The following is a 221656-nucleotide window of genomic DNA, read 5'->3' as shown; positions in this document are numbered from 1 at the left end:
CGGCCAGGACGGCGCGGATGCCGGGCCGATCCGCCGTGCCGCGGCGCACCGCGGTGAAGATCTCGCGGCGCGGATGTCCGGGCAGATCGATCGAGCGAGTCGCGGGCTCGTCTCCCCCGAAGACGAGCGCGGGGATCATCCCGACCGCGTGACCGGATGCCACGAGACGGACGTGTGCGGTGAGATCGGCGAGCTCGAACCGGACGTCGGGCTCGAAGCCGGCGGCGCGGCATTGCTGCGTGGCCCACTGGCGCGCGGCGGTGCCCTCGGGCTCCATCACCCACGGGCGGTCGCGCAGATCGGTGAGCGCCGCGGCGCCGTCGCCTCGCGCGACGGCGAGGCGGATGGCATCCCGGCCCAGCGTGCGGCGCTCCAGAAGCGCGCGTTGTTCGCGCGTGTGGCCGGGGTACTGCTCGGCCACGGCCAGGTCGAAGCCGCGTGCGGCGACTTCGAACAAGCCTTCTTCCGGGGCGAGCTCGGCGATCTCCACGCGCAGTCGCGGCTCGGTCTCGGTGAGGACGTCGAGGGTGCGCGGCACGAGACCGTGCGCGGCGGACTGCATCACCGCGAGGCGGACGGGCGCCATGGACGGCTGCAGCAGCTCGAGCTCGGCGCGCGCCGCCTCGTCCGCGGCGAGCATGCGGGCCGCGTGCGCCGCGAGCGCCTCTCCCTGGGCGGTCAGCCGGACCCGGCGACCGTCGGGTTCGAGCAGGGGGACTCCCGCGTCGCGCTCGAGCTGGGCCAGCTGCTGCGAGATCGTCGAGGGGCTGAACGAGAGCGCCTCGGCCACGGCGGCGAGGGTGCCGCGCATCGACAATTCGTGCAACAGGCGCAGTCGGCGGAGATCGAACATTCCAGACCCTTCGTTGCAATCGACCGATACCGTTCGAAAATCATCGCTTTTGCCGATCGTACGTCGGTCGCACACTGAGGGCATCCGAGGAAGGATCCGCATGTCGCTCACCGATGTCGTCCCCACTGATGTCGCCCCGGCCGACCTGGCCGACGACGCCGTCGCCCTAGTCCGCCGCTGGCTCGTCGAGAGCCGCTCCGAGCCGGTCGACGCGGCCGCCACGCGGCTGGCCGGTGTGCTGCGCGACCCCGACGGTTTAGCGTTCACCGTCGGGTTCGTCGACGGCGTCGTCCGTCCCGACGACCTGCGGGTCGCCGCCGGCAACCTCTCCCGCCTCGCGCCGCTGGTGCCGGACTTCCTGCCGCTTCACTTGAAGGCGGCGATCCGTCTGGGTGCCCTGACCGCGCCGATTCTGCCGCGCGTGGTGGTCCCCGCCGCGCGGACCGCGCTGAGGTCGATGGTGCGCCACCTCATCGTCGACGCCAGCGATCGTCGGCTCGGCGCCGCCATCGCCGCGATCCGGGGGCGCGGCGAGGGCATCCGCCTGAACGTGAACCTGCTGGGCGAGGCGATCCTCGGGAGGAAGGAGGCGGCCCGGCGTCTCGAGGGGACGCGTCGTCTGCTCGCCCGCGACGACGTCGACTACGTCTCGATCAAGGTCTCGTCGACCGTCGCGCCGCACACGCCGTGGGCATTCGACGCCGCCGTCGCGGACGCCGTCTCGGCCTTGCGGCCGCTCTACCGCGTCGCGAAGGAGACCGGCACTTTCCTCAATCTCGACATGGAGGAGTTCAAAGACCTCGATCTGACCCTCGCGGTGTTCGAGACACTCCTCGCTCAGCCGGAGTTCCACGGCGTCGAGGCCGGCATCGTGCTGCAGGCCTACCTGCCCGACGCCCTCGCCGCGATGATCCGGCTGCAGGAGTGGGCCGCCGCGCGGGTGGCATCCGGGGGTGCGCCCATCAAAGTGCGCGTCGTGAAGGGCGCGAATCTGCCGATGGAGCGCGTCGACGCGGACGTCCACGACTGGCCGCTGGCGACCTGGCCGTCCAAGCAGGCGACGGATGCCTCGTACAAGGCGGTCCTCGACTACGCCCTGCGGCCCGAGCGCACGGCGAACGTGCGCATCGGCGTGGCGGGGCACAACCTGTTCGACATCGCTCTGGCGTGGCTGCTCGCCCAGCGTCGCGGCGTGACCGGCGGCATCGAGATCGAGATGCTGCTGGGCATGGCCACCGCGCAGCAGGCCGTCGTGCGGCGCACGGTCGGGTCGATCCTGCTCTACACCCCGGTGGTGCACCCGCAGGAGTTCGACGTCGCGATCGCGTACTTGATCCGTCGCCTCGAGGAGGGAGCATCGAGCGAGAACTTCATGTCCGCCGTCTTCGACCTCGGCACCCACGAAGCGCTGTTCGCGCGCGAGCGCGACCGGTTCCTCGCCTCGCTCGCCGACATGCCGACCGAGGTGCCGGCGTCGCACCGCGTGCAGGACCGCACCGCGGCGCCCGCCCCCGCCCCGCGCACCGGATTCCGCAATACGCCCGACTCCGACCCCGCGATCGCCGCGAACCGCGCGTGGGCCGCGGGCATCGTGTCGCGGATGGCCGCGTCGACCCTCGGTGCCGAGACGATCGCGGCGCACACCGTGACCGACGCGGCAGTGCTCGACGAGCGGATCCGGGATGCCGCGGCCGCCGCCGTCGCGTGGCGCGACCTCGGTGCCGACGGGCGCGCCGAGATTCTGCACCGGGCCGGCGACGCGCTCGAAGCCCGCCGCGCGGAGCTCATCGAGGTCATGGGAGCCGAGTGCGGCAAGGTCGTCGAGCAGAGCGACCCCGAGGTCTCCGAGGCGATCGACTTCGCGCACTACTATGCCGAGCAGGCGCGGCACCTCGACCGCGTGCACGGCGCGCACTTCACGCCCGTCGGCCTCACCGTCGTCACTCCGCCGTGGAACTTCCCCGTCGCCATTCCGGCGGGGTCGACCCTGGCGGCGCTCGCCGCGGGATCGTCGGTGGTCATCAAGCCGGCGGCCCTGGCCGAGCGCTCCGGGGCGGTCATGGTCGAGGCGCTGTGGGCGGCCGGCGTCCCGCGCGACGTCTTGACGCTCGTGCAGGTCGCCGAGAGCGACCTCGGTCGCGAGCTGCTCACCCACCCCGCCGTGGAGCGGGTCGTGCTGACCGGCGCGTACGAGACGGCGGAGCTGTTCCGCTCGTTCCGAGCCGACCTCCCGCTCCTGGCCGAGACCAGCGGCAAGAACGCCGTCATCGTCACGCCGTCGGCCGACCTCGATCTCGCCGCGAAGGACGTCGCGCTGTCGGCCTTCGGCCACGCCGGCCAGAAGTGCTCGGCGGCGTCGCTCGTCGTCCTCGTCGGCTCCGTCGCCACCTCGCGACGCTTCCGCGATCAGCTCGTCGACGCCGTCAGCTCGCTGGAGGTCGGGATGCCGTGGGACGACGCCGCGCGCGTCGGACCGCTCATCGAGCCCGCGCAGGGCAAGCTCCTGCGGGCGCTCACGACGCTCGAGCCGGGCCAACGCTGGATCGTCGAGCCACGCCGCCTCGACGAGGACGCGCGGCTGTGGCGTCCCGGCATCCGGGAGGGCGTCCAGCCGGGCAGCGAGTTCCACCGCACCGAGTACTTCGGTCCGGTGCTCGGCGTCATGACGGCAGAGACCCTCGACGAGGCGATCGACATGGTGAACGCGATCGACTACGGCCTGACCTCGGGTCTCCACGCCCTCGACGAGGCCGAGATCCAGCGCTGGCTCGCGCGCATCGAGGCCGGCAACGTCTACGTCAACCGCGGCACGACCGGGGCGATCGTGCAGCGGCAGCCGTTCGGCGGGTGGAAGAAGTCCGCCGTCGGCGCCGGCACCAAGGCCGGCGGTCCGCACTACCTCTTCGGGTTCGGGTCATGGACGGATGCCGAGCCCCGTGTGCCGCGTGGAGTGGGTGCGCTCGCCGGTCCGGTGTCGGCGGCGGTCCCGGCGGAGGGTCGCCCGCGGGCGGCATCCGCCCTCGCCTCGGATGCCGAGCCCGTCGCGCCGCGCGGAGTGGACGCGCTCGCCGGTCCCGCGTCGGCGGCGGTCCCGGCGGAGGATCGCCGGTGGTTGGCATCCGCCCTCGCCTCGGATGCCGCGGCCTGGGCGACGGAGTTCTCGCGTGCGCGCGACGTGACGGGGCTGGAGTCCGAACAGAACGTGCTGCGGTACGCCGCGGTCCCGGTGACGGTGCGGCTCGAGGACGCGCGCGACGTCGCCCTGGTGCGGGTCGTGGCCGCGGGGCTGCGCGCCGGATCCGCCGTCACGGTGAGCGTCGACCGCGAGCTCACCCCCGCGGTGCGGGCGTGGCTCGAGGGCGCGGGCGTCGCGCACGCCGTCGAAGACGCTGCGGCATGGGGGCGGCGGGCGTCGCGACTCGCGCGAACCGGTGGCCGTGTGCGCCTGTTGGGCGGCTCGGCTGAACGGTTCGCCCAGGTCACGTCCGGCTCGCCCGCGGTGGCGCTGTACGCCGGGGAGCCGACGCGCGCCGGCGAGGTCGAGTTGCTGCCGTTCCTGCGCGAGCAGGCGGTGTCGATCACGGCGCACCGCTTCGGCACGGTCCGTCGGTATGTCGTGCCCCCGCTCGTCACGAGCTGATTCGGCGAGGCTCCTGGCGCGGCCGTGCAGCCGTGCAGCCGTGTGGCCGTACCGCCGTGCCGCCGGTCGAGCCGTGCCGTGGGGCAGGCCGCGTCGTCGCCCCGCCGGTCCGCCGGTCAGGGCATGCCACGGGTCAAGCCGCGCCGTCACCCCGCCGGTCCGCCGGTCAGGGCATGCCGCGGGTCAGACCGCTCCGCCGTGCCGCCGGTCAGGCCCGACCGCCGGTCAGGCCGTGCCGGTCGCCGTCACGCGCGCGGCGGCACGGCGCACGGAGTCCGGGACCGCCGTTCCGGGAACGGTCTGCGCCGACGTCACGGGGTCGCCGGCGATGACGCGCAGCGGCAGTTCGCCGGCCCACACGGCGCGGTCCTCGCCGTCGTCGTCCACCTCGACGAGGGACCCGGCGTTGTCCTTCACGCTGGCCTCCGACAGCGGAATCCGCAGCACCAGGGTCGCGGCCAGTTCGCGTGCCGTCATGGGGCGCACGTCGGCCGAGCGCCCCGGCATGAGGTGCTCCGAGAGCACGAGCAGCGCGTCCTCCTTCTCCTCCGCAGGCACAACTGATGCCACCCCGTGGACCACGGCGCAGCGGTAGCGCATCGAGCTGTCGAACAGGGAGCGGGCGTACTTCAGCCCGAGCAACTGGGTGACGGTGAGGCAGACGGGCGTGCCCGCGGCGATCCGCCGGAAGAAGTCACTGCCGCTGGACCCGTGCACGAGAACGTCGTCGCCGTCGCGGCCGATCCCGACCGGAAGAGCGACGGGGCGACCGTCGCGCACGATCGCGAGAGTTGCTGCCAGGGCGCCGTCGAGAACGTCGTACAGCGCGGCGCGGTCGGTGACCTGGTGGTGCGGCAGGCGCCGGACGCGGGTGAGGGGAGTGAGCGGCAGGTCGGTCATGTCTCGATCCCAGCCGCCTAGGCGGACCGATTCCTAGGCCGATTCTCGCCCGATCGTATGGACCAGTGACAGACTGGCGGCCGTGATCTCGTCCGGCATCCTGGATCGTTCGTCGCCCGTGCCGCTGCACGTCCAGCTCACGCAGGGGCTTCGGCGTGCCATCGTCGAGGGGCGGCTCGCCGCGGGCGATCCGGTGCCGTCATCGCGCGCGCTGGCGGTCGACCTCGGTGTCGCACGCGGTACCGTCGTGGCCGCCTACGAGACGCTGGTGGGCGAGGGCTACCTCGTCGCGCGGGCCGGAGCGCGCACCGCGGTGGCGGTGTTGCCGCGGCATCCCGATGCCGGTGAGCCGGCCGCGCCGCGTCCGCCCGCCCGCGCGGCGTCGGACGCGATCGACCTTCGCCCCGGGCGTCCGGGAACGCGGGGGCTCGCCGATGCCGCGTGGCGTTCGGCCTGGCGTCGTGCGGGGGCGCTCGACCCGGCGGCCGATGTCGACGATGCGATGGGAGTGCCGGAGTTCCGGCGAGAAGTCGCACGACACCTCGGACGTACCCGGGGTCTGACGGTCGATCCGGGGGAGGTGATCGTGACGGCGGGGACGAGTGACGCGATGCTGTTGACGACTCTCGCCCTCGCCCCGCGGCGGACCGGAGGTCCGCGCCGGTTCGGCGTCGAGAACCCCGGGTATCCGCGCGTGCGGACGATCCTCGCCCGTGTCGGCGTCGAGACCGTTCCCGTCTCGGTGGCCCCCGGCGTCGGGCTCGACCTGGATGCCGTGGAGCGACACGATGATCTCGACGCGCTCATCGTCACCCCGCATCACCACTATCCCCTCGGCAGTCGACTGGATGCCGCTGCCCGAGCGCGTTTGTCGGCCTGGGCGCGGCGAACCGGCACGGTCCTCATCGAAGACGACTACGACAGCGAGTTCCCCCATGGGCGTGCTCCGCTGCCACCGCTCCGGCTGGTCGACCCCGAGGGAGTCGTGCTGATCGGCAGCCTGTCGAAGGTGCTGAGCCCCGCGCTGCGGTGCGGGTGGATCGTCGCCTCGGGAACGGTCGGCGACCGCCTCCGCGCCGCGCGCGCCGACCTCGACCTGCCGGTCTCGATGGTCGTGCAGCACGCTTTGGCTCTGTATCTCGCCGACGGTTCGCTCGCGCGTCACACCGCGCGGCGGCGCCGCGACTACCATCACCGCCGGAAGCTCGTGCTCGAGGCCCTCGGGTCGATCGCTGGAGTGGAGCTGACGGCGATGAACGGCGGGCTGCATGCGGTGGCGCTGCTGTCGAATGTCCCGGGGACCGCGCGGGCGGAGGTCGAGGCGGCGCTGGTCGCTTCCGTCGCTGCACGCGGAGTGTGGGTGGCGGGTCTCGCTGACTATGCCGTTCCCGGAGCGCCGTCCGATCTGCCGGCCGGCATCGTCCTGGGGTACGCCGAGCCGACAACGCTCGAACTCGCGCGGGGCGTTGCGGTCGTGGCGGAAGTTCTGCGCGAGAGCGACTGGTCAGCCGGTGTCATGACGGGGCGGTGACTGCGGGGCGATCGTGTGGGCACGGGGGTCCAGAACGGCGGTGTCCAGAACGGCGGTGTCCAGAACGGCGGTGTCCGCCTCAGGTGTGTGCGCCGGACGTGGTCTCAGAACGGGGGTGTTCGCCTCAGCTGGGTCCGCCGGACGTGGTCTCAGAACGGGGGCGGGTCCGCGTCCGGTACGAACAGCACCCGGGCCGGCAGTTTCTCGCGGTGCTCGTAGCCGAGAGGGCTTTGGAAGCGGAGCGTGCCGTCGGGGTCTTGATGGACGGTCCACTCGCTCTCGGTCTTGAGCGTGTGGTGTCGAACGCAGAGGTGGCACAGGTTGCACAGGCGCGTGCGGCCACCGTTCTGGGCTTCGTGATTGTGGTCGATCTGGCACCGCGTGATCGGTGCCCGACAGCCCGGCGCACGGCAGTGCCGATCGCGAGCCGCGAGGAACCGGCGTTGGGCCGCAGTGGGGGAGTACCGGTCGACGTCGAGTACCGTGCCGGTCACGGGGTCGCAGAGCACGCGATCCCACCCGGGTGCGTGGGCGGTCATCTGCCGCGCGGTCTCGGGGTCGATCGGAGTGCGACCGTCGATGCTCGCGCCGACGTCCGCGCGACCGAGGAGCGTCAAGACCGGCACCGTGATCTGCACATGCCCGCGGATCGCTCCCAGGCCACCCGGACACGTCTCGTCGGTGGTGGGGTCGATCGCGGGAGCCGCGGTGAGTAGCAGGTCGGCGCAGACATCGGCTCCGATCTGGGCGAGCGTTCGCGTGTCCGTGACGTCGGCGTGCACGTCGATCGGTGCGATCTGCGCGGGTCCTGCCGAGTGCGCTTCGTCCGCGCTCGCTGCGCTTGCGCTGGTTCCCGTCGCGCGTGGCCCGGCTCCGGTCGCACGCGCCGCGGCCGTGGCCGCGCTCGCCCCGGCCGCGGCGCTCGATCCCTCCGTTGCGTCGGCTCCGGCCGCGCCACCCGAGTCGCCCGAGCCCGCGGCTGTGCCACGCGCGTCGGTCGAGTCCGCCGCCGTGCCACCCGCGTCCGTCGAGCCCGCGGCTGTGCCACGCGCGTCGGTCGAGTCCGCCGCCGTGCCACCCGCGTCCGTCGAGCCCGCGGCCGTGCCACGCGCGCTGGTGGAGTCCGCACCCGTGCCGCTCTCGCCGGGGGACCCGTCTGCCGCGGCGCTCGCTCCGGCCGCGTCGTCGTTCATTGATGCCCGGATCGCCGCGGCCTGACGGCGCAGGCGGTCGCGGATGCCGTACGCCACCGTCGCGGGGAGGATGACGCTAAGCTCTGCCATGCCGTCGGCGAGGTCGCGCACACTCACGCCTCGGGAGGCGGCGGCCCGCGCATGACGTTGCGTCATGCCGACGGGGTGCACGCTCTCGGCGAGTTCGCGGCCGAACGCGCGTACCCGACCGGGGGACTCGCGCTCGGCGTGCGTGAGCACGACCTGCTCCCACGCGGCGCGCGTCGCGTCGTCGTCGAGCACGATGCCGGTCTCGAGGATGGCCGCGGCGTGCCGAGCCCCGATGCGTCCTTGAGCCAGTGCGTCGACGGTCGCACCGAATTTCTGCGTCATCGTGTGCGCGTCGGAGAGTTCTTTCTGCACCGTCAGGTCGTGCGCGCGGGTCGCGACGGCGATCTCGAGCGCAAGCGACCGGACTGGCATCTCGCGTTCCCGCGACGCTCGCGACCGCGAACGTGCAACCTGATCCAGCGCGATCTCCAGTGCTGCGGAGCGGAGGCGGATCAGTGACGCGTGCACGTGAGCGGCTCGCGCGGTCTCGTCGCGGATCGCGGAGACGAGCCCACGCAGACGATCGTCTTCGCTCGCGGCGGAGTGCGATCCGGGATCCGGGACGGAAGGGGAAGACATGTACTCAGAATAGAACAAATGTTCTAATGTTGAAGGTGCCTTCACCCTCGCTCGCTCAAGGTTCACCCCTGCCGTTCGGGTATCCCCGCCGCTCTACGTCCTCCCGGCCCGCCCACTCCGAACGACTCGGGGCCCCATCCCCGGAACGGGCACCACTCCGCCTGGAACGCCCCCGCCCCGCGAACGCTCCCGCCGCCCCGGAACGCCCCCCGAACGCTCCCGAAGCCCCCGAACGCTCCCGACGCCCCGGCCCTACCCTTCCCCGAGGATCTCCAGCGCCGCCATCGCGGCGTTCTGTCCGCCGATGCCGCTCACGGCGCCTCCGCGTCGCGCGCTCGAGCCGCAGATGAGCACGCGCGCGTGGCCCGTCTCGACGCCCCAGCGCTCCGCGGGGCCGAGCGACGCGGCATCCCTCTCCGAAGTGCCCTCGCGCCACGGCCATGCCAGTGCGCCGTGGAAGATGTCGCCGCCGACCATGCCGAGCGACCGTTCGAGATCGCTGGTGGTGCGCGCTTCGATGCACAGCCGCCCGTCGGGGGCCTCGACGATGCAGTCCCGCAGGGGTTCGGCGAGCACGGAGTCCAGCGACCGCTGGGCGGCGGCGAGCAGTCGGGCTCCCGCGGCAACGGGATCCTCGCCGTCGATCAGGCGGTGCGGCACCTGCAGTCCGAACAGAGTGAGGGTCTGTGCTCCGCTCGCCCGCAGGTCCGGGCCGAGGATGGAGGGGTCCGTGAGCGAGTGGCAGTAGATCTCGGCGGGCAGCGGATCGGGGACGAGGCCCGCGGATGCCGCGACGTAGGCGGCCTCCAATTGCGTCATGGTCTCGTTGACGTGGAAGGTGCCCGCGAAGGCGGCCTCGAGGGCGACCGAGGTGTCCTTCAAGCGTGGCAGGCGTGACAGGAGCATGTTGACCTTGACCTGCGCGCCCTCGGTCTTGGGGGCTTCGGTGGAGGTCCCCCCGGCGGTGAGCAGGCGCGCGAGAACGGCTCGTCCCACTCCGCTGAGCACGACCTCTCCGACGTAGGTCTCGGAGCGATCGGTCACGATGTGCACCTCACCGGACGGTGAGACCGACGTCACCTCGACGCCCGTGCGGATGTCGGCGCCCGCCTCGCGCGCGGCCCGTTCGAGTTCCGCGGTCACCGCTCCCATGCCGCCGACCGGGACGTCCCAGTGCCCGGTCTCGCCGCCGATGACGTGGTACAGAAAGCAGCGGTTCTGTGCGAGGGAGGCGTCGTCCGCCGACGCGAACGTGCCGATGAGTCCGTCGGTCAGCGCAATGCCCCGGGCGATGTCGCTGCGCAGCGATGCTCGCAGCAGGTCGCCCAGCGGTCGCTCGGTCAGCGCCGTCCAGAGCTCGTCGTCGCCGACCCGTTCGCGCATCTCGTCGGCGGTGGGCAGCGGCTCGGTCATCGTCGGGAACACGGCGCGCCCCAGCGGCGCCAAGCGCTCGCCGAAGGCGGCGAACCTCTCGGCCTCACCGGTGTCGCCGAGTGTCCGGGCGAACGAGGCGGCGGTCGCCTCGGCATCCTGGGTGTCGATCAGGATGCCGCGCGTGGGGTCGGACGGATCGGGAGTGTACGAGGAGTACCTCCGGCGGCGCAGATCGATGCGCAGTCCGAGGTCGTCGATGATCTTCTGCGGCAGCAGGCTCACGAGATACGAGTACCGCGACAGCCGCGCGTCGACCCCCGGCCACGGTCGTTCCGACACGGCCGCGCCGCCGACGGCATCCTGTCTCTCCAGGATCACCACCGATCGACCGGCGCGGGCGAGGTAGGCCGCGGCGACGAGGGCGTTATGCCCCCCGCCGACGATGACGACGTCGTAGCGAGTGGACTCGGTGGCGCTCATCTGCCCACGGTAACGATCGTCCCCGGATCCCGAGAGGGGGTGGACCAGTAGCGTGGATGCCATGACTCTCGCCGCAGATCTGCTCGACATCGCCACCCGCATCGCCCGTGAAGCCGGGGATCTCGCCGCGCGCCGCCGCCGCGAGGGGGTCGAGATCGCGACGAAGTCGGTCGCAGCCGACATCGTGACGGCCGCCGACCGCGAGGTCGAGGCCTTCATCCGCGCCGAACTCGAACGCGAGCGCCCGGAGGACGGTTTCTTCGGTGAGGAGTCCGATGCGCACGAGAGCTCCAGCGGTGTGACCTGGGTCGTCGACCCGATCGACGGCACGGTGAACTACGCCTACGGCATCCCTGCGTGGGCCGTGAGCATCGCGGCCGTCGAGGGCTCGGCCGATCCGGCCGAGTGGACCGCCATCGCCGGGGTCGTCTACAACCCGGTCTCGGGCGAGATGTTCCACGCGACTCGCGGCGGCGGCGCCTGGCTGGGGGAGGAGCGTCTCGCCGTCAACGATGAGGTCGGCCCCGCCGGGGGTCTCGTCGCGACCGGCTTCGGCTACGACCCCGCCACCCACGCCCCGACCCTGGAGCGTCTCGCGCGCGTCATGCCGGTCGCCCGCGACATCCGCCGTATCGGCGCGGCATCCTTGGATCTGGCGTCGGTGGCTGCCGGACGCGTGGATGCCTACTACGAGAAGGGGACCAACCCCTGGGATCACGCCGCGGGTGTGCTGCTCGTGGAGGAAGCCGGTGGAGTGGTGGGCGGTTCGCCGGGCGGTCGGCCCGGCAAGGGCATGGTCATCGCCGCGGGTCCCGGGTTCTACGACCGCCTCGCGGACGCGCTCGAGACCGAGGAGTGAAGCGCGGAGCGTTCATGGCATTCTCAGACGTCCCGGGGTAGTGTGTTTACCTGATCGTTATTTTCGCTCACCCGAATCAGCGGAAATGGCAAAAGCCCCGAAAGCCCGAAGCCGTCGCGCTCGCGACACGACACGAGAGCCCCCGCGCGTTGCCGTCAGAAGCCCCCGAGACTGATCCCGCCCGCACTCGGCGATCCAGTCGACCCTCCACCGCGCCCGCCGCAACCGAGCTGACGCGGGCTGAGAGGCGTCGCCGCACCGCCCCCGTCGTGGTGGCCGATGAGTCCCCCGTGGTCTCCGAGCCCGCCGCCCTTGACCCGGCCCCGGTCGACGCCGAAGCAGTGTCTCAGCCTGAGATCATCGAGCAGGTCGCCGCCGCTGTCGTCGAGACCGTGATCGCCGCCACGATCGAACCGACTCTCCCCGCCCCCCGCCGTCGTTCGTCTCGTGCCGCTGCGAGCTCCGCCGCCCCCGCGGCGTCGCAGACCGCGACGACCGAGGCCCCGGCATCCGAGGCCCCGGCATCCGAGGCTCTCGAGGTCACCGTCGTCGACGAGCAGCGCTCCGACGACGCGGTGGCCGTCATTCTGCAGAGCGCCGATGCGGCCGAGGCGACCACCCCGGTGGCGCTGCCGACCTCGCCGATCACCCTTCCGGTGACGCGTCGTGGCCGCCGTCGTCCGGTGGATGCCGAGACCCCGCGCCCCGTCGGGGCATCGGAGGCCGTGGCCCAGGACGCCGAGCCTGCCGCACGGGTCGAAGAAACTGTGGTCGACGAGCCGGATGCCGCTGATCCCACGTCCGACGAGTTCGTGGCCGCCGCGCGCCTGTTCGCCTTCACGGGCGAGACCGCCGTGCAGTCGCCCGCGCCCGTCGCCCAGGCGACGCGTCCGGTCACGCAGGGACTGCCGGTGAGCGCCGGTCCCCGTCGCCGCAACGGTCGCCGTATCGCCGCAGCGTCGTTCTCGGTCGGCGTCATGGGTCTCGTCGGTCTGATGACCGTGGGGATGACCATGCCGGTCAGCGCTCTCGCCTCGGCGAGCGGCACCGCGAGCGTCGCATCCGTCGAGACGTCGACCCGCAGCCTCGCGGCGAGCGGCGATGTGTCCGGCGGGGCCGTCCAGGCCTATGTCGCCCCGGCGGAGGCGCAGGCCGGCGTTGTCGACCGCGCCGACGGCTACAGCTCGGCGACGTACGCGCAGATGGCCGCCGACTCCGGCATCTCGAACTTCTCCAACTTCTTCGTCAACGACCCCACCGCCGCCATCCAGTGGCCTTTCGCGGTGGGCGTGCCGATCACGTACGGCTTCGGCATGCGTGACGGCCGTATGCACGAGGGCGTCGACTTCGTCCCGGGTGAGGGATCCCCGGTGCAGGCGATCGCCGACGGCACGGTCCGCATCGCCACCGAGAGCGGCGACGCGTTCGGCGTCACCGTCTTGATCGACCACGAGATCGACGGTCAGCTCATCTCGAGCCGCTACGCGCACATGCAGTACGGCTCGCTCCAGGTCACGCCGGGCCAGAAGGTCAAGGTCGGCACGTTCCTCGGCCGCACCGGCAACACGGGTCGCTCGTTCGGCGCTCACACGCACTTCGAGCTGCTGCAGAACGGAACGACGCCGATCGACCCGCTCCCGTGGCTGCGGCAGCACACGGGCGGGTGACTCGATTCGAGGATGACGCCTTCGCTCTGATATCCTCTTCTAGTTGCCCGGAGTGATCCGGGTACGCCCCGATAGCTCAGTGGCAGAGCACTTCCATGGTAAGGAAGGGGTCGTCAGTTCAATCCTGACTCGGGGCTCACAGCATCTCCCTCGCAGGGGATGCCGCGCGGCGGGGTAGCTCAGTTGGTGAGAGCGCACGACTCATAATCGTGAGGTCGCGGGTTCAAGCCCCGCTCCCGCTACATCTCAGACGGGCTAACCCTCTCATCGCCACGGTACCCACCTGTCGGCGTATTGTCGCCCTCGTCATCGCAGGCGCGCAGGCACACCCGCAGCGTTTCGGGATCTCGTCCTGCCACGGCGGACAACGACGACGTATGGCCCGTGCGCTCGGGAGCGCTGCAAAGCTCTCGGTCTTACCGCGCCGAGGTGTCGACGAATGGAAGATACCAATCCTCGATGCACGTCATCGTCGATGCGTTGACCTGGTGGCGGAGCGACAGGCCGTCCCGGTGTGCATCCACGAGATGGGCCGAACGCAGAACGGCCAGGTGGTGAGACGCCGTGAAACGGGAGATCTCCAGAGCCGCTGCGAGCGAGGAAACCGATCGCGATTCGCCGTTCGATGCTGCGGCGACTTCCGACATCAACTCGAGCCGGATGCCGTTACCCAGAGCCGTGAAGATCTGCGCCAGGCGTTCGGGGTCGCTCATACCCCATCCCTCGCGGCTCGCCGGCAGCCGGCGGCCGCACCGATCCCCGTCTCGAGCGTGGTCACAGCCGCTTACTGCCCGACGGCCGACGTCTGAAGGTGATTCTTCAGCGGAACAGCGGTGTCCGAAAGATCCGCCGAAGACACACGGGTTCCCTGCTTGACCAGTTGCTTTCCCTGCGCGAAATCGGCGACCGAGTTGACACAGTCCAGGGCGATCACCGTGCTGTCACGGAGATAGATCACGCTGAACGAAGGATCGTCGACGCTGCCGCGGAGGACGGCCTCATCGTGTCCACCCTGGAGGCCGACCGTCTGCAACTTCACGTCGTACTGGTGAGACCAGAACCACGGTGCTGCCGTCTTCGGCCGCTCCGTCCCGAGGATCGCGGAGGCGACGGCCTTTCCGTGCTCGATCGCGTTCGGCACCGATTCCAGGCGCACGCGCTGGTCGTGAGCATAGGCGCTCTCGTAGTTGGCGCAGTCTCCGATCGCGAACACGTCAGGAAGCGACGTGCGGAAGTCGCCGTCGACGTCGATCCCGTTGCTCACCCGCGCGCCGGCGACAGCCAGCGGCTCGACGTTGGGAATCAGTCCCACCCCGACGATGACGAGATCCGCAGGGGTCATCGTGCCGTCGACCACCTCGACCGCGCGCACGCGGCCGTTGTCGCCCACGATCTGCGAGACGCCGCTCGACAGCAGGACCGTTGCTCCATGAGCCCGATGCAGATCCGCGTAGAACTGCGAGATCTCGGCGCACGTCACTCGCGCGAGCAGTCGTTCCTGTGCCTCCACGACAGTGACGGCGATGCCGTGTTTCCGCAGCGCGGCAGCGGTCTCGAGACCGACGTATCCGCCGCCGATGATGACGGCATTCCGAGCGGTCGCCATCCTGTCCCGCAGCTTCGAGGCGTCGTCGAGCGTGCGCACGGACAGCACGCCGTCCAGATCCGCACCCGGCAGGGAGATCGTCCTCGCTCGGCCGCCGGCAGCCCAGATCAGCCGGCCGTACTCGATGGACTCCCCGTCCTCGAGCATCACGGAGTGGGACTCGGCATCCACCGATTCGACAGCGAGGCCCCGTCGGAGATCGATCGAGTTCTTCGCCAACGCGTCCGAGCTGCGCAGGAGGAACTCCTCGGGCTCGGCGGCGCCCTGTAGGAAGGCTTTCGAGAGCGGGGGTCGCTCGTAAGGAAGGTGATTCTCGGCGCTCAGCAGGCACACGGTTCCGCCGAACCCTCCCTGCCGGAGCGATACAGCAGCCTGCACGCCGGCCTGGCCGGCTCCCACGATCAAGACGTCGTATGACGGACCCACGTCGAATCTCATTCCTCCGCGCACCGGGCCGGTGTTTCCGAACAACCTTGTCGCGGCGTTCACCTACCCAACATCGGGAGTACGGCCGCGTCCAATGCGACTGTCGGGAGCGAGTTATTCCCGTGGCTCATGGGTCGGTGGTCATGACTGTGAGGAATGTTTGCGCCGAGAGACCGGAATTGGACGGTCAGAAATGCTGCGGTGACCATGGGATGACAGTTTGCGGAAGGACAATGATGACCGACTGGCAGAAGATCGACAACGAGACCTGAACCCCCAGTGGTACACGACTCGCGATTACCACGACACGTTCAAGATGATGCGCGACGAAGATCCCGTGCACTGGACCGAGAACGAGTTCTACGGTCGCAACCACTGGAGTATCACGCGGTACGAGCACGTGAAGGAGTACCTCCTCCGCGACGACCTCTTCAGCAACAGGTGGGATACGCGCATCACGCGCTCTCCGAAGCGCCGGACGCCCGAAGAGCGCCACGCTCAGGGGTGGGATATCAACATCGCCACCAACGACAACCCGATGCACGACGTGTACCGCGCACCGATCAACAAGCACTTCAGCGTTCCCGCGATCGGTCGCTTGGGAAGCGAGATCTCGAGCATCGTCGACGAGATCATCGCCGATGTCGCCGACCGTGGCGAATGCGATCTCGTCGAGGACATCGCCGCGGAACTGCCGGTGAAGGTGATCCTGCGGATGCTCGGGGTTCCCGAATCCGACTGGCCCTACCTCCGGGAAGCCTCATGGCAGTGGCTCGCGGCGGCCGACCCTCGATGGGTCATCGACGGGGACCCGGTGGCAACGTCCAACTTCGGCATGCAGAAGCTCATCGACTACTGCCAGGACCTCGCGCTGGAGCGGAGGAAGAACCCCCAGGACGACTTCGCGACCATCATCGGTCAGCTCCAGATCGATGGAGACCCGTTGAGCATTCACGAGATGCGCACGTGGTTCGTCACCATGATCGGGGGCGGTCTCGAGACGACGCGTAACGCCGCTGCCGTCGGCCTGTGGGGATTCATGACGAACCCCGATCAGCGGATCGCGCTCATGGCGGACCGCAGTCTCACGAAGTCGGCCATCGAGGAGGTCCTTCGCTGGGGTACCCCGACGAAGAGCCGTCTGCGCGTGGCGACGCGCGATTTCGACTTCCACGGTAAGCGGATCAAGACCGGCGATTGGGCCATCGGATTCCTTGCCTCGGCGAACAAAGACGAAACAGCGTTCCCCGATCCGCACACCTTCGACATCACGCGGACGCCGAACGATTCGCTCGCTTTCGGCGCCGGCATCCACCTCTGCCTCGGTCGGGCGCTCGCCCGACTCGAGCTCGCGACCCTCATCCCGCGGGTTCTCGAGACCTTCCCCGACATCCAGCCCGTGTCCGACGCGGAGCCGGCCTGGATCGCCGACGTCGGCGTCAACGGCTTCACATCGATGAAGGTGAGCTACACGCCCGCCGCCGTCTCGCCCACTCCGGCAGGTGCACGATGACATCGATCACCTACGTGCTTCCGGACGGTACCGAGCGTCAGGTCGATGCGGAAGACGGCGAGTCGCTGATGCGCGTCGCCCTGCAGAACGACATCCCCGAGATCGTCGGCGAGTGCGGTGGCGAACTCTCCTGCGGCACCTGTCATGTCTTCATCGACCCTGCGGCGCACGGGGTCGACCCGCAATCGAACGAGGAGCGCGATCTTCTCGAGATGGTCGACAGTGCCACCGAGTGCAGCCGTCTCGCCTGTCAGATCACCGTCCGTCCCGACCTCCACGGACTGCGGGCCCGTATCGCTGGAGAAGAGTGATGACGCGGGGCCTCACCTGGGGGCTCAAGCGGAGCTTCCGGGACTACGTCGCGGGCATCGACGACGGTCGCGAAACGGCCGACGGCGGTGCGCGGATCGACGGCGCAGGCTTCTTCTTCCCGCTGGCGGACGAAGGGGAGGTCGTGCGTTTCTCGGGCCGCGTCGCTCTGTCGGCGTACAGCGGCTTGCTGGAGCTTCGGATCGAAGACCCGTGGGTGGAGCGCGAGGGCGAAGGGTGGGTGCTCACGATCCTCGATCCCACGTCCCGCAGTCAGCCGCGCGCGCGTCTTCCGCTGTGCGTTCTGACGGAGACCGACTCCGCTGATGACGGCGACGACGGGAGGGGGTTCCGGACGCTCGAAACCCGACTGGCACCTTCCGGAGCGCGGCTGTTCGACGGGGTGTACGTCCCGGGCACACCCCTCGATCCGGTGAGGTTCGTCGGCGTTCAACCGCCGTCAGAGATCGCCGCGGCCACCCGAGGCTAGGGTCGCCCCATGATCGACATGCACCGGCTGCGCCAGTTCTCGGTTCTCGTGCGCGTGGGTAACTTCACCCGCGCATCGCAAGAGCTGAATATGACCCAATCCGCCCTGTCTCGCAGCATTCAGGCGCTCGAAGAACACCTCGGAACGCGACTGCTCGACAGGGAGCGGGGTAAGACGGGGGTCAGCCTGACCCTGGCCGGCACCGACCTCTACGAGCGGGCAGAGGACCTGCTCGCTCAGTTGGACGATCTCGAGTCGAGCGTCTCGGGGGTGGCGGAACGACCCGTCCGGCGCCTCCGGTTGGGGATCGGCCCGATGTTGGGAGCGGCCCTGCTGCCCACGCTCTTGCAGCGGCGCCTGGGATCGGAACCCAACCTCGCGATCAGCGTCTGCACGACGACGTCCGACCTCATGACGAGTCTGCTCCTGGACGGCGATATCGAGTTCTACCTCGGCTTGGCACCCCTGAAGTACCGGCCGACACGGATGCGCCAGAGCGTCTTCGCCACGTTCCGGCCCAATTTCTACGTCCGGCCGGGCCACCCTCTCGCCGGCCGGGAGACCTTGTCGAGCAACGATCTCTCCGCGTTCCCGCGGATCTCCGGCACCGCCTGGGACGAAAACCTCATCTCTCTGGGGAATGAACGGGACCGCTACCTCTTCTCGACGACGATGCAGGTCGACAACTACGAGATTCTCGCCGAGATCGCGCGCAACTCCTCCGCCATCCTGATCAGTTCGTTGATGCGCGCGGAAGAGGGGCTCGTGCGTCTTCCCGTCTCACTCGAACTCGCCGCGCCGTACAGCGAGCTCCACATCTTCTCGCTCGCGGGCGCGCGCCTGTCGCATGCCGCCGAGAGCTTCATCGAGGAACTCCGAGCCGAGTACCTGGCCGCGACCACGGCGCCGGATCAGATCTTCCCTTCACCACAACTGCCGCAAGGACAGCGGCGAGAAAGCGAACGCGAACATGACCCTCAATGAACTCGAGAGGACGCAGCAGATCGAGGAGTACTTCTCCACTCTCTCGAACTGGGGCCGTTGGGGAACGGACGACCGATTCGGCACCCTCAACCTCATCACCCCCGAGGTGCGCCTCGAAGCCATGAAGGCGGTCAGGACGGGTACCGCTATCTCGCTGGCACGCAACCTCGACTCCGCCCATCCCGATCCGTTGCACTCCGGCGTGACCAACGTCCAGCGGCAGTCCAAGATCGGCGAGGTGCAACACGTCCTCGGGAGGACCGCGAGGTGGGATGCGGTCGGAGAGGAGATCGTCATCAGCCCTCACGGGGGCAATGCGCACCTCGATGGACTGGGGCACTACTACTGGGACGGCTTGTTCTACAACGGCTTCTCGGCGAGCGAGTCGAACGATGTGGTCGGCTCGGCGCACCTCTCCGTGGCGGATGCTTCTCGGGGAATCATCACCCGTGGAGTTCTCCTCGATATCGCGGGACTGTTCGGCGTCCCCCACGTGGAGCGGGGCTACGCCGTGACCCCCGACGACTTGATCGCCGCAGAGAAGCGACAGGGGGTCGAGGTTCGAAGCGGTGATGCTCTCCTCATCCACACGGGCAACGCGGCCGCGATCACGTCCGAGGGTCCGCTGTACGTCGACGGCAAGCGCGGTCCGCTCGACGGGGTGCAAGCGGGGCTGAGCGAATCCTGCCTGCCCTTCCTTCATGAGCGGGATATCGCCGTGATGGGTGCCGATGGCACCCACGACGTCCAACCCTCGGCCGTGGATGACTTCGATTTCGTCCGGCCCATCCACGCGGTGAGTCTCGTCGCCATGGGGTTGTGGTTGATGGACAACCTCGACCTGACCGAGCTGGCCGGCGCCTGTGCCGAGCAGCAGCAATGGGACTTCCTTCTCACCGCCTTGCCGTGGCGGTTCGTCGGAGCCACTTCGAGTCCGCTCAACCCCGTCGCCGTCCTCTGACGCGCTTTCTCCCGCCCTCCCGCCGAGGGCTTCGTTCGCCGTGCCCGCCGGGCGCGGAACGCACCTTCGCCGCAACCGATTGACGACCCCAAGGAGCAGCACCATGACCACGAACGATCAGTTCACACCGGATCGACTGGCAGACCGCGCCGAGATCCAACACCGCGTCCACCAGTTCTGCCGAGCGGTGGACCGCCTGGAGCTGGGCATCCTCAAGGAGGTGTTCCATGCGGACGGGATCGACGATCACGGCGCGTACAAGGGCGGGGTCGACGGATTCATCGAGTGGGTGTCGAAGCGTCACGAGACCATCACCTACTCGGCGCACCACGTCAGCAACACCACGATCGAGTTCGCCGACGCCGACTCGGCGTTCGTCGAGACCTACTTCATCGTCTGGCAGAGCGTGAACCCGCAGGCGAGCCTCTTCGCCGCCGGCGTCAACGCGGGTCCGTTCGAGATGTTCTCCTCCGGTCGGTACGCCGACCACTTCACGCGGAAGGACGGCCGGTGGGCCATTCAGAGCCGGACCACCATTCCCGGCTCCGCATCCAAGACGGTCGGAAGCGACGAGCTCGGGATGGCCTCCGGCTTCGCCGTCGGAACGCGCGATGCCGATGACCCGGCACTTCAGCTCCGCGCCCGGTTGGGCTTGTGAACCCGCCCGAGCACCCGAACGCATCGATCGAAGGAGCACACGAATGAGCGCCACGGCCACCGCACTCGTCCAGACCGGACCGACCGACACCGAATTCCAGGAGATCCCGCTTCCGCGGCTCATCCCGGGATCCGCCCTTCTCCGCGTCGAAGCCAACGGCATCTGCGCCAGCGACATCGACGCGTTCGAAGGGCACGGCGGCGGTTTCGACCCTGCGGACAAGTCGCAGTATCCGCGCATCAACGGGCACGAGATCGTGGGTGTCATCGAAGACGTGGGGGAGGGGATCGCCGGTCGCAAGGATCTCCGGGTCGGGGATCGGGTCGCGGTGAACCCGTGGCTCTCCTGCGGCAACTGCGACGCGTGTCGCCGGTCGCAGCCTCAGTTCTGCCAGGGCATGCCGTGGGTGCGCAGCTGTTACGGCTTCATTCCCACCACGATCGGCGCGGGACTGTGGGGCGGCTACTCGACCCACGTGTACATCGATCCGAACGCCATCCTCTACACGTTTCCGAATGAGGTGAGCGCGCTGGACGCTGCCCTGTGGAACCCTCTCGCCAGTGGCATCCAATGGGCGGTGAAGGATGCCGGGGTGACGCTCGGATCGAAAGTCGCCGTTCTCGGCTCCGGCCAGCGGGGGCTCGCGTGCGTGGCCGCGGCCAAGGCCGCCGGCGCCGGAGCCATTCTGGCGACGGGGCTCTCCCGCGACGCGCACAAGCTCGCGCTGGCCACTCGCCTGGGAGCCGATGTCGTCGTCGACGTCGAGGCGGACGACGTCGTGGCCCGCGGCGCCGAGCTCACCGGCGGCAGCGGCTTCGACATCGTCATCGACACGTCCCCGGGAGCCGAGCAGCCGATCCTGGATGCCATCCGGATGCTGCGCACCGGGGGGACCCTCGCCAGCGCCGGGATCAAGGGACGCCCGCTGACGCAGTTCCCGATCGACGCCGTCACGACCAAGGGCATCCGCATGATCGGGGTGCTCGGGACCAGCCACGAGGCGCAGCAGATGGCCGCAGACCTCGTGATCAGTGGTTCCCTGCCCCTGCACGAACTCCGGACGCACACGTTCGGGTTCGACCAGTTGCCCCTCGCGCTCGAGGTTCTTCAGGGTCGGGTCGAGGGGGAGAACGCCATCAACATCGTGGTCGAGCCCGAATTCCGCGCCGCCTCGTGACCGTTCCATACAGAAAGGAATGACAATGACAGGTCTTCTCGCACGGGCGGAATTCGATCGGCTGATCGACGCCGGATCGGTGCCGGCCGGGGCATTCGTCATGTCTACGGACGCTGCCGTGACCGCGCTCTACGCGGACGTCGGCTTCGACTGGGTCCTCATCGACCGAGAGCACGGTGTGATGGACAACTCGGACATGCGGGCTCACCTCATGGCCGCGCAGGCCAACGGCGCGGTCGCTGTCGTGCGCGTCCTCGAGAACAATCCCACGCTCATCCAGCAGTCGCTCGACGCGGGTGCGCAAGGGATCATGGTGCCGAAGATCGAGACGGGCGCGATGGCCGAGCGTGCGGTCCTCGCCTCTCAGTACCGAAAAGGCGGCCGAGGCATGTGCCCCGTCGTGCCCGCGACGAATTTCACGGGCGAGGGGTGGGCGGCGCATTCGCGCACGACGAACGAGAACGTCCTTCTGATCCCCCTCATCGAGACGATGCGCGGGGTGGAGAACGTGGCGGAGATCTGTGCCGTCGACGGCGTGGATTACCTCTTCTTCGGACTCGCGGACCTGTCGCAGGACCTCGGTATCGACATGGAACGAGACATCGATCAGCTCGTCGTCCTCTGGGAGAAGGTCGCGACCACCGCTCATGAGCACGGTGTGCGCGTCGGGGCTCCCCTCGGCTACGGCTTCGATGCCCTCGCCGACTTCGGCAGCCTCGACAGCGATCTCAGTACGCTCCGTACGGCCGCGCAGAAGTCCCTCGCGGGGTTCCGAGCGAGTTCCTCGAGCTGAGGGCAGTGGCGGGGGAGGGGACGGTGCTCGATCTCATTCGGCTCGCCCACGTGGTCACCATCGCACGCGAGGGCAATTACAACGCCGCCGCAGCCAGCATCCCCCTCTCCCAGTCCACCCTCACCCGAAGCGTTCAGGCCGTGGAATCGCAGTACGGAATCCAGATCTTCGAGCGGGGACGATTCGGGGCGCGGTTGACGGAGGAAGGCGCTGACTTCGTCGAGATGGCGGAACACGTCCTGCGGCGGAGTGAGGCGGACTCCGATGCGTTGGCGGCATTCGGTCGCCACGGACCGCGAACCGTGCGCTTCGGAATGGGGTCGATCGCGGCGGCACTCTTTCTTCCGCGCCTTCTTCGACAGCTGGATGCCTCCGTGTCCGGTGTCCGAGTGGTCGTCGAATCCAACGATGGTCTCCGCGCTCTTCTTCGAAGCGGTCAGATCGACTTCTTCCTCGGTGGTATCCCGCGGGAGTCGAACGGGTTCGCGGCAGCCCACCACTTCCTCGTGTCACGAGTGCCCGGCGGCGACCTGTGCGCTCTGGTTCGACCGGGGCATCCTCTTGTAGACAGCCGTGACCGATCGGCGCTCCCCGCGTTCCCCGTCGCGGCCGGGGCGTTCATCCGCGACCTGGACATCGACCGCATCCTGCCGGGCATCCGCACCCGGGGGCCGGCGCTCGAGATGGACAACTACGACTTCCTCGCCCGCCTTGCGGGGGAGACGGATCATGTGGTCATCGGCAGCGCCTTCCTGCCCGTCATCAGACCCGAATTCGGACTGGTTCGGGTTCCCGGCTCTGATATCCGTGAGCTCCCCCTCGACTGGGGTCTCGTGCGGGCAGCGCAACGGCGGAGCCCCGAGGGCGCACTCCGTGTCGCGCAGAGTCTCCTCTCTTTGGTGAATGAATCTCTTGTCGCACAGGACCCGCAGCCCTGAGCCGACGCCGATGGGATGCTCGGCCGCCTTCCATGCGATCGACGCATCGAACGTCGCGCAAACCGTATTGGACGGCGAATCCGCCTCCGTGATGACCTGACCACAAGCCCGAGGACGCCCGACCAGCCGGCCCAGCCGCGCGTCGGCCCACGCGACCTTGCGTCAGTCATCCGCACGTCATCGCGTGCGGAAGCCCACCAGAGAGGATCAAAGAAGATGTCTCATACGCCACTCCCGTCGATTCCCGACGACCTGAGACTCAGTGCGCGTCTCGATCGCCTCCCCCTGACACGAAACCACGTCATGTGGCTCATCGTTCTCGGCATAGCGATGCTCATCGAGGTCTTCGACAACACCGTCTTCGCCTACGTCGCGCCGTCGATCCGGGCGAACTGGGGGATGTCGATCGCCGAGGTCGGACTCATCACCTCCGCCGTCTTCGTGGGAATGCTGATCGGTGCGCTGGTCGGAGGAAACCTCTCCGACCGGTTCGGCAGACGGCCGGTCCTCATCTGGGGCTCCGTGTTCTACTCGCTCATGTCCCTCGTCTGCGCGTTCGCTCCGAACTTCGAGGTGCTGGCCGTCGGTCGCGTCTTGACCGGAGTCGGCGTGCAGGCGGCGACGGGCGTTCTGCTCGTCTACGCGGGCGAGATGTTCCCCCGCTTCGCCCGCGGCCGCTCGCTCGCCGTGGTGACCTTCCTGGGTTTCGTCGGGGCCCCCGTGACCTCCCTTGCCGCGCTGGCGATCGCCCCCACGGGTGTGGAGGCCTGGCGCATCGTCTTCGGTATCGGTGCTGCCGGCCTCGTCATCGCCATCGTCGCCGCGCTCTGGCTTCCGGAGAGCGTCCGCTGGCTGCTCATCAACGGCAAGAACAGCGAGGCGGAGCGTGTGGTCGTCGGTCTCGAACGCTCCGCCGCTCGGAGTGGCAAACCGCTCGGCCCGCTGGAAGCGGACGTGCCTGCGCCGCCCCGGGGGTCGTTGCGTGACCTGCTCCGTCCCGACATCCTGAAGCGCCTGATCGTCACGTCCGTCGCGTTCTTCCTCTACATCTACTGCAACTACGGGTTCATCTCGTGGGTCCCGACGATCCTGGTCGATCAGGGGGCGGCGCAGGCGGACGCCCTGCGGTTCGCGACGGTGCTCTCCTTCTCCACCGTCGCGGGGCCGCTTCTGATGTTCTTCGTCGCAGACAAGATCGAGCGCAAAACCACGATGCTCCTGGCATCTCTGCTCGGGGCGGGCTCTCTCGTCGTCTTCGCCTTCGCTTCCGATCCGACGACGAGCCTCGTCGCGGGGTTCGGCGCTCAGCTCGGGTTCTCCGTGATGGGGGTGGTGCTGTACACCTACGTCCCCGAGGTCTTCCCCACGAACGTCCGGGGTGCGGGGTTCGGCGTCGTGAGCGGTTTCGCCCGCATCGCGGGCATCATTGCGGGGGTCAGTGTCGCCGCCATCTACACGGGCTTCGGCTATCAGATCCTCTACTCCGTCCTCGCCATCGGGCTCCTGGCGGCGGGGATCGTCGCGGGCGTCTTCGGTCCCAAGACGACGAACCGGTCATTGGAAGCGATCTCCGACGCCTCCGTGCTCGGCGAGGTTTCGACGGAGCGGACTCCGAACGTCCGCGTTCGCTGACCGAGACACAGGAGTCACTTCTATGAGAAAGGCAGATGAATGACATTTCCCATCGTGCAGGACAAGGTCACCATCGTCACCGGTGCGGCCATGGGCATGGGGCGCGAGACGGCAATCCTGTTCGCCGAAGCCGGAGCGAAGGTGGTGGTCGCGGACTTCAATGAGGAACTCGGACGCCGGACCGCCGACGACATCGTGGCGACGGGCGGGGAGGCCATGTTCCACAGGGTCGACATCTCGAGGGGTGTCGAGGTGGAGGCACTCGTCGCGGCCACCGTCGCGGAATATGGCCGCCTCGACATCGCGGTCAACAATGCCGCCCTCAAGCCGGACTCGTCACCGATCGATGAATTCGACGAACAGTACTGGGACAGGCTCATGGCGGTCGACCTCAAGGGCACCGCACTGTGCATGAAGCACGAGATCCGCCAGTTCGTGCGGCAAGGCGGGGGGACCATCGTCAACATCTCGTCGATCAACGGCTTCAAACCGACCCTCAACAGTTCGGGATACATCGCCGCCAAACATGGTGTCGTCGGGTTGACCAGGGCCGCGGCGCTGGAGTTCGGCCCCCAGAACATTCGGGTCAACTCCATCGCGCCGGGCGCGATCCGGACGCCGATGCTGGATGCCGTTCTGGCGACGCAGAATCGCACGATCGAGGAGATGGTGCCCTCCGTCAGCCTCGTCGGCCGTCTGGGCGAACCCCGCGAGGTGGCTCAAGCGACACTCTGGATCGCGAGCGACCTCGCGTCCTACGTCCACGGGACGACGCTCCACGTGGGAGGCGGGTTCGAGCTCCTCTGAGGCCCGCGAGAGCGCCCGACCCCGCGCACTCTCCCTCGTGTCGAGGGAATGCGCGGGGTCGGGCGCTTCACATCACTCCAGGCGCTGTGGTGTGACGATCAGTTTCTGGTTGGCGAACTCCTTCAGACCCGCCTCGCCCAGTTCGTGGCCGTACCCCGAGCGCTTGATGCCACCGAACGGCAGATCCGGAGTCGTTCCCGGGGGCGTGTTGATCCAGACCATTCCGGTCTCGATTCGCTTCGCCACCTCCCGAGCGTGGGCGACGTCCTCCGAGTAGACGGAACCTGCGAGGCCGAAAGGCGAATCATTCGCCAGCTCGAGAGCCGCCGCCTCGTCGGCCACTCGGAACACCATGGGAACCGGCCCGAATATCTCCTCGTAATAGATCGGGTTGTTCCGTTCCACCCCGGTGAGGATGGTCGGCTGGACGAAGGTCGGGATGTCCGGCACAGGCTCCCCGACCTCGATGAGGGTGGCGCCATGGTCGACGGCACGTCGAAGCTGTTCCTTCACGCGTTCAGCTGCGGCCCGCGACGAGAGCGGCCCGACGGTCGTGTCCTCCGCGAGGGGATCACCACCACGCAACCCTGAGAGCGCCAGCCGGTAGCGTTCGAGGAACTCGTCGTACCGCGAATCGACGACGATGATGCGTTTGGGTGAGATGCAGATCTGACCACTCTGCGCCATCCGGCCCATCGCCGCACACGTGACGGTGAGGTCGAGGTTCGCGTCTTCGAGCACGATCATCGCGTCGGAGCCGCCCAGCTCGAGCACCGACTTGGTGAGTGCGGCACCAGCCTGGGCGGCGACGATCGATCCCGCTGTCTCGCTCCCCGTGAGCGTGACACCACGGACGCGCTCATCGGCGATGATGCGTTCCGACTGCGCATGCGTGGCGTACACGTTCGTGAACACGCCCTCGGGCAGTCCCGCATCGAGCATCAACTGGGAAAGCGCCTGTGCGCACTGCGGCACGATGTTGGCGTGCTTCAAGATGACAGCGTTCCCCACCGCGATCTGCGGTGCAAGAACCCGGACCACCTGGTAGAAGGGTGCGTTCCACGGCTCGACAGCGAACACGATGCCGAGCGGATCGAAATGGACCTCCGCTTCGCCCGCAACCGTCGCTACGGGCTTCGGCTTCAGGAGGTGCTCGGCGTTCTCGGCGTAGTAATCGAAGATGGACTGGGAGATGTCGACTTCGCGTAAGGATTCACCGAGCAGGCGGCCCATTTCCAACGTTGAGAGGCGGCCGAGCTCGACCCGACGCTCCTTCACGAGCTCGGCGGCACGCGCCAGCACGGCGACGCGTTCCGCGATGGGTGTGGCTCGCCATCTCAGATAGGAGGCATGGGCGGTCTCGAGCGCAGCGTCGATCTCGGCATCAGTCGCGTCGGGGACGGAGAGGAGCACCTCTCCTGAGTACGGGTTCAGGCTTGTGTATGACATGCGCGCACCGCCCTCAGAACTTCGTGATGACCGAACGGATGACGGTGCCGGTCGACAGCGCGTCGTAGGCTTCGTCGATCTCATCGATCGAGATCTCGTTCGTGACGAGATCGTCGAGGTTGTAACGACCCGCCACGTACATGTCGGCGTAGAACGGGATGTCGCGCTTGAGGTTCGTCGAGCCCATCATCACGGCTTTGATCGTCTTGTGGGTCGCCAGAAAGGCCGCCGACGTCTCGATCTCGATCTTCGCGCCGGGCTTGCCCATACCGACGAGGATCGCCGTACCGCTGGTCTTCACCGCAGCGATCGCCTGCATCTGAGTGGCGGGGAGCCCGATGATCTCGAAAGCGAAGTCGACCCCGCCCCCACTCAGCCGGCGAATCTCCTCCACCGTGTCGTTGTCGCCCGGGTTGACGGTGTGCGTGGCGCCGAAGCGACGGGCCATCGCAAGCTTGGAATCCTGGATATCGACCGCGATGATCATCTTGGCGCCGGAGAGCTGGGCCGCGGCGATGGCGTTCAGGCCGACCCCGCCGGTGCCGATCACGGCGACCGTGTCGCCCGGCCTCACCTTCGCGCTGTTGATGACCGCGCCTGCTCCGGTAACTGTGCCGCAGCCGAGCAACGCTGCTCGAGAGAAGGGGATCTCTTTGTTCACCCGCGCCAGTTGATTCTCGTGCACGAGCGCCTTCTCCGCGAATCCGCTGAGGCCCATCGCCTGGTACACCGGCCCGTCAGCGCTGAAAAGGCGAGGGCCCTCGCCTTCGCTGCGCTCGACCGCAAGCGGGTTCAGGCAATCGGTCTGCAATCCTTCGATGCAGGGTTGGCACCTCCCACACCACTGAACCAGGCAGCCCACGACGTGGTCGCCGAGCTGAAAATCACTCACCTCCGGGCCGACGCCGATCACCACCCCGGCGAGTTCGTGTCCGTAGACCGCGGGAAGCGGAAAGCCGAAGTCATTCGCCATCAGGGAGTGGTCGGTCAGGCACAGGCCGGAGGCCTTGACGTCGACCAGCACCTCGCGGCCGATCGGGTCGGCGATGTCGATTTCTACCGTTTCAAAACCCTTGCCTACTTCGCGGGTCAAGGCTGCTTTCATTGTGCTCTCCATTCATCGTCGAATGGGGATGCCGGGAGGCATCCCTCAGTTGAGCTCCGTGTCCACTTCGTCCAGAGGTGTCGAATCTGCGTCCGCCGTCAACCACCACCGCGGGGCAAGCGTGTTGAACAGACGAAGGAAATCGTGGGGGTCTCGATGGCCCTCGCGCGGGAGCCAACTCACCAGCACCCCGACGAACAGGTAAGCGAAACCGGTCGCAGCCGCCTCGGCGAAGCGATCGGCATCGGAGTCGAAGGGAAGGGTCTCATCGCCGTTCCAGAAGCTGAGTCCGATCTCTCGTTGCGCCTGCATCACCGACTCCCGCACATGCCCGAGAAGCATGGTCGCGACACCGGGGGCGGAGTCGGTGAGCAATGCGGGCCCATAGATCGCCTCACGCTCGATGACGTGTTCGACCACCTTCACGAGCGTCGCCTCGAACCGACGGCGACGTTCGAAGGCCTCGTTCGGCATGTCTCTCAGCGCCTCGCTCCGCAGCGCGTCGAGCTCGGCTCTCAGCGCCTCGTCGAGCAGCCGGGAGGGCGAGTCGGTATGCCGGTAGAAGGTGGCCCGACCGATAGACGCTCTGGCTGCTAGGTCCGTCGCGGTCACCTCGGCGATCGGTTTCTCCGTCGCGGCCGCGAGCGCTGCCTCGTGGAGGCGGGCCCTCGACCTGAGGTGTCGGGCATCTCCTTCGACGACAGTCATGAGACAAGTGTCTCATTGTCTGGCGTCGGGTGCTAGAGCGAACCTCTGGAGGTCCTGCTCGATGAGACACGGTGCGGCGCGAGGCCATTCCCGTCTTCGTCTTCCGTCTGGTCGCGCATCCGTGCTCAACGGATGCACGGCCAGCGGGGTCTGATATTTCGATCTACAAAGTTCTAATCAACTTAGTATTTCTTGATCACCTCGGCGGGAGCAGTTGGCTCAGGGAGATCTCGCGGGCGTCGAAGAATCCCCTCTTGGCCACCACCATCGTGTACCCCTTTGAGCGCAACTCGAGGGCGGATTCGGGCGTCAAAGGGCGTCGACCGACCTTCTCCCAACCCGTTGCCAGTCGATATGCGTGCGTGACAGTCCGAGCGCGTGCCATCAATTTCCCTTCCGCGGTAATCGTGGCAGGAAAGGGGTTGATTCACGAAATCCGAAGGTTGCGTACGGGTGAATGCGGCAGGCTATTTTCCCTTTCTTTCGTTGCCTGACGTTCCCGGAGATTTCATCCTGATCGGTGGGCCGAGCCTCACTCGCGGGGCCGCGTCGGCGCCGTAGCCTGGGGTTCAGGGGGTGCGCCGTCTTTCGGGGGCGCACGCCTCGGCCGCTGTGAGCAGCGGCATGCGCGCGCGCCAGTGCGCGCTCGAAGGTGGCGACAGGGAACGAAAACCCCCATTTCTGGGGGTTTTTGAAAGGGGTGTCCGTTCCCCTTGGGAATAGGGTTGAAATGACTTGGTGAGCCGGATTGTTTGCGAGTTCCAGGAACCGAGAGATTCATCCGTGCAACGGTCCGTGCGATTCGCCCTCATCTCGGCATTCACGTGTCAGAGATTGCCGATTTCTTCGGTGGCTTGATCTGGCCTTTTTTGCCCGCCTTCGCTCTTTCTCTGCGACTTCTTCGCGCTCTCCGGGGTCGTCGGGGCTTGCTTCGACTGGCGGAGAAGGAACCGCGCTGAAGGCTTGGATCCGGTGACATTCCGCGCCGATCATGCTCCCCTGTGTCGGCATCTTCCGCGCCCGCACACCGTCGGCGTCAGCGGGCTAACGTCGTGTCATGAGCGACGATCCCGTACCCTCGGCGGCCCTCGGCCTCGGACTCGCCGCTGTGGGGCGCCCCGCGTACATCACTGTCGGACGCGACGGCGACCTCGGCGATCCGGCCGACCGGACGATCGACGCGATGCGCGCGCGCAGCCACGAGCTCCTCGACGCGGCGTGGCAACTCGGCATCCGGTACGTCGATGCGGCGCGGTCCTACGGTCACGCCGAGGAGTTCCTCGGCGCATGGCTGCGGCTGCACCCCGACCGCGCCGCGGAGCTCACGATCGGGTCGAAGTGGGGGTACGCGTACGTCGGCGGGTGGCGGATGGATGCCGAGGTGCACGAGCGCAAAGAGCACTCGGTCGCGATGTTCCACCGGCAGTGGCCCGAGACGCTCGCGGCGCTCGGCCGGGCTCCCGACTTCTACCTCATCCACTCGGTCACGCCGGAGAGCCCGGCGTTGCGCGACGCCGCGCTGATCGAGGAGCTCCGGCGCCTGTCCGACGCGGGGGTGCGGGTGGGACTGTCCACGAGCGGTCCGTACCAGGCATCGGTGCTCGACGCGGCCCGGACGTTGGACCGCACGCCGTTCTCGGTCGTGCAGGCGACCTGGAACCTGCTCGAAGGCACGGTGGGGCCGGCACTCGCTCGCGCTCATGACGACGGCTGGACCGTTGTGGTGAAGGAGGCATTGGCCAACGGTGAGCTCGCCGAGGCGGACCCGGGAGGGGAGCTGGCCGTCGCCGCCGCGGGGCTTCCTCTGGACGCTTTCGCCCTCGGGGCCGCTCGGGCTCAGCCCGGAGTCGACATCGTCCTCAGTGGCGCGTCCACCCGGGCGCAGCTGGAGCGCGGCGTCGCGAGCCGTTCGGTGCGCGTCGACGAAGAGACGCGTCGTCGACTCGCGGTCGACCCCGAGACGTACTGGCGACAGCGGTCCGCGCGCGCCTGGCGCTGAGCCCGCGCGGTCGGCCCGCGTGCGGTGTCAGCGGTGGTCGCGCCAGGAGTGCTGCGGGTCGTAACCGAGCAGACGCCGCGCCTTGTCGATCGAGAGCAGGGTGCCGGTGCCGTCGAGGTCGCCGCGCGTCTCGACGCCCGGGAAGACCTCGGCCACCAGTTCGGCGTTCGGACGCGTCGTCACCGTGTCGGCGGCCGCGATGATGAAGCGGTCGAACCCGGTCGGCGCGTTCTCGAGCGCGCGCTGCACGGCTTGCGCACCGTCGCGCGCGTCGATGTAGCCCCAGAGGTTCCACTTGCGGGCGCGGGCGTCGGCATCGAACGGGAACTCGGCGTAGTCCTCCGGCACCATGACGTTCGAGAACCGCAGCGCCGTGATCGACAGCTCCGGATGCCAGCGGACGAGCTCCGTGGCCAGGTGCTCCTCGAGCACTTTCACGAGGGAGTACACCGACTCGGGGCGCGGGGCGTAGTCCTCGTCGACGGGGATGTAGGGCGGGTCGATGTCGAAGGGCAGGCCCAGCACGGTCTCGCTCGAGGCGTACACGATCCGGTCGATGCCCAACCGGACGGCGGCCCAGAACACGTTGAACGTGCTCGTCATGTTGTTGTGGAACGTCGCGACGTCCGAGCGGATGCCCGGGGCCGGGATCGCCCCGAGGTGGACGAGCGCGTCGATCCCGTCGTGCTGATCGTTGACGCCCGCAAGGGCATCGATGACCTGGCCGTAGTCGGTGAGTTCCACCTGGACGAATCCGGGTCCGCGCTCGCCGCGCACGTCGAGGCCGATGACCTCGTGTCCGGCCGCGCGCAGTTCGCGGGCGACGACGGTGCCGAGCTTGCCGGAGGAGCCTGTGAGGGCGATACGCATGGACGTCCTTCGTTCGGGGGTTCTGCACGACGTTACCGGTGCACGGGCGCGACGGGGCCGGGAGGCCTTCGGCGAACGGCGGGAGGGGGATGCCACGAGTTCCTCCTTTCGTCAACCTCGCGCGCTCGAGAGCGACGAGTGCTTCGCTAGGTCACGAGCCGACTTCGCGCATCGTCACGAAGACGCGGCCCAGCGACACCTGACAGGAAACCGGCATGAGCTCTTTGTCCTCCGCGACCGACGCCTTCCTCGCGTCGCGCGCGGCCGACGGTGATCAGATCGCCTTCGGCGTGCTGGTGCGCCGCCACGCCCCGTTCCTCGTCGCGTTCGCCACCAAGCTCACCGGGTCCCGCGCCGATGCCGACGATTGCGTCCAAGAAGCACTCATCACCGCGTGGCGACGGCTTCCCGACCTCGCCGACCCCGCCAAGGTCCGCAGCTGGCTCACCACGATCGTCTCGCGCAAGGCCACCGATCGCCTGCGGGCGCGGAAGATCTCGGAGCCGATCGACGAACAGATGGTCTCGGCGGGGGATGACCCGGAGCGCTCCGTTGTGGCATCGTCGCAGATGGACGCCCTGAAGAAGGTTCTGGCCGATCTTCCCGAAGAGATGCGTGTCGTCTGGGTCTTGCGCGAGATCGGCGGACACAGTTACGACGAGATCGCGACCGAGGTCGGCGAGACTCCGGCGACGGTGCGCGGGCGCCTGGCTCGGGCGCGAAAAACCGTACTGGAACGCATGCAGGAGTGGAGGTGATCGAATGAGTGACGACGTGGACGACGTGGGCGGCTCGGGCTACTCGCTCGAAGATCTCTCCGCGTACCTGGATCGTGGCCGCACTCCGCGGATCCCGACGATCGAGCGCAACGCCGAGTGCCAGGCCCTGCTGGCCTCCATGGAGCGCATGGGTCGGATGTCCCGCGAGATCGTCGAGGAACAGGCCGCGGAACCCCTGGCGGAGTCCTGGTACGACGAGATCATGCGCGAAGTGATGCGGGAGTTCCGCGCGGGCCGTGACATCCCGTTGGCCCGTACCCCGGACGGCACGCAGCTCGTGGTCACCGAGGGCGCGCTCTACGAGGTGATCCGCTCGGTCGGCGACGACATCGAAGGGGTGCTCGTGGGGCGCGTCCGCATCGATCAGATCGAACCGACCGCGCCGCTGGATGTGCGGGTGAACGTGAGCGTCCTGTTCGGTTACCCGATGCAGGACACGGTGGATCTCCTGCGCGACGGCATCCGGGTGGCGATCGAGCGCCACGGCGAACTGCGGGTGGGGCGTGTGGATATCACCGTCGGAGACGTACATCTGGAGGGGGAGGACGAGGGATGACGGATACCGCTGCCGAACTGGCCCCGCGCATCGACATGGCCGTGACCGCGGTCGTCGGCGTCCGTGAGACGTACTCCGCACGCCCGATCGTGGCGCGCGCGTACGAGCGCGTGGCCGACGTGGAGGGGTCGCTCGCCGCGGTCGACGAGACCGCCGGAGCCCGCGCGATCACCGTCTGCATCGGTGTCTCCCGCGGCGACGACGGCGCCGCGGTGGCATCCGCCGTCGCCGAGGCCGTGCGCGGAGCCGGTGCTGCGCCCTCCGACACCGTGCGCGTGCGGGTCGCGCGCCTGGTCGCCCCGCGAACCTGAGAGAGGTCGCGGCCACCTCTCTGCGCGGCGGAATACGCTGGGGGCACCGATTCCCGCCTCTCGGAGGACGAATGCCTGCGCAACCCGTGATCGCCGTCGCCGGATCCACCGGAGCCGTGGGAGGCCGCGTCGCGCGCGACCTCGCCGCCCGCGGCATCCCTCAACGGCTGCTCGTGCGCGACGCGGCCCGCGCGCCGGAACTCGAGGGTGCCGAAGTCCACGTCGCGGGCTACTCCGACGCGGCAGCGGCGGCATCCGCCCTCGCCGGGGTCGAGACGCTCTTCATGGTCTCCGCCTCCGAGTCGGCCGATCGGGTCGAACACCACCGCACTTTCGTCGAGGCCGCGGCGCGGGCAGGGGTGCGCTCGATCGTATACACGTCGTTCCTCGCCGCGGCGCCCGATGCGGTCTTCACTCTCGGGCGCGACCATGCCGCCACCGAGGAGATGATCCGGGGATCCGGCATGTCGTGGACGTTCCTCCGCGACAACTTCTACATGGACATGATGGAGCTCTTCGCGGGCGATGACGGTGTCATCCGGGGCCCGGCGGGGACCGGCCGGTGCTCGCTGGTGTCGCGCTCGGACGTGGCCGCGACGGCCGTCGCCGTGTTGCGCGATCCCGCGGCCCACGCCGACCGGGCGTACGACCTCACGGGGCCCGAAGCCCTGACACTCGACGAGGTCGCGCAGAAGATCTCGGCCGTGCGCGGACAGCCGGTGCGCTTCCACGACGAGACGGTCGACGAGGCGTACGCCTCGCGCGCGGTGTTCGGCGCCCCGCGATGGCAGGTCGACGCCTGGGTGAGCACGTACACCGCGATCGCCAGCGGCGACCTCGCGGGGGTGTCGGGCGACGTCGAGAAGGTGACGGGACGGCCCGCCCAGACCTTCGACGAGTTCCTCGGCGCGATCGCCTGAGCGGCCGCGCCGCCGGTACCCGGCGACGCGACCGCCCGGATCAGCGCCGCAGGATCCGACGCGCGAGCCGGTTGCCCAGGAACTGCGCCAGCTGGACCAGCACGATGATGATGCCGATCGCGATCCACATCGTGAGGAAGTCCCACCGGCGGAAGCCGTAGGTCAGGGCGAACGAGCCGAGCCCTCCCGCGCCTACCGCCCCGGCGACGGCGGTCATGTCCACGATCGCCACCACGACGAACGTGTAGCCGAGGATCAACGGCCCGAGCGCTTCGGGGACGAGCAGGGTCGCGATGATCCGCCACGGTCCCGCACCCGCGGCCCGTGCCGCCTCGATCACGCCGGGGCTGATCGTGACGAGGTTCTGCTCGACGATCCGCGAGAATCCGAACGTCACCGCGATCGAGAGGGGCACGACCGCGGCCGTGGTGCCGATCGCCGTCCCCACCACCGCGGCCGTCACCGGGGACAGCGCCAGGATCAGCACGATGAACGGGATCGGCCGGAACACGTTCACCAGGAGGTTCAGCACGACGTTGACCGCGCGGTTCGGGAGCACCCCGCCCGTGCGCGTGACGTAGAGCGCGAGTCCGAGGAGGAGGCCGCCGATCCCGCCGAACACCATCGTGAGCAGCACCATCGTGAGGGTCTGGCCGATCGACTCGAGCAGGATCGGTCCGTACCGGTCCCAGCTCCACTGCGTCGCGGCGGGAACGATCAGAGCGCTGAGCGTCGTCATCGCGCCACCTCCTCGACGCGGGTGACCGCGCGCAACTGCGCGATCACGGCATCCACCGATTCGTCCGACCCCGTCAGCTCCACCGTGAGCGAGCCGAAGGACCGTTGCTGCAGGGAGCTGATCCCGCCGTACAGCAGCTCGAAGGTCACACCGGCGCTCGCGGCGCGCGACAGGATGCCGCCGATCCCGGCACCGTCGACGACGTCGGCGATCACGATGCGACCCGGGTGGGCCGCGCGCAACCGCTCCAGGTCCGCGGTACTCGGGCGATCGTGCAGAGCGGTGGAGACGAACGACCTGCCGGTGTCGGAGGTGGGCTCGGCGAACACCTCGAACGCCGTTCCCGTCTCGACGATCCGGCCGGCGCTGAGCACCGCGACGCGGTCGGCGATCGCGCGCACGACGTCCATCTCGTGGGTGATCACGACCACGGTGACACCCAGCTCACGGTTCACGCGGCGCAACAGGTCGAGCACGTCCGCCGTGGTCGCCGGGTCGAGGGCGCTCGTGGATTCGTCCGCCAGCAGGATCGGGGGAGAGGTCGCGAGAGCGCGAGCGATGCCGACGCGCTGCTTCTGACCCCCCGAGAGCTGGTCGGGGTAGGCGTGCGCCCGGTCGAGCAGCCCCACGAAGTCCAGCAGCTCGGCCGCACGCTTCTCGCGGTCGGCTTTCGACCATCCCGCGACCTTCAACGGGTAGATGACATTGCCGGCGACGGTCCGCGAGGCGAACAGGTTGAACTGCTGGAAGATCATCCCCGTACGCCGGCGGATGGGGCGCACCTGCCGCTCGGGCAGGGTCGAGATACCGACGCCGTCGACCACGACCGTGCCCGAGGTCACCCGTTCGAGCCCGTTGATCAGGCGCACCAGAGTGCTCTTGCCCGCACCGGACTGGCCGATGACGGCAAAGATCTCTCCCGCGGCGATCTCCAGATCGACACCGTCGAGCGCGGTGACGGTGCTGCCGTCGACGTCATACGACTTGGTGACGCCCGAGAGGCGGATGAGCGGCGGCATGCGGGATCAGGCCCCCGCTTCCTTCTGCTTCTCGATCTGAGCGAGCCAGTCGCGCACTTGCGCCGGCTTCTCCTCGACGATGCGGGCCGTTCCGCTGGACTCGGACACCACGATGTCGGTCACGCGCGGGTCGTGGTACGCCTCCCAGACCTTCTGGTAGACGGTGTTGTCCTCCTCGCCGGCGCGCGAGGCGATGATGTTGATGTACGGCCAGCTGTTCGCGTCGGAGGGGTCGACCGAGAAGATCGCCTTGTCGATGATCCCGGCGTCCGTGGCGAAGTTGTTGTTGACGATCGCGGCCGCGATGGACGGGTCCTGGAGCGCCGGAGCGGTGAGCGAGGCGTCGACCGGCTCGACCTGCACGCGGCTGGTGACGATGTCGGCCGGGGTCGGGGTCGTCGCGTCGTTCAGCGTCAGCAGCCCCGCGGACTGCAGCACCTTCAGTGCGCGCGCCTGGTTGGTGGCGTCCTGCGGGATGGCCACACGGCCGCCCTCGGGGATGTCGGCGACGTCGGAGTACTGCTCCGAGTAGATGGGGAGGGGCACGATGAGGGTCGGCCCGACGACGGCGAGACCGTCGCCCGTGGCGACGTTGTGGTCGGACAGGTAGTCGATGTGCTGGAACGCGTTCAGGTCGATCGATCCGTCGGCCAGTGCGGGGTTCGGCGTCTCGTAGGAGTCGAAGGCGACGACCTCCAGGTCGATGCCCTCCTCCGCCAGGATCTCCTTCAGGACCGGCCAGTGGCCCTGGGCAGCGTCCGTCGTTCCGAGGCGCACGGTCGTGCGCTCGCCGTCGGCCGCGGGGGTGTCGGACGAGCCGAACAGGCGCGGGATCAACAGGGCGCCCGCGACGACGACGGCGACCGCGACGATCGCGATCGCGGCGTACAGTCCGCCCCGGCGGCGGGGCTTGGAGGGAAGGGTGGGCCCGGTCGGGCCGCTCGTGCTGTCACTCATGGTGGTCTCCTTGGTGCATCGCCCGGTTCGGGCGTCCGAGCACCGTACGCAGACGCCCGCAGCACCCCCAAGTCGCGTGACGAAACGTGACCGGCGATGACCGGATGCCCGTCATCCGGCACGGCCGTGTCGGATCCTCGGGTATGCTGACCGCGTGCTGACCTGTCGCTGTTGTCGCTGAACGCTCCGCGTTCTTCTTCGACGACCCCGTCAGCCGCGCCCCCGGGCGCATCGACCCCCAGGACTCCACCGTGCGTTACGCCCAGAGCGTCGCCGACCTCGTCGGCAACACCCCCCTCGTCCGTCTGAATCGGGTGACCGACGGCATCGCCGCCACGGTGCTCGCGAAGATCGAGTACTTCAACCCCGGCGGCTCCGCGAAGGACCGCATCGCCGCCAACATCGTCGACGCGGCCGAACGCGACGGGCTGCTGCAGCCCGGCGGCACGATCGTCGAACCCACGAGCGGCAACACCGGCGTGGGTCTCGCGCTCGTCGCGCAGCAGCGCGGCTACCGCTGCGTCTTCGTCGTTCCCGACAAGGTCGCCGAAGACAAGCGCGCGGTGCTGCGCGCGTACGGCGCGGAGGTCGTGGTGACCCCCACGAACGTCGAACCCGAGGACCCGAAGTCGTACTACAGCGTCTCGGACCGCCTCGTGCGCGAGATCCCCGGGGCGTTCAAACCGAACCAGTACGCCAACCCGAACGGGCCGCGCAGTCACTACGAGACGACGGGCCCCGAGGTCTGGCGCGATACCGACGGCACGCTCACGCATTTCGTCACGGGCGTCGGCACCGGCGGCACCATCAGCGGCACGGGCCGCTACCTCCGCGAGGTGGCGGGCTCGTCGGTGCGGATCGTCGGCGTCGACCCCGTCGGCTCCATCTACTCCGGCGACGACATCCACGGCTACGACGTCGAGGGCGTGGGCGAGGACTTCTGGCCGCCCGCGTTCGACCCGACCGTGGTCGACGCTTACGAGCGGGTGTCGGATGCCGAGTCGTTCGCCATGACGCGACGCCTGGCCCGCGAGGAGGGGCTGCTCGTCGGCGGCTCCAGCGGCATGGCCGTCGTCGGTGCCCTGCGCGTGGCACGCGATCTCCCCGCCGACGCCGTCGTCGTAGTCCTCCTGCCCGACCACGGCCGCGGCTACCTCAGCAAGATCTTCGACGACCAGTGGATGACCGCGCACGGCTACGACGTCGAGCCCGTGGCATCCGTCCTTCCCCTCTCCGACCCCGAGGAGCACTCCGCATGAGCACCCATGACGCCGCCCGCGGCTTCGACAGCCTCGCCGTCCACGCGGGTCAGGCCTTCGACCCCGCGACCGGCGCGGTCATCCCCCCGATCCACCTGTCGACGACGTACGCGCAAGACGGTATCGGGGGACTGCGCGGCGGGTACGAGTACGGACGGAGCGGCAACCCCACCCGCACCGCGCTCGAGACGCAGATCGCCGCGCTCGAGGGCGGGGTGCGCGCGCTGTCGTTCGCGTCGGGGCTGGCCGGTGAGGACGCGCTGCTGCGCGCAGCCCTCGTCCCGGGCGACGAGGTGCTGCTTGGCAACGACGTGTACGGCGGCACCTACCGTCTGCTCGCCCGCGTGCTGGGTCCGTGGGGCGTGAAGCTCCGCGTGGTCGACATGAGCGACCTGGATGCCGTGGCCGCGGCGATCTCCGAGCGCGCGCCGCGCATGGTCTGGGTCGAGACGCCCAGCAACCCGATGCTGCGCATCACCGACATCGCCGGGCTCGCCCGCCTCGGGCACGAGGCCGGGGCGATCGTCGTCGTCGACAACACCTTTGCCTCTCCCGCGTTGCAGCGTCCGCTCACGCTCGGCGCCGACGTCGTGGTGCACTCGGCGACGAAGTACCTCGGCGGCCACTCCGACGTCGTGGGCGGCGCGCTCGCGTTCGCCGACGCCGACCTCGCCGAGAAGGTGCAGTTCCTGCAGTTCGCCGCGGGCGCGGTGTCGGGACCGTTCGACGCCTACCTGACCACGCGCGGCATCAAGACGCTCGGCATCCGGATGCAGCGGCACAGCGCCAACGCGCAGGCCGTCGCCGAGCACCTCGCCGGACACGACCGCGTGGCGAAGGTGTACTACCCGGGCCTGCCGTCGCACCCGGGTCACGCCCTCGCGGCATCCCAGATGAGCGGTTTCGGCGGCATCGTCTCGCTCGAGCTCGCCGACGGGGCCACCGCGCGCCGCTTCGCCGAGTCGACCCGTCTGTTCACCCTCGCCGAGTCCCTCGGCGGGGTCGAGTCGCTCGTCAACTACCCGGATGCCATGACCCACGCGTCCGTCCGTGGCACCGAGCTCGCCGTTCCCGACACGATCGTGCGTCTGTCGGTCGGCATCGAGTCCGCCGAGGACCTCGTGGCCGACGTCGATCAGGCGCTCGCCGGCCTCTGACGCACGGGAGCCCGACACCGCACGGCGTCGGGCTCCCGGCATCCATAAACGCGATCTGCACCGAGGAACGCTCGCTGAGCGCGTTTCCCGGTGCAGATCGCGTTTATCGGTGGGGCGGGGCGGGGTCAGCGCTCGGCGCGGGCCAGATTCTGCTCCAGCTCGTCGCGATTCTGGCGGACGACGTACGCGGGCTGGTCGCGCTCGACGCGCCAACTCTCGGCGAGAGGGCCGGCCGAGACGGTGTCGTAGCCGAACTCGTCGTAGATGCGCGTGACCAGGGCCACCGCCTCGGCGGAGTCGCTCGAGGTCGCCAGGGCGCGGCGACCCGGGGTGCCGGAGGGGGAGCCATCGGTCAGGATGTCGGCGGCCATGATGTGGTTGAACGCCTTCACCACCGTGCTCTCCGGCAGGTGCTGCTGCAGCATCTGCGACGTCGTGGTGCGCTTCTCGTCGATATCGGCGATGTGGCCGTCGCGCTCCCAGTAGTAGTTGTTCGTGTCGAGCACGGTCTTGCCGCGCAGCGGCGCGACGGGCACCTCGCGGTATGCCTTGAGGGGGACCGTGACCACGACGATGTCGCCGGCCTCGCCCGCGTCGTGGGCGGTGGCGGCGCGGGCGTGATCGCCGAGGGTGCTGGCGAGGTCGGCCAGCGTCTCGGGCCCGCGGGAGTTGGCGATGACCACGTCGTAGCCGTTGTCCACGAAGCCCCGAGCGAGGGCCTGGCCGATGTTTCCTGCGCCGATGATTCCTACTGTCGTCATGCAGGAGGCGAACCGTTCGGTCCGCAGACGCATTCCCGAACGGGCGATTCGGCGCACCGAGTTAGTTAGTTAGCATCCCGAGATATCAGTGTCAAGAGGAAGTGTGTTCCGGGGGGAGAGGGTAGCTTTCTTCCTGTCGCACCCTCGCGATCGTGGTCGCAGACCGGTGTTCGGGTCACCGTTCCGCTTGACCTGTGAGGGCGACGGCCCCCGGTGGACGCGGCTTCGGACCACCGGGGGCCGCTTTTCTTTCCGGGGATCAGGCCGCTCGTCCCGAGCGCCGCGTCGACCCCACGGGCGGACAGTGGAAGACTGGTTCGTCGGCGGGCGGACGGCCCGTCCCCATCCCACGCGCGAGGACCCCGCCCAGTGACCGACGACACCCGCCCGCCCCGCACCGCTCGCTTCTACATCGTCTGCATCGGAGTGGGGCTGCTCGCCGGGCTCATGTCGGGCCTGTTCGGCGTCGGAGGGGGGACGGTCATCGTCCCGCTGCTGGTCCTGCTCCTCGGCTTCGACCAGCGCTTCGCCGCCGGCACCTCGCTCGCGGCGATCGTGCCCACCGCCTCGGTCGGCGTCATCACGTACGCGATCGACGGACACGTCGCCTGGATCCCGGCGCTCATCCTCGCCGCCGGCGCGGTGGGCGGGGCACAGATCGGCACCTGGCTGCTGCCGAAGATCTCCCAGACGGCTTTGCGGTGGGCGTTCGTGGTGTTCCTCGTCGGCGTCATCGTCAGCCTGTACTTCGTGATCCCCTCGCGCGACGCCGAGCTGGAGCTGACCTGGGCCACCGGCCCCGGCCTGCTGGCGCTCGGTATCGTGACCGGCATCCTGGCGGGGCTGCTCGGAGTGGGCGGCGGCATCATCGTCGTCCCGGCGCTCCTGCTGCTGTTCGGCACGAGCGACCTGATCGCGCGCGGCACGTCGTTGCTCATGATGATCCCGACCGCCGTCTCGGGGACCTTCGGCAACCTCCGCCGCTCCAACGTCGACCTGCGCGCCGCCGCGTGCGTCGGGATCGCCGCCTGCATGACGACGGCCCTGGGAGCGTCGCTCGCCAAGATCGTCGACCCCTTCGTCGGCAACGTGCTGTTCTCGATCTTCCTCGTGTTCATCGCCACGCAGATGGCGGTCAAGGCGGTGCGCGGCCGCCACCAGCGCTGAGCGGTCACGGCGGCGCGCCGTAGACTGAACCGGTGCCCGTGAACCCCGAACTGGTCGGCCGTGCCTTCCCGCCGACCGCGCCGTACCTCGTCGGCCGCGAGAAGGTGCGCGAGTTCGCCCGCGCCGTCTTCGCCGACGCCCCCCAGCATTCCGACCCCGAGGCCGCCCGCGCGCTCGGATACGCCGACGTCGTCGCACCGCCGACGTTCGCGATGGTCGTTCAAGACCTCACGCTGCAGCAGCTTCTGGGTGACCCCGACTCCGGCATCGAGCTCTCGCGCCTCGTGCACGCCGAGCAGCGCTTCCGCTACTCGCGTCCGATCGTCGCCGGCGACGAGCTGACCGCGACGCTCGCGGTCACCGGCATCCGCACGCTCGGAGGGAACGCGATGATCACGAGCGAAGCCGAGATCGTGGATGCCGACGGCGCCCACGTCGTGACGACAATCAGCGTCCTGCTGGCGGGGGAGGCGGGCGCATGAGCGGGTTCACCGTCGGAGACGTCGTCGCCGAGCGTTCCGTGCACCTGACCCGCGAGGCTCTCGTGCGCTACGCGGGTGCGTCGGGCGACTTCAATCCCATCCACTACCGCGACGACGTCGCCGCAGCCGTCGGGCTGCCCGGCGTCCTCGCGCACGGCATGCTCACGATGGGCATCGCGGTCGGCACGCTCGCCGAGGCCCTCGGCGACACCGGCCGCATCCTCGAGTACGGCGTCCGCTTCACGCGTCCCGTCGTCGTCGACCCCGAGGCCGGGGCCGACCTTGACGTCAGCGGCAAAGTCGGCGCCGTCGACGACGAGTCCGCCCGCATCGACCTCACCGTGACGCACGCGGGGACGACCGTCCTCGGCAAGGCGCAGGTGCGCGTGCGGCTGTCCTGATGCCCGAGGTCGCGTCGGTTCCGCTGTCGCAGCTCACGACTCTGCGCACCGGGGGGCTCCCCGCACGCATGGTCGAGGCGACCACGTCCGATGAACTGGTGCGCACCCTCCGCGAGGTCTGGGCCACCGGCGAACCGTGGCTCGTGGTCGGCGGTGGGTCGAACCTCTTCGTCGGTGACGAGCCGTTCGAGGGGACCGTGATCCGTGTCCGCACCTCGGGGATCGACGAGCTCCCCGGCTCGCGTCCCGACACCGTCCGCTTGCGGGTGCAGGCCGGTCACGACTGGGATGCCCTCGCCGCAGAGACGGTCGCGCGCGGTCTCGCGGGCATCGAGGCCATGTCCGGGATCCCCGGCACGGTCGGCGCCGCTCCCGTGCAGAACGTCGGTGCGTACGGCCAGGAGATCGTGCAGACCCTCGTCGAAGTGGAGCTGCTCGACGAGTCCACCGGCGAGCTGTCGACGGTCTCGGCATCCGACCTCGGGCTCGGCTTCCGCACGTCGGTGCTCAAACACCACTACGGGTCGGTGGCCGAACGCCCCGCCGTGATCGTCTCGGTCACGCTGGAGCTGGAGCGGGTCGGCGACGGCGACCGACCGGTTCCGGGGGCGCAGCTGCGCGGGGCCCTGGGACTGGATGCCGATGCCGCGGTGTCGTTGCGATGGATCCGCGAGCACGTGCTCGCGACGCGTGCGCGAAAAGGCATGGTCCTCGACGACGAAGACCCCGACACGTGGAGCGCGGGGTCGTTCTTCCAGAACGCGATCGTCTCCGAGGCGTTCGCCCGCACCCTTCCGGCGGAGTGCCCCCGGTGGCCGATGTCGCCGATCGTCGATCCGATGACCGTGATCCCGCTCGCGGCGTTCGCCGGTGTCGTCCCGCCCCCGGTGATCGAGCAGCGCGAGGTGAAGGTCAGCTCGGCCTGGCTCATCGAGAACGCGGGCCTGTCACGGGGCTTCCGCTTCCCGCGCTCGCGCGCGGGGCTGTCGACCAAGCACACGCTGGCCCTGACCAACCGCGGCGAGGCCACCGCCGCCGAGATCGCCGAGCTCGCCCGGTTCGTCCAGCAGCGCGTCCAGTCCGAGTTCGGTCTGCTCCTGCAGCCCGAGCCGGTCCTGGTGAACGTCGAGCTGTAGCCCTGCTCTCGCGCCTGAGGGGTCAATTTCTGTCGCTTGCGGCGCTCGGAAGCGACAGAAACTGACCCCTCACGCGCCGGCGAGCAGGCGGCGGATGCGGGTCAGCAGCGACTCAGGGGCGTCGAAGTCCCGGGCCGTCACCACCGTGACCCGGTACCCCAAGGACTCCAATTCCGCGCGGCGAGACTGGTCGCGACTCCATTGCCGGGGATCGCGGTGGTAGTCGCCGTCGTACTCGATGACGAGACGCGCGTGGCGGTAGAGCAGGTCGACGCGCGCGATGAATCGGTGACCGTCGAAGATCTCGACGTTGCACTCCGGGGCGGGGAGTCCCGCCATCACCAGCAGGACCCTCAGCTCCGACTCCTTAGGTGACTCCGACCCGTCCACGGACAGATCGATGGCGAGTCGCCTCACTTTCGATCCTCGACCACCGATGAACCGTCGATGCATCACCTCCAGTTCTTCTCGGGTGCACAGCGGTCGTCGCCGCGCGAGGAGGTGATCGGTGAGCGCGGTCAGCTCTGCCGCGGAAAGGCGCTCGGCCAACTCCGCCCACGTGCGAAGCGGAGAAGAACATCGGATGCCGTCGACCTCGATGACATCCTCGTCCCGCACGTCGAGACGCCGACCGATCACACCCGGTCGGCGGATGCGGACGTGTGCTCGCGGCATGCCCACGACAGGTGTGTCCAGGGCGCTCGCGGCCAACGTCCAGGGCAGCGGGAGGCCCTGAAGAACGGCGGACGTCGGCCCGCAGCAGAATGCAAGGTCGGGCAGTGCCCGGAGAAGCGCGCCCACGCGCTGGCGTTCGTCATGGCTTCCCGGGACCACTCTCATCCCGCGGAACGGCGAACTCCACGCCGCGGATCGCAGCGTGCTGGGCGAGAGCCCCGCCGACTCGGCTTCAGTGATCGTGAACGCCGGGGAGGGCGCGCGGGACTGGGGCGACGAAGGCATCCTCCATCCTGTCGCTCCCGGCGTGCCGTGCGCCGCGCGTCTCCACAGCCCCCGCGCGAGGGGTCAATTTCTGTCGCTTGCGGCGCTCCGAAGCGACAGAAATTGACCCCTCACGCGGCTCGCGCTGAGGAGAAGAGGCGCTGGAGGCGGTGGACGCCCTCCAGGAGCTCGGCGTCACCGAGGGCGTAGGACAGACGCAGGTAACCGCTCGGGCCGAACGCCTCGCCCGGTACCACCGCGACCTCGGCCTTCTCGAGGATCAGGTCTGCCAGCTCGAGTGAGGTCGTCGGCGTGACGCCCTCCCACTCGCGGCCCAGCAGGCCCCGCACGTCGGGGTAGACGTAGAACGCCCCGAGGGGGTTCGGCACCTCGACGCCGTCGATCTTCGCCAGCTCCGACACGATGAGGCGGCGGCGGCGGTCGAAGGCCTGTCGGAACTGCTCCGCCTCGTCCTGCGGACCGTTCAGGGCTGCCGCGGCGGCGATCTGCGCGATGTTGTTGACGTTGCTGGACAGGTGCGACTGGAGGTTCCCCGCGAGCTTCATGGCATCCGCCGGTCCGACCATCCAGCCCACGCGCCACCCGGTCATCGCGTACGTCTTCGCGACCCCGTTGACCAGGATCGTCTGGCCGGCGAGTTCGGGCACGGCCTCGACGATCGAGACGGCGCGGACGCCCTCGTACGTGAGGTTCTGGTAGATCTCGTCGGTGATGACCCAGATGCCGTGCTCGAGGGCCCACCGGCCGATCTCGGCCGTCTCTTCGGGGGTGTACACCGAACCGGTGGGGTTCGAGGGCGAGACGAACACCAGCACGGTCGTCTTGTCGGTGCGGGCCGCCTCGAGCTGCGCGACGGTGACCTTGTAGTCCTGGTCGGCGCCGGCGAAGACCTCGACGGGGATGCCGTCGGCGAGGGCGATCGCCTCGGGGTAGGTCGTCCAGTACGGGGCGGGAAGCAGCACCTCGTCGCCGGGGTTCACCACGGTCTGGAACGCCTGGTACACCGCCTGCTTGCCACCGTTGGTGACGATCACCTGCGACGGGGCGATCTCGAGTCCCGAGTCGCGCAGCGTCTTCGCGGCGACCGCCTCGCGCAGCACGGGAAGCCCGGCCGCAGGGGTGTAGCGGTAGTTCGCGGGGTTCTGCAGCGCTTCGGCGGCGGCATCCACGATGAACGAGGGAGTGGCGAAGTCGGGCTCACCGGCCGCATACGAGATGACGGGGCGGCCGGCGGCCTTCAGGGCCTTCGCCTTGGCGTCGACCTTCAGGGTCGCGGATTCGGCGATGGCGGAGAGCTTGCGGGAGAGCGGTGCGCGGTCGGTCACGGCACAGAGCCTACTCGGCGCGCCCGGGATGCCGTGGGCGCCCAGGCCCCCGTTACAGGGTCGTGCTGAAGAGCACCCACACGCCCGGCAGGACGAGCAGCAGCCCGAGCCCCGCGCCGACGATCGACAGGACCGGGGTGCGGTGCCGGCGCACCCGCCGCACGATGCCGACCGCACCGATGACGAGGGCGACGATCCCCAGGAACGCCATGATCGGCAGCAGGACGATCCCGAGCCACCAGATCGCGTTCATCCCGGGGGCGAGGCCGATGAGGAAGATCATCAGGACGGGCAGCAGCACGAAAGCCGCGAGGATCACGGCGACGATGCCGAGAGAGTCGGTCGCCCGCTGTTCTGCCGCCGAGGGGGAGCTCATGCGGTCACGCTAGCGCGTGTCCGGACGCTCCCGCACGGTGCGTTAGCGTGGCGGCGTGACAGCCCCCGCCCCCGAGCGCACGCGCGCGCACCGCCGCGGACTCGGAATCCTGTTCCGCCTCGGGCTCGCGACCCTGATCGTCGGCGTCGCGACAGGACTGGCGGTGCTGCTGCTGGTCTGGATCGTGCACACCATCGAGCACCTCGTGTGGGGGCACGAAGAAGGGCCGTTCCTCGACGGCTTCGCATCCCCCCGCGTGTGGTGGCTTCCGATCGTCACGGTCGGCGGTGCCGGTGTCGTCGCGGCGCTCGGGTGGTACCTGCTGCGCCGTTTCGGGCGACGCATCGCCAGCGTCGAGCAGGGTGTCGCCGGGGCGCACATGCCGTGGTGGGAGACGCTGGCCGACACCGTCATCCAGGTCGGCTCGGTCGCCCTCGGCGCCTCGATCGGCAAAGAGGTCGCCCCTCGCGAGCTCGCCTCGATGGCGGGATCCAAGATCGTGCGCTGGTTCCGCCTCGACGCGAGATGGGGGCGCATCCTCATCGCCGCGGCGGCGGGCGCGGGTCTCGCGGGTGTCTACAACGTCCCGCTCGGGGGTGCGGTCTTCGCGATCGAGATCCTGCTGGCGCAGTTCAGCGTCGGCGCCGCGGTCGTCGCCCTGACCGTCAGCGCGATCGCGACGATCGTGGCGCGCCCGCTCGTCGGGGACGTCGCGCTCTATCAGGTGCCCGCCGTGGAGGTGAGCCCGTCGCTGCTGGTCGCGGCGATCCTCCTCGGTCCGCTCCTGGGGTGGGCGGCGACGAGCTTCTCGACTGTGACCGCGCGCTTGGCAGCGTTCCGCCCGACCGGGTGGAAGCTCCTGGTCGCGCTGCCGGTCGCCTTCACCGCCGTCGGCGCGCTCGGCGCAGCCTTCCCGCTCATCCTCGGCAACGGCCGCGCGCTCGCCACCGCGGGCTTCGACCTCTCGCAGCCCGCGCTGATGCTGCTGCTGCTCGCGCTGCTGAAGTACGTCGCCACGGTCGTCTCGCTCGGTTCCGGTGCCGTCGGCGGCACCCTGCAGCCCTCGGTCGCGCTCGGCGCAGCCGCGGCCGCAGGCTGGGCGTACGTGTGGCCCGGGGCCGACGGAACCGCCCTCGCGATCGTCGCGGCGGCGGCGTTCCTGGCATCCACCATGCGTGCCCCGCTGACGGCGATCGTGCTCGTGATCGAGTTCACCGCGACCGGTTTCGACCTGCTGCTGCCGATCTTCCTCGCCGTCGCCGGTTCGCTGGCGGCCTCGCGGCTCACGTCGCGCGCGAGCGTGCGCCGCTTCGCGCCGCTCGACCCCGGCCGCGAGTAGGCCCGCGCACGCGGCAGACGCGCGGAAGGGCCGCGCACGCGGCAGACGCGCGGAAGGGCCGGAGCACGCGGCCCCGGCCCTTCCGTCGCCGATCAGTCGAGGTACTTCGCGTAGGCGGGCAGCGTCAGGAACGCCGGGAACTCCTCGCGCAGCGCCACCTCGCGGAACACCTCGGCGGCGTCGTCGAAGCGGTCGCCCTCGAACCGGGCCGCCTCGGCGAGCACCTCGTCCAGCAGCGATTCGACGTACTCGCGCGTGATGAGCGTGCCGTCATCGGTGGAGCGGTCCTGGTGGATCCACTGCCAGATCTGCGAGCGCGAGATCTCGGCGGTCGCGGCATCCTCCATGAGGTCGTCGATCGCGACGGCTCCGAGGCCCCGCAGCCACGCCTCGATGTACCGGATCGCCACCGCGACGTTGCCGCGCACGCCGGCGGCCGTGATGGGGAGCCCGATCCTCAGGTCGAGCAGCTGCCCGGCCTCGACCGACACCTCGTCGCGGGTGCGGTGCAGTTGGTTGACGCCGTCGCCGAGCACCGCGTCGAACTCGGCCCGCGCCACCGGGATGAGGTCGGGGTGGGCCACCCAGGTGCCGTCGAAGCCGTCGCCGGCCTCGCGGCGTTTGTCGGCCGCGACCTTCTCGAACGCCGCCTCGGTCACTTCGGGCTTGCGGCGGTTGGGGATGAAGGCGCTCATGCCGCCGATCGCGTAGGCGCGGCGCTTGTGGCACGTGCGCACCAGTAGTTCGGTGTACGCCCGCATGAACGGCACCGTCATCGTCACTTCGCTGCGGTCGGGCAGCACGAACCGGGCGCCGCGACCGCGGTAGGTCTTGATGATCGAGAAGATGTAGTCCCACCGGCCGGCGTTCAGGCCCGCGCAGTGGTCGCGGAGGGCGAAGAGGATCTCCTCCATCTCGAACGCGGCGGGCAGCGTCTCGATGAGCACCGTCGCGCGGATCGTGCCATGGGCGAGGCCCAGGCGCTCCTCCGTGAACGAGAAGACGTCGTCCCACAGTCGTGCCTCATCGGCGGACTCGATCTTCGGCAGGTAGAAGTACGGTCCGCGGCCCGCGGCGATCAGCGCGTGGGCGTTGTGGAAGACGTACAGGCCGTAGTCCACGAGGGAACCGGATGCCGGCAGCTCGCGGCCCGCGCGGTCGATGACGGTGATGTGCTTCTCGGGCAGGTGCCAGCCGCGCGGGCGCATCACGATCGTGGGGGTGCGCTCGGCGGTGACGCGGTACTCCTTGCCCTCGGGGCTGGTGTAGCTCAGCTGCCCGCGGATCGCGTCGAACAGCGACAGCTGGCCGCCGATGACGTTGCGCCACGTGGGGGAGGTGGCATCCTCCTGGTCGGCCAGCCACACCCGCGCGCCGGAGTTGAGCGCGTTGATCGTCATCTTGGGGTCGGTGGGGCCGGTGATCTCGACGCGGCGGTCCTCGAGGCCGGGGCCGGCCCCCGCCACGCGCCACGACGGGTCCTCACGGATGTGCGCGGTCTCGGCGCGGAAGTGCGGGTCCTCGCCGTTGCCGATCTCGAAGCGTCCGCGCAGGCGCGCGGCGAGCCGGTCGTGGCGTCGACGGCCGAAACGGTCGTGCAGCTCGGTGACGAAGGCGAGGGCGGCGGGGGTGAGGATCTCGCCGTCGCGTCCCTCGAGGGGGCGTTCGACCCGCAGGTGCGGAGCGGGAGTGGATGCCGAGGGCTCCGGCATCCGTCGGTCGTCGGTGGTGGGCGGTGAGCCGATGAGGGTCATGATCGTGGCTTTCTGGAAGGGGAGAAGTGTCAGTGGAACTGCGCGGTCTCGGTGGAGCCGGCGAGGGCGAGCGTGGCGCTGTCGGGGTTGAGCGCGGTCGAGACGACGTCGAAGTAGCCGGTGCCCGCCTCGCGCTGGTGCTTGGTGGCGGTGTAGCCGACGGCCTCGGCGGCGAACTCGGCCTCCTGCAGCTCGACATACGCGCTCATGGCGCGTTCGGCGTAGCCGCGGGCGAGGTCGAACATCGAATGGTTCACGGCGTGGAAGCCGGCCAGCGTGATGAACTGGAAGGCGTAGCCGAGAGCGGCCAGGTCGGCCTGGAACGTGGCGATCTGCTCGTCGTCGAGGTGACGCTTCCAGTTGAAGCTCGGCGAGCAGTTGTAGGCGAGGAGCTTGCCCGGGTAGCGGGCGTGGATCGCCTCGGCGAAGGCGCGGGCGAGCTCGATGTCCGGCTCTCCCGTCTCGACCCAGATCAGGTCGGCGTAGGGGGCGAACGCGAGACCGCGGGCGATGACGGCATCCAGACCCGGGCGCACCCGGTAGAAGCCCTCGCTCGTGCGCTCGCCGGTGAGGAACTCCGCGTCGCGCTCGTCGACGTCGCTCGTGAGAAGGTCGGCGGCGAGCGCGTCGGTGCGGGCGATGATGACGGTGGGTACCCCCGCGACGTCGGCGGCGAGACGCGCGGCGTTGAGCGTGCGGATGTGCTGCTGCGTGGGGACGAGCACCTTGCCGCCGAGGTGGCCGCACTTCTTCTCGCTCGCGAGCTGGTCCTCCCAGTGGATGCCGGCGGCCCCCGCCTGGATGAGCGACTGCGCCAGCTCGAACGCGTTCAGCGGTCCGCCGAAGCCGGCCTCGGCATCGGCGACGATCGGGGCGAGCCAGTCCTGCGTGATCTCGCCCTCGGCGCGCTCGATCTGGTCCTGACGGAGCAGCGCGTTGTTGATGCGGCGGACCACGGCGGGCACCGAGTTGGCGGGGTACAGGCTCTGGTCGGGGTACGTCTGCCCCGCGAGGTTGCCGTCCGCGGCGACCTGCCAGCCCGAAAGGTAGATGGCCTTCAGCCCCGCGCGCACCTGCTGCACGGCCTGACCGCCGGTGTACGCGCCGAGGGCCCGGACGTACTCCTCGGTGTGGAGGAGGTTCCAGAGGTTTTCGGCCCCGCGGCGGGCGAGGGTCGATTCCTCGCGGACGCTGCCGCGGAGGCGGACGACGTCGTCAGCCGAGTACGTGCGCTCGATGCCGTCCCAGCGGGGGTCGTTCTCCCACGAGGCGCGGATCTCATCGGCGGTCTCGGTCTGGTCGCCGGGGCGCAGGGGCGGCTGGGCGGGGGTGGCCTGGATCGTCATGTCGTCCTCCTTCGGGTCGCGGGCTTCGGTGCCCGTGGAGACCACTGTGGGCGAAGAATCCGGCTCGATCCGAGGATTCTCGGTGTGAAGATTGACCGTTCTTCCGTTCTGGTGAGATCATCGCGACATGGACACCGGTGTCTCCCTGATCGACCCCGCCGACGCCCCCGACGATGAGGGGGTGGACGCTCTCACGATCGGCAAGCGCATCCGTCAGCTGCGCACGGCCCGCGGGCTGACGCTCGACGACCTCGCCGCGGCGGTGGGTCGCGCGCCCAGTCAGATGTCGATGATCGAGAACGGCCGCCGCGAAGCGAAGCTCACCCTGCTGCAGGCCATCGCGCGGGCCCTCGGCACGGGCCTGGACGCGCTCCTGGATGCCGAGCCGCTCGACGAGCGTGCCTCCCTCGAAGTCGCGGTCGAACGCGCGATGCGCGGGTCGACGTTCCAGGCGCTCGGCATCGCGCCGTTCCGCGTCGGCAAGACCGTGCCGGACGAGGCGCTCGCCGCGATGCTCGCCCTGCAGGCCGAGATCGAGCGGCTCCGCGACGAACGCTCCGCCACCCCGGAGGAGGCGCGACGCGCCAACGTCGCGCTGCGGCGACTCATGCGCACGCAGGACAACCACTTCCCGGAGCTCGAGCGCACGGCATCCGAGATCCTCACCGCCGTCGACCACCCGGGCGGTCCGCTCACGCAGCGCGCCGCGAGCGACATCGCCGCGTACCTCGGGTTCTCGCTCCACTACGTGCCCGACCTGCCGCAGACGACCCGCAGCATCGCCGACGTGAAGAACGGCCGGCTGTACCTGTCCACGCGCGTGGCCAAGGGCGACCCGCGTGCCGCGGTCCTGCAGGCGCTGTCGAGCCGCATGCTCGGGCACCGCGAGCCGACGAGCTACGGCGAGTTCTTGCGGCAGCGCGTGGAGACGAACTACCTCACCGGTGCCCTGCTCCTCCCCGAGGCGCACGTCGTGGCCGCCCTGAAGGAGGCCAAAGCGCGTCGCTCGCTCAGCATCGAGGACCTGCGCGACGCGTATTCGGTGTCGTACGAGACCGCGGCGCACCGGTTCACCAACCTCGCGACGGTGCATCTCGGCATCCCCGTGCACTTCCTCAAGGTGCACGAATCGGGCACGATCACCAAGGCATACGAGAACGACGACGTGAACTTCCCGACCGACCGGCTCGGGTCGATCGAGGGGCAGATGTGCTGCCGCCGGTGGACGAGCCGCGTCGTCTTCGACGAGGACGACCGCTTTAACCCGTACTACCAGTACACCGACACCGGCAACGGGACGTACTGGTGCACCGCCCGCGTGGAGCAGTCGAGCGAGGGTGCGCACTCGGTGAGCGTGGGGGTGCGCTTCGACGACACGAAGTGGTTCCGCGGGCGCGACACCCCCAACCGTGGCGTCTCGCGGCACGCGGTCGAAGTGTGCTGCCGCCGCCCTCCCGCGGAGCTCGAGACGGCGTGGCGCGACAACGCGTGGCCGAACGTCCGCACGCCGCGGACGCTGCTTGCGACCCTGCCGACGGGCGCGTTCCCCGGCGTCGACACGACCGAGGTGTACGAGTTCCTCGAGGCGCACGCGCCGAAGTGAGGCGAGGATCGGCCGTCGAGAGCGCACGATCCGGTCGAGCGCCCACGATCCGGTCGTCCACAACGTGGGTCCTCGGCTCGAACGTGAGCGCTCGGCGTGCGCGGCGATGCCGGGGACGATGCGGTTGCGAATAAACCGTACGCATGTAAGGTTTTGGGCACCGAGCTCCATCCCCCCCGGAGCGCTTTCGATGAGGAGAGCCCGTCATGAAGCACACCCGCTTGGCATCCACCGCGATCGTCGGACTCGTCGTCGGCGGACTCGCCGTCGCGTCACCCGCCGTCGCCGCTCCGCCTCCGCACGCGGGACCGCCTCCGCACGCGGGACCGCCCCCGCACGCGGGACCGCCCCCGCACGCCGGCGGCCCCGGGCACGCCGGCCCCGGCTCGCGCGAGCTGCAGCGTTACGCCGCCGACACCTGGACGTCGATGGCGGCGATGGCCCATGCGAACACGGGGTTGCCCGACGACAACATCGGTGGCGAACTGGACCCTGCGACGGCATCCGGCTACACCTCGCCGACCAACATCGGCGGATATCTGTGGTCGACCGTCACCGCGCGCGACCTCGGCATCATCGGCGCCGACGAGGCGCGCGACCGTCTCGCGGCGACCGTCTCGACCCTCGAGCGCATGGAGCGCAACGGCGGCAGCGGCATGTACTACAACTGGTACTCGCCGGAGACGGGCGCGAAGCTCGACATCTTCCCGACCTCGGGCGAGGTCATCCACCCGTTCTTGAGCACGGTCGACAACGGGTGGCTCGCCGCGGCGCTGCGCATCGTCCGCGAGGCCGAGCCGACGCTCGCCGACCGCGCCGATGCGCTGTATCGCTCGATGGACTTCTCGGCGTTCTTCGACACCGCCGGTGCGCCGGGGCTGCCCGCCGGCACCAACCGCGGCGGCTTCTGGGAGGCACCTCCCGGCGAGGGCTGCGCCGTCCCGGCCCCGATGTACAACGGCAGTGGCGAGCAGGCGTTCTACACGTGCCACCACTACGACACGACCGTGAGCGAGAGTCGCATCGCCACGTACCTCGGCATCGCCGAGGGCGGCATCCCGGCGACCGCGCTCTCAGGCACGCACCGCACGATGCCCGCGGGCTGCGACTGGGCCTGGCAGGAGCAGCTGCCGACGGGCGCAACGCGCACCTACGACGGGTTCGACGTCTATGAGGGCGTGTATTCCTACGACGGCATGTCGTTCGTGCCGAGCTGGGGTGGGAGCATGTTCGAGTCGCTCATGCCCGACCTGCTCGTCCCCGAGACCGAGTGGGGCCCGCACTCGTGGGCGAAGAACCACCCGATCACCGTCGAAGTTCAGAAGCGCCATGGCCTCCGCGAAGCCGGTTACGGCTACTGGGGCTTCTCGCCCGCGAGCAACCCGTTCGGCGGGTACGCGGAGTACGGCGTCGACATCGCCGGCATCCGGTCCGACGGGTACACCTCGGATGCCGAGAAGACCAACGTCGACATCGACCGCCCCGGCTGCACCGAAGGAACGAACCCCGACCCGACCTTCGGTGACGGCGTGGTGACACCGCACGCGGCGTTCCTCGCGCTGCCGTACGACCGTCCCGGCGTGCTGAAGAACCTGCGCGGGATCGAGAAGAAGCTCGGCGCGTACGGGCCGGGCGGGTTCTACGACGCTGTCGCCGTGAAGAGCGACACCGTCGCCGAGCGGTACCTGTCGCTGGATCAGTCGATGATCATGGCGGCCATCGGCAACGCACTGACCGGCGACACGCTGAAGGACTACTTCGTCGACGACGAGATGGAGCAGCGGCTGCGTCCCGCGATGGAGCAGCAGGTCTTCGGCTCGTCCTGGGGCGACCGTCGGCCCTGATCGCACGCGTCCGCGTCGATGCCCGGTACCCTCACGGGACCGGGCATCGGTGCGTGCGGAGGGAGACCCGGATGACGGGGGACGGGATGCCGCGCGCTCCTCGGGGCAGCTACGCGAAGGGCCAGGTACGGCGCCAGCGCATCGTCGATGAGGCCGTGCTGGTGTTCGGGCGCTCGGGGGTGACCAGCGGCTCGCTGCGCGAGGTGGCGAAGCGGGTGGGGCTGACCCCCGCCGGTGTGCTGCACCATTTCGCGACCAAGGAAGAGCTCTTCACCGAGGTGCTGCGGCAGCGCGATGAGCGCGTCCGCGCGGCCGCCGGCGACCCGGCCGAGCACACGCTCGTCGAACAGATGGCGAAGGTCGTCGCCCACAACGCCACGACCCGCGGCCTCACCTCGCTGTACACGGTGGTCGTCGCCGAGGCGAGCGATCCCGAGCATCCGGCGCACGCCTCCTTCGCCGCCCGCTACCGGGAGAGCGCCGCCCGCGCCGCGGAACTGCTGCGGGCCGGTCAAGCGGCGGGGGAGGTGCGCCCCGACATCGATCCCGACCGGGCGGCGCGGCTCTTGAGCGCCGTGATGGACGGCCTCCAGGAGCAGTGGCTGCTCGACGAGTCCGTCGACATGTCGGCGCACTTCGCCGAGTTCGTGCGGGGGTATCTGGAGCCGCCGGACTGAGGCTCCGGCATCCGGGTCCGTGCCGTTCGGGCGTTCGGCGGGCACCGGGTTGCCGCGTCGCAAGTTATGCGCTTAAATAGCCGACGACACCGCGCCCGATGTGGGGCGCCCGTTCGAGGAGGAACACCATGAGAAAGACCCGATGGAGTGCCGTCGCCGTCGTCGCGGCGGCCGCGATAGTGCTGACCGGGTGCGGACGCCCCTCCGACACCGGGGGCGGAGCAGCCGAAGCGTCCACGATCGGCGACGCGAAGGCCGAGGGCACCCTCACGATGTGGGCGATGGGTGCCGAGGGCGAGGCGCTGCCCGAGTTCGTGAAGACGTTCGAAGAGGCCAACCCCGGCGTCACGGTCGAGGTCACCCCCGTGCCGTGGGATGCCGCGTACAGCAAGTTCCAGACGGCGATCGCCGGCGGCAACACCCCCGACCTCGCCATGGTCGGCTCGACCTGGATGGCGGACTTCGGCGACGCGCTGCAGACCGTGCCCACTGATCTCTCCACCGACGGCATCTTCCCCGGCGCGGTCGCCTCGACGAAGATCGACGACCGTGCGACCGGCGTGCCGTGGTACGTCGACACCCGCGTGCTGTACTACCGCACCGATATCGCCGCTCAGGCCGGCTGGAACCAGGCGCCCACCACGTGGGACGAACTGAAGCAGATGGCCGCCGACATGCAGTCGAAGGGCGGCGCCGACTACGGCATCCGTCTTCCCGCCGGCAACGACTCGTTCCAGGGGAACCTGTGGATGCCGTGGTCCAACGGCGCAGAGCTGGAGGACGGCTCGAACTGGACCCTCGACACCCCCGAGATGGCCGAGGCGCTCGAGTACTACCAGAGCTTCTACACCGACGGTGTCGCCAACCCCGCGGCCGACCGCTCGGCGGGTGCTCAGGAGGCCGACTTCGTCTCGGGCGCCACACCGATGTTCATCGACGGACCGGCGTTCATCGGTCTGCTCAACGACCTCGGCGGCGAGGGCTTCGGCGACAAGATCTCGACCGCCGTGCTGCCCGCGAAGAAGTCGTCCACCTCGTTCAGCGGCGGCGCGAACCTCGCCGTGTTCGACAACTCCGACAATGCCGCCAGCGCGTGGAAGCTCGTGCAGTGGCTGACCGAGCCCGGCACCCAGGCAGCCTGGTACGAGGCGACCGGTGACCTCCCGGCCGTGCAGGATGCCTGGAAGTCCGACGCCCTGTCGTCGTCGAAGACCCTCGCCGCCTTCGGCACGCAGCTCGAGACCGCCCAGCCGGTGCCCGCCGTCACCACCTGGGTGCAGGTCGCCGCGGCGGGCGACGGGATGCTGGAGAAGATCCGCCTCGGTCAGCTGACCCCGGCGGACGGCCTGGCCGACCTGCAGAAGACCGCCGACTCGCTGGGTCTGGGCTGAGGCCATGACCCAGGCAGTCGTGGGCGCGACCGGGACGCGCGGCGTCCCCGGTCGCGCCCGGGCGGGCGGCGCAGGAAGCCGGCGCCGCCGTCAGGGATGGGTCGCGTGGGGCTTCGCCCTGCCGTTCGTCGCCGTCTTCGCGGTGTTCATGGTCGTCCCCATCGTCGGATCGTTCGCGATGTCGTTCACCGACTTCCGCGCGCGCGACATCCGCTCGCCGTTCTCGGTCAACTTCATCGGACTCGAGCAGTACGCCGCGGTGCTCGGCGACCCCGTCTTCCTGACCTCGCTCGGGGTGACCGCCACGTTCGTGGTGGTCGGCATCCCGGTGACCATGGCGATCGCGCTGGCCTTGGCGCTCGCGCTCAACGCCAGCCGCGGTCGCATCGTGTCGGTCCTGCGGGTCGGCTTCTACGCCCCCGTCGTGACGAGCATCGTCGCCGTCGCCGTCGTCTGGCGCTATATCCTCCAGCCCGAGGGGCTCCTGAACTCGGCCCTCGCGGTCATCGGCATCCAGGGTCCGGACTGGCTCAACGACACCTCGACGGCGCTCCCCTCGCTCATCGCGATGGCGGTGTGGCGCAACGTCGGAACGCTCATGGTGATCTTCCTCGCGGGGCTCCAGGCGATTCCTACCGATGTGAAGGAAGCGGCCCTCATGGACGGCGCCTCCGCGTGGCGACGCCTGACCTCGGTCACCCTGCCGCTGCTGCGGCCGACCCTGCTGCTGGGCGCCGTGCTGATCTCGGTCGGGTTCCTGCAGTTCTTCGAGGAGGCCTTCGTGATGACGCAGGGCGGCCCGCTCAACTCCACTCTCTCGGTGGCCTATTACACGTTCAAGCAGTTCGGCTTCGGTCAGTACGGCACCGCCTCGGCGGCCAGCTACCTGCTGTTCCTCGCGATCGCGCTGCTCAGCCTGCTGCAGTTCCGGCTGCTGCGCTCGAAGGATTGAGGGAGGATGCCATGACACTCACGTCCCCCACGGCTCCGGCCGTCGTCGCCGACACCGTCGAGCCGCCGCGCCGACGCCGTCGCTCCGAGAACCGCCTCACCCCCGGCCGCGCGCTCACCTACACCGTCCTGGTCCTCGGGCTCTTGGTGTGGATCGTGCCGTTCGTCTGGATGCTGCTGGGCTCGGTCAAGACCCAGCGCGAGATCCTGCAGCGCCCGCCCACGTGGTGGCCGCAGGAGTTCACGTGGGAGAACTTCGCCGCCTGGTTCGGACAGTTGAACTTCGGCCAGTTCTTCGGCAACAGCCTCCTCGTGGCCGTGGTCACCGTGGCCGGCAACCTCGTCTTCTGCTCGATGGTCGGGTATGCCCTGGCCAAGATGGACTTCCCCGGTAAGAAGGCCCTGTTCGTCGTCGTGATGGTGACACTCATGGTCCCGGGCGTCGTGACGTTCGTGCCGCTGTTCGTGATGGTCTCCTCGATCGGCCTCGTCGACACGTACGCCGCGTTGATCCTGCCGTTCGTCACGACGCCGCTGGGCGTGTTCCTGATGCGGCAGTTCATGCTCGGCATCCCGGATCCACTGCTCGAGGCCGCGCGCATCGACGGCGCGGGGGAGCTGCGCATCTTCGCCCGCATCGTGATGCCCCTGTGCGGCCCGCCGCTCGCGACCCTCGGCATCCTCACCTTCCTGGCGTCGTGGAACAACTTCCTCTGGCCCCTCGTGGCGGCCCAGACGCAGGGCAAGTACACCCTGCCCGTCGCGCTGTCGCTGTACTCGACCGGTCAGAACGCCACCGACTACGGCCTGCTCCTGGCCGGCTCGGTGCTGGTGATCGCGCCGATCATCCTGCTCTTCGTCTTCCTGCAGCGGTACTTCATCCAGGGCATCGCCTCGACCGGCCTGAAGTGACCCCGCGACCGATCCGAAAGGATGCCATGACCCCCCGCCACCTCACCTCCTCCGACGGCACCCGCTTCCGCGACCTCAACGGAAACGGCGTGATGGACCCGTACGAGGACCCGCGTCTCGGCGCCGACGTGCGCACCGAGGACCTCCTCGGGCGGCTGAGCCTCGAAGAGAAGTGTGGACTGATGTTCCAGACCGTCATCGAGGTCGGCGACGACGGCGAGCTGCTGGAGGCGCCGGGCAAGATCTCGAAGTCGCCGACCACGACCGTCGTCGTCGGCAAGAACATGACGCACTTCAACGTGCACGCGATCCGCACCGCCCGCCAGGCCGCCGAGTGGAACAACCGGCTGCAGGCGCTGGCCGAGACCACCCCCCATGGCATCCCGGTCACGATCAGCACCGATCCGCGTCACGCGTTCGTCGAGAACACCGGAGTCGCGTTCTCGGCCGGGCCGTTCTCGCAGTGGCCCGAGGGCCTCGGGCTCGCGGCCCTCGACGACGTCGAGACGGTGCGCGAATTCGCCGAGGTCGCGCGCCGTGAGTACCGGGCCGTCGGCATCCGCGCGGCGCTGCACCCCCAGATCGACCTGGCGACCGAGCCGCGGTGGGGGCGTCAGGCGCAGACCTTCGGACAGGATGCCGCTCGCGTGGCGGAGTTCACGGCGGCGTACCTGCGAGGGTTCCAGGGCGAGGAGCTCGGACCCGACAGCGTCGCGTGCACGACGAAGCACTTCCCGGGCGGTGGCCCGCAGCAGGGCGGCGAGGACGCGCACTTCCCGTACGGCCGTGAACAGGTGTACCCCGGCGGTCTGTTCGACTACCACCTCGAGCCGTTCCGTGAGGCGATCCGCCGCGGCACCGCAGGGATGATGCCGTACTACGGCATGCCCGTGGGCCTGCAGCTCGACGGCGAGCCGATCGAGGAGGTCGGCTTCGGGTACAACCGGCAGATCGTCACGGGCCTGCTGCGCGAGCAGCTCGGCTACGACGGCGTCGTCGTGACCGACTGGGAGCTCGTCAACGACAACCATGTCGGCGATCAGGTGCTGCCCGCGCGCGCTTGGGGCGTCGAGCACCTCACGGCGATCGAGCGCATGGAGAAGATCCTGGATGCCGGAGCCGACCAGTTCGGCGGCGAGGAGTGCGTCGACATGCTCATCGACCTCGTCCGCTCCGGTCGGGTGTCCGAGGAGCGGATCGATGCCTCGGCGCGCCGCCTGCTGCGGGTGAAGTTCGCCCTCGGGCTGTTCGACGACCCGTACGTCGACGTCGAGGAGGCCGAGCGGATCGTCGGCAACGCCGAGTTCCGGGCGCTCGGCGAGCACGCGCAGTCACGCTCGCTCACGGTGCTGGTGAACGAGGAGCGGGTGGGCGTTCCGACCCTGCCGCTGCGCGCCTCCGGCACGGTGTACGTCGAGGGCTTCCGCCCCGAGGACGTCGCCGAGCTCGGTGCGGTCGTCGACGACCCGGCGGTCGCCGATGTCGCGCTCGTGCGCATCGGCGCGCCTTTCGACCCCCGCGACGACCTCTTCCTCGAGGCGTGGTTCCACCAGGGGTCCCTCGAGTTCGCGCCGGGCCTCGTGTACCGGCTGCAGCAGATCGCGGCATCCTGCCCGCTCGTGCTCGTGGTGAACCTCGACCGTCCGGCGATCCTCACGCCGTTCGTGGGACACGCCGCGGCGATCGTCGCGGACTACGGCAGCTCCGCGCGGGCGGTGCTCGACGCCCTGACGGGGCGCGTCGCCCCGCGCGGACGCCTGCCGATCGAGATCCCGCGGTCGATGGATGCCGTCCGAGCCTCGCGCGAGGATGTACCGTCGGACACCGGCGACCCCGTCTTCCCCGTGCACTTCGGACTCGATCTGGCGGGCGTGGAGGACGAGCCGGAACCGATGAGGGGGTACGCGCACCGATGAGCGAAGCGGACGCGACGAGACGACCGACCGTCTACGACGTGGCACAGGAGGCCCAGGTCTCGATCGCCTCGGTGTCGTTCGCGTTCCGCCGCCCCGACAAGCTCAGCGACGCCACGCGCGAGCGCGTGCTCGAGGCCGCGCGGCGTCTGGGGTACGCCCCCAGCGCAGCGGCCCGTGGTCTCGCGCACGGCCGCACCGGATCCCTCGGTCTGCACGCCTTCGACCTGCTGCTCGAGCGCGCCGACCCCATCGCCCAGTCCACCCCCCTGACGGGCCTGGCGGCGCCCCGCCTGGATGCCGACGGCGTCATCCCGTGGAACCAGACGGACGACGATGTGCTGTCCGATCCCCGGGCGTTCCCGCTGTACGTCGACGAGGTCCAGCGCGGCTTCGAGCTGGAGTGCTGGGCCCTGGGCCGCCCCGTGATGCTCAGCAGCGGCGCGGGCACCGATGTGTCCGTCGCCGACACCGCCGGCCGCGTCGACGGGCTGGCGATCTTCCCCTCGCCGCAGACGGCCCCCGCGCTCGCCCGGTACGCCCCGACCATCCCGATCGTGCTGTTCAGCGCCGCGCCCGGCGACGATCATCATCACCGGGTGCGCGTGGACAACGCCGCCGGCATGCGGGCGCTCGCCGAGCATCTGGCGGGGGAGCACGGCATCCGGGACATCGCCTTCGTCGGGCGTCCCGAGTCGTCCGACACGGCGGAACGCCTCGCGGGTGTCCGTGCGGGGCTGGCCGACCTCGGCATCGCGCTGCGTCCGGACGTGGTGGATGCCACCGTGCGCGGCGAAGACGAGCTGATCCCGCAGCTGCGCGCGCTCATCGCCGATGGGCGGATGCCGCGCGCCCTCGTGTGCGCGACCGATCAGCACGCGTTCGCGGTGCTGGACGCGCTCGCCGCCGAGGGCCTCCGTGTGCCGGACGATGTCGTGGTCACGGGGTTCGACGGCACGCTCGCGGCCCGGCTGAGCAGCCCGCCGCTCACGACCGTGCGGCAGCCGATGGAGGCGATGGGGCGCGCGGCGGCCCGGATCCTGGCGGGTGTCGCAGGCCCCGCCGACCGCCCCTTCGACGTGGTGTTCGAACCGAGGCTCGTCGTCCGGGCGAGCTGCGGCTGCGCGGCCTGAAACGGCCGACGCTCAGGGCTGTTGCACGCGGAGCGCCGCCCACAGCTCGGCGCGGGTGGCGAACGAGCCGAGGTCGCGCTCGAGCAGACGCTCGGCCAGGGCCAACCGGGTGCGCACCGTGTGCCGGTGCACGCCGAGGGACTGCGCCGTCGCCTCGTGCGAGCAGTCGTGATCGAGCCACGCCCGCAGCGTCTCGATGAGCCGTGAGCCCTCGGCGTCGTCGTGCGCGGTCAACGGCGCCAGCTCGGCGGCCGCCAGGGTCGGCGCCTCGGGACCGAGCGCCGACAGCACGCCCGAGGCCGCGACCTCGCCGAAGCTCGTGACCGCGCTGCGCCCGCGGTCGCGCGCGACGCGCGCCTGCTCGACGGCGGCGGCGAAACGGTCGTACCCGGTGGGACCGGACACGCCTATCCGGGCCCCGAACCGTTCGGCGGCCTCGTCGATCGCCTGGCGCTCATCCGCGGGGACGACGATGACGACGCCGTCGTCGGCGCGGCCGAAGAACACGGCCCCGCGACGTTCCTCCGCCCGGAGCTCGAGCAGCTCGACGAGGCCGCCGCTGCGGGTCGAGGCCGCGTCGGTGAGGGCGACGACGATCGGGGCCGGAGGCAGCGGTCCCCAGGCGTCGCGGGCGATGCGGCGCGCGAGGGCCGGGTCGTCCGTCAGGAGGGACTGCACGAGCCCCGCACGCAGAGCCCCCCGTGCCCGGCCGAGGCACTGGTGCTGCTCGAAGGCGAGGCCGGCCATCGCGATCACGGCCGTCACGACGCCGCGGCCCTCGTGATCGAGCTCTCCGGCGGCGATCGCGATGACGCCGCGCAGGTGTCCGCCGCGCCCCAGCGTCTGGAGCGTGAAGGGCCGCCCGCCGATGCGGAGGGAGGATGCCGCGCGCGCTCCGCGCCGCAGCACCGAGGCGACCTCGGCGCTCAGCGCGCCCGACATTGCCGCGTCCAGGTCGCCGGCGGGGTGCTCGCGCGTGAGCTCGCCGGCCGCGTCGTACAGCCCCACCCACGTCCCGAGCTGCCGGGCCAGTTCGGCGAGGGTCGCCCCCAGCCCGTCGGGGCGGAGTGCCGCGAGCGCGATCGCGCGCTGTGCCGACAGCGCCCACGTGCGGCGGCCGAAGGCCTCGGCGGCGATCGCCTCGGCGTTGGCACGGGCGACGGCGATGAACGGCGTGCGGTACGGCACCTCGAACAGCACCAGCCCGGCCGCACGGCAGGCCGCGGCGAGCTCGGGAGGGATGCCGTCGCGTACGACCTCCGTACCGAAGCCGAGACCGGCGACGCCGCGGGCCGTGAGCCGTTGGACGTAGTCCTCGGCGGAGGTGGCATCCCGGCCCTGGAACTGGGTGCCCGTGGTCAGGAGCACCTGGCCGTCCGAGAGGAAGGGAGTGGGATCGGCGAGGTCGCTGCTGTGCACCCAGCGCACCGGACGGTCGAGCGCCTCGGGGGCGACGTCGTCGTTCTCGAGGCGCAAGTGCAGGTCGGTGCGGCGCAGCAGTGCGCCCAGAGTGGGGATGTCGGTGGCGTCCATGAGGGCTTTCGCGAGGTCATGCTGTACGTCTCGTACAGCCGGGTATCCAGAATGTACAGGACGGAGGGTGCCTGGCTGCGGTGGCGTTCCCTACGCTCCCGAGCATGACCGCACCGCACACCGTCACCGCGCCCCCCGTCGGCGGACCCTCCCTCCCTCAGGAGCGCCGCCTGGTCACGAGCATCCCCGGCCCCCGTTCGCACGAGCTCCTCGAGCGAAAAGCCGCGGCCGTCTCCGCCGGCGTCGGTCACACCGCCCCGATCCACGCCGTGGCCGCCGGCGGCGGAGTCATCGTCGACGCCGACGGCAACTCGCTCATCGATCTCGGGTCCGGAATCGCCGTGACCACGGTGGGCAACGCCCACCCGGCCGTCGTGGCGGCCGTGCAGGAGCAAGTGGCCGCGTTCACGCACACGTGCTTCATGGTCGCGCCCTACGACTCCTACGTGAGCGTCGCCGAGGCGCTCAACCGCCTCACCCCCGGCGACCACGCCAAGAAGAGCGCGCTGTTCAACTCCGGCGCCGAGGCGGTCGAGAACGCGATCAAGATCGCCCGCAAGCACACCGGCCGTCAGGCCGTGGTCGCCTTCGACCACGCCTACCACGGACGCACCAACCTCACGATGGCGCTGACCGCCAAGAGCATGCCGTACAAGAGCGGGTTCGGGCCCTTCGCGTCGGAGGTCTACCGCGCGCCCATGTCGTACCCGTTCCGCGACGGGCTCTCCGGCACCGAGGCCGCCGCCCGTGCGATCTCGATCATCGAGAAGCAGATCGGCGCCGACAACCTCGCCGCGGTCCTCATCGAACCCATCCAGGGCGAGGGCGGGTTCATCGTCCCCGCCGAGGGCTTCCTCCCGGCGCTCGTCGACTGGTGCCGTGCCAACGATGTCGTCTTCATCGCCGACGAGGTGCAGTCCGGGTTCGCCCGTACCGGCGCGATGTTCGCCTCCGACCTCTTCGGCATCGTCCCCGACCTCATCACCACCGCGAAGGGCATCGCCGGCGGTCTGCCGTTGGCCGCCGTCACCGGTCGTGCCGACATCATGGATGCCTCCCACACGGGCGGCCTCGGCGGCACGTACGGCGGCAACCCGATCGCGTGCGCGGCCGCTCTGGCCGCGATCGACGCGTTCGAGAACGACGGCCTCTTGGAGCGCGCTCAGGAGATCGGCGAGATCCTCACCTCGCGCCTGACCCGCCTGCAGCAGGATGACCCGCGCATCGGCGACATCCGTGGTCGCGGCGCGATGATCGCGGCCGAGTTCGTCGACCCGGCCACGGGCGCTCCCGACGCCGCCCTCACCGGGGCTGTGGCCAAAGCCGCGATCGCCGAGGGAGTCATCGTCTTGACGTGCGGAACCTACGGCAACGTCATCCGCTTCCTTCCGCCGCTCTCGATCGGGGACGACCTCCTCCACGAGGGCATCGACGTGGTGGCCGGCGTGCTCGCCCGCCACTGAACACCAGACCCGAGGGGGCGGCATACGACCCGAACGAGCCGCCCCCTCGTCGCACCATCCGGGTCACCGACGCAGAGAGAGAAGATTTCATGGACGAGATCACGCGTGACGTCGTCGTCATCGGCGCGGGGGCCGCGGGCCTGACCGCCGCGAACGACCTGCGCAAAGCCGGTTTGTCGGTCGTCGTGCTCGAGGCGCGCGACCGCGTCGGCGGGCGCCTGTGGACCGACGTCGTCGACGGGGCCATGCTCGAGATCGGTGGACAGTGGGTCTCGCCCGATCAGCAGGCCCTCATCGACACCGTGGCCGACCTCGGTTTGACGACCTTCAGCCGCTACCGCGAGGGCGACAGCGTCTACGTCGGCCCCGACGGCGTCGCGAAGCGCTTCACGGGGGAGATGTTCCCGGTGGCGCCCGAGACCGAGGCGAGAATCGACGAGATCACCGCGCGCCTGGATGCCATGGTCGCCGAGATCGACCCCGACAAGCCGTGGGAGCACCCGAAGGCCGAGGAGTGGGACAAGATCTCGTGGGACGCGTGGCTGCGCGAGCAGACCGACGACGACGAGGCCGTGCGCAATCTCGCCTTCGCCACCGGATCGGCGATGCTCACCAAGCCGACGCACACGTTCTCTCTCCTGCAGTCCCTGCTCATGGCGGCATCCGCGGGCTCGTACTCGCACCTCGTCGACGCCGACTTCATCCTCGACAAGCGCGTCGTGGGCGGTCTGCAGCAGGTGCCCGAGCTGCTCGCCGAGCGTCTGGGCGACGACGTGCTGCTCAACCAGCCCGTGCGCCGCATCATCTGGGGGCCCGAGTCCGTGGCGCCGGACCGACCCGCGGATTCGGTGACCGGACGCCGGGTCGACGACCTGCGCGCGCTCACCGCACGTGTCGAGGCCGCGAAGTCCTCCTCGTCGGGCGTCACCGTGATCGCCGACGGCGTCACCGTGCGGGCCCGCTTCGCGATCCTCGCGCTCGCGCCCGTGCTGTACCCGCGCATCTCGTTCGAGCCGCCGCTGCCGCGCTTGCAGCACCAGATGCACCAGCACATCTCGATGGGCTTCGTCATCAAGGTGCACGCCGTCTACGACCGCCCGTTCTGGCGCGAGCAGGGGCTCTCGGGTACCGCGTTCAGCCCCTACGAGCTCTCCCACGAGGCGTACGACAACACCAACCACGGCGACGAGCGCGGCACCCTGGTGGGCTTCGTCTCGGACCAGAACGCCGACGACCTCTTCCAGATCAGCGCCGAGGAGCGCAAGGAGCGCATCCTCGAGTCGCTCTCGCACTACTACGGCCCCGAAGCCAAGAACCCGGTCGTCTACTACGAGAGCGACTGGGGCACCGAGGAGTGGACCCGGGGCGCGTACGCCGCGAGCTTCGACATGGGCGGTCTGAACCGCTACGGCGCCGACCTGCGCGAGCCCATCGGCCCGATCCACCTCGCGTGCAGCGACATGGCCGGTGCCGGCTACCAGCACGTGGACGGTGCGATCCGCCAGGGTCGCCGTGCCGCCGACGAGATCCTCGAACGGGCACGCCGATGACCGCGCCGGTGGTCGTCGGATACACCGCGACCGACACGGGTGCCGACGCCCTCGCGCTCGGCATCCGTCTGGCCCGGGCCATCCAGGCCCCGCTCGAGGTCGTCCTCGTCCTGCCCGACGACGCGCGCAGCGTCATCACCCCGCCCGACGCCTCCTACGCCCGTCTCGTCCGCGAGCAGGCCGAGCAGTGGCTCGGCGACGCGGCGACCGTGATCCGGGATGCCGTGCCCCACCGCGAGCACCTTCGTCACGGCGACTCGTTCGCCGAGGGGCTCGTCGCGTTCGCGGACGAGATCGGCGCCGGGTACATCGTCGTGGGCGCGGCCAACGGCGGTCTCCGCGGCCGGCATCGTCTGGGGACGGTCGCGTCCGAGCTCTTGCATTCCTCCGACGTCCCCGTCGTCCTCGCCCCCGAGGGCTCGCGGCGCGTCGACCCGGCGGTCGGCATCAGCCGGATCACCGCCGCGATCGGTAGCCGTCCCGGCGCCGACGTGCTGCGCGAGGAGAGCGTCGCGCTCGCCGCCGCGGCATCCGTCCCGCTGCGCCTGCTGTCGCTCATCACGGTCGACCTGCCCCCGGGGCTGCAGACCGGCGCCATCCGCATCGCCGGGGCCGCCCACGCCGAGGACGTGCTGTCGCAGGCGCAGTCCGCGCTGCCCGCCGACATCGCGGCCGAGGTCCTCGTCGCCGATGGCGAGGACATCGAAGAGGCCGTGCGCGACCTGCCCTGGGATCCCGCCGAGCTCGTGATGGTCGGCAGCAGCCGCCTCGCACAGCCGCGACGGCTGTTCCTCGGTTCGACCGCGGCGAAGATGCTGCACGAACTGCCCGTACCCCTCGTCGTCGTGCCACGCAGTCGTGCCGACGTCTCGTCCTCGGAAGGAACGCGGCCATGACCGCACCCGCACCCACGACCGGCAGCGACGCCGGCGGCCTGTCGAAGAAGGGTCTGAGCGCCGGAACCATCGGCCTGCTCGGCGCCGTCGTCATCGGCATCTCGTGCATCGCCCCCGCCTACACGTTCACCGCCGCGATCGGCCCCACGGTCGGAGCCGTCGGCGTGCAGGTGCCGGCCATCATCCTGGTCGGGTTCATCCCGATGCTGCTCGTGGCCTTCGGCTATCGCGAACTGAACAACCGGATGCCCGACTCGGGCACGTCGTTCACCTGGGCGGCCCGCGCGTTCGGGCCGTGGATCGGCTGGATGGCCGGGTGGGGCCTCATCGCCGCCACCGTCATCGTGCTGTCCAACCTCGCCGGCATCGCCGTCGACTTCCTGTTCCTCCTGATCTCGCAGCTGACCGGGCAGCCCGGCATCGCGGATCTGGCATCCAACCTGCCCATCAACATCGCGGTCTGCCTGCTGTTCGTCCTCGGGGCGACGGTGGTGTCCTACCGCGACATGCAGACCACCCAGAAGCTGCAGTACGTGCTCGTGGGCTTCCAGGTCATCGTGCTCGTGGTGTTCGCGGTCGTCGCGATCGTGCACGTCGTGAGCGGGGATGCCTACGACCCCACGCCCGTCGACTGGTCGTGGTTCAACCCGTTCGCGGTGTCGTCGTTCAGCGCGTTCGCCGCGGGCGTCTCGCTGTCGATCTTCATCTTCTGGGGGTGGGACGTCACCCTCACGATGAACGAGGAGACGAAGGACCCCGAGAAGACGCCCGGGCGGGCGGCGACCATCACGGTCGTCACCATCGTCTCGCTGTACCTGCTGCTGGCGGTGTCGATGATCATGTTCGCCGGCATCGGCGACGGCGAGTTCGGGCTGGGGAACCCCGACATCCAGGACAACGCGTTCTTCGCGCTGGCCGGTCCCATCCTCGGTCCCTTCGCGGCCTTCGTCTCGCTCGCGGTGCTCACCAGCTCGGCATCCTCGCTCCAGTCGACATTCGTCGGCCCGGCCCGCACCCTGCTGGCGATGGGGCACTACGGCGCCCTGCCGCCGAAGTTCGCCGCGGTCAGCCCGCGGTTCTTCACCCCGGGGTACGCCACGATCGTCTCCGCCGTCGTCGCCGCGGGCTTCTACGCGGTCATGCGCGTCGTGAGCGTCAACGTGCTCTCGGACACGATCCTGACGCTCGGCATCATGATCTGCTTCTACTACGGGCTCACGGCCTTCGCCTGCGTCTGGTACTTCCGCAAGCAGTGGTTCGACTCCGCGCGCAACGTGTTCTTCACGTTCCTGTTCCCGCTCGTCGGCGGTGTCATCCTGGCCGTGATCTTCGTCACCACGCTCATCGACAGCATGAACCCCGAGTACGGCAGCGGGTCGGAGATCGGCGGGGTCGGCCTGGTGTTCGTCCTCGGCGTGACCATCATCGTGCTCGGGGCGGTCATCATGGTGGTGCAGTACTTCCGCCGTCCGGCGTTCTTCCGCGGCGAGACGCTCGCCACCGACGCCCCGCCCAGCGCCCGCCGCGCGCGCCACCTGGCGCAGTGACCTTCGACCACGACACGAAAACGGGAGCCCACATGAGCGACTACGCCGTCATCAACCCCGCCACGGGGGAGACCCTCGCCGAGTACGACACCCTCTCCGACGCCGGCGTCGAGGCCGCCCTCGCCGCCGCGCACGACGGCTATCGCGCTTGGTCGCGGACGGCCCCGGCCCAGCGCGCCGAGGCCCTGCGCCGCGTCGCGCAGCTGCACCGCGAGCGCCGCGACGATCTCGCCGCGATCATCGTGCGCGAGATGGGCAAGCCCCTCGAGGCCGCCCTCGGCGAAGTGGATTTCGCTGCCGACATCACCGAGTACTACGCCGACAACATCGAGCGGATCACCGGCGACACCCCGATCGACATCCTGGGGGAGGGCACCGCGGTCATCCGCCGCTCGGGCCTCGGGCCGCTGCTGGGGATCATGCCGTGGAACTTCCCGTACTACCAGGTGGCCCGCTTCGCGGCGCCCAACATGGCGGTGGGCAACAGCATCCTGCTCAAGCACGCGCCGCAGTGCCCCGAGTCGGCTGAGGCGCTGCAGCTGATCTACCGCGACGCGGGGCTCCCGGAAGGGGCCTACGTCAACATCCGGGTGACCAACGACCAAGCGGCGACGATCATCGCCGACCGGCGCGTGCAGGGTGTGTCGGTGACCGGCTCCGAGCGCGCCGGCGCGGCCGTCGCCGAAATCGCCGGTCGCAACCTCAAGAAGGTCGCGCTCGAGCTCGGCGGGTCCGACCCGTTCATCCTGCTCTCCACCGACGACCTCGACGCCGCGGTGCAGGCGGCGGCCGACGCGCGGCTGGACAACAACGGCCAGTCCTGCAACGGCGCCAAGCGCTTCCTCGTCGTCGACGAGCTGTACGACGAGTTCCTGGCGAAGTTCCGCACGGCCCTCGGCGAGGCGAAGGTCGGCGACCCGTTCGCCGAGGACACCGTGCTCGGGCCCCTCTCCTCGCTCGCCGCGGCGGAGCGCCTCGACGAGCAGGTGCAGCGCGCGGTGGCTCAGGGCGCCACGCTGGAGGTCGGCGGCACGCGCGACGGCGCGTTCTTCCCGGGCACGGTGCTCACCGATGTCACTCCCGAGATGGATGCCTACCGTGAGGAGTTCTTCGGACCCGTGGCGACGGTGTACCGCGTGTCGGGGGAGGACGAGGCGGTCGCCATCGCGAACGACACCGGCTTCGGTCTCGGTTCCTACGTGTTCACGACGGATGCCGCGCAGGCCGAGCGCATCGCTGAGCGCATCGAGGCCGGGATGGTCTACGTCAACCTCGTGCTCGCCGACTCGCCCGAGCTCCCGTTCGGCGGGGTCAAGCGCAGCGGCACCTCGCGGGAGCTGGGCCTTCTCGCGGCCGATGAGTTCGTGAACAAGAAGCTCATCCGCACGGCCTAGGTCGTGTCCATCCCCCGGCGCGGTTCGCCACGTCGGGGGACATGGCATAGACTGGATCGTGCAGGAGAAATCTGCATTCTTTCGCCGTGCCCCGTGCACAGGCGGCATCCCTCCCCGAGAGATTCCTGGCGAAAGTGTGTCGGTTTCGCATCCCGGATCCCTTGAGGGTCTTAGGGCGGTAGCTCAATTGGCAGAGCAGCGGTCTCCAAAACCGCAGGTTGCAGGTTCGATTCCTGTCCGCCCTGCGCACAGCGCACGCTGGCAACAAGAAGCGACCTAGGTGGTTCGATGACGCAGGACGAGGCGAGAGGCGAGATCGTCGCAGACCGCGGCGCGCCCCGTGAGAAGAAGCTCAACTTCTTCGCGCGGATCGCTCTTTTCATCCGTCAGGTCATCGCGGAGTTGCGCAAGGTCGTGACGCCCACGCGGCAGGAACTCGTGAAGTTCACCGCCGTGGTGCTCGGGTTCGTCATCGTGATGATGGCGCTCGTGTACGGCCTCGACGTGCTGTTCGTGTGGCTGACAAGCGCCGTGTTCGGCGTCCCGGGTGCCGCTGGCGCCTGACCGGCGCTTCGGCGGACGCGCGGCCCCACGAGCGGCCGCCCCAGAACGGAAGAGATCACCAGTGTCTGAAAGATATGTCGACGACGCCGATTGGGCGACGGCTGCCGAGCAGTCGAGCGAGGACGACGAAGCCCAGGAGGGCAACGTGCTCGCCGCGCAGGAGCACGCGTCCGACGCCGCCGAGCACAACGCCGTCCACATCGTGGATGACGAGAACGACGATGTCGCCGACCTCGGCGACGTCGAGATCACCGACCCGGAGGCGGACGCGATCGTGAACGACGCTCTCGAGATCGACGAGACCAGCGAAGCCGAGGCTGCCGCCGAGGTCCTCAACGACTCCCTCGCCGAAGAGGCGGCCGAAGACGCCGCCGAGGCCGCGGACGAGGTCACCCCGTACGACGGCCCCGACATCAACGGCGAGCCCGACGAGCCCGTGCTCGACGAGGACTTCGTGGACGAGGTCGCCGGAGCGGCGAGCGTCGTCGACGAGGTCGAGGCTTCGGAGTCCCCCGCGGACGCCGCCGAGGCGCCGGTCGACGGGGACTCCGCCGACGACGAGGACCTCGATCCCTACGAGGCCTTCCGCGCCGAGCTGCGCTCGCTCCCCGGCAAGTGGTACGTCATCCACTCGTACGCCGGCTTCGAGCGCAAGGTGAAGGCCAACATCGAGCAGCGCAAGTCGACGCTCGAGGTCGAGGACGACATCTACCAGGTCGAGGTCCCGATGGAGGACGTCGTCGAGATCAAGAACGGCCAGCGCAAGATGGTCACGCGCGTGCGCATCCCGGGCTACGTGCTCGTGCGCATGGATCTCAACGAAGACACCTGGTCGGTCGTGCGTCATACCCCCGGTGTCACCGGCTTCGTGGGTAACGCTCACAACCCGACGCCGCTGCGCTTCGACGAGGCGTTCAACATGCTCAAGAGCCTCGTCGAGGTCAAGGAGTCCGCACCCGCGAAGGGCGGCGCCGCCAAGGGTGCCCCCACCGCGCAGCGCGTCATCCCCGCCGAGGTCGACTTCGAGACCGGCGAGACCATCACGATCAAGGAGGGCTCGTTCGCGGGTCTTCCCGGCACGATCAGCGAGATCAAGCCCGAGAGCGGCAAGCTCACGGTGCTCGTGTCGCTCTTCGAGCGCGAGACCCCTGTCGAGCTGTCGTTCGACCAGGTCACCAAGATGATCTGACGCCTTCGGCGTCTTTCGCGAACGCCCCGCCCGGCCTGTGCCGCGCGGGGCGTTCCGCGTGTCGGTCCCCCTCGGGATAAACGCTCCCCTGAGTGACACACAGCATCCGCCACCGTTTCTCACTCGCCGCCCCGTTTATCGATGGATCGAGGGTTTCGACGGAGCGTCGCCAGATGGGCGGAGTCCTGCGGGCGAATCCGCGGGAGACCGGCGGACTCCAGCGCCGTGCGCAGGCCGTCCACACGGAGTGCCCCGGCGTAGTCCCACCGAGCGACGCGCCATCCGGCTCTCCGAAGCGCGTCCTCGCGGAGTTTCTCGTCGCGAACGGCACCCGCGGCGTTCGCGCCGGCGCCGTACTTCGACCAGCCGTCGCATTCACCGATGACGCGGTGATCCGGCCAGCACAGGTCGGAGCGATATCGTCGGCCGCCCACGGGGTGCTCGGCTTGGAGAACAGGGGCGGGGAACCCGCACCACTCCGCCACCGCACGGCTGATCGACTCGGCAACCGACTCTGCCCGCGGGTCGAGCCGCTCCGTCGTCCACTCGAGGCGCCGGCGTCCTCGCACGTTGCGTTGTCTCGCGGCCTCGAGGCTGAGGGCTTCCGTCGTGACGGCGAAGCGGCGCGCCGCAGCGTCGGCGACCGCGAGTCCGAACGCCGGAGGCAGAGTCCGAGCAAGATCGATGACCGTGTCGACCGCGGTGGTGGTGCGCAGGGGGCCGTCCCAGAACGCGCGCGCGTCCGCGCTCGTGTGCACCGCGACGTCGCCGAACCGCAGCGATCGTGGACGGCGGGGGTCGAAGACGTGCACATCGCAGGGCTGACCGAACAGGGGGAGCCCCAGCAGCGCAGCTGCGGACTCGTGCGAGAAGATCGCCCGCGGACGGATCAGCGCGTAGGCGTGGACGCGAAGGAGATACCGGTCCCATTCGGGGAGCGCGTCCCACAGCGCACGCTCGGTGTACACGGCGGGACGGATGCGGATGAGCGCGCGATCGGCAGACGGGTAGGCGCCCGCGGCGGCGGCATCGTCGGCGCGGATGAGGGGCGCCGGGGGAGGGACGGGAGTCATGGTGCGCAAGCCCGGGGCGGAGAAGGTCATCGCCCGAGGCTCGCATTCCTCTCGTGGTGGCGTGGGCCGGTGGCATCCCGGTTGTGAATATCGCCGCGATAAACGCCCGCCCGAGTGGGACACGGCATGAGCCGGCGTTTCTCACTCGCCGGAGCGTTTATTGCTGGTCTGCGGACGCGCAGGGCGACCGGGGCACTCGCGGGGCGGGCGGGGGAGCGCGGATGCCGCGGCGTCGCGTATGATGGGGAGGTTGCTCGTGCATCGCGCGGGCGCGACCGCTGTCCGGAACGGCCGGACGTGCGGGAGAGAGGATGCCAGCAGGCATCCCCTCGAGGAGAGGAAGAGGATATGGCACCCAAGAAGAAGGTGACCGGCCTGATCAAGCTCCAGATCAACGCCGGCGCCGCCAACCCGGCGCCGCCGATCGGCCCCGCGCTCGGTCAGCACGGCGTCAACATCATGGAGTTCTGCAAGGCCTATAACGCCGCGACCGAGTCGCAGCGCGGCAACGTGATCCCCGTCGAGATCACGGTGTACGAGGACCGCAGCTTCACGTTCATCCTGAAGACGCCCCCGGCCGCCGAGCTCATCAAGAAGGCCGCCGGCCTGCAGAAGGGCTCCGCGACGCCCCACACGGTCAAGGTGGGCAAGCTCACCAAGGACCAGGTTCGCGAGATCGCCACCACGAAGCAGCCCGACCTGAACGCGAACGACATCGAGGCCGCGGCCAAGATCATCGCCGGCACCGCCCGTTCCATGGGCATCACGGTCGAGGACTGAGGGAGATAATCATGGCTACCAAGTCCAAGGCATACCGGGCCGCCGCCGAGAAGGTCGCGCCCGACACGTTCTACACCCCCACCGAGGCCGTCGCCCTGGCCAAGGAGACCGGCTCGAAGAAGTTCGACTCGACCGTCGAGGTCGCGCTGAAGCTCTCCGTCGACCCCCGCAAGGCCGACCAGATGGTCCGCGGCACGGTCATCCTGCCCCACGGCACGGGTAAGACCGCTCGCGTCATCGTCTTCGCCAACGGCCCCGCGGCCGAGGCGGCCCTCGCCGCCGGTGCCGACGAGGTCGGCGGCACCGAGCTCATCGAGAAGGTCGCCGCCGGCTACACGTCGTTCGACGCCGCCGTCGCCACGCCCGAGCTCATGGGCCAGGTCGGTCGACTGGGTAAGGTGCTGGGCCCCCGTGGCCTCATGCCCAACCCCAAGACCGGCACCGTGACCCCCAACCCGGCCAAGGCCGTCGAGGAGATCAAGGGCGGAAAGATCGAGTTCCGCGTCGACAAGCACGCCAACGTGCACTTCGTCGTCGGCAAGGCCTCGTTCTCGGCCGAGCAGCTCGACGAGAACCTGAAGGCCGCGCTCGAGGAGATCGTCCGCCTCAAGCCGTCCAGCTCGAAGGGCCGTTACATCCAGAAGGGCGCCGTCTCGACCACCTTCGGTCCCGGCATCCCGCTGGACGTCAACTCCATCGCCTGACGTTCGTCGCCGAAAGCCCCGTCGCGCCCCGTGCCGGCGGGGCTTTCGCGTGGGCGGCCGCGCCGCTGCACGAACGTGCAACACAGCGTCATCCGGGAAGGATGCCGCCGACGGCCGTGTTCAGCTGGAGGGCGCTCATCGCGCCCCCGCCCCGGAACCATCCGCATCACACGCAAGGAACAGCTATGCCCCGTCGTCGTCTTCCCGTCCTCGCCGCCGCCCTCGGCGCCCTCGCTCTCACGCTCACGGCGTGCAGCGGCGGCTCCACGTCCGGTTCGGCCGAGCAGGGCGACGAGTTCGGTCTCGTCTCGGGCGGCACGCTGACCGTGGCCACCGAGGGCACGTACCGTCCCTTCTCATTCCACGATGAGTCGGGTGCGCTCACCGGCTACGACGTCGAGATCGCCCAGGCCGTCGCCGACAAGCTGGGCCTGAAGGTCCGCTTCCAGGAGACGCAGTGGGATGCCATCTTCGCGGGCCTGGATGCCGGACGCTTCGACGTCATCGCGAACCAGGTGTCGATCAACCCCGAGCGCCAGGAGAAGTATCTCTTCAGCGCGCCGTACACCGTGTCGCGCGGTGTCGTGGTGACCACCGAGGGCGACTCCTCGATCTCGAGCTTCGCCGACCTGTCGGGTAAGACCACCGCGCAGTCGCTGACGAGCAACTGGTACGCGCTGGCGACGCAGAGCGGCGCCCAGGTCGAGGCCGTCGAGGGCTGGGCGCAGGCCGTCGCACTCCTCACGCAGGGTCGTGTGGATGCCACGATCAACGACCAGCTGACCTACCTCGACTACGAGAAGACGAACAGCCCGACGGGCCTGAAGATCGCGGCGGAGACCGACGAGACGTCCGACAGTGCGTTCGCGACCACGAAGGACAAGCAGGCCCTGACGGATGCCATCGACGGCGCGCTCGATGAGCTCCGCGCCGACGGCACTCTCGCCGAGATCAGCCAGAAGTACTTCGGCGCCGACGTCACGAAGTAAACCCCCGTCGCGCGCCCGCGCCTCCCGCCTAGCGTGGGAGGGCGGGCGTGCCGCGTTCGCGACAGGAAGGAGGCCGAGTGAACGACATCTGGACGCTGCTGCTCGATTCGTTCTGGCCCATGGTGCTGGCAGGGCTGCGAGGCACGATCCCGCTGTCGCTGGCGTCGTTCGCCATCGGGCTCGTCATCGCGCTCGGCATGGCGTTGCTGCGGCTCTCGCGCAACGTGGTGCTGCGCGGCGTCGCGCGGTTCTACATCTCGGTCATTCGCGGGACGCCGCTGCTGGTGCAGCTGTTCGTGATCTTCTACGGGTTGCCGGCTGTGGGGGTCGTCATCGACCCGTTCCCCGCCGCGGTCATCGCCTTCTCGCTGAACGTCGGTGGCTACGCCGCGGAGGTCATCCGGGCCGCGATCCTCTCCGTCCCCCGCGGGCAGTGGGAGGCGGCGCACGTCGTGGGTCTCTCGCCCCGCAAGACGCTGACGCGCATCATCCTCCCGCAGGCCGCCCGCGTCTCGGTCCCGCCGCTGTCGAACACGTTCATCTCGCTCGTGAAGGACAGCTCTCTGGCATCCCTCATCCTCGTCACCGAGCTGTTCCGACAGGCGCAGAACATCGCCGCGTTCTCGTACGAGTTCATGGCGATCTATCTCGAAGCGGCCCTGATCTACTGGTTGTTCTGCCTCGTCCTGTCGGCGGGGCAGGGTGTGCTCGAGAGGAGGCTCGATCGCCATGTCGCACACTGACGATCCCCTCACCCCGCCGCCGGGGTCGGTCTCGGCCCCCCTGCTGCGCGTGAGCGGGCTGCAGAAGAGCTTCGGCGCCAACCGGGTGCTGGACGGCGTCGACCTCGAGGTCGGCCGCGGCGAAGTGCTCGTCCTGATCGGTCCGTCGGGGTCGGGCAAGACGACGGTGCTGCGCTGCCTGAACGGCCTGGAGACCGCCGACGCGGGTCGCGTCGAGTTCGACGGCGGCCCGTCGATCGACCTCGCCGGGGGAGCGTCCAAGACCGAGCGGGCCGCGATGCGCGACTGGTCCGCGATGGTGTTCCAGCACCACAACCTCTTCCCGCATCTCACGGTGATCCAGAACGTGATCGAGGGACCGGTGCACGCGCACGGTGTCCCCAAGGCCGAGGCGATCGCCCGAGCCGAGGCGTTGCTGGAGCGCGTGGGGCTGGCTGAAAAGCGGGATGCCTATCCCTTCGAGCTCTCGGGCGGGCAGCAGCAGCGCGTGGGCATCGTGCGTGCCCTGGCCCTGCAGCCCGACCTGCTGCTCTTCGACGAGCCGACCAGCGCGCTGGATCCGGAGCTCGTGGGCGAGGTGCTCAAAGTGCTCCGCGGGCTCGCCGACGACGGGTGGACCATGGTCATCGTCACGCACGAACTGGCCTTCGCCCGCGAAGTCGCCGACGAGGTCCTGTTCTTCGACGAGGGTGTCATCGTCGAGCGCGGGGCGCCCGAGGCCCTGTTCACGAACCCCGAGAAGGAGCGCACACGGCGGTTCCTCGACCGTATCCTGCGGCCGCTGGACTGATCGTGGCGCGGCTCACCGACCTCCTGGGGATCGACGTTCCCCTCGTGCTCGGTCCCTTCGGCGGTCTGTCGTCCGTGGAACTGACCGCGGCGGTCAGCGCGGGCGGCGGACTCGGCTCGTTCGGCCTGTACGGCTACGCGCCGGACCGGATCGTCGAGACGATCGAGCGTCTGCGCGCCGCGACGGATCGCCCGGTGGCGGTGAACCTGTGGTGGCCGCGGGGCGATGAAGTGTCTCCGCCCGAGGTCGATCTCGCGCCGATCATGGATGCCATGGAGCCACTCTTCCGCGCGGCGGGGGCCCCGCGGCCCGACCCTCCCGCGGCGTTCCTGCCCCCGATCGCCGACCAGCTCGACGCGGTCTTCGCCGCGCGGCCGGACGCACTGAGCGTCGTCTACGGGATCCCGGATGCCGCGACCGTCGCGCGCGCGAGACGACACGGCATCCGTCTCATCGGCACCGCCACGTCGGTCGCCGAGGCCGTCGCGCTGGAGCAGGCCGGGGTGGATGCGGTGGTGGCGACCGGGATGGAGGCCGCCGGCCACCGCGTCTCCTTCCTGCGCGATGCCGCGGACTCGCTCGTGGGAACGTTCGCCCTCGTGCCGCAGGTCGCGGACGCCGTATCCGTGCCGGTGATCGCCGCGGGTGGCATCGCCGACCGGCGAGGCGTGGCCGCCGCTCTCGCGCTCGGCGCCGACGGCGTGCAGGTCGGTACCGCGTTCCTCCGCACGCGGCAGTCGGCCGCAACCGCGGCCCACCGAGCGGCACTGGCAGCGGCGGCGGACACCGACACCGTGCTGACGCGGGCCATGAGCGGACGGCTCGCGCGTGGCATCCCGAACCGTGCGGTGCGCGAGATCGAGGACGCCGACGCGATCGCGCCCTTCCCCGCGCAGAACTGGCTCACCGGGATCTTCCGGGCTGCGGCCGCCGCGGCCGGCGACGGGGAGCTGCTGTCGCTATGGGCCGGGCAGGCGTCGGGCCTCGCCCGTCTCGACGACGCGACCGAGGTGCTCGCCGAGCTGCGGGCGGGGCTCCCGTCGCCTTCGGCCGGCGTATCGGCCTAGACCGTCTCGCGGATCTCGAAACCGGTGGCCGCCTCCGCGCCGTCGACGTCGACCGTCTCGACGCGCTCGACACGCGCGAGCGGCGGACCGTGCTGCGCCCACGCGAGCATCTCGTCGATGCTCTCCGGCGTTCCGCTCACGCGGGCCTGGACGCCGCCATCGCGTCTGTTGCGGACCCAGCCGGCGACACCGCGCTGCGTGGCCTCGGCGCGCATCGCCCAGCGGAACCCGACACCCTGCACGTGCCCGTGGACGGTGATCTCGACGGTTCGCATGACCCCATTGTGCCCTCAGCCGGTGAACACGGGGAGGACGAGCGAGAAGGCCAGCGCCCACATCACCAAGGCGATCGCCGCGTCCAGCACGCGCCAGGCGCGGGGAGAGTCCAGCCACTGGCCCAGGTATCTCGAGCCGAAGCCGAGCGCGGCGAACCACACCACGCTCGCGGCGGCCGCGCCCACCCCGAACACGCCGCGCGCGTCGCCGTGCGTGGCGGCGACGGAGCCGAGCAGGAACACCGTGTCGAGGTAGACGTGCGGGTTGAGCCACGTCAGGGCGAGGCACGTGAGCACCGCCGCGGCCCGGGTCGTCGTCGCCGAGTGCGTCCGCACGGTCGTGCACACCGCGCCCGCCGCCGCCGGACCGGCCGTCTCCACCCGCAGCACCTCGCCCGACGGGCGCAGGGCGCGCCGCGCGGCGAGGATGCCGTACCCGACGAGGAACGCCGCTCCCGCCCAGCGCACGACGTCCAGAAGCCACGGCACCGCGGTCACGATCGCGCCGATACCCGAGACGCCGAGGGCGATGAGCACCGCGTCGGATACCGCGCAGACCGCGACCACCGCGAGCACGTGCTCGCGTCGCACCCCCTGGCGCAGGACGAAGAGGTTCTGGGCACCGATGGCGACGATGAGCGACAGGCCCAGCCCGAAGCCGGCGGCGAGGGAGGAGAGCACGGTCCGACGGTAGGCCCCGACTGACATCACGTACAGTTCAGAATTCTGCCCGAGCATTAGCATCGCTTCATGTCGATCCCGCTGGACCTCGCCCGGACCCTCGCGACGGTCGTCGACGAAGGCACTCTGGATGCCGCGGCCCGGCGCCTCCACATCACTCCGTCGGCCGTCAGCCAGCGGCTGCGTGCCCTCGAGGACCAGCTCGGTCGCGTCGTGCTCATCCGGTCCAAGCCCGTTCGCACCACTCCGGCAGGGGATGCCGTCGTGCGGCTGGCCCGTCAACTCGCCCTGCTCGAGCACGACGCCCTGACCGCGATCGGCGCGGAGGGCGGAGCTGTGGCATCCGTCCCGCTCGCCGTCAACGCCGATTCGCTCGCAACCTGGTTCCTGCCGCCGCTGGCCCGCGTGGCGGCTCGACGCCCCGTGGTGTTCGACCTGCACCGCGACGATCAGGACTTCACGGCGGGCCTTCTGGAGACCGGCGCGGTGATGGCCGCCGTCACGTCGCGCGACGTGCCCGTGGCGGGATGCCGTGTGCGAGGGCTCGGCATCCTGCGGTACGAGGCGGTGGCCGCGGCCGGTTTCGCCGAGCGCTGGTTCGCCGACGGAGTGGACGCCGCGGCGCTGTCGGCGGCGCCGGTCGTGGACTTCGACCACCGCGACGATCTGCAGAGCCGCTGGCTCAGCGGGCGGGGCGTTCCCGCGGGCGAGCCGCCGCGGCACCGGGTCCCCGCGTCACAGGACTTCGCCACGGCGATCGAGCTGGGGCTCGGGTGGGGGCTGCTGCCCGGCTTCCCATCCACGGAGGGGGCGCGGACGGGCGCGCTCGTCCGGCTCGGCGGCGACCCCGTGGACGTGCCGCTGTTCTGGCAGCAGTGGAATCTGACCTCGCCACTGCTGGACGAGGTCGCCGAGGAGGTCGTGGCCGAGGGGCGTCGGGTCCTCCGGGTGTGATCAGTCGTCACTGACGCGCAGGACGATCTTGCCGCGCGTGTGGCCCTTCTCCAGCTCGCGGTGGGCGGAAGCGGCCTCGTCGAGGTCGAAGACGCGGTCGACGAACACCCGCACGGCACCCGAGTCGAGCAGACGTCCGACCGTGGCCAGGGCGCCCCCGTCGGGGACGACCTTGTACGCGGTCGAGCGGATGCCGCGCGCTGACGCGGCCTCGCGGAACTCGGGCCACGCGCCGGTGGGCACTTCGATGAGCAGCCCGCCCGGGCGGAGGACGTCGAGCGAGCGCGTTCCGGTGTCGTCCGCGACGTTCCCGACGAGGTCGACGACCACGTCGACGGGCGCGACGACCTCCTCGAACCGCTCCGTCGTGTGGTCGACGACTTCGGCCGCGCCGAGTTCGCGCAGCCAGTCGAGGTTGCGCGGCGACCCCGTCGCGATGACGTGCGCGCCGAAGTAGGCGGCGAACTGCACGGCGAAGTGCCCCACGCCGCCGCTTCCGGCGTGGATGAGGATCCGCTGGCCCTCGTGGGCGAGCGCGGTCTCGACGACGACACCCCACGCGGTCAGCGCGGCCAAAGGCACGCCCGCGGCTTCGACGTGCGACAGCGACGTGGGCTTGCGCGCGATCGAGAGCGAGGGAACGACCGTGTACTCGGCGTACGTGCCCGGAGTGCGCGGGGTCGGCGTCATCCCGAACACCTCGGTGCCGGGAGGGAACGGGTGCGATCCGTAGGGGGCGGCGACGACGATGCCGCTGAAGTCGTAGCCGAGGGTCGCGGGCCACGCGGTGATCGCCCCGGCAACCCCGCGGCCGGCGCGGGTCTTGGCGTCGATCGGGTTGATGCCGGCGGCGACGATGCGCACGAGCACCTCGCTCATGATCGGAGTCGGGACCGGGACGATGGCGCCGTGGAGGGCATCGGCGTCGCCGGGGGCATCGAGGACCACGGCGCGCATGGTCTCGGGAAGGGGTGGGGGCGGTGTGTGGACGGCCGCCTCGGGACGCGTCGATCGGAATCTCATCGGGCGTTCCTCCTCGGGGGTGACGTCGACGGCGGCTCCGCCTCGACCCCCTCAGTCAACAGCGCCATTGTCTCGACGGTGTTACACCTCGGTCACCGTGTCGCGTCACGGCGAACGAGGGCCGACGCGCTCAGCGGCGGCCGGGGATCTCGCCGACGGCGAGGGCGTGCAGCATCGTCGACAGGTGACCGATCTCGTCGACCGACCAGTCCGCGAGCGCCTCGTAGAGGCGGCCCTGGTGCGGTGCCCGCGCTTCGCTCAACCGCTCGTGCCCGAGATCGGTGACGGTGATGAGGCGGGAGCGTCGGTCGTTCGGGTCGGGGGTGCGGGCGACTAGCCCCATCTCCTCGAGTTCGCTGATGGCTCGGCTGAGGAATCCCTTGTCGGCGGCGAGCCGCTCGGCCAGGGCGGACAGCGTCATCGGGCCGAACCGGCTCACCACCGACAGGGCCTTGAACGTCGCGGGGAGCATCCCCGGGCTGACCCGTTCCGCCGCGTCGGCGACGAAGCGGCGGAACACGGTCATCAGCTCCGAGAACGACGATTCGAGGGCTTGCACGGCGGCCTGCCGCTCGGCGTCGTTTGCGGGAGTCACGTCACCCATCCTCTCCCATCGGGGCATCCGAACGCGCACGGCGGCGGGACGTGGCATCCACGGTCGTCACGGTTCCGGTGGTGGACAGGGTCGCCATGCCGGCCGGGACCGACACAGTGGCCAGGTCGGCTTCGCTCGCGGCGACGCGCTCGGCGGTCGTCATGCGGTTCAGCGGACGGTTGGGGAGGAACAGGATCGCGATGAGGCTCACGACCGCGACCGGGACCGCGATGAGGAACGCGTGGGCGATGGACTGCGCGTAGACGTCCTCGACGATCACCCGGACGGTGTCGGGCAGGCTCGACACCTGCGGGATCGTGCCCGACTGCAGGGCCTGGGCCACCGGGGCTCCGGCCGCGCCGAGACCGGCGAGGGCGGACTGCAGGTCGGCCGCGCGGTCGGTGAACAGGCCGGTGGCGGTGCTGGCGAGCACGGCGCCCATCACCGAGACGCCGATGGTGCCGCCGAGGCTCCGGAAGAACGTCACGCCGGAGCTGGCCGCACCCATCCGGGTCGGATCCGCCGTGTTCTGCACGATCAGCACGAGGTTCTGCATCGTCATGCCGACGCCGGCGCCGAGCAGGAACATGTAGAGCGAGACGAGGGCGAAGTTGGTGTCGTAGTGGATCGTCGACAGCAGGAACGTCCCCGCGATCAGCAGAACCCCGCCGGCGATGAGGAACGGCTTCCAGTGTCCGAAGCGCGTGATGAGCGCACCGACGATGACGGATGCCAGGAGGAGCCCCGCGATCATCGGGATCGTCATGACGCCCGCCTGGGTGGGCGTCGCACCGCGCGCCATCTGCATGTACTGGCTGAGGAACACCGACGTGCCGAACATGGCCAGTCCGGTGGCGATCGAGGCGATCGTGGCGAGGGTGAAGGTGGCATCCCGGAAAAGGGTGAGCGGGACGAGCGGCTCGGCGGAGCGCAACTCGACCACGATGAACAGAATCGTGGCGAGGACCGCGCCCCCGACCATCAGGAGGGTCTCGGTGCTGGCCCAGTCGAACGAGCGCCCGGCGTTGGTGACCCAGATCAGCAGCAGCGACACGGCGGTCGAGAGCAGGACGATGCCGAGGTAGTCGATCTTCACGGTGCGCTTGGCGCGCGGGGGCAGGTGCAGGGTGCGCTGCTGGATGAACAGGGCGGCGACCGCGAAGGGGAGAGCGACGAAGAAGTTGAAGCGCCAGCCGAAGGCATCGGTGATGACGCCGCCGAGCAGCGGGCCGCCCACGGTGGCGACGGCCATGACGGCACCGAACAGACCCATGTACCGGCCGCGTTCGCGCGGGCTGATGATGTCGGCCATGATCACCTGGCTGAGCGCGGCGAGGCCACCGGCGCCCAGGCCCTGCACGGCGCGGAAGGCGATGAGCGTGTCGGTGTTCTGCGAGAAGCCGGCGGCGGCCGTCGCGAGCACGAACAGGACGATCGCGATCTGGATCAGCAGTTTGCGGTTGAACAGGTCCGCGAGCTTGCCCCAGATGGGGGTGGAGATCGCGGTGGTCAGCAGGGTCGCGGTGATGACCCAGGTGTAGGCGTTCTGATCGCCGGACAGATCGTGGACGATGACGGGCAGCGACGTCGAGACGACGGTCGAGGCCAGCATCGACACGAACATGCCGAGCAGCAGCCCGATGAGGGCCGGGAGGACGCGCCGCGGTGCGGCGGTCTCGGGGAGGGAAGCGGTCATGCGGAGCTCTCCAGGGGAGGAAGAAGGATGCCGCGACGACATCGGCGCGTTAGTTGACGAAGATCAACTATACGCCGAATGTTTGATTTTGGTCAACTATCCCTCGAGGAGCGCCAGAGCCCTATACCTCTCCGTCGGCTCAGGGCGCGGAGCCGGTGCGCGTCCCGCGGTGGTGCGTCGATACAGCTCGTCGATGAGCGAGGTGGCCAGGCGCACGAGCGTCGCGATCTCTTTCTCGTCGCGGTCCACCCACTGGCACCGGGGCTCGTCGCCGACGGGGATGAAACCGTCGTGCTGCTCCCACGTCACGAGCGTCCGCTCGGCGCCGAGGACGTGCTGCTGCCACCACACCTGCCGCAAGTAGGTGCGGGGAATGGACCGCCACGCCTTGTTCGTCGTCTTGATCTCGGCCAGGACGATGCGCCCCTCCGCGTCGACCACGACGCCGTCGGGGGTGGCGAGGTGCCGCTTCTCGACGACCGCGTGATACAGCGCCGACGAGGGCTGGATGCCGTGCGTCGCGGCGACCCACGCGGCGATCTCGGGCTCGCGCCGACGGCCGTGGGCCGTGTAGGCGTTGCCCGAGAAGTTCGAGCCGAGGAGCTTGGCATCCGCTGCCCGGGGGATCGCGTTCGCGCTGGTGAGCGTCGCGACGTCCGTCGCCGTGATTCCCCGCGAGCGCGCGCGGATCCACGCGACCCGGTCGCGGGAATCGGCGACGATCCGCGCCTCGAGGTCGGCGCTGCGCGACGCGACGAGCTCGGGGGACATGCGTTCGACCCTAACCCCGTCGCGCGGGGGTCCCGGTCGGGCCTCCCGGCGCGTCGGCATCCCGTCGCCGGGGTGGACGCGCGGGGGCCGCCAGATCACGTGATCTGGTCGAGGTTGCCCGTTATGGGCGGTCATTGCGGGTACGTTCCGCCAGATCACGTGATCTGGTCGAACAGGGACGGCTCCTCCACAGCGGGCGTCATCCACAGAAGCGGTCGCGGCGGGAGACGCGGGTGGGGTGCGGTGGGAAACCTGGGGGGATGCCACGTCATATCGGGATAGAAAATGCTCGGGCCCTCGTCCGCTCACGGGAACAGCTGCTGGATCTCGACGGGTCGGTGGCAGCCCTGCGTGCAGCCGTTCGTGACGGCTCCCTCGTCCGGCTGCACCGTGACGCGTACGTATATGCGGACGCGCTCGACGATCTGTGGCCCGATGGCCGGCACTTGGTCCGGGTTGTCGCAGCTCATCTCGGCATGACAGGTGGGGCGGCGGTGATGTCCCATCGCTCAGCGGCCGTCCTGCATGGACTGGCGCAGCCGTATCTGGCGGACGCCCCCGTCGAGACGACCACGATCGGAGACGTGCGGATGTCCGGCCGAGCAGGCCTCCGCCGTCACTCGGACCGGTTGCCGGATGACGACGTGGTCGAGGTCAGCGGTATCCGCTGCACTTCTGCGGACCGTACCGTCTTCGATGTCGCCCGCACATGTTCGGTCGACGTGGGGGTGAGCTGTGCCGATGCTGCAGCCCGCAGAGAGGCGCTCTGCGGTCGGGATTTCGACTCCGATGCCCAAGATCGATGGCGTGAGCGTCTGCTCGGGCGTGCGGTGGCGTCACCCGGGCGGCGAGGCGTCGTGCGTGCCCGACGGGTGCTGCGATTCGCCGATGGGCGCGCGCAACTTCCCGGCGAGAGTGTCAGTCGTGTCCAGCTCGCGCGCCTTGGATTTCGCGACTTCGAGCTTCAGGTTCGCGTCGACGGACCGGGCCGCCGCGAGTACTTCGTCGACATCGGCCTCCCCGAGAGTCGCACCTTCTGGGAGTTCGACGGCGAAGGGAAGTACGCCGCGTCGACGGACGGGCGGACGCTCGAGGACGTTCTGCTCGATGAGAAGCGGCGGGAGGACTGGATCCGGGGGGTCACGCAGTGGCGTTTCACCCGTGGCGGCTGGCGCGATATCGCCACCCCCGTCGCACTTCGGGCGCGCCTCGAGGCCTTCGGTGTTCCGCTTCCGCGGTGACGAGGCTGCCGGAGGACGTCCAGATCACGTGATCTTGTCGACTGCACGCGGGGTGGTGCGCAATTTCGGGTGCGTTCCGCCACATCACGTGATCTGGGCGCCGCCGGGACGGGGCGGGCGGGGTGGGGCGGGGCGGATTTGGCGAGGAGAGTGGTGGGTTGGTAGAGTGAGGGCAAGCCAAAGACCGCCGGTCATCGGAGTGCTCGCACCCGATCGAAGCGTCTGCCGAAAGGCAGAGGACCTGCGCAGGTGACATGAAACTCCTCCCAATCGGGAATCCGAGCTCCGTGCGCCTGCGCCGGAGCTCTTCTTTTTTGCCGCCGCGCGGTGTCTTCGGCTGGCGCCCCGCTTCCGCGGAGCGCCTCGTACACACAAGGAGTGGCCATGGCGCAGAAGGATGCATCGGTCGCCGAGCTCACGAAGCACTTCGAGAACTCGACCGCCGTTCTGCTGACCGAGTACCGCGGTCTGACGGTTGCCCAGCTCAAGCAGCTGCGCAACGACATCCGTCAGGACGCGGAGTACGCCGTGGTGAAGAACACGCTGACCAAGATCGCCGCGGCAAACGCGGGGGTCACGGGACTGGACGACGAGCTCAAGGGCCCGTCTGCCATCGCGTTCGTGCACGGCGACCCCGTCGCCGTCGCGAAGGGCCTGCGTGCCTTCGCCAAGGCTAACCCTCAGCTCGTGGTGAAGGGCGGCTACTTCGATGGCGCTGCACTGACCGCGGATGAGGTCAACAAGCTCGCCGATCTCGAGAGCCGTGAAGTCCTGCTGGCGAAGCTCGCCGGTGCGATGAAGGCGACGATGACCAAGGCGGCATACGTCTTCCAGGCGCTTCCGTCGAAGGCCGTTCGCACGGTCGACGCGCTGCGCGAGAAGCAGGACACCGCGGCCTGACCCGGCCCGGCTGACAATCCCGATCAAGGAGAAACACAATGGCTAAGCTCAGCACCGAAGAGCTGCTCGACGCGTTCAAGGAGCTCACCCTCATCGAGCTCTCCGAGTTCGTGAAGGCGTTCGAGGAGACGTTCGACGTCACCGCCGCCGCCCCCGTGGCCGTGGCCGCAGGCGGCCCCGCCGGTGGCGCCCCCGCCGAAGAGGTCGAGGAGAAGGACTCGTTCGACGTCGTCCTCGAGGCCGCCGGCGACAAGAAGATCCAGGTCATCAAGGTCGTCCGCGAGCTCACCTCGCTCGGCCTCGGCGAGGCCAAGGCCGTCGTCGACGGTGCCCCCAAGGCCGTGCTCGAGGGCGCGAACAAGGAGACCGCCGAGAAGGCGAAGGCTGCCCTCGAGGAGGCCGGCGCTTCGGTGACCCTGAAGTAATTCAGTTCACCTTCGCGGTACACGAAGGCCCGGATGCCACGGCATCCGGGCCTTCGTCGTCTCCGGGGGATGGCGCCCGGTTCGGCGCGGGTGAGACAGGGACAGGCGCTCCGCGGGGCCGACTCGCGCCGCACGCGTCTTCGCGGTCGACGACCCCCAGGCGGTGATCGCCGAGACGCAGGTCAGGGGCGGTAGCGCCGAGCCCACCTGCAACCGGACCTTCGTCCAGCCCTACAACACGGGAGACGCCCCTCAGGACCTCGGCGGCTGGTCGCTGCGGGACCGCTCCTGCCACCAGCGTTGCTGCTGAGAGGGGAGCGAGCGCGCGGCAACGCAGCCTGCCCGTCGTCTCACATCGCGCGCGGGGGAGCGGTCGAGGCCCGCACGACCAAGCGGGTGGCCGCGAGCGACCGCTGCGGGGGCTGCGCTCCCTCGAGCATCGACAACAGCAGGCGGGTGGCCTCGACCCCCTGGGCCTCCGGGTACTGCTCGACGGTCGTCAGGGCGAACATCTCGGCGTAGTCGTGGCCGTCGATGCCCACGACGCTCAGCTCGGTGGGCACCGAGATGCCCATCCGGCGGGCCGCGATGATCACCCCGACCGCCACCTCGTCGCACGCCGCGACCACGCCGGTGGGGCGCGAGGCGGCGTCGGCGAGGAAGGATGCCGCTGCGGCGTAGGCGTCGGTGATCGTCAGCGTCGAGGGGACGTTGCGGATGCGCACCGCGAGCCCACTGTCGTTCATCGCGTTGCGGTACCCGATCGAGCGCTCGTCGACGTCGCGCGCCGGTGCATCGGTCGGGGGCGTGCTGCCGACGAACGCGATATCGGTGTGGCCCAACGCGATGAGATGCTGCGTCGTGATGCGCGTGATCCCGATGTTGTCCAGGCCCAGGGTCGGGATGCCCTGCAGGGGATTGCCGATGCACACGGTCGGCTTGTCGATCGCGAGGAGGCGTTCCAGATCGGTGTCGCCGGGCTCGAGGGCGACGGCGATGATCCCGTCGAACCTCTTGCGGGCGAGGTAGGTCGCGTACAGGCTCTCGCGATCTCGCGACCCGGGCTCGGCGACGTACAGGGTGACGTCGTAGCCCTGCGAGATGAGCGAGCGCTCGACGCCCTCGATGATCGCCCCGAAGTACCACCGGTTGACCTTGGGCACGATCAGCGCGACCGTGCGCGTGCGTCCCGTCGCCAGGCTCACGGCACTCGTGGACGGGACGTAGCCCAGGGATGCCGCGGCGTCCGTGACGCGTCGACGGGTGTCGTCGGAGACGTATCCGCCGCCGGTCAGCGCCCTGCTCGCCGTCGACTTCGACACGCCTGCCAGGCGTGCCACATCGGCGATTCCGCTCATGAGCCGTCTTCCTCGAAGGGTCTTTCGACGTCGGTGTCGACGTCATGAAGAGTATCCGACAATCTCAGAATCTGGAACCGGTTCCTTCACGTCTCCGCGCGGAATTCGCCCGCAAATCCGCCAGTTACTGAGTCGTGATCAAACTGTATTGCGCTGGGGGTCGTTGTCGCTTACGGTGATCTGGAATCGGTTCCCGACGGGTTCCGGTGCAGCACAGAACTCAAAGAGGAGAAATCACATGGGCATGTCACAGCGGTATCGCCTGCTGGCCCCCGTCGGTCTGCTGGCGGTCGGTGCCATCGCGCTCGCCGGCTGCGCCGAGGGCGACTCGGGCGGATCCGGCAGTGGCTCGGAGGGCACCACCACCGTTCGCATCTCCGGCGGTATCACCGGCACCGAGGCCGACGCGCTGAACCAAAGCTTCGACCAGTTCACGAAGGACACCGGCATCAAGGTCGTCTACACCGGCGACAAGAGCTTCGAGGGCAACATCGTGACCAAGGTGTCCGGTGGCGACGCCCCCGACATCGCCATCGTCCCGCAGCCCGGTCTTCTCAAGACCCTCATCGGTACGGGCGAGGTCCAGAAGGCGTCCGACGCCGTCTCCGCCAACGTCGACGAGTACTGGGGCGAGGACTGGAAGTCGTACGGCACCGAGGACGGCACCTTCTACGCCGCCCCGATGCTCGCCAACCTCAAGGGCTACGTCTGGTATTCGCCGACCAAGTTCGCCGAGTGGGGCGTCCAGGTCCCCAAGACCTTCGACGAGCTCCTGACCCTGACTCAGACGATCCAGCAGAAGACCGGCGCCGCCCCGTGGTGCGCGGGCTTCGCGTCCGACGCCGCCTCCGGCTGGCCCGGAACCGACTGGGTCGAGGACATGGTCCTGCGCCAGTCCGGCCCCGAGGTCTACGACCAGTGGGTGGCCAACGAGGTCAAGTTCACCGACCCGCAGATCAAGCAGGCCTTCGACGCGGTGGGGGAGATCCTCCTGAACCCGGCGTACGTCAACGCCGGCTTCGGTGACGTCAAAAGCATCAACTCGACGGCCTTTGCCGACGTCGCCGCCAAGGTCGCCGACGGCAGCTGCCCGATGACCCACCAGGCGTCGTTCCTCTCCGCGAACTTCCTCACGGTGAAGACCGCCGCGGGCGAGACCCCGACCATCGCGCCCGACGGTGACGTGTACGCGTTCCTGCTCCCGGGTGTGAAGGAAGGCGAACTCGCGGTCGAGGGTGGCGGCGAATTCGTCGCGTCCTTCTCCGACGACGCGAACGTCCAGAAGGTCGTCGAGTTCATGTCGACTCCCGAGTTCGCGGACGCCCGCGTCAAGCTCGGCGGCGTGATCTCGGCCAACAAGGGTGCGGACCCGTCGCTCGCCTCCAGCGAGTTCCTCACCGAGGCGATGAAGACGCTGCAGGACCCGAAGACGACGCTGCGCTTCGACGCCTCCGACCTGATGCCGGCTACCGTCGGCGCGGGCTCGTTCTGGAAGGGCATGGTGAGCTGGATCGACGGCACGCCGACCGACACGGTGCTGAGCGACATCCAGGCCGGTTACAACAACTGATCCGAACCGCCTGACCGGTGGGCCGTCCGCTTCGGCGGGCGGCCCACCGGTACCGTAACCCCCATCACGGTGCCGCTGAGCCGGCCCGTCCACCGATGAGCACGAGGGCGTGTTCGGGAGGGAAGTCATGACCCAGACCAGCCAGGCGGAGAAGCCCCCGGCGGCATCTCCCCGACGCGGACGAGCGGACGCCGAGTCGGTGCCGCGCGATCTCGCACGGAGGCACCGGACGACCGTCACGGTCGTCGTCATCGCGCTCATCGCCGCGGTGGCACTTTTCCTGTTCATGGTGACGCGGGCGCCGGCCGAGACCAAGCCCACGACCATCGGCTTCTCGCTGAACAGCTTCTTCAAGACGCTGGGCGAGATGAACCCGCTCGTGCAGATCCCGATCGTGCTCGTCGCCTTCGGCGCGGTCGTGGGACTGCTGCTGCTGCTCATCGAGTACGCGCCGCGCTCGGGCAGGGGGTACTTCTGGCTGCGACTGGTCGCGTGCTTCGCGATCCCGGTCCTGGCCTTCATGCTGCTGCGCCCGTACCAGAACGCGGTCATCTACGTCCTCGCCATCGCCGTGATCCTCGGCGGCGTGCTCTTCTACGCCGACTACCGCTCCCGCCAGGGCGCCGGCTACCTGTTCCAGCTCATCCTGTTCGCCGCACCCGCGTCGATCCTCCTGCTGATGGGTCTGGTCTACCCGGCCATCTCCACCCTCGTGCAGTCGTTCCTGGACAAGACCGGCGAGAACTTCGTCGGCCTTGAGAACTACATCTGGACCTTCACGAACCCCGAGGGCTTCTGGTCGGTCATCAACACCCTCATCTGGGTGCTCCTTGCCCCCACCTTCGCCACGGCGATCGGTCTGGCTTACGCGGTGTTCATCGACCGGGCGGCCGGGGAGAAGTACCTCAAGGTGCTCATCTTCATGCCGTTCGCCATCTCGTTCGTCGGCGCGGGCATCATCTGGAAGTTCGTCTACGACTTCCGCCAGGGCGACCAGATCGGTGTCCTCAACGCCATCGTGACGGGACTGGGCGGACAGCCGGTGTCGTGGCTCGCGGCCACCCCGCTCGTCAACACCCTGCTCCTGGTCGTCGTGTTCATCTGGAGCCAGACGGGTCTGGCCATGGTCATCCTGTCCGCCGCGATCAAGGCGGTGCCGCCGGAGCAGAACGAAGCGGCGGAGCTGGACGGCGCCAACGCGTGGCAGCGCTTCATCAACGTCACGATCCCCGGCATCCGTTCGTCGCTCATCGTGGTTCTCACCACGATCGCGATCGGCGCGCTGAAGATCTACGACATCGTCGCGGTCATGACCGGTGGACGCAACGACTCCACCGTCCTCGCCTTCGAGATGGTCAACCAGCAGCAGCGGTTCCAGAGCTACGGGCACTCCGCAGCGCTGGCCGTGGTGCTGTTCCTGTTCGTCCTGCCGCTGATCATCTTCAACGTGCGCCAGATCCGGAAGCAGAGGGAAGTGCGATGACGACCTCCACCGTCGTGCTCGAGCCCACGTCAGACAATCGTTCGGCTCGTCAGGTCGCCCGGGACACCCGTCGCCACGAGGCGATGGCGCGCAAGCGCCTCACGTCGAAGGGCGCCACGATCGCCGCGATCGCGATCGCGTTCTTCTGGACCATCCCGACGTTCGGCCTGTTCATCACGTCGTTCCGTCCCGGTTCGGACACGCAGTCCACCGGATGGTGGACGGTGTTCACCGACCCGTCGTTCACGCTCGAGAACTACCGTCTCGCGCTGACCTCGGGCGGGACCGCCCTGACGCTGGCCGCGTCGTTCTTGAACTCGCTGGCCATCACGATCCCGGTGGTGCTGTTCGCCCTCGCGATCGCGTCGTTGATCGCCTACGCCTTCGCGTGGATCGACTTCAAGGGCCGCAACTTCTTCTTCATCTTCATCTTCGCGCTCCAGATCGTGCCGCTGCAGATGGCCCTCGTCCCGCTGCTGAGCCTGTTCTCCCGTGGTCTGACGATCAACGAGGTGACGATCTTCCCCGGGTTCGACCTGCGCGGGGTGGAGCACAGCTTCGCCACGGTGTGGATCGCCCACGTCATCTTCGCGATGCCGCTGGCGATCTTCCTCCTGCACAACTTCATCGCCGAGATCCCGCACGAGGTCATCGAGGCGGCTCGCGTCGACGGTGCCGGACACGGTCAGGTGTTCTTCCGCCTGATCCTGCCGCTCGCGGCTCCCGCGCTGGCCTCGTTCGCGGTGCTGGAGTTCATCTGGGTGTGGAACGACCTGCTGGTCGCGACGATCTTCGCGCCATCGTCGTCGCTCCCACTGACGCAATCGCTGAACTCGCTGTCGGGAACGTGGGGCGACCAGTGGTTCCTCCAATCGGCGGGAACGTTCATCTCGATCCTGGTCCCGCTGATCGTGTTCTTCCTGCTGCAGCGGTTCTTCGTCCGCGGGCTCCTCGCGGGCGCGACGAAGGGCTGACACCCCGCACGACCGCGAAGGGCGTGGCATCCGGAGATCGGATGCCACGCCCTTCGGCGTTCGCGGAGGTTCTCAGCCGGCGCAGGCCAGACGCGACTGGATGTCGCGCATCGCGTCGATCTCGGCCGACTGGCCGGCGACGATCGTCTGCGCGACGTCCTTCACGCGCGCGTCGTTCCCGAGCTCGATCACGGCTTCGGCCATCGGGATCGCGCCCTGGTGATGGCGGATCATGAGCTCGAGGAACAGGCAGTCGGCGGGCTGTCCCTCGAGCGTGCGAAGCTCGTCGAGCTCGGCATCCGAGGCCATGCCCATCTGGGCGAGCAGCTCGTCCTGCGAGAGGGCCGAGGTGTCACCGTGGCTGTGGGCGCTCGAGGCGACCATCCACTGCATGAGCGGCTGTGACGACGCCTGCGGAAGGCCCCACTGCACGAGCCAGCCGAACATCTCACCGCGCTGGCCCGCCTGCGTCGTGGCGATGTCGTGCGACAGGGTGCGCAGCTCGTCGTCGGAGGTCTTGCGGTAGATCTCCATCGCCATGAGCACCGCCTGTGTGTGGTGCACCTGCATGTCGCGCGCGAAACCCGCGTCGGCGGAGACGGTCGAGGGCGTGGTCGGCGCCGCCGACGCGCCGAAAGCCGTGAACCGGCCGATCGCGAAGGCGACGGCGAGCAGGGCGACCACCGCGACGGCGACGACGACCCGTCGCGTCGCGGGCCGCGCGACGGGTGCGTCGTCGCTCACGTCAGGCCTTGCCGGGGCCGTCGACCGCTCCCGAGCAGGCGGCGTTGGGCTCGGGCGCGTTCTGGCTGCGCCAGAACTCGGTGAAGAACTCCGCGATGCGGGGGTCGCTCGGGTCGTCCACCTTCAGCTGGTGGTTCCACGCGCTCACCGCGATGGGGCTCTCCATGCCGGGGTACGGCGACAGCAGCGCGTAGCTGGAAGGCATGACCGCCTTCAGGGCGTCGATGCCGGCCGCGTCGACGCGCTGGGGATCGTAGGTGATCCAGATCGCACCGTGCTCGAGGGAGTGCACCGCGTTCTCGTTCGGCTGCGGCTCGGTGTAGACGCCGCAGTTGAGCCAGATCGGGTTGTGCGGGCCGCCGGCGGGCGGGGTCTGCTCGTACGTGACGGCGCCCTGCACGTGGTCGGAGCGGTTCTCGAAAGTCTCCACGCCCTGGATCTCGCGACCCGTGCTGTTGCCGGCTTGGTAGCTGGGCGGGGGTGCCGGGGCGAACGCGAAGGATGCCACGACGAGGCCGATCACCGCGAGCGCGGCGGTCGATCCGACGACCCACCACACGAGCTTGCCGCGCTTGCGGCGCTCGATCTGCTTCTGGTACTCGGCGAGCTTCTGCTGTCGCTTCTGCTCACGCTGCTGCTTGACGGTCAGGTCGATCTCGGCCTGCGTGGCGGGGTTGCCGCTCTTGCGCTTGTCGGGGGAGGGGCTCATGCGGTCTGTGCTGTCTCTCTCTGGGGCGGGAGGCTCGGCGCGGGCCGATGCGCCCAGCCTATGCGGCTGAATGGGGTGGTGGCCTGGGAGGAACCCGCGAGGGGGGATGGTGGGGAACCGGGGCCGCGCGCTAGTATGACGATGTCGAATCGATTCGAGGTTCGACGATCCCCCCACATCTCCTCAGCTCGGTCTCGACCGGGCCGTCCGTGTTGCGAAACGAACTGACTGACGTGCTCGATACCGCCTCCCAGCCCGTGATCCCCCCGACCGCCCGCGCCGAAGCACCGGCGACGGGAGCCATCCGCGCGCTCGGCAGCAACCCGGCGACGGCACCGATCGTGCTGCATCCGGGCGACAGCATCCCTGCCCGTCGTCGTGTGCTGTACATCGTGCTGCTCGGAGCGCTCACCGCGCTCGGGCCGTTCACGATCGACCTCTACCTGCCCGCGTTCCCCGTGCTCGAGGCGGATTTCCAGACCTCGGCCGCGGCCATCCAGCTGACGCTGACGGGCACGATGATCGGTTTCGCCCTCGGACAGCTCATCGTCGGCCCGCTGAGCGACAAGGTCGGCCGTCGCATCCCGCTGCTGTCCGTCACCGCGCTCCACGTCGCCGCGAGCATCTTCGCGGCGCTGGCTCCGACGCTCGGGACGCTGTCGATCGCGCGCGTCCTCATGGGCGCCGGGGCGGCCGCCGGCGGTGTCGTGGCGGCGGCGATCGTGCGCGACCTCTTCGGGGGGCGACGTCTGGTCGTCATGCTGTCGCGCCTCGCGCTGGTGTCCGGCGTCGCGCCGGTGCTCGCGCCGCTCGCGGGCTCTCTGCTGCTCTCGGTCATGCCGTGGCGCGGGATCTTCTGGGTACTCGCGGCCTACGGCACGGTCATGCTCGTCTCCGCCATCGTCTTCCTCCCCGAGACGCTGCCCGCCGCTCGACGCGGCGGCAAGGGGGCCACCACGGTGTGGCAGCGGTACGCGAGCGTCTTCCGTGACCGCGTGTTCATCGGCGTGCTCGTGATCGGCGCGATGACGTTCAGCGGGCTGTTCTCGTACCTCTCGGCCTCGTCGTTCCTGTTCCAGCAGAGCTACGGCTTCGACGCGCAGCAGTACGGCGTGCTGTTCGCCGCCAACTCCGTCGGGCTGGTCATCGGCGTCCAGGTCGCCTCGCGTCTGGCCGCGCGGTTCGGACCGCAGTGGGTTCTGGCGTTCTCGACGGCCTCCCTCGTGCTCTGGGCGACGGTGATCGTCGTCTTCGATCAGCTCGGCTTCGGGCTGTGGGGAACCGTCATCCCGCTCTTCCTGTTCATGACCTCGTGCGGGTTCACGTTCCCGTGCGCGCAGGTGCTCGCCCTCGACCGCCACGGCAAGGCGGCGGGCACGGCGCAGTCGATCATCGGTGCCGCGAACTTCGGCATCGCCGGTGTCATCTCTCCCGTCGTCGGGCTCCTGGCCACCGGCTCGGGGATCACGGCGACCACGATGGCATCCGTCATGGTGGGGTGCGCGATCCTGGGCGTGGCCGCGCTCTGGCTGCTCGTGCGGCCGCGCACCGTCGAGCGCCTGGCCCCGTGACGGCGGAACAGTAGCAGAGGGGCCCCGGCCGACTCGGGCGCTCCCCCTCGCCGCCGTGAGCAGGCATCATGGGTCGATGGACCTGGATGCCGCACCCCCGCCGTTCGTCACGGTGCGCTCGGAGCGCGTGCGGGCGGTCGCGGGCCTCGTCATGATCGCCCTGGCCTGCGGACTCGGTGCCTGGGTGTACTTCCGGGGCCCGAGCCCGTTCGCGATCGACGTGTGGTGGAACCAGCTGTTCGCGTCCGCCCCCGTGCAGCCGGTGCTCACTTTCGCATACGTCATGAACGAGATCGGCGGGTACGTCACCGCGATCCTCATCGTTCCGCTCGGCGGGGCGCTCGCCCTGTTCCTCTCCGGGCGCCGGTGGACGGCGCTGTACTTCCTCGCCGCGTCCGCGGGGAGCGCCGTGCTCGTCCAGGTCCTGAAACAGACCTTCGGTCGCGCGCGACCCGAGGACATCCTCGTACTGGCCGATTTCGGGTCCTTCCCCTCGGGTCATACCGCGAACGCGGCGACCATCGCGGTCGTCGCCGCGATCGTCTTCCCCACGCTGTGGGTGCGCATCGCCGGCGCCGCGTGGGTCGTTCTGATGGCCTTCAGCCGTACGTACCTGCACGCCCACTGGCTCTCGGACACCGTCGGGGGCGCCCTCGTGGGGGCGGGGGCGGCATTCGTCCTGGCTGTCGCCTTCTCGCGGCTCCGTGCGCGGGACGACGACCGTGCGACGCTCCGGCGGAGCCGACGAGTCCCGGACGCCTCCTCCTCCGCCCCGTCCTAGGCTGACGACATGAGCGACACCGCGCCGTCCGTTCCGGGTTCCGCCGACGACCCGGAGGTCGTCCGGCTGCGTGCCGAGGCAGAGGCCGCGGAGGCCGAGCTGCGTCTGGCCCGCGCACGCGCCGATCTCGCGGCCGCCGAGGCCGCGGCGGCGAATGCCCGCGCCGCGGCGGGCGACGTCGCTCCACCGACGGCGGCCCCCGAACCCCCTCCCGCGCCCACCGCCCCGCTCTCGGACGCCCAGGTCGCGGCGATCGCCGCGGGCTACGCCGGTGCGGGCGCGGCACTCGACCTGGGCGTCCTCGTCAACGGCGGGCCCGTGGCATCCGTCCCCGTCCGCATTCCTCTCGCGATGACCAACCGACACGGGCTCGTCGCCGGTGCGACGGGCACCGGGAAGACCCGCACGCTGCAGCTGCTGGCCGAGCAGTTGTCGGCCCACGGGGTGGCGGTGTTCGCGGCCGACATCAAGGGCGACCTCTCGGGTATCGCCGCGCCCGGCGTCTCGAACGAGAAGCTGCTCGCCCGCACGAGCGCGCTCGGGCAGGACTGGACGCCGCGCGCGTACCCCACGGAGTTCTACGCCCTCGGCGACGACGCGGCATCGGGGATCCCGGTGCGGGCGACGGTGTCGGGGTTCGGCCCGCTGCTGCTCAGCCGCGTCCTGGGGCTGAACGCGACGCAGGAGTCAAGCCTGGGCCTGGTGTTCCACTACGCCGACGAGAAGGGCCTCGCGCTCGTCGACCTCTCCGACTTGCGTGCCGTGCTGACGTTCCTGACCAGCGACGAGGGCAAGAGCGAGCTCAAGGAGCTCGGGGGCCTCTCCGGCGCGACCGCCGGTGTCATCCTGCGCGAACTCGTCGCTTTCTCGGCCGCCGGCGCCGACACGTTCTTCGGCGAGCCCGAACTCGATGTGACCGTGTTCCTGCGTACGACCGCCGACGGCGAGGGCGTCGTGAGCCTCCTCGAGGTGCCGAACGTGGCCTCGCGCCCGGAGTTGTACTCGACGTTCCTGATGTACCTGCTCGCGGAGCTGTACGAGGCGCTCCCCGAGGTCGGCGACCTCGACAAGCCCAAGCTGGTGTTCTTCTTCGACGAGGCGCACCTGCTCTTCCGCGACGCCTCGAAGGCGTTCCTCGCCGCGATCACGCAGACGGTGCGCCTCATCCGCTCGAAGGGCGTCGGCGTCTTCTTCGTCACACAGACGCCGAAGGACGTCCCCGCCGACGTGCTCGCACAGCTCGGCTCGCGCGTCCAGCACGCCCTCCGTGCGTTCACCCCCGACGACGCGAAGGCGCTGCGCGCGTCGGTGCGCACCTACCCCGCCTCGGGCTACGACCTCGAGCGCGTGCTGCAGGAGCTCGGCACGGGAGAGGCGATCGTCACCGTCATGAGCGAGAAGGGCGCGCCGACGCCGGTCGCCTGGACGCGGCTGTTCGCCCCGCGGGCGTCGATGTCGCCGATCCCCGCCGCCGACCTCGGCGCCGCGGTCGCGGCATCCCCGCTCTTCGCGCAGTACGGCACCCCGATCGATCGGGAGTCGGCGCGCGAGATCCTCGGCGCCCGCATGCAGGCGGCGGCCGAGGCGCGCGACGCTGCCGAGCGGGCGAAGCAGGCCGCCGCCGACGAGGCCGAGTACGCGAAGCAGAAGGCCGCTATCGACAAGGCCCACGCCGAAGCGCAGAAGAAGGCCCAGCGCGAGTACGAGCGACTGCTCAAGAGCACGTCGGCCCCGGCACGGCGCACGACGGCCCCGGCGGCGCCGCTCGACGATCTGCTCGGTCGCGGTTCGACCAAGACGATCCTGAACGGCGTCATCCGGGGCCTGTTCGGCACCGGGCGCCGGCGCTGAGCGCGCTCAGCTCCGGCGGATATCCAACGGCATCGTCGACGTGTCGATGAGGGGGTCCTCGTCCTGGCGTGCGACGACCGCCTCGGCCTCGGCGGGGGTCTCCACGGCGGGAACCGAGCCGAGCAACGGTCGGCGTGCGGTCTCGCGCATCGACAGCAGGGCGACGAGCCCGAGGGCGGCGAAGAACATGATGTAGAACGCCGGCATGAGCGTGTTGCCGGTCCACTCGATGAGCGCCTGGCTGAACAGCGGGGTCGTCCCGCCGAAGAGCGACACCGCGATGTTGTACGCCACCGCCATCGCCCCGAAGCGAGAGGCGGTCGGGAAGAGCGCCGGCAGAGCGGATGCCGAGATCGCGACGTAGAACGCCACCGGCACCGCCGCGAGGAACAGGGCGATGATGACCGCCCACAGCTCGCCGATCTGCATGATGAGGAAGGCGGGGATCAGCAGCACCAGCGCGGAGGTCGCGGCGATCGCGTACACGGGCTTCCGGCCGATCCGGTCGCTGAGCTTGCCGATGAAGGGGAGCGTCGCCGACATCACCAGCAGCACCGGCACGGTCGCCACGGCGGCGCCGAGGTTCGAGATGCCGACCTCGGTCTCGAGGTAGGTGGGCATGTAGCTGGTGAGGGCGTAGCCGGCGGTGTTGGTCGCCGCGACCAGCGCGATGCCGATCAGCAGCGCGCGCCAGTGGTGACGGACGATACCGGCGAGGCCCTGGCGCGCCATCGGGTCGTCGGAGCCGGCCTCCTGCGCGGCCTCGGCGGCATGGGTCTGCTCGAACGACGGGGTCTCGGGAATGCGGAGGCGGAAGTAGATCGCGACGATGCCCAGGGGGATGGCGAGGAGGAACGGGATACGCCACCCGTACTCGACCATCGCGTTCTCGCCCGAGACCGCGGTGGTGATCGCGGTCGTGATCGCCACGACCGAGGCCCCGGCGGCGAAGCCGACGTACGAGCCGACGTCGAGCCACGACGACCAGAAGCCGCGGCTGCGGTCCGGCGAGAATTCCGACACGTACGTCGTCGCTCCGGCGTACTCGCCACCGGTGGAGAAGCCCTGCACCATCTTCAGCAGGTACAGGGGCACGATCGCCCACAGCCCGATCGCCGCGGAGGTGGGCAGCATGCCGATGAGGGCCGTGGCGGCGGCCATCATGGCCATCGTGAGGAACAGCACCTTCTGACGCCCGATGCGGTCGCCGAGGGGGCCGAGGACGAAACCGCCGAAGGGGCGGACGAGGAACGAGATCGCGAACCCCAGGAGGGTCACGAGCAGACCCCAGGGCTCGGGCAGGTCGGAGGTGAAGACGACGGCGAGCGTGACGGCCAGGTAGCCGTAGATGCCGAAGTCGAACCACTCCATGAAGTTACCGACGACGGTGCCTCCGATGGCCGTGCGTACGCGTTTCTTGTCCACGACGATGACGTCGTCGACCTCGAGTCGAGGGCTTTCGGGGGCCACGGGGGGATGTTGGCTCATTCCTCTACCCCTACCGCGATCGTCCGGAGTTTTCCAGTCGACCGGGGTGCGCGGCGGCGGTGTGGTATTCCCGTCGCGAGGTCAGGAGAAGGCCAGGGTGCCGTCTCCCCACGCCCGCCGGAGTTCGCCGTCGAGGTCGTCCACGACGAGGTCGTGCCGGTCGATCACGAGCGTGGTCCGGGCGTGGTCTCCGTCGACGGAGAAAGGCGGCCAGTCGGGCGCGTCGGGCGCGTCGGGGGCGTCGCCGTGGGCGAACGCGGTCCAGCGGCGCTGCATCCGCGCGGAGATGAGTTCGGCGACACGGCGGCCGCCCAGGCGGAACGTGAGGTCCTTCGGTCCGCTCACCAGGTTGCCCCACAGATAGGGGAGTTCCGTCGCGTGCGTCGCGCCGAGGCCGATGAGCCGCAGGAACGGCGAGGCGTGGTCGAAACGGTACAACCAGACCGGGGCCGCCGCCGCGTGCCCCTCCGCGACCCAGAGGGTGGGCAGGCGGAAGCCGATGTCGCGGGCCACGCCCAGCCCCACCGCACGGTGACGCACGTGCTCGTACGCGGTGAGCACCTGTTCACGGCTGGGGAGTTCGACGCCCGGGTTCTCCGACGCCATGTCGGCGAACATCGTGTCGATGCGATCGCCCGTGATCGGGATGAGCGGCGACTTCATGTACGAGAACAGCGACGCCTCGTCCTTGTTGGTGCCGATGAGGAGCGGGACCGGGATGCCGCGGCCCTCGCGCAGCACCGTAACCGGCGCCTCGGGCAGGAGCGTCCCATCGATCACGGGGGCGAAGGCGAGCGTCCCCGGATCGGTGGTGGGGATCTCGGCATAGACGGTCTTGCCGGCCGCGACGATCTTCTCCGCGGGGGCCGAACGCAGCAGGTCGGCGGCCCCCGGGTCGGCGGGGTCGATGCCGAGCTCGTCGAGGAAGCGCTCCGCGACGTGCCGCGCGCGCTCCGGTCCGTAGACGCTGGACGCGGGGGAGGATTGCGCGATCGCGCGGTGGAACAGACCTTCCGCGGACGGGGTGGCCAGGAGCGTCGTGACCAGACCTCCGCCGGCGGACTCGCCGAACACCGTCACCCGGTCGGGGTCGCCGCCGAAGGCCGCGACGTTGCGCTGCACCCACCGCAGCGCCAGCAGCACGTCCTTGAGGGCGAGGTTGCCGTCGAAGCCGGCGCCGGGCAGGGCGCCGGAGAGGTCGACGAAGCCGAGTGCCCCGAGCCGGTAGTTGAGCGTCACCACGATCACGTCGCCGGAGGACACCATCGCGGTGGCGTCGTACAGCGGCTGGCTCGACGACCCGAAGGTGTAGGCCCCGCCGTGCAGCCACACCATCACCGGCCGCGGCGCCGCGGCCTCGGACTCGGGGGCCCAGACGTTGAGCGACAGGCAGTCCTCGTCCTGTACGGCGCCGTCCCCGAGCGGGATCGCCGGGTTCGCGGGCTGCGGGCAGACGGAACCGAAGACCGTGGCACCCGTCTCTCCGTCGGCGTCGGGGGCGGCCACCGGATCGCGGAAGCGACGCTCACCGATGGCGGGAAGAGCGAAGCGGATGCCGCGCCACGAGCGCACACCGCGGTCGACCATGCCCACGAAGACACCGGCGGGGGCGGCGGCACGGCAAGAGGGGGAAGAAGTATCCATGAGGGTCCTCACGCGATCAGCTGGTGGATGAGGTGGGCCGCCTCGTTGGCGGCGAGGACGGCGAAGAGCACCGTCATGATCACGGCGTTGTGCGCGATCATCTCGTTCTTCAGGCGGTCCAGAGCGCTGGTGATCCCCGGGATGCCGGTGGCTCCGAGCGCGGTCGGGACCAGGAGCGTGATCGTGCCGACCACGGCGACCCCGACGCACAGCAGCACCGCGAGGGCGATCGGCGCGTGGGCCGCCCCGATGAGGGCGCCGCCCTTGAGCTCGAGCGGGAGGTTCTTGCTGTTGGTCGCCGCCATCAGCAGCCCCAAGCCGGCGGCGCGGGCCGGGGTGATGGCATCCATCGCGGCGAGCCAGCTCGGCGGGGTCGCCGCGGTCCCGGGCTTCGGGCGGCTGCGCCAGCTGAGGATCGCCATGACGCTGAAGCCGACGGTGAGCAGCCCGCCGAGGACCATCACCACGATGCGGCCGCCCTCGCCGTGCGAGGAGCCCGCCGATGCGCCGGCGGACGTCGCCGCGCCCACGGCGAGCACCGCGAGCGTCACCGCGAAGAAGGTCGCGGTGTAGATCGGCGCGGCCACCCGGCCGCGGGCGGAGAGCAGGATGGCCACGACGGCGACGATCGGCAGCGGCGAGATCGCCATGCCGACGGCGAGGGGCAGGAGTGCGGTGAGTTCGGACATCGGGGCCGACGCTACGCCGGGGACGGCGAGCCCTCGGCGGAATGTTCGGCTGACACGACATCCGTCTCCGCGATCGCGAACCGTGCCTCCAGGACAGCGGTGTCTCCCGCATCGCGGAGCCGCGCCCCGAGCGCGCGAGCCCGCGCTCCTCCGCGCAGGGCGGCCCCGCGCGGAGGGGCGCCGGGGGAGGTGACCCGTACGTCGAGCCGCGGCCCGCCCGCGGTGGCACGGAGCTCCACCGCGACCGCCGCCGCTCGTTCGCGCGCGTGCTTCGCGGCGTTGAGGAGGCCCTCCGCGACCACGTCGATCACGTCCCGCGCGAGAGCGGGATCGGTCTGCAGCGCGCCGCGCGCGGCGTCGGTGACGTGCGCGTCGACGGGCATCGCGCGAGCCCACGTGGCCAGCAGCGCATCGAGGGACGCGGCCCCCGCACCGGTCGCCGGGGCATCGAGGGCTCGCCGGACGCCGTCGGCGACAGCGGCCAGCTCCGCGCGGAAGGCCGCGAACTCGTCGGGACCCGGATCGGGGTGCCGCAGGACGAACTGCACCGCCGCGCCCTGTCCGTCGCGATGCAACCGCTCCGCCGCTTCGTGCAGGCCCGCCCGCACGGCACGGGTACCCAGGTCGTCGGCGCGGACGCGCTCGGCGATGGCGCCGGACAGCCGCCGGCGTTCGATCGCGAGAGTGCGTGCCCCGCCGCGCCAGCGCGCGAGGGCCGCCGCCAACGCCGGGTAGGCCAGGGCCGGGACCGCCGACGCGGGGAACGGCACTCCCTGCGCCGCTCCGATCGCCGCGAGGACGACGCCCACCGCGACCACCGAGACGGCGAAGATCGCCCCGCCGGCGACGCGGGCGCGGCGCAGGCGCGGCAGCCGGGGAACGGTATCGACGAGCAGCCCCAGCACGACCGTGGCGGAGAGGCCGAGCGCGAGATCGATCGGCGCGATCGTGCGGACGGCGTAGGGGAAGACGGCGACGCCGTAGACGGCGGCCGTCAGACCGAGGGGCGGCAGCCGGAAGTCGCCGCGCGGGGGACGGGCGCGCGCGGCGGGCGCGGTCGGCTGCGACGGCAGCCCGTCGGCGAGAGAGCCGAGGGCGTGCGCGTGGGTGCGCAGCTGCGTCGCCAGTGCGCGCACGTCCTCCGTCGTCACGGGCTGGGCCGCTCCGATCGCGGCGGCGGCGGCCGACACCGCGCGGCGGGCCTCGACGCGGAAGTCCGCCACGCGATCGGCGCTGCTCCGCAGCTGAGCGAGAACGGCGCGCAGGAGGGCGTCGGTCTCGCGGGTGGCGCGCGCGGCTCCGACCAGGACGGCCGTGCCGATCAGGGCGATCGTCCACACCGCGAGGTTCGTCGCCGCCCGCAGCGGCAGGGCGTCGGGAGTCGGGGCCGGCAGCCCCAGCGCGAGAGACAGGGCGTCTTGGCCGACGGGGCGGAGGATCGCGGTGACGACGAGGGCCGTCGCGACGATCGCCGCTCGCGCGACCGGGGCCGACACCCGGCGCTCGATCACGGCGACGAGTCCCCACGCCGCGGCGAACATCGCCGCGGTCATCAGCGACACCGTCGCGCGTTCGACCGGGGTGAGTGCGGCGGGCAACGGCGCCAGCACGATCAGCGACACCGCGATGACGGTGACGAACGTCCAGCGCGTGACGAACCGGCCGCCGGCGAGGGCGGCGGCGATCGTCTTCACGGCGCGGAGCCGAATTCGGCCAGGTACAGCGCGCTCGCGCGCACCCGGGGATTCGTCGCCGGGTCGGACCCCAGCGCCAACCTCTCGAAGATGCGGCTCACGGCACGCTCGACGGCGCGCGTGGTGGTCCCGCGCTCACGGGCGATCTGCGCGTTCGACCATCCGCGCGCAACGAGCGCGAGCACGTCGATCTGCCGCCGCGTGAGCCCCGCGAGAGGAGACGGCCGGGGAGACGTCGGCGCCGGCGGGATCGCCTCGGCGAGGGCCGCCTCGATGGCCTCCACGACGACGTCGGCGCTGGTCACGTCGAGTTTGGAGACGAACACCGCTCCCTCGGGGCCGACACGGCCCGCCCCCGCCGCGGCCCGGGGGAAGCTGCTGAGGAACACCACGGCCAGGTGCGGCGCGAGCCCCGTGAGCATCGTCGCGAGCTCCACGCCGGAGGGACGCGTGCCCAGGTCGATGTCGGTGAGCAGGACGTCGGGGTCGGTCGCGGCGAACGCGGTCGTGGCTTCGGCGGCGTCGGCGGCACCGGTGGGCTCGAACCCACGATGGGCGAGCATGTCGCACAAGAGCGCGCGCATCGCCGGTTGATCCTCCACGACGAGCACGCGTCGCACCCACGCGGTCTCCACGGCCCTCACCCTAGCGTCGTCAAGCCCCCGTCGATGTCGGGGGCCGGGCGTACCGTGTCGGCATGAGCGAGCTGTCCGCCCCCACCGGCCGTGAACCCGCGCTCGTCGCGCAGCCTCGCGCCGACGGGTCACCGCCGCGGGCCCTCGTCCTCGGGGCGACCGGGTATCTCGGCGGTCGGCTCGTACCGCGCCTTCTGTCGGCCGGGTACCGGGTGCGCGTGCTCGCGCGCGATCCGCGCCGGGTCGAGGCCTTCCCGTGGGGAGACGAGGTCGAGACGGTCAAGGGCGATGCGACCGACCGGGCGGCGGTGACCCGCGCGGTCGAGGGCGTCGACGTGCTGTATTACCTCATCCACTCCATGGGCGGAGGGCGCGACTTCGAAGACACCGATCGACGGGCCGCCCGCACGGTCGCCACGGCGGCCGCGGCGGCGGGGGCCGCGCGCATCGTCTACCTCGGCGGACTCCACCCCGACGACGCGCCCCTCTCGGCCCACTTGCGCTCGCGCGTCGAGGTCGGCGACATCCTCCTCGCCAGCGGCGTGCCCACGCTCGTCCTGCAGGCCGGCGTCGTCATCGGCTCGGGATCGGCGTCGTTCGAGATGGTGCGCCATCTGACCGACGTGCTGCCCTACATGCCCGCGCCGAAGTGGGTGCGCAACCACATCCAGCCGATCGCGGTGCGTGACGTGCTGCACTACCTGCTCGGGGCGGCGCGCGTCGCGCCCGACGTCAACCGTGCCGTCGACATCGGCGGCCCCGACGTGCTGCGCTACGGGCAGATGATGAACGGCTACGCGATCGAGGCGGGTCTGCACCAGCGTGCGATCGCGTCGCTGCCGGTGCTGACGCCGCGCCTGGCCTCGCACTGGGTCAATCTCGTCACCCCGATCCCGAAGTCGATCGCGCGTCCACTGGTCGAGTCGCTGCAGAACGACTGCGTCGTGAAGGACCGCGCGGTCGACGACCTGATCCCGCGCCCCGAGGGCGGGTTGATGCCCTACCGCGAAGCCATCCAGCGCGCGCTCGGGCGCCTGAACGACGACGCGATCGAGACGAGTTGGCAGGATGCCGAGGTCTCCGGTGCCCCGAGCGACCCGCTGCCGAGCGACCCCGAGTGGGCCGGTCGCCTCGTCTACACCGACGAGCGGACGATGCGCACGAGCGCCAGCCCCGAGCAGTTGTGGTCGGTCATCGAGGGCATCGGCGGCGAGAACGGCTGGTACTCCTCGCCGCTGCTGTGGGCCATCCGCGGGTGGATGGATCGCCTGGTCGGCGGGGTGGGCCTGGCCCGCGGGCGCCGGAGTCGCTCGATCGTGACGGTCGGCGACGCCCTGGACTTCTGGCGCGTCGAGGCGATCGAGCCCGGGCACCTCCTGCGTCTGCGCGCCGAGATGAAGGTGCCCGGCGGGGCGTGGCTCGAATTGCGTGCGAGCCCCGACGGCGGCGGCGCGCGCTTCGATCAGCGGGCACTGTTCTTTCCGACCGGCCTCGCCGGGCGGCTCTACTGGCTCTCGGTCCTGCCTTTCCACGGCTTGATCTTCAGCGGGATGGCCCGGCGCATCACGGCGGCCGCCGAGTCGGTCCAGCGCGACGATCTGGCGCCGAAGGCGAAGGCGGGACGCATCGCGCCCGAGATCCCCGAGGTCGAGACGATCGCCTCGGGCTCCGACGCGCACGCCTAGGCTGAAGAGGTGCCGCACACCGCTCGCGTGATCACCGTCTCCGACCGCTCCGCCGCGGGGCTGCGCGAAGATCGCGGGGGACCGTTGGCGGTCTCGCTGTTGCGCGACGCGGGGTTCGATTGCGCCGACGCGGTCGTCGTCCCCGACGGCGCCGACAACGTGGAGGCCGCGCTGCGTGCGGCGATCGCCATGGGAGCGGGCCTGGTCGTCACGACCGGCGGGACCGGCATCGCCCCCACCGACCGCACCCCCGAGGGCACGGCTCGAGTCCTCGACCGCGAGCTTCCGGGCATCGCCGAGGAGCTCCGCCGCCGAGGACTCGCCGACACCCCGCTGTCGGTGATCTCGCGCGGGCTCGCGGGGATCGTCGACCCGGGCACGCTCGTGGTGAACCTCCCGGGCTCGACCCGGGCCGTGGCATCCGGGATCGCCGTCCTCGCCGAGCTCGCGCCGCACGTGCTCGACCAGCTCGCCGGAGGAGACCACTCATGAGCGCCGTCCGCATCGCCCGCCTGTCCGAGGTGCCGCTCGACCTCGACGCGCACCTCGACGCCGTCGAGGACTCCTCGTCGGGTGCCGTCACGACCTTCGTCGGCCGCGTGCGCGACACCGACCCGGACGCGACCGACGCCGTCGTCGCGCTCGAGTACAGCGCGCACCCCGACGCCGAACAGGCGCTGCACCGCCTCGCCGAGCAGGCCGCCGAGGGCACCGACGCGATCGTCGCCGTGAGCCACCGCGTCGGCCGGCTGAGCGTGGGGGAGGCCGCGGTGGTCATCGCCGTCGCCTCCGGCCACCGCGCGGCTGCCTTCGAGGTCTGCCGCACGGTCATCGAGACCATCAAGACCGACCTGCCGGTGTGGAAGCGACAGGTGGAGGCCGACGGCACGACGGCCTGGAAGGGCCTGGGCGGCTGAGCCCGGGTCAGCCGCCCGCGAAGGGCGGCAGCACGTCGACGTGGGTCGCGCCGGCCAGTGGAGCGTCGTCGTCTCGACGCTCGCCGTCGACGAGCACCGCGCAGCGATCCAGGATGCCGCCGAGCTCGGGGTGGTCGGCCACGATCGCCGCGCGCAGCGCGACGAGGGTCGGTTCGCCGCGGTCCTCGGCATCCGTCCCCGCCGCGTCGGCGGCGGCGGCGAAGTAGCGCACCCGCACGCTCACGCGGGCTCTCCCGGGCGGTGCCAGTCGCCGGACTTGCCCCCGGTCTTCGCCACGATCCGCACGTTTTCGATGAACGTGCCCTTGTCCATGCCCTTCATCATGTCGACGATCGCGAGCGCGGCGACCGAGACGCTCGTGAGCGCCTCCATCTCGACACCCGTGCGGTCGGCGGTGCCGACGGTCGCCTCGATCTCGACGCCGTCGTCGACGATCGCGAGATCGACCGAGGCGCGGTGCACGCCGATGACGTGCGCGAGGGGAAGGAGCGCGGGCGTGGACTTCGCGGCCTGGATGCCGGAGATCCGCGCCACGGCCAGCACGTCGCCCTTCGGCGCGGTCCCGTCGCGCAGGGCGGCGACGACCTCGGGGGCGCAGCGGACGAAGCCGCGGGCGGTGGCGGTGCGGACGGTGGGCTGCTTGGCGGTGACGTCGACCATACGGGCGTGGCCCGCGGCATCCAGGTGGGTGAAGGTCATGGAATCAGCATGACATCGACGGGATCGCCGACGGCGACGGTCGACACCTCGGCGGGCACGATCGCGAAGGCCTCCGCGCGCGCGAGCGAGGCGGCGAGGTGCGATCCGGATCCGCCGGCGGTGGCGGGACGCACGGTGCCGCCGACGAGGTCGATCACCGCGGGGAGGTACTGGCGACGACCGGGCGGCGTCGTCCAGGCCTCGGATGCCGTGAGTCGGGCGATCCGTCGGTCGGTCACCGTGCGGCCCTGCAGCGCGAGGAGCGCCGGGCGCACGAACACCTCGAACGACACCGCGACGCTCACCGGGTTGCCGGGCAGTCCGAACACGAGTCGGCCGTCGTCGAGGACTCCGAACGCCTGCGGTTTGCCGGGCTGCATCGCCACCCGGGAGAACACGATGCGCGCCGACAGCGCTTGGCGGACGGGCTCGTACGCGCCCGCGCTCACTCCGCCGCTGAAGACCACGACGTCGGCGTCGGCCGCGTGCTCCAGCACGGCATCGATCGCGCTCGCGTCGTCCCGGACGGATGCCAAGACCGTGACCTCGGCGTCGGCGTCGGCGACGAGGGAGGCGAGCAACGTCGTGTTCGAGTCGGGGGTCTGTCCGCGGCCCGGCACGGCGCCGGGGGCGACGAGTTCGCTCCCGGTCGACACGACCGCGACGCGGGGGCGTCGGCGGACCTCGAGTTCGGGGACGCCCGCGGCGGCGGCCGCCGAGAGAGCGAAGGGGCCGAGCCGCTCGCCCGCGGACAGCACGACGTCACCCGTGCGCACGTCTCCGCCGCGGCGACGGATGAACGCCCCCGTGGCGGACGGTGCGCGGTGCACCTCGACGGTGCCGAGGGAGTCGGCGAGGCCTCCGGCGGTGTCCTCGAACGGCACGATCGTGTCGGCGTCGGACGGCACCGGTGCGCCCGTCATGATGCGCACGGCCTCGCCGGGACCGAAGCTCGGGTTCTCGGCCGACCCCGCCGGCAGATCGCCGACGACCCGCAGCGACACCGGGTGCGCGGCATCCGCCCGATCGACGTCGGCGAAGCGCACGGCGAACCCGTCCATCGACGAGTTGTCGTCGCCGGGGAGGTCGTGACGGGCGCCGACGTCGGCGGCGAGCGTCCGCCCCGCGGCGTCGGCCAGGCGCACCGTCTCGACGGGCAGCACGGTCACGGCGGCCCGCACACGGGCGCGGTGCTCTTCGACGGTGATCAGATCGGTCACGGGGTCCTCCGGGCGACGAGCGGGACGATGTCGTGGCGGGCGCGCAGAGCGTCGATGATCGCCATGCGCCCGAGGAGGGGATCGCCGGCGCCCGTGACGAGCTTGATCGCCTCGGTCGCGAGGAGCCCGCCCACCTGGACGCACAGCGAACCCAGGACCCCGACCTGCGCGCACGTGGGCGGCTCGCCGACGGAGTCCGCGGGGAACACGTCGGACAGGGCGACGGGGGAGTGCCCCGCGGGGGGCCGCGACCAGAACACCGTCACTTGCGCGGACCACTCCTGCACGGCGCCCCACACCAGCGGCATCCCGAGCTCGTCGGTGGCGGAGGCCACGGCGCTGCGGGTGTCGAACATGTCGCTGCCGTCGATGACGACGTGCGCGTCGGCGAGGAGCTCCCGCGCGTTGTCGGGGGTCAGTCGGCGGTTCTCCTCGCGGACGCGGGTGAGCGGGGAGAGATCGCGCACCGCGCGGGCGGCGGAGGTGGTCTTGGGGATGCCGATGTCGTCGACGCGGTGGAGGAGCTGCCGCTGCAGATTGGTGCGCTCGACGACGTCGTCGTCGATCACGACGAGTTCGCCGATCCCGGCCGCGGCGAGGGCGAGCAGCACGGGGGAGCCGAGGCCGCCCGCGCCGACGACGGCGATGCGCGCGGCGGCGAGACGCCGCTGCCCCTCTTCGCCGATCCCGGAGAGGACGGCGTGCCGGGCGGTGCGGATGAGTTCTTCGGGGGCGAGCGAGGCCACCGGGTCGACGAGCGGCCTCATCCGCCGATCGCGCTCATCGTGCGCTCCGGCTGGATGAAATCGGCGCGCGCGAGGCCGACGCGGTCGGAGCCGTGCGCGCGGGGCTTGCGCCACATCGCCTCGCGCCAGATCTGCGCGAGGTCCTCGTCGCTCGCCCCGACGCGGAGCGCGGTGAGCAGGTCGGTCTCTTCGTGCGAGAAGAGGCAGGAACGGATCCGCCCGTCGGCGGTGACGCGGGTGCGCGTGCAGGCCGCGCAGAACGGCTCGGTCACCGACGAGATGATGCCGACGTGCCCGGCGAGGGTGCTGTCGCCCGCACGCCGCACCTCCCAGCGTTCGGCCGGGGCGGCCCCGCGTCCGCGCGGGTCGGCGGCGAGGTCGAACGTCTGCTCGAGGGCGGCGCGGATCTCTCGCGCGGGCACGACCTGCGTTTCGGTCCACGCCCGGTCGCCGTCGAGGGGCATGTCCTCGATGAAGCGCATCTCGAAGCCGTTCGTCACGGCCCAGTCCACGAGCGGAACGATCTCGGTGTCGTTGATGCCGCGCAGCAGCACCGCATTGATCTTGATGGGGCCGAGGCCCGCCGCGCGGGCCGCCTGGAGTCCCGCGAGCACCTTGTCGAGGTGGGGGCGGCGGGTGAGCTCGGCGAAGGTCTCGGGGTGCAGGGTGTCGAGCGAGACGTTGAGACGGGTGAGCCCCGCGTCCTTCAGGGCCTGCGCCCGGCGGTCCAGCCCCACGGCGTTCGTGGTCATCGAGATCGGCAGGTCGGGGTTGTCGGCACGGATGCGGGCGATGACGTCTTCGAGATCCTTGCGCACGAGAGGTTCGCCGCCCGTGAGCCGCAACTCCTCGGCGCCGAGCGAGCGCACGGCCACCCGGACGATCCGCGCGATCTCGTCGCCGGTCATGAGCTGCGTCTGCGGCATCCAGGGAAGCCCCTCGGCCGGCATGCAGTACGTGCAGCGCAGGTTGCACTTGTCGATCACCGACACGCGCAGATCGCGGGCGACGCGACCGAATCGGTCGAGCAGCCCGCCGTCGCGCGGTGCCCCGGTCTCGCGCACGCCATCCATGGATCGAGCCTAGGCGAGCCGGGGCCGTCGGGGGCCGCCGTGGGCGCTAGCGTCGGGGCATGACGACCACGTACCGGATCGCGACCGCCGCCGGTCTGCTCGGGGTCAGCGACGACACCGTGCGCCGGTGGATCGACCAGGGACTGCTGTCGACGACCGGGACGTCGCCCGTCGAGATCCCCGGCGAGGCGCTCGCCGCCCGCGCCGTCGCGCTCGCGGACGAGCCCGACGATCCCACCGGCGTCTCCTCGAGCGCTCGCAACCGCTTCGTCGGGATCGTCACGCGCGTGCGCATCGACGGGGTCATGGCGCAGGTCGACCTGCAGTGCGGGCCGCACCGGGTCGTCTCGCTCATGTCGGCCGAGGCCGCCGAGGAGCTCGCGCTCGTTCCCGGTGCCCTCGCCGTGGCATCCGTCAAGGCGACCGTCGTGACCGTGGAAACTACGCGCGAGCGACACTGAAGGCGCCCGAGTATCCGCACATGCGGAATACTGGATGCCGCGGGCCCCGGGCTCTGCGGAAAGGACCCCTCATGCGTCGTCCCGCCGCCGTGCTCGCCCTCTTCGGCGCCGTCGTCGTCCTCGCCGCCGCGTGCGCCGCGCAGACCCCGGCCCCGGCGGCCTCCGCGGGTGCGCTCTCGGGCACCGTCGAGGTCTCGGCCGCCGCGTCGCTGCAGCGCTCCTTCAATGAGATCGCCCGCGCGTTCGAGGCCGAGCACCCCGGTGTCACCGTGCAGACGGTCTACGACGGGTCGAGCACCCTCGCGACGCAGATCGGCGAGGGGGCACCCGTGGACGTCTTCGCCTCCGCCGACGAGAAGAACATGGCCAAGGTCGCGGCACAGGCCCCCGATCCGCGCGTGTTCGCGGGGAACACCCTCGTCATCGCGGTGCCGACGGGCAACCCCGGCGGGGTCGCGACCCTCGCCGACCTCGCCCGCGTCACGACCGTGCTGTGCGCGCCCGAGGTCCCGTGCGGGGCGGCGTCGGCCACGCTCTTGGGGAATGCCGGAGTGGGCGTCACTCCCGCGAGCGTCGAACAGAACGTCACCGCCGTGCTGACGAAGGTCGCGGCGGGCGAAGCGGATGCCGGACTCGTCTACGCCACCGACGTCGTCGGCCGCGCGGACGTGGAGGCGGTCGTGCCGGCCGGGGCCGACGCGGTCGTCAACCGTTACCCGATCGCGGCACTGGCGGACGCCCCGAACCCGATCGCGGCGGAGGCCTACGTCGACTTCGTGCTGTCGGCGGGCGGGCAGGCGATCCTCGCCGACGCCGGATTCCGCGCGCCGTGAGCGGCACGGGTGCCGGCTACGTCCCGCGCTGGCTGATCGTGCCGGCGGCGGCCGGGCTGCTGTTCCTCCTCGTCCCGCTCACGGCGCTCGTCGCGCGCGTGCAGTGGGCCTCCCTCGTCGCCGACGTGACGTCACCGGCCGCGCTCGCCGCCCTCGGGCTGTCGCTGGGGACCGGGGCCGTGGCGACGGCGGTGTGCGCGGTCGTCGGCATCCCTCTCGCCCTCGTGATCGCCCGCAGCTCCCCCCGCGCCGCCGCGGTCCTTCGGGCCCTCGTCACGGTGCCGCTCGTGCTGCCGCCGATGGTCGGGGGAGTGGCGCTGCTCTACCTGTTCGGGCGCACCGGGTGGTTCGGTGGCCTCGGCCTGCCGTTCACGACCGCCGCCGTGGTGCTCGCGCAGGTGTTCGTCGCGCTGCCGTTCCTCGTGCTGGCCGTGGAGGGGGCGCTCCGCAGCACCGGCGTGGAGTTCGAGCGCGCGGCCGCGTCGCTCGGCGCCTCGCGGGCGACGATCCTGCGCCGCGTCACGCTGCCGCTCGCCGCCCCCGGGATCGTCGCGGGCGTCGTGCTGTGCTTCGCCCGTGCGATCGGGGAGTTCGGGGCCACCGCCCTATTCGCCGGGAACCGCCCCGGGGTCACCCAGACGATGCCCCTCGCGATCTACACCGCCTTCAACGGGGCGGGGGTATCGCAGGGCACCGCCGTGGCGCTGGCTCTGCTGCTGCTGGTCACCGCGATCGCGGTGCTGCTCCTGGTGCGGGGCTGGCGCCCGACGGGGACTCCCGCATGACGGCCGTGCTGTCGGCGCGCGTCGTCGTGCGCCGGCGCGAGTTCGCGGTCGACCTCGCGCTCGACGTGGCGCCCGGCGAGACCGTCGCGGTGATGGGACGCAGCGGTGCCGGCAAGTCGACGCTCCTCGCGGCGCTCGCGGGACTCCAGCCCCTCGACGACGGCGAGATCTCGGTCGACGGTCGCGTGCTCGACCGCACCGCGCGGCCGCGCGTGCGTACCGCCCCGATGCATCGCGGCATCGTGCTCCTCGGTCAGGACGCGCGCCTGTTCCCCCACCTCCCCGTTCGCGAGAACGTCGCGTTCGGTCCGCGCGCCGCGGGGGTCGCGGCATCCGACGCCCGTGCCGATGCCGACGCGTGGCTCGCGCGCGTGGGGCTCCCCGGAACCGGCGGCCGGCGCCCCGCCGAGCTCTCGGGCGGCGAGCAGCAGCGCGTCGCGGTGGCGCGGGCCCTGGCCGCGGGGCCGCGGGTCGTGCTGCTCGACGAGCCGCTCGTCGCCCTCGACGCCGTGACCGCGTCGGAGATCCGCGCGATGCTGCGCGATGCGCTCGCGGGCGTCACGACGGTCGCGGTCACCCACGACGCCGTGGATGCCGCGGCCCTCGCCGACCGTCTCGTCATCGTCGAGCGTGGGCGCGTCACGCAGCAGGGCGCGGTGCGCGAGGTGTTGAGCGCTCCGGCGACCGACGTCGCGGCGCGCATCGCGGGTCTCGAACGGCTCGTCGGTCGCGCCGACGGCGGCGTGTTCGCGGCCGGGGGAGTGCGCCTCGAAGCGACGGATGCCGGGTCGCGGACGGTCGCGGCGGTCGACGGCGCCCCGCTCGCCGCGGTCTACCGCGCGTCCGACGTGCGGGTGGGGTCCGCGTCCGCAGACGCCCCCGGCATCGGTGCGTGGACGGCGACCGTCTCGTACCTCGAACCGACGCCGAGGGGCGTGCGCGTCGTCACCGACGCGGGGGTCGCGGAGCTCGACGTCACCGCGGCCGCGGGTCTCACTCCCGGCACCCGAGTGGAAGTGCGGCTCGCCCCCGCGCACGTACGGTTCGTCGCGGCATCCTGATCGCTCGTCAGCCGACCAGCACCCGCCCGTCCTCGAGCCGTACCACCCGGTCGACGAGCTCGGTGGGGACGTCGACGTGCGACACCAGCAGCACGGCGCGATCGCGGCCGACGGCGCCGAGCAGATCGCGGAGCAGGACGTCGGATGCCGCCGGGTCGACGCCCGCGGTGGGCTCGTCGAGCACGAGGACGGGGAAGTCGCGCAGCAGCGCGCGGGCCAGGGCGAGGCGCTGCGCCTGCCCGCCCGAGACGAGGGCACCCCGGTCGCCGACGCGGGCGTCGAGTCCGCCGCGCTCGGCGACCCAGGCGTCCAAGCCGACACGCGCGAGCACGGCGCGCACGTCGTCGTCGGTGGCGTCGTCGCGCGCGAAGAGCAGGTTCTGGCGCACCGACTCGTCGAACAGGAACGGTGACTGCTCGACGAGGCCGATCGTGCGGCGCAGGTCGTCTCCGGACAGGGAGCGCGCCTCGATGCCGCCGACGGTGAAGGAGCCGCCGTAGTCGAGGAAGCGTGCCAGGACGTGCGCGAGCGTCGTCTTCCCCGCGCCGCTCGGGCCGGTCACGAGCACGCGTTCACCCGGACCCACCCGCAACGTCACGTCGGTGATGCGGCCGGTGTCCTCGAGTGCGGCGTCCGAGCGCGCGGGCCAGTGCGCGTCCACGTCGCGGAGCTCGATGCCCGAGCCCAGGGCCGGGGCGATGCCGGTCGGGGCCGGCTCGTCGCGGGGGAGGCCGTCGGGGATCTCCGCCGGGACGGCCTCGGCGATGCGCTCGGCCGCGGCGCGCACCTGCCGCCACGAGGCCAGCGCCAGGGGGACAGGGCCGAACACCTCGAAGACGGCCATCGGCAGCAGGACGACGACGGCGAGCCCCGGGCCCGACAGCGTCCCGCCCGTCACGGCCGGAGCGGCCACGACGAGCGCCAGGAGCGAGGCGAGCCCGGCGAGCACCGACACCGTGCCCGAGGTCAATCCCTGCGCGGTCCCGCGGCGCACGACCGCCCGGCGGAGCGCGGCGTCGGCGAGGCGCACGCGCTCGCGCGCGGCATCCACGGCCCCGTAGGCGGTGAGCACGTCGAGGTTCGTCAGCAGATCGTGCACGGCGTCGGCCACCGCCGCCCGGAGCGGCGCGATCGACCGTTCCGCGCGGGATCCCGCCGCCCAGCCGAGCCCGACCGACACCGCGAACGCGACGATCAGGCACCCGAGGAGGGCGAGCGCGGCCGGCCACGACACGAACGCCGTGAACCCGACCGCCGCCAGCGCGGTGACGGCCGCGACCGACAGGGGGAGCACGACGCGCAAAGGGAGGTTCTGCAGCTCTTCGACGTCGTCGACGAGGCCCGAGAGCAGCCCTCCGCGCCGGGCACGGGCCAGCCCGTCGGGCGCGAGGGGGACGAGCTCGCGCACGAGGTCGGCCCGCACCCCGGCGAGTCGGTCGAGCGCGGCGTCGTGCCCCGTGAGTCGCTCCAGGTAGCGGAACACCCCGCGCGACAGCGCGAAGGCCCGCACACCCACGACCGCGGCGGAGAGGTACATCACGAGCGGCTGCTCCGCGGCCTTCGCGATGAGCCACGCGCTCGCCGCGAGAAGCGCCACGGCGCTCCCGGCGGTGCCGAATCCCGAGAGCACGGCGGGGGCGAATCGACGACGCGAGGGCATCGCCGAGCGCAGCATGCCGCGGACCCGGGCGTTCACGAGAGGACTCCGAGGTCCACGACGCGATCGGCGATCGCGCGGGCCGAGACGCGGTGCGACACCAGCAGGACGCCGGCGCCCGCGTCGGCCTCCGCGCGCACCGTGCGCCACACGTGCGCCTCGGTTTCGGCATCCAGGGCGCTCGAGGGCTCGTCGAGGACGAGCACGGGCGTGCCGGCGAGGCGCGAACGGTAGAGGGCTCGGGCGACCGCGACGCGCTGGGCCTGGCCACCGGAGAGACCCGAGCCACCGGCGCCGAGTGTCGTCGCGGGGTCGAGGTCGGACGCCCCCGCATCGGCGAGGGCCCGTGCGATGGTCGCGCTGTCGGCGTCGGAGCCCAGCGCGACGTTCTCGGCCACGGTTCCGGAGACCAGCCCGGGACGCTGGCCCGCCCACGCGACGGTGTCGCGCGCGTGGGCGACCCGGCGACCGTCCACGCGCACCTCGCCCTCGTGGTCGGCGTAGCCCAGGAGCGCCGCGACGAGACTCGACTTGCCGGCGCCGCTCGGACCGGTCAGCAGCACGACCTCGCCCGGACCGACCGACAGTGACACCCTCGGCATCGCGTGTGCGCCGCGGTCGACCCGCACCTCGCGCAGCTCGACGGTCGAGCCGCGGGGGGAGTCCGAGTCCTCGGTCGCGTCGGCGGTGCGCGCGGCATCCAGCGCGTCGAAGATCTCCTCGGTCGCGGCGACGCCCTCGGATGCCGCGTGGAACTGCACGCCCACTTGGCGCAGCGGCAAGTACGCCTCGGGGGCCAGCAGCAGCACGAAGAGCCCCACGAGCAGACTGAGGTCGCCCGCGAGCAGGCGGAACCCGATCGTGACGGCGATGATCGCGACCGAGATGGATGCCAGGAACTCCAGGGCGAAGCCCGAGAGGAACGACACGCGCAGCACCGTCATCGTCTCGCGCTTGTAGTCGCGGGTGGTCTGCTCGATCGTGTCGGCGGCGCGGTGCTCGCGACCGAACGCCTTGAGCGTGCCGAGTCCCTCGACGGTGTCGGCGAACCGGGCCGCGAGGCGCCCGAGCGTGCCGTACTGCTTCTTCTGCACCGTCCGGGTCGCGAGCCCGATGAGCACCATGAACAGCGGGATGAGCGGCAGCGTCAGCACGACGATGAGCCCGGAGAGGGGATCGGCGAGCGTGATCGCGCCGATGAGGATCGGCGTCGTGATCGCGGTCGCCACCAGCTGCGGGAGGTAGCGGCCGAAATACGCGTCGAGCGCCTCGAGGCCGTGGCCCGCCGTCACCGACAGCGAGGCGGCGTTGCGTCCCGCGAGCCAGCCCGGACCGAGGGCCGCCACGGCCCCGACGAGACGTTCGCGCAACTGCAGCGATGCGGCTGCGGCGCCGCGGGCCGAGACCCGCTCGGATGCCGCGACCAGCAGGCCGCGCACGATGACGAGCAGCACGGCGGCCGCGAGCAAGCCGGACAGATCGCCGAGGGGACGCCCGTCGATCGCGCCGACCAGGGCCGAGGTCAGCGTCCAGGCGAATCCGACGACGACCCCCGACTGGGCGAGAACGATCGCCGCGCTCACCGCGAAGAAGCCGCGGGAGGCAGAGGCGTATCGCACCAGTCGGGGGTCGACGGGGCGCACCCGGGTCGTGTCGGTCAATGCGCCACCAGCGCGGCCTTTTCGATGCGGGCGCGGGTGACGCGCTTGCGGAACACCCAGTAGGTCCAACTTTGATAAGCCAGGACGATCGGCAGGAAGATGAGCGCCGCCCAACTCATGATCGTCAGCGTGTAGTCGGTGCTGGAGGCGTTCTCGATCGTCAGACCCGAGCCGGCTTCGAGGGTCGAGGGCATGACGTTCGGGAACAGGGCGAAGAAGAGAGCCGCCACGGCGGTCACGATCGTGATCGCGCCGAGGGTGAAGGCCGTTCCCTCACGATCGCGGAGGTTGGCCACCCAGGACCCGATGAGCGCGAGCGCCGCGATGCCCGAGAGGGCGACGACGCCGAGGAGCAGCGGAGCCTGATTGTTGGCGGCCTGGATGATCGTCCAGACCAGGAACACCGCGGCGGCGACGATCGTGAGCAGTCCCGAGGTCTTCGCGAGCGCCCGGGCATCGGTGCGCACCTGTCCGTCGGTCTTCAGCGCGACGAAGTAGACGCCGTGCGTGAAGAACAGCAGCAGGGTCACGACGCCACCGAGGAGGCCGTAGGGGTTCAGCAGCGTGAACAGGGTTCCGACGTACTCGTGGTTGGCATCCAGGGGCACACCCTGCACGATGTTCGCGAACGCCACACCCCACAGCAGGGCCGGGACGGCCGATCCGATCACGATCATCCGGTCGAATCCGCGCTTCCACTTCAGCGAGTCCCGCTGGTGCCGGTACTCGAACGACACACCGCGGGCGATGAGCGCGAGGAGGATCAGCAGGAGCGGCAGGTAGAAGCCGCTGAAGAGGGTGGCGTACCACTCCGGGAACGAGGCGAACAGCGCCGCACCGGCGACGATCACCCAGGTCTCGTTGAGGTCCCACACGGGGCCGATGGTGTTGATGATCTGCCGGCGGGCGATGTCGTCCTTGCCGAGGAACGGCAACGACATTCCGACGCCGAAGTCGAATCCGTCGAGGACGAAGTAGCCGATGAAGAGGAATCCGACGATCCAGAACCAGAGGTATGCGAGGTCCATGACTGTGCTCCTAGTAGACGGTCGTCGGGGTGTTCTCGAGGGAATCGGGCTCGCGCGGGGCGTTCGGGTCGGGTAGCGGGTCCGGACCCTTCTGCGCGTACTTCTTGATGAGTCCGAACTCGACCACGGCCAGCGCGGCGTAGATCGCGGTGAAGGCGACGAGCGAGATCAGGACGCTCCAGCCCGGAACACTGGGCGAGACGCCGTCCTCGGTGAGCATGAGGCCGAAGACGATCCAGGGCTGGCGGCCCATCTCGGTGAAGACCCAGCCGACGAGGCTGCCCAGCAGCGGCAGGGGTGCCGCCCAGATCGCCACGCGCCACATCCACGGCGCCACGGGGCGGGTCGCCTTCTTCCGCGTGACCCACAGGCCCACCACGCTGATCAGGGTGGCGAGACCGCCGAGGGCGATCATCCACCGGAAGGCCCAGTAGGTCACCCACAGGACGGGGGCGAAGTTGCCGTCGACCTGATCGGCGAACTGCGGGAACATCTGCTGGCTGTACATCGTGTTCAGGTCGTTGATGCCTTCGACGCAGCCGTCCAAGGAGTGCGTGGACAGGATGCTGAGCAGGAACGGCACCCGGATGGAGAACAGCTCGCTCGTGCCGTCCGGGGTTCCCAACGTGAAGATGGAGAACGAGGCGTTCGCCCCGCAGACGGTGTTGAACGTCGCTTCGGCCGCGGCCATCTTCATGGGCTGGGTGGCCACCATCACCAGGCTCAACTGGTCGCCGGCGATCGCGACGAGCACGAACGACACGACGGTGGACCACAGCCCGAAACGCAGCGGTGCGCGCATCATCTCGACGTTCCGTCCGCGGGCCAGGTGCCAGGCGGAGATGGAGACGACGACCATCGCGGCGAACATCCAGCCCGAGAAGATCGTGTGCGGGAACGCCGCGAGGGCGACGGGGTTGGTGAGCATCGCCCAGAAGTCGACGAGCTCGGCGCGGCCGCCGTCGGCGGCCATCTGATAGCCGACCGGGTTCTGCATGAAGGCGTTGGCGGCGATGATGAAGTACGCCGAGAACGTCGCCCCGAGCGTGGCCATCCAGATGGTGCCGAGGTGGGCGAGGCGGGGGAGCTTGTCCCAGCCGAAGATCCACAGGCCGATGAACGTGGCCTCGAGGAAGAAGGCCAGAAGCCCCTCGAAGGCCAGGGGAGCGCCGAAGACGTCGCCGACGAAGCGGGAATACGCCGACCAGTTCATGCCGAACTGGAATTCCTGCACGATTCCCGTCACGACGCCCATGGCGAAGTTGATGAGGAAGATCTTGCCGAAGAAGCGGGTCAGGTGCAGCCACTTCACATCGCCGGTGCGATACCAGACGGTCTGGAAGATCGCCACGACGAGCGACATTCCGAGCGTCAGGGGCACGAACAGGAAGTGGTACAGGGTGGTCAGTCCGAACTGCCACCGAGCGAGCATGAGGGGGTCGAGCCACTCCACAGGATGCCTCCGATCAACGACCTACTGTGTGGTCGGACCACAGGCTACTCCCGCGCGGTGGAGCGTGCCGGGTCGATCACTCGGCATCGAACCATATACTCGGAACACCATTTCCTGGCGGGTCGGAGGGCCCTATGTCCGTGCGTCAAAGCCTGCTAGCGATCCTCGATCGCGGCGACTGCTACGGCTCGCAATTGCGCTCCGAGTACCTGCGGCGCACCGGTGCTTCGGTGAACGTGGGTCAGGTCTACACGACCCTCGAGCGGCTCGAGCGGGACGGTCTCGTCGAGCGGCGCGGCGCGGACGACGACGGCCGCGTGCTGTGGCGGGTGACGGCGGCGGGTCGCCTCCAGGCTCGGGCGTGGCTGGGTTCGGCATCCTCGACCGAGCGGCGGGACGACGTCGCCCTGCGCATCGCGCTGGCCCTCACCCTCCCCGGAGCAGAAGTGGGCCCGATGATCGCCGCGCAGCGGGCGGCCGTCCGCGGCGCCCTCGCCGAGCCCGAACCCGGCGACGAGAGCATGGATGCCGTCGCCCGCGCGGTCGTGGCCGCCGCTCGCCGGGTGCGACTCGAGGCGGATCTGCGTTTCCTCGACGAGGTCGAGCGGATGGCCGCGGACGCCGTGCCCTTCGACCTGTCGGACGAGCGTCCCCGCCGGGGGCGTCCCGTCCGAGCGACCCGCTGACGTGCGTATCCTCCCCTCGCTGATCCGTCAACCCTGGGGCGGCGGGCGGGATTTCGGCGCACGCTGAGAGGGCCCCGGACGAAGAAGGAGCCCTCATGGTCATGGACATTCCCGTCGGTCGCCCGGAGCCGATCTCGAACGTCGCCGCACGTACCGCCGAAGATGCCGCGCCCGCCGCGCTTCCCGTCACCGAGATCCCCTGGACCCGCATCGATCTCGATCTCTACGAGGTCGCCCGCGACGGACGGATCGTCGGGTACATCGAGGTCGTCGGGGCCGTGTTCGTGGCCCTCGGGGGCACGCGGTACGACCGCGCGGTCGAGGTCGCCCAGCACCTCACCTTCCACGCCGCCGTCGATACCGTCCTGCGTCACGCCGGTCGGGAGACGCGCTCCGCGATGTAGCACCCTTCCGGGAAGAGTCAACCCCCTCGGTGAGGTTCGCGCACTGACGCAGTGTCGAAGCACCAGGAGGTCGACATGTTTTCCCGACTCGCCGGAGGTGGTCGCCGATGACCGCCGATCCCTTCCCCACCGGACCCCACCGCCCCGTCCGTATCGCGCATCTGCCCCCCGTTCGCGCGCAGCGACGAGAATCGAAGGATGACGCGAACGCTGGCCGCCCTGCCCGGCGCGGCGCGCAGGCTGTGCCTGAGTCGCCGAAAGGGAGAGATCTGCACGCGTGAGAAGGGCCACCGCGGTCTGCACCACCGCCGTGGCGGGTCTCTGCTCTGGAACGACCTGCAGGCCGATCCGCCGGAATGCTCCGGCGCGGGCACACCGGCACCGCCCGCCGCGACGCTCGACGACGGCTTCCCCGACGGTCGAGGTCTCTGCCCCGTGTGCTGGGCTTTCGTCTCGCTCGAGAGCGGAGTGTTGACCCCGCACGACAGCTGGCGCGGAGACCCCACGCGCGCCGAGGCCGATCAGCGCCGCGAGTGGTTCAACACGTTCGGCTGGTGAGACCCGCGGGGCGCGCCGTCCCGTCGACCACTTCGACGGTCTCATCGAGCGCGCTCTCGTGGACGAGGTCGTGCGTCACGAGCAGCGTCGCCGTCCCGCGCTCCCGGGTCAGTCGGGCGAGCAGCTCCATGATCGCGGCCCCGCGCTGACGGTCGAGGGCGCTCGTCGGTTCGTCGACCAGCAGCACGCGCGGCTCGTGCACGAGGGCACGGGCGATCGCGATGCGCTGACGTTGGCCGCCCGAGAGCTGCGCGGGCCGACGATCGGCCTGATCGATCAACCCCACGGCATCCAGGAGATCGTCCACGCGGGCCCGCACCGCGGCGCGGCGTGCCCGGGTCCCGCGTCCGCCGAGCTCGGCCATGACACGCACCTGCTCGCGCGCGGTCAGCGCCGGGAGCAATTGCGGCTGCTGGAAGACGATGCCGATCTTCTCGCGGCGCAGCGTGGTGGCCTCGGCGCGGCTGAGGGTCGTGGCATCCGTCCCGTCGACGAGCACCCGACCGGAGTCGGGCCGTACGAGGGTGGCGGCGATCGCGAGGATGCTCGACTTGCCCGACCCCGACGGGCCGGTGATGCCGGTCACGATGCCCGGGCGGCCTTCGAGGGTCACGCGGTCGACCGCGGTGACGCGCGAATCGCCGTCGGGGTAGGTGAGGGTGACGTCGTCGAGAAGGATCATCGTGTGCTCCCGAGTGCGGTGAGGGGGTCGGAGTTCGTGACGGTGCGCAGCGACACGGCCGCGCCGAGAGTGCCGAGCAGGATCATCGCCAGGCCCGGGGCGAGGGTCGTGAGGGGATTCAGGACGAACGGCAGCGCTCCGCCGGCCGCGGCGCCCAGGAGCGCGGTGAGGCCGATACCGACGCCGACGCCGACCATCAGGACGACCAACGCCTGACCGAGTGCATCGCGCACGAGTGCGGGTGTGCTCGCCCCGAGCGCCTTGAGGACGGCGATGTCGCCCGCTCGCTGCATGGTCCAGACCGTGAAGAACGCGCCGACGACGAGGGCCGAGACCCCGAAGAGCATCGCGATCATGAGCGCCAGTGAGCCGATCTCGGACCGGAAGGTCGGCAACGCGGTGAGGCTGGCGAGCGTCCCGGTCGCGGTGGTGCCGGTCTGCGCCGCGACGTCGTCCCACGCGGGCGATCCGCTCACGCCGAGGACCGTGGCCGCGCCCGAGCCGCCCAGCCGCGTGTCCAGCGCGGCCCACGCCGACGTGGTCAGCGCGACGACCGGCGTGTGGCTGTACCAGGCATCGCCCCCGACGGATGCCACGCGGTACGTCGTCCCGGCGACGGTGATGTCATCGCCCACTGCGGCTCCGAGCGCACTCGCGGCACCCGCCGACAGGCCGACGTCGCCGTCGCGTGCGGGGGCGAGGGCGGTCAGGGCGGTGGAGTCGGAGTCCGCACCGAGCCCGAAGAGCGCCACTCCGCCGCTGCCGCCGGGTCCTTCGGCGCGGCCCTGCGCGATGCCGATCGGGTCGACGGCATCGACGCCGGGGGCCGCGCGCCACGCGGCGACGGTGGCATCCGAGATCGTGGAGTCCGTGAACGTCGCCGCGGCGCCGTCGACGGGCTGCAGGACCAGGCGGTCGCCGGGGAGCTCGAGCACCGCGGAGACGTTCTGCGCCGCCAGTCCGCCGGTCAGGCCCGAGAGGAACCCCACGAGCAGGGTGATGAGGGCCACGACCGCCCCGATGAGGGCGAACCGCCCGCGGGCGAACCGCAGATCGCGCCATGCGACGTACACGTCGCCTCCTTCCGCCCGGCGGATCTCACCGGATGCCTCCACCCTCGTCGGGGAGGCCGCGCGGGTCATCGCCGACGTGGGCGAACATCCTCTCCACCTTTCGGATGATCCGCCGGGCGCCCGGCATCCGTACCCTGGAGGACGACATGCCGCACCGCACCCTCGCTCCCGTCTTCACGGGGCTGCGCGTGGGACTCCACGCGCTGTTCGCCGGGCTCCTCGCGCTCGTCGTCGTGCGCGTCGTCTGGACCGGCGCGTCCCCGTGGCCGCCCGTGCTGGCGGCGCTCTTAGCCCTGGTGTACGTCGCCGGCCTCGGGATCGCCCGTCGGCGCAGCAGAACCGGAGGCATCGCGTGGGTGTGCGCCCTCACCTTCGTGTGGGCACCGCTGATGTGGCTCGTGCCCGAGGCGGCCTACCTCGTCTTCCCGTTGTTCTTCCTCTACCTGCACCTGCTGCCCGGATGGGTGGGACCGGCCGCGGTCGTGGGCGCGACCACCCTCACGATCGCCGGATTCGCGGTGCACGGCGGCCTCACCGTCGGCGGGGTCGTCGGACCCGTCGTGGGGGCGGGGGTCGCGCTGCTCATCGGGCTCGGGTACGGCGCGCTGCAGAGGCGCAGCGCCGAGAGCGAAGCGCTCGTCGCGGAACTGCTCGCGACCCGCGACCGTCTGGCGGCGACCGAACGCGAGCAGGGGGTCCTCGCCGAACGGGCGCGCCTCGCGCGAGAGATCCACGACACCGTCGCGCAGGGGCTGTCCAGCATTCAGATGCTGCTGCACGCGGCAGAGCGGGCGGATGCCACGGGGCCGGGGATCGCGCACATCCGACTGGCGCGGCAGACCGCCGCCGACGGTCTGGCCGAGACGCGACGGTTCATCCGCGAGCTCGCGCCGCCGAACCTGGAGCGCGGTCTCGGCTCGGCGTTGCGGCGGCTGGCCGAGGGCTGGGCACAGCGGGAAGGGATCGACGTCGAGACGGTGACGTCGGCCGAGGCGGCCCTTCCGATGGACTCCCAGGCGGCGCTGCTGCGCATCGCGCAGGGCGCGCTCGCGAACGTGGCCCAGCACGCCGATGCCTCCCGCGTGCGGGTCGCCCTCGAGCAGGACGGCCCGGACGTGCGGCTCTCGATCGCCGACGACGGCCGCGGATTCGATCCGAGCCGCGCCGAGCGCACGGCATCCGGGACCGATTCGTTCGGCTTGCGCGCGATGCGCGAACGCGTCGACCAGCTCGATGGCGATCTCGTCGTCGAGAGCGCGCCGGGCGGGGGGACCGTCGTCGCGGTCACTCTCCACGGAGCCGCCGCGTGATCCGGGTCGTGATCGCCGACGACCATCCGGTCGTACGCGCCGGGGTGCGGGCGCTCCTGGAAGCCGAACCCGACATCGAGGTGGTCGGCGCAGCCGCGACCCCGGACGAGGCGGTCGCACTCGCCGCCGACCTCTCGCCCGAGCTGGTGCTCATGGACCTGCAGTTCGGCGATCGGGCCGCCGGGGCCGAGGCGACGCGCCGGGTCCGGGCGCTCGCCGCGCCCCCGTACGTGCTCGTGCTGACCAACTACGACACCGACGGAGACATCCTCGGTGCCGTCGAGGCCGGGGCCAGCGGCTACCTGCTCAAGGACGCGCCGCCTCACGAGCTGCTGGCCGGGGTGCGTGCGGCCGCCGCCGGGCAGAGCGCACTGGCCCCGGCGATCGCGGGGCGCCTGCTGGCACGGCTCCGCGAGCCGCGGGTGAGCCTGTCCGCGCGCGAGATCGAGGTGCTCCGTCTGGTCGCTCGTGGCTCTTCCAACGCCGAGGTCGCGGCGCGGCTGCACATCACCGACGCCACGGTGAAGTCGCATTTGGCCCACGTGTTCTCCAAGCTCGGGGTCGCCTCGCGGACCGCGGCGGTGTCCGCGGCCCGCGCCCTCGGGGTGCTGCGCTGACCGGACGCCCGCACGGCCCCCGTACGATGGCGGCATGGTCCCGGTTCGCGTGCTCGGGGTGGCCCTGGATTCCGCCCAGCAGCATGTCGTCCTGCTCGCGCCGCTGCCGGGAGGCGGCGCTGAGGGAGGGATCGTCCTGCCGGTGTGGATCGGTCCGCAGGAGGCGATGTCGATCCTCGTCGCGATCGAGCGCGCGGCCACCCCTCGCCCGCTCGCGCACGACCTCATGGCCGTCATGATCCGTGAGCTGTCGGCATCCGTCGAACGCGTCGTCGTGACGCGGCTGGTCGAAGGCACGTTCTTCGCCGAGATCCACCTCGCGACGCCGCGGGGCCCGTTCGTCATCGACGCCCGGCCCTCGGATGCCATCGCACTGGCCGCGCGGACGGACGCGCCCATCCTCGTCGCCGAGGCCGTGCTGGCCGAGGCGGGCGTGCCGGAGGGCGCGATGGAGTTCGACACCCGCGGCGACGACGACCGGGTCGAGGAGTTCCGGAAGTTCCTCGACGACGTCGACCCCGACGACTTCCAGGGCTGACGCGGCCGCCGGGTCGCCCACGCTCCTAGACTCGCGAGTGGGCCGCCGATCGCGGCGACCATCCACGACGAACGGGGTACGGATGCAACTCGCCATGGTCGGACTCGGACGGATGGGCGCCAACATCGTCCGCAGACTCATGAAGGACGGCCACGAGTGCGTCGTCTACGACGTGAACCAGGATGCCGTGGCGGGCCTGGCCGCCGAGGGCGCGATCGGGGCGTCGAGCATCGCCGACCTGGCCGCGAAGCTCGAGAAGCCCCGCGCGGTGTGGCTGATGATCCCGGCCGGCCTCACGGGACGCGTCGTCGACGAGGTCGCCGAGGTCCTCGAGGCAGGCGACATCATCATCGACGGCGGCAACTCCAACTACCGCGACGACGTGCGCCGGGCCGCGAAGCTCAACGACACCGGCATCCACTACGTCGACATCGGCACGAGCGGCGGGGTGTTCGGCTTGGAACGCGGCTACTGCCTCATGGTCGGCGGCCACGACGAGGCCGTCGCGCACCTCGAACCGGTGCTCCGCACGATCGCACCGGGGCCCGGCGAGGTGGAGCGCACGCCCGGTCGCACCGGCGACTACACCGCCGAGGAACGCGGGTACCTGCACTGCGGACCCTCCGGTGCCGGGCACTTCGTGAAGATGGTCCACAACGGCATCGAGTACGGCATCATGGCGGCGCTCGCCGAGGGTCTCAACGTGCTGAACAACGCGGACGCGGGCCTGCGCCAGGGCGAGCACTCCGCCGAGGTGGCGCCGCTGGAAGAGCCGGAGTTCTATCAGTTCGACATCGACACCGCCAAGGTCGCCGAGCTGTGGCGGCGGGGATCGGTGATCTCGTCGTGGCTGCTCGATCTGACCGCCGCCGCGCTCGCCCAGAACCCCACGCTCGACGGGCTCGCCGGCCGCGTGTCCGACTCCGGTGAGGGACGGTGGACCGTGAAGGCCGCCGTCGACACCGGTGTGCCGGTGCCGGTGCTCGCGTCGTCGCTGTTCGAGCGGTTCGCTTCGCGCGGGGAGGACCACTTCGCCAACCAGGTGCTCTCGGCGATGCGGCTGCAATTCGGCGGTCACCAGGAGCTCCCCGCGGGCGACGTTCTCGAGGCGGGCGGGAAGAAGGCGGACAGCGCCGGCTGAGCGCGGCGTCAGCGCGTCAGCGTGATCGCGCAGACGAAGAGGGCGGCGCCGTCGTTCCAGACGTCGGTGGCGGGAGCCACGCATCCGCCGTCTTCGGCGGTCAGCAGGGTGACCTCGGCGCCGCGGTACTCCACGTAAGGGCCGACGGTGCCGCCGACCGGAGCGGATACTCCTTCGGGCAGCGTGCCGACGGAGGCGAGAGCCTCCATCAGCGGCACGCTGCCCGTCTCGGTGTAGTAGCTGCTCGCGTCGTAATCGCGACAGTTGGTGGTGCCGCCGCTGCCGGTCGGGAACCCGGTGCCCAGGCAATAGCCGCCGTCGGGCAGGTCGGGGAGCTGGCCGTGCTCGGCGCGATACCGCTCGAACAGCTCCTGCCACTGCGTGAGCTTCTGCGTCGCCGCCGTGTTCGGGTCGGCCGCGGCGTTCGGGCCGTTCAGGAACCAGACCAGGAACCCGACCGCGGCCACGATGATCACGGCGGCAGCGGTCAGAGCGGCGATCGCGGCAGGATGCAGGCGGGCACGGGGCTCGGATGTGGCGCTGGGCTCGGATGTGGTGCTGGGCTCGGACGTGGCGGTGGGCTCGGACATCGCGCAGGCTTTCTGACGGGGAAGGGGCCTCTACGGTGCCACGTGGTCGTCGGTATGTTGCCGAGGTCTCCCGGAAAGACGTGGGCGGAGCGGGCGGAGTCCATCCGCCACTTCATCCGGGTCGTCGACGACGGGTCCGCCGCCGCGGTCGGCGAGGATAGAGGGATGAGCAGCTCCGCCGTGTCCGCGTCCTCCGATCGCTACGTCGTCGCCACTGACGGCGCCTGCAAGGGCAACCCGGGCCCCGCCGGCTGGGCATGGGTGGGCGAGGACGGTCACTGGGCGGCCGGGTCGATCCCCGAGGGGACGAACAACATCGGCGAACTGCTGGGGCTGCTGCACGCCATCACCGATCACGCCGACGTGCGCGACCTCGTCGTGCAAGCGGACTCGAAGTACGCCATCGACACGTACTCGTCGTGGATGGACGGTCACCGTCGGCGCGGGTGGGTCACTTCGGCGAAGAAGCCGGTCGCGAACCGCGGCATCCTGGAGGCCCTGATCGCGGCGCGAGACGCGCGGCGTGCGGCGGGGCTGCCCGACGTGGTGCTCGAACACGTGCGGGGCCACAGTGGTCACGTACTGAACTCGTGGGCCGACGAGCGGGCCGTGCGCGCCTCGCAGCACGCGGCGAAGGGCGAGGAGCTCGTCTGGACGTCGTTGCGCGGGCTCGACCGGCTCGAGGTCGCGTCGGCGCCGCCGCGGTCGGCCGCGGATCGCAACGGCCGGTAGCCGCGGCCGTCAGCCCTCGAGGACCTCGCGCTCCTCGGACGGGGTGAGCCCGGCGCGTCGCGGGCGATCGATCCCGCGTGCCCGCTCATCGGCGAGCGTGCGCTGCATCGTCTCGGCGAGCGGTCGCCGCACGCCGCCGGAGGCCAGGAACGCGGCGTCACTGCGCCGCGCGAAGCCTCCCGCGTCGGCGGGAAGCCACAGCGGCAGCGACCGGGGGCCCGCCCAGTACTCCACTCCCCGGGACTCGAGCGTGTCGTCGTCGAGGGCGATCGTCTCGCTCGCGGTGCCCGCCGCGTCGCGGGCGGCCGCGAGGACGTCGGAGAGCGGGACCTCTTCGCCGACCGCGTTGACGGGTCCGCTCGTGCCTGCGCGCCCGGCGTGCGCGATCCACGCGGCGAGGTCGTCCACGTCGATGCCCTGGACGTGACGCCCCGCCGTCGCCGGGGCGAGGACACGCCCGCCGCGGGCGAAGCGCGCGGGCCAATATCCGAATCTGTCGGTGGGGTCGCCCGGGCCCACGATGAGGCCGGCTCTCGCGAGCAGGCCCCGTTCGCCCACTCGCGCCGAGGTGATCCGCTCGGCGTGCACTTTGGCATCCGCGTACCGCTCGAGGTCGACGGGGTCGACGAGCTCCGCCGTCTCGTCGGCGAAGGGGACGTCGGTGCGGGCGTAGACCGACACGCTCGACACCAGCGTCCAATGCGCGGCGCGATCGGCCAGGGCGTCGAGACCGGATGCCACGAATCGCGGATCCCACGAGAGTTCGACGACCTCGTCCCAGTCATCGCCGACGCCGTCGTAGGCGTCCGGGGCGTTCCGGTCCGCGCGGACGAGCCGGGCGCCGGGAGCGACGGCGCCGGCGTCGCCGCGCGCGAGGCACGTCACCTCAGCGCCGCCGGTGATCGCGGCCGCCGCGATCGCGCGGCCGAGCCACGCGGTGCCGCCGAGGATGAGGATGCGTCGCATGGTCGCCAGCCAAGCATCGTCGGGCTCATGCAGCGAGAGGGGTTCGCGGAGGGCGGACGTGCCGGGGCGACTCAGAACGGCGGCGGATCCGGTTCGGGGACGAAGGCGACGTATCTCTCGGGATGATCGGTGATCACGCGGCCCAGCGGACTCGTCCACTCGATGCTCCCGTCAGGGAGCTGTCGGGCCACCCAGGGGGTCTCGGTCTTGAGGGTGTGATGCCGTGTGCACAGGCAGGCGAGGTTGCACCGGCTCGTCGGTCCGCCGCGGGCGTGGTCCTGGTTGTGGTCGATCTCGCATCGCCGCGCCGGCTGACGGCATCCGGGGAACCTGCAGTGCACGTCGCGCGCGCGGACGAAGCGCTGGAGCGCGGGAGAGGGGCGGTAGCGGTTGACCGCGAGGACGGTGCCCGTGACCGGGTGGGTGACGAGGCGGTTCCAGGCGGGAGAGCCGGCCAGGAGCCGCCGCGCCGTATCGGCGTCGATGGGGCTGAGCCCGTCGATCGACGCGCCGCGGTCGCTCGCCCCGACGGCGGTGAGGGCGGGCACCGTGACCGAGACGTGCGCGCGGATCGCGCCGAGGCCGCCGGGAAGCGAGTCGGCGGTCGGATCGATCGCCGGCTGGCCCGTGAGCACGAGGTCGCACAGCAGGTCGGCTCGGACCTGGTCGATCGTGCGGCGGTCGTGCACGGCATCCGGATCGGTGTCGTCGTCCGCGGCGGGCCCTGCGACCGCGCGGATCTCGTTCGCTTGTCGGGTGAGGCGGTCGTACATCGCGCGGATCTTCGTCGCCCCGTCGAGCACCCCGAGCCGCGCCATGCCGTCGACGTCGTCGTCGATCCAGACCCGGCGCTGCTGCTCGGCGCGTGCGAAGCGCTCGGTGATCGAGGCGGGGTGCAGTTCTTCGGCGAGAGCGCGCGCGAAGGCCCGCGTGCCGGCGACGGTGTCGTTCGCGGCCCGCACGACCACGCGGCGCTCGTACTCCGCCCGCACGGCGGGATCGTCCATCTCGACGCCGATGTCGCGGATCACCGCGGCGTGGCGTGGGCTCAGGCGCCCCTCGGACAGCGCCTGCAGCGTCGCGGGGAAGTCGTCGACCAGCTGCAGGGCTTCGCCGAGGCGGCGCTGCACCGTGTGGTCGTTCCAGCGCAGCGCGACGCCGATCTCGGCCGCGATCGAACGCAGCGCCATCTCGCGCTCCTGCACCGCTCGAGGCCGGTGCGCCGACCGCTGCAGGGCGACACGCATCGCGGCCGCGAACTGCAGGACGCGCGCCGCCTCGAGTTCGGCGAGGGCGCGCTCGCTCTCGATCAGCGCACCGACGACGTCGGTGAGGACGGCGTCCTCGCGATCGTCGAAGAGCGGTGGTCGTTCCGGCATACACACATGCTGCCACGAACCTCCGACATCGCGCCGAGACCGTCCACAGGGGGAGGAGGGGTCAGCCCTCGCTCTGTCCGATCGCCGTGCCCTGGTGGAAAACGCAGCGGGGTTCCGGGTCACAACGCCACAGCGCCGCGCGGCGGCTGTCGCGTCCGTCGAACCGCACACGGTACTCGAGCAGGACGAGATCCGGCTTCGGGTATCGACCCGGCGCCGCCGTTCCGCCGACAGGAGGGGCGGGTACGGTCGACCACCATGACGGATATCGCCGACGCGCCCTCGCACCCGCCGTTCGCCCTGGTCGCGGCGGTCGCCCACGCTCACGAGCTCGGGTACCACGGCATCCGGATCGATGCGTACCTCTACGCCACGGGGCACTGGCGGTGCCGCATCCACGTGCCCTCAGAGGACGGCGACGACGAAGACACTGAGCTGCTGAGCTACTCCAGCGCCGGCGAATGGGACCTGTTCCGCGACGGCCGCACCGCGTGGACGGTGCAGGCCATCGCCGAGCGACTGATCGCTCGGGCGAGGCCGTTCCCCGCGGCATCCCTTCCCGATCCCGCCTATGCGGCCTGGCTCGCGGAGCTGCGGCGTCGGACCGGCGGCGGGGCGTTCGTCATGTCCGAGGACGCCTACACACGTGAGCAGTTGTGGAAGCAGCGCGGCCTCGTCTCGCTGATGTACGCGGATGCCGAGGCGGCCCGCCGCGACGCGGAGCGGCCGGGCGCGGGCGCGGTGGACGAGAACGGCTGGACGCTCGATCGCACCATGCCGGTCCCGCCGGCGCGGTGAGCGGGACCCGCCGCGTGGCCTCAGCGCACGGACGCGCGTCGGAGGAAGGAGTACTGCCCCACGAGGGCGAGGACGATCACCACGCCCGCCGCCGCCGCGACCCACCACGGCTGGAACGCCGACGCGATCGGGACGAGGAGGATCACGACGATCCCCAGCGAGACCACGAGCGCCGCCGCGAGCCCGATCGGCCCGAGTGCTCCGAACCGCACCCAGGCGGCGGCGAAGGCGCCGCCGACCGAGAGGACGAAGAGCGTGCCGAGGAACGCGGTGACCGCGAGCTGAACGGGATTTCCGGAGCCGAGGATCGTGACGTCGGTCATGTAGATGTCGAAGAACCAGTGCCCCGTCGCCAGCTCGATGGCCAGCAGGGCCAGCAGCATGGCGGTGACGTAGAGCGAGAGCGCGACGTGGGTGAGCACGGTGCCGAAGACGAAGGTGTGACGGGTGCTGCCGAGCGACAGGGCGAGCGGGAACGTCAGTGACACGGTCTGGACCCCGAGCCATCCGAAGAATCCGGGCAGCGCCCAGAAGACCGCCGCGTTGTTGCGACTGTTCTGCACCCACTCCGGGCTGCCAGGGACCGAGCCGATCCGCCAGAAGATGATCGCGATGATCACGGTGAGCGCGAACACGATGAGCATGATGCCCGGCGGGGTGCGCAGCAGCATCGCGCGCTGCGCGAAGTGCAGGCGCAGGACATCCAGCGGCGCGGCGCCGCGCGAGCGGGTGACGGTGGCGGAGGTCATGCGAGGGTTCCTTCCCGGGTGTCGTTCTGGACGCCGTAGGCGGCGACGAGGTCCTGCAGCGTGGCCGAGGTCAGTTGGACGCCGGTGCGGGCGACCTGCGCGCGCAGGTCGTCGTCGGCCCGGGTCTCGACGACGAGCGACGTGAGACCGCCGATCGAGCGGCGCTGGAGGACGCGGCGTCCCTCGGCCAGATCGTCGACCGCGGCGGTGAGTCCGCTCAGCGTGACGGCGCTGCCGCGCAGTTCGTCCGCCGTGGCCGTGCGCACGAGGCGTCCGTCATCGACGATCACGACGTGCTCGAGCAGGGGCTCCATCTCGTCGATGAGGTGAGTGGACACCAGGATCGTGCGCGGGTGGTCGAGGTAGTCCTGCATGAGCGAGTCGTAGAAGAAGCGTCGGGCCGTGGCATCCAGGCCGAGGTAGGGCTCGTCGAAGATCGTCACGGGTGCGCGCGAGGCGAGGCCGAGCACGATCCCGAGCGAGGAGGCCTGCCCGCGCGACAGCTTCTTGATCGCGGTCTTCCGGGGGAGTCGGAAGCCGTGGATCAGGCGCTCGGCCACCTCGGCATCCCATCCGGCATGGAAGAGCGGGGCGACCTCGATCGCCTGGCGCAGCGTGAAGTCCTCGGGATAGCGCTGGTTGTCGCGCACGAAGCTGATGGATGACATCGTCACGGCGTTCTCGAACGGATCGGTGCCGAAGACCTCGACGGAGCCGGTGCTGGGCCGGTCGTGGCCGGCGATGATCGACATGAGCGTCGTCTTGCCGGCGCCGTTGCGGCCGAGGAGCCCGGTGATGGCGTTCTCGGGGATGTCGACGGTCACGGAGTCGAGGGCGAGCGTGCGACGGAAGCGTCGCGATACCCCCGACAGACGGATGGCGGGCTGTGTCATGACGAGGCCCCTTCCTGGTCGATGATGCGGTGGATGTCGGGAAGATCGAGACCGAGGGAGTGCGCTTCGGCGAGCAGCGGCGCGACGAAGTCGGCGCGGAAGGCGGTGGTGCGTTCGTCGCGGAGTCGCTGACGCGCTCCTTCGCTGACGAACATGCCCAGCCCGCGCCGTTTGTGCAGGATGCCGCGATCGACGAGCAGGCCGAGGCCCTTGCCGACGGTCGCGGGGTTGATGCGGTGGAACGCGGCGAGTTCGTTGGTCGAGGGGACTTGTGTGCCCTCGGCGTAGCTGCCGGCCAGGACGCCGTCGGCGATGGACTCCGCGATCTGGAGGAAGATCGGCTTGCCGTCGTCGAGCATCGGACTCCTTGGGTTCGTTACTTGAGTAATGAACCTACGAGCCTGCAGGGTCGCTGTCAAGTGGTGCGAGCGACGACGGCTCCTGTCTCGCCGGACACCACGAGGTCGGCACGATCGCGCGTCGTCTCGATCAGGTCGGCGTTTCCCCCGTCGACGTTCCGCGCCCACGCGGTGGCCGCCTCCACCGTGCGCCCGTGGTGCGTGTGGCGCTCGATCAGGCGCGCCTCGCGCGCCGCCGGGGGAGCGGTGCAGAACCACGTTTCGTCGAGAGCATCGCGCACGAGCGCCCACGGGCCGTCGTCGACGAGGAGGTAGTTGCCCTCGACCACGACGAGGCGCGTGGCGGGCTCGATCGCGATCTCGCCCGCGACGCCCTCGTCGACGGCGCGGTGGAAGCTCGGTGCGAAGACAGTACGGTCGGCCTCGGCCCGCACCCGGTGCAGCAGGGCGAGGAACCCCCAGCCGTCGAACGTGTCGAGTGCCCCTTTGCGGTCGCGCCGCCCGAGACGGTCGAGCGTGGCGTTGGCGAGGTGGAAACCGTCCATCGGCAGAGCGGCCGCCACCCCGGCGAGGCGGGCGTTCAACTCGTCGACGAGCGCGGCCGCGAGGGTCGTCTTGCCGCTGCCCGGGCTGCCGGCGATGCCGAGCAGGAAGCGCGCGGATCCGGATGCCGCGCGCTCGACGCGGTCGGCGAGGGCTTCGACGGCGTGCGGGGGCGGGGAAGCGGGGGCAGGCATTCCCCGAATCTATCCAGGGCGTGGCCCGGGCGCGGATCGACCGCGGGAGACGCGGGAGGGGACGCGTCAGGCGCCGACGCGGGCCGCCTGGAGCTCGCTCAGGACCGTAGCGATGAGATCGGCGCGGGGGACGGGCTTGATGAGGACGACGTCGAATCCGTGACGCTCGGCGAACCCCTCCTCCGTCTCGGCCTCCACGCGGGCGGTCATCAGGATCAGGCGAGTGTTCTTCAGAGCATCGTCGGCGCGGACGAGGCGGGCGAGTTCGAGGCCGTCCATTCCGGGCATCATCCAGTCGAGAATCGCCACCGCGGGACGGCTTTCGCGCAGGATCTGCAGCGCGGTGGAGCCGTCGTAGCACTCCACGGCGTCGAGACCGGCGGCATCCAGGCGCATACGCGTGAGTCGGGCGAGGTCGACCTCGTCGTCGGCGATGAGTACTGATGGCACGTGAGACCCTCTCCCCTCGGCATCCGACCTCCCGCCCGCGCCTCGCGAGTCGGGGTGCCCGACGGCACTCGATCGGGTCTCTGCACGGATACTATCCCGGCATGTCCCACAGCAATATCGCCGACAGGGTGCGCGCGCTTCCGGGGTGGCGCCACTCGGCAGCGCTGGCGCTGACCCTGCTCATCAGCTTCGTCGTGGGGCTGGCCAGCGTCACGTGGGTGAGTGGGCCTGCGACGTTGAGCTGGTGGTGGCCCGCCGCGGGTGTCGGTGCCGCTGCGGGCCTGATGTCCTCGTCAGCCCAGCGCCCCTACGTCAGTGCGGGCTACGGGCTGATGATGGTCGCCGTCTCGGTGATCGGCGAGCGCGGGATGGGGGTCGCCGTCCTCGGCGGCTTGTCGGCGGCCTTCGAGGTGTACGTCGTGGCGACCATCGCCACGGGCCGCTCCGCCGCGCCGGGGATCCGCAACCTGAAAGCCGCCGGCCGGTTCATGCTGGGCGCGGTCGTCGGCGGCTCCGTGGGCGGGCTCGGGATCGCAGCGGGCGTGGCCGTGGGGGGCGGGTCGTTCCTCTCCACGGTCGGCGGTATCGTCGCATCCCATACCTCGGCCATTCTGGTCATCACCCCTCTCGTCCTGATCGCACGGGAGAAGCGCGTGACCCCGTGGAGGATCTCCCTGGGGCTGACGCTCCTCACCCTCGCCACCACGGCGGTGGCGTTCTTCCCCGGTTGGAGGGATCCGCTGGGGTTCTTACCGGTGCCCGTCCTGATGTACGCGGCCTTCACGCAATCGATGCGTGTGACGTACGCGCAACTGGTCCTGACGATCGCCGTGGTGAGCGGGTTGACCGCCCTCGGCGGCGGGGCGTTCGCCAATTCCGCCGGAGCGATCAGGGTCGTGAGCCTGTTGCAGCTCTATGCCATCACCCTGGCCGTCACAGCCCTGTTCGTCGCTGCGGCGCAGGCCCACCAGCGTGCGTTGATCGACCAGCGCGAAGGCACCCGGCGACTCTTGAACGAGGGATTCGCGCGCGCCCGCAGCGGCTTCGCGATCCTGTCGGAAGAAGCGGGCGGGGGGCTCGTGGTCCTGGAGATCAACCCGATGGCGACCACCGTGCTGGCCTCCGAGTTGACGGCGACGGCGAAGTCGGGCCTGGTCGTCCGGCCGGACGGAACGCTCCGATCGTTCGCGAGGACTCTCGTGCCCGGCCGGTCCGACACCACGGCGTGGCCGGTCGACGAGGGCGACGACGCTCTCTTGCGCGTCACGATCGAGGCGCTCGACCGATCGGACTACGGCACGTTCTACCTCCTCTACGTCGAGGATCTCAGCGCTCTGCGCGAGGCCGAGGCGGTCATGGCCGCGCGGCTGGAGAAGCAGCGCCAGATCGTCGACGCGCTGCGGGCGATGAACCAGCAGAAGGACGACTTCGTCGCCAGCGTGTCGCACGAGCTGAGAACGCCGCTCACCTCGATCAGCGGGTATGCGGAGGAGCTGGCCGATCTCGTGCGCACTCCCGTGGAACGCGACTACGTCGCGGTGATCCTCCGCAACTCCGAACGCCTTCTCGAGCTGGTCAGCAACGTGCTCGCCGCTGCCCGACGGCAGCGGGAAGACGCCGAGGCGCCGGCGGTGCCGGTCGTGCTCGCGGAGGTCATCGAGCAATGCCTGCTCGACGTGCGGTACAGCGTCGTGAGCAGGGAACTCACCACCGAGGTGGACTGCGCCTCCTCCGTGCATGTCATGGCGTACGCGAGTGATCTCAGCCGGGTGATCACCAACCTCCTCACCAACGCCGTGAAGTTCTCGCCGCGCGGGGGAGCGGTGACGATCACCGCGCGCGCCACCGAGGATGCGGTGATCGTCACCGTGCAGGATGAGGGGCCCGGGATCGACCCCGCGGAGCGCGAGCGGCTGTTCGAGCCCTTCTACCGCGCCCAGCGAACGATCCATGACGGGGTCGCCGGAACGGGGTTGGGGCTGGCGATCACGAGAGACCTGCTCGCGGGGATGAAGGCGACCATCAGCCTCGACAATGCTCCCGACAGTGGCACGATCGCCGAGGTCCGTTTCCCGCTGGCGCCTGCTCCCGCAGAGGTGACCGCCGGGGCCCGGTAGATCGCACCATCGCGCTCCCCGCCCCGAAGTTGAGTCACCCCGGAGACGGACGCGATGTTCGCCCGCACTCCGGGGTGGTGACCTTTACCGCCGCGTCTTGATCAGTTCGCGGCCACGGAGTCGCGGGTCGGCACCCATCCGAGCGCCGGCGCGACGTACTTCGCGAAGTTCTCGACGAGGCGGAGGTTGAACGCGACGCCCATCTGCGACGGGATCGTCAGCATGAGGGTGTCGGCGCTCATCACGGCGGCGTCGTTCTGCAGCTGCTCGACGAGGGCGTCGGGCTCGGCGGCATACGTCTTGCCGAAGGTCGAGCGCATGCCGTCGATCACACCGATCTGGTCGGAGCCCGCCGACCCGCCGAAGTACATCCGGTCCTCGTCGCTGATGATGGGGAAGATGCTGCGGCTCACCGACGTGCGCGGTGTGCCCGCGTGGCCGGCTTCGGCCCAGGCGGCGCGGAAGGCGTCGAGCTGCCGAGCCTGGAGGATGTCGAAGGGCGTGCCGTCGGCCTCGGTGAGGAGCGTCGACGACATGAGGTTGATGCCCTTGCGGCCCGCCCACTCGGCGGTCGCCGTCGTGCCGGCGCCCCACCAGATGCGCGTGCGGAGCCCGGGGGAGTGCGGCTCGATGCGCTGCAGACCGGTGCCGCCGCCGAAGGGGCTCATCGGATCGCGCTCGGCGAGACCCTCGCCGTCGATCGCGCGCAGGAACAGGTCGAAATGCTCGCGGGCGATGTCGGCGCCGCGCTCGTCCTCGGACCCCGTGTAGCCGAACGCCTCGTAGCCGCGCACGACCGTCTCGGGAGACCCGCGGCTCACGCCGAGCGCGAGTCGGTTCCCGCTGATCAGGTCGACGGATGCCGCCTCTTCGGCGAGCATGAGCGGGTTCTCGTACCGCATGTCGATGACGCCGGTGCCCACCTCGATGCGCGACGTGCGCGCCGCGATCGCGGCGAGCAGCGGCATGGGCGCCGACTGCTGTCGAGCGAAGTGGTGGACGCGGAAGGCGACGCCGTTCACGCCGAGGTCGTCCATGCCCTGGGCGAGGTCGATCGCCTGGAGCATCGAGTCGCCGGCCGACAGGTGATGCCCGCCGCCGAGGGGGCCGTAGTGCCCGAAGGAGAGGGTGCCGAAAGAGCGCATGACGTATGCAACGCGGCATCCTCAGGTCTATTCCCACGCATGCAAGCCCCGCCCTCGACTCCGCGTGCTGTGGGACGATTCACGGGATGGATGCCGAGGCGCAGGACGAACTGACGAGGCTTCGCGCGCGCGCCTACGGGCCGGATGCCGATCTCGCCGACGACCCGGTCGCCTGGGCGCGACTGCACGAACTGGAAGACCTCGAACGGCGACGCCGGGCCGAGGCGGCGGTCTCGCCACCGGTCCGGACCGGATCCTCCGAACCCGAGGACGACCCGACGAGGGCGGACACCGAGGGGGAGGACGACGAGGAAGCGACCATCCCGGAGCGCCCCTCCCGGAGGCCCGTCGTACACCGCCCGCGGACGCTCTGGCTGTGGGCCGGCTCTCTCGCCGCGGTCGCCGCCGTGGCGAGCGCGGCCTCGGTCGCCGCGGCGACCTTCGTTCCGGTCGCGCGCACCGCTGGCGTCGCTCAGGTGGAGACCCTGCTGCCTGATCCGTCCGTTCAGACCGACTCGCTGTCGCCGCTCGGCATCGACCCGTCCGAGGTGGAGGGCTACGCCGACTTCCTGGGGCTGACGACGTTCGCCGGCTCCACGCAGATCGACTCCGCCGGCAACCGTGCCGAGTGCCTGTTCCTCATCGAGACGGCCGACGCCCCGTGGACCGAGGACGACGGGACCTTCCAGGGCGGTTTCCGGTACGGCGGGTGCGGGGCGGGCGCCTTCCCCGCGACGGTGGAGTTCGTCGTCACCCCCGAACTGCCCGAGGCCTTCCGCCAGCGGTTCCCCGTCGGCAGCGCCGTCCAGTTCGTCCGCGACGGGGATCGGATCGGCGTCTTCTCCGACGCCGACTGAGCGCGACCGGCGGGTCGCGGATCGGGGGATGAGAGGGTGGAGCAGTGACCTCGCTCCTCGACCACGTGCCCGCGGGCACCGATCCGGATGCCGCCTACCTGGGATTCGTCGAGTGGGCGAGCGAGCGCGGGCTCACGCTCTACCCCGCCCAGGACGAGGCCGTCATCGAGATCGTGTCGGGGGCGAACGTCATCCTGTCCACGCCGACCGGGACGGGGAAGTCCCTCGTCGCCGTCGCCGCGCACGCGGCATCCCTCGCCCGGGGCGGCCGCAGCTACTACACGGCCCCCATCAAGGCGCTCGTGAGCGAGAAGTTCTTCGCCCTCGTCGAGATCTTCGGCGCCGAGAACGTGGGGATGGTCACGGGCGATTCCTCGGTCAACTCCGACGCTCCGATCATCTGCTGCACGGCCGAGATCCTCGCCAACCTCGCCCTGCGACAGGGCCCGGATGCCGTGGTCGACCAGGTCGTGATGGACGAGTTCCACTACTACGGCGAGCCCGACCGCGGCTGGGCCTGGCAGGTGCCGCTGCTGCTGCTGACGCGCGCGCAGTTCATCCTCATGTCGGCGACGCTCGGCGATGTCACCGGCATCGCCGACGACCTTTCCCGCCGCACCGGTCGGCCCACCGCCCGCGTCACCGGCGTCGAACGGCCCGTTCCCCTGCACTTCGAGTACGCCCGGACGCCCATCCACGAGACCGTGCAAGAGCTCCTCGACACTCGCCAGGCGCCGGTGTACGTGGTGCATTTCTCTCAGGCGGCGGCGATGGAGCGCGCGCAAGCACTGTCGTCGATCCGCATCATCGGCCGTGAGCAGCGCGACGAGATCGCCGAGGCCATCGGCGGGTTCCGCTTCACCACCGGCTTCGGCAAGACCCTGTCGCGGTACGTGCGCGCCGGCATCGGGGTCCACCACGCCGGGATGCTCCCGCGGTACCGGCGCCTGGTCGAGACGCTCGCGCAGCGCGGGCTCTTGCGCGTCATCTGCGGTACCGACACTCTCGGGGTCGGGATCAACGTCCCGATCCGGACCGTGCTGATGACGGCGCTGACGAAGTACGACGGCACACGCATGCGCCAGCTCTCGGCGCGAGAGTTCCACCAGATCGCGGGGCGCGCGGGCCGCGCCGGCTACGACACCGCCGGCACGGTCGTCGTCATGGCACCCGACCACGAGATCGAGAACGCCGCGCAGATCCTCAAAGCCGGGGACGACCTCAAGAAGCAGAAGAAGATCGTGCGGAAGAAGGCGCCGCAGGGCTTCGTCAACTGGACCGAACAGAGCTACGACCGCCTCGTCGCCGCGGAGCCCGAGCCGCTCCAGCCGCAGATGAAGCTCACCGCCGCGATGCTCATCAACGTCATCGCCCGCGGCGGCGACGTCTTCGAGAACGTGCGGTCGCTGGTGTTCGACAACCACGAACCGCAGGCCCGGAAGTACGAGCTCGCCCGCCGCGCGCTCGCGATCTTCCGCACCCTCGTGCAGGCCGGCGTGGTCGAGGTGCTCCCGCCGCGTGAGGGGTCGAAATCTGTCGCCCAGGGAGGGTCCCAGGCGACAGATCTTGACTCCTCACGCATTGCGCTCACCGTTGAGCTGCAGCCGAACTTCGCGCTCAACCAGCCGCTGTCGCCGTTCGCGCTCGCCGCGATCGAGATGCTCGATCCCGAGGTGGAGTTGGGACGGGGGCCGGATGCCGCGCCCCCGGCGTCGTCGGTCGGCACCGGGCACTACGCGCTCGACGTCGTCAGCGTCATCGAGGCGACGCTCGACGATCCGCGGCCGGTGCTCTCGCAGCAGCAGTTCCGCGCGCGCGGTGAGGCCGTCGCGGCGATGAAGCGCGAGGGCATCGAGTACGACGAGCGCATGGAGCTGCTCGAGGAGATCACGTGGCCCAAGCCCCTCGACGCGTTGCTCGCGCAGGCGTACGAGGTGTTCGCGTCGAGCCAGCCGTGGATCCGCGACTTCGAGCTGTCGCCCAAGTCGGTGGTGCGCGACATGTTCGAGCGGGCACTGTCGTTCGGGGAGTTCGTCTCGCTGTACCAGCTCGCCCGGAGCGAGGGACTGGTGCTGCGCTACCTCAGCGACGCCTACCGGGCCATCCGCCAGACGGTACCCGTCGATGCGCAGACCCCTGACCTGCTCGATCTCATCGAGTGGCTCGGCGAACTCGTGCGACAGGTGGACTCGAGCCTCGTCGACGAGTGGGAGCAGCTCATCAACCCCGCCGACGACCCGACCGCGCCCGTGGTGCCGCCGGCACCGCCGTCGATCCTCACCAACCGCCGCGCGTTCGTCGTGCTCGTGCGCAACGAGATGTTCCGGCGCGTGCAGCTCGCGGCCCTGCAGCGCGACGACGAACTCGTCGAACTCGACCCCGACGTGGATTGGCCCGCCGCGCTGGACGCCTATTTCGACGAGCACGATGCGATCGGCACCGGGGGAGCGGCGCGATCGTCGGCGTACGTAGACATCGACGAGTCGGCCGCGGCGGAGGGTGTGTGGCGCGTCGAGCAGACGATCGACGACCCCGCCGGCGATCACGACTGGCGCATCCGTGCCGACGTCGATCTCGCCGCGTCCGAGGAAGAGGGGACGGCGGTCGTGCGGGTCGCCGAGGTGCTGCGGATCTGACGGTTCCTCCTCGATGGGCGTGGGGGTGAAGTTGTCCACCGAACGCCGAGGGGCGCTGGCCTGCGTACCGAGGGCGTCCGTGAAGTCGATGCCACCCCGCCCCGAAGGACCGACCGTGACCCTCGATACCGCTCAGGCCCTCATCGCACTCGCCGCGTTCTTCCTGACCTTCGCGGCGGCGATCCTGAGCGGAATGAAGTGGATGCTCGATCGGGTCGAGCGTCGCACGGAGCGGCAGTTCGAGCAGGTCGACCGCCGGTTCGAGCAGGTCGACCGCCGATTCGCGCAGGTCGATCACCGGTTCGAGCAGATGGATCAGCGATTCGACCGGATCGAGTCCCGCATGGAGCGCGCCGAGACGCGGATGGACCGCGCGGATGCGCGGTTCGACGAGCGAATGGCGCGCATCGACGCTCGCGAACGGCAGATCGACGAGCGCCTTCTCACCATCGACGCCAATATCGTCAGAATCACGGTGAACATCGCCGATATCAAGGCCTCCATCGCCCGGCTCGAAGGGCCGCGGCCGCCGCTCGTCCTTCCCGGGCGCTGACCGGGCCGGCGTCCGGAGCCCCGAACGGACGCGGGACGTCGGACGGGCGGCTCACCGAGTCGGCTCAACCGCACCGGCGCGACGCGCCCGGGGCAGCACCCGTCGCAGCGCGAGACCGGCCGCGGCGACCACCACCGTGACGACCAGCGAGGGCAGGGTCAGCTCCGGGAGCGAGAGCGCGGAGAAGAACACGGTGACGCCGTAGTCGGCCATCCCGGGGAGATCACGGGCGAGCACGCGCGTCCCCGCGGCGGACGCGAGCGCCGTGCTCAGGGCGGGGACCACCCACACGAGCAGGAGACCGACCACCGCTGCGGCCACGCGCCCGATGGTGTCGACCCCCGTCCAGGCGATCACGGCGCCGACGAGAACCGGGCCGAGGTGGACGGTCAGAGGGAGGATGGCGGCGAACGGAGAACCGTACGCGAACGGCAGCGTCAGCCACGCGCCGATCCACATGCCCGCGGCCATCGCACCGATCGCGAGGGCGACTCCGGCGCCTGCGCGGGGCGCGGCGGCGAGCACGAACGCGGAGACCAGGGAGACGACGAGAGCGAAGATCGCGACGGCGGTGACCAGGAGCAGGTACACCGTCGACTCCACGCGCTCCTGCAGCACGCTCGCCGTCACGAGCGCGGTCTCGATGATCGCGACGACCTGGACCAGCGCGAGCCCGCCGACCGTCGCGATCGCTCGCGTGACACCGGGCCGCGACCGCAGGGCGCGGGCTGCGATCCCCGCGGCGACACCGCCCATCACCAGGAGCACGATGATCGTCGTGATCTCGTACTGGCTGAAGGGGAGGAGCACGAACGGTCCCACCCGCGACGCATCGCCGGTCTCCTCGAGATTCTGGAGGGGGAGGAACGGGCCGGTGGTGAGCCAGGGCAGCAGGCCCGCCACCGCACCCGTCGCCCCGATCAGGAGGAACCACTAGGCTCCCCGTCGTGCTCGGACGTCGTCGACCTGACCGTTCGACATGGATCCCCCCGGTTCCCGTCGGCGTCCGCCGACGTCATCGAGCGTCCCACACCCCGAGTGGTCGGGGAGGCACCGCTCGGCGCTGCGCGCGCCGGACCCCGCGACGAACGACGGATGCCGGGACCCTCAGGCCCCGGCATCCGGTGTGTCCTCCGCCGCGGTTACTTGCGGGCGACGCGGTTCTCGGCGCTGACCATCCATGACAGCTGTTCGAGACGCTCGAGGATCGAGTGCAGGATGTCTGCGCTGGTGGGGTCCTCGTCGTCGACCCCGTCGTGCACATCGCGGACGGTGCCGACGACGGCGTCGATGCGCTCGGTGATGAGGTCGATGACCTCGGCCGTGTCGATCTCGCCCTGGGGGAACTCCGGCAGGGTCGTCGTCTCGGCGATCGTGTCGCTGCGGCCGTCGGGCAGGGCGTGCAGCGCGCGCATGCGCTCGGCGACGGTGTCGCTGAACTCGCGCGCCGCCTCGATGATCTCGTCGAGCTGGAGGTGAGTGTCACGGAAGTTCTTGCCGACGACGTTCCAGTGGGCCTGCTTGCCCTGGACCGACAGCTCGATGAGGTCGATCAGCACGGCCTGCAGCGCGCCGGTGAGCTTCTCGGACGCCTGGAAGCCCTTCTCGGCGTTCTGCTCGTCGGTGGTCTCGGGGCCGCTGCCGCCTCGAGCCGGGCGACGGCGGTTCTTGGTGGGTGCGTCCTTCGTGGTGGCGGCCATTCGCATTCCTTTCGCTCACGTTCGCTGTCGACGTTAGGACGGTCGGCCGTGGGCGCGGCGGGGGTTGCGGGCGCGTCGGCGGCGGGGTAGCGCCTCGGCTCCGTAGCCGCTCCGCAGCTGATCGACAACCCCGCCCCGGGCTGGTCGCCGCGTTCCTAGCGTGGAACCGTGCCCATGACTCCGCCCCCGCCGTCCCGCCCCCTTCGCGACTACGCCGCGATCGGCGACGGTCGCACGGTCGCGCTGATCGGGCTCGACGGAGCCGTGGATTGGCTGCCGCTGCCGAACATCCACTCCCGTCCCGTGTTCGCGCGAATCGTCGACGAATCCTCCGGCGGGTGCATCGAACTCTCCCCGGTGGGGGAGTACACGGTGACGCGCCGGTACGTCGCGCACACCAACGTGCTCGAGACGACCTTCACGACCGAGACGGGTGTGGCGAAACTGACGGATGCCATGGTCACGGGCATCGCCGGACGCCTCCCGTGGGCCGAGTTCGCACGCCGCGTCGAGGGCGTGCGCGGCGAGGTCGAGTTCGCGTGGCGTGTGCAGCCGGGCACGATGCTGCGCTCCGCTTCGCCGTGGACCGAACGCATCGACGGGTTCTCGATCATGCGGATCGGGCATGTCTCGCTCGCCGTCGTCGGCGAGGAGCACGGCATCCAGGGACATCCCGACGAGCGCAGCGAGAGCATCGCGGGCGGTTTCACCACGGAGAAGGGCTCGCGCCACCTCCTGGTCATCGCGGCGACCGAAGGAGAACCGCTACGGGTCCCCGACGCGACGAATGTCGACCGCGGGATCGACCGGACGATCGACGGCTGGTCGGCGTGGTCGCAGGAGTTCTCGTACGACGGTCCGTGGGCCGACGACGTGCAACGCAGCGCCCTTGCGCTGAAGCTCCTGCTGTTCAGCCCCACCGGGGCGATCGCCGCCGCCGCGACGACCTCGCTCCCCGAGAACCCGCGCGGCGGCAAGAACTGGGACTACCGCTTCGCGTGGGTGCGCGATCTCGCGTACACCGCGCACGCGTGGGTCGGCTTCGGACTGCGCGAGGAGACGCACGCGGCGATCTCGTGGCTGCTGCGCACGATCCGCGAGAACGGCCCCGAGGTGCAGGTCATGTACACCCTCGACGGCGCAGCCGATGTGGGCCTGGAGAAGCACGAAGTGCCCGGGTGGAACGGCATCCAGCCCGTCGTGACCGGCAACCCCGCTCAGGGGCAGCTGCAGCTCGGGGTCTACGGCGACCTCATCGCGATCTGCCGCACGTACGTCGAAGCGGGCAACCGCCTCGACACTCAGACGGGCCGACTGCTCGCCGACGTCGCTGACCGCACGTGCGACCTGTGGCGACGCGCGGACTCGGGCATGTGGGAGTTGCCCGAGCTCGAGCACTACACCTCGTCGAAGATGGGGTGCTGGAAAGCTCTCGACGATGCGCAGTGGCTCGCCGCCGGGGGCCACATCCCCGACAACGGCGACCGCTGGCGTGCCGAGCGCGACCGTATCCACGCATGGGTCGAAGAGCACTGCTGGTCCGAGACCATGCAGGCCTACACACTGCGTCCGGGAACCGACGACCTCGACGCCTCGGTGCTGCTGCACGCCCCCACCGGGTTCGACCGGGGCGAGCGCATGTCGAAGACCCTGGATGCCATCACCGAACGCCTCGGTAATGCGAACCACCTCGTCTACCGGTACACCGGCATGGATCAGGAGGAGCACACCTTCGTCGCGTGCGCGTTCTGGCGCGCGACGGCCCTGGCGTGCGTCGGACGTCACGCCGAGGCGATCGAGGCGATGGATGCGCTCGTCGCCCAGGCCAACGACGTCGGGATCTACTCCGAGATGATCGCCGAGGACGGCGGGGCCTTCTGGGGCAACCTCCCGCAGGCCCTCAGCCACCTCGCACTCATCAACGCCGCTCTCGTCATCCGTGAGGTCGTCGACGACACAGAACTCGGCGACCGCTGACCTTCCCGCCGGGGCGGCCTTCGTCCCGGCATCCCCTCGAAAGGACTCGTCATGACCACGCAGTACACCTTCACCGACCCCGCCAAGCTCTACGCCGACATCGAGCCGTCGAAGCAGCACCAGCCCGAGCCCGGCCTGGACGCCGAGCTGACGCCCAAGGCCGCACTCGGCGAGGACACGTACACCGGCAGCGGGCGCCTCGACGGACGCAAGGCCCTCATCACGGGCGCCGACTCCGGCATCGGCGCCGCCACGGCGATCGCCTTCGCCCGTGAGGGCGCCTCGGTGGCGATGTCGTACCTGCCCGAGGAGAAGGAGGATGCCGATCGCATCGCCGGCATCCTGCGCGAGGCCGGCGCGACCGTCGCCCAGATCCCCGGCGACCTGCGCGACCCGGAGTACTGCCGTTCGCTCGTCGCCCAGGCGGTCGAGGAGCTCGGCGGTCTCGACATCCTGGTGAACAACGGCGGAAAGCAGTTGTTCAACGAGGATCTCACGACCCTCACCGACGAGCAGTTCGACGACACGTTCAAGACGAACGTCTACGCGATGTTCTGGATCACCAAGGCGGCGCTGCCCCACCTGCCCGCCGGGTCGGCCATCATCAACACGACCTCGATCCAGGCGTACTCGCCGTCGGCGATCCTGGTGGACTACGCCTCGACGAAGGCGACCATCAACGCCTTCACGAAGGCTCTCGGGCAGCAGCTGGCACCGAAGGGCATCCGCGTGAACGCGGTGGCTCCGGGCCCCATCTGGACGCCGCTGCAGGTGTCGGACGGGCAGCCCCAGGAGAAGGTCGCCGAGTTCGGCGAGGAGACCCCGCTCGGCCGCATGGGACAGCCCGCCGAGCTCGCGCCGGCCTACGTCTACCTGGCATCCGCGGAGTCGAGCTACGTCATCGGCGAGACGCTCAACGTCAACGGCGGCATGCCCACGCCGTAAGCGCCCGTCGCGACCGGTCGGGCAGTGCCCCGGCCGGTCGCGCAAACAGGGGATGCCACAGGAACAGGCCGATTCGTCGAGAATCGGCCTGTTCTCCGTTCACGGCCTGTTCTCGCGGCCGCGACGCGGCGTCTCACCGGTGCCGGTAGGACTGACCTGCCTGGCCGAAAACCTGCATGCGCTCCGCCACCATGTTCTGCATGGCCACGCGTCCGCGAGAGCCGTAGAGGGCCGGGTCGCACCCGATGCCGTCCTCATCGAGGTAGGTGCGGACTGCCGCGGCATGGGCCATGTGGGAGTCCATGCCCTGGTTGATCTTGCGAATCCCCAGCTGCGTGGAACGGGCCTTCTCGGATTCCGGCACGCCCCACGATTCCGGAAGCTTGCCCCCGTGGGCGTTGATGACCTCACGAAGGTCGGCGGGAAGGGACGACGAACCGTGCATGACGAGGTGAGTGTTCGGCACGCGCGCGGCGATCCGTTCGATGAGATCCATGTGCAGAACGGTGCCGTCTGGGGGGCTGGTGAACTTGTAGGCGCCGTGCGAGGTGCCGATCGCGACGGCCAGAGCGTCGACGCCGGTGGCGGAGACGAAGCGCTCGGCTTCGTCGGGATCCGCGAGCACGATCTCTTTGCTGCTGGCACCGCCGTCCTCGGATCCCCCGATCGTGCCGAGTTCGCCTTCCACCGAGACGCCGTGCGCGTGGGCGTGTTCGACGACACGTCGGGTCACGGCGACGTTCTCCTCGAAGGTGGCCGGTGTGACATGGTCGTCGCGCATCGATCCGTCGATCATGACGCTGGTGAACCCCGCCGCGATCGCACGTGCGCAGTCCTCGTAGGTGGCCCCGTGGTCGAGATGCAGAACGACGGGCACGTCGGGGTAGTGAGCGATGAGATTGACCAGCGCCTCCCAGAAGAGCTCGTCGCGACCGTGCGTCGAGGCGCCGGCGATGGTCTGCACGATGACGGGGGAGTCCGTCTCGGCGGCGGCGTCGAGCACGGCTTCGGCCTGTGCGAGATCGGTGACGTTGAACGCACCGACTCCGTAGGATCCGGCGCGTGCAGCGTCGAGCGCGTCGGTGAGTGAGATGAGAGCCACGGGCTCGTCCTCCGTTTCGTCGGCCCGTCAGCGCGGGCGATTCTGACAACGGTAGACAGGCTAGGGGACCCGTGCTACTTTGTCCATCGTTAGACAGAGCACCGCCGGCGATGACGCCGACGAGGAACGCGGAGGCCGCAATGCGAGACGAGCTGCTGCTGGGCATCGACCTGGGCACGTCGTCGATCAAGGCGAACGCGATCGACCGCCACGGCCGGTCCATCGGCATCGGCGTGGCACCCACCCCTTTCGCCACCAGCGCCCACGGCGTGGAGATGAGCACGGAAGCGCTGTTCTCCGCCATCCAGGCAGCCATCGCAGATCTCGGCGTTCTGGCGACGCGCGTCGCGGCCGTCGGTGTGGCCAGCATGGGAGAGACCGGCACCATCATCCGGCCGGACGGGCCGAGCGATCTCCCGCTCGTCGCGTGGCACGACTCCCGCGGTGCGGAGATCGTCGACGCGGTGACCGCCCACTTCGGTTCCGAGGAGATCTACCGCCGCACCGGACGTGCTCCCCGCAGCGTGACGAGCATCGCCAAACTGGGCTGGCTCCTCCGCAACGGTCATCGCACGGGTGGGACGTGGACGGGCGTGGCGGGCCTCACCCTCTGGCGCTTGACCGGTGCCCTCGCGCAAGAGCAGTCGCTCGCGGCCTCGAGCGGTGCGTTCGATCCGCTCTCGGGGGAGTACGACCGCGAGATCCTGTCGTTCCTCGGCCTGGACTCCCTCGTCTGGGCCCCCGCGCGCATCGGCGGCACGGCGTTCGGTCGCGTGTCGGCGGAGGGGGCCGGATGGAGCGGCCTGCGCGCCGGCATCCCCGTGACCATCGCCGGTCACGACCACCCCGTAGGAGTGATCGGGGCCGGCGGCGACCACACGGAGGTGATCGACTCCATGGGAACGGGAGAGCCGCTGGTCGTGGCGTGGGCTCCCGCCACCGACGCCGTGCGTACGCATCCGCGCTGGCCCGATCAGTTCGGCGACCTCACGATCACCGCGTGGCCCGGAACGTCACGCCACATGCTTCTGTGGGAGACGCTGCGGCCCGGTTTGGCCATGCGCCACCTCCGCCACGCGCTGCGAGTGGATCGGGACGACATCGAGTTCGCGGCCATCGGCGTCGAAGCCGCACCGCTTCCTCTCTCGGTGCTTCTCGACCTGCAGGAAGGCGTCGTGTCCGAGGAGATCCGGACGCTCGCCCCCGAGGTCGCCTGGGCGGGCGCTCTCGAGGGATACGCCGAGACCTCGGCGGATGCGGAGCGACGACTGCGCGCGCTCTCCGGTGTCTCCGGCCAGACGCTCCTGATCGGCGGAGGGCTCCGCAGCCGCCGGTGGGTCGAGGCGAAGATCCGTCGTACCCGGCATCCGGTCGCGATGGCGCAAGAGCGCGAGGCGGTGTCTCGCGGAGCTGGACTGCTCGCCGGCGTGGCCGCGGGATGGTGGGAGCCCGAGAAGTATCCGCCCGCCGACGCGGTTCCCCTGGCGCCGGTGGAGCAGGCCGCACTGGCCCGGGGGCACCGGTGAGTCCGAGCACCCGTCCGCCGTGTCTGCCGATGACCGGGAGAGTGTACTCATGAACACCTCCTCGCCTCGCCCTGGTTTGCGTCCGCCCGCACGACTGGTCGACATCGCCCGCGCGGCGGGCGTGTCGACGAAGACGGTGTCTCGTGTGCTGAACGACGAGATGTACGTCACCGACGCCACGCGGCAGCGTGTCATGGACGCGGTCACCGAGCTCGCCTACGTCGGCGACGCTGCGGCGACGGGCCTGCGCACGCGCAAGTCCGGATTCATCGGACTGATCCTTCCGGACGTCCGCAACGGTTTCTTCGCCCTCCTCACGCGCGCCATCGAGGAGCGTCTCTCGCCGTCCTCGCCGACCCTGCTCTTCGGCGACTCGGACGAGGAGGCCGCTCAGGAGGAGCGCTATCTACGGACGTTCCGACAGCAGCGCGTCGACGGGCTCATCATCCTCCCCAGCGGTGCCCCGAGCCTCCCGGATGCGGTCTCCGAGATCCCGACCGTCATCGTGGATCGCACGGTGCCGTCGGTGCGAAAGATCGCCGATCACGTCCTGGCCGACAACTCCCGCGCTGCGGGTCGCCTGGTGGAGCATCTCGTCCGCCATCACGGCCTGCGCTCGGTCGCCCTCGTCGCGGGGAACACCACCGTGTCCAACGTGCGAGACCGGCAGGCGGGATACCTGCGTGTCGTCCGAGCGGCGGGTCTCGAACCCCACATCACCTCGGGGCACTCGACCCCGGACGACGCCGCAGCCGGTGCGCTCGAGCTGTTCCGCGATCTGACCCCTCCGTTCGGGGTGTTCGCCACGAACAACCGTATGTTCTGGGGTGCCATGGCCGCGATCGCCCGACTCGGACTGCATGTGCCGCGCGACGTCCTGGTGACCACGATCGACTCGATCGGTGAGGCGACCGTGACGGGACTCAAGCCCACCCAGGGCGTCGTCCCCGTCCAGACCGTGGCGGCCAAGGCCATGCGTCTCCTGGCCGAACGCACCGAGGATCCGACCCTGCCGCCCCGCCGCGAGACGGTCGACATCGACATCGAATTCGGCACCACCTGCGGGTGCATCCCGCTGACCAACCCTCTGATGATGGGGCCTGTCGGCCCCGCTCCCACCGCTCCCGTGCGCGACACACGGGAATAGCGCGAGGACTGATCCCGGCAGCCGCAAGCACGTCCGAGACCAGCCCCCGCATGTCGCACCAGCAGTCCCGAAAGTCACATCCTCAAAGGAGAGAAAAATGACCCGACACCCCCGAATGCGCTCCGCTGCTGCGGCCGCCGCGACGGTGACGATCCTAGCCGGGGCTCTCGCCGGTTGCTCAGACTCCGCCGCGCCGCAGGGCAGTGCGGGAGCCGCCAGCGAGAACAACGGCAAGATCGCCCTCGTCATCAAGCCTCTCGACAACACGTACTTCGGTGCGATGGTCGAGGGTGCGCAGTCGGCCGCCGACGAGGCCGGCGTCGAACTCACGGTCGTCGCGGCGGAGAACGTCACGGACGACTCGGGCCAGGCGACCAAGCTCAACTCACTCGTCACCGCGGGCTACGGCTGCTACATCGTCAACCCGACCAGTCAGACGAACCTGATCACCGGTCTCGTGCCGGTGACGCAGGCCGGTGCGCCCATCGTCAACCTCGACCTGCCGATCGATCTGGACGCCGCGAAGGACGCGGGCGTGAACGTCACGACGTATGTCGGCACCAACAACGAGACCGCGGGCGCGGCCGGCGGCGAAGCGATGCTGTCCCTCGTCGATGGAGGATCGCAGGTGGCGCTCATCGGCGGGCTCGTGGCGGATCCGGGCAACATCGCCCGACTGGCAGGGTTCGAGAAGGCCGTCACGGGCAAGCTCGAGATCACCCAGACGGTCGCCGCCGACTTCGACAAGGCCAAGGCCAAGAGCGCGGCATCCACGATCCTCATCGCGAATCCGGACATCAAGGGGTTCTTCACGCCCTCGGGTGACATGGCGATGGGCATCCAGCAGGCCGTGGAAGAGGCCGGCAAGAAGGGACAGGTGGCGGTCGTCGGCATCGACGGGACCCAGGACCAGTTGAAGGACATCGTCGCCGGGGGACAGCCGGCCGCGATCGAGCAGTTCCCGTACCTGATGGGTGTGCAGTCGGTGCAGGCGTGCGTCGCCGCGATGGCGGGCACCTCGATCCCTTCCAACGTGGAGACCCCGGTGCTCATCGTCGATGCGAAGAACGCTCAGGCGGCCCTGGACGCATTCCCCGCGCCGCCGAAGGGCTTCGACGTCCCGAACCCGTTCAAGTAACCCCTCACCACTGATCGGGGATCCTCACCCATGGCAACGAACACACCCCTTCGAACGAAGGTCTCGACTGACAGAGCGACGAGCATGCGCCGCGCGCTGGGCTCGGAGGAGATCTGGATGAAGCTGGCCGCTCCGGTCGCCCTCGTCCTGCTCTCCGTCGTCTTCGCCGCGCTGAACCCGAGATTCCTCTCGTGGCCGAGCGTTTCCACGATGCTCGCGGACTCGACCATTCCGATCCTGCTCGCCCTCGGAGCGACGTTCGCCGTCTCCCTGGCAGGCATCGATCTGTCGCTCGCGGCGACGGTCGCCCTCGGCAGCGTGACGATGGCCACGGCATATCAGAGCGGGATGCCGCTCCTCGTGTGCTGCGCCATCGCCGTGCTCACCGGGCTCGCGGTCGGCGCCATCAACGGCACCTTCATCGGCTGGGTGAGGATCCCCGACTTCATCGTGACGCTGGGCTCGCTGAGCGTGGTGATGGGACTGAGTCTCATCGTGTCGCAGGGCAAGCCGGTCGCCATTCCCGAACGCGCCCTGACTTCGCTCAGCACGATCAGCGTCGCGGGCATCCGGGTCAATTTCCTCCTGGCGATCGCGGTCGCCATCGTGCTGCACATCGTGCTGTTCCACACACGGTTCGGCACGCACTTGCTCGCCGTCGGAGACAACCCCGACGCGGCGAAGGCGATGGGACTCAAGGTCCCCCGCATCAAGCTCGCGGGATACATGATCTGCGGGGCGATGGGCGGGCTCGGAGCCGTGCTGCTCACGTCCTACATCGGGTCGAGTCAGCCGGCCACGAACACCGACTACCTGCTGAAGGCCATCGCTGCGGTCGTGCTGGGCGGCGTGAGCCTCTTCGGCGGCCGAGCGACGATCTACGGACCCGTCATCGGAGCGATTCTGCTCACGTTCCTGCAATCCGGACTCACGTTGCTGGGCGTGAGCGCGTTCTATTCCCCGTTGGTGATCGGCATCGTCGTCATCGCTGCCGCGACGCTCATGAGAGGGCGGAAATGACCCACGACCCCGGCGAGAAGATCGTCGTCGACAACATCCACAAATCCTTCGGAAACGTCCACGCCCTCAAGGGTGCCTCGCTCAGTATCCGCGCCGGTGAGATCACCGCCATCGTGGGTGACAACGGGGCGGGTAAGTCGACTCTGGTGAAGTGCCTCACCGGCCTGTACGCGCCCGACGAGGGCGAGATCCGCATCGACGGTCGACCCGTGCGTTTCTCCTCGCCCCGGGACGCTCGCGAGCAGGGCATCGAGACGGTCTATCAGGACCTCGCGCTCAGCGATCAGTTGAGCGTGTGGCAGAACATGTACATGGATCGAGAGCTGACCCGTGGCATCCCGGGCCTGAGGTTCTTGGCCCGCAAAGAGATGAAGGAGCGCGCCGCGGAGCTGGTCGCGGATCTCGCCGTGAACGTTCCGGGCGTGGGGCGCCCCGTCAAACGGCTCTCGGGTGGGCAGCGTCAGGCTGTCGCGATCGCGCGCGGGGTCATGTGGGCCGAGAACATGATCATCCTCGACGAGCCGACCGCCGCCCTGGGCCTGAACGAGACGGCGCAGGTTGAGGCGCTGATCCGCCGAGTGGTCGATGGCGGCACGACGGTCCTGGTGGTCTCGCACAACTTCGAGCAGGTCAAACGGCTGTCCCAACAGGTCTGGGTGATGAGAGGCGGCCGCGTCGTCGGGGGTACCCGCACGGAGAAGGTGACGGGGGAGCAACTGGTGGGCATGGTGACCGGGGCCGTACGCACGATCGACTGACACATCGCCGTGCGGCTGACGGGTCGCGCAAACAGGGGATGCCTGTTCTCGGCTCATGGCCTGTTATCGCCGCGGCGGCAGAGGTCGGCGCCCGGCGTGTCGGCCCGCGCCCACCGGCCCGCGTCGTCAGCGCAGCGGCTTGCGGTAGAAGATCTCGCCGTCGGGGGTGGTTTCGCTGCGGTGGTAGCCCTCCCGCTCGTAGAGGCGCTGGTTGGCCTCGCTGAGGCCGCCGGTGAACAGCTCCGCCTCGGTGGCGCCGTCGCGGCGACCGCGCTCCTCGACCGCGGTGAGGAGCATCGAACCCAGTCCTGCGCCCTGCTGATCGGGGGCGATCGCGAGACGCCCGATCAGCAGGAGGTCGCCGGCCCGCCGCGCGCGGACGGCACCCACGAGCCGGTGGCCGTCGATCGCCACGCAGCCGAGGTTCTCGACGAGCTCGGCTGCGAGCTCTTCGAGTGTCTGGGTGAGCGGGGGCATGTCGGGGTCGCCGTAGATGAGAGCCTCGCTCGCGAACGCGGCGCGTTGGATGGTCAGCACCTCCCCGGCGTCCTCAGGGCGGATGTCGCGGATGACGGGCGCGTCGGTCATGGTGCTCCTGCTGCTCGGTCGTGGCTAACTATCGTTGTTGCGATGGACGAACCTCTCGCGGTGAGAGGTTAACTACTATGGGTGACGGTGCCGCTCATCGTCGGGCACACGCCCCCCATGAACGACTTCTACGACACCCGCGTCCGCACCACGGACGTCGCCACCACCGAGGCGTGGTTGCGCGCCCAATACGGACGCGTCGACTTGCGCGCCGACGAGGCCGCCTACGCGGAGCACCTCGTCGGGGATGCCGCGTTCTCGCTGCGGCATCTGGAGTGGTCGGCCCGGGTCGACCTGTCCTACGAATCGGACCGCTTCCTCGTCGTCAGCTCCACGCCCGGCTATGCCTGGAGCGTCGGGCAGGACGAGGGGGAGTTCAGCGTCTCGCCGGGCATGCTGCAGCCGGGCGATCGGCTGGTGGCGCGCGTGGACCATCCCGACCTCGAGGTGGTCACCTTCGACCCCGATCGGCTCGCCGCGACGGCCCGCACGCTGTATGGAGACGACGACCTCGACGTGCGTTTCCGCGGGGTCGACCCGGCGTCGGCCGCGCTCCGCGACTACTGGGATTCGACCTTGCGATGGGCTCGGACCCAGACGCCGATCATGGCCGAACCGCTCGTGCGCGCCCACGTGCACCGCACTCTCGCGGTCGCGGCGCTCGAGGTCTTCCCCCTCGTCGCCGACGCGCGGGAGCGCCGGGCGTCGGCGCTGGAGCAGGCGGCGGTGTATCGATCGGCGACCGCATGGCTCGACGATCACGCCTCCCTCCCCGTCACGATCGAGGACGCCGCCCGCGCGGCCGGATCGTCGACCGGCGGACTGCGCCGCGCGTTCACGGCGAACGGGGGCGTGGCATCCACCCCCGAGGAGTATCTGCAACTCGCACGACTCAGCGCCGCGCACGTCGACCTCGTGGCGGCCGACGCCGCGTGCACGACGCTCGCCCTGGTCGCGCGCCGGTGGGGCTTCACGAACGTCGAGTCCTTCGCGGTCGCCTACCGCGCCGCGTATCGTCGCGATCCGCAGGCCACCCTCAACCGCTGAGTCAGCGATCGCGGTCGGTGTATTCGCCCGGTCGGTCGGTGTCGTCGCGTGCCTCGTCCCCCGTCGGCAGCTGCACGTCGGTGTAGGACCCCGGTTCGTCGGCGCGGGGGCGGGCGGTCGTACCGTCGGCGCGCTCGGTGTCGACGTACTCACCGGGCTCATCGAGGTTGCGACCCGCTTCCTCGCCGTCGGGGAGCTCCACTTCGGTGTATTCGCCCTCTTCGGGTCCGGTGCCGTGCCCCGTGGTGTCGCGATCGCCCATGATGCGCCTCTCTCGTCGTGGTAGATCCGAGGCTAGACCGGCCGGGGCGCGCACGACGAGAGCTTGACAGCCGTTTGCGTCGTGGGGTCTCCCGTGTCAAGGGTGCGGGCGCGCCTGCGGTGAGGGAGGAGAGTGGATGCCATGCCAGCTCTCGCCATCCTCCTCATCGTCGTCGGTCTCGTCTTCCTGTTCCTCGGCATCTTCGTCGAGGCCGTGAAGTTCCTGCTCTGGATCGGCATCGTCATCCTCATCGTCGGCGTGATCGCCGCGCTGCTGCGCTTCGTGCGCCGCAACACCTGATCGCCCGCGCGAGACCCCGGGTTCAGGCCGAGAACAGGTCGCGGGCCCGGGGTCTGCGCATCTCTGCCACCGCATCGAGCGCCGGGCCCAGGTCGGGGTGCTGGAACTCGAAGCCGGCGTCGGTCAGGATCCGCGGCACGGCCCATCGGCTCTTGAGGACCAGCTCGGGCTCGCTCCCCAGGACGGCCATCGCCGGATCCAGCATCCACCGGAACGCGGGAAGCCCCACGGGCACTCGGGCGATCCGTCGCACGTCGGCCATGAGGGTGCGGTTGTCGCTCACGTTCGGTGCCGCGAGGTTCACCGGGCCCGCGATGTCGTCGCGGTCGCGGAGGAAACGCACCGCACCGACGACGTCGTCGATGTGGATCCAGCTGAACTTCTGGCGCCCGCGGGTGCGATGCCAGCGAGACCACGGGGCACCGGTGGGCTGCGCACCGATCCCGCGGTACCGGCGGTGCGGAAACCACCAGCTGTCGATCTGCGGGCCGCCCGCCCCCAGACGCCCGAGGGCGAACAGCATCCGGGTGGCCGGGCCGTCGCCGAGGACGATCGCCATGCGCAGCGCCACGCGGCGTGTGCCGGGGAGATCGCCGTCGAAGAACGCCCGTTCCCAGCTCGTGGCGACATCGACCGAGAACCCGTCGCCGATCACTCCGTCGACCTCGTCGTTGCCGCGCTCGGTCTCGTGGCGGTAGATGCTCGCGGTCGAGGCGTTCATCCACACGCGCGGCGGGCGCGCGGCATCCCGAACCGCCGCGTGCAGCGCCCGCGTGGTCGCCGTCCGCGACCGCAGGATCTCGTCGCGGTTCGCGTCCGTGTAGCGGCACGACACGATCTTGCCGGCGAGGTTCACGAGCAGCTCGGCGCCGTCGACGAGACGGGCGATCCCGGCGGGGTCCGTCCACGTGACGTGACCCGTGCGGCCCACCGTGACGACGTCGTAGCCGTCGTCGCTCAGTGCCGTCGCGAGCGCCCGGCCGACGAATCCGCTGGCTCCGGCGATGACCGCGCGTGGCCGGGGGCCGTCGTACTCCGAGGCGTTCACGGGGTCAGCCTAGGGCTGCGCGGCGGCGGGGGCGGCGACCTGGCAGAATGGGCGCCATGCGACGACAGGACCGGGGGACGCGCGTCGCGCGCGGTGCCGTCGGCGCTTCTCTCGCCACCTTCGTCGCCCTGCTCTCGCACGTCACCGCCGGCGGCGACGTCCCCGGGTGGCTCGGCATCCTCATCCCCTGGGCGCTGTCCTTCGTGGTCTGCACGGTGCTGGCCGGCCGGCGCCTCTCGTTGTGGCGTCTCGCGCCCGCCGTCGCGCTGAGCCAGCTGCTGTTCCACACCCTCTTCGTCCTCGGGGCGCACGACCCCGCCGCCGCCGGCCACGTCCACGGTGGTGCCCTCCCGTCCCTCGCGGGTCCGGACCTGACCATGGTCGCCCCGGATGCCGCGATGTGGGCCTGGCACCTCGTCGCCGCGACGGCGACGACGCTCGCCCTGCACCGCGGGGAGCGCACGATCGCCGTCCTGCGTACCCTCGCCGACCGGCTCGGGGCGTGGCTGCGCGTCCGGGTCGCCCTCGCCTCGGCTCTCCCGCGCCCCGTCGCGCGTCGCCGCGTCCTCGCCGAGATCGTCGCGGTCGTCCGCCCGACGTCGGTGCTGCTGGCCGGCTCCGCGAGGCGACGCGGTCCGCCACTCGGCGCTCTCTGACGCCCGCCCCTCCGCGCTCACGCTGACGGGGCCTTCCTGCCGCGCGCCGGGGCACTGTGCCCCACGGTGCATCGCGCCCGCGCGGTGGGGGATCCGCGTCTCTTCCGACGCTCCCGTTCATCGCCGCCCGCGCTCTCGCGTTCGAGGCGCACCGGGCACCGGCGACCGCCGGTCCCGCGCGGGCAGCCGGTCGCGCTCTCTCCCCTTCGGGAGATCTCGTGGCCGGACGACGGGTGCTCCGCGCACCCGAGAAGAGGTTCCTCTCCATGCATCGTCTCCGCGTCGTCGCGGCGGGGATCGCCGTGGCCGCCGTCGCCGTTCTGGCGTCGGTCGTCCCGGCATCCGCCCACGACGACTTGCTCTCCAGTTCACCCTCCGCGGGTGAGCGTCTGCCCTCCGCGCCCGATGAGATCTCGCTGAGGTTCTCGGCCGACGTCATGGACGTCGGCGCTCAGGTGATCGTCGCCGACGCCGAGGGCGCCGATTGGGTCGCGGCCGATCCGGCCGTGGTGGCCGACGCGGTCACCGTGCCCCTGCAGGGTGGCATGCCCGTCGCCGGGTACGAGGTGCGATGGCGTGTCGTCTCCAGCGATGGACACCCGATCTCGGGCGTCATCCCGTTCACCGTCGGCGACGCCGCGCCCCTCGAACGGGCTGCCGCGTCGACCGCACCCCCTTCCGACGCGGCTCCCGCGTCCGATGCCGCGCCGGGCCTCCCACGCGTCGTCGTCATCGGCGCGATCGGGGCGGGCATCGCGCTCGCCGTGTTCGCCGTCGTTCTCCTCTTCCGTCGTCGCGCCGGGCGCGACGCACAGTCCTGAAAGGCCACTCATGTCCACCACCCGCACCACCTCCGTCCTGCGCTTCGGCGCCCTCGCCCTCGCCGCGACCCTCGCCCTCGCGGGGTGCGCCTCGCCCGCTCCCGCCCCGGCCGCCCCTGCGGCCGAGGCGTTCTCGACCACCGACGTGTGGGTCAAGGCTGCAGACTCCGGCATGAGCGCCGGCTTCGGCGAACTCCGCAACGCCGGCGACAGCGACCTCACCGTCGTGTCGGCCACCAGCCCCGCCACCTCGGCGATGGAACTGCACGAGACCGTGCAGAACGAATCCGGGCAGATGGTCATGCGCCCGATCGAGGGCGGCTTCGTCATCCCCGCGCACGGGTCGATCGCGCTCGAGCCCGGCGGCAGCCACCTCATGTTCATGGACGTCACCTCGCCCCTGCGGGCCGGTGACGAGACGACCATCACACTGACGTTCTCGGACGATTCCACGGCCGAGATCACCGCCCCCGTCAAGGAGTTCGTCGGCGCGAACGAGAACTACGAGGGTGGCGAGCAGGACATGGGCGGTATGGGCGGCATGGAGTCGGGTCACTGATGACGCCTCGCGATCGATCCGCGCCGACCGGTCGCGGCCCGAGCCGGCGGGGGTTCCTCCTCGGAGGAGCCGTCGCCGGCGCGGGCGCCGCCGCCGCGATCGGCATCGACGCCGCCGTCTCGGCGAGAGCGACGGATGCCGGAGCCTCCACGCCGCTGAACGGCGATGCGATCGTGCCGTTCTACGGTGAGCACCAGGCCGGGATCGACACCGACGCCCAGGCCCACGTCTCCCTCGTCGCCCTCGACCTGCGCGCCGACACCGACCGGGAGGGCCTGCGGCGGCTGATGCGCACCCTCACCGACGACGCCGCGCGGCTCACGCGCGGGCTGGGGGCCCTGGCCGATACCGAGCCGGAGCTGGCGACCGCTCCCGCGCGTCTGACGGTGACGTTCGGCTTCGGTCCGGGCTTCGTGGCGCGCGCCGAGGCCCCGGCGCCGGCGTGGCTGCGGCCTCTGCCCGCGTTCACGATCGATCGACTCCGGCCGGAGTTCGGCGACGGCGACCTGCTGCTGCAGATCGCCGCGGACGATCCCGTGACGGTGGCGCACGCGACGCGCATGCTGCTTAAGGACGCGCGCGCGTTCGCGTCGCCGCGCTGGGTGCAGCAGGGGTTCCGGCGCGCGCACGGCACGGTGCGACCGGGGACGACGATGCGCAACCTCTTCGGCCAGGTCGACGGCACTGCCAACCCGGTACCCGGCACGACCGGGTTCGACGAGGTCGTGTGGGCGCGCGAGGGGTGGCTCACCGGAGGCACCGGCATGGTCGTGCGCCGCATCGCCATGGACCTCGACAAGTGGGACCGCCTCGACCGTCCCGGTCGCGACCAGTCGGTCGGGAGGACGCACGCCACCGGTGCGCCGCTGACGGGTACGGACGAGTTCGACGAACCCGACTTCGAGGCGAAGGACGCCATCGGCTTCCCCGTCATCCCGGAGTTCTCGCACGTGCGTCGCTCCCGCCCGGATGACCCCGCGCAGCGCATCTTCCGCCGCGGGTACAACTACGACGACGCGCCGCCGGCGGGGACGGTCTCGGACGCGGGGCTGCTGTTCGTCTCGTTCCAGGCCGACATCGACCGGCAGTTCGTGCCCATCCAGCGTCGGCTCGACGAGCTCGACCTGCTCAACGAATGGACGACCCCGATCGGGTCGGCCGTGTTCGCCCTCCCGCCCGGCTGTGCCGAGGGCGGTTTCATCGGAGAAGGAATCCTGTCATGACCACCACCCACCCGGGCGCCGGCCCCGCCGCCGACGAGGCGCCCGAGGGCGCGGCATCCCCCTCGCTCATCCATGACCCGTCGCCGCCGCGTGGCGCGCACGCGCGCGGCGCGAAGGGGTGGTTCACCGCGCTCCTGCGGCGACTGCACTTCTTCGCCGGGGTGCTCGTGGGCCCGTTCATCCTCGTCGCGGCGCTCAGCGGAGCGCTGTACGCGATCACGCCGACCCTGGACCGCATCGTGTACGCGCACGAGCTGACGGCGCCCTCCACCGCGGCCCCGCTGCCGTTGGCCGATCAGATCATCGCGGCCGAGCAGTACGTCGGCGGGGACGCGAGCCCCGTCGCGGTGCGTCCCGCCCCCGAACCGGGGGCGACGACCCGCGTCATGTTCGCCGATCCGGACCTGGGGGCGAGCGAGACCCGGGCGATCTTCGTCGACCCGGGGTCCGCGGAGATCCGGGGCGACCTCACCGCGTACGGCACGAGCGGCGCCCTGCCGGTGCGCACGTGGGTGAGTGATCTGCACCGGAACCTCCACCTCGGCGAACCCGGCCGGTGGTACAGCGAGCTCGCGGCATCCTGGCTCGGGATCGTCGCGCTCGCCGGACTCGGGCTCTGGATCGGAAGGATGCGGCGCAGTCGTCGCGGCCGTGCCGATCTCGTGCGCCCGAACCGGAAGCACACCGGCTACCGCGGGCTCTTCGGCTGGCACGCCTCGATCGGCGTGTGGGTCGTGCTCGGAGCGGTGTTCCTCTCGGCCACGGGCATCACGTGGTCGGCCTTCGCCGGGGCCAACGTCGCGGACCTCCGCGCTGCCGTGGGCGGGGGGACGCCGTCGCTGTCTACGACCCTCGACGGCGACGCTCCCGTCGGCGGAGAGCACTCCCACCACGGCGGAGCCGCGGCGGCCCCGACTGGCGCGGCCAACCCCGCGACGTTCGACGCCGTTCTCGCGATCGCGCAGCGGATCAACGTCAACACCGGCCAGGTCGAGATCAAGCCGCCCGCCGCGCCCGGCAAAGCCTGGGTCGTGCAGGAGATCCAGCGGAGCTTCCCGACCGAGGTGGATGCCGTGGCGATCGACGGATCCACGATGCACGTGACCGACCGCGTCGATTTCGCGGACTTTCCGCTGCTGGCGAAGCTCTCGCGGTGGGGCATCGACACCCACATGGGGTCGATGTTCGGCCTGGCCAACCAGCTCGTGCTGTTCGTACTCGCGCTCGGGATCGCGTCGCTCGTCGTGCTCGGGTACGCGATGTGGTGGCGGCGTCGGCCGACGCGCGGGTTCGCGGCGGCTCCGGCTCGCGGCGTGCTGCGCGGAGCGCCGTGGTGGGGGATCGGCCTCGTCCTTCTCGGCGCGGTCGCCCTCGGCTCGCTGTTGCCGTTCGTCGGCTACACGCTCGCGGCGTTCGTCGTGCTCGACGTCACCCTCGGGCTGGCGCAGCGGCGGAGGGTCCCGAACGGCTGAGAAGCCCGGTCAGTCGTCGTCGGGGTCGGGGAGGCTCTGGGCGATCTTGCTCGACTCCGCCGAGTCGCGTCCGACGCCCGGCTGGTAGTGCGCGATCGCCGAGTCGCCCGTCACGTGCGCCTCGCCCCCGGCGTTCGTCTCCCCTTCGGGGTGCGGCTCGGTCTCGTGTTCGTGATGGCGCGAGGTCGAGCCGCTCTCACCGCGCGCGTCGTCGGTACCGCGCTCCATGTCGCCGTCGGCGGCACGCGTGCCCACGCCCGGGATGTCGTTCTGGCTCGAGACGTTCTGCACGCGCGCATCGTCGTCGGTGTCGATCTCGGTGGCCGAGACCGCTCCGGAGTCGGCGCCGGCACCCCCGGCGGGGACGTCGGCGGCGCGCCCCTCGGCATCCGAGACGGTGTGCGCGTGGTCGGCTCCGGGCAGGTCTTCTGCGGGGGTGTTCACGATCGTGGTCCTTCCGGTGGGGTGTGAGGTCACGCTAGAGGGCGCGCCCGCGGGCGGGAACGGGGTTGACGCGCGGCCCTCGTGTCGGAGGGGCTGGATAGGCTCGACCCGACTCCCCGAAAGGAACCGCAATGCAGCAGCGTCCCCTCTCCCGCACCGGCCGCGAAGTCTCGGCGATCGGTCTCGGCACCTGGCAGCTCGGTCCCGACTGGGGCGGTGTCAGCGAAGACGAGGCGATGGAGGTGCTCGCCGCATCGGTCGACGCCGGGGTGACGCTCTTCGACACCGCCGACGTGTACGGCGACGGGCGTTCCGAAGAACTCATCGGCGCGTTCCTGCAGAAGACGGATGCCACGGGCATCACGGTCGCCACCAAGATGGGCCGTCGCGCCGACCAGACGCCCGAGAACTACACGATGGAGAACTTCCGCGCCTGGACCGACCGCTCGCGCCGGCTGCTCGCCCAAGACACGCTGGACCTGGTCCAGCTGCACTGCCCGCCCTCGGCGGTCGTCGACGACGACGCCACCTACGACGCGCTCGACCAACTCGTCTCGGAGGGCGTGATCGCCGCGTACGGCGTCTCGGTCGAGACGATGGACCAGGCCCTGTCGGCGCTGCGTCGACCCAACCTGACGAACCTCCAGATCATCTTCAACCCGTTCCGTCTGAAGCCGCTCGACGAGGTGCTGCCCGCCGCTGCCGAGAAGGGCGTCGCGGTGTTCGCGCGGGTTCCGCTCGCGAGCGGCCTGCTGTCGGGCAAGTACACCGCCGACACCACCTTCGACAAAGACGACCACCGCACGTACAACCGCAACGGTGAAGCGTTCGACAAGGGCGAGACCTTCTCGGGCGTGCCGTTCGCCGAGGGGGTGGCCGCGGCCGATGAGCTCAAGGCCGCACTTCCCGACGGTGTGACGCTCCCGGCGGCGACGCTCGCGTGGATCGCGTCGCGCGAAGGTGTCACCTCGGTCATCCCCGGCGCCCGCTCGGCGGCGCAGGCCACGGCCAACGCCGCGGCGGCCGGCCTGATCGACGGTGGGTTCGACCTCGACGCGTTCGACGTTCTCGTGCGCGACGTCTACGACCGTCGCTTGCGCGCAGAGATCCACCCGCAGTGGTGACTCACCCCTGACGCGACGGACGCCGGCCCCCTCGGGGACCGGCGTCCGTCTTCTGTCCGGGTGTCAGCTGACGTCGCCGCGCCACGCGCCGGATTCGGCGCCGCGCGACTCGATGTACTCCTTGAAGTTCTTCAGGTCCTTCTTGACCGAGTGGTCGTCGGCGCCGAAGACGGCGCCGGCCTTCTCGAGGAGGCCCGTGGGCTCCCAGTCGATCTGCACGGTCACGCGCGTCTCGTCGTCGGACAGGCGGTGGAACGTGACGACGCCGGCGTGGTTCTCCTCGCCGCCGACGCTGTTCCAGGCGACGCGCTCGTCGGGGTGCTGTTCGGTGATCTCGGCGTCGAACTCGCGCTCGGCCCCCGCGATCTTGACCTTCCAGTGCGTCAGGGTCTCGGTCTTCTGGGTGATGGACTCGACGAAGCCCATGAAGTGCGGGAACTCCTCGAACTGCGTCCACTGGTTGTAGGCGACGCGAACGGGAACGTTGACGTCGACGGTTTCGATGACCTGGGCCATGATGTCCTTCTTCCTGTGTGATCCGGGGCTCGTGCCCAGTCTTCGCGCCTCCCGCTCGTGGGGGCCCCGGGGTTGAGAGATCGGCTCGTGTGGCCTATACGCGAGCGCTATGCCCGTCCGCGCAGGATGAGGTTCCAGTACACCCACGGCAGCACGTGGCGGTCGGCGATCCAGGTCGACCGTCGCTCGCGCGAGAGTGACCGCCAGAAGGGGATCGACGGACGGGGGGCGCCCCACCGATCGAACTCGGCGAAGACCACGGTTCCGCGCGAGACCGTGAACGGCACGACGCTATAGCCGTCGTAGCGGGCCGAAGGCTCGCGGCCGGCGAGGACGGAGCGCAGGTTCGCCGTGAGCACCTTCGCTTGCTTCCGGATCGCCCCGCCCGATCGGCGAGTGGCGACAGCCGCCGCGTCACCCAGCGCCCAGATCTCCGGATGCCGCCGGTGCTGCAGCGTCTCGGGGTCGGTGTCGACGAAGCCGTGCGGGTCGTCGTCCGCGGCCAGTCCGCTGCCGGAGATCCACTCCGGAGCGCGCTGCGGGGGAACCGCGTGCAGCACGTCGTAGGAGAGCGTCTCCTCGTCGGAGCCGTGACCGATCGTGAGCGTGCGGGTCTCGGCATCCACTCGCCGCACCTCGCGGGAGTAGTGCACCTCGACGCCGTAGCGGTCGAGGATGCGGTGCAGCTCGCGATCGATCGACGGCATGCCGAACGGGACGGGGTCGGGGAGCACCAGGATGACCCGGATGTCGTCGAGCACGCCGATCGAGCGCCACCAGTCGCACGCGAGGTACATCGGCTTCTGCGCCGCCGCGCCGCACGAGGCCGGTTCGGGCGGCTGGGTGAAGACCACGGTGCCGTGGCGCAGGTCGCGCAGCACCGGGGACGCTCGGGCGGCGAGCGTGAAGTCGTAGTTCGAGATCCCCTCGGGGGTGGCCATGGCCTCGGGGAGGCCGGGGATGGACTCCCAGTCCATGCGAATTCCGGCGGCGATGACCAACTGGTCGTAGTCGAGGTGCCCGCCGGAGACGAGGTGCACCCGGCGAGCGCCCGGATCGACGGTGAACGCCTCGTCGCGCAGCCATCGGACGCCCGGAGGGGTGACGTCGCCCTGGGGGCGGACGGCGCGGGACGCCCGAGCGGCACCGCCGGCGATGTGCGACTGCAGCGGAGCGTAGACGTGCCGCTCGCGCGGCTCGACCACCGTGATCTCGCCGACGCGGGCGCGGTGCAGGCGACCGGCGAGCGAGAGCCCGGCGTTCCCGCCGCCGATCACGACGATGCGGGGAGCCGGTCGGGGGGAATGCGGCATGGGTGTCCTTCCGTCGTCTTCAGACAACGCCCCCGAGCGCCCGGGCGCCAGCGGGTTGACAGAGAATCAGCCGAGGGACTCGGGCAGGGGCGCGTCTTCTGGGGGTTTCGGCACGACGTAGAAGTCGGTCGGCGAGTCGGCCATCGTCATGCGGGCCTCCAGCCAGTGCCGGTTGACCGCCGGCGTGCGACCGCCGTGGATGTGGACACGATGCTCGCGCGCGGGTGCACCCACACCGCTGTCCGACCGCCGCCGGTGCCGAGGTCGTCCTTCCCCGGGAAGGAGAACGGCTCCCCGCGACGGAGCGTGTTCCCGATCACCACCTGCAGGTGTGCGAGGAGTCGGTCGTCGAGGTCGCCCCGGACGGTGCCCTCGTGGATGAACAGCGGATACTCCACGATGTACGGGGAGGCGGGCGCAGGTGTCAAGGGGCGGTCGTGCATCCCGATCGACCGTTTGTATGGGACGACCCGGTTCACCGGCCCTGCGCGGACTTTGCGTAGGCGACGAGAGGATGCCCCCCATGAGCGACGCTTCGACCAACCCCGCCCAGACCGACGCGACCGTTCCCCCTGCGGTGGACGGTGTCGCGGGCGCCCAGCCGCTACGCGACGGTGACACCTCGGTCGTGGCCGATCCGTCGCTGGATCCGGCCCAGGTCGAGTGGGATGCCACGAACGCGCTCGACGAGGGCGTCGACCCCGCCGACCTCGATCCGGCTACCGCCACGGGTGCCGATCCGGCGGAGATCCCCGCCGAGGATTCGGACATCCCGCTCGAGGACCTTCACCCCACGGGCGCCGGGACCGACTCCCAGGGGCAGGATCCGGGGGTCGTCGAACTCGGCGACGAGGGTCAGGGCGACCTCGCTCCCGAGGATCTCTGAGTCGACTCTGCGAGGGACTTGCCCTGCTCGGCTAATGGGCGTAGCTTTTGGCTATGGACATTAGCCAAGTGGATGTGGGCGGTGGGCGTCTCGCCGTCGAGGTGCGGGGGAGCGGACCTCTCGTCGTCTGCTCCCCGGCGATGGGAGACGAGCGCGACGCCTTCGGACCCCTCGCCGATCGGCTGGCTGCCGCGGGGTACCGTATTGCGCTGACCGATCTGCGAGGTCACGGCGACAGCGACATCGGGTTCGTTGACTACGGCGACACCGCCACCGCCGCTGACCTGATCGCCGTCATCGAGGCTCTCGGGGGCGGCCCCGCGGTGATCGCGGGAGCATCGTTGAGTGCAGCCGCGGCCATCATCGCCGCCGGCACCCGCCCCGACCTCGTGACAGGTCTCGTGCTGCTCGGGCCGTTCGCCCGAAACGGCAACGCGGTGATGGGTGCGCTTCTGCGTGGACTCCTCGCCCGCCCCTGGGGACCGGCCGTGTGGCGCGGATACTCCGCGTCGCTGTGGCCCGGACTCGGCGAGGACGCGCGGGTTCGAGCGACACACCTCTCCCGGCGTCTCGCTCGCCCGGGGCGATGGGCGGCGTTCGTCCGCACGACCCGGGCCGATCACTCCGTCGTCGCCCCCTTCCTGCCGCGCGTGCGGGCGCGCACCCTCGTGGTGATGGGCGCGGCCGACCCCGACTGGAAGGATCCGGCCGCCGAGGCGGAGTGGCTCGCGGGGGAGCTGTCGGCGCAGGTGCTCGTCGTACCGGGCGTCGGACACGCGCCGATGCTCGAGGCGCCCGACGCCGTCGCCCCGGCCGTGCTGGATTTCCTCGGGGAGGCGAGGGATGCCGCGCGCTGGTCTTGACACCGACGCCGTCGTACGCGGCGCCGCCGGGATCGTGGACGCCGAGGGAGTGGCATCCCTCACACTCTCGCGGGTGGCCGCGGCGCTGGGGGTGGCCGCGCCCAGTCTGTACAAGCACGTCGGCGGGCTCGCCGACCTGACCGACCGGGTGGCGTTGACGGCCACCCACGCCTTCGGTGAGGCTCTCGCGCGATCCTCCCGCGGTCTGTCGTCGCGCGACGCGCTGGCCGCCGTCGCCGAGGCGTACCGCGGCTTCGCGCGGGAGCGCCCCGGAATGTACGAACTCGCCCAGCGCGGGGGATCCGGCCCGGAGTGGGAGGCGGCGGCCGGCGCCGTCATGGACGAACTCACGCGGGCGCTGGCCGGGTACGGGGAGAGCGCGCGCGACGTGCATCGGATCCGATTCGTCCGGTCGGCGCTGCACGGTTTCGCCGACCTCGAGCGGCTCGGCGGGTTCCGTCAGCCGGAGTCCGTCGACGAGAGCTTCGCCCGTCTGGTCGAGGCGCTCGACGCGGAGCTGTCGCGGCCGCTCCCGGAGGCGCGCACGAGCGCGTGACGGCGGCGCAGGACCCCGCGGACCTTCCCGTCGTCGCTCCAGCGCAGGGGGAGCACGTACTCCGCAGCGAGACGCCTCAGTCGTCGGTGCGGAACCCCGCGGGCTTGTGCGTGCCGTCGCAGAACGGCTTGATGGTCGACAGGCCGCAGCGGCAGAGCGCGACCGTGCGCCGGTTCTTCGTCACAGGACGCCCCTCGGGGTCGCGCAGTTCGACATCGCCCCGCACGATCAGCGGACCGTCAGGATAGGCCGTGATGCTCGGCGCGGGGTCGTTCATCGCCCCACCTCGGGCCGCAGCGACGATTCTCCGCGCGACCAGGCGTCGATCATGTGTGCGCCGACGCGCCCGTCGACGCTTAGGCACGCCGCCGCGCCGAACAGGACGTCGGGGAGCAGATCGGGGCGATCCTCCGCGAGCGCACCGGCGAGGTCACGCGCGGCGATCTGCTCGTGCACGGCGTCGGCCTCGACGTGCTCGTCGAAATACGCGCACACCTCGTCGCCGAAGCCGAGGCATCGCAGTCCCTCGGCGTAGAGGCGGTTGGGGATCGACGAGGTCATCTCGAACGCGGCGAGATGACCGACGATCGCCCCGAGGAGTCGCCGATTGAGGCCGAACATCGACATCGCGTTGTGCGACGCCAGCGTCACTGCGGGCACGTCGTCGATGTACGCGCCGTACGTGTCGGACAGCCCCGCGGCCCGCACCGCGCGGGCGAACAGCGTCGCGTGCACGCGCTCGGGCTGGCCGCCGCCGTACTCGTCGGACTGGATCTCGACCAGCGCCGCCTTGGGTCGCCCCGTCAGTCGCGGGATCGCCCACGAGTGCGGGTCCGCCTCGCGCAGGGTGTACACGGTGCGGTGCACGAGGAACTCGTGCGCCTGGTCGAGGGTGGCCTTCTTGGCGAGGTGGCGCGACAGGCTCGGGCCGGTGTCGGCGGCGGTGAGATCGAAGAGCGCACGGGCCACGGCATCCGCCGTCGGTGCAGGGAGGTCGGGGAGCGTGAGCCGCTGACGCAACGCCGCTTCGAACGCTCGCTCGATCACGCGCCGGGTCGCCACCAGGGAGGGATCCCACTCCAGGTCTGCGTCGAGCGCCTCGAACGAGCCGTACGCCGAGGCGAAGAGGACGAACAGCGCCAGCTGGAGGTCGTCGTCGGTCTCGATATCCGCAGTGGCCGCCACGGCCTGGTCGGCGAGGGCCGTGTGCGGGGTCGCCACGCGGTCGCAGAGGTGGCGGATCACCGCGGAGCTGACGGGCCCGCGCGGCGAGAACGGGAGGGATGCCGTGCCGTCCGTCTTGGGGGCGTCGTCGCCGGTGGAGCGAGCGCGGGGATCGTGGGAGGAAAGAGTCACGGACACCCCGTCACTCTGGGCGCGGTCGGCGGGATCACCGAGACCCTTGACAACCGTGCCCGCGCGAGGCCTCGGAGGTCCTGTGCGCACGAACCATCGCGCGATTGTCGCGCGGACCGGGGCGCACCACAACCCCCGTGCCGGATGCCGGGTCGCGCTCTTTCGTGGCTCCTGACGCCGAACCCCCCGGTCGGCGTCGACCGACGAAGGAGAGCGATGTACTTCCACCGGCAGGAACTCCAGCACGCAGCCACCCCCGAGAAGCCCGACGCCGTCTACGCGCGCAAGCTCCAGGAGGTGCTCGGCGGCCAGTACGGCGAGATCAGCGTGGCCATGCAGTACCAGTTCCAGGCATGGAACATGCACATGCCCGGCAAGTACCGAGACCTCGTCTTCGGAATCGGCGCCGAGGAGATGGGCCACGTCGAGATGCTCGCCGTCATGATCGCCCAGTTGCTCGAGAAGTCTCCGCTCGGCATCACCGAGGAGGCCGTGCAGGACGACCCCACGGTGGCCGCGGTGATCGGCGGGACCGACATCCAGCACGGGATCGTCGCCGGTGCCCGAGCGCGCCCCGTCGACTCCAACGGCAACCCGTGGCAGGGCAGCTTCATCACGGCCAGCGGAAATCTGCTCGCCGACTTCACCGCCAACGCCAACGCCGAGATGCAGGGCCGTGTGCAAGTGGCGCGGCTCTACCACCAGACCGACGACCACGGCGTGAAGGACCTGCTCGCCTTCCTCCTCGCCCGCGACACGATGCACCAGAACCAGTGGATCGCCGCGGCCGCCGAACTGCAGGAAGAGGGCTACGAGGCGCTTCCGGTGCCGAGCAACTTCCCGCTCGAGAAGGAGGATCGCGACGTGTCGTACCAGTACATCAACTTCTCCGACGGCGCCGCCGCGGGCGAAGGCCGCTGGGCCTCGGGTCCGACCCCCGACGGCAAGGGCGAGTTCACGTACCTCGCCACGCCCGAGCCGGGCGTGCCGATGCCGCCGCCCACGCACCCCGACGTGCGGTTCTACGGCACGACCGAGCTGCCCAACACGGTCGAGAAGCTCGCGGGCCGCGCCCAGGACGCGCTGCACAAGGAATGAGCGACGACGCGGGGAGCGGTGCCGAGGTCGGCACCGCTCCGGCCGTGCGCGGCGGAGAACGTCTCGGCAGTGGACACGAGCGCAGCGGCGCGAGCTTCCCGGCGATGCGTGCGGCGAAACGTCCGCGCGCCGCGGTGGCGGGGCCCTACGGGCACCCGTTCCATCCCATCGCGGTGACGATTCCCATCGGGGCGTGGAGTTCGAGCCTCGTGTTCGATCTGATCGGCCTCGCGTCCGATGATCCCCGTGCCTTCGCCGCCGGCTCTCGGCTGCTCATCGCGATCGGGCTGGTCGGGGCTGTCGTGGCGTCCGTCCTCGGGCTGCTCGACATGTCGCGGATCGAACGACGGACGCCCGCTCGCCGAACCGCGGTGGCGCACCTCCTGCTCAACGTGACCGGGATCGTGCTGTTCACACTGGGGCTCGTCGTGCGCCTCCTGGATGCTGGCCGGATCCCCCTCGTCGCCTTCCTTCTCAGCGGGATCGCCGCGGGCGGCCTCTCCGTCTCGGGGTGGCTGGGCGGAAAGCTGTCGTACCGCTGGGGCGTGCGGGTGGCCGACGAGCACACGCAGCGCGAGGGCTTCGAAGCGGGGTGACCCGCGTCGGGTCCGGGCGGTGCCGTGGCTGTTGAGTCGGCTGTGGCGTCCGCGTCCGCGTCCGGGCCCGTGCGGTGCCGTCGCGTCCGCGGGTTCCGCGCTCTCGTCCGGGCCCGTGCGGTGCCGTCGCGTTCGAGTCGGTTCGATGCGTTGCTGTGCCGTCGCGTCCGCGGGTTCCGCGCTCTCGTCCGGGCCCGTGCGGTGCCGTCGCGTTCGAGTCGGTTCGATGCGTTGCTGTGCCGTCGCGTCCGCGGGTTCCGCGGGGGATCCGGTGCCACCCGCCGCTGATCGCGTCGGGGTCCTACCGAGGTGTGAGCACCGCCCCGGTGATGGCGGGTGCGGGGCGTCGCCGCGAACCGAGAATGCGCTGCAGATCTGCGGGGTCCTCCTCCCCAGCGGGAGAACCTGACGAGTTGTCCACGGATGCCGTTGTCGACGGGGCAGAATGTCGGACCTCGGGGCTAACATTCGAACATGTCTTCGATTGATTCATCTGGTGGCGCCGGGCCTGCAGACCGCCCGAGCTCTACGCCGTGCGGTGACGTCGATGTGCTCGCGGGGCTGGTCACCGAGGTGGTGGTGGCGGAGGCGGCGGTGGCTTTGGCGGAGGTTGTGCGGGTGCGGGCGTTGGCGGCGGCGGGGCGGTTCGCTCTGGATGCCGCGGCTTCGGCGCGGGCATCGGATATGGCGATGCGGGAGGTGGCGTCCGAGGTTGCGGCGGCGTGCGGGGTGTCCGATCGGACGGTGCAGCGCGACATCGGCGATGCGTTGACGCTGGTGGAGTCGTATCCGGCGACGGTAGCGGCGTGGGAAGCGGGGGCGCTGTCCCGGCGGCACGTGCGGGTGATCGCCGAGGTCGGGGCGGAGCTGCCCGTCGAGGCGCGTGAGGCGTTCGACGCTGTCGCTGTTTCGCTGGCGGGAGAGGCCGCGAGCCCGGGGCGATTGAAGACCCGGCTCGCGGTCGCGGCCCAGCGGATGCATCCGCGGACGGTGACCGAGCGGCACCGGGCGGGGCGCGAGACCCGGTGCATCCGGGTCGTTCCGGGCGTGGACGGGATGTCGGATCTGATCGCGACGCTGCCGACGGTGCTGGCCGAAGCGATCCACGACAGGGTGACGCAGCAAGCGCGGGTGATCGTCGACGCGGGCAGGGAGGCGAGGTCGGCACGTGGTGGGGAGGCGGGCGGGTCCTCTCGAGCGTCGGGTGCGTCCCTTTCCGCCCCCGTGTCGGATACCCGGACGGTGGATCAGGTGCGAGCTGACGTGTTCGCCGACCTGCTTCTCACTTCCGATCCGACCCTTGACCCCACGCGTCGTGGTGACGGACCCGGCACGCTGGGAAAGATCCGCGCGAGAGTGCAAGTCGTGGTGCCGGCGTTGACGATGCTCGCCCCCGGGCAGGAGAACACCGCACCGGCCGAGCTGGTGGGCCGGGGTCCGATCGACGCCGACACCGCCCGCGCGCTGGCGGAGGCGACGAGCATCCCGTGGGATCGGGTCATCACGCACCCGGTCACCGGGGCGGTGTTGTGCACCGACACGTATCAGCGGACGACCGCAATCGACCGGTACCTCCGCGCCCGCGACCGGCACTGCCGCTGGCCCGGGTGCACCGCCCCCGCGATCCGGTGCGAGATCGACCACAGCATCGACTGGGCGCTCGGCGGTATCACCGATGTCCGTAACCTCTGCTGCCTGTGCCAGAGACACCACACCCAGAAACAGTTCACGAGGTGGACGGTGAGACAACTCTCCGACGGGGTCATCGAATGGACCTCACCCAGCGGACGCGTCTACATCGACCACCCCGACCCCTACCAATCGACTTACCCGGGATCCGACCCCGACCCTTCGGCCGCGGAAGAGGCACCAGTCGGCGTGCACTTTGCGCCAGACCCGGACCCGCACCCAGACGCGGACCCCGACCCAGATTCGGACTCCGACTCGGACCCGGACTTGGATTCGGACTTGGATTCGGACTTGGATTCGGACCCGGACCCGGACGCGGACCCCGACCCAGATTCGGACTCGGACCCGGCTCCGGGTTCGGACCCGGACCCGGCTCCGAATTTGGACCCGGACCCGGATTCGGACCCGGCTCCGGATTCGGGCCCATACCCAGACCCTGGACCCGACCCCCGGGCCGCGGCCGAGACGCCACCCGGCGTGCACTTCGCCCCGGACTCCGATCCCGACTCTCGATCCCCTCGACGCACGCCTGCGACCGCACCGGTGCAGCAGCACGAGGAAGCCCGTGGCGATGCCCCGTTCTGATGCGGATTCCTTTCGGCGGGGTGGCTCACCCGTTGCCGCCGTTGTGCGGAGACCACGCACGGCCGAGCTGCGGCGTCTCCGGCCGTGGCGCGGCGCGACGCGGTACCGTCGTCACGTGCCTGAAGCCCCCGCGAAGCCGCCCCTCATCGGGGCGCTGTGGGGCGCGACCCACCCCGGCCCCACGCTCGTCGTCACCGCACTGTCGCTCGCCCTCGGCATCGCCACGGGGCTCGAGCCGTGGCGCCTGGTACTGCTGGTGGTGTCGGTGTTCGCGGGGCAGGTCTCGGTGGGACTGTCCAACGACGCGATCGACGCGGCCCGCGACATCGCCGTCGGTCGCACCGACAAGCCCGTCGCCGGGGGATCGCTCACCCCGCAGCGGGCGCTGGCGGTGGCCGTGGCATCCGTCGTCGTCGCCGTCGCGCTCTCGGCGCCACTGGGGCCCGGGCTCGTCGCCGCCCATGCGGTGGCCCTGGCCTCGGCATGGGCGTACAACGCCGGGCTGAAATCGACGCCCGTCTCGATCGTGCCGTTCCTGCTGAGCTTCGGGCTCTTCCCCTCGTTCGCGACGCTGTCGCTGCCCGATCCCGCCTTCGCGCCCGTCTGGGCGTCGCTCGCGGGTGCGGCCCTCGGCGCCGCCGTGCACCTCACCAACGTCGTCCGCGACCTCGACGACGACCGCGCCACCGGCGTGCGCGGACTGCCGCACCGGCTGGGCGCGCGTGCGTCGGTCGTGCTCGCCGCGGCGGGGATCGTCGTCGGGGCGGTGGCGGTGCTCGTCGGTTCCGGCGGCGGCCTGGTCGGCACCCTGTTCTTCGCTGCGGTCGTGCTCGTCGCGGTCGCCACGATGGCGCTCGCCCTCTCGCGTCCGCCCGGTCGTGCGGTGTTCCAGCTCACCATGCTCGCGGCGCTGCTCTTGGCCGCCCAGCTCGTCGCGACCTGAGCGCGCGCCCCAGGCTGACCCGATGCCGGCGTGTCGCTCGTCGGCTCGCAGGAGGAGCGTCGCGAGGAGAGAAGCGACGAAGCCGACGCCGAGGTAGGGCGCGGCAACGATCCCGAGAGCGAGCCAACTCCCGACGACCGCGAGGGCGGCGCCGGTTCTCGCCCGCTCGACGGCTCGGTCTGCGTCGGGGAGAAGACGGAAGGCGACGATGCCGCCGACCTGCGCCAGCACTGCGGTGCCCACACCGACGACCGCACCGAGAAGCGCAAAGGAGGGCGCCCCGCCACTGCCCCGGGTCACCAGATAGTCCGGGTTTCCCGTCACCGAGAACGCGAATCCCGTCACCGTGCCCAGCGCCGCCCCCAGCGGAACGGGGAGCCACAGAGAGCGACGGTAAGCGCGGAGCATCATGGCTCGACCGTAGATGCGCGTTCGGAGCCGGGCGAGGCCCCGCACCCGGTTGCCCAGGTCAGGCCGAGCAGTGCAGTGACGAGTACGTCTCGATGACCCGTTCATGATCGGGGAAGCCTGCGTCCGCGAGGGCTTCCCGAACGTCCGCGCGGACGACTTCGCGATGCACCGCGCCCTCGAGCACGGCGGCGGAGGGCCATTGCGTGTCGTCCAGCTCGGTGAGGGTCCGGTACCACTCGTGGGCTTCCTCGCTGTCGACAGTCGACTGCGCGAGGGCGGCTCGGGCGACACCCCATGCCTCGTCGGTCGCTCCGTCCGTCACCCCCGCGAGCCACCACTCGACACGACATGTGCCTCCGGTGACCGTGATCTCATCGACGCGATCGACCTCGGCGGGACGCACCACACCGCAGGAGCTCAGTGCGCCCGCGAGCACGAGAACAGCGATCGGGAGCACCATCCGTCGTCCACGCATCGCCTCACTCTACAAACCGTGGGCGGCCGGATGCCGAGACCACCCCAACGCACAACTCGACGCCTACCGCGCCGCCCGGTCGAACCGCATCGCATACGCGCGGGCGAACACCGCCCCGCCCGGACCGCGCAGCAGGGCGCGCAGTGCCGCCGATCGCGCGGCGTGCCCGCCCCGCCCGGCCGCACGCCCGAGCAGCGTGTTCAGGAACGCCAGCCGCGCGGCGTGCCGCGCCGACGCCACCCGGTCCCGCTCCCACCGCGCGATGCCCGTGGGCTCGTCGCCGCGCACCCACCGCTGCAGGAGCGGTGCCACGGTGAGCGCGTCGAGCAGACCGAGGTTCATCCCCTGCCCGCCGATCGGGCTCACCTCGTGCGCCGCGTCGCCGACGACGATGACCCGCCCCCGCCGGAGCGCCGGGGCGACCGCGCGGCGCACGCGGAACGTCGATGCCCCCGAAGTGTTGACCTCGACCCGCACGCGGTCCACCAGGGCATCCCGCAGGAAGCCCTCGGCATCCGACACGTCCGCCGTGCCCGCCCACGCGACCAGCCGCCGCCGGCCGCCCGGAAGAGGGAACGACTCCACGACCCCGCCGCGCTCGAGATGTACGAGCGCCGTCGACTCGCCGGGGGCTTCGACGTCGACCATCGCGTAGCGGTCGGGGTAGTGGCACGTGCGCACGGCGCCCGGGCGATACACGAGGTCTCGTCCCGACCATCCGGATGCCACGACCACCACCGCAGCGCGGATCTCTTCCTCGCCGTGCGGCCCGACGGCGAGGACCCGCCCCGACGTCCCGTCGTCGTGCACTCCGGTCACGCGCATCCCGCGCCGCACCGGCGGGGCGAGCCGGGACAACACGGCGACGGTGTCGGCCTGAGGGAGCGCCGCGACGTACGGATGCCGCACGTGCAGCCGATCGAAGCGGATCGCGGCGAGCATCCGGCCGTCCGCGCGCGCCTCCCCGCGACGGATGCGCACCGCGCGCTCCAGCAGCGCGTCGGTGGCTCCGGACGTCTCCAGGTGGGCGAGAGCGGGGGAGTGGATGCCGATCGCCCGGGTCCCGGCATCTATCGATTCCCGCCGCTCCAGCACCTCGACGTCGACGCCGCGGGCGCGCAGGTCGGCCGCGAGCGCCAGGCCCACCGGACCCGCTCCCACCACGAGCACCTCAGGCATCGACGTCGGCCGTTCCCGCGGCCGCGGCCAGGAGCCGGAACGGCGCCGGGGTCTGCACCCGCCAAGGCTCGCCGAGCGCGCGGGCCAACTCGTCGGGGCGGTAGCTGCGCCGGATCGACCGCAGACCGTCGGTGCGCAGGAACGTTCCCGGCGCGAGCGGCGTCACCCCCAGCGCGTACAGAACGTAAGCCCACCGGCCCCGCGCGATGTCGGCGTGCAGCACGACCGAGCGGGCGAGAGCCCGGGAGTCGTCCGCGAACTCCCGCAGCTGCGCCGCATCGAGGTGGTGCAGGACGTGGTTGGACAGCACGACGTCGAACGCGTCGCCCGCGGCGAGCAGCTCGGTCGAGGTCCGGGCGACGAAACGGACACCGGCCCTTTCACGCTCGCGCGCCGCCACGAGGGCGCGAGGATCCGGGTCGGCACCGACCCACTCGACGTCGAGTCCGTCGCGCGCCGCGAGGCCCGCGAGACGCACCACGACGTCGCCGCCGCCGCAGCCGAGGTCCAGGACGCGCGCCGGTCGATCCAGCGCCCGCAGTCGCGGCCGGAGTTCCGTGGCGTACACGCGGCCCCACGCCGACACGGCGCGGTTGACCAGGTCGAAACGTCGATAGGTCGCCGCGAGCCGACGCGGATCGCAATCGGCGGCGTCCATCAACTCGGTGAGCTCGGTGTCGCGCGACGCGAGCCCCCGGCGCACGGTCGCCGGCCCGCGGTTCACGCGCGCCCCTCGCCCACGCCGATCACAGCCCGGACGCTCACGCTGTCGGCCGGCGCAGCACGAGGCGCGCCGCCTCCACCGTCAGCCCCGGCCCGAAGGCCAGAGCGGCCACGCGATCGCCGTCGACGAGCGCCTCGTCGGCGAGCAGGTCCCGCAGGATGAACAGCAGCGTCGCGCTGGACATGTTCCCGTGCGCGCGCAGCACCTCGCGCGAGGGCGCGAGGGCGGTGGCATCCAGGGACAGGGCCGACTCGACCCGGTCGAGGATGCTCCGCCCGCCGGGGTGCACAGCCCACGCGTCGACCTCGCCGAGATCGCCCAGCACGTCGGCGGCGATGGCGGCGATCTCGCGGCCGATGATGCGCGGGACCTCGGCGGTGAGCGTCATCTCGAAGCCGAAATCACCGACCGTCCAGGCCATGTCCTTCTCGCCCTCGCCGGTCAGGTGCGTCGCGAACCCCTCGAGGTCGAGGCCGGCGCGATCGGGGTCGGCGGATGCCACGACCGCTGCGGCCGCTCCGTCGGCGAACACCGACGCGGCGACGATCTGGTCCGGATGCGACGAGGTCTGCCAGTGCAGCGAGCACAGTTCGGCTGCGGCGACCAGGACCACGGCCGCGGGGTCGGCCGCGACGATGCGTGCGGCGAGGCGCAGCGCCGGGATCGCCGCGGCACACCCGATGAAGCCGAGGTGATAGCGCTCGACGGTCGCGGACAAGCCCAGGTCGCGGACGAGGAGGAAGTCCGGGCCGGGGGCGAACATGCCCGTGCACGAGACGGTCACGACGTGCGTGATGGCATCCGCTCCCCGACCGGAGCCGGCGATCGCGGCCGTGGCCGCCTCGGCGAACAGCGCGGGCGCGGTCCGGCGGTATTCGTCGTTGCGCGCCCCGGTCGGGGGCATCAGCAGCCCGTCGGCGTCGCGCACGGTGAGGCCGTCCGCGGTCACGTCGGCGAGCTGCGGCAGCACCGTATGCCGGGTGTCGATGGCCGCGGCGTCGAAAGCGGCCCCCACCAGACGCTGGCTGCGTCGGTCGAATCCGGGCTGGGCGGCGAAGAGATCGCGCAGCGCCGACTGGGTGACACGGGTGCGGGGCAGCGCCGTGCCGAGAGAGAGGATGCTCGCGGTCATGACTCACTGTAGGCACGGTTCGCGCACCCCACGGCGGGGATGGTGCCGCCTCCGCCCGCCGTCTATGGTGCGGGCGGGGGTTGCGGGGGCGTGTCAACCCCGTCGGGCTGAGGGGGGAGCCGGTCGTACGCTCGCTGCTCGCCGTTGAACCGGAAGGACCCCGTGACCCCTGATCGACACGTCGACCCCACGAAGGTGACGAACCAGGATGCCGTGCGCCGGCCGAAACCGCTCGTGTGGATCGCGGCCTCCGGGGTGCTCGCCCTCATCGCGGTGGTGCTCTTCGCGCTGTCGGTCCCGATCGTGGCGGCGTGGGCGTGGATCGGGATCGCCGTTCAGGTGGGGATCTTCGCCGCGATCGCCGTCAACGGCCTCACCGGGCGGCGTGGCCCGGCGCAGGGGTACGTCTTCGCGGTCCTGATGTGCGTGCAGGCCGCGGTGGCGCTGCTCGTGATCGTCGTGATCGCGGTGGCTGCCTGGGCGCCTCTGCGCTGAGGGCGGGACGCCCCGCGCTCCGGGGAGCCCCTGCGCTGAGGGCGGGACGCCCCGCCATCCGGGGCGCCCCTCGCGTCAGAGGATCGGCTTGCCGCCGGTGACCGCTACGCGTGCGCCCGAGACGTAGCTGGCCTCGTCCGAGGCGAGCAGCACGTACACCGGCGCGAGTTCGGCCGGCTGACCTGCGCGACCCATCGGCGTCTGCTCCCCGAAGCTCGCCACCTTCTCGGCCGGCATCGTGGCGGGGATCAGCGGTGTCCACACCGGACCCGGGGCCACGCTGTTGGCACGGATGCCGCGCTCGGCGAGAAGCTGCGCGAGAGACGCGGTCATGTTGGCGATGGCGGCCTTCGTCGCGGCGTAGGGCAGGAGCGTCGGATTCGGCATGTCGGAGTTGACCGAACTCGATCCGATGATCGAGGCCCCCTCCTTCAGATGCGGCAAGGCCGCCTTGACCAGGTGGAAGTAGGCGCTGACGTTCGTCGCCCACGTGTAGTCCCACTCGTCGTCCGACACCTCTTCGAGGGTGTCGTGGCTCATCTGGAAGGCCGCATTGCTCACGAGCACATCGAGACCGCCGAGCTGATCGACGGTGTGCGCCACCAGGTCGCGGCAGTGCTGAGGATCGGACACGTCGCCGGGCAGGAGGATCGCGCGGCGGCCGGCCTCCTCGACGAAGCGCCGGGCCTCTTCGGCATCCTCATGCTCGTTCAGATACGCGATCGCGACGTCCGCCCCTTCGCGAGCGAAGGCCAGCGCGACGGCCTTGCCGATGCCACTGTCGCCGCCGGTGATGAGCGCCACCTTGCCGTCGAGGCGGCCCGAACCGCGGTAGCTGTCCTGGCCGTAATCGGGCTTCGGATCCATCGCCCGGTCGGTGCCGGGCACGTCTTGCTGCTGGGCGGGCTGCGGGGTCATCTCGTCCTCCTTCGGATTGGGGTGCATCCCACTCCACCCGCTGCGGCGCGCACGCGCACGAGGGTTGACAGTCCGAACCCGAGCCGAGCGTCAGGCCGCGAGCGCGTCCGCCAGGGCGAGCCCGAGCCGAGCGTCAGGCCGTGAGCGCGTCCGCCAGGGCGAACCCGAGCCGAGCGTCAGACCGTGAGCGCGTCCGCCAGGGCGAGCCCGAGCCGAGCGTCAGGCCGTGAGCGCGTCCGCCAGGGCGAGCCTGAGCCGAGCGTCACGCCGCGAGCGCGTCCGCCAGGGCGAGCCCTTCGATCGCCCCGCGGTAATCGGCGATCATCCGTCGGCGGTCCATCCGGGCCCGCGCCGAGATCGCGGCCCAGCGCAACTCGATGCGCCGCGAGAGCGCCTCGTGCCACGCCCCGGCGATCGCTCCGGCGTCGCGCGGGGTCACCAGACCGACGCCCGCGACCACGCGCGCCGCGTCGCCGACCTCGGTCGTGACCGGGATCGCACCGGATGCCGCCCCCTCGGCCAGGCACAGCGGCGAGGCCTCGCCGAAGGCGCTGGTGAGGGCGACGACGTCGGCGATGCGGTACAGCTCCGGCATGTCTTCGCGCAGCCCCAGCGCGTGCAGCGGCACACCCGCGTCGAGTCCCGCTTCGGCGACGAGCGCCGCGAAACCGGGGTTGCTGTGGGTCATCCCCGAACCGCACATGACGTAGTGGGCGCCGGGGTGGCGGCGCGCGTGGAGCGCCACGGCATCCAGGAACAGCGCCGGGTCCTTCATCGCATCGAACCGCGCGGCCAGCAGCACGACCGGAGCCGACTCGGGGATGCCGAGCCCGAAGCGGATGCCGCGCCGCTCGGCGCGCGTCCCGGGGCGGAACCGGCGCGTGTCGATGCCGTTGTCGATCACCCACGCCTGCCGGGTGAAGACGCCGGCGCGTTCGTAGGCCAGCGAGGTCGACGCCGCGCAGGAGATCGTCGCCGACACCGCTCCCGAGGCGCTCGCGTCCAGGAGCCATCCGAGCGCCGGGCCGGAGTGCGTGGGGTCGGACCGGTGCAGACACGCGGCGGTCGGGCGGTCCGGAAGCATCCCCGCGCGCTCCAGGGCGACGATGAGGCTCAGCGGCTGTTCCTTCAGCGACAGCACGATGTCGGCATCCGCGATCAGGTCCGCGGCGTGCGCGAGTTCGGCCGCGCTGAACGACTCCGGGGTCATCGGCTGCCCGCCGGCGACGCGGTCGAACGTGTCGATGTGCACGCCGGCGGCGCGCAGGGCCCGGAACCGCGTGTCGTCGTGGGCGTGCTGCACCGAACCGTCACGGCGGGCTGCCGAGGTGAGCGAGAGCACGCGATGCTCTTGCGATCCCGCGGCGGCCAGGCCGGCGACGACGTCGGAATGGAGGATTCGGGCGCCTCCGGCGAAGAATCCCTCGTACAGGGACAGCACGCGCACGGGTCGGTTCATCGCGACCGCTTTCCGGGGAGGGGCGCCGCCGAACGGAGCCGGATCGATCACCGCTTCTTGCGGTTTCCCCATGGTGCGGGGTCGACCCCGGGCGGCGGGTTACGCCGCGAAGACCATTTCGTGAACGCGTGCGACGGGTGAATCGGGATGCCGTGCCTCCGGCCCTCGGTCCGCTCCGCCGCGTACCCGAGCCCGTTCGGGCGGCGATCGGTGATCGTGCGGGGCACAAGGGCCCTCGCGGAGCCCGTGAGGTGAGTACGATCAGGGGTCGTGCACACCTCCTCCGACACGTCGACGCCGCCCGCGCAGGGCTCCGCTCTCGGGCGCGCTCTCCGGGCCTACGACGAAGCGCGTCGCGCCGCGCTGGCGGAGGCACGACGCGCGCTGTCCTTGAACGAACTCGACGCGAAGGCGCTCCTGTTCGTCGCGGACAACCCCGGCGCGCGACCCTCGCACGTCCGCGACCACCTGGGCATCACCTCGGCCGGGGTGACGACCCTCATCGATCGTCTCGTGCAGCGCGGAACGGTGAGGCGCGACCTCGACGCCGAGGACCGCCGAGTCAACCACATCACCGCGATCGTCGACCTGGACGCGCCGCCGTGGTCGTCGCTACGCGCGTTCGATGCCGCCATCGACGCCGCCGTCGCGACGATGGAGCCCACCGAGGCCGACACCGTCGCGACGGTGCTGGAGCGCCTCACGGTCGCGGGGACGGCCTCCCGCCTCGCGGCGGCCGGCGCGGCCTCGCGCTGATCTCGGCGACCCGTCCTCGGCGACGCCGGTGACGAGCGCTCAGGCGCGGGGGTCGACGAACGCCTCGGCGCGCGCCTGCAGGAACGTGCACAGGGCCGAGAGCATCGCGAGTTCGCCGGAGAGGGCGAGGACGCGGGCCGAGCCGAGCGGGGCAGCGTTCTCGCGGGGTTCGAAGGTCACCGACCATCCGCCGGAACCCTCCTCGGTTCCGGGGGCCACGTAGAACGTGGTCGAGACGCTGCGCAGCCGGGCGGCGATCAGCCCCGCGTCGGAGTCGTCGTCGTCTTGCGGGATGACGCGCAAGGTCTCGGCGTCGTCGTAGCCGAGCGATCGGAAGTCGTCGACCCACGACTGCAGCGTGGCGATGGTGCGGAAGGGCATGTGGCATCCCGTCGGTCGTGCCGCGAGTGCGGCGAGGGCTTTTCGATTATGAGTCCCCGCGGACCGACACGTGCATCACCGTCGACGTGAGAGCGGTTCCATCGCATACATCGTCGCACGGCGCAACGGCCTAGCCGCTTTCGGCAGCGCGAACGTAGGAACGATCCGTGGAACATACGCGCGTCGAGACCCGTGACACCGCAACGGTGGAAGAGCTGTGGCAGACGGTGGTCCCCGGGGCCCGCATCTCGCGGGCCGACGACATCCAGCCCGCCTTCGTCTTCTCCGGCGCCGTCGACCCCGGCTTCGGCTTCTGCGACTACTCGATCGGCTCGACGATGGTGGTCGACTCCGATCCGGAAGACCAGATGGTCGTCGGATGGATCGCCGGTCCCCGCATCCGCGCCACCTACCGGCGCGACCGTATCGACACCACGGTGCCGTTCATGGTGATCGATCGTCCGGTCGAGATCGCCTTCTCCGGACGCATCGCCGGCACCGCGATGTCGTTCGCACGCTCCGATGTGGACGCGGCCGCTCGCCGGCTCAACGGGGACGACACACTGCGCGTGCGCCCGACGGGGCACGCGCCGATCTCCGACCACCGGCTGCGGTACTGGACCCGGACGTGGGAGTACGGCCGCGACGTGCTGCTGCGCTCGTCCGAGCGCAGCCCGATGATCGAGCAGCAGGTGCGTTCGCTGCTGCTCGAGGCGTCGCTGATGACTTTTCCGACGACGTTCACCGAGTCCCTCGCCGCGGGGCGACCCGCCCGACCTTTGCCGGCACCGGTGCGGCGCGCCAAGGCGTACATCGAGGCGAACGCCCCCGGGCCGGTCTCGTTGGCCGACATCGCCGAGGCGGCGCGATTGTCTCCGCGCGGTCTGCAATACGCCTTCCGTACCGCGACCGGACGCACACCGATGCAGTACGTCCGCCGCGTCCGCCTGGACGCGGCTCGCGCCGAACTCCGCGCCGCTGACCCCTCGGTGGACACCGTCGCGGCGATCGCCGCACGGTGGGGGTTCTCCAACCTCGGTCGTTTCGCGGCGATGTACCGGGCCGAGTTCGCTGAGACGCCGTCGACGACGCTGCGTTCGTAGGCGCCCGCGCGTCAGTGCGCGCCGGTGACGCCGCCGCTGAGGCGCTCGTGCAGCCGCGCGGTGTGCGCGTTCATCCCCGTGATCTCGACACTCTTCCCGAGGTGGGCGTACTTGGTCTGCACCGCGTCGAGGGCAGCCACGGTGGAGGCGTCCCAGACATGGGATCCGGAGAGGTCGATCTCTACCCGCGCCGGGTCGAGGTGGTAGACGAACTTCGTGGTGAGGTCGTTGCTCGACGCGAAGAAGAGCTCGCCCTCGACGCGGTACCGGGCCAAGTCGCCCTCGACCGTGCGGTGCACGACGGTGACACTCGCCACGCGCCGGGCGAACAGCACGGCGGCGGCGACGACGCCCACGCCCACCCCGATCGCCAGGTTGTGGGTCCACACCGTCACCGCGACGGTCACGATCATCACCGCGGTCTCGCTCAGCGGCATCCGCCGGAGGGTCGCGGGGCGGATGCTGTGCCAGTCGAACGTGGCGATCGAGACCACGATCATGACGGCCACGAGCACGGCCATGGGGATGATCGCCACGACGTCGCCGAACGCGAGCACGAGGATCAGCAGGAACACCCCTGCCAGGAACGTCGAGATGCGGGTGCGCGCACCGGACGCCTTGACGTTGATCATCGTCTGGCCGATCATCGCGCATCCGCCCATTCCCCCGAACAGGCCCGAGAGGACGTTCGCCGCGCCCTGTCCGAGCGACTCGCGCGTCTTCGACGACGGAGTGTCGGTGATCTCGTCGACGAGCGCCGCGGTCATGAGCGACTCCAGCAGGCCGACGATCGCCATCGCGACGGCGAACGGGAAGATGATGCCGAGCGTCTCCCACGACACCGGCACGTTCGGGATCAGCAGCGCCGGAAGGCTCTCGGGCAGCGCTCCCTGGTCGCCGACGGTAGGCACCGAGATGCCGAAGACCACGGCGGCGCCGGTGAGCAGCACGATCGCGACGAGCGGGGCGGGCACGACGGTGGTCAGGCGGGGCAAGAGGTACATGATGGCCAGGCCCGCCGCGGCGATCGGGTACACCGCCCAGGGCACGCCGATGAGTTGCGGCACTTGGGCGGTGAAGATCAGGATCGCGAGCGCGTTGACGAAGCCGACCATGACGCTGCGAGGGATGAAGCGCATGAGCTTCGCGACACCGAGGAGACCGAGGACGACCTGGAGCAGTCCGCCGAGGATGACGGTCGCGAGCAGGTAGTCGACGCCGTGCTCGCGGGCGACGGGGGCGATGACGAGCGCGATGGCCCCGGTCGCCGCCGAGATCATGGCCGGCCGCCCGCCGAGGAACGAGATGGCCACCGCCATCACGAACGACGAGAACAGGCCCAGGCGCGGGTCGACGCCGGCGATGATCGAGAACGCGATCGCCTCGGGGATGAGGGCGATCGCCACGACGAGGCCGGCCAGGGTCTCGCGCGTCAGCAGACGCGGCGACCGCAGCGCCTGGAGGACGGTCGGTTCGGGGCGCGGGCGCGCGAAGACGTCGGTCACGAAGGACTCCAGGGGGAGGTGGGGGAGAATCGAGGGGGTCGCGATCGCGACCGCGCCAACTCTACCGTAACGAGAGAGTTACGGGATCGGGGATGCCATGGACCAGGCCCGGCCGATGCAGATCGGCGAACTCGCCGAACGGACGGGGCTGTCGATCCGCACCCTCCGTCACTACGACGAGATCGGCCTGTTGCGGCCCTCCGCCCGCTCCGACGGCGGGTTCCGGCTGTACACGCCCGACGACGAGTCGCGCCTGCTCCTCATCCGGCGCATGAAGCCGCTCGGCTACTCCCTCGAGCAGATGGGGGAGCTGCTCGCCGTCGTCGACGGCCTCGCCGATGCCCCCGGCGACGCCGCGCTGCGCGCCCGGCTGGACGGCATCCGCGCCGAGGCGGCCGAGCGTCGCGATGCCTTGCGTCGACAGGTCGACGCCGCCGACGAGTTCCTCGCGCAGCTCGCGGCGCGCTGACGCGGAGGCGCTGCGCCAGGGGCGCCGCTCCCGCCGTGTAAGATCGTCTGTTGGAAGTGTGTCCGAGCGGCCTAAGGAGCATGGCTGGAATCCATGTAGGCGGGGTAACTCGCCTCGCAGGTTCAAATCCTGTCACTTCCGCCACGGGGAGAACCCCGTCCACGCGAAAGCCTGGGCGGGGTTCTCGCGTTCGTGCCGTTCTGGCGCGTCTGGAAGCTCAGCAGGGCGGGTTCGCCAGGACGTTCGTTCTCGGGATCGGATACGGGTCGACAACCTCAGGAGAGGCCATACCGGGTGCGGACCCGATCGATGAGCTCGGTCGAGTCGATCTTTCCCGCAACGTAGGCGTCTGCGTCCGTCAGGGTCGTGCTGTTGATGCGTAGCCCTTCGATCTCGGCGCTGTGGACTGCCGCTTCGACGTGCTTCGCCCGCACTTCGGTGGTCTTCATCTCAGCTCCCGTCCGCTCCTTTCCATCCACGGGCCATGGTGGACTCTCGGCAGAGCCGCAGGCGCGTGCCGTTTGATCAGCGGCTCCTCGCGAGCCAGTCCAATAGCCATTGCGTGACTGCCCTCATAGACGATCCTCGCCCCGACGGGTGGGGCTCATCGTAGCTTCGAGAGCCCTCTCGCAACCCATCGAGAACGGGCGCCTCAGCCGACGGACTCGGGCACCTCGACCGCCGGGGCACCCGATCGCCGCGCGAGCGAGCGGGGGAGGATGACGGCCGTGAGGCGACGTGCCGGGGTCGCGCTCGCGCGGAGCCCCGTCCGCACGCGCGCGACGGCGTCGGCCAGGGCGGGACCCCGAGCCGGGTCGACCGTCTGCTCGGCGTAGATCGCGTGTTCGAGGGCGTCCCGCAGCAGCCGTACGTCGTCCGCGCCCACCCCGTGCGCGTCGACGAGACGCGCGGCGAACGCGCGCGGCGACTCGGCGTCGGGCGAGGGGATGCCGAGATCCACCGCATCCGCCCGGATCTCCGTCCACGCCGCGGCCGCGTCCCCGCCGAGGATGAGCTGCGCCCGCGAACGGCGTCGCCCGGCGCGGACGACGGCGGGCGCCGCGACGAGGAGGAGCAGCACCATGCCGGCGACGGTGAGCAGCACGCCGACGGGGCTCTGCCCGTTGACCGCGCCGGCCCCCGAGGCGCTGGAACCCGGGCCGTCCTGATCGCCGAGCTGTGGAGCCGGGGCGCGAGTGGCGCCGGGGGTCGCGGCATCCTGCTGCTCGGGGGTGTCCGCGGGGTTCGTCGACCCGCCCGTCGTGCCGGAGGCGAAGTTCGTGGGGACGCCGAGGCTGTTGGTCGGTTCGAACGGCACCCACCCGATGCCTCGGAAGTAGACCTCGGGCCACGCGTGCAGCTGGCGGGAGGTGACGGTGAACTCCGTCTGGCCCTGCTCGACGCTGCCCACCCGTGTCCCGGGCAAGTAGCCCACGACGATGCGCGAGGGCATGTCGAGCGTGCGGGCCATGACGGCGAACGCCGAGGCGAAGTGGACGCAGTAGCCGGTGCGTTCCTGCAGGAAGCGGGCCACGGCATCCATACCCGCCCCGTCGAACCCCGCCTCCACGGGCGCATCGAGCGAGTAGCGGAACTCGCTGCTGCGGAACCAGGACTGCAGCGCGACGAGGGCGTCGTAGGGCGACTGCGCACCGGCCGTGACCGAGCGTGCCGTGTCGCCGATGATGGCGGGCACATCCGGCGGAAGGGAGCGCACGGCGTCGGGCAGTTCGTCGCTCCCGACGGGCCGCGAGCGGATCTGCTCGAGCGTGGGTCGCGGCACGACCGCCTCGGCCTGGTACTTCTGATCGCGCGAGGATCCCGCACGCGACACGATCGTGCGGTTGTCGGGAAGGCCGAGCCACTCGCCCTCGAGCCCGGTCACCGTCGAGGCGGGATAGGGAATGGGCAGCCAGGGGCTGTCGAGCTCGCCGACGGTGATCGTCGTGGTCCAGTCGGCCAGGGTGACGTCGCCGTCCACCTGCACCGGATCGAACACCGGCCCGTCGCCGGGGACCGTGACGGTGTCGCCCGTGTCCGGCTCCCATACGGTCCCGTCGAACCGCGACAGCGTGACCGCCCGCAGGTACGGCGGCGTCGGTGCCGTCGTGGTGAACGACAACACGTCGACCTCTCTCGGTTGGCGCAGGTCGCTTCCCAGCTCGAGGTTGGGATTGATCGTCGTCCCGAACCCGGCACCGCTCCCCGAGGCGAAGCGCAGTCCGGGCTGGGGGAGGAGGGGCACGGCCACGACGGTCACGACCACGGCGACGGCCGCGATCCCGATCGCCGTGGACGAGGCCCCCCACACGCGCGGTCCGAGACGGCGGCCGGAGGACCCGACCGCGCGCGTACGGGCGCGGGTGTCCATGCGGAGCAGGAAGAGGATGGCGGCGGCCAGCGCGAGCACCGCGGGCACGTTCACGTCGGCGGGGATGGCGATGGTCGGGATGAGCGACACGGCCACGAGACCGATACCGCCCAGCAGCGGCATCCGTGCCGTGAGGACGACGTGGTCCAGGACGATCGCCAGACCCGCGATCGCGCCCACCAGGACGAAGGACAATCCCGTGCCCGGGACGACCGGCGCGACCCCCAGGCGGACCTCTTCGGATGCCGCGGCGAACAGCCCCGGAACCGAGGCGATCGTGGCGGGGGTGGGGATGACGCCGAGCAGAGCTGTGGAGCGACCGAACATCGCGGTGAGCAGGACCACCGCGACGACGACCTCCAGGACGGTCGCCGCGATGGCGGGAAGCGCGAAGAAACGCATCGCGAGACCGGAAGCGAGCACCGCGGCCGCCGCGGTGAGCGCCCCCGCCGTCCAGGTGCCCGGCGCGATCACGGAGAACACCGGCAGCAGTGCGGCGACGATCCCCGCGAAGACGCCGAGCGACAGCAGCGCCGTGTCCCGGAAGCGGCGTGCCGGACGCAGCATCGGCGCGTCAGCCCGCGACACCGACGGCCTCCGATCGCGTCGCTTCGTCCCACGCCCGGGCGACGTCGCCGCCGGGGTGCAGCACGGTCGCGTGCCAGCCCGTCGACCTCGCCGCCTCGAGATCCGCGGTGTCGGACACCGAGATCAGCACGGGCAGGGCCGAGCGGTGAGCCCCGGAGCGCAGGGCGAGGACGTCATCGAGCTGCAGTCGACCGGTGATCACGACGAGGGGGCCGAGCATCGCGGCCGCCGAGGCGGGGAGGACACGTCGCGTCGACGCGTCGGCACGCGCGCGGAGGGTCGCGAAGGATGCCGCGACCGCCCGGGCCTCGGCATCCTCCCCGCCTTCGACGGGCTCGGCGAGCAGCTCGCCATCGCTGTCGACCACGTCGACGGTGTACCCCTCGTGCACGAGGCGTGCCACCGCGGAGACGCACGCCGAGACCGCCGTCTCGAACGCCGGGTCGCCGCCCGGTGCGTCGGCGGCGCTCGGGGACCAGCGGGAGAGCGCGCGGTCGAGCACGACCGTCGCCGCGGGGCTGGACTCCTGCTCCTCCTGCCGGACCATGAGCGTGTCGCGGTGCGCGGTCGCGCGCCAGTGGATGCGGCGCATCGAGTCGCCCGGAGCGTAGGGGCGGGCGACGAGGTTGTCGGCGCCCTGACCCAGCTGCAGCGCCGCGCTCTGGCGCGTTCCTCCGGCCTCGCCCGGGGTCTGGGGGAGTGCGCCGAGCTCGACGATCGTCGGAGCGACGGTGACGGGGGTGGCGAGACCGACGCGGAAGCGCCGGCGGATCAGGCCGAACGGATCGGTCGTGGACACCCGCAGGGGGCCGAGGGTGTACGTCCCGCGCGCCACCCCCATCGCCTCGTACCGCACGCGGACCGGGGATCCCGCTCGCCGCAGGGTGGACGCGGCGGCGGGGAAGGCGCCCTCGGCCCGGCCGTCCAGGCCCGCGGGTACCGCGTCCGACCATCTCCCCGGGAGTGTGGGGAGCGGAGTACGCACCCGCACGGACAACTGCACCTCGGCGATGCCGCCCACCTCGGCCACCTCGGGCGACACCGTTCGCACGACGTCGCCGGTGGCGCGGACGACGAGCGTGCTGACGGCGGCGCACACGACGAGCACCAGCATGAGCACCCCGAAGTACATCAACTCGGGGATCGCGGCGCGCTGAGCCACGACGAGGGCGATCACCGCGAGGGCGAGCGCTCCCGTGCCGCGCAACGTCAGCGGCCAGCGGTCCTTCACGGTGTGCTCACGCGCGCTGGGCCAGCGGCACCCGCACGCTCGCGGCGATCCGCTCGAGGGCGTCGGCGACCACCACGGCACCCGCGCGTCCGCCCGCCGCCGAGCGGTTCGCGATGAGGCGGTGGGCGAAGACGGGCGCGAGCAGAACGGTGAGGTCGTCGGGGATGACGTAGGCCCGCCCGTCCAGCGCCGCGCGCACCTTGGCCGCGCGCACGAGCTGCAGGGTGGCCCGCGGGCTCGCGCCGAGCCGGATGTCGGGGTGGCTGCGGGTGGCCTGCGCGAGGGCGACGGCGTAGTCCTCCAGCGCGGGGGCGACGTGCACGCCGCGCGCCCAGGCGATCATCGCGGTCACCTGGCGCGCGGTGACGACCGGGACGAGGGCGTCGAGCGGGTTCACCGTGTCGCGCTGGCGCAGCATCAGCGCTTCGGCGGCGGGGTCGGGGTATCCCATCGAGATGCGCAACAGGAAGCGGTCGCGCTGCGCCTCGGGGAGCGCGTAGGTGCCCTCCATCTCGAACGGGTTCTGCGTCGCGACGACGAGGAACGGCGAGGGCAGCACGTGGGTGCGCCCGTCGACCGTGACCTGCCGCTCCTCCATGGCTTCGAGCAGCGACGACTGCGTCTTGGGTGAGGAGCGGTTGATCTCGTCGGCGATGACGATGTGCGCGAACACCGCGCCGGGGGTGAACTCGAATTGGCGCTGCACCGGATTGAACACCGACACACCCGTGATGTCGCCGGGCAGGAGGTCGGGAGTGAACTGGATGCGGCGCACGTCGGCGTCGACGGTGGCGGCGAGAGCGCGTGCCAGGACCGTCTTGCCCACGCCGGGCACGTCCTCGATGAGCAGGTGGCCTTCCGCGAGCAGCGCGATGAGGGCGCTGCGCACGGCGTCGGGCTTACCGTCGATGACCCGGGAGATGGATGCCACGATGTCGTGCGTCAGTCGAGCGAAAGACTCACTGGTCAGGGGTTCGTCGATCCCCGCCCGACCGGGCTCGGTGGCGGGCCGACGCGAGCGCGTGGTCGTCCCGGGCAAGACCGTCTCGTCCATGGCATCCCTCGTGTCGCGGTGCGGCCCACGAGCATCACGGCCGCCGTGACCTGATCGTAACCTGCGGCGGCGGGGCGGGGGCCGGATCCCGGCACCTGCTCAGGCACGGGGACGGGCCCGTCGGCCCTAGGATCGGGCATCGTCGCCCGACTCGAGGAGAACGCCATGATTTCACCCGCTGCCGTGCTGGCCGTCGACATCGGCGGTACGAAGGTGGATGCCGCCGTCGTCACGTCCGACGGCACCGTGCTGCGCGCGAGTGTCGCCCGACGCGAGACCGGCCGCGGGAACGACCGTGCGACGATCGCGGCGAACATCCGCGCCGCCGCGGAGGAAGCCCTCGCCGCCGTCCCGGAGGTACGCGTCGGGGCGATCGGGGTCGGCAGCGCCGGGCCGGTCGATCTGCCGAGCCGGTCGGTCTCGCCGCTGAACCTCCCGCAGGCGGCGGGGCTCACGGTCGACGAGGTGCTCGGTGGTCTCGTCGACGGACCGCTCACGCTCGCCCTCGACGGCACGTGCATCGCCCTGGCGGAGCACTGGCGCGGTGCGCTCGTCGGCTGCGACAACGCGATGGCGATCGTCGTGTCCACCGGCGTCGGCGGCGGCTTCGTCCTCGGCGGGCACCCGATCACCGGGGCCAGCGGGAACGCGGGCCACCTCGGCCAGACCTTCGTGCGCACCGTCGGCGACGACGTGGCCGCAGCGACCCTCGAAGCCGTCGCGGCCGGTCCCGGGTCGGTGGCCTGGGCGCGCGCGCAGGGCTGGTCGGGCGAGACGGGCCTGGACCTCGCGGCTTCGTACCGCGCGGGCGACGATGTCGCGATCGCAGCCGTGCGCCGCTCCGCTGCGGCCGTGGGGCAGGCGATCGCGGCGGCCGCGACGCTGTGCGACCTGGAGGCCGTCGCGATCGCCGGCGGGTTCTCCCACGTGGCCGACGATTACATCGATCTCGTTCGCGCGGCGGCCGCGGCGGCATCCCTCCACGCGTACGCGCGACGGTGTCGCATCGTCCCGTCGGGATTGGACGGGGACGGCCCGCTGCTCGGGGCGGCGGCCCTCGCGCTGCGCACGTGAGAGCGCGCCGTCCCGCTCACAGGACGGCGACGGCCATGAGAAGCACCGAGGATCCCATGGCGCTCAGCTGGAGTCGGTCGAGACGCGCGCTCATGCGGCGGACCAGAACCGCCGACAGCACCGCATAGCCCACCGCTCCCGCGAGCAGGACAGGACCGAGGCCGATCCCGTGCCCGTGCCCCGACTCGCTCCCGTGCGTCGTCATCGCCAGCGGAAGCGCTGCCATCGCGATGAGGCCCAGGGCCGTGTGTACGGTCATCGCCGGCGGGATCGGGGAGCGGCGGCGGCGCGGCGACCGCCAGATCGCGAGGCTCAGCGCGGCGCCCAGCAGCACCGCCGTCCACCAGATCGGGGCGACGAGCCCGAACAGCCCCGCATCGAGCATCGCGATCAGCATCAGCACCGAGGCGACGACCTCGGGCGGCCGCACCCGCGCGCGATCGGCGGCCAGACAGCACGTTCCGATCGCGGCGGGGGCGACCGCCCACAGGTGGAGGATCTCGCTCATCGACTCAGCAGTGGTGCGCGCCGTCGTGTCCGTGCGCCGCGTGCCCCTCGTCGCCGTGACCGGTGGCGTGTGCCGCCGGCGAGCAGTGCGCGCTCTCGGGGGCCGGCACGTTGAGCACCGGGTTGCGCTCGAAGAAGTTGTACGGCTTCAGCGTGAACTTGGCGTAGTCCATGGGCATCACCGGCCAGTCCTCGTTGCGCGGGAAGTGCGTCAGGCCGAACGTGTGCCACAGCACGAGGTCCTCGCCCACGAGCGGTTCGTCGCCGGAGATGAAGTCGGGGATGCCGGCACCACCGGGGTGCTGGTTGACGAAGTCGCCCGCCGCGTACCGCTCGGCGGGGTCGTACTTGGTGACGAAGAGGTTCTTCGTCGCGAAGGCGGCACGGGCCGCGATCGAGGACTCCTCGTCGGCCAGGAGCACGGGCGTCTCGGTCGGGAAGAGCACGTACGACGTCGCCTGGCCGCGCTCGGTCGTCTTCTCGGTCGAGGCGATCTGCCACACGCGGTTCACCGCGCCGTCGGCGACCCGGCCCGACACCTTCTCGGACGTGATCGGCGTGACCTTTTTGGTGAAGGCGTTGCCGGCGGGGTTGGTCGCCGAGATCGGCACGCGCACCGCGTCGATCTCGTTGACGACGTTCGCGACGCCGTCGACGGTCATGTCCAGACGCGCCGAGAACAGGTGCTGGTGGTACGGCGCGCCCAGGCCCGGGGCGACCTCCGAGGCGAACGGGTAGCCCTCGCCCGGGTAGGCGGAGGTGAACAGGATGCCGGTGAGCTTGGCCTCGCACTCGATCGTGCCGTCGAGGTAGAGGTACCAGTAGAAGCCGTAGTCGTAGTTGCCGACGGTCGTGAAGAACGAGATGACGAGGCGGCGGGCGCGGCGGACCTCGCTGGAGCCGGTGAAGATGTCGCTGTGCTTCCAGAGGGAGCCGAAGTCCTCCTCGTGCATGCAGACCGCGTTGCGGATGGTGCGCGGCATCCCGTTCTCGTCCGAGAGCACGGCGTCGACGTAGGTGATGTCGCCGACGCAGTCGCATCCGAGCTCGAGCTCGTTCGTGTAGCGGCCGAACAGGTACTCGCCGGTGTCGAAGTAGTTCTGCCAGAAGCGGTTCGGGGCGGGGTCGGCGTAGGGCACCACCATCTCGCTGATCGAGCCGCGGTACATCACCGGGCGTCCGGCGAACGACAGCTGGCGCAGGATCAGACCCTCGCGGGTGTCGAAGCCGATGCGCAGATCCCACTCGCCCCACGTGACGTGTTCGCCCTCGACGGTGAAGCTCGACCCCTCCGGCTGAGTGATCACGATGGGCTTCAGGCCCTCCAGCGGCGGCCCCTGCAGCTCGGGGTCGTCGAAGTTGCCGTGCGTCTCGGGCACGGTGAAGCCGGGGGTGTCCACGATCTCGATGACCGCGCGGGCGGCGACGTCGATGTACGCGGTGAGTCCGTCGACGGGGTGCGCCCACGGGTGGTCGGCGGGGTGGTCCTGCCGGAACGCGAACGTGCGGAGCACGCGACGCCCCACCTCGTTCTCGTAGCCGTAGTGCCCCGCCGACAGCGGCACGAGCACGACGTCGGCGGTGGTGAGGCCGCGCGCGGCGAGGGCGGCGACCCACTCGGCGCTCTCGTTCGCGATCACGCCGACCTCTTCGAACTCGGCGTCCAGGATCGGAAGCTGCCCGTCGGAGCCGTCGAGCTCGGTGGAGCGCAGCACGGCGCCGGTGGCGAGCGAGACGACGAGATCGAGCGAGTGCGCGGTGCGGAGGTTCAGCAGCTGCACGCGGGCACGGCGCTCGGGAGCGGGGGCCTCGCCGCGCTCCCAGGCGAGGACCTCGCCCTTGGGGGCTTCTTCGAGACCCACGTAGGCGAACCGGGTCGCTTCGTCGATCCCGTCGAGGTCGGCGACCACGGTGCGCACGGCGGTGATCTCCTCGGGGGTGAGCGACGCGAGCGGGTGCGCGGGGGCGGCCGGGGCGGTGAAGGCGGAGACGGTGGGATCGGTGAGGGTCATGGTGTCTTTCCAGGTGGAGCGGGCGGGGACGAGGAGGGGCTCAGCCGGCGATCGCGTCGGTGAGCTTGGCGTAGGCGGCGGGGCGGCGTCGGCGGATCCAGGTCGCCTGGGCGTAGCCGAAGAGGGGGACGACCACGACCAGGGCGAGCAGCGCCCAGGTCACCGCGCCGAACGTCGGGGCGCCCTCGGCGTCGACGTCGCCGACCATGACGGGGAAGTACGCCACGATCACGACGGCGGACACCGCCAGCCCGAGGAAGCCCAGGGCGGGGGCGATGACGGTGTTCCACGGTCGGCGGTCGGCGCGGTTGCGGGTGAAGTACACGATCACGGCGATCGAGGTGACGGCCATGAGCAGCACGATCGCGACCGTCGCGACCCCCGACAGCCACGTGAACACCTGCAGGAGCGGGTCGAGCCCGAGGATCGCGAAGGCGGCGAGAAGGATGCCGGCGGTCGCCGTCTGCACGAGCGAGGACGCGTGCGGGGACAGGTGGCGCGAGTGCACACCCGACAGCCGGTCGGGCAGGACCCCCGCGGAAGACATCGCGTGCTGGTAGCGGGTGAGGACGTTGTGGAACGAGAGCACGCACGCGAACATCGACGTCAGCAGCAGCACGTTCACCAGCACCTCGCCCACGACGCCGAGGTAGATCGCGACCGTGCGGAGCATGAGGGTCGCCGGGTTCTCGGCCGCCGCGGCCAGGATGCCGCTCGGACCCCACGCCATCACCAGGCCCCAGGTCGCGAGCGTGTAGAAGATGCCGATGCCGATGACCGCGCCGTAGGTGGCGCGCGGGATGGTGCGGTCCGGGTCGCGGGCTTCGTCGCGGAAGATCGCGGTGGCCTCGAACCCGATGAACGCGGCGATCGCGAACATCAGACCGACACCGGGTGACCCGCTGAGGACGTTGGCCGGCTCGAAGGGGGCGAGGCTCAGTCCCTCGGGACCGCCCTGGACGACGACCGCCGCGACGAGCACCAGCACGATCGCGACCTCGGCGACCAGCAGCACACCGAGTACCTTGCTCGAGAGGTCGATGTGGCGGTAGCCCAGGATGCCGACGAGACCGACCGTCGCGAGGGCGTACAGCCACCACGCCAGGTCGGGGCCGCCGATCGAGACGACCGTGATCTCGAGGAGATAGCCGATGTAGCCGTACACGGCGACCTGGATCGTCGTGTACGTGAGCATCGCGGTCCACGCGGCGGCGAGGCCGGACGGGCGGCCCAGACCGTACCCGATGTAGGTGAAGAAGGCCCCCGGCCGCGGGACGTGGCGCGTCATCGCCGCCAGACCCACCGCGAACAGGAGGAGGATGACGGCGCTGATGGCGTACAGGGTCGGGTACCCGACGCCGTTGCCGATCAGGATGCCGAGCGGGCCGGCGCCGCCGACGACGGTGAGCGGCGAGGCGGCGGCGACCACCATGAAGATGATCGCCGTGACGCCCAGGGAGCCGCGGAGGGTCCGCGAGCTCGCAGCGGCGGCGCCCTTCGATTCGAGCTGGGTCATGTCGGAGCCTTTCGGAGGTCGGGTGTGGCATCGAGGTTCCTCTCGCGCCGTTGCCGCTCGATGTAGTCGGCGTGAAAGTGCCCGCACGCCGAGTGGGACACCGTCCGGCCGGGCGTCTCAGTCGCGGACACGTGCGCGAAACATCGGTGTCGCGGGGGTGCAACGGCTGCGGCGTACGGTCGCACCGAGTCCACGGGGAGCACCATGACCGCACTTGCCCGCGCCATCGCCCGGCCCACGCCCGTCGCCGGATTCGGCGACCGTTCGCCGTTGCACGGCCTGGAGCGCCGCACCATCGGCGTCGTCGACCTCGCGGCGCAGTCGGTGGCCGCGGTCGCGCCCGCGGCGGCCGCCACGACGGTCGTGCTGCTCGTGGCGGGCATGGCCCCGGGAGCCACCGTCGCCGCGATCGTCGCCGCCGCGGTGTTGAGCTTCGGTGTCGCGCGGACGGTGTCGCAGTTCGCCCGACGCTTCGCGGCCGCGGGCGCCCTGTACACCTACACCGCGCGGGGTCTCGGCGAGCGCGCGGGGCTCGCGGCGGGTGCCGCCATCGTCGTCGGCTACGCAGCGATCGCGATGTTCGCGCTCCTCGGCGGTGCCTACTACCTCGGTTATCTCCTGCACGGGCTGTGGCCCGGTCTGGATCGCGGCACGACGATGACGGTGGCGGTCCTGGCGGAGGCGGCGTTCGTCGCGGTCGTGCTCGTCTCCGGCATCCGGCTGTCGGCCCGCGTCGCCCTGGTCGTGGAGGCCCTGTCGGTCGCCCTCATCGTGGTCCTGCTGGCGGTGCTCCTGCTCTTCATCGGCCCCGCGGACATCGTCGCCGCGGTCGCCCCCGGCCCCGTCGACCCGGTCGCGCTCGCCGCGGGTGCGGTCGTGGCGCTGACGGCGTTCGTGGGCTTCGAATCCGCGGCGACGCTCGGCGTGGAGTCGGTCGCCCCCTTGCGCAACGTGCCGCGCGCGATCACGGGAACCGTCCTGATCTCGGGGGCCGTGTACGTGCTGGCCGCGGTCACCCAGGTGTCCGGCTTCCACGCGCTCGGGCTCGACCTGGCGACCAGCGCCTCACCGGTGAACGATCTGGCCGGCGCGTTCGGTCTGGGGCCCTGGGGGGTGGCCGCCGACATCGGGATCGCGGCATCCTTCCTGGCGTGCGCGATCGGCACGATGACCGCGCTCGTGCGGGTGCTGTTCGCCATGAGCCGTGACGGCGTGCTGCCCGCGAGCCTGGGACGCACGCACCCGCGGCTGCGTACGCCGATCGCCGCCACCGCGGCGGCGCTGCCCGTGGTCGCTGCGGTGCCGGTCGTGCTGGCGCTCGTCGGCGTCGATGCGCGCGAGGCGATGCAGGCGACTCTCGCCGTCGGGGCGACGGGCTACATCGTCGCGTACGTGCTCGTGTGCGTGGCCGCGCCCGTGTTCCTGCGCCGGATCGGCGAGTTCACGATCTGGCCGGCGGTGGTGGCGGTCGTCTCGGCGGCCGCGTTGACCGCGGCGCTGGTGGCTTTCCTCGTCGCCGGCTCCGATCGCGTGGGCTTGGTCTGCGTCGCCGCGGTCGGCCTCGCCGCCGTCGCGGTCGTCGTGCTGGCCGGACGTCGTCGACGCTCGCAGCCGATCGGCGCCTACGACGAGCCCGTGGCCGCCCAGGTCCTCGGGGGAGTCGCCCCACCGGAGCATCGGGGCGATGCCTGAGCGGGCGGGTCTCTCGGCGCGGCAGCCGGGGGCGGTGCGTTCGGCGCTGGCGGTGCTCGAGGCGGTGGCCCACCTCGGAGCCGGGGCGAGCGCGCAGCGCATCTCCGCTGAGCTCGGGCTTCCGCGGGCGACGACGTACCGCTTGCTCAACCTCCTCGTCGAGGACGAGTACCTCGTGCGCACTCCCGACCTCACCGGGTTCGCCCTCGGCGCCCGGGTGGCGCAACTGGCCGGGGTGACCGCGTCCCCGGCCCGCTTGTCCTCGGCCGCGCGTGCCGTGCTCGCCGAGGCCCGTCGGGCGGTGCGCGGCGGCGTGCACGTGGTGCTGTTCGTCGACGGGCGGCTCGTCGTGATCGACGCCGACCCCGACTTCCCCCTCTCGGACGAGGCGCGGCTGGTGCGCGAGCCCGAGCGATACGCCCTGGGGCGGCTGCTGCTGGTCACGCAGGGCCGCGCGGCGGTCGAGGCCGCCGCGGACGACCTCCGCCGGTTCGGCGCGACCCGGCAGTGCGGTGAGGTCACCCCGACCAGCGGATGCCTCGCCCTCCCGATCCGCGACGACACCGGTGCGACGGTCGGCGCGATCGGGTTCTCCGGGGCGCGCCACCGCGTCGACGACCCCGCCGAGGTGATCAGCGCGCTCGAGCCCACCGTGCGCGCCCTCGCACCGCTCGTCGTGTGAGCGGGCCTCAGCTCGACACGATCGTGACGACTCCCGGTGCGATCCCGTCGGATGCGACCACCCGGGACACGCAGCAGCACATCTTGGTGCGGGCGTCGCGCTGACGCTCGCTGTAGAAGACGTCGCGGTGGTCGATGTCGCCGTCGAGCCCGGTGACCCGGACCTCGCACAGCCCGCACTCGCCCTTCCGGCAGTCGTACATCATGTCGGCGCCCGCGGCCTCGAGGGCTTCCAGCATCGACTGGTTCGGGGCGACGGTCGTCTCCAAGCCCAGGGCGGGGATGCGGACGGTGAAGGGCTGCGGGTCGAACCAGCCGCTGTTGCCGAACGTCTCGGTGCGCAGGTCGGCCGGCGGGAGGCCCCGCGCGATCCACGCCCGGCGCACGGCATCCATCAACCGGATCGGCCCGCACACGTACACCTCGGTGCCCGGTTCGACCGAGTCCACCAGGGCCGACACCGAGATCGAGGTGCCCTCGTCCCGCACGTGCACGTCGAGCCGGTCGTCGTGGCGATCGCGGAGGTCGTCGAGGTACGCCATGAGGGGGCGGCTGCGACCGAGGTAGAGCAGCCGGTAGTCGGCTCCGGCGGCGCGCAGCCGTTCGGCCATGCCCAGGAGCGCCGTGATGCCGATGCCGCCGGCGACGAGCACGTAGCGGCGCGCCCCGAGGCGGAGGGGGAAGTCGTTCAACGGTTGCGTGAGCGCGATCCGGTCGCCGGGGCGGAGCGCATTCATGCGCGCGGCGCCGCCGCGCCTGACCGGTGAGGTGTAGACGCTCACCGCCACCCGGGCGCCGTCGGGCGTGGCATCCACGATCGAATACGATCGCTGCTCGTCGTGACCGGCGATCCGCACGCGCACGTCGAGGTGCGCGCCGGGCTCCACCCGGACGGGGGAATCGACGTCGATCTCGATCCGGCGGATCTCGGGAGTGAGGTCGAGCGCCGCGGCGACGGTGCCGCCCTGCCAGACCTCGCGGTGCGAGACGGCCACTCAGCCCACCGCCGCCGGCGTGCGCTCGCGGCCCTCTGCCGCCAGCATCCGCTCGAGGAGCCGCCGCACCCACATGCCGCCCGCGTCGATGTTCAGGCTGTAGAACTCGTAATCGGGGTTGGCGTCGATCGCGGCCTGCTGGGCGGCGAGCATCGCCTCGTCTTCGCCGAACACGCCGTGCACGCCGTCGCGCAGTTGCGTCGTGATGAGCTGGCTGTCGAGGCGGTAGTTGCGCTGGAACGACCAGAAGTAGTGGCTGGTGCGGTCGGTCTCGGGCGTGATGGTGTTCATGACGTAGCCGTTGACACCCTGCGAGCGGTCGCCCTCGGGTGCGCCGGTGCCGGCTTTGGCCACACCCACGTCGATGCGGATCGTCGAGGGGGCCTCGAAGTGGATGATCTGCCAGCGGTCGACGCGGCCCGAGAAGCCGGGGAACTTGTCGCGCATGTTCTTCAGCCAGAAGGGCGGCGGCTCGATGTCGCGCATCCAGCGTTCGACGGTGACGGTGCCGTCGGTGTGGCTGGTGACGAACTCCGATTCGCTGAGTTCCTTCTGTCCGATGCTGCTGGAGTGCACGAACTCCTCGTGGGTGAGGTCCATGAGGTTGTCGAGGATCAGCTGGTAGTTGCACGGCGCGTGGATCGTGAGTCCGTCGCCGGTCCAGTCGGGGTGCGTCATCTGATGCATGTCGGGGATGCGGTCGGGATCGGCGAGCGCCGGATCGCCCACCCACACCCAGACGTACCGGTAGCGGTCGACGACGGGGAAGGAGGGGACCAGGGCGCTGGGGTTGATCGTCTCCTGCGCGGGCATCGAGGTGCAGCGGCCGCGGGAGTCGTAGGTGATGCCGTGGTACGGGCACCGGATGTCCTCGGGGCCGACCAGCACGCCCTGCGACAGCGGCGCGAGGCGGTGCCAGCACGCGTCGGCGAGGGCCACCGCAGTGCCGTCCTCGGTGCGGTACAGCGCGAGCGGGCGCCCCGCGATCGTGCGGGCGAGGATGCGCTTGCGGCCCACCTCGTGGTCCCACGCCGCCACGTACCAGGCGTTCCGGGGGTAATCCAGCAGCTTCGCCGCCATCGTCTCGGTCACGGGACCTCCTCGTCCTCAATAACTATCACCATAGATATTGAGAGGAAGATATCGTGGGCGCACGCCACGTCGCAAGAGGGGAGGGGCGATGAGCCTGCGCTACGCGCTCCTGGCGCTGCTGACCGCCCAGCCGATGACCGGGTACGACCTCGCCAAGGCCTTCCACGGCTCGGTCGGACACGTCTGGCACGCCCCCGACTCGCAGATCTACCCCGAGCTCAAGCGCATGGTCGCCGACGGTCTCCTGCGCGACGAAGCGGTGCCGTGGGGGAGCGCCACGACCAAGACGCGGTACACGATCACCGACGAGGGCGTCGACGACCTGCGCCGGTGGATGGAGCAGCCGGTCGTCTACGGCGCCGACCGCGACCCCGCGCTGCTGCGCGCGGCCTACTTCGAGTGGGCCGAGCCGGATGCCGCCCGCGCGCGGCTGCGCGAGCACATCGCCCACTACGAGGTGCGGCGCGGGCTCTGGCAGGGGCAGCTCGACGCGATCCGTGGGCGCACGCATCCGATCGTGGCCCGGCGCCTCGAGACCGACACGGTGCACGACCCTGCGGCGATCGTCGCCTTCAAGGTCTTCGCCTACGAGGGGTTCGTGGCGCGCGCCGACCACGAGATCGCCTGGGCCGAGCGCGGTCTCGCCCTCGTCGACGCGATCGAGAACGGCAGCGCGCCCCGCTAGGACCCGGAGAGCAGTCGCGCCCGCAGCTCGGCCTTGCGCACCTTGCCCGAGGCCGTCCGGGGCAGGTCGTCGACGATCGTCACCGCCTTCGGGATCTTGTACCGCGCGATCTGCCCCGACAGGGCCGCGCGCACGGTCTCGGTGTCGACCACCGCCCCGTCCGCGACCGTCACGAGGGCGATCGGCACTTCTCCCCACTTCTCGTCCGGGATGCCGATCACCGCGACGCCCGTGATCCCGGGGAGCCCGGCGAGGAGCCCCTCGACCTCGGCGGGGTAGATGTTCTCGCCACCGGAGATGATCATGTCCTTGAGCCGGTCGGCGATGTAGAGGTAGCCGTCCTCGTCGAGGTACCCCAGGTCGCCGGAGCGGAACCAGCCGTCCGCGGCGAATGCGGCCGCGGTCGCTTCGGGCTGGCCGTGGTAGCCCGCGAAGACGTTGGGCCCCTGCACGTGGATCTCGCCCACGGTGCGGGCGGGCACCGGCATCCCGTCCTCTCCGACCACCCGCACGTCGGTGAAGAAGTGCGGCAGACCCACGCTCCCCGCCTTCTGGCGCGTCATGGATGCCGACATGCTCGTCGCCCCGGGAGAGGTCTCGGTCATGCCGTATCCCTGCGTGAACGACAGGCCGCGGGCCTCGTACGCCTCGCGGATCCGCGGCGGGACCGCCGAACCGCCGCACGTCAGCGTGCGCAGGCTCGAGATGTCGGTCGTGGACCACTCGGGGTGGTCGGCCATGAGCTGGTAGGTGGTGGGGACGCCCGAGACCACCGTGACGCCGTGGCGCTCGATGAGATCGAGCGCGCGCCCCGCCTCGAAGCCCGCCTCGAGGACGACCGTCGCCCCCTTCATGAGCGCGGGGAGGGCCCCCATGCCGAGCGAGGCGACGTGGAACAGCGGCGAGATCATGAGCGAGACGTCGGCGGAGACGAGGTCGTAATCGATGATCGTGTTCACCGACACCCACGTGAGGTTCCCGTGCGTGAGCAGGGCGCCCTTCGCGCGGCCGGTGGTGCCGGAGGTGTACACGAGCGCCGCGGGGTCGTCGAGTCCCGTCGGGACCGGCGCGCGTACCTCGGCGACGAGGGACAGGAGGCGCTCGAGCCCGGGCTCGCCGTCGCGTCCCGACGCCCCGGTGCCCACGACACGCGGGGCGGCGTCGCCTCGGAAGGCGCCGCCGGACAGAGCCGCGGCGGCACGGTCGCCGAACGCCGCGTCGTGCACGAGCACGCGCGCGCCCGAGTCGGCGAGGACGTGGGCGATCTCGGGTGCGGCCAGACGCGTGTTCACCGGCACGAAGACGGCCCCGAGGTGCGCGGCGCCGAAGAGCAGGAAGAGGAACTCGGGCGCGTTCTCGCCGAGGTAGGCGACGCGGTCTCCGCGACCGACGCCGTGAGCGGAGAGGACGGCGGCGGTGCGCTCGGCGGCGTCGGCGAGTTCGGCGTAGCTGACCCGCCGATCGTCGCCGAAGATCAGGGCCGTCTTGTCGGGGTGCTTGAGGCGGCGGCGGGGGAGCCAGGCGCCGAGTCCGGGTGTGCTCATCGTTCTCTTCATCGAGGGCGGGCGCCGCGGTGCGCCCGGGAGCGGGTGGGATGCCGCCCGCGCGTCGCCGGGGTCGGGCGCGCGCGGGCGGGGTGTCAGGCGGAGAAGCGGTAGAGCCCTCGGGCGACGACGGCGGGCTTGTCTCCTCCGTCGACCTCGATCGTCTGGTCGACGGCGAGCTGGTAGCCGCCGCGCACCTCCGTCACCTCGGCGACGACGGCGTTCATGCGCACGCGCGCACCGACCTTCACCGGCGAGACGAAGCGCACCTTGTCCAGACCGTAGTTGACCTTCGTGGTCACTCCCGTGACCTCGAGCAACTCGGTCCAGAACTTCACCGTGAGCGACAGGCTGAGGTAGCCGTGCGCGATCGGCCCGCCGAAGGGGCCGTCCTTCGCGCGCTCGGGGTCGACGTGGATCCACTGATGGTCGTCGGTGGCGTCGGCGAAGAGGTCCACGCGGCTCTGCGTGACCTCCAGCCAGTCCGACCAGCCGAGGTCGGTCCCGGCGAGGCCGGCGATGTCGGCGTAGGCGACGGTCGTGGTCATGGTGTTCTCCGTTCGGGTCAGGGGGTCAGGCCGAGCAGGCGCGCGGCGTTGTCGAGGAGGATGCCGGGCATCCGCTCGGGCTTGAGCGCCGTCGACTCGACGTCGCGCATCCAGCGGTCGGGCGTCAGGAGCGGGAAGTCGCTGCCGAAGAGGATGCGCTCGCGCAGGAACGAGTTCGCCGCCCGCACGAGCTGCTCGGGGAAGTACTTCGGGCTCCACCCCGACAGATCGATCCACGTGTTGTGCTTGTGCGTCGCCACCGAGATCGCCTCGTCCTGCCACGGAACCGAGGGGTGGGCCATCACGATCTGCAGGGTGGGGAAGTCGGCGGCCACCGGGTCGAGCAGCATCGGGTTCGACAGTGCCAGGCGCAGCCCCCGGCCCCCCGGCATCCCGGCTCCGATCCCGGTCTGGCCGGTGTGGAAGAGGGCCACCACCCCCGCGGCCTCGAGCTCGGCGTAGAGCGGGTAGTGCGCCTCGTCGCTCGGGTCGAAGCCCTGCACGGTGGGGTGGAACTTGAATCCGCGCACCCCGCTCTCGTCGATCAGGCGCCGCGCGCGCTCGACGGCGTCGGGACGGCGCGGGTCGACGGATCCGAAGGGGATCAGCACGTCGGGGTGACGTGCCGCGCCCGCGGCGACCTCGGCGCTCGAGATCGGCGGGTGCCCCAGCTGCGTCTCGGCGTCGACGGTGAACACCACCGCCGCCATCCGCCGCTCGCGGTAGTACGCGGCGATGCTGTCGAGGTCGGGGCGCGGGCCGTCGGTCGAGAAGTAGCGGCTGGCCGCCTCGGCGAGGTCGTCGGGCAGCGAGGTGTGGGCGTGGCCGTCGACCTCGATGTGCACGTGCATGTCGATCGCGGTCAGCGCCGCGACGTCGATGGCGGGCTCGTAACGGGTCACGCCGGTCACCGCGCGGGGTCGCGACGCAGGTCGTCGGGGAGCGGTGGGAAGCTCTCCCCGACGACCTGCAGGGGGCCGACGGCCTCGGCGAAGCCCGCGGTGAGGTCCTCGGCGGTCCAGCCGCCGTCGCGGTAGGCGGTGGCGGCCGGCTCGGGGTGCGTCCACAGCTGCAGGCGATCGCCGCCGACACCGATCGCCTGGCCGGTCACTGCGCCGGCGGCATCCGAGGCGAGGTAGGCGATCAGGCCCGCGACGTCGTCGGACGTGCCGAAGCCGAGGTCGTGGCGGAAGAAGGCGGGCATGGGCTCCCCGGCGGCGTCGGCCTCGACGGCGGCGGCGAAGTAGGGCACCGTCGCGGTCATGGCGGTGGCGGCGACGGGGATCACCGCGTTCGCCGTGATCCCGGCGCGCTTCAGCTCGAGGGCCCAGGTGCGCACCATGCCGACGATGCCGGCCTTGGCGGCGGCGTAGTTCGTCTGGCCGAAGTTGCCGCGCTGACCGGTGGGGGAGCCGATGCAGATGATCCGCCCGGCGACGCCGTGCTCGCGCATCCACCCCGCCGCTTCGCGCACGCACGTGAAGGTGCCGCGCAGGTGCACCCCGATCACGGTGTCGAAGTCGTCGTCGCTCATCTTCCACAGCACGGTGTCACGCAGGACCCCGGCGTTGGTGACGAGGATGTCCAGACCGCCGAAGGTGTCGACGGCGGTGCGGACGAGCTGTTGGGCCGTCGCGGTGGGTCCGACGGGTGCGACGACCGCGACCGCGCGGCCCCCGTCGGACTCGATCGTGGCGACGGCCTCCGCCGCGGTCGCCGCGTCGACGTCGTTGATCACGACGGCGGCGCCGTGGCGGGCGAGTTCGCGAGCGTAGGCGAGGCCGAGGCCGCGGCCCGAGCCGGTGACGACGGCGACTTTGCCGTCGAGGAGCGGTGCGCTGGTCATGGGGATCCTTCCGTCGAGACCATTTCTAAACTCAACGATTGAGAATGTCAATCATTGAGTTCGCTACCATCGGGGAGTGACCTCGACGCCCGCCCCCGATGCGCCCGTCCGCCTCGACGACGAACTCAGCTTCCTCATGGCGCGCGCGAACGCCCTCTCCATCGCGGCCGGCAACGCCGCGCTCGCGCCCCTCGGTCTGCGGGTGCGGTCGTACTCGGTGCTCGCGCTCGCCGCGGGAGAGACGCGTCCCTCGCAGCGCGAGGTCTCCGATCATCTGCGGCTGGATCCGAGCCAGGTCGTCGCTCTCGTGGACGACCTGCAGCGCCGCGGTCTCGTCACGCGCGAGCCCGATCCGCGCGACCGCCGCGCCAACGTCGTCGTGATCACCGCGCCGGGCCGCGCGCTGCTGGACGAGGCCCGCCCCGCGATCCTGGCGGCCGAGCGCGAGCTGCACGCCGGCCTCGACGACGGAGAGCGACGGCAGCTCACGACGCTGCTGCGGCGCGTGGCGTTCCCGGACTGAGCCCCGCGCGTCGGCCCGGGGCGTGCGCCGGCCCGCCGGTCGGGTAGACTCGTGTCGGCTCTCCGCGCGGCGGCATCCAGGCCAACTCCCCCAGGACGGAAACGTAGCAAGGGTAACCAGGCTCTACCGGGTGCGCGGAGAGTCTTTTCTTTGCCCGCGGATCCGGATGCCTCGCCCTCAGCGGCGCGCGAACGGCCCGTCGATCACCGCCCACTGCAGCAGCATGATCGTCTTGGCATCCTGGATCTCTCCGTCGCGGACCATCTGCAGCGCCGCGTCGATGTCGTACTCGAGGATCTCGATCTCCTCGCCCTCCTCGACCAGGCCTCCGCGGTCGCCCTCGCGCGACGCCCCGTCGTACGCGGCGGCGAAGAAGTGCAACCGCTCCGTGACTGATCCGGGGCTCATGTACACCTCGAACACCGGGTGCACCTCGGTGACGACGACCCCCGTCTCCTCCTCGGCCTCGCGGCGAATGGCGGTGATCGGGTCGTCGTCGTCCAGCAGCCCGGCCGCGGTCTCGATGAGCATCCCGTCGGGGTGGTCGTTGACGTACACCGGGTAGCGGAACTGCCGCGTGAGCAGCACCGTGCGCCGGTCGGGGTCGTAGAGCAGGATCGTCGCGCCGTTGCCGCGGTCGTACGTCTCGCGCTTCAGCGTCGCCCATTCGCCGTCGTCGCCGAGGTACCGGAAGGTCGTCGCGCGCAGGACGTGCCATCCGGCGGCGAGGAGTTCGACGTCGTCGACCACGACGCGCGGGTTGCGGTCGAGATCGCGGCCGGTGAGGTGCAGGCCCGTGCGGCCTCGGTGGTCGGGGACGGTGGTGCCGGGGCGTGCGTCGTTCATGCGGTCGGGATCTCCTCGATCGAGGTGTACACCGGGATGCCGCGTTCGAGCGCGATCTCCACGTCGCGGTCCGCGCCGCGCGAGGCGCCGGGAAGGCGGAGGACGGCGTCGCAGTGCTGCAGCAGGCGCTCCGCGGTCGGATAGAGCACCTCGGAGGCGAGCGGGTCGTTCGGCCCCGACGCCCCCGCGCTCGCGAGGACGGGCAGCGCGACCCACTCGCCGATCATCGGGACGTGCCCGGCGCGGAAGATCGGCCACGCCGCCTCCTCCAGACGGCGCAGGTTCGCGGCCATGCGCGCGGGGTCGCCGTCGGTACCCGAGGCGTACGGTCCGGCGATCAGGATCAGGAGGGGGCGGCTCATAGTCGGAACGATAGTGCAGAAACGTGCAAGAATGTGGACATGATGCTGGCTGCTGCGCGCAAGGGCGTCCTGCTCGAGAGGTTGCGGCGCGACGGGCGCCTCGTGGTCAAGGATGTTGCGGTCGAGCTCGGCCTGTCCGAGGACAGCATTCGCCGCGACCTGCGGGAACTGGATGCCGCGGGCCTCGCCGTGCGTGTCTACGGCGGTGCTCTGTCGGCTTCGCCCGCGGTCGCCGACTACTCGGTGCGCCAGGAGGTCGCTCGCGAGAGCAAGGCGCGCGTGGCGGACGCCGCCGTGGCCCTGATCGAGCCCGGTTCCACGGTGCTGCTCGACGGCGGCACCACGACGCTCGCGATGGTCCATGCCCTGCCCCGGGCGTTCGCCGGGACGATCATCACGCATTCGCCGACCATCGCCGCCGCGCTCCTGGACCACGACGCGGAGGTCATCGTCATCGGCGGGCGCGTGTTCAAGCACTCGGCGGTGGCGTGCGGTGCCGCCGCGGTGGAAGCCGCGCAGCGGGTCAGCGCCGACGTCTTCTTCTTGGGCGTCACGGGCGTGCACGGCGAGGCGGGGCTGACGACGGGGGATGCCGAAGAAGCGGCGATGAAGCGTGCCCTCGCCGAGCGGGCGGCCGAGACGTTCGTCCTCGCGAGCGAAGAGAAGCTGGGCGCGGCCTCGCGCTTCGGCATCCTGCCGCTCACGGGCGTCTCCGGGATCATCGCCGATCTCGACCGCGGCGATCCCCGCGCCGGGGCCCTGCGTCGGGCGGGCGCTCGATTGCTGCCCGTTCCGCCCGCCCCGGGGCCGCTCGACATCGCTCGATAGCGAGGCAACCCCCGCGCGATGTCACCTCCCCCGCATAGGGTGGAGCCCGTGACGCAGAGCATCTACATCACGTCGGCCGAGGGTCACTCGGGCAAATCCACGGTGGCTCTGGGTGTCCTCGACGCCCTGAGTCGCGTCACCCCGCGCGTCGGCGTCTTCCGGCCGATCGCGCGCTCGACCGCCGAGCGCGACTACGTGCTCGAAATGCTGCTCGACCACGACGGCGTCGACCTCGCCTACGACGAGTGCGTGGGCGTCACGTACGACGACGTGCGCGACGACGCCGACGCCGCGCTCGGACGCATCGTCGAGCGGTACAAGGCGGTCGAGGCCCAGTGCGACGCGGTCGTGGTGATCGGCAGCGACTACACCGACGTCGGCAGTCCCGCCGAGCTCGCCTACAACGCCCGTATCGCGGCCAACCTCGGGGCACCGGTGCTCCTCGTCCTCGGCGGCCGCGCGCAACAGGGACAGGGTGAGACGCTGGGACTGTCGGTCGCCCGCACCCCGCAGGAGGTCGGGCAGATCGCGGCCCTCGCTCTCCCCGAGCTGCTGCACGAGCGTGCCGAGGTGTTCGCCGCGATCGTCAATCGCGCCGATCCCGACCTGCTCGACGAGGTCGTGTCCTCGGTGCGGCACGTCGTCGACACGGCCGGCGCACCGCGCAGCCGGACGGTGCCGGTGTGGGCGCTCCCCGAGGACCGCTTCCTCATCGCGCCGTCGATGCGCGGAGTGCTGCGCTCGGTCGAGGGCGAGCTCATCAAGGGCGACCCCGAGCTGCTCACCCGCGAGGTGCTCGGCGTGGTGGTGGCCGGCATGTCGATGGTCAACGTCCTGCCGCGCCTGATGGAATCCGCGGTCATCGTCATCCCCGCCGACCGCACCGAGGTGCTGCTGGCGGCGCTCCTGGCGCACTCGTCGGGGACGTTCCCCTCGCTCGCCGGCGTCGTGCTCAACGGCGGGTTCGAGCTGCCCGACGCGATCGTGCGCCTCATCGACGGCCTCGGTTCGTCGCTGCCGATCATCGCCACCGATCTGGGCACCTACGACACCGCGGTGCGGATCATGAACACGCGCGGACGTCTGGCCGCCGATTCGCAGCGCCGCTACGACACGGCACTGGCGATGTTCGAGCGCCACGTCGACACCGAGCTCCTCACCCGCGAGCTGGGCGTTTCCCGCCCGAGCGTCGTGACCCCGCTGATGTTCGAGTACGGCCTCGTCGATCGCGCGCGCGCCGACAAGCGCCGCATCGTGCTGCCCGAGGGCACCGACGACCGCGTGCTGCGGGCCGCGGCCACCGTGCTCTCGCGCGGCATCGCCGACCTGACGATCCTCGGCGAGCCGATCGAGGTGCGCGGCCGCGCGATCGAGCTCGGCATCGACATCCGTGACGCCGAGGTGCTGAGCCCCTTCGACGCGGTGCACGTCGACAAGTTCGCCACCGAGTACGCGCGTCTGCGCGCCCACAAGGGCGTCACGTACGCGCAGGCGGCCGACACCGTCACCGACGTGTCGTACTTCGGCACGCTCATGGTGCACTTGGGCCTGGCCGACGGGATGGTCTCGGGTGCCGCGCACACCACGGCCCACACGATCCGCCCCGCGTTCGAGATCATCAAGACCGCGCCCGGTGTGTCGGTCGTCTCGAGCGTGTTCCTCATGGCGTTGGCCGACCGCGTGCTGGTCTACGGCGATTGCGCCGTCATCCCCGACCCCACGAGCGAGCAGCTCGCCGACATCGCGGTGTCGTCGGCGGCGACCGCGACGCAGTTCGGCATCGAACCGCGCGTCGCGATGCTGTCGTACTCGACGGGGGAGTCGGGCACGGGCGCCGACGTCGAGAAGGTGCGCGCGGCCACGGCGCTCGTGCGCGAGCGCGCGCCCGAGCTGCTGGTCGAGGGGCCCATCCAGTACGACGCGGCGGCCGACGCCGCCGTGGCGCAGGCCAAGATGCCCGGCTCCGAGGTCGCGGGGCGTGCGACCGTCTTCGTCTTCCCCGACCTGAACACCGGCAACAACACCTACAAGGCCGTGCAGCGCTCGGCCGGTGCGGTCGCGATCGGCCCGGTCCTGCAGGGTCTGAACAAGCCGATCAACGACCTGTCGCGCGGCGCCCTGGTCGGCGACATCGTCAACACGATCGCGATCACCGCGATCCAGGCCCAGGGGAGCCCCGCGTGAGCGTCGTGCTGGTCGTCAACAGCGGTTCGTCGTCGTTCAAGTACCAGCTGCTCGACATGGAGCACGAGCGCGTCCTCGCCTCGGGGCTGGTCGAGCGCATCGGCGAGGGCACGGGCGTCGCGACCCACACCGTCACCGCGGCATCCCTCGCTCCCTCCGACGGCCCTGCGCCGACGGTGACGGATGCCACGTCCGCCATCGAGCGCGAGATCCCCGACCACACCGCGGGGTTCGCCGTCATGCTCGAGGCCTTCGCTCTGCACGGCCCCTCGCTCGAAGAGCGCGCGCCGGTGGCGGTCGGGCACCGCGTCGTGCACGGCGGGGCGCGCTTCTTCGAGCCGACGCTGGTGACCCCGCTCGTCGAGATCAACATCGACGAGCTGTCGGTGCTGGCCCCGCTCCACAACCCCGCGAACCTCGCCGGGATCGTCGCGGCGAAGAAGGCCTTCCCCGCGGTTCCGCACGTGGCCGTCTTCGACACCGCATTCCACCAGTCGCTCGCCCCGGCGGCGTACACATACGCGATCGATCGCGAACTCGCCGAGGCGCACCGCATCCGCCGGTACGGATTCCACGGCACGAGCCACAAGTTCGTCAGCGAGTCCGCCGCGCAGTTCGTGGGACGGCCCCTGGCCGAACTCCGTCAGATCGTGTTCCACCTCGGCAACGGCGCGTCCGTCACCGCCATCGAGGGCGGCCGGTCCGTCGAGACCTCGATGGGCCTCACCCCGCTCGAAGGTCTCGTGATGGGCACGCGCTCCGGTGACCTCGACCCGGCGGTGCTGTTCCAGCTCGCCCGCCGTGCCGACCTCTCGATCGCCGACCTCGACACCCTCCTCAACAAGCGGTCCGGGCTCCAGGGTCTCGCCGGGGTGTCCGACATGCGCGACCTCACCGCGCGCTGCGACGCGGGCGACCCCGACGCCCAGCTCGCTTTCGACGTCTACGTCCACCGGCTGCGCGCGTACGCCGGGGCCTATCTCGCCCAGCTCGGCGGCGTCGACGTCATCTCCTTCACCGCGGGCGTCGGTGAGAACGCCGCGCGCGTGCGCGCCGAGGCCATGGCCACCCTGGGCTTCGCCGGGGTCGAGCTCGACGCCGAGCGCAACGAGACGCGGGGGCGCGGCATCCGTCGCATTTCGTCGGACGCCTCGCGCGTCGAGGTGCTCGTGGTGCCGACGAACGAAGAGCTCGAGATCGCTCGACAGACTCTGTCGGTCGCGTCCTGAGCCCACGGCCGTGACCCGCCTGCGCGCCGCCCGGGCCCTCATCGGCGGGGCGGTGGTGGGGCCCGTCGTGCTGGAGCTCGCGGGCGCGCGGATCCGGACGGTGCGTCCCGCACGAGACGACGACGTCGTCGACGTCGATCTCGCCGACGGCATGCTCAGTGCGGGGCTGCTCGATCTGCAGGTCAACGGCGCGTTCGGAGTGGATGTCGCCGCCGCCGACGGTGCCGCATGGCGGACGCTGCTCGCGGGACTGGCGACGCACGGCATCACGGGGGTGCAACCCACGGTGATCACGGCGCGGCTGCCCGAACTGGTGGCATCCCTCGGGCGGATCGGTCGCGCGCGCGACGCTTTCGCCGACGAATCGGTCGCCCGGGTCCTCGGGGCGCACGCGGAAGGACCGTTCCTCTCGCCGGCCCGGGCGGGAGCGCACCGCGCCGAGTGGCTGCTCGCGCCGACGTCCGCCCACATCGACGCGCTGGTGTCGGATCCCGGCGCGCATCGCGCGCTGCGCACCGTCACGCTCGCCCCCGAACTCCCCGGTGCGCTCGAGGCCGTCCGGCGTCTCACCCGAGAGGGGGTCGTCGTCGCCGTCGGGCACAGCGACGCCACCGCCGCGCAGGTCCACGCGGCGGGCGACGCCGGAGCGACCATGACCACGCACGTCTTCAACGCCCAACGGCCCCTGACCGCGCGCGAGCCCGGCGTGCCCGGAGCGGTGCTCGTCGACGACCGCTTCTTCGTGGGCACGATCATCGACGGCCGGCACCTCGACCCCCGCGTCGTGTCGCTCGTGATGACGGCGGCCGGCCGTCGCGCGGTCGGCGTGAGCGACGCGATCGTGACCGCCGGTCTCGCCCCGGGCGAGTGGCACGACTTCGGCGGGCAGCCCGTCGCGAACGACGACACGGGCCTCGGTCGGCGCCCCGACGGCACGATCGCCGGGGCCGGCGTCGTGCTCGACGAGGGTGTGCGCCGCATGATCGCGGCGGGCCTGGACCCGGCCGCCGTCCTCGCCGCGTGCACCGAGAACGCCGCCCGATCGCTCGGCCGCACCGACATCGGTCACGTCGCCGAGGGCGCTCTCGCCGACCTCGTGTGGTGGGATGCCACGTGGCATCCGTCCCGCGTGTGGATCGGCGGACGGGCCCTCCCGTCCGGGTCCCGCTGAGACCGCGGGGCGGCCTCGCCGGTACGCTGGGACAGCGACGTCCCCGTCGCGCTTGCACGTCCCGCCCTGCGATCTGGAGCCCGCCGTGACCGAGAGCCGTGACCTGCCCGACCTGACGTCGTACGACGCCGTGCTGTTCGACCTCGACGGGGTGCTCACGCCCACGGCGGAAGTCCACATGCGGGCGTGGAAAGAGATGTTCGACGAGCTCTTTGCGGCCTGGGACATCCAGCCGGCGTACACAGATCGCGACTACTTCGACTACGTGGACGGCAAGAAGCGCTACGACGGTGTCGCGAGTCTGCTGCGCAGCCGCGACGTCGAAGTGCCGTGGGGCGACCCGTCCGACGACCCGTCGAGCGACACCGTCTGCGGTGTCGGCAACCGCAAGAACATCGTGTTCTCGCGCATCCTGCGGGCCGAGGGCATCGCGCCGTACCCCGGCTCGATCGCGCTGCTGGACGTGCTGGACGAGGCCGGCACCCCGATTGCCGTGGTGTCCAGCTCGAAGAACGCCGTCGAGGTGCTCGAGGCCGCCGGCATCCGTGAGCGTTTCCCCGTGGTGATGGACGGCGTCGTCGCCGAACGCGATCACCTCGCGTCCAAGCCCGCGCCCGACGTGTTCGCCGAAGCGGCGAAGATGCTCGGCGTCGACCCGGCGCGCTCCGCGGCCGTCGAGGACGCCCTCAGCGGCGTGACCTCGGCCTCGTTGGCGGGTTTCGCTCTGGTCGTGGGCGTCGATCGCGGAGTGGGGGCGGACCAGCTCTCGGCTGCCGGGGCCGACGTGGTCGTCGACGACCTCCAGGCGTTCGTAGACTGAGCCGTCGCCTCGCGCGACTGACCCGAACCCCGGCACCGGAAGGCATGCCCCCGATGATCGATCGCGATCGTTTCCCCGTCGACGAATGGCGTCTCATCGAGACCGAGTTCTCGGCCGACGACACCGGTGTCACCGAGACCCTCTTCGCGATCGGCAACGGCTATCTGGGCTTGCGCGGCAACTCGATCGAGGGGCGCTTCGCCCACGAGCAGGGCACGTTCATCAACGGGTTCCACGAGACGTTCCCCATCCGCCACGCCGAGCAGGCGTACGGCTTCGCCGAGGTGGGGCAGACGATCATCAACGCCCCGGATGCCAAGGTCCTCCGGGTCTACGTCGACGACGAGCCGCTCTCGCTCGACATCGCCGACGTGCGCGACTACGAGCGCGTTCTCGACCTGCGCCAGGGGATCCTCCGTCGCACGCTGCTGTGGGTGACGCCCTCGGGCAAGGAGGTGCGCATCGAGGACGAGCGGTTCGTCTCCTTCGAGGAGAAGCACCTCGCCGTGCTCCGCTTGACCGTGACGGTGCTGAACGCCGACGCCCCGGTCGCGGTGAACAGCCAGCTGCTGAACCGTCAGGACGGCGAGGGCATCTACGGCGGTTCGCCGATGGCATCCCGGCAGTCCGGCTTCGACCCGCGGAAGACCGAGAAGCTCACCGACCGTGTGCTGCAGCCGCGCGACTACTGGCAGGACGGCGACCGTTCGGCCCTGTCGTACGAGGTCACCGAATCGGGGATGACGCTCGCCGTCATCGCCGAGCACGCGATCGAGACCGACAACGACTACACGGTCCGGCAGCTCGTCGAGCCCGACCTCGCCAAGACCGTGTACCGCGTGCACGCCCGGGCCGGGGTTCCCATGACGATCACGAAGCTCGTGAGCTACCACACCTCGCGCGGTGTGCCCGCGGGCGAACTCGTCGACCGGTGCCGCCGCACCCTCGACCGTGCCCGCGAGATCGGCGTCGACGGCCTCGTCGAACGCCAGATCGACTGGTTCGCCGCGTTCTGGGACCGCTCCGACGTGCGCATCGGCGGTCACGCCGACCTGCAGCAGGCGACCCGCTGGTGCCTGTTCCAGCTCGCCCAGGCCGCCGCCCGCGCCGACGGACACGGAGTCTCCGCGAAGGGCGTCACCGGGTCGGGGTACAGCGGTCACTACTTCTGGGACACCGAGGTGTACGTGCTGCCGTTCCTGGCGTACACGACGCCGCAGTGGGCGCGGAACGCGCTCCGCATGCGGCACCTCATGCTCCCCGCGGCCCGCAAGCGCGCCCACCAGCTCAACGAGGCCGGTGCTCTCTTCCCATGGCGCACGATCAACGGCGAAGAGGCCTCGGCCTACTACGCCGCCGGCACCGCGCAGTACCACATCAATGCCGACGTGGCCTTCGCGCTGGCGAAGTACGTCCGCGCGACCGGTGACGAGGAGTTCCTCGCCCGCGAGGGCGTCGACATCGCCGTCGACACGGCACGATTGTGGTCGACCCTCGGCTTCTGGCGCTCGAGCGACGGCGCCGACGGCGAGCCGGACTCCTTCCACATCCACGGCGTCACCGGGCCCGACGAGTACACCACCGTCGTCAACGACAACCTCTTCACCAACGTCATGGCGCGGTTCAACCTGCGCTTCGCGGCGCGGACGGTGCGCGACCTCGCCGAGAACGCCCCCGAGGACTACGGTCGCATGGTCGATCGCATGAACCTCGATCCCTCGGAGCCCGACCGCTGGGAGAAGGCGGCCGAGGCGATGCACATCCCGTTCAGCCCGGCGCTCGGCATCCATCCTCAGGACGCCGTGTTCCTCGAGCGCGAGATCTGGGACCTCGAGAACACCCCGCCCGACCAGCGCCCCCTGCTGCTGCACTTCCACCCGCTGGTCATCTACCGGTACCAGGTGCTCAAGCAGGCCGACGTCGTGCTCGCGCTGTTCCTGCAGGGCAATCACTTCACGGATGCCGAGAAGCTCGCCGACTTCGAGTACTACGACCCGCTGACCACCGGCGACTCGACGCTGTCGGCGGTCGTGCAGTCGATCCTGGCCGCCGAGGTGGGCTACCAGGACCTCGCGCTGGAGTACTTCCGGCAGGCGGCGTTCGTCGACCTCGGCGACCTGCACCACAACGCCGCCGACGGTGTGCACGTGGCCTCCGCCGGCGGCGTGTGGACGGCGCTCGTCAGCGGTTTCGGCGGCATGCGCGACCACTTCGGCCGCTTGACGTTCGACCCGCGGCTCCCGGTCGACTGGCCCGAGCTGTCGTACGTGCTGCACTGGCACGGGACGCGCCTGAACATCACGCTCACCGCCACCGCGCTCACCCTGCGGGCCGGGGAGGACGGGGAGCCGGTGGAGTTCGCCGTCCGTGGCGTGGACTACACCGTCGCGCCCGGCGAGAGCGTCCGGATCACGCTGCACGGCCAGGGCCCGGTGATCCCCGGACGCCCGTCGATCCGCCAGCTCGAGGGCTCGGTCCGCGAGGACGGCACCCTGATGTCGGCCTCGGTGCCGATCGTCACCACCGCGATCCCCCTCATCCCCAGCGATGACGAACCGGTGGCCGTGGGTCTGGACGCCTGAGTTCCCTCAGCCGACGCGCGGCGGTGCCCTCCGGGGCGCCGCCGCGTTCGTGTGCGCGGGGGGTGACCGGCGGTGGGACGCGGCGGGCGGGGGGTACGGGCGGTGTGGCGCGGCGGGGGGTGGTGCGGCGGTGTGAGAACAGGGGATGCGGTGGGGACAGGGCGTTTTCGGCTGGATCGGCCTGTTTTGGTGGCATCCCCTGTTCTGGTGACGATGGTCAGAGTCTTCGATGGGGCGCGGCGCGGCGGCGGGGGCGAGAACAGGGGATGCGGCGGGAACAGGCTGTTGTCGGGCGGATCGGCCTGTTTTGGTCGCATCCCCTGTTGTGGTGACGGGGGTGGTGACGTCGGGAGGGGGCGATGGGCCCTGCGGCGGTCGGAACAGGGGATGCGGTGGGCGCCGGCGGCGGTGTGAGAACAGGGGATGCGGTGGGGACAGGGCGTTTTCGGCTGGATCGGCCTGTTTTGGTGGCATCCCCTGTTGTGGTGACCGGGGGTGGTGACGAGGAGCGGGGGTTCCGCGGGGCCGAGGGGGTCGGGTGGGGGAGGGCGGCGGACGCGATGTCGGTGGCACGCCGTAGGCTGGAGGAGTGACGACAGCCCTGTACCGCCGATACCGCCCTCAGGCGTTTGGCGAGATGATCGGGCAGTCGCAAGTGACCGAGCCGCTGATGACCGCCCTGCGCAGTGACCGGGTGGGGCACGCCTACCTCTTCTCGGGTCCGCGCGGCTGCGGCAAGACGACTTCTGCCCGTATCCTCGCGCGCTGCTTGAACTGCGCCGAAGGCCCCACCGACACCCCCTGCGGGAAGTGCGACAGCTGCGTCGAGCTGGGTCGCGGCGGTGGCGGTTCGCTCGACGTCGTCGAGATCGACGCGGCGAGCCACAACGGTGTCGACGACGCGCGCGACCTGCGCGAACGCGCGATCTTCGCGCCGGCGCGCGACCGCTTCAAGATCTTCATCCTCGATGAGGCGCACATGGTGACCCAGCAGGGCTTCAACGCCCTGCTCAAGCTCGTCGAAGAGCCTCCTGCGCACGTGAAGTTCATCTTCGCCACGACCGAGCCCGAGAAGGTGCTGGGCACGATCCGCTCGCGGACGCACCACTATCCCTTCCGTCTCGTGCCGCCGGCGGCGATGCTCGAGTACGTCCAAGAACTGTGCGAGACCGAGGGCGTCGCGGTCGAGGCGGGCGTGCTTCCGCTCGTCGTGCGCGCCGGCGGCGGGTCACCGCGTGACACCCTCTCGTTGCTCGATCAGCTCATTGCCGGATCCGATCGGGATGCCGAGGGCCGGGTGCTCGTGAACTACGAGCGGGCCGTCGCACTCCTCGGCTACACGCACTCCGAACTGCTCGACGAGGTCGTCGACGCTTTTGCCGCTCACGACGGCGCGGGGGCGTTCACCGCGATCGACCGTGTCGTGCAGACGGGTCAGGATCCGCGGCGTTTCGTCGACGATCTGCTCGAGCGTCTGCGCGACCTCATCGTCGTCGCTGCGACGGGAGCGGGAGCCTCGGCGGTGCTGCGCGGAGTGCCCGACGACGAACTCGAACGCATGGCCCGCCAGGCCACCGCTTTCGGTGTCGCGCGACTGTCGCGGACGGCGGACCTCGTCGTCGCGGCCCTCGACGAGATGACCGGTGCCACGTCTCCTCGTCTGCAACTCGAGCTCCTCGTCGCCCGGGTTCTCACCCACGCGGGGGTTTCGCAGGGGGGCTCACCCGCCGCAGCGGCCGCGCACGGCACCGAGCAGGCGGCTGCGTCCGCCGCGCCTCCCGCCCCGAACCGTGAGGCCCCGGCCGCCCGCGTGGCTCCGCCCGCAACGGCTCCCGCGGTTGCGGCGCCGGATGCGCCGCGCGTCGCGGCGCCGGGTGTCGTCGCGCCCGCCGGGGTCGCCTCTCCGACCGTCGCATCGCCAACCGTCGCGTCTCCCGGGGTCGCCTCTCCCGGAATCGGCTCGCCGGGTGTCGCCTCGCCGGGTGTCGTCGCGCCCGCCGCTCCCCGCGTCGCCGCGCCCGCCGTCGCTTCACCGGGTACGGCCCAGCCCACGTCGTCCACCGCTCCCGACGGTGCCGCGTCGGCCTCAGCCGGGTCGTCATCTCCGGCGCCGGCAGCCGAGGCGCCCGCCCCGGCGGCGGCGTCCCCCGCGGGTGCTCCGCCCCGAGATCGCGCGCCCGGGCGGTCGACGGCATCCGTCGACACACCGTCCGACGACGATGCCCCGCCTCCTTTCGGCGACGACGATGCGCCGCCGCCGTTCGACGACGAGCCGCCGGGTGTCTCCGACGCGCATCCGTTCGACACCGCGCCCACGGCCGACGCGTTCGAGCCCCGCGCCTCCGGGCCGGCAGAGGCGGCTCCGCAGGAGCGTGCCTCCCGTCCGGCCGAGCCCGCCCCCACGGATTCCGAGCCCGCTCCCGCGGCGGCTGCGCCGGCCGAGCCCGCCCCCACGGATCCCGAGCCCGCTCCCGCGGCAGCTGCGCCCGCTGAGCCTGCGCCCTCTGCTGCCGAGCCTCGCAGCGCTGTGCCGGCGCCTGCGGCTCCCGCGCCTGGTGCCGTCGAGCCCGCCCCCGCGCCTGGTGCCGTCGAGCCCCGCAGCGCCGAGCCCCTGGAACCGTCGCCGCTCGACCACTCCGCGCCGACGCCGCCGGCCACCCCGGCCGGCCCTCTCGAGCTCTCGCACGTGCGTGACGCGTGGCCCGAGGTGCTCGGTCAGCTCGAAGCGCTCAGCCGGCCGTCGTGGCTCATCGTCTCGAATGCCGACGTCGCCGCCTATGACGACGACATCCTGACCCTGGCCTTCCGCACGGCATCCGACCTCACGGCGTTCAAGACGCGCTCGGCCGAGGGCGGCCCCAGCGAAGACCTCCGTCGTGCGATCCAGTCGGTGCTGGGCGTCCGGGTGAAGTACCTGGCGCGCCTCGAGGGCGACGGCGGATCCGGTGGGGGCGGTGCGCCGCGTGGCTCCGCGCCGCGTCCCTCCGGCGGCGGGCAGAAGACCCCGAGCGAAGCTCCCCGCGCGTCGGCCTCCTATGCCTCCGCTTCGGTCACCGATTGGGCCGTGGCACCGATTCCCGGCGGCTCCGCCTCGGGATCCGTCGCCGCGTCACCCCCCGCATCCCACGCCGCGCCCGCCGCGCCCCCCGCACCGCACGCCGCGCCGGCCGTCGCGGGCACGGTTCTCGCGGTCGACGACGAGCCCGAGGATGCCACGGGGCGACCCGCCGTCCGTATCGCTCCACCGCCCTTCGAGGGAACCGTTCTCCCCGCCGCCGACGTCGCCGCCTCCGTCCCCGCGCCCGAAGAGGTCGACGACGACGACGTCATCCCGCCCCCCGACGACGAGCTCGATCGTCCCGTCCCTCCCGTCGTCGTGCCGCGGATGGCTCCGCTGCGCGGGGGAGTGCAGCGCTATGGTGAGGCGGTCGTGCGCCAGATGCTCGGGGCGAACTACGTCCGCGACGAGCCCTACGAGCCCCCGACGAGGTTCAACTGATGTACGACGGCATCGTCCAAGACCTCATCGACGAATTCGGTCGGCTGCCCGGCATCGGGCCCAAGTCGGCGCAGCGCATCGCCTTCCACATCCTCCAGTCGCCGACGTTCGATGTCTCCCGACTGTCGACGCTCCTCGGCGAGATCCGCGAGAAGGTCAAGTTCTGCGAGGTCTGCGGCAACGTCTCCGAGCAGGACCGCTGCTCCATCTGCCGCGACCCGCGTCGTAACGAGGCCCTCATCTGCGTCGTCGAAGACGCCAAGGACGTCGCCGCGATCGAGCGCACTCGAGAGTTCCGCGGCCTGTACCACGTCCTCGGTGGCGCGATCAGCCCCATCGCCGGCATCGGTCCCGACGACCTGCGCATCACGCAGCTCATGCAGCGCCTCGCCGACGGCACGGTGCAGGAGGTCATCCTCGCCACCAACCCGAACCTCGAGGGCGAGGCGACGGCCACGTACCTGAGCCGGCTGCTGCACACCCTCGAGATCCGCGTCACCCGCCTGGCATCCGGTCTCCCCGTCGGCGGCGACCTCGAGTACGCCGACGAAGTCACCCTCGGCCGCGCGTTCGAAGGACGCCGCACGCTCTGAGCGCCGCCGCCACCGTCCTGGTGAGACGCCCGAAGGTGCGCGGCGCGAGGCGTCGCCCGCAGGGGTGATCTGCGGGTGAACCCCGAGCGTTGAGCGCCCGTGTACCCGGCGTTCATCCGCCGATGGACCTACGGATACCGTGCCACGGCACTTTTTGCCTACGGACTGCAGTCCGGGTGCCCGACCCTTCAGTTCTGCGGCCGTCAGACAGGGGTATCCGTGAGCGAGAAGCTCTCCGATCGCACAGTGCGGCGCGCGCGGATCGTGTTCGACACCTTCCGGTCGATCCATGATCCGCGGCTCGGCGCGTGGTTGCTGTTCCGCTCCCACCTCCTGCCCGAGTGGTCGATGACCGCCGGCAGCCTCGGCGAGAGCACTCCCGAGGCCGCCCTCACCCCGCTCGGCGTGTTCGGAGTGTGGCGCCTGCTGGCCACGAACAACCGCGAGCTCGCTCGGTGCGCCCGGGTCTTCGCATCGCCGCGGGCGGCGTTCGACGCCGTGGTCGCCGAGCAGGCCCGGGTGGAGGAGATGACGGTGACCGCCGTGCGGGGACCGCAGTCGACGACGCACGGATGGGTCATCCGCCGCGGCGATCGTCCCGTGCTCACCGCGGCGCGTTGGTACGAGTCGGCGAGCGAGGCCGCAGCTGCCGGGCGGGCCGCCAGCCACGCCCTCGGCACGGCCGAGATCGCCCAGGGCGTCAGCATCGGTACCGCTTCCGGGCGACGCACCCGCGTCGTGATGAACACCCCGTGATCGTGGCATCCAGCCTCGTCCTGTCCTGCGCGGGATCGTCGTGACGACGGGTCCGGGCCTCATCGCCGGCCGGTTCCGCCTCGAGGGACTCCTCGGCTCGGGTGGGACGGCATCGGTGTTCGCGGCCACGGACACGCTCCTGAATCGCCCGGTGGCCATCAAGCTGCTGCATCCGCACTTGTCCGAGAGCGAGGCTCTGCGCGAGGCCTTCCTCGTCGAGGCCCGGCGCACCGCCGCGGTGTCCCACCCGGGGATCGTCGAGGTGGTCGATGTCGGCACCTTCCAGGACGGTGCGGTCACGATCGCGTGGATCGCCCAGGAACGACTGGAGGGGACGACGCTCGCCGAGCACGTGCTCGCTCACGGTCCGCTCGGTGCCGGGGCCGCCCGCGGCATCGGCGTGACGATCCTCAGCGCGCTGGAAGCGGCCCACGCCGTCGGCCTGGTCCATCGCGACGTCTCCCCGGCCAACGTCCTCGTGCGTTTCGAGGGGGCCGAGCCCGTGCGCACGACCCTGCTCGATTTCGGACTGGCGGATGCCGCGGGCCGCGACGCGCGCGGAGACGACGTCCTGCGCAGTTCGGCGTCTGCGACCGCCGGGGTGGTGGGAAACGCGCAGTACGCCTCGCCCGAGCAGTTGCGCGGCGAACCGGTCGGCGTCCGCGGCGACGTCTACCAAGTGGGCGGTCTCCTGTACTTCGCCCTCACCGGACGGGCGCCGTTCGAGGGCGGCGACCGGGATGCCGTGGTGCGTGCGCAGCTGTCGGCGCCGCCGCCCGTGGCCTCGGTGCGCGCGCGCGGGGTGTCACCGGCGCTGGACCGCGTCCTCGTGCGGGCGATGCTCAAGGACCCCGCCGACCGCTTCGCCGACGCGGCCGAAATGCGGCGCGCGCTGGAGGCCGCGGCTCCGGCGCCGGAGCCGGAGCACGCGACCCGCGTGCTGCGCCCGGTATCCAGCGTCGCCCCGATCCTCGCCCCTGCCCCGGCGGCCGAGACGGGCGCCGTCGACACCCCGCGCCCCCGCGGCGACGGCCCGGGCTGGGCGACGGCGGCGGTCGTGATCGCGGTCCTCGCGCTCGTCGCGGTGGCCGTTCCCCTCATGGCCACGGCGGGGCGCCCCGGACCGGGAGCGGCGCCCACCGCGACGGCATCGTCGTCGAGCACTCCGGAGGCCTCGCCCACGACTCCCGTTCCCCCCGCCGCGGTCCCCGACGACGCGGTCGTCCCCGACCTGGGTTCGCTCGAGCAGACCCTCTCGGCGATCCAGGCCGCCGGGCTCGTGGCGGGCGCGGTGACCACCCAGGACTCCTCGCTCGCGGCGGGCACGGTGATCTCGGCCGACCCGGCCGCGGGATCCGCGGTGCCGCGCGGCACGACCGTGCGCCTCGTCGTGGCATCCGGAACCAACGCCGTGCCCCCGGTCGACGGGTGGTCGGCGGTCGACGCCGAGGCGGCGGTGCGCGCGGCGGGTTTCGCGCCCGAGAACGTCGCGACGGTATCGGACCGCCCCGCGGGCACGGTCATCGGTTCGGCGCCCGCGGCCGGCGGGTCCGCGCGCGTCGGGTCCACGGTGCGGCTTCTCGTCTCGACCGGCCGCGCCCCCGCACCCACGCCGACGCCGACCCCCACGACGGCGCCGTCGACGACCCCGACGGCGACCCCCACCCCGGCCCCGGGAGCACCGTGACGACCCCGCGGCATCCCTCGTTCACCTCCCGGCCAGTCGGCGTGGACGGTCGCTCCCGGTCACGTTCACGCCCCGGATCTACCGTCGCCAGTGCCGGCCACCCGAGCCGGTACGAGGGACAGCGGGCGCGTCGCGTCGCCGGTCGTCCGAACATCGCCCCGAGGTCGGCCCCGCTCCGCAGGATGCCGCCGCGGTGCCGATGCACGACCTGCCCGACGCGACCGACGGAGAGCGCATGACGGACACCACGACGGAGGTTCTCCCTCCCCGGCCCGAGGCGAACGAGCCCCGCCCCCGCTCCCTGAAGAGCCGGCCGGTGCAAGCGGACCGGGTCTTCCGGTCCGTCTCGTACGCCGCCGGCGGCGTGACGGTGGCGATCATGCTCGCCGTGGGCATCTTCCTCACCGCGCGAGCCGGCGATGCGCTGAGCGTCACGGGCGTCAGCTTCCTCACGACGCAGGAGTGGTCGCCCGAGACGGGCGCGTTCGGCGTCGCGGCGGTGCTGTTCGGTACCGTCACGATCGCGATCATCGCGATGGCGATCTCGGTGCCGCTGGCGATGGGGACGGCGCTGCTGATCAGCGAGATCGTGTCGCCGAAGATCCGGTCGCTGCTCATCACGCTCGTCGACCTGATGGCGGCCGTGCCGAGCGTCGTGTTCGGACTCTGGGGCGTGTTCTTCCTGCAGGCCAACATCATCCCCGTCTCGCAGTGGATCTCGGTCTACTTCGGGTGGATCCCGATCTTCCGCGTCACCGATGAGGCGGGTCAGCGTCTGACGGATGCGGGCGCGTTCACCTCGTCGGCGTTCATCGCCGGCATCGTCGTGGCCCTGATGGTCGTGCCCACGCAGACCTCGGTCATGCGCGAGGCGTTCTCCCAGGCGCCCCTCGGGGAGCGCGAGGGTGCACTCGCCCTCGGATCCACGCGCTGGGGGATGATCCGCGCCGTGGTGCTGCCCTTCGGTCGCGGCGGCATCATCGGCGGGACGATGCTGGGCCTGGGGCGTGCGCTCGGCGAGACGATCGCGGTCGTCATGATCATCTCGCCGATCTTCACGATCAACCCCGAGGTCCTCAAGACGGGCACGAACTCGGTGTCGGCCCTCATCGCGCTGCGGTACGGCGAGGCGAGCCAGTTCGGCCTGTCCGCGCTCATGGCCGCGGGACTCGTGCTGTTCATCATCACCCTCATCGTCAACTTCACCGCGTCGACGATCGTCGCGCGCAGTCGTTCCGGAGCGGAGAGCAACTGATGGCGATCCTCGCCCCCGATGCCCCGGTGGTCGACGCGGACGACGCCGCACGGCCGTCCCTGCGCACCGCGATCCCCGAACGCACGGGTCACGTCGGCGAACGTCGTGACCTGCGCACGGTGCCCTTCGGCGACACCTTCAACGTCGTGGGCAGCGCTGCGGCCGGCATCGCGCTGGCCACCCTCCTCTTCGGCTGGCTGACCCCGATGACGGGGATCATCGGATGGCTCATCGTCTCGTTCCTCTGCTTCCTCGGGATCTACGCGGTCTTGTCCTCGCTGCGGGCCGATCGGCTGGCCGTGAGCGAGCGCATCATGACGGCGCTGTTCTACTCCGCCGGTGTCCTGCTCTTGAGCGCCCTGGTCTTCGTCATCCTGTTCACGGTCGTACGGGGCTTTCCCGCGATCACGAACCTGAATTTCTTCGTCGAGACGATGAAGCTCGCCGGTCCGCTCGATCCCCTCACGATGGGCGGTATCGCGCACGCGATCGTCGGAACGCTCATCCAGATCGGCATCGCCCTGGTGATCACGATCCCCCTGGGCATCACGACGGCCGTCTTCCTCAACGAGATCGGCGGACCGTTCGCGCGCTTCGTGCGGACGATCTCGGATGCCATGACGGCGCTGCCCTCGATCGTCGCCGGTCTGTTCGTCTACGCCGCCGTGGTCACCCTCATCACGAACCAGCGCTCGGGGTTCGCGGCATCCCTGGCGATCAGCGTCATGATGCTCCCGATCATCATCCGCGCCTCCGACGTCGTGCTCCGTCTGGTTCCGCACAACCTCCGCGAGGCTTCGTACGCCCTCGGCACGAGCCGGTGGCGGACGGTGTGGAGCGTGGTGCTGCCGACTTCGCGTTCGGGACTGGTCACCGCGGTGATCCTCGGGACCGCGCGCGGTATCGGCGAGACCTCGCCGGTGCTCCTGACTTCGGGCGTGACCGCCGGGTGGAACCTCAACCCGTTCTCGGGGCCGATGATCTCTCTGCCGCTGCAGGTCTTCGACTTCGTCAAGTCGCCCGAGCCCAACATGGTCGCCCGTGGCTTCGGCGCCGCCGCGACCCTCGTGCTGCTCGTGCTGACGCTCTTCATCGTCGCGCGCCTGATCGGCGGCAAGGGCCCCGGGCAGCTGTCCGACCGTCAGCGCCGCGCCGCCGCGTCGGCGTCGGCACGTGACCTGCAGCGCATTCTGGCGTCCCAGGGGCGCTCACCGGGCAGCCCCGTCACGCGCGCGGAACGTCGCGCGCAGCCGCCCAAGGGAAAGCCTCCCCGCGACCTCCAGTGGCGCCTCGCTCAGCGCGCTCTGGCACCCCGCCCCGATCGACCCACCGAGGAGAACCCGTCGTGAATGTCCGTACCCGCCTGGCCCGACTGGGGGCGCTCGTCGTCGTCGCGGCCCTCGCGAGCGTGGGCGTCGCGCCCGCGCACGCGGCCGACGTCTACGTGACGATCACCGGCTCCGGCTCCACGTGGTCGCAGAACGCCCTCGACCAGTGGCGCACGAACGTCGCCAGCAACTACGGCATGACGGTGAACTACAACGGCACCGGGTCGTC

General features: G+C 70.8%; 211 protein-coding genes, 4 tRNA genes, 1 other RNA gene and 1 pseudogene (1 of these 217 cut by a window edge). 127 read left to right on the top strand and 90 right to left on the bottom strand.

Features of this window, described 5'->3' with window-relative positions:
- Positions 1 to 853: the 5' portion of a LysR family transcriptional regulator gene (locus AC3E6M_RS12220; protein WP_490530050.1), read on the bottom strand. Its footprint begins 59 nt before the window's first position; only the first 853 of its 912 coding nucleotides appear in the window; the start codon lies at positions 851 to 853; its stop codon lies off the left edge, out of view.
- Between the two features lie 100 nt (positions 854 to 953).
- On the opposite strand from AC3E6M_RS12220, the gene AC3E6M_RS12215 reads away from it, so the two are divergent.
- Complete coding sequence (locus AC3E6M_RS12215) at positions 954 to 4493, top strand: bifunctional proline dehydrogenase/L-glutamate gamma-semialdehyde dehydrogenase (RefSeq protein WP_490530049.1); 3540 nt, start codon at positions 954 to 956, stop codon at positions 4491 to 4493.
- Positions 4494 to 4718: 225 nt separating this feature from the next.
- Here the strand turns inward: AC3E6M_RS12215 and AC3E6M_RS12210 are convergent, their stop codons facing one another.
- Positions 4719 to 5393, bottom strand: coding sequence for a pyridoxamine 5'-phosphate oxidase family protein (locus AC3E6M_RS12210; RefSeq protein WP_490530048.1), 675 nt, complete (start codon positions 5391 to 5393; stop codon positions 4719 to 4721).
- An 82-nt stretch (positions 5394 to 5475) separates the two neighbouring features.
- Between AC3E6M_RS12210 and pdxR the strand changes: the two genes are divergently transcribed.
- Entirely contained in the window at positions 5476 to 6924 is a 1449-nt protein-coding gene (gene pdxR / locus AC3E6M_RS12205; protein WP_490530047.1) for a MocR-like pyridoxine biosynthesis transcription factor PdxR, read from the top strand.
- 149 nt (positions 6925 to 7073) lie between these two features.
- Here pdxR and AC3E6M_RS12200 read toward each other — a convergent pair whose 3' ends face one another.
- Together AC3E6M_RS12200 and AC3E6M_RS12195 are read right to left on the bottom strand one after the other, a co-directional pair.
- Positions 7074 to 8786, bottom strand: coding sequence for an HNH endonuclease (locus AC3E6M_RS12200; RefSeq protein WP_490530046.1), 1713 nt, complete (start codon positions 8784 to 8786; stop codon positions 7074 to 7076).
- 252 nt (positions 8787 to 9038) lie between these two features.
- Positions 9039 to 10640 (bottom strand): phytoene desaturase family protein, encoded by a 1602-nt coding sequence (locus AC3E6M_RS12195; protein WP_490530045.1) that lies wholly within the window; start codon positions 10638 to 10640, stop codon positions 9039 to 9041.
- Between the two features lie 61 nt (positions 10641 to 10701).
- Here AC3E6M_RS12195 and AC3E6M_RS12190 point away from each other — a divergent pair, with 61 nt between their 5' ends.
- The 4 genes from AC3E6M_RS12190 (at position 10702) to AC3E6M_RS12175 (ending at position 13408) form a co-directional block, all read left to right on the top strand.
- Entirely contained in the window at positions 10702 to 11499 is a 798-nt protein-coding gene (locus tag AC3E6M_RS12190) for an inositol monophosphatase family protein (protein ID WP_138174764.1), read from the top strand.
- A gap of 290 nt (positions 11500 to 11789) precedes the next feature.
- Positions 11790 to 13166, top strand: a complete 1377-nt coding sequence (locus AC3E6M_RS12185) for a M23 family metallopeptidase (protein WP_490530044.1) — start codon at positions 11790 to 11792, stop codon at positions 13164 to 13166.
- Positions 13167 to 13231: 65 nt separating this feature from the next.
- A tRNA-Thr gene (locus tag AC3E6M_RS12180) sits at positions 13232 to 13303 on the top strand.
- 31 nt (positions 13304 to 13334) lie between these two features.
- Positions 13335 to 13408: transfer RNA gene (locus AC3E6M_RS12175), tRNA-Met, on the top strand.
- A 174-nt stretch (positions 13409 to 13582) separates the two neighbouring features.
- Here the strand turns inward: AC3E6M_RS12175 and AC3E6M_RS12170 are convergent.
- Positions 13583 to 13879 carry an ArsR/SmtB family transcription factor gene (locus tag AC3E6M_RS12170; RefSeq protein WP_138174762.1) on the bottom strand — a complete coding sequence of 99 codons (297 nt, stop codon included), beginning with the start codon at positions 13877 to 13879 and terminating at the stop codon, positions 13583 to 13585.
- A gap of 71 nt (positions 13880 to 13950) precedes the next feature.
- Entirely contained in the window at positions 13951 to 15198 is a 1248-nt protein-coding gene (locus AC3E6M_RS12165; protein WP_490530043.1) for an NAD(P)/FAD-dependent oxidoreductase, read from the bottom strand.
- 316 nt (positions 15199 to 15514) lie between these two features.
- Between AC3E6M_RS12165 and AC3E6M_RS12160 the strand changes: the two genes are divergently transcribed.
- The 11 genes from AC3E6M_RS12160 to AC3E6M_RS12110 all read left to right on the top strand — a co-directional run bounded on the left by AC3E6M_RS12160 (position 15515) and on the right by AC3E6M_RS12110 (position 25460).
- Complete coding sequence (locus AC3E6M_RS12160) at positions 15515 to 16711, top strand: cytochrome P450 (protein ID WP_490530042.1); 1197 nt, start codon at positions 15515 to 15517, stop codon at positions 16709 to 16711.
- Positions 16708 to 17022 carry a 2Fe-2S iron-sulfur cluster-binding protein gene (locus tag AC3E6M_RS12155; protein WP_230005940.1) on the top strand — a complete coding sequence of 105 codons (315 nt, stop codon included), beginning with the start codon at positions 16708 to 16710 and terminating at the stop codon, positions 17020 to 17022. Before AC3E6M_RS12160 ends, AC3E6M_RS12155 begins: the two co-directional genes overlap by 4 nt.
- Positions 17022 to 17510, top strand: coding sequence for an HtaA domain-containing protein (locus tag AC3E6M_RS12150; RefSeq protein ID WP_490530041.1), 489 nt, complete (start codon positions 17022 to 17024; stop codon positions 17508 to 17510). The genes AC3E6M_RS12155 and AC3E6M_RS12150 overlap by 1 nt, the downstream gene beginning before the upstream one ends.
- A 9-nt stretch (positions 17511 to 17519) precedes the next feature.
- Positions 17520 to 18494 carry a LysR family transcriptional regulator gene (locus AC3E6M_RS12145; RefSeq protein ID WP_138174752.1) on the top strand — a complete coding sequence of 325 codons (975 nt, stop codon included), beginning with the start codon at positions 17520 to 17522 and terminating at the stop codon, positions 18492 to 18494.
- Positions 18481 to 19455 (top strand): cyclase family protein, encoded by a 975-nt coding sequence (locus AC3E6M_RS12140; protein ID WP_138174750.1) that lies wholly within the window; start codon positions 18481 to 18483, stop codon positions 19453 to 19455. Before AC3E6M_RS12145 ends, AC3E6M_RS12140 begins: the two co-directional genes overlap by 14 nt.
- A 103-nt stretch (positions 19456 to 19558) precedes the next feature.
- Positions 19559 to 20113, top strand: coding sequence for a nuclear transport factor 2 family protein (locus tag AC3E6M_RS12135; RefSeq protein WP_292902207.1), 555 nt, complete (start codon positions 19559 to 19561; stop codon positions 20111 to 20113).
- Between the two features lie 43 nt (positions 20114 to 20156).
- Positions 20157 to 21290: a zinc-dependent alcohol dehydrogenase gene (locus tag AC3E6M_RS12130; RefSeq protein ID WP_490530040.1), complete on the top strand. Its 1134-nt coding sequence runs from the start codon at positions 20157 to 20159 to the stop codon at positions 21288 to 21290.
- Between the two features lie 19 nt (positions 21291 to 21309).
- Positions 21310 to 22083, top strand: coding sequence for an HpcH/HpaI aldolase family protein (locus tag AC3E6M_RS12125; protein WP_138174744.1), 774 nt, complete (start codon positions 21310 to 21312; stop codon positions 22081 to 22083).
- 23 nt (positions 22084 to 22106) lie between these two features.
- Entirely contained in the window at positions 22107 to 23021 is a 915-nt protein-coding gene (locus tag AC3E6M_RS12120) for a LysR family transcriptional regulator (RefSeq protein ID WP_138174742.1), read from the top strand.
- 216 nt (positions 23022 to 23237) lie between these two features.
- A complete protein-coding gene (locus AC3E6M_RS12115) occupies positions 23238 to 24653 on the top strand; it encodes an MFS transporter (protein WP_171024267.1) in 1416 nt (471 codons plus the stop codon).
- 39 nt (positions 24654 to 24692) lie between these two features.
- Positions 24693 to 25460, top strand: a complete 768-nt coding sequence (locus AC3E6M_RS12110; protein WP_138174738.1) for an SDR family NAD(P)-dependent oxidoreductase — start codon at positions 24693 to 24695, stop codon at positions 25458 to 25460.
- A 72-nt stretch (positions 25461 to 25532) separates the two neighbouring features.
- Here the strand turns inward: AC3E6M_RS12110 and AC3E6M_RS12105 are convergent, their stop codons facing one another.
- From AC3E6M_RS12105 to AC3E6M_RS12095, 3 genes are read right to left on the bottom strand one after another with little or no spacing between them, the layout of a single operon-like run.
- Positions 25533 to 26909, bottom strand: a complete 1377-nt coding sequence (locus AC3E6M_RS12105; protein WP_490530038.1) for an NAD-dependent succinate-semialdehyde dehydrogenase — start codon at positions 26907 to 26909, stop codon at positions 25533 to 25535.
- Between the two features lie 13 nt (positions 26910 to 26922).
- The gene (locus AC3E6M_RS12100; protein ID WP_490530037.1) at positions 26923 to 28014 is read right to left on the bottom strand and encodes a zinc-binding dehydrogenase; all 1092 of its coding nucleotides are present in this window, start codon (positions 28012 to 28014) and stop codon (positions 26923 to 26925) included.
- A gap of 45 nt (positions 28015 to 28059) precedes the next feature.
- Positions 28060 to 28722: a TetR/AcrR family transcriptional regulator gene (locus tag AC3E6M_RS12095; protein ID WP_138174734.1), complete on the bottom strand. Its 663-nt coding sequence runs from the start codon at positions 28720 to 28722 to the stop codon at positions 28060 to 28062.
- Between the two features lie 1057 nt (positions 28723 to 29779).
- Here AC3E6M_RS12095 and AC3E6M_RS12090 point away from each other — a divergent pair.
- Positions 29780 to 30721 (top strand): aldo/keto reductase, encoded by a 942-nt coding sequence (locus AC3E6M_RS12090; RefSeq protein WP_138174722.1) that lies wholly within the window; start codon positions 29780 to 29782, stop codon positions 30719 to 30721.
- Positions 30722 to 30748: 27 nt separating this feature from the next.
- Here AC3E6M_RS12090 and AC3E6M_RS12085 read toward each other — a convergent pair whose 3' ends face one another.
- Positions 30749 to 31591, bottom strand: coding sequence for an NAD-dependent epimerase/dehydratase family protein (locus AC3E6M_RS12085; RefSeq protein ID WP_138174720.1), 843 nt, complete (start codon positions 31589 to 31591; stop codon positions 30749 to 30751).
- Positions 31592 to 31806: 215 nt separating this feature from the next.
- On the opposite strand from AC3E6M_RS12085, the gene AC3E6M_RS12080 reads away from it, so the two are divergent.
- The 4 genes from AC3E6M_RS12080 to AC3E6M_RS12065 all read left to right on the top strand — a co-directional run bounded on the left by AC3E6M_RS12080 (position 31807) and on the right by AC3E6M_RS12065 (position 34157).
- Entirely contained in the window at positions 31807 to 32349 is a 543-nt protein-coding gene (locus AC3E6M_RS12080; protein ID WP_138174718.1) for an RNA polymerase sigma factor, read from the top strand.
- A gap of 4 nt (positions 32350 to 32353) precedes the next feature.
- Entirely contained in the window at positions 32354 to 32926 is a 573-nt protein-coding gene (locus tag AC3E6M_RS12075) for an Asp23/Gls24 family envelope stress response protein (protein WP_138174716.1), read from the top strand.
- Entirely contained in the window at positions 32923 to 33237 is a 315-nt protein-coding gene (locus AC3E6M_RS12070) for a hypothetical protein (protein ID WP_138174714.1), read from the top strand. Before AC3E6M_RS12075 ends, AC3E6M_RS12070 begins: the two co-directional genes overlap by 4 nt.
- Before the next feature lie 71 nt (positions 33238 to 33308).
- Positions 33309 to 34157 carry an SDR family oxidoreductase gene (locus AC3E6M_RS12065; protein ID WP_138174712.1) on the top strand — a complete coding sequence of 283 codons (849 nt, stop codon included), beginning with the start codon at positions 33309 to 33311 and terminating at the stop codon, positions 34155 to 34157.
- Positions 34158 to 34197: 40 nt separating this feature from the next.
- Here AC3E6M_RS12065 and AC3E6M_RS12060 read toward each other — a convergent pair whose 3' ends face one another.
- From AC3E6M_RS12060 to AC3E6M_RS12050, 3 genes are read right to left on the bottom strand one after another with little or no spacing between them, the layout of a single operon-like run.
- Positions 34198 to 34896: a methionine ABC transporter permease gene (locus AC3E6M_RS12060; protein ID WP_138174710.1), complete on the bottom strand. Its 699-nt coding sequence runs from the start codon at positions 34894 to 34896 to the stop codon at positions 34198 to 34200.
- Positions 34893 to 35915, bottom strand: a complete 1023-nt coding sequence (locus tag AC3E6M_RS12055; RefSeq protein ID WP_490530036.1) for a methionine ABC transporter ATP-binding protein — start codon at positions 35913 to 35915, stop codon at positions 34893 to 34895. The genes AC3E6M_RS12060 and AC3E6M_RS12055 overlap by 4 nt, the downstream gene beginning before the upstream one ends.
- A gap of 6 nt (positions 35916 to 35921) precedes the next feature.
- Entirely contained in the window at positions 35922 to 36872 is a 951-nt protein-coding gene (locus tag AC3E6M_RS12050) for a MetQ/NlpA family ABC transporter substrate-binding protein (RefSeq protein WP_138174706.1), read from the bottom strand.
- Between the two features lie 251 nt (positions 36873 to 37123).
- Here AC3E6M_RS12050 and AC3E6M_RS12045 point away from each other — a divergent pair, with 251 nt between their 5' ends.
- Positions 37124 to 38131, top strand: coding sequence for a pyridoxal-phosphate dependent enzyme (locus tag AC3E6M_RS12045; protein ID WP_490530035.1), 1008 nt, complete (start codon positions 37124 to 37126; stop codon positions 38129 to 38131).
- Positions 38128 to 39288, top strand: a complete 1161-nt coding sequence (locus AC3E6M_RS12040; protein ID WP_490530034.1) for a cystathionine gamma-synthase — start codon at positions 38128 to 38130, stop codon at positions 39286 to 39288. Before AC3E6M_RS12045 ends, AC3E6M_RS12040 begins: the two co-directional genes overlap by 4 nt.
- 125 nt (positions 39289 to 39413) lie before the next feature.
- Here the strand turns inward: AC3E6M_RS12040 and AC3E6M_RS12035 are convergent, their stop codons facing one another.
- On the bottom strand, positions 39414 to 40049 hold the full coding sequence (locus AC3E6M_RS12035; RefSeq protein ID WP_138174700.1) for an NADPH-dependent F420 reductase: 636 nt from the start codon (positions 40047 to 40049) through the stop codon (positions 39414 to 39416).
- Between the two features lie 369 nt (positions 40050 to 40418).
- On the opposite strand from AC3E6M_RS12035, the gene AC3E6M_RS12030 reads away from it, so the two are divergent.
- Genes AC3E6M_RS12030 through AC3E6M_RS12015 form a run of 4 tightly spaced genes read left to right on the top strand, consistent with a single transcriptional unit; the run spans position 40419 to position 43235 of the window.
- Positions 40419 to 41216: a sulfite exporter TauE/SafE family protein gene (locus AC3E6M_RS12030; protein ID WP_394529675.1), complete on the top strand. Its 798-nt coding sequence runs from the start codon at positions 40419 to 40421 to the stop codon at positions 41214 to 41216.
- Positions 41217 to 41248: 32 nt separating this feature from the next.
- Positions 41249 to 41698 carry an FAS1-like dehydratase domain-containing protein gene (locus AC3E6M_RS12025; RefSeq protein ID WP_138177771.1) on the top strand — a complete coding sequence of 150 codons (450 nt, stop codon included), beginning with the start codon at positions 41249 to 41251 and terminating at the stop codon, positions 41696 to 41698.
- The gene (locus AC3E6M_RS12020; protein WP_138177773.1) at positions 41695 to 42099 is read left to right on the top strand and encodes a MaoC/PaaZ C-terminal domain-containing protein; all 405 of its coding nucleotides are present in this window, start codon (positions 41695 to 41697) and stop codon (positions 42097 to 42099) included. The genes AC3E6M_RS12025 and AC3E6M_RS12020 overlap by 4 nt, the downstream gene beginning before the upstream one ends.
- Positions 42099 to 43235, top strand: coding sequence for a UDP-N-acetylmuramate dehydrogenase (locus tag AC3E6M_RS12015; RefSeq protein WP_138177775.1), 1137 nt, complete (start codon positions 42099 to 42101; stop codon positions 43233 to 43235). Before AC3E6M_RS12020 ends, AC3E6M_RS12015 begins: the two co-directional genes overlap by 1 nt.
- A gap of 69 nt (positions 43236 to 43304) precedes the next feature.
- On the opposite strand, the gene AC3E6M_RS12010 is transcribed toward AC3E6M_RS12015, so the two are convergent.
- The 3 genes from AC3E6M_RS12010 to AC3E6M_RS12000 form a co-directional block, all read right to left on the bottom strand.
- The gene (locus AC3E6M_RS12010; protein WP_490530033.1) at positions 43305 to 43910 is read right to left on the bottom strand and encodes an endonuclease domain-containing protein; all 606 of its coding nucleotides are present in this window, start codon (positions 43908 to 43910) and stop codon (positions 43305 to 43307) included.
- Positions 43911 to 44305: 395 nt separating this feature from the next.
- Positions 44306 to 45520: a pyridoxal phosphate-dependent aminotransferase gene (locus tag AC3E6M_RS12005; RefSeq protein ID WP_490530031.1), complete on the bottom strand. Its 1215-nt coding sequence runs from the start codon at positions 45518 to 45520 to the stop codon at positions 44306 to 44308.
- 52 nt (positions 45521 to 45572) lie between these two features.
- Complete coding sequence (locus AC3E6M_RS12000) at positions 45573 to 45896, bottom strand: hypothetical protein (RefSeq protein ID WP_138177781.1); 324 nt, start codon at positions 45894 to 45896, stop codon at positions 45573 to 45575.
- Positions 45897 to 45951: 55 nt separating this feature from the next.
- Here AC3E6M_RS12000 and AC3E6M_RS11995 point away from each other — a divergent pair, with 55 nt between their 5' ends.
- Positions 45952 to 47235, top strand: a complete 1284-nt coding sequence (locus AC3E6M_RS11995) for a chloride channel protein (protein ID WP_490530030.1) — start codon at positions 45952 to 45954, stop codon at positions 47233 to 47235.
- Positions 47236 to 47327: 92 nt separating this feature from the next.
- On the opposite strand, the gene aceB is transcribed toward AC3E6M_RS11995, so the two are convergent.
- Both aceB and aceA read right to left on the bottom strand, forming a co-directional pair.
- Complete coding sequence (gene aceB, locus AC3E6M_RS11990) at positions 47328 to 48989, bottom strand: malate synthase A (protein WP_490530029.1); 1662 nt, start codon at positions 48987 to 48989, stop codon at positions 47328 to 47330.
- 29 nt (positions 48990 to 49018) lie between these two features.
- Positions 49019 to 50335, bottom strand: a complete 1317-nt coding sequence (aceA, locus tag AC3E6M_RS11985; protein WP_394529677.1) for an isocitrate lyase — start codon at positions 50333 to 50335, stop codon at positions 49019 to 49021.
- Between the two features lie 127 nt (positions 50336 to 50462).
- Between aceA and AC3E6M_RS11980 the strand changes: the two genes are divergently transcribed.
- The 8 genes from AC3E6M_RS11980 to AC3E6M_RS11945 all read left to right on the top strand — a co-directional run bounded on the left by AC3E6M_RS11980 (position 50463) and on the right by AC3E6M_RS11945 (position 60759).
- A complete protein-coding gene (locus AC3E6M_RS11980) occupies positions 50463 to 51938 on the top strand; it encodes a helix-turn-helix transcriptional regulator (RefSeq protein WP_138176255.1) in 1476 nt (491 codons plus the stop codon).
- 206 nt (positions 51939 to 52144) lie between these two features.
- Positions 52145 to 53782 carry a glucoamylase family protein gene (locus AC3E6M_RS11975; RefSeq protein WP_490530028.1) on the top strand — a complete coding sequence of 546 codons (1638 nt, stop codon included), beginning with the start codon at positions 52145 to 52147 and terminating at the stop codon, positions 53780 to 53782.
- A 71-nt stretch (positions 53783 to 53853) separates the two neighbouring features.
- The gene (locus AC3E6M_RS11970) at positions 53854 to 54459 is read left to right on the top strand and encodes a TetR/AcrR family transcriptional regulator (RefSeq protein WP_490530027.1); all 606 of its coding nucleotides are present in this window, start codon (positions 53854 to 53856) and stop codon (positions 54457 to 54459) included.
- A gap of 128 nt (positions 54460 to 54587) precedes the next feature.
- Positions 54588 to 55850 (top strand): extracellular solute-binding protein, encoded by a 1263-nt coding sequence (locus tag AC3E6M_RS11965; protein ID WP_138176261.1) that lies wholly within the window; start codon positions 54588 to 54590, stop codon positions 55848 to 55850.
- Between the two features lie 4 nt (positions 55851 to 55854).
- Positions 55855 to 56802: a carbohydrate ABC transporter permease gene (locus AC3E6M_RS11960; RefSeq protein WP_138176263.1), complete on the top strand. Its 948-nt coding sequence runs from the start codon at positions 55855 to 55857 to the stop codon at positions 56800 to 56802.
- 11 nt (positions 56803 to 56813) lie between these two features.
- Positions 56814 to 57713, top strand: coding sequence for a carbohydrate ABC transporter permease (locus AC3E6M_RS11955; RefSeq protein WP_490530026.1), 900 nt, complete (start codon positions 56814 to 56816; stop codon positions 57711 to 57713).
- A 26-nt stretch (positions 57714 to 57739) separates the two neighbouring features.
- Positions 57740 to 59629, top strand: a complete 1890-nt coding sequence (locus AC3E6M_RS11950; RefSeq protein ID WP_490530025.1) for a glycoside hydrolase family 3 protein — start codon at positions 57740 to 57742, stop codon at positions 59627 to 59629.
- Positions 59626 to 60759, top strand: coding sequence for a LacI family DNA-binding transcriptional regulator (locus AC3E6M_RS11945; RefSeq protein WP_490530024.1), 1134 nt, complete (start codon positions 59626 to 59628; stop codon positions 60757 to 60759). The genes AC3E6M_RS11950 and AC3E6M_RS11945 overlap by 4 nt, the downstream gene beginning before the upstream one ends.
- Positions 60760 to 60771: 12 nt before the next feature.
- Here AC3E6M_RS11945 and AC3E6M_RS11940 read toward each other — a convergent pair whose 3' ends face one another.
- Positions 60772 to 62292 (bottom strand): PucR family transcriptional regulator, encoded by a 1521-nt coding sequence (locus tag AC3E6M_RS11940; protein WP_490530023.1) that lies wholly within the window; start codon positions 62290 to 62292, stop codon positions 60772 to 60774.
- A gap of 104 nt (positions 62293 to 62396) precedes the next feature.
- Between AC3E6M_RS11940 and gabT the strand changes: the two genes are divergently transcribed.
- From gabT to nusG, 8 genes are all read left to right on the top strand, one after another.
- Positions 62397 to 63755: a 4-aminobutyrate--2-oxoglutarate transaminase gene (gene gabT / locus AC3E6M_RS11935; protein WP_490530022.1), complete on the top strand. Its 1359-nt coding sequence runs from the start codon at positions 62397 to 62399 to the stop codon at positions 63753 to 63755.
- Positions 63756 to 63811: 56 nt separating this feature from the next.
- Positions 63812 to 65305: a flavin monoamine oxidase family protein gene (locus AC3E6M_RS11930; protein ID WP_289508584.1), complete on the top strand. Its 1494-nt coding sequence runs from the start codon at positions 63812 to 63814 to the stop codon at positions 65303 to 65305.
- The gene (locus tag AC3E6M_RS11925; RefSeq protein ID WP_138176277.1) at positions 65302 to 66201 is read left to right on the top strand and encodes a universal stress protein; all 900 of its coding nucleotides are present in this window, start codon (positions 65302 to 65304) and stop codon (positions 66199 to 66201) included. The genes AC3E6M_RS11930 and AC3E6M_RS11925 overlap by 4 nt, the downstream gene beginning before the upstream one ends.
- Positions 66198 to 67748, top strand: coding sequence for an APC family permease (locus AC3E6M_RS11920; protein WP_138176279.1), 1551 nt, complete (start codon positions 66198 to 66200; stop codon positions 67746 to 67748). The genes AC3E6M_RS11925 and AC3E6M_RS11920 overlap by 4 nt, the downstream gene beginning before the upstream one ends.
- A gap of 32 nt (positions 67749 to 67780) precedes the next feature.
- Positions 67781 to 69142: an NAD-dependent succinate-semialdehyde dehydrogenase gene (locus AC3E6M_RS11915; RefSeq protein WP_490530020.1), complete on the top strand. Its 1362-nt coding sequence runs from the start codon at positions 67781 to 67783 to the stop codon at positions 69140 to 69142.
- 172 nt (positions 69143 to 69314) lie between these two features.
- Positions 69315 to 69387 (top strand) — tRNA-Trp (locus tag AC3E6M_RS11910).
- A gap of 43 nt (positions 69388 to 69430) precedes the next feature.
- On the top strand, positions 69431 to 69706 hold the full coding sequence (gene secE, locus AC3E6M_RS11905) for a preprotein translocase subunit SecE (protein ID WP_138176283.1): 276 nt from the start codon (positions 69431 to 69433) through the stop codon (positions 69704 to 69706).
- A gap of 61 nt (positions 69707 to 69767) precedes the next feature.
- Positions 69768 to 70895 (top strand): transcription termination/antitermination protein NusG, encoded by a 1128-nt coding sequence (gene nusG, locus AC3E6M_RS11900; protein WP_490530019.1) that lies wholly within the window; start codon positions 69768 to 69770, stop codon positions 70893 to 70895.
- A 119-nt stretch (positions 70896 to 71014) separates the two neighbouring features.
- Here nusG and AC3E6M_RS11895 read toward each other — a convergent pair whose 3' ends face one another.
- The gene (locus tag AC3E6M_RS11895; RefSeq protein WP_490530018.1) at positions 71015 to 71998 is read right to left on the bottom strand and encodes a hypothetical protein; all 984 of its coding nucleotides are present in this window, start codon (positions 71996 to 71998) and stop codon (positions 71015 to 71017) included.
- Between the two features lie 318 nt (positions 71999 to 72316).
- Here AC3E6M_RS11895 and rplK point away from each other — a divergent pair, with 318 nt between their 5' ends.
- From rplK to AC3E6M_RS11865, 6 genes are all read left to right on the top strand, one after another.
- Entirely contained in the window at positions 72317 to 72748 is a 432-nt protein-coding gene (gene rplK / locus AC3E6M_RS11890; protein WP_138177601.1) for a 50S ribosomal protein L11, read from the top strand.
- Positions 72749 to 72759: 11 nt separating this feature from the next.
- The gene (gene rplA / locus AC3E6M_RS11885) at positions 72760 to 73452 is read left to right on the top strand and encodes a 50S ribosomal protein L1 (protein WP_138177599.1); all 693 of its coding nucleotides are present in this window, start codon (positions 72760 to 72762) and stop codon (positions 73450 to 73452) included.
- 185 nt (positions 73453 to 73637) lie between these two features.
- A complete protein-coding gene (locus AC3E6M_RS11880; protein ID WP_490530017.1) occupies positions 73638 to 74441 on the top strand; it encodes an amino acid ABC transporter substrate-binding protein in 804 nt (267 codons plus the stop codon).
- A gap of 119 nt (positions 74442 to 74560) precedes the next feature.
- Positions 74561 to 75184 (top strand): amino acid ABC transporter permease, encoded by a 624-nt coding sequence (locus tag AC3E6M_RS11875; protein ID WP_490530077.1) that lies wholly within the window; start codon positions 74561 to 74563, stop codon positions 75182 to 75184.
- A complete protein-coding gene (locus tag AC3E6M_RS11870; RefSeq protein WP_490530016.1) occupies positions 75171 to 75974 on the top strand; it encodes an amino acid ABC transporter ATP-binding protein in 804 nt (267 codons plus the stop codon). Before AC3E6M_RS11875 ends, AC3E6M_RS11870 begins: the two co-directional genes overlap by 14 nt.
- Positions 75974 to 77041, top strand: coding sequence for an NAD(P)H-dependent flavin oxidoreductase (locus AC3E6M_RS11865; protein WP_138177602.1), 1068 nt, complete (start codon positions 75974 to 75976; stop codon positions 77039 to 77041). The genes AC3E6M_RS11870 and AC3E6M_RS11865 overlap by 1 nt, the downstream gene beginning before the upstream one ends.
- Here AC3E6M_RS11865 and AC3E6M_RS11860 read toward each other — a convergent pair.
- Positions 77038 to 77316 carry an acylphosphatase gene (locus AC3E6M_RS11860; protein ID WP_490530015.1) on the bottom strand — a complete coding sequence of 93 codons (279 nt, stop codon included), beginning with the start codon at positions 77314 to 77316 and terminating at the stop codon, positions 77038 to 77040. The two genes, AC3E6M_RS11865 and AC3E6M_RS11860, sit on opposite strands and share 4 nt — an antisense overlap.
- Before the next feature lie 15 nt (positions 77317 to 77331).
- Positions 77332 to 78024 carry a LysE/ArgO family amino acid transporter gene (locus tag AC3E6M_RS11855; RefSeq protein WP_490530014.1) on the bottom strand — a complete coding sequence of 231 codons (693 nt, stop codon included), beginning with the start codon at positions 78022 to 78024 and terminating at the stop codon, positions 77332 to 77334.
- Positions 78025 to 78066: 42 nt separating this feature from the next.
- Here AC3E6M_RS11855 and AC3E6M_RS11850 point away from each other — a divergent pair, with 42 nt between their 5' ends.
- Complete coding sequence (locus AC3E6M_RS11850) at positions 78067 to 78951, top strand: LysR family transcriptional regulator ArgP (RefSeq protein ID WP_490530013.1); 885 nt, start codon at positions 78067 to 78069, stop codon at positions 78949 to 78951.
- On the opposite strand, the gene AC3E6M_RS11845 is transcribed toward AC3E6M_RS11850, so the two are convergent.
- From AC3E6M_RS11845 to AC3E6M_RS11830, 4 genes are all read right to left on the bottom strand, one after another.
- Entirely contained in the window at positions 78952 to 79974 is a 1023-nt protein-coding gene (locus tag AC3E6M_RS11845; RefSeq protein WP_490530011.1) for an NADP-dependent oxidoreductase, read from the bottom strand.
- Between the two features lie 130 nt (positions 79975 to 80104).
- A complete protein-coding gene (locus tag AC3E6M_RS11840) occupies positions 80105 to 80569 on the bottom strand; it encodes a MarR family winged helix-turn-helix transcriptional regulator (protein ID WP_394529679.1) in 465 nt (154 codons plus the stop codon).
- A gap of 1 nt (position 80570) precedes the next feature.
- Entirely contained in the window at positions 80571 to 82265 is a 1695-nt protein-coding gene (locus AC3E6M_RS11835) for an MDR family MFS transporter (protein ID WP_138177582.1), read from the bottom strand.
- Between the two features lie 96 nt (positions 82266 to 82361).
- Positions 82362 to 83036, bottom strand: coding sequence for a YqaJ viral recombinase family protein (locus AC3E6M_RS11830; protein WP_490530010.1), 675 nt, complete (start codon positions 83034 to 83036; stop codon positions 82362 to 82364).
- A 338-nt stretch (positions 83037 to 83374) separates the two neighbouring features.
- On the opposite strand from AC3E6M_RS11830, the gene AC3E6M_RS11825 reads away from it, so the two are divergent.
- From AC3E6M_RS11825 to rplL, 3 genes are all read left to right on the top strand, one after another.
- Positions 83375 to 84277, top strand: coding sequence for a hypothetical protein (locus tag AC3E6M_RS11825; RefSeq protein ID WP_490530009.1), 903 nt, complete (start codon positions 83375 to 83377; stop codon positions 84275 to 84277).
- Positions 84278 to 84661: 384 nt separating this feature from the next.
- On the top strand, positions 84662 to 85177 hold the full coding sequence (gene rplJ, locus AC3E6M_RS11820; RefSeq protein WP_138177968.1) for a 50S ribosomal protein L10: 516 nt from the start codon (positions 84662 to 84664) through the stop codon (positions 85175 to 85177).
- Positions 85178 to 85215: 38 nt separating this feature from the next.
- Positions 85216 to 85602: a 50S ribosomal protein L7/L12 gene (rplL, locus tag AC3E6M_RS11815; protein ID WP_490530008.1), complete on the top strand. Its 387-nt coding sequence runs from the start codon at positions 85216 to 85218 to the stop codon at positions 85600 to 85602.
- 350 nt (positions 85603 to 85952) lie between these two features.
- On the opposite strand, the gene AC3E6M_RS11810 is transcribed toward rplL, so the two are convergent.
- The gene (locus AC3E6M_RS11810; protein ID WP_490530007.1) at positions 85953 to 86960 is read right to left on the bottom strand and encodes a LacI family DNA-binding transcriptional regulator; all 1008 of its coding nucleotides are present in this window, start codon (positions 86958 to 86960) and stop codon (positions 85953 to 85955) included.
- A gap of 238 nt (positions 86961 to 87198) precedes the next feature.
- Here AC3E6M_RS11810 and AC3E6M_RS11805 point away from each other — a divergent pair, with 238 nt between their 5' ends.
- From AC3E6M_RS11805 to AC3E6M_RS11795, 3 genes are all read left to right on the top strand, one after another.
- Entirely contained in the window at positions 87199 to 88530 is a 1332-nt protein-coding gene (locus tag AC3E6M_RS11805; RefSeq protein WP_138177964.1) for an ABC transporter substrate-binding protein, read from the top strand.
- A gap of 127 nt (positions 88531 to 88657) precedes the next feature.
- Positions 88658 to 90013, top strand: a complete 1356-nt coding sequence (locus AC3E6M_RS11800; protein WP_490530006.1) for a carbohydrate ABC transporter permease — start codon at positions 88658 to 88660, stop codon at positions 90011 to 90013.
- Positions 90010 to 90987 carry a carbohydrate ABC transporter permease gene (locus AC3E6M_RS11795; RefSeq protein WP_138177962.1) on the top strand — a complete coding sequence of 326 codons (978 nt, stop codon included), beginning with the start codon at positions 90010 to 90012 and terminating at the stop codon, positions 90985 to 90987. Before AC3E6M_RS11800 ends, AC3E6M_RS11795 begins: the two co-directional genes overlap by 4 nt.
- A gap of 72 nt (positions 90988 to 91059) precedes the next feature.
- Here AC3E6M_RS11795 and AC3E6M_RS11790 read toward each other — a convergent pair whose 3' ends face one another.
- Together AC3E6M_RS11790 and AC3E6M_RS11785 are read right to left on the bottom strand one after the other, a co-directional pair.
- Entirely contained in the window at positions 91060 to 91731 is a 672-nt protein-coding gene (locus AC3E6M_RS11790; RefSeq protein ID WP_490530005.1) for a DUF305 domain-containing protein, read from the bottom strand.
- Between the two features lies 1 nt (position 91732).
- Positions 91733 to 92440 carry a thioredoxin-like domain-containing protein gene (locus AC3E6M_RS11785; RefSeq protein WP_490530004.1) on the bottom strand — a complete coding sequence of 236 codons (708 nt, stop codon included), beginning with the start codon at positions 92438 to 92440 and terminating at the stop codon, positions 91733 to 91735.
- A 233-nt stretch (positions 92441 to 92673) separates the two neighbouring features.
- On the opposite strand from AC3E6M_RS11785, the gene AC3E6M_RS11780 reads away from it, so the two are divergent.
- Genes AC3E6M_RS11780 through AC3E6M_RS11770 form a run of 3 tightly spaced genes read left to right on the top strand, consistent with a single transcriptional unit; the run spans position 92674 to position 96643 of the window.
- Positions 92674 to 94011, top strand: a complete 1338-nt coding sequence (locus AC3E6M_RS11780) for a multidrug effflux MFS transporter (RefSeq protein ID WP_490530003.1) — start codon at positions 92674 to 92676, stop codon at positions 94009 to 94011.
- A 55-nt stretch (positions 94012 to 94066) separates the two neighbouring features.
- Complete coding sequence (locus AC3E6M_RS11775; RefSeq protein ID WP_490530002.1) at positions 94067 to 94792, top strand: phosphatase PAP2 family protein; 726 nt, start codon at positions 94067 to 94069, stop codon at positions 94790 to 94792.
- A gap of 9 nt (positions 94793 to 94801) precedes the next feature.
- Entirely contained in the window at positions 94802 to 96643 is a 1842-nt protein-coding gene (locus AC3E6M_RS11770) for a helicase HerA-like domain-containing protein (protein ID WP_490530001.1), read from the top strand.
- A gap of 6 nt (positions 96644 to 96649) precedes the next feature.
- Here AC3E6M_RS11770 and AC3E6M_RS11765 read toward each other — a convergent pair whose 3' ends face one another.
- The 5 genes from AC3E6M_RS11765 to AC3E6M_RS11745 all read right to left on the bottom strand — a co-directional run bounded on the left by AC3E6M_RS11765 (position 96650) and on the right by AC3E6M_RS11745 (position 102793).
- Positions 96650 to 98131 (bottom strand): MFS transporter, encoded by a 1482-nt coding sequence (locus AC3E6M_RS11765; protein ID WP_490530000.1) that lies wholly within the window; start codon positions 98129 to 98131, stop codon positions 96650 to 96652.
- 81 nt (positions 98132 to 98212) lie between these two features.
- Positions 98213 to 99775: a carboxylesterase/lipase family protein gene (locus AC3E6M_RS11760; RefSeq protein WP_490529999.1), complete on the bottom strand. Its 1563-nt coding sequence runs from the start codon at positions 99773 to 99775 to the stop codon at positions 98213 to 98215.
- Between the two features lie 8 nt (positions 99776 to 99783).
- Complete coding sequence (locus tag AC3E6M_RS11755; protein WP_490529998.1) at positions 99784 to 100464, bottom strand: GAP family protein; 681 nt, start codon at positions 100462 to 100464, stop codon at positions 99784 to 99786.
- Positions 100465 to 100475: 11 nt separating this feature from the next.
- Complete coding sequence (locus tag AC3E6M_RS11750) at positions 100476 to 102158, bottom strand: hypothetical protein (RefSeq protein ID WP_490529997.1); 1683 nt, start codon at positions 102156 to 102158, stop codon at positions 100476 to 100478.
- Complete coding sequence (locus tag AC3E6M_RS11745; protein ID WP_138173811.1) at positions 102155 to 102793, bottom strand: LuxR family transcriptional regulator; 639 nt, start codon at positions 102791 to 102793, stop codon at positions 102155 to 102157. The genes AC3E6M_RS11750 and AC3E6M_RS11745 overlap by 4 nt, the downstream gene beginning before the upstream one ends.
- 62 nt (positions 102794 to 102855) lie before the next feature.
- Between AC3E6M_RS11745 and AC3E6M_RS11740 the strand changes: the two genes are divergently transcribed.
- The 3 genes from AC3E6M_RS11740 to AC3E6M_RS11730 are packed head-to-tail and all read left to right on the top strand — an operon-like array spanning position 102856 to position 105395.
- Complete coding sequence (locus AC3E6M_RS11740; RefSeq protein WP_490529996.1) at positions 102856 to 104478, top strand: SDR family oxidoreductase; 1623 nt, start codon at positions 102856 to 102858, stop codon at positions 104476 to 104478.
- A gap of 9 nt (positions 104479 to 104487) precedes the next feature.
- Positions 104488 to 104970, top strand: a complete 483-nt coding sequence (locus AC3E6M_RS11735) for a MogA/MoaB family molybdenum cofactor biosynthesis protein (RefSeq protein ID WP_490529995.1) — start codon at positions 104488 to 104490, stop codon at positions 104968 to 104970.
- Positions 104967 to 105395, top strand: coding sequence for a molybdenum cofactor biosynthesis protein MoaE (locus AC3E6M_RS11730; RefSeq protein ID WP_138173805.1), 429 nt, complete (start codon positions 104967 to 104969; stop codon positions 105393 to 105395). Before AC3E6M_RS11735 ends, AC3E6M_RS11730 begins: the two co-directional genes overlap by 4 nt.
- A gap of 7 nt (positions 105396 to 105402) precedes the next feature.
- Here the strand turns inward: AC3E6M_RS11730 and AC3E6M_RS11725 are convergent, their stop codons facing one another.
- The 5 genes from AC3E6M_RS11725 to moaA are packed head-to-tail and all read right to left on the bottom strand — an operon-like array spanning position 105403 to position 109154.
- Entirely contained in the window at positions 105403 to 105639 is a 237-nt protein-coding gene (locus AC3E6M_RS11725) for a MoaD/ThiS family protein (protein WP_490529993.1), read from the bottom strand.
- Entirely contained in the window at positions 105636 to 106115 is a 480-nt protein-coding gene (moaC, locus tag AC3E6M_RS11720; RefSeq protein WP_490529992.1) for a cyclic pyranopterin monophosphate synthase MoaC, read from the bottom strand. The genes AC3E6M_RS11725 and moaC overlap by 4 nt, the downstream gene beginning before the upstream one ends.
- Positions 106112 to 107335 (bottom strand): molybdopterin molybdotransferase MoeA, encoded by a 1224-nt coding sequence (locus tag AC3E6M_RS11715; RefSeq protein ID WP_490529991.1) that lies wholly within the window; start codon positions 107333 to 107335, stop codon positions 106112 to 106114. The genes moaC and AC3E6M_RS11715 overlap by 4 nt, the downstream gene beginning before the upstream one ends.
- Complete coding sequence (locus tag AC3E6M_RS11710) at positions 107332 to 108102, bottom strand: HesA/MoeB/ThiF family protein (RefSeq protein ID WP_490529990.1); 771 nt, start codon at positions 108100 to 108102, stop codon at positions 107332 to 107334. Before AC3E6M_RS11710 ends, AC3E6M_RS11715 begins: the two co-directional genes overlap by 4 nt.
- Positions 108099 to 109154, bottom strand: a complete 1056-nt coding sequence (gene moaA, locus AC3E6M_RS11705; protein WP_490529989.1) for a GTP 3',8-cyclase MoaA — start codon at positions 109152 to 109154, stop codon at positions 108099 to 108101. The genes AC3E6M_RS11710 and moaA overlap by 4 nt, the downstream gene beginning before the upstream one ends.
- A gap of 59 nt (positions 109155 to 109213) precedes the next feature.
- On the opposite strand from moaA, the gene AC3E6M_RS11700 reads away from it, so the two are divergent.
- The 4 genes from AC3E6M_RS11700 to AC3E6M_RS11685 all read left to right on the top strand — a co-directional run bounded on the left by AC3E6M_RS11700 (position 109214) and on the right by AC3E6M_RS11685 (position 112294).
- A complete protein-coding gene (locus AC3E6M_RS11700) occupies positions 109214 to 109615 on the top strand; it encodes a TOBE domain-containing protein (RefSeq protein WP_490529988.1) in 402 nt (133 codons plus the stop codon).
- Between the two features lie 71 nt (positions 109616 to 109686).
- The gene (gene modA / locus AC3E6M_RS11695; RefSeq protein WP_138173792.1) at positions 109687 to 110448 is read left to right on the top strand and encodes a molybdate ABC transporter substrate-binding protein; all 762 of its coding nucleotides are present in this window, start codon (positions 109687 to 109689) and stop codon (positions 110446 to 110448) included.
- Positions 110445 to 111233, top strand: a complete 789-nt coding sequence (modB, locus tag AC3E6M_RS11690) for a molybdate ABC transporter permease subunit (RefSeq protein ID WP_138173790.1) — start codon at positions 110445 to 110447, stop codon at positions 111231 to 111233. The genes modA and modB overlap by 4 nt, the downstream gene beginning before the upstream one ends.
- Positions 111230 to 112294, top strand: a complete 1065-nt coding sequence (locus AC3E6M_RS11685; RefSeq protein WP_490529987.1) for an ATP-binding cassette domain-containing protein — start codon at positions 111230 to 111232, stop codon at positions 112292 to 112294. Before modB ends, AC3E6M_RS11685 begins: the two co-directional genes overlap by 4 nt.
- A 7-nt stretch (positions 112295 to 112301) precedes the next feature.
- Here the strand turns inward: AC3E6M_RS11685 and cydC are convergent, their stop codons facing one another.
- Genes cydC through AC3E6M_RS11665 form a run of 4 tightly spaced genes read right to left on the bottom strand, consistent with a single transcriptional unit; the run spans position 112302 to position 118093 of the window.
- Positions 112302 to 113969 (bottom strand): thiol reductant ABC exporter subunit CydC, encoded by a 1668-nt coding sequence (gene cydC / locus AC3E6M_RS11680; protein ID WP_490530076.1) that lies wholly within the window; start codon positions 113967 to 113969, stop codon positions 112302 to 112304.
- 17 nt (positions 113970 to 113986) lie between these two features.
- On the bottom strand, positions 113987 to 115612 hold the full coding sequence (gene cydD / locus AC3E6M_RS11675; protein ID WP_490529986.1) for a thiol reductant ABC exporter subunit CydD: 1626 nt from the start codon (positions 115610 to 115612) through the stop codon (positions 113987 to 113989).
- Complete coding sequence (gene cydB / locus AC3E6M_RS11670; protein WP_138173784.1) at positions 115609 to 116640, bottom strand: cytochrome d ubiquinol oxidase subunit II; 1032 nt, start codon at positions 116638 to 116640, stop codon at positions 115609 to 115611. The genes cydD and cydB overlap by 4 nt, the downstream gene beginning before the upstream one ends.
- A gap of 10 nt (positions 116641 to 116650) precedes the next feature.
- Positions 116651 to 118093: a cytochrome ubiquinol oxidase subunit I gene (locus tag AC3E6M_RS11665; protein WP_138173782.1), complete on the bottom strand. Its 1443-nt coding sequence runs from the start codon at positions 118091 to 118093 to the stop codon at positions 116651 to 116653.
- 134 nt (positions 118094 to 118227) lie between these two features.
- Here AC3E6M_RS11665 and AC3E6M_RS11660 point away from each other — a divergent pair, with 134 nt between their 5' ends.
- From AC3E6M_RS11660 to AC3E6M_RS11650, 3 genes are all read left to right on the top strand, one after another.
- The gene (locus AC3E6M_RS11660; RefSeq protein WP_490529985.1) at positions 118228 to 118779 is read left to right on the top strand and encodes a PadR family transcriptional regulator; all 552 of its coding nucleotides are present in this window, start codon (positions 118228 to 118230) and stop codon (positions 118777 to 118779) included.
- Positions 118780 to 118874: 95 nt separating this feature from the next.
- Positions 118875 to 119183: a hypothetical protein gene (locus tag AC3E6M_RS11655; RefSeq protein ID WP_138173778.1), complete on the top strand. Its 309-nt coding sequence runs from the start codon at positions 118875 to 118877 to the stop codon at positions 119181 to 119183.
- Between the two features lie 198 nt (positions 119184 to 119381).
- The gene (locus tag AC3E6M_RS11650) at positions 119382 to 119741 is read left to right on the top strand and encodes a hypothetical protein (RefSeq protein WP_490529984.1); all 360 of its coding nucleotides are present in this window, start codon (positions 119382 to 119384) and stop codon (positions 119739 to 119741) included.
- On the opposite strand, the gene AC3E6M_RS11645 is transcribed toward AC3E6M_RS11650, so the two are convergent.
- Both AC3E6M_RS11645 and AC3E6M_RS11640 read right to left on the bottom strand, forming a co-directional pair.
- Entirely contained in the window at positions 119722 to 120423 is a 702-nt protein-coding gene (locus AC3E6M_RS11645; protein WP_138173776.1) for an ABC transporter ATP-binding protein, read from the bottom strand. The genes AC3E6M_RS11650 and AC3E6M_RS11645 overlap by 20 nt on opposite strands.
- Complete coding sequence (locus tag AC3E6M_RS11640; protein WP_490529982.1) at positions 120420 to 121496, bottom strand: FtsX-like permease family protein; 1077 nt, start codon at positions 121494 to 121496, stop codon at positions 120420 to 120422. Before AC3E6M_RS11640 ends, AC3E6M_RS11645 begins: the two co-directional genes overlap by 4 nt.
- A 146-nt stretch (positions 121497 to 121642) precedes the next feature.
- Here AC3E6M_RS11640 and AC3E6M_RS11635 point away from each other — a divergent pair, with 146 nt between their 5' ends.
- From AC3E6M_RS11635 to gnd, 4 genes are all read left to right on the top strand, one after another.
- Positions 121643 to 122806: a sensor histidine kinase gene (locus tag AC3E6M_RS11635; RefSeq protein WP_490529981.1), complete on the top strand. Its 1164-nt coding sequence runs from the start codon at positions 121643 to 121645 to the stop codon at positions 122804 to 122806.
- Positions 122803 to 123423, top strand: coding sequence for a response regulator (locus AC3E6M_RS11630; protein WP_490529979.1), 621 nt, complete (start codon positions 122803 to 122805; stop codon positions 123421 to 123423). The genes AC3E6M_RS11635 and AC3E6M_RS11630 overlap by 4 nt, the downstream gene beginning before the upstream one ends.
- Positions 123424 to 123457: 34 nt before the next feature.
- Positions 123458 to 123961 carry a bifunctional nuclease family protein gene (locus AC3E6M_RS11625; RefSeq protein WP_490529978.1) on the top strand — a complete coding sequence of 168 codons (504 nt, stop codon included), beginning with the start codon at positions 123458 to 123460 and terminating at the stop codon, positions 123959 to 123961.
- A gap of 82 nt (positions 123962 to 124043) precedes the next feature.
- The gene (gnd, locus tag AC3E6M_RS11620) at positions 124044 to 125102 is read left to right on the top strand and encodes a phosphogluconate dehydrogenase (NAD(+)-dependent, decarboxylating) (protein ID WP_490529977.1); all 1059 of its coding nucleotides are present in this window, start codon (positions 124044 to 124046) and stop codon (positions 125100 to 125102) included.
- Between the two features lie 8 nt (positions 125103 to 125110).
- On the opposite strand, the gene AC3E6M_RS11615 is transcribed toward gnd, so the two are convergent.
- On the bottom strand, positions 125111 to 125692 hold the full coding sequence (locus tag AC3E6M_RS11615) for a hypothetical protein (protein WP_490529976.1): 582 nt from the start codon (positions 125690 to 125692) through the stop codon (positions 125111 to 125113).
- A 165-nt stretch (positions 125693 to 125857) separates the two neighbouring features.
- On the opposite strand from AC3E6M_RS11615, the gene AC3E6M_RS11610 reads away from it, so the two are divergent.
- Positions 125858 to 126424 carry a ribonuclease H family protein gene (locus tag AC3E6M_RS11610; RefSeq protein WP_490529975.1) on the top strand — a complete coding sequence of 189 codons (567 nt, stop codon included), beginning with the start codon at positions 125858 to 125860 and terminating at the stop codon, positions 126422 to 126424.
- Positions 126425 to 126433: 9 nt separating this feature from the next.
- Here the strand turns inward: AC3E6M_RS11610 and AC3E6M_RS11605 are convergent, their stop codons facing one another.
- Both AC3E6M_RS11605 and AC3E6M_RS11600 read right to left on the bottom strand, forming a co-directional pair.
- On the bottom strand, positions 126434 to 127390 hold the full coding sequence (locus AC3E6M_RS11605) for a Rossmann-fold NAD(P)-binding domain-containing protein (protein WP_490529974.1): 957 nt from the start codon (positions 127388 to 127390) through the stop codon (positions 126434 to 126436).
- Between the two features lie 71 nt (positions 127391 to 127461).
- Positions 127462 to 128769 (bottom strand): HNH endonuclease signature motif containing protein, encoded by a 1308-nt coding sequence (locus tag AC3E6M_RS11600; protein ID WP_490529973.1) that lies wholly within the window; start codon positions 128767 to 128769, stop codon positions 127462 to 127464.
- 258 nt (positions 128770 to 129027) lie between these two features.
- Here AC3E6M_RS11600 and AC3E6M_RS11595 point away from each other — a divergent pair, with 258 nt between their 5' ends.
- A complete protein-coding gene (locus AC3E6M_RS11595) occupies positions 129028 to 129567 on the top strand; it encodes a hypothetical protein (RefSeq protein WP_171024231.1) in 540 nt (179 codons plus the stop codon).
- Positions 129568 to 129587: 20 nt separating this feature from the next.
- On the opposite strand, the gene AC3E6M_RS11590 is transcribed toward AC3E6M_RS11595, so the two are convergent.
- The 5 genes from AC3E6M_RS11590 to AC3E6M_RS11570 all read right to left on the bottom strand — a co-directional run bounded on the left by AC3E6M_RS11590 (position 129588) and on the right by AC3E6M_RS11570 (position 132755).
- The gene (locus tag AC3E6M_RS11590; protein WP_490529971.1) at positions 129588 to 130316 is read right to left on the bottom strand and encodes a hypothetical protein; all 729 of its coding nucleotides are present in this window, start codon (positions 130314 to 130316) and stop codon (positions 129588 to 129590) included.
- Positions 130313 to 131209 (bottom strand): ABC transporter ATP-binding protein, encoded by an 897-nt coding sequence (locus AC3E6M_RS11585; RefSeq protein ID WP_138173752.1) that lies wholly within the window; start codon positions 131207 to 131209, stop codon positions 130313 to 130315. Before AC3E6M_RS11585 ends, AC3E6M_RS11590 begins: the two co-directional genes overlap by 4 nt.
- Entirely contained in the window at positions 131206 to 131568 is a 363-nt protein-coding gene (locus tag AC3E6M_RS11580; protein WP_490529970.1) for a GntR family transcriptional regulator, read from the bottom strand. The genes AC3E6M_RS11585 and AC3E6M_RS11580 overlap by 4 nt, the downstream gene beginning before the upstream one ends.
- A gap of 56 nt (positions 131569 to 131624) precedes the next feature.
- On the bottom strand, positions 131625 to 132305 hold the full coding sequence (locus tag AC3E6M_RS11575; protein WP_490529969.1) for a nucleoside/nucleotide kinase family protein: 681 nt from the start codon (positions 132303 to 132305) through the stop codon (positions 131625 to 131627).
- Positions 132306 to 132371: 66 nt separating this feature from the next.
- The gene (locus AC3E6M_RS11570; protein WP_138173745.1) at positions 132372 to 132755 is read right to left on the bottom strand and encodes a response regulator; all 384 of its coding nucleotides are present in this window, start codon (positions 132753 to 132755) and stop codon (positions 132372 to 132374) included.
- 101 nt (positions 132756 to 132856) lie between these two features.
- On the opposite strand from AC3E6M_RS11570, the gene AC3E6M_RS11565 reads away from it, so the two are divergent.
- Positions 132857 to 134872, top strand: a complete 2016-nt coding sequence (locus AC3E6M_RS11565; protein ID WP_490529967.1) for a sensor histidine kinase — start codon at positions 132857 to 132859, stop codon at positions 134870 to 134872.
- Between the two features lie 101 nt (positions 134873 to 134973).
- Here AC3E6M_RS11565 and AC3E6M_RS11560 read toward each other — a convergent pair whose 3' ends face one another.
- Positions 134974 to 136017 carry an LLM class flavin-dependent oxidoreductase gene (locus AC3E6M_RS11560; protein WP_490529966.1) on the bottom strand — a complete coding sequence of 348 codons (1044 nt, stop codon included), beginning with the start codon at positions 136015 to 136017 and terminating at the stop codon, positions 134974 to 134976.
- Positions 136018 to 136103: 86 nt separating this feature from the next.
- On the opposite strand from AC3E6M_RS11560, the gene AC3E6M_RS11555 reads away from it, so the two are divergent.
- The 3 genes from AC3E6M_RS11555 (at position 136104) to AC3E6M_RS11545 (ending at position 140063) form a co-directional block, all read left to right on the top strand.
- Positions 136104 to 136874 (top strand): hypothetical protein, encoded by a 771-nt coding sequence (locus AC3E6M_RS11555; RefSeq protein WP_138173739.1) that lies wholly within the window; start codon positions 136104 to 136106, stop codon positions 136872 to 136874.
- Between the two features lie 44 nt (positions 136875 to 136918).
- Positions 136919 to 139510: a DEAD/DEAH box helicase gene (locus AC3E6M_RS11550; RefSeq protein WP_490529965.1), complete on the top strand. Its 2592-nt coding sequence runs from the start codon at positions 136919 to 136921 to the stop codon at positions 139508 to 139510.
- 115 nt (positions 139511 to 139625) lie between these two features.
- Positions 139626 to 140063, top strand: a complete 438-nt coding sequence (locus tag AC3E6M_RS11545) for a hypothetical protein (protein WP_490529964.1) — start codon at positions 139626 to 139628, stop codon at positions 140061 to 140063.
- A gap of 51 nt (positions 140064 to 140114) precedes the next feature.
- Here AC3E6M_RS11545 and AC3E6M_RS11540 read toward each other — a convergent pair whose 3' ends face one another.
- Complete coding sequence (locus tag AC3E6M_RS11540; RefSeq protein WP_490529963.1) at positions 140115 to 140966, bottom strand: hypothetical protein; 852 nt, start codon at positions 140964 to 140966, stop codon at positions 140115 to 140117.
- Between the two features lie 239 nt (positions 140967 to 141205).
- Entirely contained in the window at positions 141206 to 141763 is a 558-nt protein-coding gene (locus tag AC3E6M_RS11535; RefSeq protein ID WP_490529962.1) for a Dps family protein, read from the bottom strand.
- A gap of 174 nt (positions 141764 to 141937) precedes the next feature.
- On the opposite strand from AC3E6M_RS11535, the gene AC3E6M_RS11530 reads away from it, so the two are divergent.
- Positions 141938 to 143740 carry a glycoside hydrolase family 15 protein gene (locus tag AC3E6M_RS11530; RefSeq protein WP_490530075.1) on the top strand — a complete coding sequence of 601 codons (1803 nt, stop codon included), beginning with the start codon at positions 141938 to 141940 and terminating at the stop codon, positions 143738 to 143740.
- Between the two features lie 51 nt (positions 143741 to 143791).
- The gene (locus tag AC3E6M_RS11525) at positions 143792 to 144685 is read left to right on the top strand and encodes an SDR family oxidoreductase (protein WP_138175526.1); all 894 of its coding nucleotides are present in this window, start codon (positions 143792 to 143794) and stop codon (positions 144683 to 144685) included.
- A 133-nt stretch (positions 144686 to 144818) separates the two neighbouring features.
- On the opposite strand, the gene AC3E6M_RS11520 is transcribed toward AC3E6M_RS11525, so the two are convergent.
- Positions 144819 to 145787, bottom strand: a complete 969-nt coding sequence (locus tag AC3E6M_RS11520) for a ketose-bisphosphate aldolase (protein WP_490529961.1) — start codon at positions 145785 to 145787, stop codon at positions 144819 to 144821.
- A gap of 140 nt (positions 145788 to 145927) precedes the next feature.
- Between AC3E6M_RS11520 and AC3E6M_RS11515 the strand changes: the two genes are divergently transcribed.
- From AC3E6M_RS11515 to AC3E6M_RS11495, 5 genes are all read left to right on the top strand, one after another.
- Complete coding sequence (locus tag AC3E6M_RS11515) at positions 145928 to 147313, top strand: FGGY family carbohydrate kinase (RefSeq protein WP_171024301.1); 1386 nt, start codon at positions 145928 to 145930, stop codon at positions 147311 to 147313.
- Between the two features lie 49 nt (positions 147314 to 147362).
- Positions 147363 to 148460, top strand: a complete 1098-nt coding sequence (locus AC3E6M_RS11510) for a LacI family DNA-binding transcriptional regulator (RefSeq protein WP_138175520.1) — start codon at positions 147363 to 147365, stop codon at positions 148458 to 148460.
- A 97-nt stretch (positions 148461 to 148557) separates the two neighbouring features.
- On the top strand, positions 148558 to 149598 hold the full coding sequence (locus AC3E6M_RS11505; protein ID WP_138175518.1) for a substrate-binding domain-containing protein: 1041 nt from the start codon (positions 148558 to 148560) through the stop codon (positions 149596 to 149598).
- 84 nt (positions 149599 to 149682) lie between these two features.
- Positions 149683 to 150618 (top strand): ABC transporter permease, encoded by a 936-nt coding sequence (locus AC3E6M_RS11500; RefSeq protein WP_490529960.1) that lies wholly within the window; start codon positions 149683 to 149685, stop codon positions 150616 to 150618.
- The gene (locus AC3E6M_RS11495) at positions 150615 to 151376 is read left to right on the top strand and encodes an ATP-binding cassette domain-containing protein (protein WP_138175512.1); all 762 of its coding nucleotides are present in this window, start codon (positions 150615 to 150617) and stop codon (positions 151374 to 151376) included. Before AC3E6M_RS11500 ends, AC3E6M_RS11495 begins: the two co-directional genes overlap by 4 nt.
- A 126-nt stretch (positions 151377 to 151502) precedes the next feature.
- Here AC3E6M_RS11495 and AC3E6M_RS11490 read toward each other — a convergent pair whose 3' ends face one another.
- The gene (locus AC3E6M_RS11490) at positions 151503 to 151964 is read right to left on the bottom strand and encodes a GNAT family N-acetyltransferase (protein ID WP_490529959.1); all 462 of its coding nucleotides are present in this window, start codon (positions 151962 to 151964) and stop codon (positions 151503 to 151505) included.
- Positions 151965 to 152051: 87 nt separating this feature from the next.
- On the opposite strand from AC3E6M_RS11490, the gene AC3E6M_RS11485 reads away from it, so the two are divergent.
- The gene (locus AC3E6M_RS11485) at positions 152052 to 153011 is read left to right on the top strand and encodes a helix-turn-helix transcriptional regulator (protein WP_490529958.1); all 960 of its coding nucleotides are present in this window, start codon (positions 152052 to 152054) and stop codon (positions 153009 to 153011) included.
- Position 153012: 1 nt separating this feature from the next.
- On the opposite strand, the gene AC3E6M_RS11480 is transcribed toward AC3E6M_RS11485, so the two are convergent.
- Positions 153013 to 153273 (bottom strand): hypothetical protein, encoded by a 261-nt coding sequence (locus AC3E6M_RS11480; protein ID WP_138175505.1) that lies wholly within the window; start codon positions 153271 to 153273, stop codon positions 153013 to 153015.
- 141 nt (positions 153274 to 153414) lie between these two features.
- Here AC3E6M_RS11480 and AC3E6M_RS11475 point away from each other — a divergent pair, with 141 nt between their 5' ends.
- Positions 153415 to 153573 (top strand): DUF4175 domain-containing protein, encoded by a 159-nt coding sequence (locus AC3E6M_RS11475; protein WP_138175503.1) that lies wholly within the window; start codon positions 153415 to 153417, stop codon positions 153571 to 153573.
- A 22-nt stretch (positions 153574 to 153595) separates the two neighbouring features.
- Here AC3E6M_RS11475 and AC3E6M_RS11470 read toward each other — a convergent pair whose 3' ends face one another.
- Complete coding sequence (locus AC3E6M_RS11470) at positions 153596 to 154621, bottom strand: epimerase (RefSeq protein ID WP_490529957.1); 1026 nt, start codon at positions 154619 to 154621, stop codon at positions 153596 to 153598.
- A gap of 56 nt (positions 154622 to 154677) precedes the next feature.
- On the opposite strand from AC3E6M_RS11470, the gene AC3E6M_RS11465 reads away from it, so the two are divergent.
- The 5 genes from AC3E6M_RS11465 (at position 154678) to AC3E6M_RS11445 (ending at position 159352) form a co-directional block, all read left to right on the top strand.
- Positions 154678 to 155277 (top strand): hypothetical protein, encoded by a 600-nt coding sequence (locus tag AC3E6M_RS11465; RefSeq protein ID WP_490529956.1) that lies wholly within the window; start codon positions 154678 to 154680, stop codon positions 155275 to 155277.
- A gap of 266 nt (positions 155278 to 155543) precedes the next feature.
- Positions 155544 to 156098: a copper resistance CopC family protein gene (locus tag AC3E6M_RS11460; RefSeq protein WP_490529955.1), complete on the top strand. Its 555-nt coding sequence runs from the start codon at positions 155544 to 155546 to the stop codon at positions 156096 to 156098.
- A gap of 10 nt (positions 156099 to 156108) precedes the next feature.
- Complete coding sequence (locus tag AC3E6M_RS11455; protein ID WP_138175496.1) at positions 156109 to 156657, top strand: copper chaperone PCu(A)C; 549 nt, start codon at positions 156109 to 156111, stop codon at positions 156655 to 156657.
- A complete protein-coding gene (locus AC3E6M_RS11450) occupies positions 156657 to 157880 on the top strand; it encodes a Dyp-type peroxidase (protein ID WP_138175494.1) in 1224 nt (407 codons plus the stop codon). Before AC3E6M_RS11455 ends, AC3E6M_RS11450 begins: the two co-directional genes overlap by 1 nt.
- A complete protein-coding gene (locus AC3E6M_RS11445; protein WP_490529954.1) occupies positions 157877 to 159352 on the top strand; it encodes a PepSY-associated TM helix domain-containing protein in 1476 nt (491 codons plus the stop codon). The genes AC3E6M_RS11450 and AC3E6M_RS11445 overlap by 4 nt, the downstream gene beginning before the upstream one ends.
- Before the next feature lie 9 nt (positions 159353 to 159361).
- On the opposite strand, the gene AC3E6M_RS11440 is transcribed toward AC3E6M_RS11445, so the two are convergent.
- Positions 159362 to 159796, bottom strand: coding sequence for a hypothetical protein (locus AC3E6M_RS11440; RefSeq protein WP_138175491.1), 435 nt, complete (start codon positions 159794 to 159796; stop codon positions 159362 to 159364).
- Between the two features lie 131 nt (positions 159797 to 159927).
- Here AC3E6M_RS11440 and AC3E6M_RS11435 point away from each other — a divergent pair, with 131 nt between their 5' ends.
- Complete coding sequence (locus AC3E6M_RS11435) at positions 159928 to 160920, top strand: aldo/keto reductase (RefSeq protein WP_490529953.1); 993 nt, start codon at positions 159928 to 159930, stop codon at positions 160918 to 160920.
- 63 nt (positions 160921 to 160983) lie between these two features.
- Here the strand turns inward: AC3E6M_RS11435 and AC3E6M_RS11430 are convergent, their stop codons facing one another.
- The 3 genes from AC3E6M_RS11430 to AC3E6M_RS11420 form a co-directional block, all read right to left on the bottom strand.
- Entirely contained in the window at positions 160984 to 161436 is a 453-nt protein-coding gene (locus AC3E6M_RS11430; protein ID WP_138175487.1) for an SRPBCC family protein, read from the bottom strand.
- Positions 161437 to 161543: 107 nt separating this feature from the next.
- The gene (locus AC3E6M_RS11425; RefSeq protein WP_138175485.1) at positions 161544 to 162749 is read right to left on the bottom strand and encodes an NAD(P)/FAD-dependent oxidoreductase; all 1206 of its coding nucleotides are present in this window, start codon (positions 162747 to 162749) and stop codon (positions 161544 to 161546) included.
- 146 nt (positions 162750 to 162895) lie between these two features.
- Positions 162896 to 163192: a DUF7882 family protein gene (locus AC3E6M_RS11420; protein WP_490529952.1), complete on the bottom strand. Its 297-nt coding sequence runs from the start codon at positions 163190 to 163192 to the stop codon at positions 162896 to 162898.
- An 80-nt stretch (positions 163193 to 163272) separates the two neighbouring features.
- On the opposite strand from AC3E6M_RS11420, the gene AC3E6M_RS11415 reads away from it, so the two are divergent.
- The 3 genes from AC3E6M_RS11415 to AC3E6M_RS11405 are packed head-to-tail and all read left to right on the top strand — an operon-like array spanning position 163273 to position 165054.
- Positions 163273 to 163635, top strand: coding sequence for a sugar ABC transporter ATPase (locus AC3E6M_RS11415; protein ID WP_490529951.1), 363 nt, complete (start codon positions 163273 to 163275; stop codon positions 163633 to 163635).
- Positions 163636 to 163688: 53 nt separating this feature from the next.
- Positions 163689 to 164498: an alpha/beta fold hydrolase gene (locus AC3E6M_RS11410; RefSeq protein ID WP_490529950.1), complete on the top strand. Its 810-nt coding sequence runs from the start codon at positions 163689 to 163691 to the stop codon at positions 164496 to 164498.
- The gene (locus tag AC3E6M_RS11405) at positions 164479 to 165054 is read left to right on the top strand and encodes a TetR/AcrR family transcriptional regulator (protein WP_490529949.1); all 576 of its coding nucleotides are present in this window, start codon (positions 164479 to 164481) and stop codon (positions 165052 to 165054) included. The genes AC3E6M_RS11410 and AC3E6M_RS11405 overlap by 20 nt, the downstream gene beginning before the upstream one ends.
- 76 nt (positions 165055 to 165130) lie before the next feature.
- Here the strand turns inward: AC3E6M_RS11405 and AC3E6M_RS11400 are convergent, their stop codons facing one another.
- Both AC3E6M_RS11400 and AC3E6M_RS11395 read right to left on the bottom strand, forming a co-directional pair.
- Positions 165131 to 165331 (bottom strand): CDGSH iron-sulfur domain-containing protein, encoded by a 201-nt coding sequence (locus AC3E6M_RS11400; protein WP_138175474.1) that lies wholly within the window; start codon positions 165329 to 165331, stop codon positions 165131 to 165133.
- Entirely contained in the window at positions 165328 to 166299 is a 972-nt protein-coding gene (locus AC3E6M_RS11395; protein WP_490530074.1) for an iron-containing redox enzyme family protein, read from the bottom strand. The genes AC3E6M_RS11400 and AC3E6M_RS11395 overlap by 4 nt, the downstream gene beginning before the upstream one ends.
- A 327-nt stretch (positions 166300 to 166626) precedes the next feature.
- Here AC3E6M_RS11395 and AC3E6M_RS11390 point away from each other — a divergent pair, with 327 nt between their 5' ends.
- From AC3E6M_RS11390 to AC3E6M_RS11375, 4 genes are all read left to right on the top strand, one after another.
- Positions 166627 to 167508, top strand: a complete 882-nt coding sequence (locus AC3E6M_RS11390; protein WP_490529948.1) for a manganese catalase — start codon at positions 166627 to 166629, stop codon at positions 167506 to 167508.
- On the top strand, positions 167505 to 168104 hold the full coding sequence (locus AC3E6M_RS11385; protein ID WP_490529947.1) for a DUF2231 domain-containing protein: 600 nt from the start codon (positions 167505 to 167507) through the stop codon (positions 168102 to 168104). Before AC3E6M_RS11390 ends, AC3E6M_RS11385 begins: the two co-directional genes overlap by 4 nt.
- Positions 168105 to 168578: 474 nt before the next feature.
- Positions 168579 to 170378, top strand: coding sequence for an HNH endonuclease signature motif containing protein (locus AC3E6M_RS11380; protein ID WP_490529946.1), 1800 nt, complete (start codon positions 168579 to 168581; stop codon positions 170376 to 170378).
- A gap of 115 nt (positions 170379 to 170493) precedes the next feature.
- On the top strand, positions 170494 to 171321 hold the full coding sequence (locus tag AC3E6M_RS11375; protein ID WP_490529945.1) for a UbiA family prenyltransferase: 828 nt from the start codon (positions 170494 to 170496) through the stop codon (positions 171319 to 171321).
- A gap of 469 nt (positions 171322 to 171790) precedes the next feature.
- On the opposite strand, the gene AC3E6M_RS11370 is transcribed toward AC3E6M_RS11375, so the two are convergent.
- The 4 genes from AC3E6M_RS11370 to AC3E6M_RS11355 all read right to left on the bottom strand — a co-directional run bounded on the left by AC3E6M_RS11370 (position 171791) and on the right by AC3E6M_RS11355 (position 175242).
- The gene (locus AC3E6M_RS11370) at positions 171791 to 172207 is read right to left on the bottom strand and encodes a hypothetical protein (protein ID WP_138178317.1); all 417 of its coding nucleotides are present in this window, start codon (positions 172205 to 172207) and stop codon (positions 171791 to 171793) included.
- Between the two features lie 63 nt (positions 172208 to 172270).
- Positions 172271 to 173386, bottom strand: a complete 1116-nt coding sequence (locus AC3E6M_RS11365) for an FAD-dependent oxidoreductase (protein WP_490529944.1) — start codon at positions 173384 to 173386, stop codon at positions 172271 to 172273.
- Positions 173379 to 174110 (bottom strand): methyltransferase domain-containing protein, encoded by a 732-nt coding sequence (locus AC3E6M_RS11360; protein WP_490529943.1) that lies wholly within the window; start codon positions 174108 to 174110, stop codon positions 173379 to 173381. The genes AC3E6M_RS11365 and AC3E6M_RS11360 overlap by 8 nt, the downstream gene beginning before the upstream one ends.
- A 37-nt stretch (positions 174111 to 174147) precedes the next feature.
- Entirely contained in the window at positions 174148 to 175242 is a 1095-nt protein-coding gene (locus AC3E6M_RS11355) for a type III polyketide synthase (protein ID WP_490529942.1), read from the bottom strand.
- Between the two features lie 162 nt (positions 175243 to 175404).
- Here AC3E6M_RS11355 and AC3E6M_RS11350 point away from each other — a divergent pair, with 162 nt between their 5' ends.
- Positions 175405 to 175737, top strand: coding sequence for a hypothetical protein (locus AC3E6M_RS11350; RefSeq protein ID WP_138176313.1), 333 nt, complete (start codon positions 175405 to 175407; stop codon positions 175735 to 175737).
- Positions 175738 to 175812: 75 nt separating this feature from the next.
- Here the strand turns inward: AC3E6M_RS11350 and AC3E6M_RS11345 are convergent, their stop codons facing one another.
- A complete protein-coding gene (locus AC3E6M_RS11345) occupies positions 175813 to 176655 on the bottom strand; it encodes an SDR family oxidoreductase (RefSeq protein ID WP_138176311.1) in 843 nt (280 codons plus the stop codon).
- A 262-nt stretch (positions 176656 to 176917) separates the two neighbouring features.
- Entirely contained in the window at positions 176918 to 178114 is a 1197-nt protein-coding gene (locus tag AC3E6M_RS11340; protein ID WP_490529941.1) for a glycosyltransferase, read from the bottom strand.
- A 270-nt stretch (positions 178115 to 178384) separates the two neighbouring features.
- Between AC3E6M_RS11340 and AC3E6M_RS11335 the strand changes: the two genes are divergently transcribed.
- Positions 178385 to 178870, top strand: coding sequence for a MarR family winged helix-turn-helix transcriptional regulator (locus AC3E6M_RS11335; RefSeq protein ID WP_490529940.1), 486 nt, complete (start codon positions 178385 to 178387; stop codon positions 178868 to 178870).
- Between the two features lie 39 nt (positions 178871 to 178909).
- Here the strand turns inward: AC3E6M_RS11335 and AC3E6M_RS11330 are convergent, their stop codons facing one another.
- Positions 178910 to 179251, bottom strand: coding sequence for a hypothetical protein (locus tag AC3E6M_RS11330; RefSeq protein ID WP_490529939.1), 342 nt, complete (start codon positions 179249 to 179251; stop codon positions 178910 to 178912).
- Between the two features lie 167 nt (positions 179252 to 179418).
- Here AC3E6M_RS11330 and AC3E6M_RS11325 point away from each other — a divergent pair, with 167 nt between their 5' ends.
- Positions 179419 to 180354 carry an AraC family transcriptional regulator gene (locus AC3E6M_RS11325; protein WP_490529938.1) on the top strand — a complete coding sequence of 312 codons (936 nt, stop codon included), beginning with the start codon at positions 179419 to 179421 and terminating at the stop codon, positions 180352 to 180354.
- Positions 180355 to 180365: 11 nt separating this feature from the next.
- Here AC3E6M_RS11325 and AC3E6M_RS11320 read toward each other — a convergent pair whose 3' ends face one another.
- On the bottom strand, positions 180366 to 181859 hold the full coding sequence (locus AC3E6M_RS11320; RefSeq protein WP_490529937.1) for a SulP family inorganic anion transporter: 1494 nt from the start codon (positions 181857 to 181859) through the stop codon (positions 180366 to 180368).
- Positions 181860 to 181956: 97 nt separating this feature from the next.
- Here AC3E6M_RS11320 and AC3E6M_RS11315 point away from each other — a divergent pair, with 97 nt between their 5' ends.
- Complete coding sequence (locus AC3E6M_RS11315) at positions 181957 to 182328, top strand: MerR family transcriptional regulator (RefSeq protein WP_490529935.1); 372 nt, start codon at positions 181957 to 181959, stop codon at positions 182326 to 182328.
- Between the two features lie 52 nt (positions 182329 to 182380).
- Positions 182381 to 182472 (top strand) — tRNA-Ser (locus AC3E6M_RS11310).
- A gap of 131 nt (positions 182473 to 182603) precedes the next feature.
- On the opposite strand, the gene AC3E6M_RS11305 is transcribed toward AC3E6M_RS11310, so the two are convergent.
- The 4 genes from AC3E6M_RS11305 to AC3E6M_RS11290 form a co-directional block, all read right to left on the bottom strand.
- Positions 182604 to 182777, bottom strand: a complete 174-nt coding sequence (locus AC3E6M_RS11305) for an antitoxin VbhA family protein (RefSeq protein ID WP_490529934.1) — start codon at positions 182775 to 182777, stop codon at positions 182604 to 182606.
- A 203-nt stretch (positions 182778 to 182980) separates the two neighbouring features.
- Positions 182981 to 185266, bottom strand: coding sequence for a transglutaminase TgpA family protein (locus AC3E6M_RS11300; RefSeq protein ID WP_490529933.1), 2286 nt, complete (start codon positions 185264 to 185266; stop codon positions 182981 to 182983).
- A 7-nt stretch (positions 185267 to 185273) separates the two neighbouring features.
- Entirely contained in the window at positions 185274 to 186518 is a 1245-nt protein-coding gene (locus AC3E6M_RS11295) for a DUF58 domain-containing protein (protein ID WP_490529932.1), read from the bottom strand.
- A 7-nt stretch (positions 186519 to 186525) separates the two neighbouring features.
- Positions 186526 to 187572: an AAA family ATPase gene (locus AC3E6M_RS11290; RefSeq protein WP_490529931.1), complete on the bottom strand. Its 1047-nt coding sequence runs from the start codon at positions 187570 to 187572 to the stop codon at positions 186526 to 186528.
- Between the two features lie 165 nt (positions 187573 to 187737).
- Between AC3E6M_RS11290 and AC3E6M_RS11285 the strand changes: the two genes are divergently transcribed.
- Positions 187738 to 188646, top strand: a complete 909-nt coding sequence (locus AC3E6M_RS11285) for an ROK family protein (protein ID WP_490529930.1) — start codon at positions 187738 to 187740, stop codon at positions 188644 to 188646.
- A gap of 16 nt (positions 188647 to 188662) precedes the next feature.
- On the opposite strand, the gene AC3E6M_RS11280 is transcribed toward AC3E6M_RS11285, so the two are convergent.
- The 3 genes from AC3E6M_RS11280 to AC3E6M_RS11270 are packed head-to-tail and all read right to left on the bottom strand — an operon-like array spanning position 188663 to position 192681.
- On the bottom strand, positions 188663 to 189154 hold the full coding sequence (locus AC3E6M_RS11280) for a hypothetical protein (RefSeq protein ID WP_490529929.1): 492 nt from the start codon (positions 189152 to 189154) through the stop codon (positions 188663 to 188665).
- A gap of 4 nt (positions 189155 to 189158) precedes the next feature.
- A complete protein-coding gene (locus tag AC3E6M_RS11275; RefSeq protein ID WP_490529928.1) occupies positions 189159 to 191165 on the bottom strand; it encodes a primary-amine oxidase in 2007 nt (668 codons plus the stop codon).
- 40 nt (positions 191166 to 191205) lie between these two features.
- Positions 191206 to 192681 (bottom strand): APC family permease, encoded by a 1476-nt coding sequence (locus tag AC3E6M_RS11270; protein ID WP_490529927.1) that lies wholly within the window; start codon positions 192679 to 192681, stop codon positions 191206 to 191208.
- A 204-nt stretch (positions 192682 to 192885) separates the two neighbouring features.
- Here AC3E6M_RS11270 and AC3E6M_RS11265 point away from each other — a divergent pair, with 204 nt between their 5' ends.
- Positions 192886 to 194373 carry an APC family permease gene (locus AC3E6M_RS11265; protein WP_490529926.1) on the top strand — a complete coding sequence of 496 codons (1488 nt, stop codon included), beginning with the start codon at positions 192886 to 192888 and terminating at the stop codon, positions 194371 to 194373.
- Complete coding sequence (locus AC3E6M_RS11260; protein WP_490529925.1) at positions 194366 to 195055, top strand: helix-turn-helix domain-containing protein; 690 nt, start codon at positions 194366 to 194368, stop codon at positions 195053 to 195055. The genes AC3E6M_RS11265 and AC3E6M_RS11260 overlap by 8 nt, the downstream gene beginning before the upstream one ends.
- 7 nt (positions 195056 to 195062) lie before the next feature.
- Here AC3E6M_RS11260 and AC3E6M_RS11255 read toward each other — a convergent pair whose 3' ends face one another.
- Both AC3E6M_RS11255 and AC3E6M_RS11250 read right to left on the bottom strand, forming a co-directional pair.
- Complete coding sequence (locus AC3E6M_RS11255; protein ID WP_490529924.1) at positions 195063 to 196049, bottom strand: PDR/VanB family oxidoreductase; 987 nt, start codon at positions 196047 to 196049, stop codon at positions 195063 to 195065.
- A complete protein-coding gene (locus AC3E6M_RS11250; protein ID WP_490530073.1) occupies positions 196050 to 197129 on the bottom strand; it encodes an aromatic ring-hydroxylating dioxygenase subunit alpha in 1080 nt (359 codons plus the stop codon).
- A gap of 100 nt (positions 197130 to 197229) precedes the next feature.
- Here AC3E6M_RS11250 and AC3E6M_RS11245 point away from each other — a divergent pair, with 100 nt between their 5' ends.
- On the top strand, positions 197230 to 197826 hold the full coding sequence (locus AC3E6M_RS11245) for a PadR family transcriptional regulator (RefSeq protein ID WP_490529923.1): 597 nt from the start codon (positions 197230 to 197232) through the stop codon (positions 197824 to 197826).
- Here the strand turns inward: AC3E6M_RS11245 and AC3E6M_RS11240 are convergent.
- The 4 genes from AC3E6M_RS11240 to AC3E6M_RS11225 form a co-directional block, all read right to left on the bottom strand.
- The gene (locus AC3E6M_RS11240) at positions 197823 to 199370 is read right to left on the bottom strand and encodes an acyl-CoA synthetase (protein ID WP_490529922.1); all 1548 of its coding nucleotides are present in this window, start codon (positions 199368 to 199370) and stop codon (positions 197823 to 197825) included. The two genes, AC3E6M_RS11245 and AC3E6M_RS11240, sit on opposite strands and share 4 nt — an antisense overlap.
- A 95-nt stretch (positions 199371 to 199465) precedes the next feature.
- Entirely contained in the window at positions 199466 to 199918 is a 453-nt protein-coding gene (locus tag AC3E6M_RS11235; RefSeq protein ID WP_138177852.1) for a MaoC family dehydratase, read from the bottom strand.
- Between the two features lie 17 nt (positions 199919 to 199935).
- Complete coding sequence (locus AC3E6M_RS11230) at positions 199936 to 200820, bottom strand: amidohydrolase family protein (RefSeq protein WP_490529921.1); 885 nt, start codon at positions 200818 to 200820, stop codon at positions 199936 to 199938.
- A gap of 5 nt (positions 200821 to 200825) precedes the next feature.
- Positions 200826 to 201764: an SDR family oxidoreductase gene (locus tag AC3E6M_RS11225; RefSeq protein ID WP_490529920.1), complete on the bottom strand. Its 939-nt coding sequence runs from the start codon at positions 201762 to 201764 to the stop codon at positions 200826 to 200828.
- Positions 201765 to 201840: 76 nt separating this feature from the next.
- On the opposite strand from AC3E6M_RS11225, the gene AC3E6M_RS11220 reads away from it, so the two are divergent.
- Together AC3E6M_RS11220 and ffs are read left to right on the top strand one after the other, a co-directional pair.
- Positions 201841 to 202287, top strand: a complete 447-nt coding sequence (locus AC3E6M_RS11220; RefSeq protein WP_490529918.1) for a MarR family winged helix-turn-helix transcriptional regulator — start codon at positions 201841 to 201843, stop codon at positions 202285 to 202287.
- A 53-nt stretch (positions 202288 to 202340) separates the two neighbouring features.
- An RNA gene (ffs, locus tag AC3E6M_RS11215) (signal recognition particle sRNA small type) lies at positions 202341 to 202437 on the top strand.
- 27 nt (positions 202438 to 202464) lie between these two features.
- Here the strand turns inward: ffs and AC3E6M_RS11210 are convergent.
- Complete coding sequence (locus tag AC3E6M_RS11210; RefSeq protein ID WP_490529917.1) at positions 202465 to 203133, bottom strand: NUDIX domain-containing protein; 669 nt, start codon at positions 203131 to 203133, stop codon at positions 202465 to 202467.
- Complete coding sequence (locus AC3E6M_RS11205) at positions 203130 to 203495, bottom strand: DUF4406 domain-containing protein (RefSeq protein ID WP_171024379.1); 366 nt, start codon at positions 203493 to 203495, stop codon at positions 203130 to 203132. Before AC3E6M_RS11205 ends, AC3E6M_RS11210 begins: the two co-directional genes overlap by 4 nt.
- Positions 203496 to 203534: 39 nt before the next feature.
- On the opposite strand from AC3E6M_RS11205, the gene AC3E6M_RS11200 reads away from it, so the two are divergent.
- From AC3E6M_RS11200 to AC3E6M_RS11140, 13 genes and pseudogenes are all read left to right on the top strand, one after another.
- Complete coding sequence (locus tag AC3E6M_RS11200; protein WP_490529916.1) at positions 203535 to 204323, top strand: DeoR/GlpR family DNA-binding transcription regulator; 789 nt, start codon at positions 203535 to 203537, stop codon at positions 204321 to 204323.
- Positions 204324 to 204371: 48 nt separating this feature from the next.
- Complete coding sequence (gene pta / locus AC3E6M_RS11195) at positions 204372 to 206507, top strand: phosphate acetyltransferase (RefSeq protein ID WP_490529915.1); 2136 nt, start codon at positions 204372 to 204374, stop codon at positions 206505 to 206507.
- On the top strand, positions 206504 to 207736 hold the full coding sequence (locus tag AC3E6M_RS11190) for an acetate/propionate family kinase (protein WP_490529914.1): 1233 nt from the start codon (positions 206504 to 206506) through the stop codon (positions 207734 to 207736). Before pta ends, AC3E6M_RS11190 begins: the two co-directional genes overlap by 4 nt.
- 10 nt (positions 207737 to 207746) lie before the next feature.
- A complete protein-coding gene (locus AC3E6M_RS11185) occupies positions 207747 to 208907 on the top strand; it encodes an N-acetylglucosamine-6-phosphate deacetylase (RefSeq protein ID WP_490529913.1) in 1161 nt (386 codons plus the stop codon).
- Positions 208908 to 208992: 85 nt separating this feature from the next.
- The gene (locus AC3E6M_RS11180) at positions 208993 to 209727 is read left to right on the top strand and encodes an HAD family hydrolase (RefSeq protein ID WP_490529912.1); all 735 of its coding nucleotides are present in this window, start codon (positions 208993 to 208995) and stop codon (positions 209725 to 209727) included.
- A gap of 53 nt (positions 209728 to 209780) precedes the next feature.
- The gene (locus AC3E6M_RS11175) at positions 209781 to 212309 is read left to right on the top strand and encodes a glycoside hydrolase family 65 protein (RefSeq protein WP_490529911.1); all 2529 of its coding nucleotides are present in this window, start codon (positions 209781 to 209783) and stop codon (positions 212307 to 212309) included.
- Between the two features lie 589 nt (positions 212310 to 212898).
- The gene (locus tag AC3E6M_RS11170) at positions 212899 to 215808 is read left to right on the top strand and encodes a DNA polymerase III subunit gamma and tau (protein ID WP_490529910.1); all 2910 of its coding nucleotides are present in this window, start codon (positions 212899 to 212901) and stop codon (positions 215806 to 215808) included.
- A complete protein-coding gene (gene recR, locus AC3E6M_RS11165; RefSeq protein ID WP_138178246.1) occupies positions 215808 to 216401 on the top strand; it encodes a recombination mediator RecR in 594 nt (197 codons plus the stop codon). Before AC3E6M_RS11170 ends, recR begins: the two co-directional genes overlap by 1 nt.
- Positions 216402 to 216620: 219 nt before the next feature.
- Positions 216621 to 217157 carry a hypothetical protein gene (locus AC3E6M_RS11160; RefSeq protein ID WP_138178248.1) on the top strand — a complete coding sequence of 179 codons (537 nt, stop codon included), beginning with the start codon at positions 216621 to 216623 and terminating at the stop codon, positions 217155 to 217157.
- A gap of 40 nt (positions 217158 to 217197) precedes the next feature.
- Entirely contained in the window at positions 217198 to 218844 is a 1647-nt protein-coding gene (locus AC3E6M_RS11155) for a protein kinase domain-containing protein (RefSeq protein WP_490529909.1), read from the top strand.
- A 235-nt stretch (positions 218845 to 219079) separates the two neighbouring features.
- Positions 219080 to 220099: a phosphate ABC transporter permease subunit PstC gene (gene pstC / locus AC3E6M_RS11150; RefSeq protein WP_490529908.1), complete on the top strand. Its 1020-nt coding sequence runs from the start codon at positions 219080 to 219082 to the stop codon at positions 220097 to 220099.
- A complete protein-coding gene (pstA, locus tag AC3E6M_RS11145) occupies positions 220099 to 221448 on the top strand; it encodes a phosphate ABC transporter permease PstA (protein ID WP_138178279.1) in 1350 nt (449 codons plus the stop codon). Before pstC ends, pstA begins: the two co-directional genes overlap by 1 nt.
- Positions 221445 to 221656, top strand: a pseudogene (locus AC3E6M_RS11140) (phosphate ABC transporter substrate-binding protein PstS); the annotation flags it as partial. The gene pstA and the pseudogene AC3E6M_RS11140, both read left to right, overlap by 4 nt.

It is taken from the genome of Microbacterium sp. SCPM-O-B-15248 (M128) (genome assembly GCF_058214835.1).
This window is presented reverse-complemented; position numbering and strand designations above follow the sequence as displayed.

Excerpts from the sequence above, each read along its gene's own strand:
- AC3E6M_RS11945 (WP_490530024.1), top strand. The coding sequence starts at position 59,626 with ATGAGCGAAGCGGACGCGACGAGACGACCGACCGTCTACGACGTGGCA.
- AC3E6M_RS11645 (WP_138173776.1), bottom strand. The coding sequence starts at position 120,423 with ATGATCCTTCTCGACGACGTCACCCTCACCTACCCCGACGGCGATTCG.
- AC3E6M_RS11200 (WP_490529916.1), top strand. The coding sequence starts at position 203,535 with ATGATGCTGGCTGCTGCGCGCAAGGGCGTCCTGCTCGAGAGGTTGCGG.
- AC3E6M_RS11810 (WP_490530007.1), bottom strand. The coding sequence starts at position 86,960 with ATGAGCGGAATCGCCGATGTGGCACGCCTGGCAGGCGTGTCGAAGTCG.
- AC3E6M_RS11700 (WP_490529988.1), top strand. The coding sequence starts at position 109,214 with ATGACGACCACGTACCGGATCGCGACCGCCGCCGGTCTGCTCGGGGTC.
- AC3E6M_RS11785 (WP_490530004.1), bottom strand. The coding sequence starts at position 92,440 with ATGAGCCCCTCCCCCGACAAGCGCAAGAGCGGCAACCCCGCCACGCAG.
- AC3E6M_RS11435 (WP_490529953.1), top strand. The coding sequence starts at position 159,928 with ATGCAGCAGCGTCCCCTCTCCCGCACCGGCCGCGAAGTCTCGGCGATC.
- AC3E6M_RS11650 (WP_490529984.1), top strand. The coding sequence starts at position 119,382 with ATGACGCGAACGCTGGCCGCCCTGCCCGGCGCGGCGCGCAGGCTGTGC.
- AC3E6M_RS12010 (WP_490530033.1), bottom strand. The coding sequence starts at position 43,910 with ATGCCGCGAGCACACGTCCGCATCCGCCGACCGGGTGTGATCGGTCGG.
- AC3E6M_RS11205 (WP_171024379.1), bottom strand. The coding sequence starts at position 203,495 with ATGAGCCGCCCCCTCCTGATCCTGATCGCCGGACCGTACGCCTCGGGT.
- AC3E6M_RS12085 (WP_138174720.1), bottom strand. The coding sequence starts at position 31,591 with ATGCGTATCGCCCTCACAGGCTCCTCCGGCAAGCTCGGCACCGTCGTC.
- AC3E6M_RS11830 (WP_490530010.1), bottom strand. The coding sequence starts at position 83,036 with ATGTCCCCCGAGCTCGTCGCGTCGCGCAGCGCCGACCTCGAGGCGCGG.
- AC3E6M_RS12150 (WP_490530041.1), top strand. The coding sequence starts at position 17,022 with ATGACGCGGGGCCTCACCTGGGGGCTCAAGCGGAGCTTCCGGGACTAC.
- AC3E6M_RS12060 (WP_138174710.1), bottom strand. The coding sequence starts at position 34,896 with ATGACGACGCTCAGCGCTCTGATCGTTCCCGCCGCGACGCAGTGGAGC.
- AC3E6M_RS11805 (WP_138177964.1), top strand. The coding sequence starts at position 87,199 with ATGGGCATGTCACAGCGGTATCGCCTGCTGGCCCCCGTCGGTCTGCTG.
- AC3E6M_RS11740 (WP_490529996.1), top strand. The coding sequence starts at position 102,856 with ATGAGCGAGCTGTCCGCCCCCACCGGCCGTGAACCCGCGCTCGTCGCG.
- AC3E6M_RS11660 (WP_490529985.1), top strand. The coding sequence starts at position 118,228 with ATGTCCGTGCGTCAAAGCCTGCTAGCGATCCTCGATCGCGGCGACTGC.
- AC3E6M_RS11425 (WP_138175485.1), bottom strand. The coding sequence starts at position 162,749 with ATGCCGCATTCCCCCCGACCGGCTCCCCGCATCGTCGTGATCGGCGGC.
- AC3E6M_RS11870 (WP_490530016.1), top strand. The coding sequence starts at position 75,171 with ATGTCGCACACTGACGATCCCCTCACCCCGCCGCCGGGGTCGGTCTCG.
- AC3E6M_RS12015 (WP_138177775.1), top strand. The coding sequence starts at position 42,099 with ATGCCCGAGGTCGCGTCGGTTCCGCTGTCGCAGCTCACGACTCTGCGC.
- AC3E6M_RS11760 (WP_490529999.1), bottom strand. The coding sequence starts at position 99,775 with ATGGATACTTCTTCCCCCTCTTGCCGTGCCGCCGCCCCCGCCGGTGTC.
- rplA (WP_138177599.1), top strand. The coding sequence starts at position 72,760 with ATGGCTACCAAGTCCAAGGCATACCGGGCCGCCGCCGAGAAGGTCGCG.
- AC3E6M_RS11600 (WP_490529973.1), bottom strand. The coding sequence starts at position 128,769 with ATGCCGGAACGACCACCGCTCTTCGACGATCGCGAGGACGCCGTCCTC.
- AC3E6M_RS12050 (WP_138174706.1), bottom strand. The coding sequence starts at position 36,872 with ATGAGTGACAGCACGAGCGGCCCGACCGGGCCCACCCTTCCCTCCAAG.
- AC3E6M_RS11480 (WP_138175505.1), bottom strand. The coding sequence starts at position 153,273 with ATGGGCGATCGCGACACCACGGGGCACGGCACCGGACCCGAAGAGGGC.
- AC3E6M_RS11455 (WP_138175496.1), top strand. The coding sequence starts at position 156,109 with ATGTCCACCACCCGCACCACCTCCGTCCTGCGCTTCGGCGCCCTCGCC.
- AC3E6M_RS12035 (WP_138174700.1), bottom strand. The coding sequence starts at position 40,049 with ATGACGACAGTAGGAATCATCGGCGCAGGAAACATCGGCCAGGCCCTC.
- AC3E6M_RS11515 (WP_171024301.1), top strand. The coding sequence starts at position 145,928 with ATGCGAGACGAGCTGCTGCTGGGCATCGACCTGGGCACGTCGTCGATC.
- AC3E6M_RS11305 (WP_490529934.1), bottom strand. The coding sequence starts at position 182,777 with ATGAAGACCACCGAAGTGCGGGCGAAGCACGTCGAAGCGGCAGTCCAC.
- aceA (WP_394529677.1), bottom strand. The coding sequence starts at position 50,335 with ATGACGATCCAGGCCACCCCCGCCCAGCCGCCCCTGCGCCCCGGCGAC.
- cydC (WP_490530076.1), bottom strand. The coding sequence starts at position 113,969 with ATGCTGCGCTCGGCGATGCCCTCGCGTCGTCGATTCGCCCCCGCCGTG.
- pstC (WP_490529908.1), top strand. The coding sequence starts at position 219,080 with ATGACGGACACCACGACGGAGGTTCTCCCTCCCCGGCCCGAGGCGAAC.
- pstA (WP_138178279.1), top strand. The coding sequence starts at position 220,099 with ATGGCGATCCTCGCCCCCGATGCCCCGGTGGTCGACGCGGACGACGCC.
- AC3E6M_RS11615 (WP_490529976.1), bottom strand. The coding sequence starts at position 125,692 with ATGTCCGAGCCCACCGCCACGTCCGAGCCCAGCACCACATCCGAGCCC.
- AC3E6M_RS12125 (WP_138174744.1), top strand. The coding sequence starts at position 21,310 with ATGACAATGACAGGTCTTCTCGCACGGGCGGAATTCGATCGGCTGATC.
- AC3E6M_RS11845 (WP_490530011.1), bottom strand. The coding sequence starts at position 79,974 with ATGAGATTCCGATCGACGCGTCCCGAGGCGGCCGTCCACACACCGCCC.
- AC3E6M_RS11960 (WP_138176263.1), top strand. The coding sequence starts at position 55,855 with ATGACCCAGGCAGTCGTGGGCGCGACCGGGACGCGCGGCGTCCCCGGT.
- AC3E6M_RS11210 (WP_490529917.1), bottom strand. The coding sequence starts at position 203,133 with ATGAACGACGCACGCCCCGGCACCACCGTCCCCGACCACCGAGGCCGC.
- AC3E6M_RS11410 (WP_490529950.1), top strand. The coding sequence starts at position 163,689 with ATGGACATTAGCCAAGTGGATGTGGGCGGTGGGCGTCTCGCCGTCGAG.
- AC3E6M_RS12105 (WP_490530038.1), bottom strand. The coding sequence starts at position 26,909 with ATGTCATACACAAGCCTGAACCCGTACTCAGGAGAGGTGCTCCTCTCC.
- AC3E6M_RS11530 (WP_490530075.1), top strand. The coding sequence starts at position 141,938 with ATGACTCCGCCCCCGCCGTCCCGCCCCCTTCGCGACTACGCCGCGATC.
- AC3E6M_RS11580 (WP_490529970.1), bottom strand. The coding sequence starts at position 131,568 with ATGCTCGACGACGGCAAGCCGATCTTCCTCCAGATCGCGGAGTCCATC.
- AC3E6M_RS12020 (WP_138177773.1), top strand. The coding sequence starts at position 41,695 with ATGAGCGGGTTCACCGTCGGAGACGTCGTCGCCGAGCGTTCCGTGCAC.
- AC3E6M_RS11575 (WP_490529969.1), bottom strand. The coding sequence starts at position 132,305 with ATGCCTGCCCCCGCTTCCCCGCCCCCGCACGCCGTCGAAGCCCTCGCC.
- AC3E6M_RS11405 (WP_490529949.1), top strand. The coding sequence starts at position 164,479 with ATGCCGCGCGCTGGTCTTGACACCGACGCCGTCGTACGCGGCGCCGCC.
- gnd (WP_490529977.1), top strand. The coding sequence starts at position 124,044 with ATGCAACTCGCCATGGTCGGACTCGGACGGATGGGCGCCAACATCGTC.
- AC3E6M_RS11765 (WP_490530000.1), bottom strand. The coding sequence starts at position 98,131 with ATGAGCCAACATCCCCCCGTGGCCCCCGAAAGCCCTCGACTCGAGGTC.
- AC3E6M_RS11345 (WP_138176311.1), bottom strand. The coding sequence starts at position 176,655 with ATGACCCCGCAGCCCGCCCAGCAGCAAGACGTGCCCGGCACCGACCGG.
- AC3E6M_RS11730 (WP_138173805.1), top strand. The coding sequence starts at position 104,967 with ATGAGCGCCGTCCGCATCGCCCGCCTGTCCGAGGTGCCGCTCGACCTC.
- AC3E6M_RS11880 (WP_490530017.1), top strand. The coding sequence starts at position 73,638 with ATGCCCCGTCGTCGTCTTCCCGTCCTCGCCGCCGCCCTCGGCGCCCTC.
- AC3E6M_RS11755 (WP_490529998.1), bottom strand. The coding sequence starts at position 100,464 with ATGTCCGAACTCACCGCACTCCTGCCCCTCGCCGTCGGCATGGCGATC.
- AC3E6M_RS11860 (WP_490530015.1), bottom strand. The coding sequence starts at position 77,316 with ATGCGAACCGTCGAGATCACCGTCCACGGGCACGTGCAGGGTGTCGGG.
- AC3E6M_RS12090 (WP_138174722.1), top strand. The coding sequence starts at position 29,780 with ATGAGCGACGATCCCGTACCCTCGGCGGCCCTCGGCCTCGGACTCGCC.
- AC3E6M_RS11560 (WP_490529966.1), bottom strand. The coding sequence starts at position 136,017 with ATGCGCTCTTTCGGCACCCTCTCCTTCGGGCACTACGGCCCCCTCGGC.
- AC3E6M_RS12075 (WP_138174716.1), top strand. The coding sequence starts at position 32,354 with ATGAGTGACGACGTGGACGACGTGGGCGGCTCGGGCTACTCGCTCGAA.
- AC3E6M_RS11920 (WP_138176279.1), top strand. The coding sequence starts at position 66,198 with ATGACCGCACCCGCACCCACGACCGGCAGCGACGCCGGCGGCCTGTCG.
- AC3E6M_RS11225 (WP_490529920.1), bottom strand. The coding sequence starts at position 201,764 with ATGACCAGCGCACCGCTCCTCGACGGCAAAGTCGCCGTCGTCACCGGC.
- rplJ (WP_138177968.1), top strand. The coding sequence starts at position 84,662 with ATGGCGCAGAAGGATGCATCGGTCGCCGAGCTCACGAAGCACTTCGAG.
- AC3E6M_RS12145 (WP_138174752.1), top strand. The coding sequence starts at position 17,520 with ATGATCGACATGCACCGGCTGCGCCAGTTCTCGGTTCTCGTGCGCGTG.
- AC3E6M_RS11460 (WP_490529955.1), top strand. The coding sequence starts at position 155,544 with ATGCATCGTCTCCGCGTCGTCGCGGCGGGGATCGCCGTGGCCGCCGTC.
- aceB (WP_490530029.1), bottom strand. The coding sequence starts at position 48,989 with ATGACCCTCATCGGCTCACCGCCCACCACCGACGACCGACGGATGCCG.
- AC3E6M_RS12130 (WP_490530040.1), top strand. The coding sequence starts at position 20,157 with ATGAGCGCCACGGCCACCGCACTCGTCCAGACCGGACCGACCGACACC.
- AC3E6M_RS12190 (WP_138174764.1), top strand. The coding sequence starts at position 10,702 with ATGACTCTCGCCGCAGATCTGCTCGACATCGCCACCCGCATCGCCCGT.
- AC3E6M_RS11940 (WP_490530023.1), bottom strand. The coding sequence starts at position 62,292 with ATGGACGCCACCGACATCCCCACTCTGGGCGCACTGCTGCGCCGCACC.
- AC3E6M_RS11535 (WP_490529962.1), bottom strand. The coding sequence starts at position 141,763 with ATGGCCGCCACCACGAAGGACGCACCCACCAAGAACCGCCGTCGCCCG.
- AC3E6M_RS12140 (WP_138174750.1), top strand. The coding sequence starts at position 18,481 with ATGACCCTCAATGAACTCGAGAGGACGCAGCAGATCGAGGAGTACTTC.
- AC3E6M_RS11490 (WP_490529959.1), bottom strand. The coding sequence starts at position 151,964 with ATGACCGACGCGCCCGTCATCCGCGACATCCGCCCTGAGGACGCCGGG.
- AC3E6M_RS11235 (WP_138177852.1), bottom strand. The coding sequence starts at position 199,918 with ATGACCACGACCGTCGCCTACGCCGACATCGCCGGCCTCGCCGGGACC.
- AC3E6M_RS11850 (WP_490530013.1), top strand. The coding sequence starts at position 78,067 with ATGTCGATCCCGCTGGACCTCGCCCGGACCCTCGCGACGGTCGTCGAC.
- AC3E6M_RS11265 (WP_490529926.1), top strand. The coding sequence starts at position 192,886 with ATGACCGCACTTGCCCGCGCCATCGCCCGGCCCACGCCCGTCGCCGGA.
- AC3E6M_RS11510 (WP_138175520.1), top strand. The coding sequence starts at position 147,363 with ATGAACACCTCCTCGCCTCGCCCTGGTTTGCGTCCGCCCGCACGACTG.
- AC3E6M_RS12200 (WP_490530046.1), bottom strand. The coding sequence starts at position 8,786 with ATGTCTTCCCCTTCCGTCCCGGATCCCGGATCGCACTCCGCCGCGAGC.
- AC3E6M_RS11340 (WP_490529941.1), bottom strand. The coding sequence starts at position 178,114 with ATGAACCGACCCGTGCGCGTGCTGTCCCTGTACGAGGGATTCTTCGCC.
- AC3E6M_RS11420 (WP_490529952.1), bottom strand. The coding sequence starts at position 163,192 with ATGCACGACCGCCCCTTGACACCTGCGCCCGCCTCCCCGTACATCGTG.
- AC3E6M_RS11800 (WP_490530006.1), top strand. The coding sequence starts at position 88,658 with ATGACCCAGACCAGCCAGGCGGAGAAGCCCCCGGCGGCATCTCCCCGA.
- AC3E6M_RS11445 (WP_490529954.1), top strand. The coding sequence starts at position 157,877 with ATGACCACCACCCACCCGGGCGCCGGCCCCGCCGCCGACGAGGCGCCC.
- AC3E6M_RS12155 (WP_230005940.1), top strand. The coding sequence starts at position 16,708 with ATGACATCGATCACCTACGTGCTTCCGGACGGTACCGAGCGTCAGGTC.
- secE (WP_138176283.1), top strand. The coding sequence starts at position 69,431 with ATGACGCAGGACGAGGCGAGAGGCGAGATCGTCGCAGACCGCGGCGCG.
- AC3E6M_RS11270 (WP_490529927.1), bottom strand. The coding sequence starts at position 192,681 with ATGACCCAGCTCGAATCGAAGGGCGCCGCCGCTGCGAGCTCGCGGACC.
- AC3E6M_RS11565 (WP_490529967.1), top strand. The coding sequence starts at position 132,857 with ATGTCCCACAGCAATATCGCCGACAGGGTGCGCGCGCTTCCGGGGTGG.
- AC3E6M_RS11370 (WP_138178317.1), bottom strand. The coding sequence starts at position 172,207 with ATGCGTGGACGACGGATGGTGCTCCCGATCGCTGTTCTCGTGCTCGCG.
- AC3E6M_RS11315 (WP_490529935.1), top strand. The coding sequence starts at position 181,957 with ATGGACCAGGCCCGGCCGATGCAGATCGGCGAACTCGCCGAACGGACG.
- gabT (WP_490530022.1), top strand. The coding sequence starts at position 62,397 with ATGACCGCACCGCACACCGTCACCGCGCCCCCCGTCGGCGGACCCTCC.
- AC3E6M_RS11505 (WP_138175518.1), top strand. The coding sequence starts at position 148,558 with ATGACCCGACACCCCCGAATGCGCTCCGCTGCTGCGGCCGCCGCGACG.
- AC3E6M_RS11855 (WP_490530014.1), bottom strand. The coding sequence starts at position 78,024 with ATGTCAGTCGGGGCCTACCGTCGGACCGTGCTCTCCTCCCTCGCCGCC.
- AC3E6M_RS11835 (WP_138177582.1), bottom strand. The coding sequence starts at position 82,265 with ATGACCGCTTCCCTCCCCGAGACCGCCGCACCGCGGCGCGTCCTCCCG.
- rplK (WP_138177601.1), top strand. The coding sequence starts at position 72,317 with ATGGCACCCAAGAAGAAGGTGACCGGCCTGATCAAGCTCCAGATCAAC.
- AC3E6M_RS11555 (WP_138173739.1), top strand. The coding sequence starts at position 136,104 with ATGGATGCCGAGGCGCAGGACGAACTGACGAGGCTTCGCGCGCGCGCC.
- AC3E6M_RS11330 (WP_490529939.1), bottom strand. The coding sequence starts at position 179,251 with ATGCCCTTCCGCACCATCGCCACGCTGCAGTCGTGGGTCGACGACTTC.
- cydB (WP_138173784.1), bottom strand. The coding sequence starts at position 116,640 with ATGGACCTCGCATACCTCTGGTTCTGGATCGTCGGATTCCTCTTCATC.
- AC3E6M_RS12100 (WP_490530037.1), bottom strand. The coding sequence starts at position 28,014 with ATGAAAGCAGCCTTGACCCGCGAAGTAGGCAAGGGTTTTGAAACGGTA.
- AC3E6M_RS11955 (WP_490530026.1), top strand. The coding sequence starts at position 56,814 with ATGACACTCACGTCCCCCACGGCTCCGGCCGTCGTCGCCGACACCGTC.
- AC3E6M_RS11385 (WP_490529947.1), top strand. The coding sequence starts at position 167,505 with ATGAGCGACGACGCGGGGAGCGGTGCCGAGGTCGGCACCGCTCCGGCC.
- moaC (WP_490529992.1), bottom strand. The coding sequence starts at position 106,115 with ATGACCTTCACCCACCTGGATGCCGCGGGCCACGCCCGTATGGTCGAC.
- AC3E6M_RS12215 (WP_490530049.1), top strand. The coding sequence starts at position 954 with ATGTCGCTCACCGATGTCGTCCCCACTGATGTCGCCCCGGCCGACCTG.
- AC3E6M_RS11280 (WP_490529929.1), bottom strand. The coding sequence starts at position 189,154 with ATGAGCGAGATCCTCCACCTGTGGGCGGTCGCCCCCGCCGCGATCGGA.
- AC3E6M_RS11980 (WP_138176255.1), top strand. The coding sequence starts at position 50,463 with ATGGACACCGGTGTCTCCCTGATCGACCCCGCCGACGCCCCCGACGAT.
- rplL (WP_490530008.1), top strand. The coding sequence starts at position 85,216 with ATGGCTAAGCTCAGCACCGAAGAGCTGCTCGACGCGTTCAAGGAGCTC.
- AC3E6M_RS11875 (WP_490530077.1), top strand. The coding sequence starts at position 74,561 with ATGGTGCTGGCAGGGCTGCGAGGCACGATCCCGCTGTCGCTGGCGTCG.
- AC3E6M_RS11260 (WP_490529925.1), top strand. The coding sequence starts at position 194,366 with ATGCCTGAGCGGGCGGGTCTCTCGGCGCGGCAGCCGGGGGCGGTGCGT.
- AC3E6M_RS11710 (WP_490529990.1), bottom strand. The coding sequence starts at position 108,102 with ATGAGGCCGCTCGTCGACCCGGTGGCCTCGCTCGCCCCCGAAGAACTC.
- AC3E6M_RS11390 (WP_490529948.1), top strand. The coding sequence starts at position 166,627 with ATGTACTTCCACCGGCAGGAACTCCAGCACGCAGCCACCCCCGAGAAG.
- AC3E6M_RS11975 (WP_490530028.1), top strand. The coding sequence starts at position 52,145 with ATGAAGCACACCCGCTTGGCATCCACCGCGATCGTCGGACTCGTCGTC.
- AC3E6M_RS11895 (WP_490530018.1), bottom strand. The coding sequence starts at position 71,998 with ATGACCTTCTCCGCCCCGGGCTTGCGCACCATGACTCCCGTCCCTCCC.
- AC3E6M_RS11605 (WP_490529974.1), bottom strand. The coding sequence starts at position 127,390 with ATGCGACGCATCCTCATCCTCGGCGGCACCGCGTGGCTCGGCCGCGCG.
- AC3E6M_RS11465 (WP_490529956.1), top strand. The coding sequence starts at position 154,678 with ATGCGACGACAGGACCGGGGGACGCGCGTCGCGCGCGGTGCCGTCGGC.
- AC3E6M_RS11965 (WP_138176261.1), top strand. The coding sequence starts at position 54,588 with ATGAGAAAGACCCGATGGAGTGCCGTCGCCGTCGTCGCGGCGGCCGCG.
- AC3E6M_RS11625 (WP_490529978.1), top strand. The coding sequence starts at position 123,458 with ATGGTCCCGGTTCGCGTGCTCGGGGTGGCCCTGGATTCCGCCCAGCAG.
- AC3E6M_RS11495 (WP_138175512.1), top strand. The coding sequence starts at position 150,615 with ATGACCCACGACCCCGGCGAGAAGATCGTCGTCGACAACATCCACAAA.
- AC3E6M_RS11355 (WP_490529942.1), bottom strand. The coding sequence starts at position 175,242 with ATGACCGCGAGCATCCTCTCTCTCGGCACGGCGCTGCCCCGCACCCGT.
- AC3E6M_RS12210 (WP_490530048.1), bottom strand. The coding sequence starts at position 5,393 with ATGACCGACCTGCCGCTCACTCCCCTCACCCGCGTCCGGCGCCTGCCG.
- AC3E6M_RS12040 (WP_490530034.1), top strand. The coding sequence starts at position 38,128 with ATGAGCACCCATGACGCCGCCCGCGGCTTCGACAGCCTCGCCGTCCAC.
- AC3E6M_RS11500 (WP_490529960.1), top strand. The coding sequence starts at position 149,683 with ATGCGCCGCGCGCTGGGCTCGGAGGAGATCTGGATGAAGCTGGCCGCT.
- AC3E6M_RS11365 (WP_490529944.1), bottom strand. The coding sequence starts at position 173,386 with ATGCCTGAGGTGCTCGTGGTGGGAGCGGGTCCGGTGGGCCTGGCGCTC.
- AC3E6M_RS11175 (WP_490529911.1), top strand. The coding sequence starts at position 209,781 with ATGATCGATCGCGATCGTTTCCCCGTCGACGAATGGCGTCTCATCGAG.
- AC3E6M_RS11450 (WP_138175494.1), top strand. The coding sequence starts at position 156,657 with ATGACGCCTCGCGATCGATCCGCGCCGACCGGTCGCGGCCCGAGCCGG.
- AC3E6M_RS12135 (WP_292902207.1), top strand. The coding sequence starts at position 19,559 with ATGACCACGAACGATCAGTTCACACCGGATCGACTGGCAGACCGCGCC.
- AC3E6M_RS12195 (WP_490530045.1), bottom strand. The coding sequence starts at position 10,640 with ATGAGCGCCACCGAGTCCACTCGCTACGACGTCGTCATCGTCGGCGGG.
- AC3E6M_RS11610 (WP_490529975.1), top strand. The coding sequence starts at position 125,858 with ATGAGCAGCTCCGCCGTGTCCGCGTCCTCCGATCGCTACGTCGTCGCC.
- AC3E6M_RS11250 (WP_490530073.1), bottom strand. The coding sequence starts at position 197,129 with ATGGCGGCGAAGCTGCTGGATTACCCCCGGAACGCCTGGTACGTGGCG.
- AC3E6M_RS12115 (WP_171024267.1), top strand. The coding sequence starts at position 23,238 with ATGTCTCATACGCCACTCCCGTCGATTCCCGACGACCTGAGACTCAGT.
- AC3E6M_RS12055 (WP_490530036.1), bottom strand. The coding sequence starts at position 35,915 with ATGCCGCCGCTCATCCGCCTCTCGGGCGTCACCAAGTCGTATGACGTC.
- moaA (WP_490529989.1), bottom strand. The coding sequence starts at position 109,154 with ATGGATGGCGTGCGCGAGACCGGGGCACCGCGCGACGGCGGGCTGCTC.
- recR (WP_138178246.1), top strand. The coding sequence starts at position 215,808 with ATGTACGACGGCATCGTCCAAGACCTCATCGACGAATTCGGTCGGCTG.
- AC3E6M_RS11970 (WP_490530027.1), top strand. The coding sequence starts at position 53,854 with ATGACGGGGGACGGGATGCCGCGCGCTCCTCGGGGCAGCTACGCGAAG.
- AC3E6M_RS11300 (WP_490529933.1), bottom strand. The coding sequence starts at position 185,266 with ATGCTGCGTCCGGCACGCCGCTTCCGGGACACGGCGCTGCTGTCGCTC.
- AC3E6M_RS11950 (WP_490530025.1), top strand. The coding sequence starts at position 57,740 with ATGACCCCCCGCCACCTCACCTCCTCCGACGGCACCCGCTTCCGCGAC.
- AC3E6M_RS11290 (WP_490529931.1), bottom strand. The coding sequence starts at position 187,572 with ATGGACGAGACGGTCTTGCCCGGGACGACCACGCGCTCGCGTCGGCCC.
- AC3E6M_RS11245 (WP_490529923.1), top strand. The coding sequence starts at position 197,230 with ATGAGCCTGCGCTACGCGCTCCTGGCGCTGCTGACCGCCCAGCCGATG.
- AC3E6M_RS11415 (WP_490529951.1), top strand. The coding sequence starts at position 163,273 with ATGAGCGACGCTTCGACCAACCCCGCCCAGACCGACGCGACCGTTCCC.
- AC3E6M_RS11430 (WP_138175487.1), bottom strand. The coding sequence starts at position 161,436 with ATGGCCCAGGTCATCGAAACCGTCGACGTCAACGTTCCCGTTCGCGTC.
- AC3E6M_RS11590 (WP_490529971.1), bottom strand. The coding sequence starts at position 130,316 with ATGACCTCCGCCACCGTCACCCGCTCGCGCGGCGCCGCGCCGCTGGAT.
- AC3E6M_RS11275 (WP_490529928.1), bottom strand. The coding sequence starts at position 191,165 with ATGACCCTCACCGATCCCACCGTCTCCGCCTTCACCGCCCCGGCCGCC.
- AC3E6M_RS11525 (WP_138175526.1), top strand. The coding sequence starts at position 143,792 with ATGACCACGCAGTACACCTTCACCGACCCCGCCAAGCTCTACGCCGAC.
- AC3E6M_RS12080 (WP_138174718.1), top strand. The coding sequence starts at position 31,807 with ATGAGCTCTTTGTCCTCCGCGACCGACGCCTTCCTCGCGTCGCGCGCG.
- AC3E6M_RS12065 (WP_138174712.1), top strand. The coding sequence starts at position 33,309 with ATGCCTGCGCAACCCGTGATCGCCGTCGCCGGATCCACCGGAGCCGTG.
- AC3E6M_RS11685 (WP_490529987.1), top strand. The coding sequence starts at position 111,230 with ATGACGGCCGTGCTGTCGGCGCGCGTCGTCGTGCGCCGGCGCGAGTTC.
- AC3E6M_RS11595 (WP_171024231.1), top strand. The coding sequence starts at position 129,028 with ATGACGGATATCGCCGACGCGCCCTCGCACCCGCCGTTCGCCCTGGTC.
- AC3E6M_RS11795 (WP_138177962.1), top strand. The coding sequence starts at position 90,010 with ATGACGACCTCCACCGTCGTGCTCGAGCCCACGTCAGACAATCGTTCG.
- AC3E6M_RS11770 (WP_490530001.1), top strand. The coding sequence starts at position 94,802 with ATGAGCGACACCGCGCCGTCCGTTCCGGGTTCCGCCGACGACCCGGAG.
- AC3E6M_RS11285 (WP_490529930.1), top strand. The coding sequence starts at position 187,738 with ATGATTTCACCCGCTGCCGTGCTGGCCGTCGACATCGGCGGTACGAAG.
- AC3E6M_RS11655 (WP_138173778.1), top strand. The coding sequence starts at position 118,875 with ATGGTCATGGACATTCCCGTCGGTCGCCCGGAGCCGATCTCGAACGTC.
- AC3E6M_RS12095 (WP_138174734.1), bottom strand. The coding sequence starts at position 28,722 with ATGACTGTCGTCGAAGGAGATGCCCGACACCTCAGGTCGAGGGCCCGC.
- AC3E6M_RS11585 (WP_138173752.1), bottom strand. The coding sequence starts at position 131,209 with ATGACACAGCCCGCCATCCGTCTGTCGGGGGTATCGCGACGCTTCCGT.
- AC3E6M_RS11475 (WP_138175503.1), top strand. The coding sequence starts at position 153,415 with ATGCCAGCTCTCGCCATCCTCCTCATCGTCGTCGGTCTCGTCTTCCTG.
- AC3E6M_RS12160 (WP_490530042.1), top strand. The coding sequence starts at position 15,515 with ATGATGCGCGACGAAGATCCCGTGCACTGGACCGAGAACGAGTTCTAC.
- AC3E6M_RS12170 (WP_138174762.1), bottom strand. The coding sequence starts at position 13,879 with ATGAGCGACCCCGAACGCCTGGCGCAGATCTTCACGGCTCTGGGTAAC.
- AC3E6M_RS12110 (WP_138174738.1), top strand. The coding sequence starts at position 24,693 with ATGACATTTCCCATCGTGCAGGACAAGGTCACCATCGTCACCGGTGCG.
- modA (WP_138173792.1), top strand. The coding sequence starts at position 109,687 with ATGCGTCGTCCCGCCGCCGTGCTCGCCCTCTTCGGCGCCGTCGTCGTC.
- AC3E6M_RS12000 (WP_138177781.1), bottom strand. The coding sequence starts at position 45,896 with ATGAGCTCCCCCTCGGCGGCAGAACAGCGGGCGACCGACTCTCTCGGC.
- AC3E6M_RS12070 (WP_138174714.1), top strand. The coding sequence starts at position 32,923 with ATGACGGATACCGCTGCCGAACTGGCCCCGCGCATCGACATGGCCGTG.
- AC3E6M_RS11635 (WP_490529981.1), top strand. The coding sequence starts at position 121,643 with ATGCCGCACCGCACCCTCGCTCCCGTCTTCACGGGGCTGCGCGTGGGA.
- AC3E6M_RS11400 (WP_138175474.1), bottom strand. The coding sequence starts at position 165,331 with ATGAACGACCCCGCGCCGAGCATCACGGCCTATCCTGACGGTCCGCTG.
- AC3E6M_RS11925 (WP_138176277.1), top strand. The coding sequence starts at position 65,302 with ATGACCGCGCCGGTGGTCGTCGGATACACCGCGACCGACACGGGTGCC.
- AC3E6M_RS11240 (WP_490529922.1), bottom strand. The coding sequence starts at position 199,370 with ATGAGCACACCCGGACTCGGCGCCTGGCTCCCCCGCCGCCGCCTCAAG.
- AC3E6M_RS11915 (WP_490530020.1), top strand. The coding sequence starts at position 67,781 with ATGAGCGACTACGCCGTCATCAACCCCGCCACGGGGGAGACCCTCGCC.
- AC3E6M_RS11380 (WP_490529946.1), top strand. The coding sequence starts at position 168,579 with ATGTCTTCGATTGATTCATCTGGTGGCGCCGGGCCTGCAGACCGCCCG.